Here is a 230,686-nt window from a genome sequence, read left to right as displayed (position 1 = left end):
GCGTTGGATGATGACGGGGGCGGCCGTTGCGGCACGGGGTGAAGGCACAGACACAGGGGAACGGGCCGCACTGGTTGAGCTGGCAGCAGGCAAGGCAAGGGCCGCCAAGTCAGCCGCATCGGCAAAGGTAGAGGACGGGTTAGCCGACGCGCCATAGGCCAGTGGTGTGGCAACGCCGAGCGCAACGGGGGATGCGCCAAAAGCAGGGTTTGCGTTCTGCCCCACCGACACAGCCGCATGCGGCTCCGGCACCAAATCGGGCTCCCACGCGGGGGCCCAGACGCGCACATGCATTTCGGCCAGCATGGCGCGTTGACGGGGATCGAGGTTGAGGGAGGTCATGACAAGGGGCTCACAGTTTGAACGACATGACCACCGCGTGTTCGCGCTGCCCAAGGTTGGCGGGGTAATAGTTTTTGCGCTCGCCGACACGGCGATAGCCATAACGCTCGTACACCTGCATGGCGCGGGCGTTGCTGGCGCGCACTTCCAGCCACAGCCACTGGGCGCCGCGTCCGCGTGACCACACGGCCAGCGCGTCGAGCATCAACACCGCCCAGCCTTGGCCTTGAAACTCAGGCGCCACGGTGATGTTGAGCAAATGCACCTCGTCCACGCCCTCCATCGCCACGAAGTAGCCCAGTAGGGTGTCGCCGCCCATCAGCGCCAGCACTTGGTAGCCGGCCTTGAAGGAGTCCACAAAATTGCCCCGCGTCCACGGGTGGCTGTAGGCGCTTTGCTCCACGCGCAGCACGTCGTCGAGCAGCGCTGCGGTCAGCGGCTCTAGGCGAACTTCGGGTTTCAAAACGGCGCTCATAGGGGGCATTGTCGATCAAGCGGCGGGCTGTTGTTTCGCGAGCAAGCGCTCCTCGGTGGTCTGGGCGACCTTGTCTCGGATATACAGCGGCAAGGCCTCTTCGGGCGGTACAGCACGGCCTTGCGCCCACGCTTGCGGGGCCAAGCGCAGCAAGGCAGAGGCCGTGGGCAAGGCCGCAATTTGCGGTGCCGTGAAAGCTGCGGGCCAGCGCCCGGCGTACACGCCCCACGCGTTGCCTGCGGCGATGAAAACAGGACCGCGGGAGCCAAGGCTGTTGTCGCTGGGGGCACGGGCCTCGTCAGCTGTCCAAGCGCTGGGCCAGCGCAAGGTGTCTGGATTTTGCAATTCGGCGTCTTGCACGCAACGCCAAACAGGCACGGCTTCAGGCTCAGCGTCGGCAGTCACCTCGTATTCATACGCTGCCACGTAGACCTGATCCATGCGGGCATCCAGCACCGCGAGCACGCGAGTGATGGGCGCACGCGCGTAACGCGCCTCTTCAGCCACCGCCAACAAGGTGTCGATCGGCAGCACGGGCACGTCGGCACCAAAAGCCAAGCCCTGCGCTACCGAACACGCGGTGCGCAGACCTGTAAACGCGCCCGGCCCACGCCCAAACACCACCGCTTGCAAATCGGCAAAGGCCAAACCAGCCTCGCCCATCAAACGCAAGGTCTGCGGCAAGGTCTGCGCCGACGACTGCGCGCCGCCTGCGCTGGTGTGCGCCCACGTTTGCGTGTCACGCGAGACGGCGATGGAGAGGGTGTCGGTGCTGGTCTCTAAGGCCAGCCAAGGCTTGTTTTGCATGGCGTGATTATCCCGCTGTGATAATTTGCCCATGACGACTCTGCAACGGCCTGCTCAGCATTTTTCAATGCCCCATTTTTTTCACGATTCGCGACGGCCGTTGCTGGGTGATCTGCTGCGCACTTGGGCCATCGTTGGCTTGGTGTGTTTGGGTGCGCTCGCACCCCATCTGAGCCACGCCCGTCCCGAAGCACGGGCGAAAACGCCTCACGCCCCGACAGCGCCCAGTCACACCGCTGGCGACCTCGGCCAACTACCCGCCGAGGTGGACGCCGCACTGCAGCGCGCCAAAGTGCCCCGCGACGCCTTTCATGTGATGGTGGTGGAAGCCAGCGGCCACAGCGCCCCGCGCTTGAGCCACCACGCCCAAGTGCCCGTCAACCCCGCCTCGCTGATGAAGCTGGCCACCACCACCGCCGCGCTCGATTTGCTCGGCCCCGCCTTCGTGTGGCGCACCTCCGTGTTTGTGGACGGCCCCGTGCGCGATGGCGTGTTGCAAGGCAACGTTTACGTGCGCGGCGGCGGTGACCCGCGTTTGGGCGTGGAGCGCGTGTGGCTGCTGATGCGCCGTTTGCAAGGCTTGGGCATTCAAAAAATTCAAGGCGACTTGGTGCTCGACCGCAGCGCCTTTGACGTGCCGCCGCGCGATGCCGCCAGTTTTGACGGCGAGCCCCTGCGCCCCTACAACGCCGCGCCTGATGCGCTGCTGCTGAACTTCAAATCTCTGCTCATTCAGTTCGTGCCCGACCGCGCCGCCAACGTGGCGCGCGTGCATGTGGAGCCGCCAATGGCAGGGGTGCAATTCCCTGCCACCGTGCCACTGTCCGCCGGGGACTGCAGCGATTACCGCACCAGCTTACGCGCCGACTGGAGCGACGCCACGCGCCCCCGTTTTGCAGGCAACTTCCCCGCCGTGTGTGGCGAAAAAATGTGGCCCATCGCTTACAGCGCGCCCCCGCAATTCGCCGCACGCGCGCTCTTGGGCATGTGGCAGCAGCTGGGCGGTCAGCTCAGCGGTCAAGTGCGTGAAGGCGCGGTGCCCAACGGCCTGCAACCCGCTTTCAGCGTGGAGTCGCCCACGCTGGCCGAGGTGATTCGCGACATCAACAAATTCAGCAACAACGTGATGGCGCAGCAAGTCTTCCTCACGCTCAGCCAACAACCACGCGGCGTCGGCAGCTTTGAAGCATCGCGCGAGGTGATGCAGCGCTGGTGGCGTGAGCGCGTGGGCGGCGACATGCCCGTGTTTGACAACGGCTCGGGCCTGAGCCGCGAAGAACGCATCAGCGCCCAAGGCTTGGCGCGTTTGCTGCAAACCGCGTGGGCCTCGGCCAGCATGCCCGAGCTGATGAGCTCGCTGCCCATCACCGGCCTAGACGGCACCTTGAAACGCAGCAAAGCCCAGTTCTCAGCCCACCTCAAAACGGGCAGCCTGCGCGACGTGGCCGGCATTGCGGGCTTTGTCGACGGCCCCAACGGCAAGCGCTGGGTGCTGGTCGCCGTGTTGCACCACCCCAATGCCAACGCCGCCCGCCCCGCCCTCGATGCGATGGTGGACTGGGTCGCGCAGCAACCTTGAATTATTTAAAAAGACCCCATGCGAAAGAACCCATGCAATTGACCGATTTTGTTGGCTACGCCGCCGCCTCGTTGACCACCGCCAGCTTCATCCCGCAGGCGTGGTTGACGTTCAAAACACGCGATGTGCGCGGCATTTCTTTGGGCATGTACAGCGCCTTCACCCTAGGCATCGCGCTGTGGCTGGCCTACGGCTTGCTGATCGAAGCCTGGCCCGTGGTGATCGCCAACGTGATCACCTTGGCCTTGGCATCCAGCATTTTGTGGATGCGCTTGCGGTTTGGCGCCGCCGCAAGCTCAACCGAGGTTTAAAGCCAAGCGGCTTGGCGAAACTTGGTGTTGTAGATGTAGTTGGCAATCAAGGTGTTGCCCAGCGGCGTCAAGTTCAGGTTGTCGGCGAACAAATAACTGTTGAACGTGCCGTTGGTCCACACCGCTGGATCGGCCACGCAGCCGGTGCTGTATCTGAAATCTGTGGCCACGTAGCTGGTGGCGAGCGTCGGCGGTGTGCCCACGGTGGCCACTGCGCAGGCGGGGGTCTTGGGTGCTTGCGCCACGCCATAAGACAGATACGTATTCAAATTACCCGTTTCGATGGTGCCCGACCACAGGTTGAGCTGCTGCGCCAAATCGACGTGCAACACGCGGCGGCTGTCGGCATCGGTTTTGTATTTGTCCATCAAGGCCACGGTCAATTTGCAGTGGAACGAGTTGTTGGGGTTGGTCTTCAAACAAGCCTCGTCCGTGTCGTAGGACAAGGACCACAAAAAGTTTTTGGCCTTGCCATCGGCTGCCGTGCTGCTGCCGTCCAGCGACAAGCCCCAAGGCGTGCGCGCCAAGTTCATGGGCTCGACCACCAGCACATGGGTGGCACCGGCTTGCACCAGCAAATCGATGGCAGCCATCAAACCATTGCTGCCGTTGACCACGCGGTCCAGCTCTGCGAAGGCGGCTGTTTTGTCGGCCAAAGGGCCGCCGAGTTGGGTCACCAACGTGCTGTCGATGTTGATGGACGTGGTGCCATCGGCGGCGAGCATCGTGGGGTTACGACCAAAGTAGCGGTAACCAATCGAGAACAAATCGCGCGTACCCGCGGTGATGACGATCAAGTCATCGGTGGCCACTTTGTTGTTGACACGGGCCAAATAGTCTTGCACTTGGGCAATCAGCGTGGGCTCGTTGCCACCCAAGCTGCCTGTGACCGTGGCGGCGTCGGCCTTGCGAATCATGGCGTTGCCTTTGGCGTAACTGACCAAGCCGGTGGTGGGCAGCGCTGTCGTGTCGCCCAGGGTTCTGGACACAGGTGGTCGAGCGGTAGACCACAGTCCATACACACCTGCCAAGACCTCGCTCACGGTAGTAGGTGTGGTCAATGTCGTGGTGGCAGCAGATACGGTGCTGCTGCCATTGATGGTGAAACGCCCCTCTAAACCGGTAACGCTGCCTGTGCCCACATCGTTCAAACCATCGCCAAACGCAATGATGCGAGTAGGGCGTAATGGGTTGACCGTGCTGCTGGCACCGCCACAGGCCGAAAGCACGGCCAAGGCGGTGATCGCGCACAGGGCTTTGAGGGACTGACTAAAAATGGGGTTCATCGCGTGCTCTTGGTTGGTTGCGGCGCTAGTTTAACGAGCCGGGGTGGCGGCGCGGGTGAGGCGGTCGCGCACACCGTCCCAAGCGGGGGTGAAAGGCGGTGTTTCCACCCAAATCTGCGTGACGCCTTGGGCGTCGAAGCTGCGGAGTTGGGCAAACAGGTGATGGGCACAGACGGCGGGGTCTTGCGGCATGGCATACAGCGCAACCTGATGGCTCTGCGCTGGCGCAATGCTTGTATCGCTGCGCGCCCAAATGGCAATGCTCGGTTTGGCAGGGCTGGCTTCGCCTGCTGTTCCCGAACTAACCGGCGCAGCCTGAGCGGGGGCTCTGTCTTGCTTTGCGCTTTGGGCGTTCACGGCTAAACCGTGCAGCGCTTCTTGTATTTCAGCCGCCGTCATCAAGCGCACTTTGGCGTGCGGGGCGTAATGCGAAGCGAGCGTGCCCGAGGCGCGCGGGGCATCGGCATCTGGCGCGTGGGGGGTGACCACCGCGACGCCACATGCCACGCTGAGTTGCTCAGGCGTCAAAGCGCCGGGGCGCAGCAAGACGGGCGCGGCGCGGGTGCAATCGACGATGGTCGACTCAATGCCCACCGCACATGCGCCGCCATCCACGATGAGCAGCTCAGGCCCAAATTCACCGGCCACATGGGCCGCCGTGGTGGGGCTGACGCGGCCAAACAAATTGGCGCTGGGGGCGGCTACACCATACACGCCCAATGCTTCGCCAGCTTGCAGGACGGCTTGCGCCACTGGGTGCGCGGGGCAACGCAAGCCGACCGAGTTTTGACCGCCTGCAGCCACGGCCGCCATGTCTGGGCGACGCGGCAGGATGAGCGTCAGCGGGCCGGGCCAAAAGGCGTCGATCAGCTTTTGTGCGAATGCCGGCACATGGCTGGCAAACCGCTGCACGCCTTGCGCACTGGCCACATGCACGATCAGCGGGTGGTTGGCGGGGCGGCCTTTGGCGGCAAAGATTTTGCCCACCGCCGCGTCGTTGCCCGCATCGGCCGCCAAGCCGTACACCGTCTCAGTGGGCAGGCCCAGCAGATCACCGCGCTGCAAAGCTTGCGCCGCTGCGGTGATGGTTGGGGGGAGCTGACCGTCAAGAATCATGGGGCAAACGAAGCAGGGGGTGTCGAGGTGATGGGGCTTTGCGCAGAAAGGCGTATGAGCGGTATTAAAACGCCGCGATGCCCAAAATGGCAGCCGCTTGCAACGCCGTTTGACGCGTAGCCTCAGGCGTCGCCGCCGTGATGTTGAGGTGACCCATCTTGCGGCCCACACGCGCTTCGCGCTTGCCGTACAGGTGCAAATGCGTACCGGGCAGCGCCAGCACGTCGTGCCAAGCGGGTTCAGCCTGCAAAGAATTGGGGTCAGAACCCAATTGTTTGGGGAACCACAAATCGCCGAGCAAGTTGAGCATGACGGCAGGGCTGTGTTGGCGCGGTTGCGTCAACGGCAAATCGGCCATGGTGCGCACTTGCAGCTCGAACTGCGACACATCACAGGCGTCTTGGCTGTAGTGGCCGCTGTTGTGGGGACGGGGAGCGATTTCGTTGACCACCAATTTGCCGTCTGCCAACACAAAAAACTCCACGCACAACACGCCGACGTAGTTCAGTTCTTGCGCCACGGCTTTGGCGGCGGTGATGGCTTGGTTGGCCAACGCATCCGGCACATTGCCCGCAAACACCTCGGTCACGGCCAAGATGCCATCGCGGTGCAAGTTGCGTTGCACGGGCAAGTTCACCATCGCGCCGTCGCGGCCACGCGCCACGATGACCGAGCATTCGCTGGCCAAGGGCAACATTTTTTCCAACACGCAAGGCACTTTGCCGAGCTTGGCCCAACCGGCGTTGAGCTCATCACGCGTGGTCACGCGCAACTGGCCTTTGCCGTCGTAGCCCATGCGGGAGGTTTTCAAAATACCAGGCAGCAAGCTGTCGTTCACGGCGGCCAGTTGCTCTGGCGTGTCAATCACCGCATGCGGGGCCACGGGCACACCGCACTTCACAAAGTGGGCTTTCTCACGCGCACGGTCTTGCGCCACAGCCACGGCGGATGCGGCGGGTGAGACAGGCAAGGTGGCGGCGAGTTGCGCCAGCGCATCGGCGGGCACGTTTTCAAACTCAGTGGTCACCGCTTGGCACACGGCGGCGAGTTGCTTCAAGCCTGCGGCGTCTAGGTAATCGGTGTGGATGTGGTGGTGGCTCACCAAGCCGGCAGGGCTTTGTGCATCGGGGTCGAGCACAGCGGTGTTGTAGCCCATACGCTGCGCAGCATGCGCCCACATACGGCCCAACTGGCCACCGCCCAACACGCCCAAGGTAGCGCCGGGCAGCAATGGCTTCAAAGTTGTGCTCATACGGGTGGCAACGTCATGTTGCGCGCGACTTCGGTTTGCGCCACGCGGAAGGCTTGCAGCTTCTCGGCCAACACAGGGTCGGTCGACGCGAGCAAGGCCACCGCAAACAAAGCGGCATTGGCCGCGCCCGCGTTGCCAATCGCAAACGTGGCCACCGGAATGCCTTTGGGCATTTGCACAATGCTGTGCAGCGAATCCACGCCTTGCAAATGCTTGCTGGCCACGGGCACACCCAGCACCGGCACGATGGTTTTGGCAGCAATCATGCCGGGCAAGTGGGCTGCACCGCCCGCACCCGCGATGATGGCGCGCAGGCCACGGCCTTGCGAGCTTTCAGCGTACGCAAACATATCGTCAGGCATGCGGTGAGCGGAAACGACGCGCGTTTCAAAAGTGACCCCAAATTCTTGGAGAATCTGGGCTGCATGTTGCATGGTGTCCCAATCGGAGTTGGAACCCATGACGACGCCGACTTGGCACTGGGTCATGATGTGGCTGTGTGTGTAAGCAAAAACGAATTTTAAGACGGGACCCCCATGATCGATGTGACGATGGAAAATTTCGAGGCCGACGTGATCGCCGCCTCACAAACCACCCCCGTGTTGGTGGACTTCTGGGCCGACTGGTGCGCCCCCTGCAAATCGCTAGGCCCTGTGCTGGAAAAGCTAGAAGCCGACTACGCAGGTCGCTTCAAGCTGGTCAAAATCAACGCGGACACCGAGCAGCAGCTGGCGGGCGCTTTTGGCGTGAAGAGCCTGCCCACCTGCATTTTGTTGATGGGTGGTCGCCCTGTGGACGGTTTCATGGGCGCGATTCCCGAAGGCAAAGTGCGTGAATTCCTCGACAAACACCTGCCCTCGGATGGCGAAGTCGCCGCACAAGCCGACGCGCAAGAAGCCGAACAGCTCCTGCAAGCGGGTGACGCACACGCCGCCTTGGCCAAACTCAGCGAAGCCCTGAGCCTCAACCCCGCAGACGACGAAACCCGCTACAACTTGGTCAAACTGCTGATTTCGGTCGGTGAATTGGCCGAAGCCGAGGCCGCGCTGAGCCCCAAGCTCACCGAAATTCCGCTGCAACTGCGCTTTGACGCGCTGAACTATTGGCTCAAAGCTTTGCAATTCGTGGCCACCGACGAGCGCGGCGGCTGGACTTTTGAGCAATTTGACGCCCTCATCGCCCAAAACAAACGCGACTTCGACAGCCGCTTGGCCAAAGCCCGCTTGCTCATCGCCGCCGAGCTGTTTGAAAACGCGATGGAAGAGTTGCTCGAAATCATCATGCGCGACAAGGCGTGGAACAACGACGTGGCGCGCAAAACCTATGTCTCGATCTTGGAACTCATGACGCCCCCCAAGCCCAAAACGGACGATGCCGCCTTCGGCAAATCCGCAGGCGGCATCGAGTTAACCGGCAAAGCTGCGGTGCAAGAAGACCCCTTGCTGGAGATGATTTCTCGCTACCGCCGCAAGCTCAGCATGGCGCTGAACTGATAGCGCCTTTAGCTGAGCGGGTGCTCGTGGATGTATTGACGCAACGCTGAATTCATACGAGTTTGCCAGCCCTTTCCCGTCGCTTTGAATGCGCTTAGCAAATCAGCATCCAAACGGATGGCTGTAAACACCTTGGTGGCTTCGGCTTTTGGACGACCGCGTGGCCGCTTCAATGCCACCAAGGCGTCGTACACATGTGCTGACAACGCCTCTTTTGCGGGCTTGGCATGGCTGTCCCATGCCTGCGCCAGCTCTCGGGCATCAGCATCTGCCGCAATGCCCGATTGAATCGCTGCATCGTCTTGGGCTGTTGGCAATACGGTGCCCGCTTTAAGCTTCGGCATAACTCTTCACCTCTCGTAAATTGGCTTTGCGCAAACTGATGACACGCACTGCGCTTGCACGCAAACAAAACACCATCACACACAAGCGCTCTTCCACATACCCCTTGGCTTCATACCTTGGTTCGGCATACGCCTGTCGGCGATCCTCCAAAATGAGTGCGGTTTCCCAATCAAAATACGCCGCATCCGACAAGCGCAAGCCGTGCTTTGTGAAATTGCTCTCGTCTTTGGCCAAGTCAAATTCGTAGTGCATGGAATGGCTGAATTAATGTATTAACAATAAATCAATTTGTCAAGGCTGACAAAGCTCCATTCTTCAAGGGTCAGGCACAAAAATGACCCGCCAAAAGTCAAAAACCCCGCTTGTAACAAGCGGGGTTTTCACAAATCAAAGCAGGAAAGATCAGTCCTTCAACCGTTCCCAAGCCTCTTGGTACTTGGCGGCGGTTTGGGCAATCACCGCTTGCGGCAAATGCGGCGCAGGCGGTGATTTGCTCCAGGGCTTGCCTTGAACTTGGGCGGTTTCCAGCCAGTCGCGCAAGAACTGCTTGTCATAGCTCGGTGGGTTCACCCCGTCTTTGAAACTCTGCGCGTAGCGATCAGCCGGCCAATAGCGTGAGGAGTCGGGCGTGAGCACCTCGTCCATCAGCACCAAGTCGTTGTTGGCATCGAGGCCAAATTCAAACTTCGTGTCGGCAATGATGATGCCTTTGGCCGCCGCCACGTCGCGCGCAGTTTCGTACAAAGCGATGCTGACGGTTTTGATCTTCTCGGCCAAGCTGCCGCCAATCATGTCGACCACTTGTTCGTAGGTGATGTTCTCATCGTGGTCGCCCACGGCCGCTTTGGCGGCGGGTGTGAAGATGGGCTCTGGCAACTTGCTGGCGTTCTTCAAACCTTTGGGCAGCTTGACGCCGCACACCGCTTGGTTTTCTTGGTATTCCTGCCAACCGCTGCCGGCCAAATACCCGCGCACCACCGCTTCCACGGGGATGGGCTTCAAGCGCTTGACCAACATCGAACGGCCCGTGACTTGCGCCACTTCGTCTGCACTCACCACGCTCTCGGGCGCTTCGCCCGTCAGGTGATTGGGGCAAATGTGGCCGAGTTTGCCAAACCAAAACAAAGCCATCTTGGTCAGCAACTCGCCCTTGCCGGGGATGGCCTCGCCCATGATGACGTCAAACGCGCTGATGCGGTCCGACGCGACCATCAAGATGCGGTCGTCGCCCACGGCATAGTTGTCGCGCACTTTGCCGCGCGCCAACAGGGGCAGGGAGGTCAAAGCAGAGGTATGCAAAGCGGTCATGAATTACTTCACCAGTTGGGCGAGTTCGCCCTTGGCGTATTTGGCAGCGACGATTTGCAGGTTGTCGCCCTTGATCTTGCTGCCTTGGCCTTCGCAACCGAATTCCAAGTAACGTTGCTTGCAAATGGCCATGGCGGCTTCACGGGCGGGCTTGAGCCACTCGCGGGCATCGAACTTCTCTGGGTTCTCGAACAAGAACTTGCGCACCGCGCCGGTCATGGCCAAGCGGATGTCGGTGTCAATGTTGATCTTGCGCACGCCGTGCTTGATGGCTTCTTGAATTTCAGACACGGGCACGCCGTAGGTCTCTTTCATCTTGCCGCCGTACTGGTTGATGATGGCCAGCAGGTCTTGCGGCACGCTGGAAGAGCCGTGCATCACCAAGTGGGTGTTGGGAATGCGTGCGTGAATTTCTTTCACGCGGCTGATGGCCAAGATGTCGCCCGTGGGCATACGGCTGAATTTGTAAGCGCCGTGGCTGGTGCCGATGGCGATGGCCAAAGCATCGAGCTGCGTGGCTTTGACGAACTGAGCGGCCTCTTCGGGGTCGGTCAGCATTTGGCTGTGGTCGAGTTTGCCTTCAGCGCCCACGCCGTCTTCTTCACCGGCTTCACCGGTTTCCAAATTGCCCAAGCAACCCAACTCGCCCTCGACCGACACGCCCACTTTGTGGGCCATGGCCACCACTTGTTGGGTGACTTGCACGTTGTACTCAAAGCTAGAAGGGGTTTTGCCGTCTTCCATCAACGAGCCGTCCATCATGACGGAGCCGAAGCCGAGGTCGATCGCGCCTTGGCAGATTTTGGGCGAGGTGCCGTGGTCTTGGTGCATGACCAAGGGGATGTGTGGGTAGGCTTCGGTGGCTGCTTGGATCAAATGCTTGATGAACGACTCACCCGCGTATTTGCGAGCGCCAGCGCTGGCTTGCAAGATCACAGGAGCGCCCACTGCATCGGCAGCGGCCATGACGGCCTGCACTTGCTCTAAGTTGTTGACGTTGAAGGCGGGAATGCCGTAACCCTGCTCTGCAGCGTGGTCCAAAAGTTCGCGCATCGAAACGAGTGCCATGGAAGATTTCCTCTAAAGTTAAAAACTTGTAAAACTGCCCAAATTTTAAGCGTGGCAGCTTGGCGGGAAGCTGACAGAACGTAGCTGCCTCGCCCCCACCTCAAAAACAATCACGCCACTTCGCAAATGCGCAGCATGTTGGTACCGCCAGGCGTGCCCATGGGGTCGCCGCAGGTGATGGCGTACACATCGCCTTTGTCCATGATGCCGCGTGACTTCAAGCGCGCTTCGGCTTGAGCCAAGGCCGTATCGCGGTCGGCGCTGGTGTCCATCAACAAGGGGCGCACGTTGCGAAACAACGCCATGCGACGTTGCGAGGTGACTTTGGTGGTCAACGCGTAAATGGGGATGTGAATGCGGTGACGGCTCATCCACAAGGCCGTCGAGCCTGACTCGGTCAAGGCCACGATGGCCTTGGCGCCCAAGTGGTGGGCCGTGAACAAGGCGCCCATGGCGATGGTTTGGTCAATGCGGCTGAAGGTTTGGCCTGTGAAATCGGCGTCCAACTCCACTTGCTCAGCGCCTTCGGCGGCGGCGCAGATTTTGGCCATTTCTTCCACGGTTTCGAGCGGGTATTTGCCAGCGGCGGTTTCGGCGCTGAGCATCACGGCGTCGGTGCCGTCGAGCACGGCGTTGGCCACGTCACTCACCTCGGCGCGGGTGGGCACGGGGTTGGTGATCATGCTTTCCATCATCTGGGTGGCGGTGATCACCACTTTGTCGTGCTGGCGGGCCAGCTTGATCATGCGTTTTTGCAAGGCGGGCACAGCGGCATTGCCGACCTCGACCGCCAAATCGCCACGCGCCACCATGATGCCGTCGCTGGCACGCAGGATGGCTTCGAGGTGGGGAATGGCTTCGGCGCGTTCAATTTTGGCAATCAGGCCGGGTTTGTGGCCGTATTCGGCACCCGCCACGTTGCACAGCTGACGCGCCATTTCCATGTCGGTGGCGTTTTTAGGGAAGCTGACGGCCACGTAATCGGCCTGAAAACTCATGGCGGTGCGGATGTCGTCCATGTCCTTGGCGGTCAACGCAGGCGCGGTCAAGCCGCCACCTTGTTTGTTGATGCCTTTGTTGTTGGACAACTCGCCACCCACTTTGACGGTGGTGAGCACTTGCTCGCCACGCACGGCATCCACGGTCAACACGATCAAGCCATCGTTGAGCAAGAGCAAGTCGCCGGGCTTCACATCGCGGGGCAGCTCTTTGTAGTCCAAGCCCACGCCCTGCAGGTCGCCGAGTTCGGTGCGTGAGGCGTCGAGCACAAATTTGGCGCCGTTCTCCAACATCACCTTGCCATCTGCAAACTTGCCGACGCGGATTTTGGGACCTTGCAAGTCGGCCATGATGGCCACTTCACGGCCCGCACGCACAGCGGCTTCGCGCACCAAATGGGCACGGTCAATGTGGTCTTGGGCTTTGCCGTGGCTGAAATTCAAGCGGACCACGTTGACGCCGGCGCGGATCATTTGCTCAAGCAACGCGGGATCGCTGGAAGCTGGGCCTAAAGTAGCAACAATTTTGGTGGCGTGACGGGGCATTCAGAGTCTCCTTGTGTGTATTCTTTGCACTGATTCTCACATGTTTGACTTGCAACTTTTGCAAAGCACACACCCCATTTCTAGGGGCATGACCGACCAAAGCCCGTACCGCGCAAGGGCTGACGCCAGCGAATCGGCTTGAGAAAGCACAAAAAGCGATAATCAGGCACGCATTTGATTCAAATCAGTGCAAATTGCCTCGGCAACCCTAAGATTCAGCGACTATGACCACCAACATCCAACCTATTCTTCCCGGCGAACCGATGCCACACCGCAAAGTCATGCGCGAGTGGCTGCTGCCTTTGGCAGAGCGCACCACGGGCCTTGCGTTCGTTTTACTGATTACGGATTACATTTTGTGGGCCGCTTTGCTCACCGGCACCGTGCTGTTTGACGCATGGTGGGCCAAGCTCTTGTGCGGTTTGGTCGCTGGCTTCGTGATTGGCCGCCTGTTCATCTTGGGCCACGACGCCTGTCACCAAAGCTTGACGCCGCACCGCAACCTCAACAAGTGGTTGGGCCGCATCGCCTTCTTGCCCTCGTTGACCGCCTACAGCCTGTGGGACATCGGCCACAACGTGGTGCACCACGGCTACACCAACCTGAAAAACTTCGACTTCGTCTGGGCCCCCTACACCCCCGAAGAATTCGCCGCACTCAGCACCTTCGAAAAACTGCGTGACCGCGTTTACCGCAGCGGCTGGGCACCTGGCCTGTACTACATGATCGAAATCTGGTGGAACAAGATGGTGTTCCCCAACGAAAAGAACATGCCCACACGCCGCCCCATCTTCACCAAAGACTGCTGGTTGATCACGGTGTTTGGTTTCGCATGGGTCGCCGTGATGGCTTGGGCCGCTGTGGCGACTGAGCAATCGATTGGCTACATCTTGTTGATGGGCGTGGTGGTGCCGTTCTTCTTCTGGGTCACCATGATTGGTTTTGTGGTGTACGTGCACCACACCCATGTGGATGTGTCTTGGCACGAAGAGCGCACCGGCTGGTCTAAGGCCTCGCCTTTTGTGTCCACCACCGTGCACTTGACCTTCCCCATGCACATCGGCGCGCTGATGCACCACATCATGGAGCACACCGCTCACCACTTGGACATGAGCATTCCTCTGTACAAGCTGAAGCAAGCACAAAGCAAACTCGAAGAATTGCTGCCCGAACGCATCATCGTTCAGCCCTTCTCGTGGCGCTGGTATGTGCAAACCGCTCGCGACTGCAAGCTGTATGACTTCAAAACCGACAGCTGGATGACCTATGACGGCAAAGTCACCAGCCCTCGGGCGATGAAAGCGGCCTGAGCCTCTTAAGCAGCCTGACTCAACGAAAAAGCCCCGCAATGCGGGGCTTTTTAATTGCGAGGTTGAGAGGCGACACATCAAATACTTTTAAAGCACCGCCTCTAGACCCTTACGCTCTAACAAACTGAGCAATTTGAGCGATGGACCGCTCGGGTGCTTGTCACCCAACTCCCATTTACGCACCGTCGAAATGCTGGTGTTGAGCACCGCAGCCAACACGGCTTGGCTCAATTGCAAACTCTGTCGCAAATCACGAATCTTGGCGCTGTCAAAGTCAGCCACGGGCGCAATGCACAACGCATCAAACTTGTTCATCTTGCGCTTGTCGATAAAGCCCAAACGATGCAAATCATGCGCCGTTTCGTGCGCAGCTTCTAGCAATCGACTTTTTGTTTTTGATTCAGTGCTCATGACAAATCTCCTTCAATGCCCCATCAACGACTGCAATCGCCAGTTCATCACTACTTCTGAGCAGTAGCTCGGAAGCCAAGTCTTGCAAAACATCCAACTCATCGCCATCAATGTTGGTGCGTTCGTTTTTCTCAAAACCAAAAACAAAAAACCATCGATTGTTTTTGTTAGTCGCCACCAAGGTTCGTGCGCCACTGCGTTTGCCACGGCCCGCCAAGCCCACGCGCTTTTTAACCAATCCATGGCCAAGGTCTGCATCGATCAAACCTTGCGACATTTCTCGCACTGCTGTGCATAAAGCCACGTCCGTGAGATCGGTCTTGCGCATCCATCGGTCAAAGTGACGCGTTTTGAAAACTCTCATTTCAATTATGCCACTTAGTGGCATAGATTTAATCATCGCCATGGCTCACCTTGCAGGACAGGAGTCCATGCAAGATACCCATGCGATAGCGTTTTAGTGCAAGTAAAAATCGTAAAAAAGCCCCTCGCATCTGACATGCGAGGGGCTTGTGATTACCTGATCGTCAATTCGCGCAAATTTTCTCGCCTGTGGATTCGCGCTTGAAGCAATTCATGGGTAGTTTGTCATCAGCGCCGTTCAGCCTTGGGGGCGGTGATGGGTAGCGGTAGCGGTCTTTCATTTCCTTCTCCCATTCTTGGCCTTGAGCTTTTTGCTTCGTCTGACAGTCTTGAATTGCCGCATGGTTCGGCAAATTGACGCAACTCTGAGGCGAGCCAATCGGAAAGGGCTGCAACGGTTGCGCCCAGACAACCAACGGAAAAAGGACAACGCCAGCGCAAACAAATTTGACCGTGAAACGCATCTTTAAACCCTCCAATGAAAACACGGGCAAAGATACCCGTGTTACTTGGTGCGCCGTTGAGTTCAACTCAACTTGACATCAGGCCCTCGCTCAACCGGCTGCGCGCTTGGTCAAGATCTCAAAAGCAGGCAAGGTCTTGCCTTCCAAGATTTCCAAGAAAGCGCCACCGCCGGTGGAGATGTAGCCCACTTGTTTTTCAATGCCGTATTTGGCAATGGCCGCCAAGGTGTCGCCGCCGCCCGCAATGCTGAAGGCGCTGGATTCGGCAATGGCTTGCGCAATCACCTTGGTACCGTTTTCAAACGCGGCAAATTCAAACACGCCCACAGGACCGTTCCACACGATGGTGCCTGCCGATTTGAGTTGCGTGGCCAACCTGGCTGCGGTCTCGGGGCCAATGTCCAAAATCAGGTCGTCGTCGGCCACTTCGGTAGCTTTTTTCACGGTGGCCACAGCATCGACCGAGAAGGTTTTGGCGGTCACCACGTCGGTGGGAATCGGCACTTCGGCGCCGCGTGCCTTCATCAAGGCGATCACGGCTTTGGCTTCGTCGATCAAATCGGGTTCGGCCAAGCTCTTGCCGATCTTCAGGCCCGCCGCCAGCATGAAGGTGTTGGCAATGCCGCCACCCACGATGAGCTGGTCCACGTTGCTGGCCAGGCTCTTCAGAATCGTCAACTTGGTGCTGACCTTGCTGCCAGCCACGATGGCGGCCAAGGGGCGCTTAGGCGCGGCCAAGGCTTTTTGGATGGCATCAATTTCAGCCGCCAACAAAGGACCTGCGCAGGCGATGGGCGCGAATTGCGCAATGCCATAAGTGGTGCCTTCGGCGCGGTGGGCGGTGCCAAATGCGTCGTTCACAAAAATATCGCACAGCGCGGCCATTTTGCGAGCCAAGTCTTCGTTGTTCTTTTTCTCGCCCTTGTTGACACGGCAATTTTCCAACAACACCACTTGACCAGGGGCCACGGTCACGCCGTCCACCCAGTTAGCGATGAGCGGCACATCGCGGCCCAACAGCTCACCCAAACGCTTGGCGACAGGGGCCAACGAATCTTCGGGTTTGAACTCGCCTTCGGTGGGGCGACCCAAATGGCTGGTCACCATCACGGCGGCACCTGCGGCCAGCGCCATTTGAATGCAAGGCACCGAAGCGCGAACACGCGTATCTTCGGTGATGGCACCGCTGTCGTCTTGCGGCACGTTCAGGTCGGCACGGATGAAAACACGTTGGCCTTGGGCTTTGCCGTTGGCGCACAGATCAGAGAAGCGAATGACGTTCATGATGGGCTGAGTTTGAAATTGAATAACCCGCCTATTCTAAAAGTCTGGGCTTGCTGAGCCTGACACGCCACGACCAGCCCCTACGCGTGAGGCTGGTCGTTGAAAACAGTGCAAGCAGCCTTACATCACCGCACCAAGCTGCCACGGCACAAACTCGTTTTGGCCATAACCGTGTTGCTCGCTCTTGGTGTGTTGCCCCGAGGCAGCGGCGATCATCATTTGAAAGATGCGTTCGCCTGCTTGCTGCACGGTTTCTGAGCCATCCACCACGCCGCCGCAGTTGATGTCCATGTCGTCTTCTTGGCGCTGCCACAACGCCGTGTTGGTGGCCAACTTCAGCGACGGGCTGGGCGCGCAGCCGTAGGCTGAGCCGCGTCCGGTGGTGAAGCAAATCAAGTTGGCGCCACCCGCGACTTGGCCGGTGGCCGACACGGGGTCGTAGCCCGGTGTGTCCATGTACACAAAGCCTTTGGCGATGATGGGCTGGGCGTACTCATACACATCCACCAAGTTGGTGGTGCCGCTTTTGGCAATGGCCCCCAAACTCTTTTCGAGGATGGTGGTCAGGCCGCCCGCCTTGTTACCGGCGGAGGGGTTGTTGTCCATTTGCATGTTGTTGCGGCGGGTGTAGGCCTCCCACCACGCAATGCGTGCGCGCAATTTGTCGGCCACGGCCACGCTGACGGCGCGGCGTGTGAGCAAGTGTTCCCCACCGTAAATTTCGGGGGTCTCCGACAGCACGGCCGTGCCGCCGTGGCGCACCAACAGATCGACTGCAGCGCCCAACGCGGGGTTGGCGCTGATGCCCGAATACCCGTCGCTGCCACCGCACTGCAAGCCCACGGTCAAGTGGCTCAAGGGCACGGGCTCGCGCGTCGCGCGGTTCGCCTCGGGCAACATGGCTTTGATCAGCGCCACGCCTTTGTCAACCGTCTTGCGCGTGCCGCCTGTGTCTTGGATGTTGAAGGTGGCCAACTTCACGTTTTCTTGCAAACCTTCTTGCGCGATCAAGCCTGTGATTTGGTTGGTCTCGCAGCCCAAGCCCACCACCAGCACGGCCGCAAAGTTGGGGTGCTTGGCGTAGCCGCCCAAGGTGCGGCGCAGCACTTGCAGTTCTTCGCCATCGCTGGCTGTGGCACAGCCCATGCCGTGGGTCAGCGCGACCACGCCATCGACGTTGGGAAAGTCGGCCAAGGCTTCGGGGCGAATGTCGCGTCGAAAGTAATCGGCAATGGCACGCGCCGCTGTGGCCGAGCAATTGACCGAGGTCAACACGCCGATGTAGTTGCGCGTGGCCACACGGCCGTCCGCACGCACGATGCCTTGGAACGTGGCGGGTTGGTCCACATACGCGGTGGGTTGCGCGGCGGCGCCGGGTGCGTGCTCACGTGCAAAGTCACTGAAGGCCAAGTTGTGCGTGTGCACATGTTCGCCCGCGGCAATGTCGCGTGTCGCCATGCCAATGATTTGGTCGTAACGACGCACAGGCTGCCCTTTGGCAATCGCGCAAGTCGCCACTTTGTGGCCTGGAGGCACCAAGCCCGAGACGGCCACGCCCTCTTGCGCCAACACCGTGCCACCCACCAATTGCGAACGCGCAATGACCACGTTGTCTTGCGCATGGATGCGGATGACGGGTGACATCAGTTCGACCACCCGCCGTCAATGACTTGCGACGTGCCCGTGGTGAAGCTCGACTCATCGCTGGCCAAGTACACGGCCAACATGGCAATTTCTTCCACACGGCCCACGCGCCCCATCGGCTGACGCGCCACAAAAGCAGCTTCCACTTGCGCAATGGTTTGACCGCTGGCCTGTGCCTGCGCCGAGATACGGTCACGCAAAGACGGCGACTCGACGGTGCCCGGGCAAATCGCATTGCAACGCACGCCGGTGGTGATGTAGTCGGCAGCCACCGCCTTGGTCAAACCGATGATGGCGGCTTTGGTGGTGCCATACACAAACCGGTTGGGCGCGCCCTTGATGCTGCCCGCCACCGAGGCTACGTTGATGATGGAGCCTTTGCCTTTTTTCAGCATGCCGGGCAAAAACGCTTTGATCATGTGGAACTGCGAGCGCACGTTGAGGTTGAACGCAAAGTCCCACTCGGCTTCGGTGCAATCCAGCACGGTGCCTGCGTGCACAAAACCCGCGCCGTTGAACAACACATCGATGTCGCCATGCTTGGCGTGTGCCGCTTGAATGGCCGCGTCGCTGGTGACGTCCAACACGTCGATGGCGCAGCCGCACTCTTGCTTCAAAGATTCCAGTGCGGCGGCATTCACGTCGGTGGCGATGACCTTGGCACCTTCGCGCACAAAGGCCAACGCGGTGGCGCGGCCAATCCCTTGACCTGCGGCGGTGACGAGGGCTGTTTTTCCTGCTAAACGATTGCTCATGGTTGTCTCTCTGTTTGTGGTTTAAGTGTTGGAAGTTTTAGGCACCAAAGTGGCGCCCGTGATGCGTTCTTGCGCCTCGACCAGCGAGGGCACGAATTTTTTGCCAAAGCCCAAGGCGCTGGCCATGCTGAGTGACTGATGCACCGCCTCGCCCATCAGCGTGGGCACGCCCATGCCCTCGGCCAAGTGGGTGTAGTAACGGATGTCTTTGCGCGCGTTGTCGAGCTCGAATTTCAAGCCCGTCAAATCACCATCCAAAGTTTTGGCCATGGCTTGGAACAAGCCGGAGTTCACAGGACCCGCGCCCACCAAGGCGACGAGTTGCTTGGGGTCGATGCCTGCACGTTGGCCCACCGCAAAGGCCTCAGCGGTCGCCGTGCAAATGGCTTGGCCAATGAAATTGTTGAGCAGCTTGATGCCGTGGCCTGCACCCGGCCCGCCCACATGGAACACGTTTTCTGCGCAGCATTTCAAAATAGGTTCGAGTTGGGCAAACACCGCAGGCTCAGCGCCCACCATGATGTTGAGCCGGCCCGCTTCGGCCTCGACGGGCGAACGTGCCAGCGGCGCATCGACAAAGGTCACGCCTTTGTCGTGTGCCAGTTCGCGCAAATGCGTGGTGGAGTGCGGCTCGCTGGTGGAGCAATCGACGATCACCAAGCCAGCCTTGGGTTTGGACAACAAACCATTCGCCCCCGACACCACGGCCTCCACTTGGGGCGAACCGGTGACGCAAATCAGCACCACATCACACGTCGCGCCTAGCTCGGCCGCATTCGCCGCGAGGGTGGCGCCCGCGTCCAACAAATCTTGCACACGGTCACGCTGCTTGTGGACCGTGATTGCGACTTGCTGGCCTTTGGCAAGTAAGTTTTTTGCCATGCCGTGGCCCATGAGGCCGGATGCACCGATGTACCCAATTTTCATGTCGTCTCCTTGATGTTTGTCGTTGCTTTGGTTCATTGAAATTCACACACCCGCCGCGTTCAACTCAGCGCGGGTGGGCAAGCCTTCGCAATCGCCACGCACTTGCACCGCGCGTGCGCCCAGCCATGCGCCGCGACGTGCGGCTTTTTCTAGCGATGCGCCCTCCAGCAAAGCGCTGATCACGCCCACCGCAAACGCGTCACCCGCGCCCACGGTGTCCACCACTTGCGCCACGGGGAACGCGGGCACGAAGGCACAGCCTGCAGGGCCATCCACATACGCCCCTTGCGCGCCCAACTTGACGACCACCTGCGTGGCACCGGCCTCGCGGTAAAAACGCGCAATGTTTTGCGGCGTGTCGCAACCGGTGAGCTGACGGCCTTCATCCAAGCCGGGCAACACCCAATCGGCTTGCGCAGCCAACGCATTGAGGCTGTCGCGCATCACCGCGCGATCGGGCCACAACGCAGGGCGCAAATTCGGATCGAAGCTGATGGTTTTGTGGTGTGCCCGCATGTGGCGCATCGCCGCTTGCGTGGCGGCCATCGTGCTGGCCGACAGCGCCGGAAAAATACCGGTCACATGCAAATGACGGGCGCTGGCCAGCCACGGTAAATCTAAATGTTCGGGCCCCAGCTGACTGGCTGCCGAGTTCGCGCGTTGGTAGGCAATGGGTGGGTCTGAGCCATCGTCCACACGGCCCTTGCGCATAGAGGCGGTGAAACCGCCTGGCACGGTGGCTACGTGTGAACAATCAACGCCTTCGCGCTCAAAAGCTTGGCGCAAATAAACACCATTGGCATCGTCACCCAAGCGGCTGACCCAACCCACACGCAGACCCAAACGCGCCAAGCCCACGGCCACATTGGTTTCGGCCCCGGCCGTGTGTTGGCTGAAGCTTTGCACCGCAGCCAAGGGTCCTGTTTGCTCCGCGGCCCACAGCACCAAGGCCTCGCCCAGCGTCACCACATCAGGGGGTGCGGCGTGTGGCATGGGCTTGGAGGTGAGGGGCTTTTAGCCGCGGCCAACGAAGGGCATCTGGTTCGCCATCACGGTGACGAACAAGATGTTGGACGACAGCGGCAAGCTGGCCATGGTCATGAAGGTGTCGACCACCGAGCTCATTTCCATGCGGGCTTCGGGCTTGATGGTGCCGTCGGCTTGGTGCACACCATTGGCCATCTTGATGGTCATGTCGCTGGCCACGTTGCCAATGTCAATTTGACCCACCGCGATGTTCATGCCGCGGCCGTCCAAATTGGCCGCACGGGTCAAACCGCTGATGGCGTGTTTGGTGGCGGTATAGGCGATCGAGCCAGGGCGCGGTGCATGCGCCGAGATCGAACCGTTGTTGATGATGCGACCGCCTTGTGGCGACTGCGTTTGCATTTGCTTGAACGCGTGTGAGAGGCAATAAAACGCGCCGTTGAAATTGACATCCACCGCTTGACGCCACGTGTCCGCCGCCATGTCACCGGGGAGGGTGTAGGGCAGCGAAATGCCTGCGTTGTTGAACAACAGGTCCACGCGGCCAAATTTGGCCACCACGGTTTTAAACAGCTGTGCCACCTCTTCGTCTTTGCTCACATCGGTGGGCACGGCCAAGGCGTGACCGCTGTTGGCACCGGCTTCGGCGATGGCGGCATTGAGCGCATCGGCACGACGCCCCACCAAGGCCACTTGCCATCCGGCTTGGAGCAAGGCCAGCGCACACGCTTTGCCAATGCCTGAGCTTGCGCCCGTTACAACTGCTACTTTTGTCATCTCGCTTGTCCTCTTGAAATCTGGATAACTGGGAATCTGGAAGTTAATGGTTGTCTTTGGGCACGGCAGAGCCGCGCATACCACGCAAGAAGTCTAGGTCAGCACCTTCATCCGCTTGCAGCACATGGTCAATGTAGAGCTTCCAATAGCCGCTCTCCATCGCGGGGGCCGGTGGCGTCCAAGCGGCGCGACGGGTCGCCAACTCGGCGTCATCCACATGCAAATGCAGGCTGCGATTGGGCACGTCGAGGGTGATCAAGTCGCCGTTTTGCACCAAGGCCAAGGTGCCGCCCGCTGCGGCTTCAGGGGCGGTGTGCAACACCACGGTGCCGTAGGCCGTGCCGCTCATGCGCGCGTCGCTGATGCGCACCATGTCGGTGATGCCTTTGCGCAAGACCTTGGGTGGCAGCGGCATGTTGCCCACTTCGGCCATGCCGGGGTAGCCCTTGGGGCCGCAGTTCTTCAGCACCAAGATGCAGGTTTCGTCCACATCCAAATTTTCGTCGTCGATGCGTGCGTGGAAATCATTGCTGTCTTCAAACACCACCGCACGACCCGTGTGTGTCATCAACTCGGGGGTGGCCGCGCTGGGCTTGATCACCGCACCGCGTGGTGCCAAGTTGCCACGCAAGATGGCGATGCCGGCTTTCTCTTTGAAAGGCTGATCAAAAGGCTTGATGACTTCGGTGTTGTAGTTTTGAGCGTCCGCCACGTTTTCGCCCACGGTCTTGCCGTTGGCAGTGATGATCTCGGTGTGCAACAGGTGTGCAATTTCTTTCATCACCACGGGCAAGCCGCCGGCGTAGCAAAAGTCTTCCATCAGGTATTGGCCTGACGGCTGCAAGTTCACCAAGCAGGGCAATTCGCTGGCCAAACGGTCGAAGTCGTCGATGCTCAAAGGCACGCCCAAGCGACCCGCGATCGCGACCAAATGGATCACCGCGTTGGTGCTGCCACCAATGGCGGCCAAGGTGCGGATGGCGTTCTCAAACGCTTCACGGGTCAAGATTTGTGAGATCTTGATGTCGTCTTTCACCATCTGCACGATGCGTCGACCTGCGTCGCGGGCCAACACGTTGCGACGGCCATCCACCGCAGGGTAAGCGGCGTTGCCAGGCAAGCCAATGCCCAAAGCTTCGACCATGCTGGCCATGGTGCTGGCCGTGCCCATGGTCATGCAGTGGCCGTGGCTGCGGTGCATGCAGCTCTCAGCTTCAAAGAAATCTTGGAGCTTCAAGGTGCCTGCGCGCACTTGCTCGCTCATGCTCCACACGCCAGTGCCAGAGCCCAACTCTTGACCGCGCCACTTGCCGTTGAGCATCGGGCCGCCGCTCACGCCAATGGTGGGCAAGTTGGCGCTGGACGCACCCATGAGCAAACTGGGCGTGGTTTTGTCACAGCCCATCAACAGCACCACGCCGTCAATCGGATTGCCGCGAATGCTTTCTTCCACATCCATGGAGGCCAGGTTGCGGTACAGCATGGCGGTCGGGCGCAACAAGGTTTCGCCCAAGGACATCACGGGAAATTCGAGCGGAAAGCCACCTGCTTCATACACACCAATCTTGACCTGCTCAGCCAAGGTGCGGAAATGTGAGTTGCAAGGTGTGAGCTCGCTGAAGGTGTTGCAAATGCCAATGACCGGACGACCGTCAAACTGGTCGTGCGGCACGCCTTTGCCTTTGACCCAGCTGCGGTAGGCAAAGCCGTCGCGGTCTTGACGACCGAACCATTGTTGGCTGCGTAAATCTTCGGGGCGTTTTTTGGGCTGATCGGTCATCGGTGTCTCGCTGTTAGACGGTCTTACTGGTTTCCCCGCATCCACATGCAGGGCACCCGAGCATATTATGGTATGACGATTGAAATCCAACCCCGTAGAAGCCCTAGGAGCCCGCTTTGTCTCAAATTGATGTCTTGTCCGTGACCAAACTCTCGCCTTTGCTTGAACCGCAATTGCGTGCCGTCTTCAACCTGCATGATCGCCTGCACGAAACCGACCCTGCCGCGTTTGCCAAGATCGCGCCAAGCATTCGTGCCATCGCAGCCAGCGGTGAATCGAAGGTGCCCGCCTCGTTGATTGAGCAATTGCCCAAACTCGAAATCATCTCGGTCTTTGGTGTGGGCTATGACGGCGTCGATGTGGCGGCCGCCAAAGCACGCGACGTGATGGTGACCCACACGCCCAATGTGCTGAACGACGATGTGGCCGATTTGGCCATGGGCTTGATGCTGGCCGCCGCACGCCAATTGCCTGCCGCCGACCGTTACGTGAAAGACGGCAAATGGCCCACAGGCCCCATGCCCTTGGCCCGCAAAGTTTCGGGCGCACGGATGGGCATTGTGGGCATTGGCCGCATTGGCCAAGCCATCGCGCAACGCGCTCTGGCGTTCAACATGTCCGTGGCCTACACCGCACGCAGCGCCAAGGCTGACTTGCCCTTTACCTACTTTGCCACCCCCGAAGCCTTGGCCGCTGAAAGTGATTACTTGGTGGTCATCACCCCCGGCGGCGCGGGCACACGCAAGCTCATCAACGCGGACGTGCTCAAAGCCTTGGGCACCAAAGGTATTTTGGTCAACGTGGCACGCGGCACAGTGGTCGATGAAGCTGCCCTGATTGAGGCCTTGCAAAACGGCGTGATTGGTGGCGCAGGCTTGGATGTGTTTGAGAACGAGCCCAACGTGCCTGAAGCACTGCGGGCTTTCCCGCATGTGGTCTTGGCGCCGCACATTGGCAGCGCCACCACACAAACCCGCCAAGCCATGGCTGACTTGGCTTTCAACAACATGAAGTCGCATTTTGACGGGCATGCCGTGCACACCCCCGTGCCCGAATGCGCCACCAAGGGTTAACCCAAAAATGCGGGTAACTCCGCATTTTTGCCTCGCTCAATCATCATACGATAGCACCAAGGTTTAACCAACCTTGCATTTCCAACATAAGGAGACAACAGATGAAACTGAAAACTTGGCTGACTGGCGCAATGGTTGCGGCCGGCCTGATCACAGCAGTAGGCCCAGCATTTGCGCAAGAAAAATTGAACGTTTGGTGGGTCAAAGGCTTTTACAAAGCCGAAGACGACGCCTTGTTCGCGGCGATCAAAAAATTTGAAGAAAAGAACAAGGGCATCAAGATTGATTTGTCCCAGTACCCGATTCAAGACATGATCCCCAAGACCGTGGCAGCGCTTGACTCAGGCAGCCCACCTGACTTGGCTTACGCCGACACCTATGACTTCCAAGTCACAGCGAAGTGGGCGTATGACGGCAAATTGGAAGACATCACCAGCGTGATCGACAAAGTACGTAACAACTTTGAACCTGCAGCTCTGTCCACCACGTTCTTGTACAACAACCAAGACAAGAAACGCGCTTACTACGCCTACCCGATCAAGCAGCAAACCATGCACATCCAGTACTGGAAAGACATGCTCGCTGATTCGGGTTACAAAGAGAGCGACATTCCCACAGACTGGAAAGGCTACTGGGACTTCTGGTGCTCCAAAGTACAAACGGGCTATCGCCAAAAAACGGGCAAGCGCGGCTTTGGCACGGGCTTCCCCATGGGCGTGGACTCCACCGACTCATTCTTCTCGTTCCTGACCTTCATGGATGCGTACAACGTCAAGTTGGTGAACGACTCCGGCAAACTCTTGGTCGATGATCCCGCCGTGCGCGCTGGCCTGATCAATGCCTTGAACGACTACACCGCGGTCTACACCAAGGGCTGTACACCCCCGTCCTCCACCAGCTGGAAAGACCCGGACAACAACGTGGCATTCCACAACAAAACGACGGTCATGACGCACAACGCCACGATCTCGATCGCTGCCAAGTGGTTGGACGACATGAACAACGCTGCGCTCACGCAAGAGCAACGCGATTTGGGCAAGAAGAACTACTACGAGCTGATTGGTACAGCAGGTTTCCCATTGAAACCCGATGGCACCAAGATGACTTACCGTTCGGCGGTCAAAACAGGCGTGATCTTCAAGGATGCCAAGCGCAAAGATTTGGCCAAACAATTCTTGGCTTTCATGCTTGAAGAGCAAAACCTCACACCTTATGTGGAAGGTTCGCTCGGTCGTTGGTTCCCTGTGACCAAAGCGGCGCAACAGCGTCCCTTCTGGAAACAAGACCCCGCTCGTTTGGCTGTCTACAACCAGTTCATGAACGGTACACAACCCTTTGAGTTCACCAAGAACTACAAGTTCACTGTGCTGAACAACGAAAACGTGTGGGCCAAAGCCATGAACCGCATGTTGAATGAAAAAGTACCGACTGAAAAAGCTGTGGACGAGATGATCGCCCGCATCAAAGAAGTCGCCGGTAACTAAACCCAAAGCGCACACCGGTACCAGCTTCGCGCTGCACACCGGTGTGTGTCTTTCCCCTCCCGATTGACATTGGGTTGCACGACTGAAAACTGCAACCTTTGAGGCGAACTTTGCCCATGAATACCCTAGCTGCTCCTCTTAACCCCCCGCCCGCCAAGCCGCTATCGACTTGGGAGTACTGGGGCCGCCTGATGGTGGTGCCCTACATCGTGGTGTTTGTGGTGTTTGTGCTCTACCCTGTAGGTTACGGTTTGTGGCTTGCACGCCATCCACAAAGCTATGTAGACCTGTTCAACGACCCCATCTTTTTCCGCAGCGCCGTCAACACACTCGTGTTCTTGGTCGTCGCCATCAACCTCAAAATGATGGTGGCCTTGGCGCTCTCTGGCTTCTTTGTGATGGAGCGGTGGTGGATCAAGATCGTAGCCGCCATCTTTATCTTGCCATGGGCTGTGCCGTCCATTCCGACCATCTTGTCGGTGCGCTTCATGCTGAACCCCGAGTGGGGCATTATCAACAGCGCCATCTTCCGTTGGACCGGCTTAGACGGTCCCAATTGGCTCAATGATCCGACCCTCGCACTGAGTTTGTCCATGGTCATGCACATCTGGAAATCGTTGCCATTTTGGACCTTGATCTTGGTCGCAGCACGGTTATCGATTCCTACTGAACAGTACGAAGCAGCGTCGGTGGATGGTGCAACGGGTTGGCAAAAATTCAAGTTCATCACTTGGCCATCCATGCGCTCCATCTATCTGACCTCAACCATTCTGTCCATGATTTGGACGCTGGGCGACTTCAACAGCGTGTACCTGCTCACAGGTGGCGGCCCTGCCGATATGACCCACGTTTTGGCCACCCTCGGCATTCGCTATTTGCGCCTTGATCAAGTGGACTTGGCCATGGCCTCCATCGTCGTGGGGCTTCCATTTATCTTGCCCTTGGTTTACTTCATGATGAAAAGGCTGTCGAAATGAGCTTGAAAAAAATAGCCACCGAAGCCAAGTTGCTGTTGATCGGCATTCCTGTGCTGATCTGGACTTTGTTTCCCGTTTATCACATGGTCCTGTTTGCAATTTCACCGCGCGACACCGCCACATCGGGCCACCTGTGGCCTGAGAGCCCGACCTTGCAAAACTTTGCCATTGTGTTCAAGCGCGATCACTTTTACTTGGATCACTTTTGGGAACAACTGGGCAACTCATTCATCATTGCGTTGTCGGTCGGAGCCCTGACCCTGACGGTGGCCACCACCGCCGCCTTTGCCATCAGCCGCCTCAAGGTGCGCGGTGGGCGCACAGTCATGAACTTGGCTTTGTTCACCTACTTCATCCCAGCAGCCTTCTTGGCGGTGCCCATGTACAAAACCATGGGTTTGTATGGCTTGCTGAACAACCAGTGGTCTTTGATCTTGGCCATGGTCACCATCGCGTCGCCCTACTGCATTTGGGTACTCAAACAAGCCAGCGACAAACTGCCGTTTGAGTTGGACGAAGCCGCACGCATCGACGGGGCTACACCCTTGCAGTTGTTCTGGATGGTCTACCTGCCCTTGATGGTGCCCTCTCTTGTCGCGGTCGGCACCTATGCCTTGCTGTTGGCTTGGAACGAGTACCTCTACGCCTTCTTGCTGCTGTCCAAAGACCAAGACGTGACCTTGGCTGTGGCACTGGGTAACTTTTTGTCTGCAGACGACTCCCCTTGGGAGTTGCTGATGGCCACTGGTTTGGTCTACGCCTTGCCACCCGCCGCGATTTACTACACCTTCAAACGCTACATGGTGTCGGGCCTGACCGCCGGCGCTGTGAAGAGCTAATTTTTTTGCGCAACTGGAACTCAAACCATGGCATCCGTCTCCTTTAACAACGTTCAAAAAACCTACGGCAACAAAGTCAAGGTCATCCACGGCATCACGTTCGACATTCAGAACGGCGAGTTCGTGGTGTTGGTCGGTCCCTCGGGCTGCGGCAAATCCACACTGCTGCGCATGTTGGCGGGCTTGGAAGAGATTTCGGGCGGTGAGATCAGCATCGACAGCACCGTCATCAACGAACTCGAATCCAAAGACCGCGACATCGCGATGGTGTTCCAAAGCTACGCGCTGTACCCGCACATGACCGTGCGCGAGAACATGGCGTTCTCACTGCGTCTGCGCAAAGCCGATGCCAAGACCACCGAAGACCGCGTGGCCCACGCCGCGCGCATCTTGAACCTCGATGCACTGCTCGACCGCTACCCGCGCGAACTCTCTGGCGGTCAACGCCAGCGCGTCGCCATGGGCCGCGCCATCGTGCGTGACCCCAAGGTGTTCTTGTTTGACGAACCGCTGTCTAACCTCGACGCCAAGCTGCGCGTGGCCATGCGCGCAGAAATCAAAGCCCTGCATCAACGCCTGAAAACCACCACCGTCTACGTGACGCACGACCAGATCGAAGCCATGACCATGGCCGACCGCATCGTGGTGATGCACGACGGCATCGTCGAACAAATCGGCACACCGCTGGAATTGTTTGACCGCCCTGGTAATTTATTTGTGGCGCAATTCATCGGCTCGCCCTCGATGAACGTGTTCAAAGGCACCGTGCAAAGCGGCCAAGTTGCCGCCTTGGGTGCCTCATGGCCCATGCCACCGACGACCAAGCCTGTGGCCGACGGCACTGCCGTGCACTACGGTGTGCGTCCGGGTGATTTGGAGCTGGCCGAAAGTGGCATCCCCGCCCAAGTGGTGGTGGTCGAACCCACAGGCGCCGAAACTGAATTGCTGCTGCAAATTGGCGACCAAAAATTCACCTTGGTCATGCATGGCCGCACCGACGTGCAGCCCAACGACACCGTGCACCTGCAGTTCGATGTGAACAAGGCGCATGTGTTTGACGGCACCACCGAGCAACGCCTCTGACCATGACACCTCCCCGCCTCATCATCATGGGCGTGAGTGGCTGCGGCAAAAGCACCGTGGGTCAGCGCTTGGCGCAACGCATTGGCGTGCCTTTTTTAGAAGGCGATGCTTTGCATCCTCCGCGCAACGTGGCTTTGATGGCTGCAGGCACTCCGCTCACCGATGCCGACCGTGCGGGCTGGCTTGACGCCATTGCCGAACGCTTATCGGGTCTCGGTCCTCGCGAAGGGTTGGTGGTGTCATGCTCTGCGCTCAAACGCGCCTACCGCGACCGCCTGCGTGCCGCGGCACCCGACTTGCAGTTTGTGCATTTGCACGGCACGCGTGCTTTGTTAGCGGCACGTTTGCGCGAGCGGCAAGGCCACTACATGCCGCCTGCCTTGCTCGACAGCCAACTCGAAACCTTAGAAATTCCCAGCGCGGACGAAGCCGTGCTCACCCTTGACATTGCCGAGCCTGCAGACCCCTTGGTCGCGCAGATCGAACACCATTTGCAACTGAACCTCGCATGACGAGCCACGCATGATCACCGCACAAACTTTCCGACTCGACGGCCGCTTGGCCTTGGTCACCGGCTCTTCGGCTGGTATCGGCTTAGGCCTCGCACGGGGCTTGGCCCAAGCCGGCGCCAGCGTCGTGCTGAACGGACGTGACGCCAGCAAACTCAAAGCCACCGCAGCCACCTTGCGCGCTGAAGGCTTTGAGGTGTTTGAACGCGCCTTTGACGTGACCGATGCAGACGCCGTCAAAACACACATCGACGCCATTGAGCGCGACATTGGCCCCATCGAGATTTTGATCAACAACGCAGGCATTCAACGCCGCGCCCCCTTGCACGAGTTCGACCACAAAGATTGGCACGAGCTCATGCAAACCAACTTGGACAGCGTGTTCTTCGTGGGCCAAGCGGTGGCGCAGCACATGATCACGCGCAAGAAGGGCCGCATCATCAACATTTGCTCGGTGCAAAGCGAGCTGGGTCGCCCTGGCATTTCGCCCTACATGGCCAGCAAAGGCGCCTTGAAGATGTTGACCAAAGGCATGGCGATTGACTGGGGTCCGTTAGGCCTGAACGTCAACGGCATTGGCCCGGGTTACTTCAAAACCGAACTCAATGAAAAGCTGGTGAACGACGCCACCTTCAGCGCGTGGCTGACCAACCGCACACCCAGCCGTCGCTGGGGCGATGTGGAAGAACTCGCCGGTGCGGCCGTGTTCTTGGCCAGCGACGCCTCCACCTTTGTGAACGGCCACATCCTCTATGTGGATGGCGGCGTCACGGCACAGCTCTAAGGAACACCCATGAAAGCCATCGTTTGCCACGCCCCTGAAGACTTGCGTCTCGACGCTGTCAACGTCAACATTTCTAACACTGACGCCCTCGGTCCCCAGCAACTCGCCGTGCGCGTGGCCTACGGCGGCATTTGCGGCTCTGATTTGCATTACTACCGCCACGGCGGCTTTGGCACCGTGCGCATCAAAGAGCCCATGGTGCTGGGCCACGAGGTGTCGGGCATCGTCAGCGCGGTGGGCGCTGAAGTGAAAAACTTTGCCCCCGGCCAACGCATTGCCATCTCGCCCTCGCGCCCTTGCGGCGTGTGCCAGTATTGTCAAAAAGGCCATCAAAACCATTGCTTGGACATGCGTTTTTACGGCAGCGCCATGCGCTTCCCGCACATCCAAGGCGCGTTCCGCGAATCGCTGGTGATTGATGCCTCACAGGCACACAAACTCAGCGACAACCTGAGCTTGTCACTCGCGGCGCTGGCTGAACCTTTGTCGGTCGGTTTGCATGCCATCCAACGGGCTGGTTCGGTGTTTGGCAAGCAAGTGCTGGTCACCGGCTGCGGCCCCATTGGCGCGCTCTTGATTGCAGGCCTGCGCCGTGCCGGTGCGGCACGCATCGTGGCCGTCGACGTGGCCGACAAGCCCCTCGAATGCGCACGCGCCATGGGCGCCGATGACACCATCAACCTCGCCACCACACCCGATGGCTTGGCCCCGTTCGCAGCCAACAAAGGCGTGTTCGATGTGATGTTTGAAGCCTCAGGCAACGACAAAGCCTTGCGCAGCGGCCTCGATGTGGTGACCCCACGCGGCGTGATCGTGAGCATTGGCCTCGGCGGTGACTCGACCCTGCCGCTGAACCAACTGGTGGGCAAAGAGCTGGAGCTGCGTGGCACCTTCCGCTTCCACGAAGAGTTTGCCGTGGCGGTGCGCTTCCTCAACGAAGGCTTGATCGACGGTCGCCCTGTGATCTCACATGTGCTTGATTTCGATCAAGCCACCCAAGCTTTTGAGCTGGCCAGCGACAAGAGCCAAGCCATGAAAGTTCAGATCAACTTCGGCGCGGATAAAGTAGCCTCATGACCACATTTACAAAAACCATTCTCTTCACCGACACCGATGGCTGCGCGCGTTTTCGCGACGAGCCCATCGCCCTGACCGAAGGCAAGCCCCAAGCACGTTTGTCGCAACTCATGAGCAGCGGCGGCTACCAGTTGCGCCACAGCCCCGTGGGCTTTCGCAGCACCTTCCATTGCAGCGATCACGCGCAATGGGTGTTCATCTTGAGCGGTCACATGGAAATTGGCTTGCAAGACGGCAGCTCGCGCGTGTTCAGCCCCGGCGAACATTTCTACTCCGAAGACTTGCTGCCCGCCGGTGCCACCTTTGATGAGAAGGTGCACGGCCATTGGAGCCGTCAAGTGGGCAACCAACCCTTGGTCACGTTGTTCGTGCGCGGATAAACCCACATGGCCATCAAAAACATGCTCGGCCACACGCTCGATTTGTTGGGCGAGGCCATCGTGTCGGGCCACTACGCACCGGGCGCCTCCATGCCGCCAGAGACGGTGCTGTGCACCGAACTCGGCGTCAGCCGCACGGTGGTGCGCGAAGCCGTCAAGTCGCTGGTCGCCAAAGGTTTGGTCAGCACCGGCCCCAAAGTGGGCACACGCGTGCTGCCCTCGGACCAATGGAATTGGTTTGACCCCAATGTGGTGGCTTGGCAATCCAAGATCGGCCTGACGCGCGAGTTTTTGCGCGACCTGCAAGACCTGCGCCGCGTGGTCGAGCCCGCTGCGGTGCGCTTGGCCGCCGAACGCGCCACGCCCGAAGATTTGGCCGAAGTCGAAGCGGCTTATGCGGGCATGAAACACGCCATCGAATTTGGCGGCGACTACGTGACCTACGATTTGTTGTTCCATCAAGGCTTACTCAAAGCGTGTCACAACCGCATGGTGGTGCAAATGAGCAAAGCCATTGGCGCCTTGCTGCGCACCAGCTTTGAAATCACCACCACCAAGCCCAATGGCCCCGCACAGTCGCTGCCGCTGCACCGCGCCGTGCTCGACGCCGTGATTGCCGGCGAACCCGACAAGGCCGAGCGTGCGGTGCTCAAACTGATCGACAGTGCCCGCGAAGACATTGAAATGGTTTTGGTGTCCAAAAAGAAATTGCCGTCGTTGGCACTTCCTGCTGCTTCCTTGCGTGCGCCCAAAGCGGCGCGTGCTGCCTCCACCCCTTGAACGAAAGAGTTGACCCATGCGTTTATTGATCACCGGCGGTGCTGGTTTTATTGGCGCCCGTTTGGCCCGCACCCTGCTGGCTCGCGGCCAATTGAACGGCCAAGCCATCAGCCAAATCATCTTGGCTGACCAGTTTCCAGCGCCCGCTGATTTGGCGGCCGACCCCCGCGTGTTGGTCAAAACGGGCCCCCTGCTCGACCATTGCCAAGCCTTGGCACACGAGGCGGTGGACGGTGTGTTCCATTTGGCATCGGCCGTGTCGGGTGAATGTGAGGCCGACTTTGAGTTGGGCTTGCGCTCCAACCTCGACAGCACCCGCGCCTTGCTCGACGCACTGCGCTCACGCGTGCAAGGTGGCGCAGCGCCTGCGCGCTTGGTGTTCTCCAGCTCAGTGGCGGTGTTTGGCCCGGATGACGCCGTGCCCATGCCCGACGTGGTGGGCGACGACACGCTGCCTACGCCACAAACCTCCTATGGCGCACAAAAACACATCTGCGAACACTTGGTGGCCGACTACACGCGCAAGGGCTACATCGATGGCCGCAGCGCACGTTTGATGACGGTCACCGTACGCCCCGGCAAGCCCAACGGCGCGGCGTCTTCGTTTTTCAGCGGCATCATCCGCGAGCCTTTGGCGGGCGAGCCCTCGGTGTGCCCCGTGTCGCCTGAGGTGTCGCACCCCGTCACCTCACCGCGTGCCACTGTGGAAGGTTTGATCACCGTGTTTGAGTGCTCGCGTGAGGCCTACGGCGGTCGCACCGCCTTGAACTTGCCCGGCTTGAACGTGACCGTGCAAGAAATGCTTGACGCATTGGCCCGCGTGGCAGGCCCAGAAGTGCGCGCCCGCGTCACGTTTGAACGCAACGAAACCATCGCGGGCATCGTGTCGCGCTGGCCCAAAGGGTCCAGCTCGGTGCGCGCCAACAAGCTGGGCCTGTTCGCTGAAAAAACTTTTGACGACATCATTCGCCAATACATCGCCGACACCCAATCGGGCCCCAATGCGGCACAAGCTCTGAAAGGATACAAAGCATGAACCAGATCGATTTACAAGGCCGCGTGGCGGTCGTCACCGGCGGTGCCCAAGGCATTGGCTTTGCCACCTGCGAACGCCTGCTGCGCTCTGGCGCGTCCGTGGTGATGTGGGACATCGACGGGGCCAAGATCAACGAGGCCAAGGCGCTGTTGAGCGAACTCGGGCCCATCAGCGGCTACGTGGTGGAGCTCACCTCCGACGCTGCGGTGGCAGCCACCACCGCCCAAACTGTCAAAGACTTGGGACGCATCGACATCTTGGTGAACAACGCGGGCATCACCGGCGGCAATGCCACCACGTGGGAGCTCGACCCCGAGGTGTGGCGCCGTGTGATTGAAGTCAACCTGATTGCGCCTTACCTGACGTGCCGTGCCGTGACCCCGCACATGATTGAGCGCGGCTGGGGTCGCATCATCAACATCGCCTCTGTTGCGGGCAAAGAAGGCAACCCCAATGCCAGCCACTACAGCGCGTCCAAAGCCGGTGTGATTGCACTGACCAAATCGCTGGCCAAAGAAGTGGCGACCAAAGGGGTACTGGTCAACGCCATCACGCCCGCTGTGGCACGCACCGCGATGTTTGCGCAAATGACCGAAGCGCACATTGCCTACATGCTCGGCAAGATCCCCATGGGCCGCTTCGTGGAAGTGGAAGAAATCGCCGCCATGGTGGCTTGGCTAGCCAGTGAAGACTGCTCGTTCACCACCGGCTCGGTGTTTGACATCACCGGTGGTCGCTCGACGTACTAAAACCCAAGCCCAAGGTGCAGCGGCAAATACACCGCCATGCCACCCAAGATGGTCAAGAGCACATTGCGCTTGGCCACATAAATCAAGGCGCCTGCCGCAGCGGCAAACAACCGAGCGTCTTGCCAAGTGGTGATGAGTTGGCCTTGGCTCATCACAATTTCAGGCACCACCACCGCCGACAAAGCGGCAATCGGCGCGTATTGCAAACCGCGTTGCGCCCAATGCGGCAAATGCCACGGTTTGTTCGACAAGAAAAAGAAGCTGCGCGTCAGCACCGTCACCACGGCCAAGCCTGCGATGACCGCCAAGCTCCACAGATCGGTGCCGTTCATGCTTGGGCTCCTGTCGCGTTGACGGGCTTGAAACGCTCCAGCGTCAAGCACAAGACCACGGCCACCGCGATGGCCACCACGATGTTGAGTTTCAAGGGCAGGGCATAGGCCACCACGGCTGCCACGCCCGCCACCGCCGCCGAGACGATGCGCAAACGCGAGCTGGCCAGCGAACACTGAACGCCCACCAAGCACAAAATGCCCGCAAAGCCCAAACCCCAAGCGGGGGGAATCCAATTGGCCAAGGCGATGCCGATCAAACTGGCCAGCATCCAACTGCTCCAATTCAAACAATCACTGCCCGCCAAATAGGCCTCTTGGGCGCGGCGCTGCTCAGGCGTGGCGCCGGGCTGGTGAAACCGTTTGGTGAACAGCACGTAGCTGATGTCCGCCGTGACATAGGCGTGCATCAAACGCTCCCAACGCGGCAAGTGAATCAGGTGCGGGCGCAGGTGCAAGCTGAACACCACAAAGCGCAAGTTCACACAAAAACCCGTGGCCAAGATCACCCAAGCAGGCGCACCGGCCACGATGAGCGGAATGGACGCCAGCTGCGAGCTGCCCGCAAACACCACCAAGGTCATGAACACCGATTCAAAAATGCTCATGCCCGACTTGACCATGGCCACGCCGGTCATCAACCCCCAGGCGGCCACGCCCATCGCTTGGGGTGCCAGCTCGCGCAAACCGATTTTGAATTCAGGATGGCGATAGAGCTTGGGGCTGAGAAACATCATGGCGGGGTCAAGCGGTCGTGAGGTCGAATTGTTGGCCGGCGCTCAAAGGGAATCCGCGCAAAAACTCGGCAGCCGCCAAGCGCTTGCCGCCCGCACGTTGCAACTCGGTGACACACAGCACGCCGTCACCACAAGCCACGCGAACGCCTTGTGCATCGGCGCTGAGCACCGTGCCCGGCACGACGTTGACGGCGCTGCTTGACGCCTCAGGCACCGCGCGCCACAACTTGATGACTTCGCCATTGAGTTGCGCGGCAGCCGCAGGAAAGGGGTTGAACGCACGCACGCGGCGGTCCATGGTGGAGGCCGCGTCACGCCAGTTCACAGCGGCCTCGGCTTTTTCAATTTTGTGGGCGTACGTCACGCCCTCGCTCGGTTGCTTCACGGGCTTGAGTTGCCCCGCCTGCGCATCCGCCAAGGCCTGCACCACCAACGCGCCGCCGAGCTCGGCCAAGCGGTCGTGCAGGGTGGCGGTGCTGTCTTGCGCGGCGATGTCGAGCACGCCGGTCAAGAGCATGTCGCCCGTGTCCAAACCCGCATCCATTTGCATGATGACCACGCCGGTTTGCGCGTCACCTGCTTCAATGGCACGGTGAATCGGTGCTGCGCCACGCCAGCGTGGCAGCAACGAGGCGTGGATGTTGAGGCAACCCAAACGCGGGGCGCTGAGCGTCCATTGCGGCAAGATGAGGCCATAGGCGGCGACCACCATCACGTCGGCGTTGGCGGCTGCAATGGCGGCCTGGGCCTGGGCTGCATCGTCGGGGTATTTGCCATCCAAACGCAAGCTCAAAGGCTGGGCGACGGGGATGTTGTGTTGCAGGGCCAGTTGCTTGACCGCCGAAGCTTGCAGCTTCATGCCGCGACCGGCGGGGCGGTCGGGTTGCGTCAACACCAAGGCCACCTCGTGGCCTGCGGCCAAGATCTGGGCCAAAGCCACGGCAGCAAATTCGGGCGTGCCCGCAAAAATAACGCGCATGAAAGACCTTTGGCTTAGGCGTCGTCGCGCGCAGATTTGAGCAATTTGGTTTTGATGCGGGTGCGCTTCAAGGGCGAGAGGTATTCCACGAACACCTTGCCCAACAAATGGTCCAACTCATGCTGCACGCACACCGCCAACAGGCCCTCGGCCTCGATGGTGCGCACTTGGCCATCGCCGTCCATGGCTTTGACTTTGACTTGGGTGGCACGCTCCACGCCGTCGTAAATGCCAGGCACTGACAAGCAGCCCTCTTCACCTTTGACGCGCTCGTCGCCCATCCAAGTGATTTCGGGGTTGATGAGCACCATGGGCTCGTTGCGTTTTTCCGAAACGTCAATCACCACCAAGCGCTCATGCACGTCGACTTGGGTCGCTGCCAAGCCGATGCCGTTGGCGTCGTACATGGTCTCCAGCATGTCGGCGATGAGGGTGCGGATGCGCGCATCCACCTCAGCCACGGGCTTGGCCACGGTGTGAAGTTTGGGGTCGGGGAATCGAAGAATGTCTAACTTGGGCATGCGCCTATTGTCTCTGCTTTTGAAATTTTCGACCTGCGCGCATGTCTATTGAAAACCTCGCTCCGCACAATGGTTTTCACACCACAAGGAGACCCGCATGCACCCCACACCCCTGACCAAAGACGAATTGCGCGCTTGGCTGCGCTTGAGCTTGAGCGACGGCGTGGGCAACGATGCCGCGCGACGCTTACTGGCCGCCTTTGGCAGTCCGCAAGCGGTGTTTGCCCAGAGCGAGGCGGCGTTGCGCCAAGTGGTCACCGCCAAGCAGGCCTTGGCGCTGTTGAGCGAGCCCAATGAACTCGCCGTGCAATGTGTGCGCACCCAGCAATGGCTGGCCCAGCAACCCGACACCCACGGCCACGCGGTGTGGACCTTGGGCGACGCGCATTACCCCGCTGCTTTGTTGCAACTGCCTGACCCGCCGTTGATGGTCTACGCACAAGGCCAGTTGGAGGCCACCTTGGGGCCCGCCGTGGCCATTGTCGGCAGCCGCAACCCGACGCCTCAGGGCGCGCAAACAGCCGCGCAATTTGGCGAAGCCTTGGCCGCAGCGGGCCTGTGTGTGGTCTCGGGTTTGGCCTTGGGCGTGGACGGCGCGGCACACCTGGGCGCGCTGCGAGGCGCGCAGTCGCGCGGCGCTGGCGACCATTGGCACACGGTGGCGGTGGTGGGCACCGGCCTAGACCGCGTGTACCCGCGCCAGCACCAGACGCTGGCCTACAACATCGCACAACGCGGCCTGTTGCTGAGCGAGTACCACTTGGGCACGGCACCGCTGCCCGCGAACTTTCCCAAACGCAACCGCCTCATCGCTGCGCTGGGTTTGGGCACCTTGGTGGTGGAGGCAGCCTTGCAATCGGGCTCACTCATCACGGCACGCTTGGCGCTTGATTTGGGGCGCGAAGTGTTGGCCATTCCAGGGTCCATCCACGCCACCCAATCGCACGGCTGCCACGCGCTGATCCGCCAAGGCGCCAAGTTGGTGGAGAACGCACAAGACGTGTTGGAAGAGCTACAGCTGCAAAAACAAACGTCACTGTTTGACGAGGCGCGAAGTACCGCTGAATCCGAAGATGCCCAAAACCAAGACGCCAATGAACACCCACTTTTGCCGCACATGGGCTACGGCCCCGTCAGCTTGGACGCCCTGCAAGCGCGTTGCGGCATTGACACGGCCAGCCTGCAAGCGCAGCTCTTGACGCTCGAACTCGATGGACTGATTGGCCGCTTGCCGGGCGGTTTGTTTCAGCGCCTAGGTCAAGCCTAGGGCATCACCAATTCATCAGAAAACCAACAAAATTACCTTTTTGTATTACTTTGCATAAATATTAACTTTTCTACAAAGTAGAATTAATTAACATTTAAGTAATACATAGAGGTATATAAACGTGCATTTTTCATTTAATTCATCAAAAACTCCGAGCCAACTGTCTCTCATCGCAACGCTGTGCGCGACAACAGCCCTGCTGACAGGCTGTGGCGGCGGTGGGTCTGAGCCTCAGGCCCAAAACGAAACGCTCAATGCAGCAGCCAACGCCGCCTTGACGTTCGACAGCGCCACCGTGACCACAGACAATGGCACAACGACCTTTGAAGCCCTCACCAAGAAATTGGAATACGGTGCCAAAGCCCACCTCAGCGATGTCGGCGTCATCGACGGGGCCACAGGCCAAGGCGTGACGATCATGGTGATTGACGATTTCAGCCCCACACTGACGGCGACCGTGTCGTTCCCGAACATCCAGCGCAAACTCACATACAGGGAAGGCATCAACAGTTATGCCGCCATTTACAAACTGTCCTACGAAATGCCCATTGAATTTAGCCATGGTCAATTGGTCTCGGACATTGCGGGCGGCACGCGGGCTAGCGAAACGATGCTCAGGACTCTGACCAATGTTGCCCCTAGCAATGCTGACCTGATCGCTTGCACCATCACCGCCGAGACCCTCAAACTGACGTGTCCGAACACCTTCCAAACCGCAGCCCCAATCAGCACGCTGAAGGCAACCTTGGACATACAGGCCATTCCAGGCGTTGCCGCGCAAGCAATGGTGCTGCAACGCAACGTCGATTTGTCTGCCTCACAAGACATTGCCACCACATGGGCCAGCATTCATGGTCATTTGCGCAGCAGCGTAGGCTCCAGCCTGCCGCTGGCGATCAACTTGAGCCTAGGCTCAGACATTCCAACCTCCGGAAAAACTGCCGCAGAAGTGCTGGCCGTGATTCAGAAATTTCCGATGCCACAAATCTCCGATGCCGTCATCACCGTGGCCGCTGGCAACAGCGGTGCACCTTGCAACGACACCAACTTGAATGGTTGCAATGCCATGGCAGTGGCCATGGCCACCCAGCCTGAAACCCGCGACTCCACCCTCGTTGTAGGCGCACTGACCGGACCTGTAGGCGCACAGCGCATGGCCCTCTACTCCACCAGCGCTGGTTTTTTAGCGGATCGATACATCCTGGCCTCTGGCGACACAGGGCTGTCATCCAGCGTACAAGGCACCTCATTCGCGGCACCGCGCGTCGCGGGCGTCGCCGCCATCCTGAAGCAAAAACACCCCCAACTGACATCGACCGAGATCGTGGGCATCATTCTCGAATCGGCAGACAAAGACATGAACAACGATGGCAAACCCGATTTCACAGGGGTTGATCCCATCTTCGGTCATGGAAAACTCAGCTTAGAAAACGCACTCAAACTGGCCGCCACACGTTAATTCAAGTGACCGCATGGGAACCGACTAAAGCAGCGGCAACAAAGCAGTTATATTGAAACCATGTTTGAAGTGCTCGTCTATGTCTACGAAAACTACTGGCACGGTGATGCGTGTCCAGAGCTGCAGCAGCTGGGCCGCAAACTCAGCGCCGTAGGCTTTGAAGCGGACGATATTTCGCAGGCGCTGCAATGGTTGGATGGCCTGAACATCGCCTCGCACAACACCGAGTTGATCGACATCAGCCAATCGTCGCCCGAACACCACACCGAATCGGCGCAGAGCCTGCGCGTGTATTCGGTGGCCGAGCAAGACCGTTTGGGTGCGGCGTGCTTAGGCTTTATTCGCTTTTTAGAAACCGCCGAAGTGTTGTCACCTCACATGCGCGAAATCGTGCTCGATCGCGCCATGGCCGCGGCCACCCAGCCCATTGATTTGGATGACCTGAAAATCATCGTGCTCATGGTGTACTGGAGCATCGGCTTAGAGCCCGACGCCTTGGTGCTAGACGAGTTGTGCGACGACGCGGATCGCGTCGCGCACTGACGCTCACTGCGTCTTCAGCAAAGCCTCAACAGCTTGGCTTGTACAGCGTCCCAAGAATCACACCCCAAGCGTGAATGGGGTGTTTCGTTGATGCGCATGATGATGTCTGTCAGGTCGCACGCGTCTAAACCCCCCGCGTGATCGATCATCCACTGGTAGCGAAAAACGATGTCATTGAGCGTTCCCAACGCTGAACGGCTGTCCGTTTTTGAGAAGCGGCCTTCTTGGTAATGCAAAAAAGCACGATCAACCGCCTCTTGGGGAATGCCTCGCATCACCAACAATTGCTCAAGACCTGCGAGCAACATAGTCGGCAACGTGTCTAGGGTGACGGCCCTCTTACCTTGGAGCAAGATGAATGACAAAAAGGTGGTCTCGCTCATAAAGACAAGCGCTTTACGCCTAGAAATGGGAAATCGATGCACATACCAGTTACCCAGAAGTGCGCCGTCGTCAGCTGCCATTGATAAATTTTCTTGCCGAAGCCCGACAAGCTTTTGAATGTCAGCGGTGCACTTCAAATACAACATCGTCCAAAGACTCCAACTAAAAAGCCACGCAAAAGCGTGGCCAATAGACTCAAGATAAGGGTGGGCTTAAACCACCGCGCCTGAGTTCTCGTCGTCAGGATCGCCCGCGGCTTTGACGGGTGCCTTGATCAAATCTTCGCGCTGAATGCCCAACCACATCGCAATGGCTGCGGCCACGAACACCGATGAGTAAATGCCAAACAAGATACCGATGGTCAGCGCCAGCGCAAAGTAGTGCAGGGTGGCGCCACCGAACAACAGCATCGACAACACCATGAGCTGCGTACAGCCGTGTGTGATGATGGTGCGGCTGATGGTGGAGGTGATGGCGTTGTCGATGATTTCGACCGTGTCCATCTTGCGGTAGCGGCGGAAGTTCTCGCGGATACGGTCAAAAATCACCACCGACTCGTTCACCGAGTAACCCAGCACGGCCAGCACCGCCGCCAGCACGGGCAGCGAAAACTCCCACTGGAAGAACGCGAAGAAGCCCAAGATGATGACCACGTCATGCAAGTTGGCGATGATGGCAGCCACCGCAAACTTCCACTCGAAGCGCATGGCCAAATAAATCATGATGCCGATGACCACAAAGGCCAAGGCCTTGAGGCCGTCAGCAGCCAACTCGTCGCCCACTTGCGGTCCGACAAACTCCGTGCGGCGCAGCTGCACATTGGCATCGATGCTTTTCAAAGCAGTCAGCACTTGCTCGCTTTGCTGGGCTGAGCTCTGGCCTTTGACCGCAGGCATGCGGATCATCACGTCGCGGGCGGTGCCAAAGTTTTGCACTTGCACGTCGTTCAAGCCGAGCTTGGCGATTTGGTCGCGCACCACGTTCAAGTCGGCGGGTTGGCCGTAGCTGACTTCCATCAGCGTGCCGCCCGTGAACTCGACCGACAAATGCAAGCCACGGTTGAACAAGAAGAACACCGCCGCCAAGAACGTGATGAACGAAATGGCGTTAAACGCCACCGCATTCTTCATGAACGGGATGTCTTTACGGATTTTGAAAAATTCCATGACGCAATTTCTTTCTTAGAGCGACGCGATCAAGCGCGCCACACGGTGCCGATAGACACGCTTTGCAATTTCTTTTGGCGGCCATACCAAACGTTGACCAAGCCACGCGAGAAGAACACGGCCGAGAACATGCTGGTCAAAATGCCCAAGCAATGCACCACGGCAAAACCGCGCACGGGGCCCGAGCCAAAGGCCAACAAAGCCAAGCCAGCAATCAAGGTGGTGACGTTGGAGTCGAGGATGGTGGCCCAAGCGCGGTCGTAACCGGCATGGATGGCCGACTGGGGCGAGGCACCGTTGCGCAACTCTTCGCGCACGCGTTCGTTGATCAGCACGTTGGCGTCAATCGCCATACCCAAGACCAAGGCCATCGCGGCCATGCCGGGCAAGGTGAGCGTGGCTTGCAACATGGACAGCACCGCCACCAAGAGCAACAAGTTCACGGCCAGCGACACGCTGGAGAACAGGCCAAACAGCATGTAGTACACACACATGAAGGCCGTCACGGCCACAAAGCCCCAGGTGACCGAGTCAAAACCTTTGGCGATGTTTTCAGCCCCGAGGCTTGGGCCAATGGTGCGTTCTTCGATGATTTCCATCGGTGCAGCCAGCGAGCCAGCGCGCAGCAGCAGCGCGGTGTCGTTGGCTTCCACGGTGCTCATGCGACCCGAAATTTGCACACGGCCACCGCCGATTTCGCTGCGAATCACAGGCGCTGTGACGACTTCGCCCTTGCCTTTTTCAAACAGCAAAATAGCCATGCGCTTGCCCACGCTTTCACGCGTCACGTCTTTGAAGATGCGCGCGCCTTTGGCGTCAAGCGTCAAATGCACGGCTGCTTCTTGGTTTTGGGTGTCAAAGCCGGGTTGTGCGTCGGTGAGGTTTTCGCCGGTCAAGATGACTTGCTTTTTCACGATGACAGCTTGGCCGCTGCGCTCCAAAAAGCGCTCGGTGCCAAACGGCACAGGGCCGTTGCTGAGTTCGGCGCTGCGGGCTTCAGCACTGTCGTCCACCATGCGGATTTCCAGCGTGGCCGTGCGGCCCAAGATGTCTTTGGCCTTGGCCGTGTCTTGCACGCCAGGCAGTTGCACCACGATGCGGTCGGTGCCTTGCTGCTGAATCACGGGCTCGGCCACGCCCAACTCGTTGATCCGGTTGTGCAAGGTGGTGATGTTTTGCTTGATCGCTTGCTCTTGCACGCGCTTGGCCGCCACGGGGTTGATGACCGCGGTGAGCTTGAAGTCAGCGCCATCGGGTGCGCTGGTCGTTTGCAAATCGGCAAACTGGTCTTGAATCACGCGCTGGGCAGATTCCAAGGTGGCCATGTCACGAAAGCGAATTTCAATGGTTTGGCCATTGCGACTGATACCGCTGTGGCGCACGTTTTTCTCGCGCAAGCCGGTGCGAATGTCACCGGCTAAGGATTCGGCTTTTTTGGTCAAGGCTGCAGGCATGTCCACTTGCAACATGAAGTGCACACCACCGCGCAAGTCCAAGCCCAAATACATGGGCGATGCGCCCAAGCTGGTCAGCCAAGCAGGGGAACGGGCCAAGAGGTTCAAGGCCACCACATACGCAGGGTCGTTGGCGTCAGGCACCAAGGCGTGCTGAATGGCGTCTTTGGCTTTGAGCTGGGTGTCGGTGTTATCAAAGCGGGCTTTGAGCGAACCATTGTCCAAAGTCAACACCTCAGGCGTGAGGTTGGCGGCCTTTAGGGCCTCCTCCACACGCGCCTGAACCGCGGCATCCACTTTGATGCCGGGCTTGCCTGCGCTCACTTGAACGGCAGGCGCTTCACCAAAAAAGTTAGGCAGCGTGTAGATGCTGCCAATCAACAAAGCGATCACGATGATCGCGTATTTCCAAAACGGGTAACGGTTCATGATCGCTTCGTTATCAGTGATTACTTGACTGTGCCTTTAGGCAACACTTGCACCACAGCGGTACGCTGCAATTGCACTTCCACGCCAGGAGAAACTTCCAAGCTGAGGGTGTTGTCGCCGAGTTTGGTGACCTTGCCGAGCAAGCCGCCAGCGGTGGCGATTTCGTCACCTTTGGCGAGCGCGTCGATCATGGCTTTGTGTTCTTTTTGACGCTTCATCTGGGGACGAATCATCACGAAGTACAAGACCACAAACATCAACACCAAAGGCAACATGCCGGTGAGGGAAGACATGATGTCGCCACCGGCAGCGGCGGCAGGGGCGGTTTGAGCAAAAGCAGAAGAAATCAACACGATCGAACTCCAATAAGAAGGACTCCCGCCAAGGTGCAAAACGCCTGAACGGGCCAATCGCGGATTGTATGCGGCAGGGGTGTAACGGGGATTAACCCTGCCAAGCGCCCATCAAACTTGCCCACTTGCCACGCACGGCCGCCAAATGACGGGCTTTGACGTGGCCAAAGCCCTTGATTTGCTCTGGTACTCGGGCAATGTCCATCGCCAGCGCGTGGTTGTCCGCGCTGAGTTTGGCGAGCACTTGATCGATGCTGTCTTGGTAGTCGCCGATCAAGGCGCGCTCGGTGCGGCGCTCTTCGGTGTTGCCAAACACATCGAACGCCGTGCCGCGCAAGCCTTTGAGGTGCTTGAGCAATTTGAAACCGGTCAACATGAAGGGGCCAAACTTTTGCTTTTGCAACTCGCCTTTGGCGTTGGTCTTGGCGATCAAGGGCGGAGCCAAGTGGTAATTCACTTTGAAATCGCCCTCAAACATGCCGTTGATCTTTTGCAAAAACGCGGCATCGGTGTGCAAACGGGCCACTTCGTACTCGTCTTTGTAGGCCATGAGCTTGAACAGGTTTCGCGCCACGGCTTCGGTCAAGCTGGTTTTTTGCAAGGGCGCTTCGGCCGCACGCACACGCTCCACCGCCGTGCGGTACGTTTGAGCGTAGGCCGCATTTTGGTAATCGGTGAGGAAGGCCACGCGTTGGTCAACGATGGCATCCACGTTAGGGCGGGCATGGAACTGCACCACTTGGGCGGGGTTTTGCGAGGCGTCAACCAGCGCATTCACGCCCACAAGGTCGTGCGCACAGTGACGGCCCCACGTAAACGCCGCCTTGTTTTGCTCGATCGCCACGTTGTTGAGTTCAATGGCGCGCATCAGCGCCTCCAGCCCCAGAGGCACCCAGCCCTTTTGCCAGGCGTAGCCCAGCAACATGGGGTTGATGTAAATGCTGTCACCCAGCGCCTGCAAAGAAACGCGGTTGGCATCAAACGCGCTCACGCCCTCGACACCTACCGTCTGCGCGATGTCGGCCAAGCATTGGTCGGCAGGGTTTTGCCAGTCGGTGTTTTTCACAAACGCGGCGGTGGGTGTGCTGTGCGCATTCAAGGCCACATGCGTGCGCCCAGCCAACATGCGCTGCAACGTTTCTTTACCGGCAGAGACGATGGGGTCGCAACCGATGATCAAGTCGGCCGCGGCCATGCTGACCCGTGTGGTGCGAATCGCCTCTTGGTTGTCCGCAATCAGCACATGGCTCCAAGTGGCGCCGCCTTTTTGGGCCAAGCCCGCTGAGTCTTGCGTGACGATGCCCTTGCCTTCCATGTGCGCCGCCATGCCCAACAACTGACCGATGGTGATGACGCCCGTGCCACCCACCCCCGCCACCACCATGCCCCATGCGTGCGCGGTGTTGGGCAAGATGGGCGTGGGCAATGCCACCTCTGGCATGGCAATTTTTGACACGCCTTTGGCCTTCTTCTTCAGCTGACCGCCTTCCACGGTGACAAAGCTGGGGCAAAAGCCTTTCAGACAACTGGTGTCTTTGTTGCAGGTGCTTTGGTTGATGGTGCGCTTGCGGCCAAAGTCGGTTTCTAAAGGCTCGACGCTCAAGCAATTGCTTTGCACGCCGCAGTCGCCACAGCCTTCGCACACGAGTTCGTTGATGAGCACGCGCACGGCGGGGTCCACCATCGTGCCGCGTTTGCGACGGCGGCGTTTCTCTGTGGCGCAGGTTTGGTCGTAAATGATGACCGTGCAACCTTTGATCTCACGCATCTCGCGCTGAATGCGGTCCAACTCATCACGGTGAAACACGTCCACACCGCTCACCAAATCGGCGCCTTCGTATTTCTCAGGCTCGTCGGTCACGATGACGATGCGTTGTGCCCCCTCGGCTTTCATGCTTTGCGCGATTTGCAAGGTGCTGTGCCCTTCAGGGCGCTCGCCCACAGGCTGACCGCCGGTCATGGCGACGGCGTCGTTGTACAAAATTTTGTAGGTGATGTTCACCCCCGCCGCCACGCTTTGGCGAATGGCCAAGATGCCGCTGTGGAAGTACGTGCCGTCACCGATGTTGGCAAAAATGTGTGCGTCGTTCACAAACGGTTGCTGCCCCACCCAAGGCGTGCCTTCGCCGCCCATTTGCGTGAAACCCGAGGTGCTGCGGTCCATCCACAAGGTCATGAAGTGGCAGCCGATACCGGCCATGGCGCGCGAGCCTTCGGGCACCTTGGTGCTGGTGTTGTGCGGGCAACCCGAGCAGAACCAAGGCTGACGGTCGGCCTTGACTTCCACCGTGGTCATCGCCTGTTCTTTGGCGGTGATGATGGCCAACTGCGCGTTGATGCGGGCCGTGATGTCGGCGTCCACACCGAGTTTGAGCACGCGCTGGGCAATCGCCTTGGCGATCAACGAGGGATTCAAGTCGGCATTGGCACGCAACAAGGTGTTGTCTTTGGGATTGGGCATGGACCACTCGCCACCGCCTTCGCTCGTCTCGTTGAACTTGCCCAGCACCACCGGACGCACATCGGCGCGCCAGTTGTACAGCTCTTCTTTGAGCTGGTACTCAATGACCTGACGCTTCTCTTCGATCACCAAAATCTCTTGCAAGCCCGTGGCGAACTCACGCGTGAGCTGCGCCTCCAGCGGCCACACCACGGCCACTTTGTGCAGGCGAATGCCAATGCGTCGGCAAGTGTCATCGTCGAGCCCCAAATCGAGCAAGGCTTGACGCGTGTCGTTGAAGGCTTTGCCGCTGGCGATCAAACCGAGGCGGTCGTTTTGCCCCTCGATCACGTTGTAGTTCAAACGGTTGGCGCGCACATAGGCCAAAGCCGCGTACCACTTGTAATCAAACAAGCGCGCCTCTTGGCTGAGGGCATCGTCGGGCCAGCGAATGTGAATGCCGCCTGCAGGCATTTCAAACTCAGGAATCACGATGTTCACGCGCTCAGGGTCGATCACCGCCGTGGCGCTGGATTCCACAATTTCTTGGATCGTCTTCATGCCCGACCACACGCCCGAAAAGCGGCTCATGGCGATGCCGTGCAAACCCAAATCCAAAATATCTTGCACGCTGGCAGGAAAGAACACCGGCGTGCCGCAGGCTTTGAAAATGTGGTCGCTTTGGTGCGCAGCGGTGGAGCTTTTGGCGATGTGGTCGTCTCCCGCCACCGCCAGCACGCCGCCCCAAGGTGTCGTGCCCGCCATGTTGGCGTGTTTGAACACATCGGAGCAACGGTCCACACCGGGGCCTTTGCCGTACCAAATGCCGAACACGCCGTCAAACTTATTGCTGCCGGGTGGCGCAAAGCCCAACTGCTGCGTGCCCCACAAGGCCGTGGCGGCCAACTCTTCGTTCACACCGGGTTGAAACACGATGTGCTGGGCCTTCAAATAATCCTTGGCCTTCCACAAGGCTTGGTCGTAACCGCCCAAGGGCGAACCACGGTAACCACTGATGAAGCCTGCGGTGTTTTTGCCTTGCAGCGCATCGCGTTGGCGCTGCAGCATGGGCAACTTGACCAAAGCCTGCACCCCACTCATGAAAGCACGCCCCGCATCGAGGCTGTATTTGTCGTCCAGCGTCACGGTTTCGAGGGCGCGGCGAATGTGCTCGGGGAGCGGTGCGTTCATGGCTGTCTCCATTGGTTTCTTGAATTTGTCACAAAGTGTAGGGGGCGCCCCCAGATAAAGGTGTTCTTTTTATTCACCGAATTGCCCTATTTGCGCAAGATTCTTTCTAAAATTTTGAAACCACGAAAGATAAAGGCGTTACCTTGGAGACACTCGATAAATTTGATATCGCGATCTTGAGCGAACTGCAACGCGATGCACGGCTGACCAACGCCGAACTCGCGCAGCGCGTGGGCTTGAGCGCGGCCCCATGTTGGCGGCGCGTGCGGGTGTTGGAAGAAGAGGGCTACATCACCGGTTACCGTGCAGAAATCAACCGCCACAAACTCGGTTTGGGCGTATTGGCCTTTGTGCGGCTCGACGCCGAGCGCAACTCGGGCGATGTGACGCAAGTCTTAGAAGCCGCAATTCGCCAAATCCCAGAGATCGTGTCGTGCCACTACATCAGCGGAACGGGCACCTTTGAGCTGCAAGTGGTCTCGCGTGACCTGAACACCTTCAGCCAATTCGCGCGCGAGGTGTTGATCAACCTGCCGCATGTGAAAGATTTACACACCAGTTTTTCACTGGGCGAAGTGAAAGCGGGCGGGGCCTTGCCGTTGACCCATTTCAATCAACATAAGATCTAGAAGCAAAAAAGCCCAACTGTTGCCAGTTGGGCTCATGCGTTGATTCGAAGAAATCAATTACAGGCAATACACCTTAGCGTCATAGGGGGTGTAAATGCTGCTGGTGAGCATGCTTAACAAGCCATTCACGAATGACGTCACACGTTCCACTTTGACCACTTTGTCAGCGCCACCGCAGACGGCAGCGGCATCGATGGTTTGCTGTTGCTCACCCAAGCCATGCACAAAAAATGTTTGCATGTCTTGCTTGGCGAGCTTGCCCGTGTTGCCATTGATGAGCGCTGTCTGTGTAGAGCAAGCACCAAGCATCGCAACCATGCACAAAGATAAAAGAAGTTTTTTCATAGCAATCATCCTTGATCAACGGATACAAAACACACGGATTTGACGGGGTGCATAAATGCCCAAGGTCACAAAAGTCAAGGCAGCGTTAGCGGCCGTCACTTGCGTTTCTACGCGTTGGACTTTCTTAGCACCACCGCAGACTTTTGCAGCATCAATTTCTTCGGTTTGACCCACACCGTACACCCAGAACGATTGCGAATCGTTGTACGCAGCAGCATCTTGAGTGGCAGGCTGCACATCGAAGCGTTGAACGGCACAACCCGTGAGGGCTAGGGCAGCCGCAGCCACCAAGAGAAGTTTTTCATAATTAAAAATACATAAAGTTTTAATAACAACTACTATAGTTCAAATAAATAACTTTATAGGCTCAGTGCAAACGAATTTGATCGGCCTGCTGAGGCAGGGCTTCAAACCCCACACCCCAACCCGCGCGTTCTTGCAACTTGTTCAGCAAGGTCATCATGATTTGCAGCACATGTGGCGGCAACTTCAAGTTCACGCTGTTTTTGGTGATCAGCTGTAACTCAATCGCCGTTTGTCCATCGTCTTGTGGGTTGATCACCAAGCCAATCACCAACAGTGGGGCCTCTCCCAAAGGCTTTTGCGGTGCGGGTTTGTAAGCGTCATTAAAATTGGCCTGCTGCGCCACCGCTTGCTGTTGGAACGATTGCACCGCCTGCGCCACTTGGGGCTCGTGCGTTTTCTCAAGGGTTTTGACCGCCACATGTTGAGCGCCTTGAATCAAACCTTTGAGCATCATGCGGGTCAGCCAAAAACTGAACTCTTCGCCCGTGCTCGTGTTGAAGCGAAACAACACGCGGTCTTCTTGCGAAATCCACTCGCCATTGAACTGTTGAATTGACATGCGCTTACCTCGGCCACAGCACCCAAAGGCGCAACGGCTGTTTCATGCGCCCCGCAAAGTCACCGGCCTCAGGCCCCGTGCCCGCAAAGTAGTCGGCACGCACCGCGCCGACGATGGCGCTGCCTGTGTCTTGCGCGAACACCAAGCGCTGCAAGTTCGCATTCGGTCCCGCCGACGCCATCCACACGGGCGTGCCGTAAGGGATGGAATCTTTGTCGACCGCAATGGAACGACCCGCCGTCAAGGGCACGCCTTGCGCACCGCGCGGCCCCAAGCGGGCCTCTGCCCCCGTGCGCGTTTCTTCGCGAAAAAACACATAGCGCGGGTTGCTCCAAAACATCTCTTGCACCAAAGCGGGGTTGGTTTGCTGGGTCGCCACAATCCACGCTTTGATGCCGGGCCACGACGCGTCGCGAATCAAGCCTCGGTCCAGCAACCAACGTCCCACGCTTTGGTAAGGCCACTCATTCGCCCCGGCAAACGCCAAGCGCACCACGCGCACGCTGCCGTCGGGGCTTGTAAAACGCACGCGACCTGAGCCTTGGATGTGCAGCACCAGCGCATCCACAGGGTCGGCCAGCCAAGCCACTTCGCGCCCTCGCAAAGCGTCACGGGCTTGGGGTGAGGTGTCAATCTCTTGCCGACTGAACCAAGGTCGACCACTGCGACGCGCCTCGCTCAAAGCATCTGGCGGGGCGTACAACGGCACGTCAAAACCAGGGCGTTGAACGGGCGACACATCGAACAGCGGCTCGTAATAACTGGTGAGCAAGCCATCGACCGAGCCCGTGTCTGCCGCTTCCACACGGTAAGGCTGCAGCTGGCTCATCATCCACACACGGCGTTCGTCCACGCTACCCAAGGAGAGTTGGCGCACGTTTTGGCACAGGGGCGCAAATAAAGGGCCCGGGCGTTCGCAGTTTTGCAGCCAAGCGTTCCACGCGTCTTGCAGATCGTCGTTTTGCCATCCGGGCACCTCGCCCCACGACACCGGCACCCAACGGCTGCGGTAACTGGCGCGCGGATTAGGCGTGCCCGGCATGCCTGCCAACGTGCCTGTGGTACGAGGCAACTCGGGCGCTACGCGCGCGCTTGGCAAGGGCTCAGCCCGCGGCGGCGTACGGCTGTATTCGTCCACCGGCACGCGCAGCCGAGAGCCTGTGCTGCAAGAAACCAAGCTTCCTACAATCAGAGCCCACACCATATGCCATAGGATTTTTTTCATGTTCTTGATTTTGCTTGAAGCGCTGGGCGCAGGTTGCATCTTGGTGCTGATCGTGTGGTGGACCATGTTCTCAGGTCGCAGCGAAACCGAAGCCCAGCACCAAGCAGCGCTCGACCAAGCCGCCGCAGACAGCGCCAAAGACGCCACCCCGACAATCCACACGGAACGCGAGCACTGAAGCGCCGCGGCGCACGCGCGTCACGTCAATCGCCGCGCAACAAATTGGCCAACTCCACTGCCGACTTGACGGCCATCTTGTCAAACACGCGGGCGCGGTGCACCTCCACCGTGCGCACACTGATGTCGAGCTGATCGGCGATCAATTTATTGGGCAAGCCCTCGACCACCAAGCGCATCACATCGCGCTCGCGCTCGGTCAAATCGGCCAAGTTTTGTTGCAAGCTGGTGCGGTGGCGGTGCTGTTGCAAGGTCTGTTGCGAACGCTGTAAAGCCTGCTCGATGCGGTCGACCAAGGCGTTGTCTGAAAACGGTTTTTCATAAAAATCAAACGCGCCGCGCTTGACCGAGTCCACCGCCGTTGGCACATCGGCATGCCCCGTCAAGAAGATCACGGGCAACACCTCCAGCAACTGGCGCTCTATCAATTGCTCGAACAGCGCCAAGCCACTCATGCCCGGCATGCGCACATCGAGCAGCAAACAGCCCGGTTGCGTGGGTCGCCAAGGACCGTTCGTTGGCGCGTTTAAAAACGCCGCAAACGCATCGGCGCTGTCAAACGACTGGCTGGGCAAACGGCGTGAGCGCAGCAGCCACGCCAAAGCCTCGCGCACACCGGCGTCGTCGTCGACGATAAAAACCAAGGCATCTTCGGTGGGCTGCATGCGCGATAACTCCGTTCAGGACTGCGGCAGGGTGAAACTGAACACCGTGCCGCGAGGTTGGTTGGCACGGTGGCTCAAAAAGCCACCGTGCTGCTCCACCACCGTGCGACACAAGCTCAGGCCCAAGCCCATGCCCTCAGCTTTGGTGGTGAAGAAAGGGGTGAAAAGTTTTTCGGCCACGGCCTCTGGAATGCCCGCGCCCACGTCGGCCACGGTGAACTCCAACCAGCGACTCACGGCATTGGAGGCCGCAGGACGCACCGACAGCGTCAGCACTTTGTGCGGCGTGTCGTCGCCCATGGCTTGCATGGCGTTGCGCGACAAATTCAGCAGCACTTGCTCCACCATGGTGCGGTCGCACAACACAGCGGGCAGGTCAAGGGCGCAGCGCACGTCCACGCGCACCCCCAATTTACGGGCTTGCAAAATGACCAACGGCATCACGTCGTCCAGCAACGCACGCGGGGTGACGGCTTCACGCGCTTGGTCGCGACGGCGCACAAAGTCATGCACGCTTTTGATGACCTTGCCCGCCCGCTCCGCCTGTTGGCCAATGCGTTGGATGGCGCTGCCCAACGATTCGGCCAATTGCGCATCTTCCAGCGCGGCATCTTGCAGCAAGTTCAAGCTGCCGGTGGCATAACTCGAAATGGCAGCCAAGGGTTGGTTCAACTCGTGGCTTAAGAGCGAGGCCATTTCACCCACGGTGGCCAAACGCGCGGTGGCTTGCAAGCGTTCTTGACTGGCGCGCGAGACCTCTTCCACGCGGCGTTGTTCGCTGATGTCCAGCACCGCGCTCATCCAACCGGTTTGTTGACCGGTCGCGTTGATGAGCGGCGCTTCAAAAATCAACACGGCAAAACGCTCACCGTTTTTGCGCATGAACACCGACTCCACGCCTTCGCGCGGTGGCGCATTGCCCGCCAAGCGCAGGGCTTGACGCATGCCGTATTCGTCCACCATCTCTGGCGGCCAATACGGCGCGGGAATGCCGTGGCCCATCAGCTCTTTGGCCTCAAACCCCACCATCTCGCAAAACGCGGGGTTCACATACGTGATGCGACCTTGGCTGTCACGCGCACGCAAGCCCGTGACCAAGGAGTCTTCCATGGCCTTGCGAAACGCCAAGGCATCCGCCAAATCGAGCTCCACGCGCTGGCGTCGGCGCATGTCACGCGCCAGCATGGTCAGCACCGTCACCAGCGCAATCGCCATGGCGGTCACCAACGCGGTCAAGACGTTGGGAAAGAAGTCGGGCGCGGCCCGCCAGCTGTCCATGCGCAGCACCATTGCATGGCCCGGAATGTCCAGCAACTGCTTGGCCGTGAAAATGCGTGAGCCGCGACGCGGTGTGCCGTGCATGGCCAAACGCGTGCCATCCGCCTCAGTGAACGACACCTCTTGGCTGCGCGTGAGCTGCGGGCCCACCATGTTCACCAACACCTCTTGCAAGCTGTAACTGGCGACGGTGTAACCCGTGAGTTGCCCATCGGTGATGACGGGCAAACACAAATCCATGATCTCTAAACCCAAGCCATTGTTCAACGGCACGTAGTTGCTGGCCCCATACCCTGGGCCACTTTGACGACGCGCCACACCACAGGCCTGCACGATCTCGGGCTGCCGCGCGGGACGACCCATGCGCGCAAAGACCGGCGCGCGAAACGGGGTGTCCACGGCGGCCAACAAATTCAAATCGGCATCGCGCCATTCAAGACGCACCCACTCGCGGTGTTCGCGCAACAGGCCAGCGGCATCTTGGCTCCACGGCACAGCGCTGCGGTCGGCAAATTGCAGGGCTTGCAAGCTTTGTACGTTGCGGGTGAGCGCGGTGCGAATATCGCCAACAGCGTCAGCGGCATCGCGCTCACTGCGGCTTTGCACTTGGCTCACCTCGTAGCGCCCCGCCAACCACACCAAGGTGCTGAGCATGGACAAGACGAGCAGCACCAGCAGCACCCACAGCACCCAACGACGCAACAAAGTACCCGCGGTAAACGGCATCAGTCCACCTTGGTCACGCGGGGGTTAGCCCATGTGCCGTCAATGTGAAATTCACTGGTACCGGCGCGCACCAAGGGGCGACTCAAAATAAGTTGCGCCAAGTAGCTGGTCAAACCAATCACGGGGTTGATGGTGGCCATGTACAGCGACGCCGTGCCTGCATTGATCTCGGGCACCACCACCACTTTCAGGTCTTGGGTTTCGCGCGCCAAGTCGGCACTGCCTTCCAGCAAGGCGCCGGCCACCACGCCCTTCATTTGCAGGTTGTTGGTGAAGGCCACGCCTTGCTCAATGCGCACATCGCCGCGCACGAAATCAAAGGCAAAACCTTCGCTGAACACATCGCTGAAATCGAGGGTCAAGCGACGTGGCAAGGCTTGCAAATTCAACACGCCCAGCAAACGCGCCGCGCCTGGGTCGGTCTTCAAGAACTGGCCTTTTTCAATGTTCAGGTTGAGCTTGCCCGCCATGCTGGCGTAGTCCAAGGTGATGGGTGAGCCCTGCCACGACACTTGACCTTCCAAGCGTCCACGACCATCGCGAATGGCGTCGGGTGTGCCGAAGCGGGTGAGCAACTCACCGCTGTTGCGCACATCGAGCAGCACATTCAGCCGCGTGCGTTGCAGCCGTGGGCCATCGGCCATCCAGCTCCCGTTCGCGTTGAACGTGGCCTCGGACAAGATGAGGTTGAGCTTGTTCAAGCGCCATTCACGCGCCGCGTTGGCCCCCATGCGGTTGACGGCCTCAATCTCCAAACGACCCAGTTTTTTACCGCGCAAGGTGAGTTCGTTGACCACGATGTCCAGCGCGGGAATGCTGCTGGGCTCTTCGGTCAGCAGGTTCTCAACGTCGGGCACCAAGCTGGGCGGAATGTTCAGATAGGCCAATCGGGCAAAGAGCTGTGCAGGCGTGTTGCCGTTGGCGGGGCGCACTTCGGCCGAGCCGTTCAACTCATCGGCGCTGAGGTTGACGCGCCACACCTCGCCCACGCGCGTGCCGCCCACCAACACATGGTGAATGGCGCGTTCAGCCACTTTAATTTGATCGGCCCGCAACACCACCACATGGGGCACATAGTCTTGCGCATCGTCTGACGCCGCAGCCTCTTGGCCCACCACCGCAGCCTTGGCGGGTTTGCCTGCGGCATTCACCAACGGAGCGCCCGTGAATTGGGTCAAGGCTTGGTTCCACGCATCGAGATCGACAAACGGCAATTGCAGGTTCAGGCCCACGCCGCTGTCGCGCGGGGTCAGCCCGTCGACCACGTCGGCCCCCACGGCCACGCCCCCACGCAACACACGGGTGCGCGGTCCGCTCAGGTCACGCACATACGCCAGCGCCAGCACGCGGCCCACGCTGACTTTGATTTGGTCTTGCAAAACACGGGCCTTGGGCGCCAACGACTCACGCGTCAACTGCATCTCCACCCGTAAAGGCAAGGCCGTGGCGGGCACCTTGGTCATGGGCGCAGGCAAATTCAAGGCCATGCCACGCAGATCGCTGTTGATCAGCAGCTCGGGCTGACCTCGGCGCAGCCCCACGGTGGCGGTGTACGACGAGCCACCCGTGGCACGCTGCGCCAAGCGCGAGGCAAACCCCAACTCACGGGCCTGGCGCAAGCCTTCGGCCGTGAGGTTGCCGTTGATCTTGAGCTGCAAAGGCGATTCACCGGCGGCGGCCTCGAACGACAAGCCGCCGTCAATTTGTGCATCGCCCCCCAAAGCACGGGCGCGTAAGTTTTTGAGACTGAGACCGCGTTCGCTGAACTGCAACATGCCGCGCGTGCGGCTGAGCACCGGAATGCCCGGCATGACCTGCAACTCGTTGTCGGCGAATGCGACGCTGCCTTGCACTTTGGTTTTGTTCAAGGTGTCCAAGGGCACGCTCAGGCTGAGTTTGTAATCGGCATCGCCGCTGGCTTGGCTTTGGCTCAGCACTTGGCCGGTCAACTCGTTCAAAGCCGATTGCGACACCATCGCCAACACTTCGGGCAAAGGCCCACGGGCCTCACCGCTGACGCTGACCACGGCCTTGGCCAAGTTGGGAATGTGCGCTTCGACTTTGCGCCACGTGATTTTGGGCGCACCCGTGAGTTGGGTGCTGCCTTTGAAATGCAAAGCGCTGCGCTCAAACACCAACTCACCGTTGAGCGCGGTCAAAGGCGGCCACTGCTGCGCCAAGGGCGTGCCGAGTTTGGCGGGCACGTACGCGTATTGGCCTTGTGCGATTTGCGCAGAGATGCGGAACTCGCCCAGCTTGGGGTTGTCGAACGGCATGTCGGCCAAGTTGCCACGCAAGCGCAGTTTGACGTTGCTGGCATCGCCCGCTTTGACCGCCTCATGCACATAGCCACGCACCGAGGCCGACAAGTTGCTGGGCAAATAGCGGTACACCTGCGCCACTTGAGCGCGGCTGAGGTTAGCCGTCAGGTCCAACACGCCGGGCAAGCGCGCGTTACCCACGCCTGTTTTCCAGCTGCCGCTGAAATCGCCCGCCACATCGGGGTTGCTCACATGGCCTTGGATGAACTTGACCTGCACTTGGTCGCCATCGAGCTCCCACACCAGTTGGGCCGACGCCTCTTCCAGCGCGATGCGTGGCTCGTCCAAACCCATGGGCAGCGTGAGGCTGCCGTCTTGGATGTGGAGCTTGGCTTTGCCCCCGCGCTGGGTGATGTCAAACTCCAGCTGCGCGGCCTGCACACCGGGCAAGGCGGCCAACGGGCTGTCGGCCACCGCGTCGCGGTTGAGCGAGAACTGCTGCACGGTGCCGCGCGCGGTGTAGTCCAGTTGCGTTGCACCTTTCAGCGTGGTGGCGCGCCGCCAAGTGGCGTTGAGCTGGTTCACTTGGCCTTGTGGCTGAACCCGCGCCAACAGACCACGCGCTGTGTCGGGCAAAGGCAAGCGTTGGCTGATTTGCGCCAAAGCGTTCAGGTCGAGTCGGTCGGCGCTGATGCTGCCGGTGGCGGCATCGTTGGTGTTCCACTGCACGCGCAGCACGCCGCCGGGCCAGTGCTCGCCGTCTTGGGTGTCAAACACCAAGTCTTCGCTGTTCAGGCTCACCTCGTCGCCTTGCCACTTGGCCCCCAAACGGCCATGCACATGGCGCAAGGCCAAGGGCTGGAGGTTGGCGCCCAAACTGGCTTTCACTTCGTCCAGCGCCATGTCTGCGTTGACGCCCACGAGCTGGGCATTGGCCACGTCGGCCCAAAGACGCAACGCACCACGGCCTTCTTGCAAAGACCGATCGGGGTCCATCGCCAGCCATTGGCGCAGCGTGGACAGGTCCAAATGCGGGGCGTCGGCAAACAACTCGCCGCGCCAATGCGCCACATCGCCAGCGCGTTGCCAAGGTGCTTGCTTGAATTTGCCGCGCAGAGAAAAGCGTTGGCCCAACTCAGACGGCGGCGTCGCATCCAAACGCACATCGTGGTGCAACCAGTGGTTTTGCATGACCAACTCCACGTCAGACATGACCAACTCCGGCGCTTGCTCGCCAAAGCGCTGCTCGTCGCGCCAACGCACCACGCCATCGCGCAGCAAAAATTCGGGTTGGGAGAAGAACCAATCGGCGCCGCTGCCGTCCCCCGCAGAAGCCCCCGTGTCGATGCCCGCCACCCACACATGGCCTGCGCTGTCGCGTCGGATGTCGAGTTCGGGGCGATCGATGGTGAGTTGCTCAAACTGCCCACGCACCAGCGAACGCGGTGAAATGGCCACTTGCACATGCGACAGCTTCAGCGCTTCGCGGCCTTGGGCGTCCAACACTTGCAGATCTTGGATGTCAAACATCGGCACCCACCAGCCGCCTTCGGCACTGATGTGGCCGATCTTCACCGGCATGCCCATGGCGCGGGAGGCCTGGGTTTGCAGCAGCTCTCGGTAGTCCCCAATGCGCGGCACAATGAACATGTTCAAGGTGCTCCACGCCAAGATCATGACCAACCACACGGTGCCAACCACCCACAAAGCCGCATAGACCGCACGCGTCCAACGCGAGGGTTTGAGAAGAGGCTGAAGGGGAGGGGCTGACAGATCTGACAATTTATTCATGGTGCTCACAACGTGACTGGAATTATCCCCCCCTCGACCCCCGACTTGAGTGCGCATTCACGCCTTGTCCAACGTCTGCGTCGCCGTTATGGCGACGCCTTGCTGGCCCTGCCAGCGGGCGAGCCCGTTCGGGCCACGATGCAAGCGTGTTTTGACACCTTGCGCCAGCAGCACAGCAGCAACGACGCTCTGCGCATGCTGCGCCAGTTCGTGATGGAGCGCTTGGTGGTGCTCGACACCACCCAACATGCCCCCCTTGAGGTGGTCACCCGCGCCGTCACCGAGTTGGCCGAATTCAGCCTCGACGTGGCTTACGCCGAAGCCCAGCAACAGCTGGATGACATGCACGGCGCGCCCTTGGCGCCCAATGGCAAGCGCGCGGTGCTGTGGATCGTGGGCATGGGCAAGCTGGGCGCACGCGAGTTGAACGTGTCCAGCGACATCGACCTGATTTATGTGTACGACGAAGACGGCGAAACCGCAGGCAAGCCCGACGGCCGCGGGCGCATCAGCAACCACGACTATTTCGCCAAAGCCGTGAAGCTGATTTACAGCCAAATTGGCGACATCACCGAGCACGGCTTTGTGTTTCGCATGGACTTGGCGCTGCGCCCCAACGGCAACTCAGGGCCCAGCGTGGTGTCGCGCCAAGCGCTGGAAGAGTATTTCTTGGTACAAGGGCGCGAATGGGAGCGCTTTGCGTGGCTCAAAAGCCGCGTGGTGGCACCGTACAGCGAGCCGCTGAATGCCTTGCACAACGCCACCGAGCTGCGTGACACCGTGCTGCCCTTTGTGTTTCGCCGCTACCTCGACTACAGCGTGTTTGCCTCGCTGCGCGATTTGCACCAACAAATTCGCAACCACACCGCCAACCACAGCGCAGGCCGCCCCGAGCGCGCCAACGATGTGAAGCTGGGGCGTGGCGGCATTCGCGAAATTGAATTCACCGTGCAACTGCTGCAAGTGGTGCGCGGCGGGCATTACCCCGAACTGCGCACGCGCCCCACCTTGAACGCCTTGCAACGCCTGAGCGACGCCAAACTCATGCCCGCCGCCACCGCCGACACGCTGGCCAAGGCCTATGTGTTTTTGCGTCAAGTCGAGCACCGCATTCAGTACTTGGACGACCAACAAACCCACATGCTGCCCACGGCTGAAGCAGATGTGCAATGGATCGCCGTCACCTTGGGCTTTGCCGATGTGGCCAGCTTTTTGGCGCAACTCAGCGCCCACCGCGAACAGGTCGCCTCAGAATTTGACCGTTTGCTCGGGCAAGGCGAACACGCCGACACGTCCACAGACACCGACGGCACCACGGCGGCCTGCGCCCCTGCGGCCAACGACCGCCTGAGCTTGACCGCCTTGCTGCCCGAGCTGAACGCACGCTTGGCACAACGCGTGAACGACTGGGCCGAACAGCCCCGCATCCGCACCTTACGCGACGAAGCCATGCACCGCTTGCTCAAACTTTTGCAACGCACCAACGCATGGGTCGAAGAAGGCCGCATGAGCGAAGACGCTGCCGTGCGCTGGTGCGACTGGATGGAACCACTGCTGCGCCGCGAAAGCTATTTGGCCCTGCTGGTCGAGCGCCCACGCGTGCACGAACAACTGTTGCGCCTGCTAGGACTGGCGCGCTGGCCCGCCAAATATTTGCTGCAACACCCCGGCGTGATTGACGAGTTGGCCAGCCCGGCCTTGCTGAGCGAACGCTTTAACGCGACCGCGTTTGAGCAAGAGTTGGAGCAACGCCTGAACGCCCTCAAATCGACCGGCCAAGCCGACGAAGAAACGCTGCTCAACTTGCTGCGACGGGCCCACCACGCCGAAGTGTTTCGCACCTTGGCGCGCGATGTGGAAAAACGCATCAGCGTGGAACAAGTGGCCGACGACCTGAGTGCGCTGGCCGACAGCCTGCTGAAAATCACCAGCCGTTGGGTGTGGCAAAACGTCAAGCAACGCCACCGCGATGCGCCGCAAATTGCCATCCTCGCCTACGGCAAATTGGGCGGCAAAGAGCTGGGCTACGGCAGCGACTTGGACATCGTGTTTGTGTACGAAGACGAGCACCCGCAAGCGGGCGAAATTTACGCCGCCTTTGTGCGCAAGCTCATCAACTGGTTGAGCGTGAAAACCAGTGAGGGCGATTTGTACGAGATCGACACCGCTTTGCGGCCCAACGGCAACTCAGGGCTGCTGGTCTCCTCGTTCGAGGCCTACGCCAACTATCAAGAACAACGCGGCGACAACACCGCTTGGACGTGGGAGCACCAAGCCATGACGCGGGCGCGTTTTTGCATCGGCATGCCCGAACTGAAAGCCCGTTTTGACACCGTGCGCGCCAACGTGATCAACGCCCCGCGCGACCAAGCGGCCTTGCGAGAAGAAATTGTGGGCATGCGCGACAAACTGCGCGCGGCACGCCCCGTGAAAGAGGGCTTCTTTGATGTCAAACACAGCGCCGGCGGCATGGTAGACGTTGAGTTCGCCGTGCAGTACCTGGTGCTGGCTTATGCCCAGCAACACCCCGCGTTGTTGGACAACGTGGGCAACATTGCCTTGTTGCACCACGCAGAAGTGGCCGGTTTGTTGCCCAAGGGCGTGGGCGTGGCGGCGGGCAGCGCTTACCGCGAACTGCGTCGGGTGCAACACCGTGCGCGGCTGGACGAATTGCCCACACAAGTACCACTCACTGAATTAAGCCAAGAGCGCGCAGCCATCTTGGCGTTGTGGCAGGCGGTGTTTGCTTAAAAAGCGTCAGCCTTGGCGGATTTTTTTCACCAAGGCTGTGGTCGAGTAGCCGTCCACAAATGGAATGGCTTGCGCACGGCCGCCATAGGCCAGCACCACTTGGGTTTCGGCCAGTTTGCCCATGTCGTAATCGCCGCCTTTGACCAACACGTCGGGGCGTAATTCGGTGATGAGTTCCAACGGGGTGTCCTCGTCGAACCACGTCACCAAGCTGACCGATTCCAGCGCAGCCATCAAGGCAGCGCGATCCGCCTCGTGGTTCAAAGGACGGTCTGGGCCTTTGCCTAGGCGACGCGCCGAGGCGTCGCTGTTGAGCGCCACCACCAAACTGCCGCCCAGCGAACGGGCTTGTGCCAAATAGCTGGCATGGCCACGGTGCAACACGTCAAACACGCCATTGGTGAACACCACGGGCCCTTGCGCACGCAAGGCGGCCACCCGCGCAGGAGCGTCGGCACGCGACACCAATTTGGACAAAAAAGCGGGCGGGGGCAAAGCGGTGTCGGTCATGGTTTCAATTTTAAGGCGGCACTGCGCCAGCGCTTCACCTGCACCGCCACATCGGCCAAACCACGCAACACCTCCACATCCGCAAGCTTGCGACGCTTCAACGCGGCGGCTTGCCCACCTGCCCACACGGTCACGGTGGTGGGCAAATGTTGTCGCAATTCGGTCAAACCGTCCAACACATCGTTGGTTTTCATGAGGCTGCTGAAGCTCAAAGCCACCACGTCCACACGATGCGCCAGCGCGGCGTGCGCGATGTCGCGCACTGGCGTTTGGGTGCCCAAAGACAAGCAGGCACAGCCCTGCTCGACCAGCAAGGCCTCGACCATCAAAATTCCCAAACCATGCGACTCTTGCGGAAAAGTCGTCAGCAGCACTTTGGGCAAACCCATCTTCGAGGACTTGGCGCAGTTGGCGATGCCTAGGCGCATCACGCGGATGACGCACTCTGTGAATAAATGCTCTTCAAAGATTGCCAACTCACCACGTACCCAAGCGTCGCCGACGCTCACAGCCAGGGGTGCCACGAGGTCGGTGACGAAGTCGCTCAAGCCTTCACGCGTCAAGGCTTGGGTGAGCTGGTTTTGCAAGGCTTCGCTGTCATGGCTTTTGATCACATCGAGGTAGGACTGCAAGTGTTCGGGGGGGGCGATGGGCGTGGGCGTCTGGCCAAGCGCACCTTGACTGAGCGTCAACAACGCTGCCACAGGCTGGGCCACGATGCGCCCGGGTCGGTGGCCTTGGTCCATCAAACGCCGAATGACGCGCAGTTTTTCGACTTGCTCAGACGGGTAGCTGCGCTCGCCAAAGGCGTCACGCGCCGGCACAGGAAAGCCGTACCGACGCTCCCACACGCGCAAGGTATCTTTGCCAATGCCGGTGTCACGCTCGACGGCGGCGATCGACAGCATCATGGCTTCTGGTGAAACGGAGGTGGTCATGGGTTGAAAAAATCCGGTGGCAACAATGGGCATTCGGTTTGTCTCAGACAATACGTCAAGAATAAGCCATCATGGGGTCCTATGAAAATTAATTCACTTCGCCTGAAACTGCTTGGCTGGACGCTTTTGGCAAGCGCAGGGGCATCGTGGACGGCACTGAACGCCACAGAGACCGCACCAACAGGTGCCTCGACCTCGGCCCAGGCCGCTTGTCCGCGTGTGTTGCAACACACCGTTTTGCGTTTGCAAGATGAAAAGCCACAAGCCTTGTGCCAATACGCGGGGCAAGTGGTGGTGGTGGTGAATACGGCCAGTTTTTGCGGCTTCACGCCCCAATACAAAGGCTTAGAAGCCTTGCACGCCAAATACAAAGACCGAGGCTTGGTCGTGCTGGGTTTTCCGAGCAACGACTTTTCGCAAGAACCCGACAGCAACGCCAAGATCGCCGATTTTTGCGAGAACACCTTTGGCGTGAAGTTCCCCATGTTTGTCAAAACCACCGTGCGCGGCGCCGATGCGCTGCCGTTGTTCAAGCAATTGGCAGAGCAAACGGGCACCACGCCCAAGTGGAACTTTTACAAATACATCATCAGCCGCGATGGCCAGCACATCAAAAGCTTCAGCAGCATGACGGGGCCGCAAGACAAAGCCTTTGTACAAGAGATTGAAAAGCAATTGGCGCTCAAAGGTGCGGGGCAATGACACGACGCGTTGCCATTGTGGGCTCAGGCATCTCGGGCCTGTCCGCTGCGCACCACTTGCATGGCCATGCCGAGCTGACGCTGTTTGAAGCGGGCGATTATTTTGGTGGCCACACCCACACTGTGGATGTCACCTTGCCCTCGCCAACCGGCTTGCAAACCCACGGTGTAGACACGGGTTTTTTGGTTTACAACGAACGCACGTACCCGGGCCTGATTGGCTTGTTCGACGAGCTGCAGGTGGCCACGGCCAAATCAGACATGTCGTTTTCGGTGCAAGTGCCGGGCGCGCCCGGGCAGCGCGCCTTGGAGTGGAACGGCGCCAACTTGAACACCGTGTTTGCGCAACGCAGCAATCTGTTCAAGCCCAGCTTCTTGAAAATGCTGCGCGATGTGATGCGCTTCAACGCCTTGGCCACCGCGCTAGCCGAACGCAACCAAGACCACGAACTGGCACAACCGCTGCAAGACTTTTTGCGCACCCACGCCTTTGGCGACACCTTCCGCGACTGGTATTTGCTGCCCATGCTCGGCTGCATTTGGAGTTGCCCCACCGACCAAATGCTGCAATTTCCCGTCGCCACCATGGTGCGGTTCTGCCACAACCACGGACTGATTCAAGTCAACAACCGCCCGCAATGGCACACCGTGGCGGGCGGCGCGAAACACTACGTCGACAAAATCGTGGCGCGCATTGCCGACAAACGCCTGAACACGCCCGTGCTGCGCATCGCGCGTGACGACCAAGGTGCCACCGTGCACACACACACCGGCAGCGAACGTTTTGATGCCGTCATTTTGGCCACCCATGCGAACCAATCGTTGCGCATGCTGGCTGCGCCAACGTCTCAAGAACAAGCCACGTTGGGTGCGATTCGCACGCACCCGAACCGTGCCGTGCTGCACACCGACACCTCGGTCATGCCCAACAAAAAACTCGCGTGGGCGGCCTGGAACTACGAACGCGCCGCGCAGCACAACACCGAGTCCGCGCGCGTGTGTTTGCACTACTGGCTCAACCTCTTGCAACCGCTGCCGTTCACGCAAGACGTGTTCGTGTCGCTCAACCCTGTGCACGAGATTGACCCCGCCCATGTGCTGGGCACCTACGACTATGCCCACCCCGTGTTTGACTTGGCCGCCATTCAAGCGCAGGCGGACATGCCAGCACTGCAAGGCCAGCAGCGCACGTGGTTTGCCGGCGCATGGATGGGCTACGGCTTTCATGAAGACGGCTTCAAAGCTGGGCGTGCTGCCGCACAGAGCTGGCTGGCGTCTTGCCCCTGAAGTCGCACGGAGCGCGCACTGAACCCGCCATGCACACACCGACCACGCCATCAACCCACGATGCTGCGCAAGGCGCGGTGCCTCACGTTTTGCCAACAAGCGCAGCGTCGATGACGGCCTCTCAAGCGTCTGGGGAAACAGGTTTGATTGGGTTTGGCCAAGTGCGCCACACGCGCCTGCGTCCCGCGCACCACGCGTTTGCCTATGCCACTTATTTTTTGATGCTGCCCATGCGCAACTTGGCGGCCGTCAACACCACGTTGGCCGTCAATCGTGCAGGCGCCATCAGCTTTCACGACGTCGACCACGGCGATGGCCGCAGCCCCGCACAAGGCGGTGCGCTGGCTTGGCTGGATGAACTGCTGCAGGCCCAAGGCATCACCGACGCCACGGGCGAGGTGTGGCTGCATTGCTACCCACGCGTGTTGGGCTACACCTTCAAACCCGTGAGTTTTTGGTACTGCCACGCGGCAGATGCCTCGTTGCGCGCCATCGTGGTTGAGGTGAACAACACCTTTGGCGAGCGCCATTGCTACTTGCTGGATCGCCCGCGCTACGGCGTCGAACTTCGCGCCGACAAGGTGTTTCATGTGTCGCCGTTTTGCGCGGTGCAAGGCGACTACCGTTTTCGCTTCATGCGCACCGCCACCCACACCGTGGCCCGCGTCGACCACGACGACGCACAAGGCCCGTTGATCGAAACCAGCGTCAGCGGCGAGCTTCAGGCCATCACGCCCGCCGCTTTGCGACGTGCCCTGTGGCGCTACCCGCTGATGACCGCCATGGTCATGGCGCGCATCCACTGGCAAGCCTTCAAGTTGTGGCGCAAACGCGTGCCGTTTTTTCGGCAACCCGCGCCGCCCAAAGATTTTGTGACACGCTGATTCAAAGACCCCCAGCCATGACCACCACACGCAACGACACCTCCCCAAACGCCCTCGCACGCAGTGCCATGCCCTCGGCTGCGCGTCGCGTGTTGGGCCTGCTGCAACGTCTCAAGCACGGCACCTTGCATGTGCAATGGCCCGATGGCAGCACCGAGCAATTTGGCGAAACCCCCACACAAGGCCCCGCCTTGCATGCCAGCCTGCATTTGCACAACTGGACACCGCTGACGCAAGCCCTCAAATCGGGCGACATTGGTTTTGCAGAAAGCTACATCGCGGGCGACTGGAGCACCCACAACTTGGCCGACTTGTTGCAACTCTTGGTCGCCAACCGCCGCGACATGGACGACCTGATTTATGGCCACTGGCTGGGTCGACTGATGTACCGCGTGAAGCATTTGCTCAACCGCAACACGCGCCGTAACAGTGCCAAAAACATCCACGCCCATTACGACTTGGGCAACGCGTTTTACGAGCTGTGGCTAGACGGCACGATGAACTATTCGTCCGCTTGGTTTGACGGCGATCGCAGCCAACCCATGGCCCAAGCCCAAAGCGCCAAGGTGCGCCGCGCCCTGCGCATGGTCGACGTGAAACCCGGCGACCGCGTGATGGAAATTGGCTGCGGCTGGGGCGCGTTGGCCGAGATGGGCAGCACCGAATTTGGCGCCCACATGAGCGGCGTGACCTTGAGCCACGAACAACTGGCCTACGCCAAGCACCGCATGCAAGCCTTGGGCAAACAAGACCAAAGCAACTTGCGCTGGCAAGACTACCGCGACATCGACGATGGCCCGTATGACGCCGTGTGCTCCATCGAAATGATCGAAGCCGTCGGTCAAGAATATTGGCCCACCTATTTCGAGACTGTGGCTCGCTTGCTCAAGCCGGGTGGCAAAGCGTGTATTCAGAGCATCGTCATCGACGACAGCTTGTTTGACCGCTACGTCACCAGCACCGACTTCATCCAGCAATACATCTTCCCCGGTGGCTGCTTGCCCTGCCCACGCGAGTTCCGCGCCCAAGCGGCCAAAGCAGGCCTCAAAGTGGTGGATGAAATGGCCTTCGGCTTGGACTACGCCGAGACCTTGCGGCGTTGGCGCCAGCAGTTCATGGCCGACCAAGCGCAGGTGTTGGCACTGGGTTTTGACTTGCGCTTTATTCGCATTTGGGAGTTTTACCTCGCCTACTGCGAAGCCGCCTTTGAACAGCACAACATCGACGTGGTGCAGTACACCTTGGTCAAGCCATGAACACGCGTCGCGGTTTTTTAAGCGTTGGCCTGCAGGCAGGACTGACGCTCGCCGCCCTAGGGCAATGGCCACACGCTGACGCACAAGCCCAAGCGACCGAGCCCTTACCCACACAACGTCTGCAAGGCTGGCTGAGCACGCCACGGCTGATTGGGCAACAGCGCTTCACCTACTGGGGGTTTTCGGTCTACGACGCCAGCCTGTGGGCCAATGCCACGTTTACAGCCAACGATTGGGCCAAGCAAGCCTTGGCGTTGGAGCTGCGTTACTTGCGTGACTTCAAGGGCGCCGACATTGCCCAGCGCTCGATGGATGAGATGCAAGGCCAGCGCGCACTCACGCCCACACAAAGTCAAAACTGGTCGACCCAGCTACAGCAACTCATTCCCAACGTGCGCGAAGGTGAGCGGCTCACCGGCATCTACGCCCCGCAAAAAGGCCTGCGACTTTTGCACCAAGACCAGCTGCTGGGCGAGGTGCGCGACCACGAATTGGCGCAACGCTTCATGGGCATTTGGTTGGCACCCGAGACCTCGCAGCGGCAACTTCGTCAACAACTTTTAGCAGGCGCACAGCCATGAACCCCCTCAACCCACCCATCACCGATTGGCAAGGCCGCAGCGTGTGGTTGATCGGGGCCTCCAGCGGCATAGGCTTGGCCACTGCCCAAGCGCTCCACACAGCCGGTGCGCGCGTGGTGGTGTCGGCACGCAAAGCGGAGTTACTGCAACAGTTTGTGAACACACATCCCGGCGCCCAAGCCGTGGTGCTGGACGTGAGCGACAGCGCCGCCGTGCACCAAGCCGCCCAACATATCCAAACTGAACAAGGCTTGGACGTGGTGATTTACTGCGCAGGCCACTACAAACCCGTGCGTGCCACCGACTACAACTTGGACGAAATGCTGCGCCATCAATCGGTGAATTACGTCGGCGCGCTGCACATGCTTGACGCCGTGTTGCCCCCGCTGTTGGCACAAGGCTTTGGCCACCTCAGCCTCGTCGCCAGCGTGGCGGGCTACCGAGGCTTGCCACAAAGCTTGGCCTACGGCCCCACCAAAGCTGCGCTGATTCATTTGGCAGAGGCTTTGTATTTGGATGTGTCGGCGCACGGCTTGGGCGTGAGCGTGGTGAACCCCGGTTTTGTAGAAACCCCGTTGACCGCGCAAAACACCTTCCACATGCCCGCCTTGATTGGCCCCGAACAAGCCGCGCACGAGATGCTGCGCGGTTGGGCCAAAGGCGCTTTCGAGATTCACTACCCCAAACGCTTCACACGCTGGCTCAAGCTCATGCGCGTGTTGCCCTACCGGTGGTACTTTGCGTTGGTGCGCCGCGCCACGGGCCTCTGACAGCCGCGACTTACAAAGCGCACACCCAGCTCAACAGACAAGACCTATGCTCACCGAAACGCCCTTGTTCGACAAGCCAAGCCAGAGCAGCGACTCTGAAGCCGCCGCGCTGCAACGTGTGGTCGATTTTTTTGAACAACTGCAACCCGCCGATGTGGCCCGCATCGCCGACATCTACACGGCTGACGCGCAGTTCAAAGACCCGTTCAACGAGGTGCAGGGCGTGCCCGCCATTGAGGCCATCTTTGCGCACATGTTCCGCGAACTCGACGCCCCACGCTTTGTCATCACCCAGCGCGTGCAGCAAGGTGCGCAATGTTTTGTGACCTGGGATTTTTTGTTTGCCATGCGTCGGTTTGACGCTGGCAAAACACAAGTGATTCGTGGTGCCAGCCACTTGGTGTTGCGCGAAGAAGCAGGCGTGTGGCGCGTGGCCGTGCACCGCGATTACTGGGATGCTGCCGAAGAGTTGTACGAAAAGCTGCCCGTGCTGGGCAGCCTGATGCGTTGGCTCAAACGGCGAGCCAACCGTTAAGGCGCTTTAAGCGGGCGCCGTGTCTTTGAAACTTTGGCGCTGCGACAAGCGTTCAAACAACTCGGCCAAGTTGGCGTGACGCTCGCGCCAATTGATCTCGGGAAAACGGAAATCAAGGTAGCCCAAAGCGCTGCCCACGGCAATGTCACTCAAGCTCAGATGAATGCCCACGCAGTGGCTGCGCTCCCCCAAGCCACGGCTCATGGCGGCCAAGCTGTCGTCGATCTTTTTCATCTGACGTTCTATCCACGCTTGGCTGCGCTCGTTGTCTTTGCGACCGATCCAATGGGCTTCTAAGCGCGCCAGAATGGCAGCGTCCAACAGACCGTCAGCCAAGGCTTCCCATGTTTTCACTTCGGCGCGCTCGCGGCCGCCAGCAGGAATCAACTTGCCCACGGGTGACAGGGTGTCGATGTATTCCACGATCACGCGCGAGTCAAACAGCGCCTCACCACCTTCCATGACCAGGCAAGGGACTTTGCCCAGCGGGTTCGCGTCGGCGATGGTGGTGTCGGCGGCCCACACATCTTCGGTGACGAACTGAAAGTCCAGCTTTTTCTCGGCCATGACGATGCGCACTTTGCGCACGTAGGGACTGGTGACGGCACCAATGAGTTTCATACGTTCATTTGAAATTGACAGAGTGCGTATTTTATAGAGGTGCATTGCATGCACTCAGGTCAGCGGCACCACCTAAAATTAGAGGATGAGCAATACAACCCGTACCCCCCAAGCAATTTCCCAAGTCACTGCCTTGTCGCCGTTGGATGGCCGCTACGCTGGCAAAGTCGCCGCCCTGCGCCCTTTGATGAGCGAGCAAGGCTATATGCACCGCCGCGTGCAAGTGGAGATTGCGTGGTTCATCGCCTTGAGCGATGCGGGTTTTGCCGAATTCAAACCTTTGAGCACCGCCTCTCGCGACTATTTGATCAGCTTGGTGACCGACTTCAGCACCGAAGACGCGCTGGCGATCAAAGACGAAGAGAAGGTCACCAACCACGACGTGAAGGCCGTGGAGTATTGGATCAAAAAGAAATTCAAAGGCCATGCCGAACTCGAAGCCGCCGCCGAGTTTGTTCACTTTGCCTGCACCAGCGAAGACATCAACAACACCAGCCATGCGCTGCAATTGCAAGCGGGACGTGACGAAGTCATCTTGCCTGGCCTCGATGGCCTAATTGCCAAGCTGCGCGAGATGGCACACGCGTTTGCCGATGTGCCCATGCTCAGCCGCACGCACGGCCAAACTGCCAGCCCCACCACCGTGGGCAAAGAAGTGGCCAACGTGGTGATGCGCCTGCGCCAAGTGCGCGAGCGCATTGCAGGCGTGCACATCATGGCCAAGATGAATGGCGCGGTGGGCAACTACAACGCCCACATGAGCGCTTGGCCTGACTTTGACTGGGAAACCTTCAGCCGCAACGTGGTGGAAACACCTGAGCCTTTGGGCCTCGGTCTGACCTTCCAGCCTTACAGCATTCAAATCGAACACCACGACTACATGGCCGAGTTGTTTGATGCGGTGGCGCGTGCCAACACCATCCTGATTGACTGGTCACGCGACGTGTGGGGCTATGTGTCGTTGGGCTATTTCAAACAACGTTTGAAAGCTGGCGAAATTGGCTCGTCCACCATGCCGCACAAAGTCAACCCGATTGACTTTGAAAACGCCGAAGGCAATTTGGGTCTGGCCAACGCCGTGCTCAAACACCTGAGCGAAAAGCTGCCCATCAGCCGTTGGCAGCGTGACCTGACCGACTCCACCGTGTTGCGCAACATGGGTGTGGCCTTGGGCTACACCGCGTTGGCCTACCAATCAATGATGGTCGGCTTGAACAAACTCGAACTCAACGAAGAAGCTTTGGCTGCCGACCTCGACGCAGCCTGGGAAGTGTTGGCCGAACCCATCCAAACCGTCATGCGCCGCTACGGCGTGCAAGGCGCTTACGAGCAGCTCAAAGAAGTCACACGCGGCAAAACCGTCACAGCAGAAGCGTTGCATGGTTTGATTGCCTCCTTGCAAATTCCACAAGCAGACATTGACCGTTTGTTGGCCATGACGCCCGGCAGCTACGTGGGCAAAGCCGCCGAACTCGCGCGTCGCGTTTAAACAAATGGCGATCAAATCCACCATCTTCAAAGCGAACGTCCAAATCGCTGACATTGACCACAGCTACTACGCCGACCACGCGCTCACCCTGGCGCGCCACCCCAGTGAAACCGACGAACGCATGATGGTGCGTTTGGTCGCGCTCTCGCTGCAAGCGCATTTGCTACAAGACGTGTGCAACGGCGACGGCGTGCTGGCCTTTGGCGCGGGCCTGTCTAACCCAGAAGAACCCGATGTGATGCTGACCGATTTCACGGGCCGCAAGCGCTTGTGGATTGAAGTGGGCCAACCCGAAGAAAAGCCTTTGCTCAAAGCCTGTAGCAAGGCCGACCAAGTGATGCTCTATGTGTTCTCCAGCTCAGGCGATGTCTGGTGGAAGAACATGCAAAACAAACTCATCAAACCCACCTCGCTGCAGGTGTGGCGCATTCCCAGCGCAGCCTCGCAAGATTTGGCCAAACTGGCCGAGCGCAGCATGCAATTGCAAGCGACGGTTCAAGAAGGTGTGGTGATGATGAGCAACGGCAAAACCACCGTTGACATCGAGTGCGAGCGCTGGAAATAACGCTGCAGAAATAAACCTTATTCGGTGGCCCGCTCAGCGTATTTGTTGAAGCGCCAAGCGGTGCCGATCATGGTGATGCGACGCCATGTGCTGCGCTTCTCGCTGGGCGTCATTTCTGGCCAGTACTGCACCTCTTCAAACGTGCGCCCACAGCCTTTGCACTCTTCGTCGCCTTGACTGGTGGAGCAAATCGCGATGCAAGGCGCGTCTGGCGTGGTGTGGTACCAAGCCAACCATGCGTCCAAGGCTTTGGCCGGAAAACCGTGCTCCGCGGCTTCGTCTTGGTGGTGAAACACCATCAACGCGTACACCTCGGCCAAAGCGCGCAGCTCGGGAGCGAGCGTGACGCCGTCAGGGGAGGGAGACTTTTCGCGCCAATAGTTAATGGCGGCCTCAATGTCGGTGATGTGAATACTGGCCATCGCGCTAGAGTGAACTACCTAAAAAGTAGGGTGAGAGTAGGGGTGTGGATCATAGCTGCAGTGCTATGCTGACTGGGCAATGAAACTCATCCTGACTTGGTTACTCCACGCCACCGCCTTGTTGGCATTGGCACATCTGTACAGCGGCGTTGAAGTGAAAGACTTCCGCGCGGCCTTGGCTGCGGCTTTTGTCATCGGCTTGTTCAACTTGGTGGTTCGCCCGGCTTTGGTGGTGCTCACGTTGCCCGTGACGTTTTTCACCTTAGGCTTGTTTTTATTCATCATCAACGCCGTGATGTTTTGGGCCGCTGCGTGGTTGCTGGACGGCTTTCAAGTGCGCGGCTTTGGCTCGGCCTTGCTGGGCTCGCTGATTTACTCAGCATTTGGCGTGCTGATCGACTCAGCGCTGCAACGCCTGTTCCCGCCGCAACCCTTCTAACTCTCGCAAACGCGCGTCCACGATGGACGCTTCGATGTTGCCCCCACGGTCTAATTTGCCTTCACGCGCCATGCTGTGTGCCAAGGATTGCGCGGCCTTCAGGCGGTCCACCGCAGCGGGGTAATCTAACTCGACAGCGCGGGCCTCCGCTTGTGCACGGATGGCGCGCAAACTGTCGCCCTGCAACTCATAGGCAGACACCAACAGCAGCCAAGCCGATGCGTCGCGTGGGTGCTGGCTCAACCAGAGGCGCAAGGCATCACCAGCCAGTTTGGCTTGCTCAGGCTGACGCGTGGCCACACGGGCTTGCGTCAAAAGCATCAATGACGCGCGATCGGGCTTGAGGGACGGCGGGGTCGACAACACGCGCAAGGCGGTCATGGTGTCGTTCGCCGTCAACGCCAATTCTGCGGCCAACAACCGCACCACACGCTGCGCGTCGGCATTGAAAGTGGGCGTGCTCAAAGCTTGCAAACGTGCCAAATGTTGGCGGGCAACGGCAAAGTTGCGTTGACGCATCTCGGCCATCACCGCCGCATACAACACACCCGCTTGGCGTGCGGACGGCGTCGTTGCCAGTGCAGCAGCGTCGGCATGCGCAGCGAGCGCACGCAACACGTCAATGCCAGGATTGGCCAGCACTTGTGCACGCGCAGCCATCATGGCGTGCAGGGGCGTGGTGAGCGTGGCAGATTGTGGCGGCAGCAACTGTTGACGCGCCTGGGCATCGGCAATGCGCTCGGTGGTCATGGGGTGGCTGCGCAGGTAGGGAAACGAGCCGTTGTCGTTCAAACGCGAGGCCTGCTGTAACTTCTCAAACATGGTGACAAAGCCTTGGGGCTCATAACCCGCATCGGTCATGACGCCGTAGCCCACGCGGTCCGCCTCACGCTCCATGTCGCGCGAGAAATTAAGCTGGCTCTGTATCGCCGCGGCCTGCCCGCCCACCATCACCGCATTGGCGGCACTCATGCTGCTGGGGTTGGCGGTGCGACTGGCGGCGAGCATGCCCAAAATCATGGCGCCAATCACCATGGGGCCTTGGCGACCTTGCTGCGCAATCATGCGCGCGATATGGCGCTGCGTGACGTGGCTCAGCTCATGCGCCAGCACCGACGCCAACTCGTCACCACTGCTGACGGCCGCAATCAGCCCCAAGTGCACGCCCAAATAACCACCCGGCAAGGCAAAGGCGTTGATGCTGCGGTCGCGAATCAAGGCCACATCCCACGCGAATTGCTGGTCTAGCTCAGGCGTCAGTTCACCGCGCTGACGCGCTGAGGCCAACAAAGGCTGCCAAATCGATTGGATGTAGTCACCCAACACGGGGTCGTCCAAATAATCAGGATCACGGTAAATTTCCCGGGCAATGCTTTCGCCCAAACGACGCTCCACCCCCAAAGGCAACTCAGCCCCATCCCCAAGATTGGGCAAGCGGTTGCCGCCATTGCTTTGCGCCTGCACCACGTTCAAGGGAAACAACAAAGCCGCACACAAACCGAACACGCCTAAACGGCGTGCCAACGGGCGCAGAAGCAGGGAAGATGGCTTGTTTTTGGTGGGCATGCGGCGGGCAAGAGAACTCGGACCTTATGATGCTGCTCTCATGTTAACCCGCTGTAAATTGACCCATGTCCACACTCACCCACTTTGACGCGCAAGGCCAAGCCCACATGGTGGACGTGGCCGACAAGGCCCACACCAGTCGCGTGGGTGTCGCCACCGGACGCATCCAAATGTTGCCCGCGACCTTGGCGCTGATCGAAAGCGGCACCGCGAAAAAAGGCGACGTGCTGGGCATTGCCCGCATCGCAGGCATTCAAGCCGCCAAGAAAACCAGCGACTTGATTCCGCTGTGCCACCCGCTCGCTCTGACGCGTGTTGCCGTTGAATTTGCCATCGACGCTACCACCCACAGCGTGCACTGCACAGCCACGGTGGAAACCGTTGGACAAACCGGCGTCGAGATGGAAGCACTGACCGCTGTGCAAGTGGCGTTACTGACTATTTACGATATGTGCAAAGCCGTGGACCGCGGCATGACGATGACGGATGTGAAGCTGCTGGAGAAGCATGGCGGTAAATCGGGGAGTTATGTGGCGGGTTAAGCGCTTTGATCAACAAGACCCCCATTTGCATGCCACAACATCATTCTCATATGCCAACTCTCAGCATCATCATCGCCGCCAAAAATGAAGCTCACAACATTGCCGATTGCGTCAAATCTGCAGCCTTCGCTGATGAAGTGATCGTTTTAGATTCAGGCAGTACAGACGGCACACCCGAAGTTGCCGCAAAAGCAGGTGCGCAAGTCGTAGCCACAGATTGGCCTGGCTACGGACCTCAACAATCGCGCGGCATCAGTTTGGCTAAATCTGATTGGGTGCTCTCTTTGGACGCGGATGAGCGCATCAGCGCGGCCCTACAAGCTGAAATTTTGCAAGCGATTCAAGATGCTAAAGCCGACGGTTTTCGCTTGCCACGTTTGTCGAGTTTGTGCGGCACATTCATTCATCACGGTGGCTGGCGACCTGACTACACCTTGCGTTTGGTCAAGCGTGAAAAAGCAGGTTTCACGCACCATTTCCTACACGCACATATGACGGTCGATGGCACCAAAGCTGATTTGAACGAGAGCTTGATCCACTACAGCTACCGCGACTTGGATGATGTGCTGGAAAAACTCAATCGGTACGCCTCTGGGAATGCAAAGGACCTGGATGCGAAAGGCGTTCGCGGCAGTTTCAGCAAGGCGATCTCACACGGCGTCTGGGCTTTTGTACGCACCTATATTTTCAGGGCTGGATTTTTAGATGGCCGATATGGCTTCATGCTGGCCATCTACAACGCTGAGAGCACTTACTACAAGTATCTCAAACTACTCGCGCTGCAGGAAGCGCGCGATTCCAAAGCTTAATTCAACGCGACAAGAACGCCAAACCTTCTCATAACGCCGCTTTTCGCACGGCATCGAGTTGATCTGTCAATTTCATAACTTCATCGGTCAACCCCAACAACTTGGCACTATCCATCGCCTTCTGCACCACCCGAGCCTCTGGCGAATAGTGCATGACGCGTAGCGCCAACGCATAGGTGTCGGCAGCGTTGTCTGAGGTGACGGTGCGGGTGGTCAGGTCGGCAAAGTCAGCCTGGTTGCGAAACAACCACGACTGCTTGGCGTGGCCCATCGGGTTGTCGCGGTACGGCGCATCGCGCGACGCAACGGGGCGGTAAATTTGGGCCACACGGTTGTAGTCCCACGCGGCATAGAGGCAGCCTAAGAACAACAAACTACACACCAGCAAAGCGATGTTTTGCTGTTGTGATGTTTGAGGTGTGGGTACGGTGGCTGAGCTAGGCAACGCGGTCGTCGACTGCCCTGCTAGACGTTCCGCTTGGGTGTTATCCATGCCATGGCGCGAAGGCAAGGGCATCGCCCAGACCAAACCCAAACTCAGGCCCGCAGCCATTTGGAAAGGGCCATACCAGAGCGGGTATTCCAACAAACTGTGCAGGCCCACCACCAACAGCACGCCCCAGCCCATCACACGCCACGCATTCGTCTCGCGCCAAGGCTGACGACGCACCAGCCAAGCCAAGCCCAGCACGATGGACAGCGCCGCAAAAGGCAAGCCAAACTCGACGGCCACATGCAAGGGCAAGTCATGCGCGTTGTCAACCAAGTCACAAAAACGAGGGCCTGAATAAGCCGTCATGAAATGCGCCAGATCGGCCTCGCCCCAGCCCCACCCGAACCACGGGCGTTGCAACGCCAAGTTCAGCATGTTGGACCACAGCACACGTCGACTCGCGCACATGCCGTAGTCTTGGGCTTGCCCCGCTACCCGCAAAATCATGCTGGCACCTTGGCTGCCAGTGAGGTGCGCGGCCAGCATGGGCATGCAAACCGACCACAGAACCACCAAACATGGCGCGGCCACGGCCATGTACAACAACGGCGTTGAGCGAGTGGGCTGATGCGATTTTTGTCGCCAAGCCCACCAAGCAGCCAACAGCCCCACCACGACCCATTGCACAGCGCCTGTGCGCGACAAAGAACACGCAACACCCGCCGCCAACAGGTTGAGCACCAGCCAAGGCCACGCCATGCGCCAAACGCTGCGTTTTAAAACGGGTTGCGAAGGGCGCGCGGCCACCCAAGCCAAAAGGGTCACCAAACCGATGCTGGTCAAACTGGCGAACTGGTTGCGTTGGCGCAGATTGGCAAAGGCATCGCCACGCACCGGTTGGTTCACCCAAGGGGCTAGGTCACGCGCCAAGTCGAGGTATTGCAAAACGCCGAGCAGGCTGCTCACCGCCGCCGCCGCCAACCACGCGGCAACGACCCAAGGCAGCAACTGGTTGCTAAGCAGCGCAACACGGCGACCGACTGCAGCCATTACCCATACCGTGACCAGCGCCGCCAACAAGCCCGAAGTCAAGGCGGCATCGACCACCTCTGGCACCCACAGCACAGAGGCCGCCAGCGCCATGAACCACGCACCACCAGCCAACACCCACCCTTGCGATGTCGAAGGTGCAGGCTCAGCCGATAAATCCACCACCAACAACAAAGCGCAAGCGCCCAACATCCAGCTCAGCAACAAGGGAACCACGCCCGTCGAGGGGCTGCTGGCAAAAGGGTTGAGCCACGGCAAGACCAAGCACAGCAGCAACAAGACATTGCGCGCTGCGACGGCAGATTTTTCAAAAGAGAGCATGGGGTGGATTTTCCTCCACCCAAGCGCGAGGACATACGCGGGCTGTACACGCGCGTGATGCGCGTGTACGCCCCACCATTACTTGCAGTCGCTAGGCGCAAACTTTGATTCCAGTGCGTCCGTGCCGACCGAGGTGTCTGCAAACTTGGCTGCACCTTTGGCCAAGCATTTCCACTGAATCACGCCCTTGATCAGCACACCCGTGGCGCTAGGTGCGGGCAAGGCGGACACCGTTTCACCCGACTTGGTGTAGGGCACCAGTATCAAAGTTCCGCCACCTGCCGCTTCGGTCGTGGTGATGGTGATCGCGCCGGTCGTGGCACTGATGTCGATCTTGTTCACGTTTTTGGTCGCCGCGTCCCAGACGTAGTCGGCTTTGTAGCCGGTGGTGGCATTGGCATTGCCACTGTTGGCCACATCCAGCACCGTGTTTTTGGCGGCAGACGCCAATCCCAAACCCTCGCTGACACGGGCACGCACGGTGTAATCTTGGTAAGCGGGCAAAGCCACCGAAGCCAAGATGCCGATGATGGCGACCACGATCATGAGTTCGATCAGGGTGAAGCCTTGTTGTCGTTTGGGATGCATGGTGTTTGTCCTAAAAGGGGCGTGCGATATCGCCTTTCATTCTAGGTAGCCGACTTGTCTTGTCCGAGCGAGTTTGAGTTCAAAAAAAAGCGAGCGGTGAAACTCACCGCTCGCTTGTTAGATCAACAGATCTTCTGAAACTTATTGCTCAGGACGTCATCTCTTCAGAGGCTGCGGTGCGACGCGCCAAAATGACTTTGCCCGTTGCCAACACCAAGATCGCACCCGCGGCACCCAGTGCGTAACTCCACACTTTCTCTTGAGGGATGTACGCCACCAAACCTGGGTCGGTTTGAATCATTGTTCCGGCAATCCAGCCCAGCAACATGCCACCGACTGTGATGATGATGGGAAAACGGTCCATCAACTTGAGCACCAACTGGCTACCCCAAACAATGATGGGAATGCTGACCAGCAAGCCAAAAATCACCAAAGGCATCTGGTGATCAGGGTTACCCGAAGTCTGTGCAGCACCTGCCACGGCAATGACGTTATCGATCGACATCACCAAATCAGCGACGATGACTGTCTTGACCGCGCCCCACAACTTTTCGCTGCCTTGGATATTGCCGTGGTCTTCTTCGTCATCGGGCGTGAGCAATTTCACACCAATCCAAACCAACAAAATCGCACCGACCAATTTCAGAAATGGAATCGCCAACAGCGTCAGCGCGAAGAAGATCAAAATAACGCGCAGCACGATGGCGCCAGCTGTGCCCCAAAGAATGCCTTTGTTACGTTGATGAGCGGGCAATTGACGGCAAGCCAACGCAATCACAACAGCGTTATCGCCACCCAGCAGGATGTCGATCATGATGATCTGGCCAACAGCGAACCAGAAATGAGCGGTCAAAAATTCTTCCACAGTATTCCTTTACCACCCGAATTCACGGGTGAAATGCATAACTTTTAAAAACACAAAGCCGGATTGTCCTGCAGGACATCCGGCCTTGGTATTGTGGCAAACCACACTCCGTTGTACGGATTGTGGCTGTCAGCTGTAAAAATCAGCTTATTTCAGCTGCGCCTTGAGCAATTTGCCCAATTCAGACGGGTTACGCGTCACGATGAAGCCGCACTCTTCCATGATCGCCAGCTTGGCGTCGGCCGTATCGGCACCGCCAGAGATCAAGGCGCCCGCATGGCCCATGCGCTTGCCGGGAGGGGCAGTCACACCAGCGATGAAGCCAACGATGGGCTTCTTCATGTTGGCCTTGCACCACATGGCGGCTTCAGCTTCGTCTGGGCCACCGATTTCACCGATCATGATGACCGCGTCGGTGTCAGGATCGTCGTTGAAAGCCTGCATCACTTCGATGTGCTTCAAACCGTTGATGGGGTCACCACCAATACCGACGGCGCTGGATTGACCCAAGCCCACTTCGGTCAACATCGCCACGGCTTCGTACGTCAATGTGCCCGAACGAGACACAACGCCGATACGGCCTTTGCGGTGGATGTGACCGGGCATGATGCCGATCTTGATTTCGTCAGGAGTGATCAGACCTGGGCAGTTAGGGCCGAGCAACAAGGTGCGCTTGCCGCCAGCGGCTTCTTTGGCTTTCATCTTGTTACGGACTTCGAGCATGTCACGGACAGGGATGCCTTCGGTGATACAGATGGCCATGTCGAGGTCGGCTTCAACAGCTTCCCAGATGGCTGCTGCTGCGCCAGCTGGGGGCACGTAGATCACAGACACGGTGGCGCCAGTTTCTTTGGCAGCGTCTTTGACGGTCGAGAAAATTGGCACGCCAAAGATGGACTCGCCAGCTTTCTTGGGGTTGACGCCAGCCACGAAACAGTTTTTACCGTTTGCGTATTCGATGCACTTTTCAGTGTGGAATTGGCCAGTTTTGCCGGTGATACCTTGGGTGATGACCTTGGTGTCTTTGTTGATATAGATAGACATTTTTAATTCCTAATCACTTCACTGCGGCAACGATTTGCGTTGCAGCTTCGGCCATGGTGTCAGCGGAGATGATGGGCAGACCCGAGTCAGCCAACATTTTCTTGCCCAGCTCGTCGTTGGTGCCCTTCATGCGCACCACCAATGGCACAGACAGGTTCACAGCGCGGCAAGCGGTGATCACGCCCGTGGCGATGGTGTCGCACTTCATGATGCCGCCGAAGATGTTGACCAAAATGCCTTTGACATTCTTGTTAGCCAACATGATCTTGAACGCTTCAGTGACCTTCTCAGCTGTCGCGCCGCCGCCCACGTCCAAGAAGTTGGCTGGCTCGCCGCCGAACAACTTGATGGTGTCCATGGTGGCCATGGCCAAGCCAGCACCGTTGACCAAACAACCGATGTTGCCGTCCAAAGAGATGTAGGCCAAGTCAAACTTAGAAGCTTCCACTTCAGCTGGATCTTCTTCGTCCAGATCGCGGTAAGCCACGATTTCGGGGTGACGGAACAGGGCGTTGGCATCGAAGTTGAACTTCGCGTCCAAAGCCACCACGTTGCCTTTGCTGTCGCGGTTCAGTGGGTTGATTTCCACCAAAGAGGCATCGGTTTCCATGTAGCACTGGTACAGCTTCTTGAAGATGTCCACGGCCTGGGCGGTGGAGTCAGCAGGCATGCCGATGGCGTCTGCAATCTTCTTGGCTTGTGCATCGCCCAAACCAGTCAACGGGTCGATGAACTCGGTGATGATTTTTTCTGGCGTGCTGTGTGCCACTTCTTCAATGTCCATGCCGCCTTCGCTCGAAGCGATGAACGCCAGCTTTTGGCTCGCGCGGTCGGTCACGATGGACACGTAATATTCTTTGTTGATGTCGGCGCCGTCTTCGATGTAGAGGCGACGCACTTTTTGGCCTTCAGGGCCAGTTTGGTGCGTCTTGAGCTGCATGCCCAAGATTTCTTCGGCCAAGCGCTTCACGTCGTCGATGGTTTTAGCCACCTTAACGCCGCCGCCTTTACCGCGACCGCCCGCGTGAATTTGGGCCTTCACAACCCAAACTGGGCCGCCCAATTTTTGAGCGGCTTCGACCGCTTCTTGAACCGTGAATGCTGGGATGCCGCGGGGTACTGGCACACCGAATTGACGCAAGATTTCCTTGCCTTGGTACTCGTGAATCTTCATGAGATCTCTCTTAAGAATCGATAGATTTGTGTTAGGTCTAAGCCACCAGAAATGTATCATGCTGCAGTGCGTCAACCTTTTGGCTGGCTTACGCCTCCCAACAGACCCCTTTTAATTTCTTTCTGACTTAGACAAACCATGGCCAAAGTTTTCATTGACGGTGAAGCCGGCACCACCGGACTGCAAATTCGCGACCGTTTGGCACACATGCCCAGCGTCGAAGTGGTCAGCATCGACCCCGCGCTGCGCAAAGACCCGCTCGCCAAACGTGACCTGATGGCCCAAGTCGACTTGGTCATCTTGTGTCTGCACGACGATGCAGCCCGCGAGTCGGTGGCCATGATCGACAGTTTGTCGGGCCACCAACCCAAAATCATTGACGCATCCACCGCCCACCGCGTCACGCCGGGCTGGGTGTATGGTTTTCCTGAGTTGGCCGCTGGCCAGCGCGATGCAGTCGCCAAGGCCCAACGCGTCGCCAACCCCGGCTGTTACGCCACAGGGTCCATTGCTTTGCTGCGCCCTTTGGTGCAAGCGGGTTTGATCCCTGCTGACTTCCCCGTGTCGCTGCCTTCCGTCAGCGGTTACTCCGGCGGTGGCCGCACCATGATTGAGGACTATGAAGCGGGTAAAGCCCCCTTGTTTGAAGCCTACGCTTTGGGCTTGGAACACAAGCACATCCCCGAAATCATGGCCAACACAGGTTTGACACGCCGCCCGCTGTTTGTGCCCGCTGTTGGCAACTTCCGCCAAGGCATGCTGGTGCAATTGCCCCTGCATTTGGATGTGCTACCAGGCCAACCCAAAGCCGCCGACCTGCACGACGCGTTGGCCGCGCATTACGGCAACAACCCCGACAGCTGGGTCAGCGTGCAACCCGCCACCGACAACGGCAAGCTCGACGCCACCGCGTTGAATGACACCAACAAATTAGAAATTCGCGTGTTCGCGAATGAAGCCCATCGCCATGCCGTGCTCATCGCACGTTTGGACAACTTGGGCAAAGGCGCCAGCGGCGCTGCGGTGCAAAACCTGCAGCTGATGCTGGGCGTTTAATCGTCGTCGCTGCCAGCCACCACGCGCTTGACCACCTCAGGCGCAAACCCTCGGCTCACCAAGAACCGCACTTGCTTGGCCCGGGCCGCTTGGTCTTCAGGCGGCTCGCCAAATTTCTTGCGCCACACCTCACGCGCGCGCTCAAGCTCGGTGCTGCGCATCGCTTGCACCGCCTCGGAGATGGCCTCTGCAGGCAACCCCTTGGCTTGCAACTCTTGACGCACCCGGGATGCACCGAGCTTGAGCTGGCGTCGGTTGACCACCGACTCCACCACCCGTTGTTCGTTGATGAAGTCTTTGGCCGCTAAAAAATCCAGCGCCTGAGCCAACTCACCCGGCGTTTCTTCAAACGCTTTCAGCTTGCGCTCCAGCTCTTGGCGCGAGTGCTCGCGCATCGACAGCAAGCGCAACGCTCGGCCTTTGAGCGAAATTTGAAACCCTTTGGCCTTTTTGGCCTTGGGTTCCTGCGCGTCGTCGGTGTCGAAGTCGCTGCTCACGGAACTGGCTCTTTGAAAGCGACGTCTTAGGCGACCACGCCATCGGCGTCTGCATCAGCGCCTTTGGCTTCTTTAGGTGCCTTCGCAGCCTTGGGGGCTTTTTCTTCTTTCGCAGCAGGGGCGTCCACACCACCGGCCAGCAAAGGGATGCCCAAAGAATCGCGCACTTTGTTTTCGATCTCGAAAGACAACTCGGGGTTCTCGCGCAAGAACTCACGGGCGTTGTCACGGCCTTGGCCGATCTTTTCGCCGTTGTAGGCGTACCAAGCGCCCGACTTCTCGATCACTTTGGCATTCACGCCCATGTCGATGATTTCGCCGTGGCGGCTGATGCCTTCGCCAAACAAGATGTCGAACTCGGCCGTTTTGAACGGGGGCGCCACTTTGTTTTTGACCACTTTCACTTTGGTCTCGTTACCAATCGCCTCTTCACCCTTTTTGATGGTGCCCGTGCGGCGGATGTCCAAACGCACCGAGGCGTAGAACTTGAGCGCATTACCGCCCGTGGTGGTTTCTGGCGAACCAAACATCACGCCAATCTTCATGCGAATTTGGTTGATGAAAATCACCGTGCAGTTGGTCTTCTTGATCGAAGCCGTCAATTTGCGCAAGGCTTGGCTCATCAAACGGGCTTGCAGGCCGGGCAATGAATCGCCCATGTCGCCTTCGAGTTCAGCCTTAGGGGTGAGCGCTGCCACCGAGTCGATCACGACCAAGTCAACCGCGCCAGAACGCACCAAGCTGTCCACCACTTCCAAGGCTTGCTCGCCGGTGTCGGGCTGGCTGATCAGCAACTCTTGCAAGTTCACGCCGAGTTTTTGGGCGTATTGCGAATCGAGGGCGTGCTCGGCGTCGACAAACGCGCAGGTGCCGCCTTGCTTTTGCATTTCGGCAATCACTTGCAAGGTGAGGGTGGTCTTACCGGACGACTCAGGGCCGTAAATTTCAATCACGCGGCCGCGGGGCAAGCCGCCGACGCCCAAAGCGATGTCCAAGCCCAAGGAACCGGTGGACACCACTTGGATGTCGTCAATCACCTCGCCTTCGCCCAAGCGCATGATGGTGCCCTTGCCGAATTGTTTTTCAATCTGCGCCAAGGCGGCTTGCAGGGCTTTGGCTTTTTCGCTGTCGGGGGCTTGGGTTTTAGCGTTCATGAAAATCTCCGTTGAGGTGGCACATAAAGGGGTTGATCCAGCCACTGTTTAATTCAACAGCTGGATGCTTGATCAGTACTTTAACGCAAAGTCAAAACGAGAAAAGACTTTTTAAAGTCAGTTTGCCTTACTATCTACGCATGGCTGTCAACCCCCCTTTTTCTCATCCCCAAGACTGGCGTCAAACCCACCTGCTGAAAGTCATTCAAGTTTGTATTTTGAGTCACTGAAGTTTGTATATTTTGGACACCCCTTATCGGCCTGCAAGCTAATAGCCATAAGGGTTTAGCAAGGAATCTCATTGAATTCGACCTCTCACCAAGACTGGCGACAAGCTCATTTAGGACGTTTGCTCGGTCATGCCATGCGTCGCTTCGACGAACGCGTGCTCCACCTCATGGCGCATAACGTGAACGTGCCTTTGGCGCTCTCCAACCTAGCAGCCCGCGCCCAAGTCAGTGCTGCGCACATTCACATCACACGCCATCTCAGCCTTGAGGGCTCACGCTTGATCGACCTTGCCCAAAGTGCAGGCATGACCAAGCAGGCCATGGGCAACTTGGTCACACAGTGTGAAGCTTGGGGTTTGGTTCAGCGCACACCAGACCCGAGTGACGCCCGCGCTCGGCGCATTGTGTTCACCGACACAGGCCTTGCGTGGCTGCGTGCTTTTGAGCAAGCCGTGTTGCAAACCGAGGCGGAATTTCGTCAAGAAGTAGGAAACGAGGTGGCCACCGTGATTTCTTTGGGGCTCGAAGCCTATGCGGGGACTTACACAGGCCAACAGTCTGGAATTTGAAGCGATCGTCTTTAGAAATTATCTAACTCACTGGCATTACTCAGCAGAATTGGCAAGCTCCCGCCTTAAATGCGCAGTTGCTTTTTCGACTTGCTCAACCAAGAGAAGCCCTTCTCTTGCATGAAATCGCTTCACTTTGTATGCCTGTCCCCTCATCCGTGGTAGCGTTTGCAGGGCAGACTCTAGATCATCACCTGCCTCCACCCTCTTAGAGAACGCGTGAATAAGCGCTCTCACTCTAGACCTTTCTTTGGGTGGCAATGAGGGCTTACTATTTCCAACAAGCTTCAGAATTTTCACCTGCCCGTTCGAGTACATAACCTCATGCTTGCCTTTGTGAATCAGCAGTCCTTTAGTTGCTAACGCCGTTGTAATCGTCCGGACAGCCCAATTTATGCGAGACGGGCTTACGTTGGAAAAACTAGAAAAAGTAATGTCAGCCCCGGCGCATTCGCGGTCTCGTTACAGTAAATCAACTTGTGGCTATCCAGTAAAAGCACGAACAGAGATGAGGGAGATGTGTGCATCTGTTGATTTGCTTTCAACAGTTGTCCGGTTTTTGCGTCTAGCTGTTGCTCACTACGCACAACCATATCTTTGACCAGCCTGCCGATAATTGCAGGCACTTCATTTCCTTTGGAAATGGTTAGATTTGTAACCACCACTTCATGAAGAAGATATCGGATATCCCGAAAAGCACGAACCTTGTTGGTGTCAAACGCAGGAATAACGATTTCGCTAAGTGCATCAGCTAGCTCCGCATCACCAACATGACAAATGAAATTTGCGAAATGAACGGAATGACCGCTACTCATCTGATACTCCTATTTTGCTATTTTTATATCTTACATAACTATTTTTTCTAGCTGTTCCGTTTCTGTTGACTACCCGTAGGGGTGCTTCAAAAAATACACACTTCAATGACTCAAAACCTAGAAAATACAAAGTTAAAAGACGCACAGCTACAAAGTCTTATGTTGCACACCTCTTTAATCCCATATAAATCAACAACTTAGATTATGGTGATGTACAAAATTAATTGGAATTCGGCACCACCTCGGTCGCTTGCTGGGCCATGCCATGCGGCGGTTCGACGCCCGCGTGCTGCATTTGATGGCGAACAACGACGACGTACCGCTGGCCCTCTCCAACCTCGCGGCACGCGCCCAAGTGAGCGCGGCGCACATCCACATCACACGTCACTTGAGTCTGCAGGGCTCGCGTTTGAGCGACTTGGCCATCAGCGCCGGCATGACCAAGCAAGCCATGGGCGACTTGGTGACGCAGTGCGAAGCCTGGGGCTTGGTACAGCGCACGCCCGACCCACAAGACGCACGGGCGCGGCGCATTGTGTTCACCGAAACAGGCTTGATTTGGTTGCGCGCATTCGAGCGCGCCGTGGCGCAAGCCGAGGCTGAATTTCGACAAGAAGTGGGGAACGATGTGGCCACCGTGGTCAGCTTAGGGTTAGAAGCCTATGCGGGTGCGTACTCGGACCTAGAATCGCAAGCCTGATTCCCCTAAAAACGCGAACAAAGCTGGAGACACATCATGCGCATTTTGATCGCTGAAGACGACTTGGTCTTGGCCGATGGCCTGCTGCGAACGCTGCGCGCCTCTGGCGCTGCGGCCGACCATGTGGCCAGTGGCACCGAGGCCGATGCCGCCTTGATGACCACCGATGAGTTCGACTTGCTCATCTTGGACCTAGGCCTCCCCAAAATGCACGGCCTGGAAGTGCTTAAGCGTTTGCGCTCGCGTGGCTCCGCCATCCCCGTGCTGATCTTGACCGCCGCCGACGGCGTGGAAGAACGCGTCAAAGGGCTGGATTACGGCGCCGACGACTACATGGCCAAGCCCTTCTCCCTGCAAGAACTCGAAGCCCGCGTGCGCGCCCTCACGCGTCGCGGCATGGGCGGCACCACCTCCTCCATCAAGCACGGCCCGCTGATTTACGACCAAACCGGCCGTGTGGCCACCATCGACGGCAAGATGGTCGAGCTGTCCGCACGCGAACTGGGTTTGCTGGAAGTGCTGTTGCAACGTGCAGGCCGTTTGGTCAGCAAAGACCAATTGGTCGAGCGCTTGTGCGAGTGGGGCGAAGAGGTGAGCAACAACGCGATTGAGGTGTACATCCACCGCCTGCGCAAGAAGATCGAGAAAGGCCCCATCCGCATCGCCACCGTGCGCGGCTTGGGCTATTGCCTCGAAAAAATCCAAGGCTAATCGACGCCCCTGAGTTCAACACGCCTGATTCGCCATGGTGAAGCTTTTTCAGCGCGAGCAGCGCTCGCTCTTTGGCGAAATTCTGGATTGGATGCTCACCCCGCTGCTGCTGCTGTGGCCGGTGAGCTTGGCCTTGACGTGGCTGGTGGCGCAAAACATCGCCGGTCGCCCGTTTGACCGAGGCCTCGAATACAACGTGCAGGCTTTGGCGCAGCTGGTCAAAAGCGACCAACAGCGCATGTACTTCAACCTGCCGCTGCCCGCCCGCGAAATTTTGCGTGCCGACGAAGCCGACTTGATTTACTACCAAGTGGTGGGTACCAAAGGCGAGTTCATCAGCGGCGAACGCGACTTTCCGCAGCCCCCCGACGAGCTCAAACCCCTGCCCGGCGAGGTGCTGTTGCGCGACGACGAAATGCGTGGCTCCGAAATTCGCGTGGCCTACACCTGGGTCAGCGTGGTGACGCCGGGCGCCAAACCCGTGTTGGTGCAAGTGGGCGAAACGCTGGAAAAACGCTCGGTATTGGCCACCGAAATTATCAAAGGCGTGATGCTGCCCCAGTTCGTCATCTTGCCGTTGGCGGTGTTGCTGGTGTGGCTGGCTTTGGCACGCGGCATTCAACCCTTGAACCTGCTGGAAGAACGCATTCGCCTGCGCAAGCCCGACGACTTGAGCCCGCTGGATGACCATTCGGTGCCTCTTGAAGTTGCGCCGCTGGTGGCCTCGATCAACGATTTGCTGACGCGCCTGAAAGAGTCCATCGCCACCCAAAAACGCTTTTTGGCCGATGCCGCGCACCAGCTCAAAACCCCGCTAGCAGGCTTGCGCATGCAAGCCGATTTGGCGCAACGCCAAGGCGCCAGCGCCGATGAGTTGAAGCAATCGCTGAAGCTCATTGGCTTGGCCAGCGTGCGCGCCACGCACACCGTGAACCAACTGCTCTCGCTCGCTCGCGCCGAAAGCGGCAGCACGCACATCGCCCGCAGCCCCTGCAATTTGGTGACGCTGGTGAGTGACGTGATTCAAGACTCGCTGCCCCGCGCGATGGACAAACACATCGACCTCGGCTACGAAGGCGTAGACGCCGCGAGCTCTGGCGTGCGCGTCAACGGCAACCCCACACTGCTCACAGAATTGGTCCGCAACTTGGTGGACAACGCCATCAACTACACGCCATCCACAGCCGATCAGCCGGGCATCATCACCGTGCGCTTGCTGAGCGACAGATTCGGCAAAGTCGCCGTGTTGCAGGTAGAGGACTCGGGCCCCGGCATTCCCGAGTCCGAACGCGATTTGGTGTTTCAACCGTTTTACCGCGCCTTGGGCACGGGGGCCGAAGGCTCAGGCTTGGGCTTGCCCATCGTGATGGAGATTGCGCATCAGCACGACGCCACCGTCGTACTGGAAGACGCCGCGCCCGGCAAACCCATGCCCGGCGCACGGTTCACGGTGCGGTTTTCCAACGCCCTGCTTTGAAGCCGCGCTAAGCCCATGCGCTAGGGCCTAACGCTGCAGCGCGTGTGCTTGGTGCATCAAGCCTTGAACAAATTCAACTGCAAACGCTCACGCTCGATCACGCGTTGAACGGGCGGATGCGCCGCCACTTTTTGCACAAACGCCCATAAAGCGGGGTAGCCCTCGGGGTTGATGCCCGCAATGCTGCCCCAACGCGTCAAGGTCAGCACGTAGGCATCGAGCGGGCCAAATTGGGCACCGGCCAACCACGCATCACCACGCGCCTGGGCGCTGGTCACCAAGGTTTGCAATTCGCCCATCAAGCCACGGTAGGTTTCCACCGCATGCGCTTTGATGTCTGCTTGCACCTCGGCCGACGCGCTGTATTTGTTGGGCATGAACACATGGGTGAACGTGGGGTGCACGGTGTTGTTCATCCATGCAAATGCTTCGAGTGCCTTCGCGCGCGCCATGCCTGAAGCGGGCAAAAAGCCCATCTGCGGGAACTTGCTGTCGAGGTAGCTGCAAATCGCCACGATCTGCGTGACCGACTGGCCTTCGTCGACCAACACGGGCACTTGGCTGCGTGGGTTGATGGCCTTGTAGGCCTCGTCGTATTGCTCGCCTTTGTGCAGCTTGACCATGGTCGGCTCAAAGGCCGCCCCGCTGGCTTCCAACAAACAATGCGGCACAAACGAACACGCGCCGGGGGCGAAGTACAAAGTCAAGCTCATGGTTTCTCCATAAAACGAACAGATTGCGGGGCGGCATGTGCAGCACAAGGCATGCTGCACAAGTCGTTGCCATTGATCGGGCATGCGCGGTTGAAGGTCACCACATGATCGACTTCAGCGCGAATCCCTATCCACTCGCCCACGGTGTGGTCGTGGTGGCTGGGCACATGGGCCATCACCGTTTCACCGGTCTTCAAACGCAAGGTGTACAAAAACTCTGACCCGCGGAATGCCTTGCGAATGATTTCGGCTTTCACGGGCGCGTGGTCGTCATGCACGATGTCATCGGCACGCAGCAACACATCGCATTCACCGGAAGCGAAGGTGCAAGGCAGCGGGCACTCGGACACATCGGTCAGATCGCCCACGGGCGTGTGCACCACCACTTGGCCGTTTTCTTCGCGCAACGTGGCGGGGGTGAACACGCCGTGACCAATGAACTCGGCCACAAAACGCGTAGCGGGTCGGTGGTACAAGGTGTAGGCGTCGTCCCACTGGTGCAAACGCCCTTCCGACATGACGCCAATCACATCGCCAATGGCAAAGGCTTCCATTTGGTCGTGCGTGACAAACAAGGCTGTGGTTTGCGCCTCTTTCAAAATGCCGCGCACTTCGAGCGCCAAACGCTCGCGCAACTCCACATCCAAATTAGAAAAAGGTTCATCCAGCAACAGCAGTTGGGGCTGAGGTGCCAAGGCACGCGCCAACGCCACGCGTTGCTGCTGGCCGCCCGACAATTCATGCGGAAAACGTTGCGCACTGCTGGCCAAACCGACCAACGCCAACACCTCGCGCACACGGGCGTCACGCGCCACGCGCGGCAGGTGGTGCAAACCAAAACTCACGTTGTCATGCACTGACAAGTGCGGGAACAGGGCGTAATCTTGAAACACCATGCCAATACGGCGCGACTCCGGCGCCACATGCTGCGTGGCGCTGCTGACCACTTTTTGCGCCAGCCGAATGTCGCCGGCACTGACATGCTCCAACCCTGCGACCGCGCGCAACAAGGTGGTTTTGCCGCAGCCCGAAGGACCTATCAGCACGCCGACCTCGCCCGCTTGCAAACCAAAACTCACGCGATCCACCGAAGGACGCGGGCGGTCTGGGTAACTCACTTGTAGCTGAACAACATCTAAAAACATAAGACTCATTGTAGGGAAGGGCACTCAAGCCCCCTCCCTACAATGACGCATGGGTTTTGTTTCACAAGGTTTTTTTCGTCGGGCGTGGGTGGTCGCGGCTTTAGGGCTGTTGCTGCTGTTGGCCTTATTACTGGCGTTGCCCGTGTTGACGGTGCTCGCGTCGTGGGCGCAATGGAACACAGCCTCCGCGCAAATCTTGAGGGAAATGGCGCAAACCGTGCTGCCCGATTACACAAGCACCACGTTGCTGTTGTGCGTGCTGGTCAGCGTCGGCGTGGTCAGCATGGGCACGGTGTCGGCTGCAGCGGTCACCTTGTTTGACTTTCCTATGCGGCGCAGTTTGGAGTGGGCCTTGCTGTTGCCCTTGGCCATGCCTGCTTATGTGGTGGCCTATGCGTACACCGACTTTTTGCAATTTAGCGGTCCGCTGCAAACCACGTTGCGCAACGTCTTGGGCGTCGAAGGCCGCGTCTTCCCCGAAGTGCGCAATGTGTGGGGTGCGGCCTGCGTGTTCACGCTTGCGCTCTATCCCTATGTGTATTTGCTGGCCCGTACGGCGTTATCGGAGCGTGCCAACCATTTGATGGAAGCGGCGCGTTTGCTCGGTGCGTCTTTGTCGCGCCGCATCTTGCGCGTGGCCTTGCCTTTGGCGCGGCCTGCCATCGCCGCAGGCACCGCACTGGCCTTGATGGAAACGCTGGCCGACTTTGGCGTGTCCAGCTACTTTGGCATCCAAACCTTCACGGCAGGCATTTACAAAGCGTGGCTGGTGATGGACAACCGCATCGCCTCAGCCCAACTGGCCACCTTGCTGTTGGTCGTCGTGGTCGTGCTGCTGGCGGCCGAGCAACGTGCGCAATCGCGCTTGCGTTTTTCGAGTGCCCGTTCGGACCGACACAGCAGCGAATCGCAGCCTCTTCAACTCAAAGGCTTGGCCGCCTGCATCGCTTGGGTGCTGTGCGTGTTGCCCGTGCTCTGCGGCTTTGTGCTCCCGATTGTGTTCATGCTGCGCGCTTTGTGGCAGGGCACCGACGACGTGGCCCTGCCTTGGGCGCGCTTTGCGCAATGGTCGATCACCAGTTTGTCACTGGGTTTGTTCACCGCCTTGCTCGCTGTAGGTGCAGCATTGTTGCTGGCGGCGCAGGCGCGTTTGCAACCCAATTGGCTCACACGCCAAGTGCGCTGGGTGGTGAGTTTGGGCTATGCCGTGCCCGGCGCGGTGATTGTGGTGGGCTTGTTACTGCCCACGGGTTGGGTACAAGCCACTTGGCCTAATTCGGGGGTGGGATTTTGGTTAACCGCCACGGTGCTGGGCTTGGTTTGGGCGTACTTGGTGCGCTTTGTCGCCGTGGCCTTGCAATCGGTTCAAAGCGGCTACGCCCGCGTACCCGCGAGTTTGGATGACAGCGCACGCATGCTCGGCGTGGCGGGGTTTTCACTGGTACGACGCGTGCACTGGCCACTGCTGCGCAAGCCCGTCGCCGCTGCTACGTTGTTGGTGTTGGTCGACGTCATGAAAGAGCTACCCGCCACCTTGGTGTTGCGGCCGTTCAACACAGACACCCTGGCCGTCATGGCCTACCAACTGGCACGCGACGAACGTTTGGGCGAAGCCGCTTTGCCCTCGTTGGCCTTGGTGCTGGTCGGCTTGCTGCCCGTGATTTTGCTCAGCCGAACTCTGCGTCGATCCTGAATCCAGCACCCGACAAAGCACGCCGCCAAAAGGGTCTTTGACTTACATCAATTGAGAACGATTCGCATTTGATGTAGACTTCTTCCAAGTTTCACATTTGGAAGTTCATGTCATGCGCCGCATTCTGACCACCTTGTCTTTTGCTGTGAGCAGCGCTACCGCAGCCTTGCTCGTCGGCTTGTACGCACCTGTAGCGTTGGCAGACACGCCGGTGCTCAACATTTACTCAGCCCGCCATTACCCAACCGACGAAGCGCTGTACAGCGACTTCACCAAAGCCACCGGCATCCAAATCAACCGCGTGGATTCAGATGATGCAGGCATCGTCGCCCGCTTGAAGGCCGAAGGCAGTGCCTCCCCCGCCGACCTCATTTTGTTGGTCGATGCCGCACGTTTATGGCGCGGCGAAGTCGATGGTTTGTTCTTGCCCATCCAGTCCAAGGTTTTAGAAACCGCCGTGCCCGCCGAACTCCGGGCCAAACCTGCAGACGGCGGTGGCACCGCTTGGTTTGGCTTGTCCACGCGCGCTCGTGTGGTGGTGTACGACAAACTCAAAGTCAAACGTGACGACGTGGACACCTACCAAGAACTGGCCGACCCCAAAAACAAAGGCAAGCTGTGCATCCGCTCAGGCTCGCACCCCTACAACTTGAGCCTGTTTGGCGCGATGACCGAACACCTCGGCCCAGCGGCCACTGAAGCATGGCTCAAAGGCATGGTCGACAACATGGCGCGCGCGCCCAAAGGCGGCGACACCGACCAAATCAAAGCGGTGGCCAGTGGTGAGTGCGGCATTGCGGTGACCAACACCTATTACTTGGCGCGTTTGATGCGCTCCACCAACCCCGCCGACAAAGCCGTGGCCGAGCGCGTGGGCGTGGTGTTCCCCAACCAACAAAGCTGGGGCACACACGTGAACGTGGCGGGTGGCGCGGTGGCGCGTTACGCCAAGAACCAAGCGAATGCCGTGAAGTTTTTGGAATACCTCGTCAGCCCCGAAGCCCAAAACCACTTTGCCAACGGCAACAACGAATGGCCCGTCGTCAAAGGCTTGAAGCTGGACAACCCCGCACTCAAAGCCATGACGGGCGGCAACTTCAAAAGCGAGCTGGTACCCATCAGCGCTGTCGGCATGAACCAAATCAAGGTGCAACAAATGTTGGACCGCGTGGGTTTCAAGTAAGCACCTGCATCACGCACCCAGCGCGGCACTCAGGCGCAAAGCATAGAAATTTTTGCGCCTGTATTTTTCGGCCAGCCAACAAACCCCGTGTTTGTCGCCCTGCGTGCAAGGGCGTGTAGCCAGCCTCTGATCACAACTGCCGACTTGCTTCGGCGACTACTTTCGGAGCTTCTCCATGGCGACCACCCGTTCGCGGCTCAACCGACGCCGCTTGTCTTCACCTGCGCCTCGCACCCCACGCGTGCCAGCCACGCAAGCCTCCAAACTGCTGCCTTTGGGTGCCATGTTGTTGGCAGCCAGCTTGGCGACATCTGCGCACGCCCAAGCGGAGAAAACACTCAGCACCGTCACCGTGCGCGAAAAAGCTGAAGTGTCCGAAGGCAAAGACAGCCTGCGCGCCACCGAAACCCGCATTGGCAAAGGTCAACAAAAGCTGCGCGACATTCCGCAATCCATCACCGTGGTGACCGAACGCATGATGGACGACCGCAATTTAGACACCGTCAAAGACGCGCTGAAGCAAACTGCGGGCATCACCTTTCAAGCGGCGGAGGGCGGCGAAGAAGACATTCGCTTGCGCGGCTTTGCGCTCTCCACCACCGGCGATATTTTTGTAGACGGCATTCGCGACCCCGCGTTTTACGACCGCGACACCTTCAACCTTGACCGCGTAGAGCTCTTGCGCGGCTCGGCCTCCATGTTGTTTGGCCGCGGCTCCACGGGCGGCGCTGTCAACATGGTGAACAAAGTGCCGCGCTTAATGGACGACAACCAAATCGACGTAACCGTGGGCAGCCACAACCACCGCCGCGTGGTGGGCGACTTCAACGAACAAACCGGCGAGAGCTCGGCCTTGCGTGTGAGCGCCATGAAAACCACCGCCGACAACAACGGCGCGGGCAGCAGCATTGACAAGCAAGGCATCGCTGGCAGCTACCGCTGGGGCATTGGCGAACGCGATGAATTCACGGCCAGCCTCTACCGCTTAGAAAACAACAACGGCATCAATTACGGCATGCCGTGGATCAAGCCCACCAGCAGCAGCCCTGCCAGCGCCACGACGCTATTGCCCGTGAGTCCCACGAGTAACTTTGGGCTGGCCAGCGACTACAACGATGGCACGGCCACCTACGCTACGTTGGCGCACACGCACCGCTTTGACGGTGAGACCGAACTCACCACCCGCGTGCGTCGCGGTGTCTACACACGCGACCAACGCGCCAGCACCATTCGCCTAACCGTTGGCGAAAACTTGTCGAACTTTGGGCCCAACACGGTGCTCACACGCGGCACACAAAACAAAATTCAAAACTTGGATTCGATGTATCTGCAAAGCGATTTGAGCGCGAAGTTTGATGCGTTGGGCGTACGGCACGAATTCCTCAGCGGCATCGATGTGGCCCGCGAACAAAAGACCGTGTACGCCGCACGCACCGCCGCACAAGGCCTGGGCGGTGTTGACCTCATCAAGCCCAACACCACCATCGGCACACCTGACGATGGCGCTTGGGTCAATGAAGGTTCGCGCGTGTTGCGCGTGAACAACCAATACACCTCCACCGCTTGGGGCGTGTACGCGCAAGACTTGGTGCAAATTGCCCCTCACTGGAAGCTCTTGGGTGGCGTGCGCTACGACAACCTCAACGGCAACTACGACAGTTTTGCGGCACCTGCCAACGGTGCCAATGCCGTGAACGGCGTGAAATCGAATTACCAAATGAACGTGGGCGAATGGAGCAAACGGGTGGGCGCCTTGTTCCAACGTAACGAACGCGAGTCGTACCACTTCTCTGCGGCCACCTCGTTCAACACCTCGGGCGATGCCTATTCCTTAGGCGCGAGCAACGCCGATGTGCCGCCCGAACAAAGCATCAACTTAGAGTTGGGGGCCAAGATTGATTCAGCCGATAAAAATTTCACCACACGCTACGCACTGTTTCGTTCCACCAAACTTCACGAACGCAACACCGACCCCTTGGTCGACGTGGCCGTGCTATCGGGCAAGCGTCACGCCACCGGCTTAGAGCTTGACTTCACGGGTCGCATCACACCGCGCTGGGAAGCCTATGGCTCGTTCATGTGGATTCCAGATGCACGCATTGACGAAGCCTACAAATCACCCACGGGCAGTGACAACGAGCGCACCGGCGCACGCCCCTCACTCACACCGCGTATCAGCGCCACGCTGTGGAACACCTACCAAATCAACGGCCAATGGCGCGTGGGCGCAGGCTTGAACCACCGTGGCGCACAAACCCCCAACCGCAACCCGGGCTGGGAAGCGCCGGCCTTCACCACCGCCGACGTGATGGCCGAGTACCGCGTGGACGAGCACTTCACCTTCAAAGGGAACGTGAGCAACCTCACCAACAAGCGCTACGCCGACCAGCTGTACAGCGGCCACTACGTGCCGGGTGCGGGGCGCTTGGTGCAGGTGACGGGCTCTTACAAGTTTTAAGTTTCAGAGGAAACACGCATGCTGCTAACCCTGCCCAATTTGTTATCCACCGAAGAATTGCGCCAAGCCCGCGCTTGGCTCAAAGACGCACCTTGGGAGCCGGGCATTGGCACGGCGGGTCGGCAAGCGGCGATGGTCAAACACAACGAGCAATTGCCGCAGACATGCGATGCCGCCGTCAACATTCGCGAGATGGTGCTCAAGGCACTCAACGCCAACCCGACCTTTTTCTCGGCCACGCTGCCCAAGAAAATTTACACACCGCGCGTCAACCGCTACGCGGGTGACAGCAATTACTTTGGCAAACACATTGACGGCGCGATTCGCATGCTGAGCCACGAAAAACGGGTGCGCACCGACATTTCGTGCACGGTGTTTTTGAGCGAGCCCGACAGCTATGACGGCGGCGAGCTGACCATTGCCGACACCTACGGCGAGCAAAGCATCAAGCTGCCCGCAGGCAGCATCGTCATCTACCCCGGCAACAGCTTGCACGAAGTCAAGCCGGTCACGCGCGGCGAGCGTTTGGCTTGCTTCTTTTGGATTGAAAGTTTGGTGCGCAGCGACGAGCAACGCCGCTTGCTGTACGAGCTCGACATGAGCCTGCTGAGCCTACGCACCCAGTACGGCGAAATTCCAGAAGCGGTCACGCAAACCGGCGTGTATCACAACCTCTTGCGCATGTGGGCAGACACCTGATGCTGCAATTCACCTACGCGCCATCACACACAGACAAACAACGCACAGTCACCACCGTGGTGTTGTGCGTGGTAGCACTGCATGTGTTGGCCATCAGCGCCTTGTTGCTCTCACCCGAAGCCACGCCCCTGGACCGCCCCCAAGGCATGGCCATAGAGATGGTGCTTGCCCCTACGCCCAAAGTCACGGCGACACCTGCGTCGACCTCCGAGAAATCTACGCCAGCGCCCGCCCAAACAGCAGCCACAGCATCGCCTGCACCGTCTCCTATTTCTGCATCACAAAGCCTTAGCGCCGCACAAACCACGACGGCAGCCGTACCTGCAACGTCAGCCCGTGCTGCGTCGACACAAACTGGTTCACCCGCTTTCAGCCTGCCTAGCAGCGACGCACACGGTTTGAACAACCCCCAACCGACTTACCCACGTGTGAGCCGTCGCCTCAACGAACAAGGGCAAGTGGTGATTCGTGTGTTCGTCGCCGGCGATGGCTCGCCACAGCAGGGCGAGATCAAAACCAGCAGTGGTTACGACCGCTTGGACCAAGAAGCCTTGCGCACCGTAATGCGCTGGCGGTTTGTGCCAGGCCAGCGCTTGGGTGTGCCTGAGGCGATGTGGTTCAACGTCCCCGTTCATTTTGTTTTGGAATAACTTTTGGAAACTGTCATGGAAAACCAACCCGGTATTTTGAATTTTTGGCAACAGGGCGACGTCATCACCCACATCGTGGCCCTGCTGTTGATCGGCATGTCTGTGTTGTCATGGGTCGTCATCGTCATGAAGGCGCTCGACATCGTGCGCTTGAAACGCATGGCGCAGCACGTGGAATCGTTTTGGCATAGCAGCAACTTAGACGACGGCTTGGCCACACTGGATGGCGCCACACCACACGCCGCCAACACCAACCCGTTTTACAGCTTGGCCAAACAAGGCCACGAAGCCTCTGCCCACCACCGTGCCACGCAAGAACAGCTGCATGACAGCTTGGACGTGAGTGACTGGGTCACACGCAGTTTGCGCAATGCGATTGACGACTCCACCGCGCGTTTGCAAGCAGGCTTGGCCGTGTTGGCCTCGATTGGTTCGACAGCCCCCTTCGTGGGTTTGTTCGGCACGGTGTGGGGCATTTATCACGCGCTCATCGGCATTGGCGCCTCAGGCCAAGTGGGCATGGACCGCGTGGCGGGTCCCATTGGTGAAGCGCTCATCATGACCGCACTTGGTTTGGTGGTGGCCGTGCCTGCCGTGTTGGGCTACAACGCCTTGGTGCGCGGCAACAAATTCATCTTAGGCCAGCTCAACCGCTTCGCGCACGACTTGCATGCCTTCTTAGTCACGGGTGCACGCGTGGGCCAACGCGACACTGCGGGAGTTTGAGCATGTCGTTCTTACCTGCCCAAGACGATGACGAGGTGATGACAGAAATCAACATGACACCGTTGATTGACGTGATGCTCGTGTTGTTGATTGTGTTCATCTTGGCCGTGCCCGCTATGCACAGCGCGATCCCTTTGGTGTTGCCTCGCGCCAGCAGTACAGCACCGCCACAACCTGCCCAGCCTGTGCGCCTAGACATCGACGCGCAAGGCCATGCCTACTGGAACGGCAAATTAATAGAAGACGACGCGCTCAATGCCCAAGCGCAGCAAGCCGCGAGGCAAGAACCCCAACCCGTGGTGCGCCTAAGTGGCGATCGCGTCGTGCCTTATGAGCGTGTGTTGCAAACGCTGGTCACACTGCAAGGCGCGGGCTTGGCCAAAGTCAACTTCATCGCCCAAAAACCTTAAGCATCTCGCAATGACACCCCGCACAAACGCACCCATGCTCTCAACCAGCGCCGCCGCACAACCCACGCCAGCCACGACGTCCAAGGGCCCCCTGCGCGTGGACAGCGCAACGCTGATGGGTGGGCAGCGCATGCTGGAAATCGTACATTTGGGCGAGATTTATCGCCTACAAACCACGCGTTTTGGCAAATTAATTTTGACCAAGTGATGACATGGGCATGGTCTTGCGCAAGGCTGTCTCAATCGGTCTCATTGAGACAAACAATCACCAAGCGGTGGTTTCTTGGCTAACATTGACCTCAATGAGTTCGACTCATTCGATAGTTTTTAACAACTCTTCAAAGGAATCCACATGTCCCTGATCAACACCCAAGTTCAACCGTTCAAAAACCAAGCTTTCCACAACGGCAAGTTCATCGAAGTGACCGAAGCCACCCTCAAGGGCAAGTGGAACGTGTTCATCTTCATGCCAGCCGCTTTCACTTTCAACTGCCCCACAGAAATCGAAGACGCTGCTGACAACTACGCTGCGTTCCAAAAGGCCGGCGCTGAGGTGTACATCGTGACAACCGACACCCACTTCTCGCACAAAGTGTGGCACGAGACTTCGCCAGCCGTTGGCAAAGCCAAGTTCCCATTGATCGGCGACCCCACACACAAGCTGACTCGCGCATTTGGCGTGCACATCGAAGAAGACGGCCTGGCTTTGCGCGGCACCTTCGTGATCAACCCAGAAGGCATGATCAAGACCATGGAAGTGCATTCCAACGAAATCGCGCGTGACGTGTCTGAAACCCTGCGCAAGTTGACGGCTGCTCAGTACACAGCCGCCAACCCAGGCCAAGTGTGCCCAGCGAAGTGGAAAGAAGGCGCGAAGACTTTGGCTCCTTCCATCGACTTGGTCGGCAAGATCTAATTTTTGCCCGCGATATCTGCCCCGCTCACGCTGGGCAGACTTCAGCCCAACCCTGCGACCGCAGGGCGTTGAGCCCAGCGCATTTGGCAAAAACCAACGTGCGCTGCACCCAACGAACCCCACCCCGATTCACCACCAAGGTCAGCGCCCAGCGGCGCATGGCCTAGGGTTTTTGCACCCTGAAATAGGAGAACACCATGCTCGACGACGCACTCAAAGCCCAACTTCAGCAATACCTTGCACTGCTGCGCCAGCCGATCCGCCTGATCGCCTCACTCGACGACAGCGAAACCGGCAAAGACATGGGCGAGCTGCTCAACACCATCGTCGGTTTGTCTGACAAAGTCACGCTCGACACCTCGGGCACGGATGCACGCAAGCCGTCCTTCGTGGTGGCTCGTGAGAATGAAGCCCAAGGCGTGCGCTTTGCAGGCTTGCCACTCGGCCATGAGTTCACCTCTTTGGTGTTGGCCCTGTTGTGGACCGGCGGCCACCCACCCAAGGTGGAACAAGAGGTAATTGACAGCATCAAAGGCTTAGCTCCTGCTGATGGGGGCGACTTCAACTTTGAGGTCTACATGTCTCTGAGCTGCCACAACTGCCCAGACGTGGTGCAAGCCCTCTCGCTCATGGCCATCGTCAACCCCAAGGTCAAGACCGTGGTGATCGAAGGCGGCGCGTTCCAGAAGGAAGTGGAAGAGCGCCAAATCATGGCGGTGCCCATGGTGTTCTTGAACGGCCAAGTGTTCGGCTCTGGCCGCATGAGCGTGGAGGAAATCGTGGCCAAGCTCGACACCAACGCAGCAGCCCGCGACGCAGCCAAGATGAGCGAGAAAGCCCCTTACGACGTGTTGATCGTGGGCGGTGGCCCAGCCGGTGCGGCCGCCGCTGTGTATGCAGCGCGCAAAGGCATCCGCGTGGGCATTGCCGCTGAGCGTTTTGGCGGTCAGCTGAACGACACCATGTCGATTGAAAACTACATCTCGGTGTTAGAGACCAACGGCCCCAAACTCGCCGCTGACCTCGAAGCGCAAGTGCAGCACTACGGCGTGGACATCATGGCCATGCAACGCGCCAGCAAAATTGTGTCTGCCGAACAAACTGGCGGCATGACCGAGGTGCACTTAGAAAACGGCGGCGTGCTCAAAGCCAAGAGCGTGATCTTGTCCACGGGCGCGCGTTGGCGCAATGTGAATGTGCCCGGCGAAGCCGAGTACAAAAACAAAGGCGTGGCCTACTGCCCGCACTGCGACGGCCCCTTGTTCAAAGGCAAGCGCGTGTCGGTGATCGGCGGCGGCAACTCTGGCGTGGAAGCCGCCATTGATTTGGCAGGCATCGTCGAACACGTGACCTTGATTGAATTTGCCGACCAACTCAAAGCCGATGCCGTATTGGTCAACAAGCTCAAGAGCTTGCCCAACGTGACCATTCATGCCAACGCCCAAACCACTGAGATCACAGGCGAAGGCGGCAAGGTCAATGGCCTGAGCTACAAAGATCGCGCCACTGAAACTGTGCACCACGTCCCACTCGAAGGTGTGTTCGTGCAAATCGGCTTGGTGCCCAACACCGAGTTCTTGAAAGGCAGCTTGGAGCTGAGCAAGTTTGGTGAAATCGTGGTGGATGCCAAAGGCCACACCAGCATGCCCGGCGTGTTTGCGGCGGGTGACTGCACGACTGTGCCCTACAAGCAAATCATCATTGCGGCGGGCGAGGGTGCGAAGGCGGCTTTGTCAGCCTTTGACCACTTGATTCGCCAGCCCGTGGTGGCTTAAGGCGCCTTGGGTTTCAGTGTGAGCAATTCCACATCCACTTGGTCTTGCTCGCGCTGAGGCTCTTGAACGACCTTGGGGCCCCAGCCCAACACGCGCAAACCGTCTTGGCTCCAGAGTCCAAAAAACACATTGACCGCGAGAAGTACCCAAGCGGTATTGCGCCAAAAAGAATTGTTTTTCATAGAGCTGCGCCGAAAAATGGGTTCATCAAAACACGTTCACGTCGACGCGCTAGGCCGCACGCTGACCTCTGAACTGGTGATGGCCTCTTGCCCTTGCGCAGTGTCCACCAACAAAGCCCCTGAAGCGTCAACACCCCGCGCCATGCCCGTGCGGCCATCGCTCAAGGTGACGCGCATGTCGTGCAAGGCGTCGCGGGCGTTGAAGGCGTTTTGCAAAGGGGCAAAACCACCGCGCTCAAACGCCAACAAAGTAGCCAGCAAGGGCGTCGCCACCTTGGCCAAGGCCTCGGGGGCGGTGATGCCCGTTTGCAAGTCTTGCAGGCCCAATGGCGCCGTCGACAGCCCTTCGGCTTGGGGCGGCGCGATGTTGATGCCCACACCCACCACGCAGTAACGCGACGACAAACGCGGTTCAACCGGCACGGCGCCCCAAGCTGCGTGCGCTACAGGTGCCGCAGACTGCGCACTCGCCTGCCCCGTCGACACCGCCGTTTCAATCAAGATGCCCGCCAACTTGCCCCAGCCCTGCGGTGTGCCCGGACGGGCCACCCACAAGTCGTTGGGCCACTTCAGACGCACGCCCAAGTCGCCCTGCGGGTCTAAGCTGCGCGCCAAAGACAAACCCACCGCCAGCGACAAGCCCGACCAATCGGCGGGCGCCAAGGGTAGGCCCAGTGAAAAAGTCAGGGCGCTGCCCACTTCGCCATGCCAAGCACGCCCCAAACGGCCACGACCCGCAGTTTGTGCTTCAGCCACCAGCAACACAGGGTCGGTTTGCCTTGCGCGGGCGCGGCGCATCAGTTCCGTGTTGGTGGAGTCGATCTCGGGCAGGACCTCCACCGTCAAGCCTGGCAGCAAGGCCACCAGAGCCAGCCACAGGTCTTCAGCAGGCCAAATCAGGGGCGCGGAGGGCTTGGGCATGCGCACTCAGCGCTTTTTCGCAGAGCGGGCCTTGGGGGCCTTCGCTGCCTTGGGCGGTGCGGACAGTTCAGCCGACGACGCCAGCAAAGTGCCACGGCACTTCTTAGCGCCACACCAGCAGGGGTACTCGGCTTTGAGTTTGTCGGTCATCGGCTCGTCAATCACCAAACCGTAGTCGTAATTGAGTTCTTCGCCGGCCAAGATATTTCGCTTAGCTTTGATGAAGATGCGGCCGTTCACCTCGTCGGGCTCGCAATTGGGCTTGCACGAGTGGTTGATCCAACGCGAGGAGTTGCCGCCGTACTTGGCGTCAATCACATGGCCTTCGTCGATGTGAAAGTAAAACGTGTGGTGGGGGTCTTGCGGGTCGTGGGGGTGGCGGCGCAGCGCTTCTGGCCATGTGATGATCTCGCCCACATATTCAATGATGGTTTCGCCCTGCGCAAAATCGCTCACCGCAAACACGCCCTTGCCATGCACGCCGGAACGGCGAGTTTGAATACGTCGACCGGAAATAGGGGCAGGGGCTTTTGTGGACACGGATTTTTTTCTGTTAACTTAAATACATACGCATGTGTGCGTGTGCGCCCGTGGGCGCGCGTGCGCACGCGAGAGACGCAAATTGTAGTGGTGAGTTTTCTAAGGAACTTTGAAATGAGTAAAACCCTCGTGATCGCCGAAAAACCTTCGGTCGCGCAAGACATCGTGCGCGCACTCACGCCTGTGGCTGGCAAGTTCGAGAAACATGACGATCACTTTGAGAGCGACACCTATGTGGTGTCCAGTGCCGTGGGCCACTTGGTCGAAATCCAAGCGCCCGAAGAGTTCGACGTCAAGCGCGGCAAGTGGAGCTTTGCCAACCTGCCCGTCATTCCGCCGTACTTCGATTTGAAGCCCGTCGAGAAAACCAAAACCCGTTTGAACGCCGTCGTGAAGCTGGCCAAACGCAAAGACGTGACCGCCCTCATCAACGCCTGTGACGCGGGCCGCGAAGGTGAACTGATCTTCCGCTTGATCGAGCAATACGCAGGCGGCAAAAAACCCCTCGACAAACCCGTCAGACGCCTGTGGTTGCAATCGATGACGCCACAAGCGATTCGCGATGGGTTCGATTCCTTGCGCAGCGAAAAACAAATGCAAGGCCTGGCCGATGCGGCACGCAGCCGCTCCGAAGCCGACTGGCTGGTGGGCATCAACGGCACGCGCGCCTTGACCGCGTTCAACTCGCGCGAAGGGGGCTTCTTCTTGACCACCGTGGGCCGCGTGCAAACACCCACGCTGTCGGTGGTGGTGGAGCGCGAAGAGCAAATTCGCAAGTTCATCAGCCGTGACTTCTGGGAAATTCACGCGTCGTTCAAAGTCGAAGCCGGCAGCTACCCCGCCAAGTGGTTCAACCCCGAGCACAAAAAAGACGCGGAAGACGCCGAGAAAAAACACGACCGCGTGTGGAGCGAAGCCGAAGCTTTGGCCATTGCCGATGCGGTGCGCAACCAACTCGCCACCGTCACCGAAGAGAGCAAACCCACCACCAAAGCCAGCCCCGGCTTGTTTGACTTGACCTCGCTGCAACGCGAAGCCAACGGCCGCTTTGGCTTCTCCGCCAAAACCACCTTGGCCTTGGCGCAAAGCTTGTACGAGCGCCACAAAGCACTGACCTACCCGCGTACCGACTCACGCCATTTGCCTGAAGACTACGTGCCCGTGGTCAAGCAAACTTTCGAGATGCTGGCTGACAGCGAGATGAAGCACTTGGCACCCCATGCCTTGGTCGGCTTGAACAACAACTACGTGCGCAAACTGCCCCGCGTGTTTGACAACAAAAAGGTCAGCGATCACTTTGCGATCATCCCGACCTTGCAAGCCCCCAGCGGTTTGTCTGACGCCGAGCAAAAGTTGTACGACTTGGTGGTGCGCCGCTTCTTGGCCGTGTTCTTCCCCAGCGCTGAATACATGGTGACCACGCGCATCAGCACCGTCAAAGCCGCAGGCAAAGACCAGAACTTCCGCACCGAAGGCAAAGTGTTGGTCAACGCCGGTTGGATGGCGGTGTACGGCAAAGACGCCGCGCAAGAAGCCTCCGACAACGAAGAAGATGGCAAGACCCTCGTGGCCTTGAAAACGGGCGAATCCGCCAAGAACGAATCGGCCGACGCCAAGGGCTTGAAAACTCGCCCTCCCGCACGCTACAGCGAAGCCACCTTGCTGGGCGCGATGGAAGGCGCAGGCAAGTTGGTGGAAGACGACGAGTTCCGCGAAGCCATGCAAGAAAAAGGCTTGGGCACGCCCGCCACACGCGCGTCCATCATTGAAGGCTTGATCAACGAAAAGTACTTGCTACGCGATGGCCGCGAGATGATCCCCACGGCCAAAGCCTTTCAGCTGTTCACGCTGCTGCGCGGCTTGGGCGTCGAAGAGTTGTCCAAACCCGAACTCACCGGCGGCTGGGAACACAAACTCTCGCTCATGGAACACGGCCAACTGAGCCGCGAAGCCTTCATGCGCGAGATTGCCGAGATGACCGAGCACATCGTCAAGAAGGCCAAAGAGTTTGACCGCGACACCATCCCCGGTGACTACGCCACCCTCAAAACCCCATGCCCCAAGTGCGGCGGCGTGGTGAAAGAAAACTACCGCCGCTACGCTTGCGTGGGCCAAGACGGCGCCGCGTCTGACTCGGGCGAAAACGGCACAGGCTGCGGTTTCTCGATCAGCAAAATCCCAGGTGGGCGCACCTTTGACGCGGCCGAAGTCGAGCAGTTCTTGACCGACAAAAAGATTGGCCCTTTGGAAGGCTTCCGCTCCAAAGCGGGCTGGCCATTCACTGCTGAAATCGCGCTCAAGTACAGCGAAGAAGACCAAAACTGGAAACTCGAATTCGACTTTGGCGATGACAAAAATGGCGAGTCCGGCGAGATCGTGGAGTTTGGCGATGCGCCCAGTTTGGGCAACTGCCCCAAGTGCGGCAGCCCCGTGCACGAGCACGGCAGCAACTACGTGTGCAGCAAAGCCGTGCCCACACACGCGCAGGCCACGCCGAGCTGCGACTTCAAGAGCGGCAAGATCATCTTGCAGCAACCCGTCGCGGTGGAGCAAATGCAAAAGCTCTTGAGCGAAGGCAAAACCGACTTGCTCGACAAGTTTGTGTCCATGCGCACGCGCCGTGCGTTCAAAGCGTTTTTGCAGTGGGACGCCGAGGCTGGCAAAGTCAACTTCGCCTTCGAGCCACGCACCAGCAAATACCCACCCAAAGGTGGCAAAACGCCCACCACCAACGCGCTGATCAAAGCCGCTGGCAAAAAAGTGCCTGCGAAAGCCACCAAAGCCAAAGCTGAAAAGCCGGTCAAAGTGGCCAAAGAAAAAGCACCCCGCAAAGTCACCGCAGGCTATTTGCCAAGCGCCGACCTCGCCGCCGTGATTGGCAACGAGGCCGTGGCCCGCACCGAAGTCATCAAAAAGCTGTGGGACTACATCAAGGCCAACGGCTTGCAAGACGCCACCAACAAGCGCGCCATCAATGCCGATGCCAAACTCTTAACCGTGTTCGGCAAGCCTCAAGTGACCATGTTTGAACTGGCTGGCATTGCAGGCAAACACCTGCGCCCCGTGGGTGAGTAATCCAGGTGAACCAACAAGAGTGAACGCATGTCTTTGAATGCCGCCCCCGACAGCACGCCGCTGATCGCCACCCCACAGGCCATGCACTTCGCACAAGTGCTGCCCCTGCAAAGTGGCGCCAGCCTGCGCGACTACACCCTGGCCTATGAAACCTACGGCACCTTGAACGCCGACCGCTCCAACGCGGTGCTGGTGTGCCACGCCCTCAACGCCTCGCACCATGTGGCGGGCGTCTATGAAGGTCAAGACAAAAGCGAAGGCTGGTGGGACAACATGATTGGCCCCGGCAAGCCCGTGGACACGAACCACTTCTTTGTGATTGGCGTCAACAACCTCGGCTCTTGCTTTGGCTCCACCGGCCCCATGCACACGAACCCAGACACGGGCAAGGTCTACGGCGCGGACTTTCCCGTGGTCACCGTGGAAGACTGGGTGAATGCCCAAGCCTTGTTGCTCGACCGTTTGGGCATCCAGCAACTCGCCGCCGTGTTAGGCGGCAGCTTGGGCGGCATGCAAGCCCTGAGCTGGACGCTGCAACACCCCGAGCGTGTGCGTCACGCCGTGGTGGTGGCCAGCGCGCCCAACCTCACCGCAGAGAACATCGCGTTCAACGAAGTGGCCCGTCGCGCCATCGTGACAGACCCCGACTTTCATGGCGGCCACTTTTATGAGCACGGCGTTGTGCCGCAACGCGGTTTGCGCATCGCCCGCATGGTGGGCCACATTACGTACCTCAGCGACGATGTGATGAACGAGAAGTTCGGTCGTGAGTTGCGCGAGCCGCAAGTGGGCAGCGCCACGGGCTACAAGTACTCCACGCAAGACGTGGAGTTTCAAATCGAAAGCTACCTGCGCTACCAAGGCGACAAGTTCAGCGAGTACTTTGACGCCAACACCTATTTGCTCATCACACGCGCCCTAGATTACTTCGACCCCGCACGCACCTACGGTGGCAATTTGTCAGCCGCCTTTGCGCGCACTCAAGCCAAGTTTTTGCTCGTGAGCTTCACCACCGATTGGCGCTTCTCCCCCGAGCGCAGCCGCGAAATGGTGCGTGCCTTGCTCGACAACCAGCGCGACGTGAGCTACGCCGAAATCAACGCGCCACACGGCCACGATGCGTTCCTGCTGGATGACGCCCGTTACATGAATGTGGTGCGCTCGTACTTCGCGCGCATCAGCGGTGAGTTGCCCGCCTTGACCACGCACACCGGAGGTGCAGCATGACACACGACAACTTGCTGGCCATCGCCGCGCTGGTGCCCCACGGCAGCCGCGTCCTCGACCTCGGCTGCGGCGACGGCGCCTTGCTGGCCCACCTGCAACAACACAAAGCCTGCACCGGCTACGGTGTGGAGCTGGACGACACCAATGTGCACGCCTGCGTGCAGCGCGGTGTGAATGTGCTGCAACTCAACCTCGACTTAGGTTTGAGCGTGTTTGCAGACCAATCGTTTGACGTGGTGCTGCAAATCGACACTTTGCAACACTTGCGCAACGCAGAAACCATGCTGCGTGAAACCGCACGCGTGGGCAAAACTGGCATCGTGGCATTCCCCAACTTTGCACACTGGCCCAACCGCCTGAGCATTTTGCAAGGCCGCATGCCCGTCACCAAACGCCTGCCCTACCAGTGGTACGACACGCCCAACATCCGCGTGGGTACCTTTGCGGACTTTGCTGACTTGGCACACAAAAACAAGCTCCAAGTGCTGGATAAATTCGGTCTGCAAAATGGCCGCGAAGTCCGCATGTGGCCCAACGCTTTGGCAAGCACTGCTGTATTTAAATTTCAACCATTCGCCTGATACTTTGACAACACGGAGACAAACCATGCAACGCAGACAGTGGCTTCAACGGGCTACCTTAGGCCTCTTACCCCTCGCCCTATCGAGCCAAAGTGCGTGGGCACAATCTTGGCCAACACGCCCCATCCGGTTGGTGGTGCCATTTCCCCCAGGCGGTTTGATTGACAACATGGCGCGTCTGATTGGCCCACGGTTGTCCCAAGAACTAGGTCAACCCGTGGTCATTGACAACAAGCCGGGCGCTGGCGGTAACTTAGGCGCGGGAGAAGCCGCACGCGCCAGCGCAGATGGTTACACCTTGTTGATGGCGTCGCCTCCGCTGACCATCAACCCTGCGCTCTACAAAAAACTTCCCTACCAGCCCGAGCAAATCGCACCCTTGGGTTTGTTGGGCCGAGTGCCCAATGTGCTGTTGGTCAACCCAGCATCAGGCATTCAATCGGTAGCTGATTTGAGTGCGCGCATCAAAGCGCGTCCTGGTCAACTCAACTATGCGTCCAACGGCCAGGGAACATCACTACATCTGAGTGCCGAGCTCTACAAAAGTAAAAATGGCCTCTTCATTACCCACATACCTTACCGAGGTGCTGCAGCCGCCATCACGGCACTGATGGCCAACGAGGTCGACATGATGTTCGACAACTTGCCCTCCGCGCTTGGACAAATTCAAGCGGGTAGGCTCAAAGCCTTGGCGGTCACCACACCTCAACGCAGCAGCGTCTTGCCTCAAGTTCCCACCATGGCTGAAGCGGGTATTGCTGGATACCAAGTGAGCGCTTGGTTTGGCTTGGCTGCGCCAGCAGGCATGCCTGCAGCGGTGCAAGCGCGCATCGAGCAGGCCTTAGAGCGCATCGCCAAACAACCCGAGGTCATGGCCGCCTTGCAAAAACAAGGGGCTGAGCCCAGCTGGCTTGACAGCAAAGGTCTGGCGGGCTTCATGCAAGCTGACACTGCGCAGTGGAAAACCGTGGCCGATTACGCGCGCATTTCTTTGGATTGATCACCCCATGAACGCGCCCGTCAGCCACGAACTGCTCGCCCATGTATCCCGTGCTTGGGACAGCGACATCGTCTCGCAACTCACCGACTACATCGCCATTCCCGCCAAGTCACCCGCGTTTGACGCCGACTGGGCGCAGCACGGCCACATCGACCACGTGGTGCAACGCGCCGCCGATTGGGTGTTGGCACAAAAGGTGGCGGGGCTGACGCTGGAGGTGATCCGTTTGCCCGGCCGCACGCCCGTGTTGTTCTTTGAAGTCGCCGCCACACGGCCCAGCGACGCACAAAGCGAGACGGTGCTGATGTACGGCCACCTCGACAAGCAACCCGAATTCAGCGGATGGCGCAACGACCTCGGCCCTTGGACGCCGAAGTTCGAAGACGGCAAGCTCTACGGCCGCGGCGGCGCAGACGACGGCTACGCCATCTACGCCAGCATCGCGGCCATCCAAGCCCTGAAAGCGCAAAACACACCGCACCCGCGCATCGTGGGCTTGATCGAAACCTGCGAAGAATCGGGCTCTTACGACTTGCTGCCCTACGTCGACGCCTTGCGCACGCGCTTGGGCAATGTCGGCTTGGTGATGTGCCTCGACAGCGGCGCGGGCAACTACGACCAGCTGTGGCTCACCACCAGTTTGCGCGGCATGGCCAGCGGTGTGTTGAAAGTGGAAGTGCTCAGCGAAGGCGTGCATTCGGGCGACGCCTCGGGCGTGGTGCCGTCGAGCTTTCGCATCATGCGCCAAGTGCTCGACCGCCTAGAAGACAGCGCCACAGGCCGCTTGCTGCCCGCACAGTTTCACGTTGAAGTGCCCGCCGACCGCTTGCGCCAAGCGCAAGCCACTGCCGCCCTCTTGGGCGACGAGTTATACAAACGCTTTCCATGGGCCCACCACGATTGCGGGGGTGCCAACTTGGTCACCTTGCCGATGACGCAAGACCCGCTGCAAGCCCTGCTGCAGCGCACTTGGGCCCCTACCCTGAGCGTAACCGGCGCCGAAGGCCTGCCGGCCTTCAAAGACGCGGGCAACGTGCTGCGCCCCTCCACCGCGTTCAAGCTCAGCCTGCGCTTGCCGCCGCTGGTTGACGCGGCGCAAGCCGTGCAAAACCTCAAGGCCTTGCTGGAAGACAACGCCCCGTACCAAGCCAACGTCACCTTCCACGCCGAAGGCTCGGCCAACGGCTGGAACGCACCCACCTCCGCCCCGTGGTTTGAACAAGCGCTAGACGCCGCCAGCTTGGCCCACTTCGGCGCGCCTTGCGCCACGATTGGCCAAGGCGGCACCATCCCGCTGATGAACATGCTGAGTCAAGGCTTTCCCAAAGCGCAAATGATGGTGTGCGGCGTGCTCGGCCCTAAGAGCAACGCACACGGCCCCAACGAGTTTTTGCATGTGCCGTTTGCCACGAAGCTCACCGCAGCCGTGGCGCAGGTGATGGCAGCCATGCCATGAACGCTTCCGTGTTGTCCACGCTAGGTGCTGCCGACCAACAGTTGGCGATGTACCACTGGGACTTGCCAGACCACCCATCCACCGCGCACACGCGTGGCACGGTCTTACTGGTCCACGGTTTGGGCGAACACATGGGACGCTATGCCCACGTCGCAGCACAACTCAATGCTTGGGGCTTTCATGTGCGCGGCTATGACCACTACGGCCACGGCTTGTCCAGCGGCGCACGCGGCACCTTGCCCACACCGCATCGTCTGCTGGACGACTTGGCCCGCGTGATCGACCACGTGCGTGCGTCAACACCGCAGCCCACACACCGTCTGATCTTGTTGGGCCACAGCATGGGGGGTTTGGTGGTGGCGCGTGCCGTGGCAGAGCAATTGCGCCCCGTGGACGGGTTGGTCATGTCCTCTCCCGCTTTGAGCACGGACACCAACTGGATTCAAAAGCTGCTGCTCGCCACCTTGCCCCATGTGGCACCGCAGCTGTGCGTCGACAACGGACTCGACGCCACGTGGATCGCACGAGACGCGCAAGCGGTGCAAGCCTACAAAAACGACCCCTTGGTGCATCGCAAAATTTCTCCGGCCTTAGGCGCATGGATCGTCGACCAAGGCGCGGCCACCTTGGCCCATGCGGCACAGTGGCACATGCCAACCTTGCTGCTGTACGCCGGTCAAGACCGCTTGGTGCGTCCCGAAGGCAGCGCGGTTTTTGCACAGGCGGCGCCCTCACACCTCGTGACGGCGCATTGCTACAAAGCGATGTATCACGAGATCTTCAACGACCCAGCGGTCGATCAAGTGTTTGCCGATTTACGCGCTTGGTTGGGGTGAGCTGAACGCTGAAAACGCTTGGGCTACACCAAGCACTCAAACCAAGGTAAGCATGGCCAATGCAGCCAACGCAGCCGTTTCGGCGCGCAACACGCGGTTACCCAAAGTCACGGCCGCAAAGCCTTTGGCGCGGGCCGCTGCGTCTTCTGCGTCGGTCAGGCCACCTTCTGGGCCGTTGAGCAACACCCAAGTTTTGGGCGCGGCCGAGGCAGGCATCTCGGCCAGCGTTGCCAATGCGGCAGCATTTTCATGGGCCGCATGGGAAGCCTGCTGCGCTTGCATCAGCGCTTGCATAAGTGCATTCAGCGGCTGCGTGCTGGCATGCAACGACAGCACGGCGTGCACGGTGACGTCGCCGACCTGCGCGGCATCGCTTGGTGCCGTCGTCGTTTGTTGTGCGCCAGCCATTTGACGCGCCAGCCATGTGTCCAAACGCTCGGGCACATCAATCACAGGCACGCGGTTGCGCCCACATTGCTCGCACGCGCTGGCCGCAACGGCTTGCCAATGGGCTTGTTTTTTCTCGGCGCGTTCGCCGGTTAAGCGAATCACGCTGCGTTCGGTCATCAGCGGGGTGATGCGGTGCACGCCGAGTTCGGTGGCTTTTTCAACCAACCAGTCCATGCGTTCGTTGGCAGGCATGCCGACGGCCAAGTGCACGCGTTGGGGCGCCTCGCGCTCCAGCGCCAAGTGCTCGCGCACGACCACGCGCACATCGCTGCGGCCCATGTGTTCGACCTCGGCGATGTACTCACCACCGTCGCCATTGAACAAGGTCAGCGTGTGGCCAGGTTGCATGCGCAACACTTGCACATGACGGGCGGCCGTGGCGGGCAAGTCCAACACCAAACCGATGGACAAGGGCAGGGGACAGTGAAAACGCGCCATGCTCAAGCCTTGCTGCCAGGGGTGAGACGCGGGAAGGCCAAGCTGATGGCGGGCTCGGTGCCCTCCACCTTGTCGATCAAACGCAGCAGGGGCGTGAGCTCGCTGTAACGGCTGGCAGTGGAGCGGATGTAGTTGATGAAACGCGGGGCATCGGCCAAGTACTTGGGCTTGCCATCACGCAAGGTGAGGCGGGCGAAGATGCCGGCCACTTTGAGGTGGCGCTGCAAGCCCATCCACTCGACAGCACGGAAGAACTCACCGAAGTCTTGCGACCAGCCGTCGTGGTCCATCAAGCCGAGTTTGCGCGCACGCTCCCAATAGCGGATGGTGATGTCGAGCACAAAGTCTTCGTCCCAGGTCAAAAAGGCATCGCGCATCAGGCTGGCGATGTCGTAGGTGACGGGGCCGTAGACGGCGTCTTGAAAGTCCAACACGCCCAAACGTGGTTCGGCGGGGTCGCGCGGCATCATCAAGTTGCGGGGCATGAAGTCGCGGTGCACATAGACGCTGGGCGCGGCCAAGTTGCGTTGCACGATGGTCTCAAACGTTTTGCCAAGCATGTCGCGCTGGGTGTTGTCGAGTTGCAACTGGCGGTGCTGGGTCAAGTACCAATCGGGGAACAGCGACAACTCGCGCTTCAACAAGGCGTCGTCGTAAGCGGGCAGCACGCCGGGGCGGCTGCTTTGTTGCAAGCTCAGCAAGGCATCGAGCGCGCGCATGTAAAGCGCATGGTTGGCTTGGGGGTGGTCGCGGTCGATGACGTCCATCATGGTTTGATGGCCAATGTCGTCGAGCAACATGAAGCCCTGTGGCTCGTCCCAGGCCAAGATACGGGGCACGTACAAGCCCGCGTCTTGCATCAAACGGGCAATGCGCACAAAGGGTTCGCAATTTTCTTTGTCGGGCGGTGCGTCCATGATGACGACCGACGAGGCCGCAGAGCCCGCCGCTAAGTCGACCCGAAAGTAGCGCCTGAAGCTGGCATCGGCTGACGCGGCCCGCACGGTGGCGGGCAGCACGCCGTGGGCCTGCGCGAGGGGCTGGAACCACTGGTGAAAAGCCGCCGCACGTTCGGGCTGAGCCCATTCAATGGCGGGGTAAGAGGGGGTGCCCGAAGGCTGGGAGTTAGGCTGAGTGCTCATGGATAATCTAAATTCTACAAATCAGCCTAGGTCGACCCATTTTTGGGGGCGTCTTGACCTCGTGCTGTGCTCTTTTTAAGGTTGTCCTGCGTTCATGTTGCTGCCCGATTTTCCTCGCCGTGCGTGTGCCTTGTCTTGGCTGGCGTTGGGCTTGCTGAGCAACGGCGCCGCTTTGGCGCAAGCGCAGAGCACCGAGCCCGCCGTGAGCGCCCCGCCTTTGGCGCTGCGCCCCAGCAGTTTGCTGCAAGAAAAAATCAGCGATGAGACGCGCCAGCAACTGCCCTCGTTTTTACAAAGCGACAGCTTGAGCGGTCGCACCGATGTGCAATCCGTGCTCGAAGGCCATGTCGAGTTTCGCCGTGGCGATTTGTTGCTCAAAGCCGACCGCCTCGAATACGACCAAATCGACGACTTGGCCAAAGCACGCGGCCACGTCTACATCAACCGCGCGGGCAATGTGTACCAAGGCCCCGCACTCGATTTGCATTTGGATGCGTTTGAAGGCTTTTTCACCCAGCCCAGCTACCAGTTGCTGAAAAACAAAGCGCACGGCAAAGCCGAGCGGATCGACTTCATCGACAGCGCCAACACCGTGCTGCACCACGCCGACTTCACCACCTGCCAGCGCAAGCCCGGCCCGAGCTGGATGCCTGATTGGTTCTTCAAAGCCGACAAGATCACCTTGGACACCGACCGCAACGTGGGCGTGGCCGAAGGGGCCTCGCTGCGCTTCAAAGGTGTGCCCATCTTGCCCGTGCCATCCGTGGCGTTTCCGCTGAGCGAAGAACGCAAATCGGGCTTGCTGCCCCCCACGATTGGCGTAGACAACATTGGCGGCTTGGAATACACCCAGCCCTATTACGTCAACCTCGCACCCAACCGCGACGTGACCTTTTTCCCCACGTATTGGAGCAAGCGCGGTCTGAACTTGGGCACCGAGTTTCGCTATCTTGAAAGCGCCGCGCCTCAGCCCGTATTTCAAGGCCAATTGCGCTTGGACTACATGGAGAAAGACCTGCTGCGCGAATCGCGCCGCTGGGGCATGCAATACAACCACACGGGCATCCTCAACCCCAATTACGCAGGTGGCCAACTCGGTTTGAACATCAGCTTGAACCGCGTCAGCGACGACGATTATTGGAAAGACTTCTCCTTGATCGGTAACTCTGGCATTCAACGTTTGCGCAACAACGACGCCAACCTGACCTGGACCGACGGCACTTACAGCACCGGCATGCGCGTGCAACGCTGGCAAACGCTGCAAGACTTGTTGAACGCCAGCAACCGCATCACGCCACCGTTTGACCGCGCGCCGCAGTTCACCGCCCGCATGCAACGCCACAGCGTGGGTGGGTTTGACTTCAGCGTGGACGGCGACTTGACGCGCTTTGAGTCCAACCGAGACATCGACTGCGCCGCAGCTGTAGGCAAAACCGCATACAAAGACTGCGCCCCCAACGCCAACCGCGCGGTGTCGTGGGTGCAGCTAAGCCGCCCCTTTGTGTCGGCCTCGGGTTACATCACGCCCAAAGTGCAAGTGCACGGGCGCAGCTACCAGTTTGACGGCGGCTTGCCCAACGCACAGTTTTACGGCACGCACCAAGGCCAAACTGGCGCCAGCGTGACGGTGCCCACCTTCAGCCTTGACACCAGCGTGGCCTTTGAGCGCAACAGCCGCTGGCTAGACCGCGCATGGGTGCAGACCTTGGAGCCGCGGGCGTTTTACGTCTACACGCCCTACCGCGAACAAAACTACCTGCCCAATTACGACTCGGGCGGCAATGCCTTCAACTTCGCCAGCATCTTCACCGAGAACGCTTTTGGTGGGCATGACCGCATCTCAGACAGCAAGTTGCTGACGCTGGGTGTGACCTCACGTTTGCTCGATCCCGAAACGGGTGCCGAAGGCGCCCGCTTTGGCGTGGCCCAACGCCTGCGCATGCAAGAGCAACGCGTCACCTTGCCTGACGACCCGACCGCCAAAGCCGGTATCAGCGAAATCTTGGCCGGCGCCACGCTCAACCTGAGCCGCACTTGGGCCTTGGACTCTGCCGTTCAGTACAACCAAAAAACCAACAACATGCTGCGCCGCATGGTGGCGGGGCGTTACAACCCTGGCTCTTACCGCGTCATCAATGCGGCCATTCGCACGCAAAACGACGAGAACGGCGACCCCTTGTCCAAACAAGTCGACGTGGGTTGGCAATGGCCCTTGCACGACCTGTGGGGCGGCGCCGACGATGACAGCGCCGAAGGCCGCGGCTTGGGCGAAGGCCGCTGGTACAGCGTGGCCCGCATGAACTACAGCCCGATGGACAAACGGGTGGTCGAGTCCATCATTGGCTTCGAATACGATGCAGGCTGCTGGATCAGCCGCGTGGTGGCCGAACGTTTGCAAGTGGCCGACGGTTTGGCGCGCCAACGCTTGTTGTTCCAACTTGAATTTGTCGGCTTCTCGCGCATTGGCACCAACGCCATGGGCTCGCTGCGCACCAATGTGCCGCGCTACCAACCGTTGCGCCAGCCTTCCATGACCCCTAGCCGTTTCGGCAATTACGATTGATGTTGACCATGTCCACTTTCTTCCAGCGCACAGCGCTTTGCTCTTGCCTGCTGTTGCCACTGCTGACACTCAGCCCTGTGGGTGCGCAAGCGCAAAGCTACCGCGCCACCACGCCAGGCGGCAACTTCATCGTGGCCCTGGTTGACAGTGCGCCCATCACCAACCTCGACGTGCAACGCCGTGCCGCCCAACTGCGCCAGCAACTGAACGCGCAAGGCCGCGGCACCAGCACACCCGCAAGCGCCAACGCCAACCTGATGCGCGAAGCCTTAGAGCGTTTGATTGATGAAAAAGCGCAATTGCAGTTCGCCAAAGAAACTGGAATTAGCGTAGACGCCGCCACCCTTGACCAAGCCGAACAACGCTTGGCAGCACAAAGCCAAATCACCGTCGACGAGTTGCACAAAAAAGCCAAGGCTGAAGGCACGTCCGTCACACAACTGCGCCAAGACCTGCGCGACCAAATCACCTTGCAACGCTTGGCCGAACGCAATGTGCCAGCGCGCATCAAAGTCAGTGACGTCGAAATTGCGCAAGCCATGCAAGAGCGACTGGCCCAAAACGCCAACACCAACCCCACCGTCGAGTTGGGTCACATCTTGATTGCGGTGCCAGAAACTGCCAGCGTGCCCCAAGTTGCCGCGCTTCAAGCGAAAGCCGATGCTGCGCTGGCCCGCCTAAAAAAGGGTGAGAGCTTTGCCACCGTGGCCAAAGACGTGTCTGACAGCGCCGAGCGCGACAAAGGCGGCTTGATGGGCGCACGTCCCGCCGATCGTTACCCCTCGTTGTTTGTCGACGCCACCCAAAAACTGGCCGTAGGCGAACTCAGCAACGTGGTGCGTTCGGGCGCGGGCTTTCACATCTTGAAGCTGATCAGCAAGCAGGGCAACGCGGTGGCCACAATCACCGAGACACGGGCGCGCCACATCTTGCTGCGCTTGAGCAGCCAACTCAGCCCAGCCGCCGCGCGTGCGCAGTTGGCCGGTTACAAGCGCCAGATTGAAGCGGGCAAGTCCGACTTTGCCAAACTCGCCCAAGAACACTCACAAGACGCCAGTGGCCCCAACGGGGGCGATTTAGGCTGGGTCGCGCCAGGCATGTTTGTGCCCGAGTTTGAAACGGTCATGAATGCGCTGAAGATTGGCGAAATCGCTGACCCCATGGTGTCGCGCTTTGGCGTGCACTTGATTCAGGTGCTGGCACGCCGCGAAGCGCCGATCACCGAACGTGAATTGCGTGAGTTGGTGCGCAACAAATTGCGCGACAGCAAATACGAAGAAACTTACCAAATCTGGGCGCAAGAAATGCGTGGTCGCGCCTACGTCGAATACCGCGACGCCCCGCAGTAACGCAAATAGCAAAAGCACAAAGCACACCTTGAAACACATTGCCCGCAAACGCTTCGGCCAGCATTTTTTAACCGACGGCGCCATCATTGAAAGCATCATTGATGCGATCGCGCCGCAAGCCGGCGAGCCCATGGTCGAAATCGGCCCTGGTCTTGCCGCCATGACGCAACCCTTGGTAGAACGCCTGGGCCACTTGCACGTCATCGAACTCGACCGCGACTTGGCTGCTCGCCTGCGCGAACACCCGCACTTGAGCGTGATTGAGTCGGACGTGCTGCGGGTCGACTTCACCCAACTGGCTGCCGAACTCAAAACGCCGAAGCTGCGCGTGGTGGGTAACCTGCCTTACAACATCTCGTCGCCCATCTTGTTTCACCTGTTAGAGCACGTCGCCGTGGTGCAAGACCAGCACTTCATGCTGCAAAAAGAGGTGATTGACCGCATGGTCGCCAAGCCCAGCACCAGCGACTACAGCCGGCTGAGCGTGATGCTGCAATGGCGCTACGACATGGAAGACGTGTTGTTTGTGCCGCCCGAGTCGTTTGACCCGCCCCCTCGCGTAGACAGCGCCGTGGTGCGCATGGTGCCGCTGGCGGAGCCGCCCAAGATCGACGTCAAATTGATGGAAGAAATGGTCAAGGTGGCGTTCAGCCAGCGCCGCAAGCTGCTGCGCCACACCTTGGGCCGCTGGCTCGAAGGCCGCAATTTTGCAGGCCAATTCGATGTCCAACGCCGCGCCGAAGAGGTGCCCGTTGCGCAATACGTGACGTTGGTGCAAAGCCTTTGACATGAAAAAACCCCGTTGCAGTCGCTGCAACGGGGTTTTGTTTTTGAGCTCAGCAGTTCGTTTGAACCACAGAGCGCAGGTCTTAGGCGGTGGCGGCTTGCCAGTAACCGGCGTTGAAAGGGCTGCTCATGCGCAAAGCCATCGGCGACACGTCGACCAGTTTGTCGGTTGGCATTTTTTCGCCATCTTCCAACACATCTAAGCTGTCGATGGCGACACCGGCTTTGTCGAACGCGGGCGCACGCGCCACCGAGAACGAATAGAAGCAACGGAACGGCACTTTGCGATCTGACCAAAAGTCAGACGCTTCGCGGAAGATGTCCAACAGCTGCTCGCGGGCTTCTTTGTCAAACTTGGCGTGGGCGGGGATGTGCTCCAACACCACGATGAACCCAGGCTGGCTGCCAGACTTGTGCAACACGTCGGTCAAACCATCGGACAAAGAATCAAAGTTTTTGCTGGCTTGTGGCGCAAACGTAAATTCTTTGGCAATCAAATCCAAAATGTCTTGTTTGCTCTGGGTTTGGGCCAGATTGGCATACAAAAAGTGATGACCCAAAGCTTGCGCAGCTTCTTGCAACTGGGGCACGCGGAAGGCGCGGATCGACTGAACGATGTTCGTTTTGACAGTACGCAGTGGCATCTCTATCGCCGTTTCTATAACTAGGGAAATTTTGAAGTAGCTCTTCGGGTAAACCCGAAAAAAGTGAAGCGCAAGTGTTACAGAAACGCTACAAAAAAGCAAGGGCCCGCCCAAATCTGAGCGAGCCCTGAGGGTTATTACTTAAATTCAGTAAATTTAGAGTAGGAAAACCCGAATCACCTCATCGCACAGCGCTGGCGTCAGCCACGGTCAGCGCCGTCATGTTGACGATACGACGCACCGTGGTGCTCGCGGTCAAGATGTGCACCGGCTTGGCTGCGCCCAAGAGCACGGGGCCAATGGCGATGTTGCCGCCGGCCGCTGTTTTGAGCAGGTTGTAGGCGATGTTGGCCGCATCCAAGTTAGGCAAGACCAACAAATTGGCATCCCCAATCAAGGTGGTGCTGGGCATTTGCACGCCGCGTGCGTGGCCATCCAAAGCCACATCGCCGTGCATTTCGCCGTCAATTTCGAGCCAAGGCGCCTTTTTCTGCACCAAAGCCAACGTTTCGCGCATTTTGATCGCCGAAGGCTGGTTGCTGCTGCCAAAGTTGGAGTGCGAGAGCAACGCAGCTTTGGGATGGATACCAAAACGACGCATTTCTTCAGCCGCCATGACCGTGATTTCGGCCAATTGCTCTGCCGTGGGGTCGTAGTTGATGTGCGTATCGACCAAGAAGACTTGGCGATCAGGCAACAACAAACCGTTCATACACGCGTAGGTGCTGATGCCTGAACGGTTGCCGATCACCTGGTCCACATAGTTCAAGTGGGTGTGCGGGGTGCTCCAAGTGCCGCAAATCAGGCCATCAACCTCGCCTTTGTGCAGCATCATGGTGCCAATGAGCGACAAACGGCGGCGCATGTCGATTTTGGCCAGTTGCTCGGTGACGCCTTTGCGGGCGGTCATCTTGTAATAGGTTTGCCAAAAATCGCGGTAACGGTGGTCTTGTTCCACATTGACCACTTCGTAGTCCACGCCTTCTTTGAGGCGCAAGCCGAAGTTGTCAATGCGCTGCGCAATCACGGACGGGCGACCAATCAGGGTGGGTTTGGCCAAGCCTTCGTCCACCACGATTTGCACGGCACGCAACACGCGCTCTTCTTCGCCTTCGGCGTAGCACACACGCTTTTTGCTGGCACGCTTGGCGGCAGCGTAGATGGGCTTCATGATCGAGCCCGATGCGTACACAAAGCCTTGCAGCTTCTCGATGTAGGCTTCCATGTCTTGAATCGGGCGCGTCGCCACACCGCTGTCTGCGGCGGCTTTGGCCACGGCAGGGGCAATTTTCATCATCAAGCGTGGGTCAAATGGCTTGGGGATGAGGTACTCAGGGCCAAAGGCCAAGGTCTCGCCCGCGTAAGCGGCAGCCACCACTTCGCTTTGCTCTGCTTGTGCCAACTCAGCAATGGCGTACACCGCGGCGATTTCCATCTCGTCGGTGATGGTGGAGGCGCCCGCATCCAACGCACCGCGGAAGATGTACGGGAAGCACAGCACGTTGTTCACTTGGTTGTGATAGTCGCTGCGACCCGTGGCGATGATGGCGTCGTCGCGCACGGCCTTCACTTCTTCAGGCGTGATTTCGGGGTTCGGGTTGGCCAAGGCCATGATGATGGGCTTAGACGCCATCTTCTTGACCATGTCAGGCTTCAACACGCCGCCAGCGGAGAGGCCCAAGAACACGTCCGCGCCTTCGATGATGTCGCTCAAGGTGCGTGCATCGGTCTTTTGGGCGAATTGGATCTTGTCTTCGTCCATCAACTCGGTGCGGCCTTCATAGACCACGCCGGCCAAATCGGTGACGTAAATGTTGCTGCGAGGCATGCCCATTTTGAGCAACAGGCCCAAGCAAGCCAAGGCCGCAGCGCCAGCGCCCGAGGTGACGAGCTTGACGGTTTTGATGTCTTTGCCAGCCACCTTGAGGCCGTTCAAAATGGCCGCACCCACGGTGATCGCGGTGCCGTGTTGGTCGTCGTGGAAGACGGGAATCTTCATGCGCTCGCGCAACTTGCGCTCGACGTAAAAGCAGTCGGGCGCCTTGATGTCTTCGAGGTTGATGCCGCCAAAAGTGGGTTCCAGCGACGCAATGATGTCGACCAATTTGTCGAGATTCTTCTCGTCAATTTCCAAGTCAAACACATCGATGCCGGCAAACTTCTTGAACAGAACGGCCTTGCCCTCCATCACGGGCTTAGACGCCAGTGGGCCAATGTCACCCAAACCCAACACCGCTGTGCCGTTGGTGATCACAGCCACCAAGTTGCCGCGGCTGGTGTACTTGAAGGCGTTGTTGGGGTCTTTGACGATTTCTTCACAGGGAGCTGCCACGCCGGGCGAGTAAGCCAAGGCCAAATCGTGCTGGTTGACCAGCTGCTTGGTGGCGCGGATCGCTAGTTTTCCGGCGGTTGGGAACTCGTGGTATTCGAGGGCCGCGCGACGCAGTTCGGCACGAGCCTCTGCGCTGTTGTGGGAGTGGTTTGAGCTCAATGAAATCTCCTAATAGTGCAAAGGGTTGTTGCCTCTGTTGTGAAGCAACAACCCTGAGCTGGTCGTTTCATTTTAGGCCCGACGCCCACCCCACTTATACGGGGATGTGCTTACGCAAGTGGCAACGCTTTTTACTTATTCACAAAAGTGAACTTAAGCGGTCACCAATTTGGCCTGCTCCATGCGTCGGTTGGTGCTGCTGCCGCTCAGCACAAAGCCACGCACTTGCCCCTCGGCGTCGACAAAATGCCACAGGCCTTCGCCCACCACTTGCCAAGCGCCCACCGTGCCGAGCGCCGCAGACGCCACCACCAAGGGCAACGCAGGCGTTTTGATGGCCACGGGCATCAACGGAAACTGCACCGCCGTGGGCGTGCCCGCCAAGGTTTGCGCCAAGGCTTTGCCCGCATGCATGATGGGCAGCACATACGGCAAGGTGCGCGCCACGCCACCCACCGAGTCCGACGCGTATTGCGCGTTGTCACCCAAGGCGTACACATGCGCGGCGCTGGTTTGCAGCTGCGCGTTCACCACAATGCCACGCTCGGTGGTCAAGCCTGCGGCTTGCGCCAAGGCCACATCGGCCCGCAAACCGACGGCGCTGAGCACCACGTCCACCACGGTCTGTTGGCCGTTGGCAAACGTCACCACCAAGCCATCGTCCGTGCGGTCCACCGTTTGAACCGAGGTGCCAAAGTGCCATTGCACGCCCAAGGCTTGCAGCGCTGCTTGTAACTGCGCCCCCACAGCCTCAGGCAACAAAGCAGCCAAGGGCACAGCATTGGGGTCCACCACCTGCACGGCGTAGTGCTTGGCCGCCAAATCGTTGGCAAATTCGCAGCCGATCAGGCCCGCGCCAATCACCAACACCCGCGATTGGGGCAACAGGCTCTGGCGAAACACGGTGTAGCTCGCTAAGTCATTGACCGACATCACCTCAGACGCCGCGTTGCCGCCCAAGCTCAGGCGAATGGGGTGCGCACCCGTGGCCAACACCAAGTCGCGGTAGGTCAACACACCTTGCGCGGTGTGCACGGCTTGCGCCTGCACATCGAGGCGCGTGACGTGCGTGTGCGCCATCACCGTCACGTTCAGCGTTTCACGCATTTGGTCTGCGGGCATGGTGACCAACTGGGCTGGTGTGCGGCCTTGGGCGAGGGCGGTCGACAGGGCAGGCTTGCCGTAAAAGTCGCCCGTGTCGGCGGTGATCAACACCACAGGCGTGTTGGCGTCGAGCTTGCGAAATTCGCGCACGGCAGTCCAACCTGCCAAGCCCGACCCCACCACCAACACGGGGCCGTCTGGGTGACGTTGTGCCGTCATGTCATCCCCTTAGAAATCGACCAATTCGAAATCGGCCTTGGCCACGCCGCATTCGGGGCAAGCCCAGTCGTCAGGCACATCGGCCCAGGCGGTGCCAGCGGCAATGCCGTCTTCGGGGCGGCCTGCGGCCTCGTCATACACAAAACCGCAAACGATGCAGACGTATGTTTTGAAAGTAGAAGTGCTCATGGTGTGCTCTCTTTGAATCTTGAAAAGTTTGAATTGAATTTTCGGGGAAGTTGACATGGCATCGCCCCTTTGGGAGCTTGGCCATGCTCAGGCCTTTGCGGTCACTTTGTTGAGTTGCGCTTGGTAGTGGTTGGCGTGACGCTCTTCCACTTTGGCCAACGCAGCGAAGCGTTTTTGCGCTTTCAACAAGGTGGCGGTGAACTGTGCCGCGTGCACTTTGGACTCTTCAATTTGCTCGTCCATCTCGGCCACCGCGGCGGCGTGGCCTTCGGCTTCAGCGGTTTTGCGGAACGTGGGGTACATCTCGGTGTACTCGTAGGTTTCGCCGTCGATGGCAATTTGCAAAGCCTTGGCCGGTGTCATGGTGGCTTTGGGGTAGAGCAAATCGAGGTGACCGAAGGCATGCATCACTTCTTGATCGGCCGTCTCTTCAAACGTGCGGGCCGTTTCTTCGTCGCCCATTTCACGGGCCAACTTGGCGAAGTAGCGGTATTTGATGTGGGCCATCGATTCGCCAGCAAAAGCAGCTTCGAGGTTGGCCATGGTCTTGATCTCGGGGCGGGTTTGTGCAGTCATTTGAAACTCCTTCAGTTAACGAAATTAATCGGGACAGGAGGAATGATAGGCACAGTTGATTGAAATAACCAATTGAATATTTCTAATCAATCGATAGCGTCTATCACCTTAACCCGCCACCGCTCAAAGTATGTTCGCAGATCAATCCCGCATCAAGGCCTCAATCTCTTGCGCAACCACGGGCACGCCGCGTGTGATGAGCTCACAGCCGTCCTCGGTGACGATGGCGTCGTCTTCAATGCGAATGCCGATGTTCCAAAACGCTTCGGGCACATCGTGGGCAGGACGCACGTAGAGGCCGGGCTCGATGGTGAGCACCATGCCGGAGCGCAAGATGCGACTGGGGCGATTGACGAGGGTTTCGCCCGAAAGGGGGTCTTTGCGCGTGTTGGCTTCGCCAACTTCCACACGCTCCACGTAGCTGCCGCAATCATGCACATCCATGCCCAGCCAATGGCTGGTGCGATGCATGTAGAAGGGAAAGTAGGCACGCTGCTCAATGACGTCTTGCGCGTTGCCGTGCTTGGTTTTGCTCAGCAAGCCGAGGTCTAACAAGCCCTGCGCCAGCACTTGCACGGTGGCGTCATGCGGGTCGGTGAAACGTGCGCCTGCATGGGTCGCAGCCACCGCTGCGTCTTGGCTGGCGAGCACAAGGTTGTAGAGATCGCGTTGCGGACCGGTGAAGGTGCCGTTGGCGGGGAAGGTGCGGGTGATGTCGGAGGCGTAGCTGTCTAGCTCGCAACCCGCGTCGATCAACACCAACTCGCCGCTGCGCACAGGCGCTGCGTCGGCGCGGTAATGCAACACACACGCATTCGCGCCCGCTGCCACGATGGAGGTGTAGGCGGGAAACTGCGAACCGTGCATGCGGAACTGGTGCAGCAACTCGGCGTCTAAGTGGTACTCACGCACATCTTGGCCCGCACGCAACATGCGAGCACTGGTTTGCATGGCGCGAATGTGGGCTTGGGCACTGACGTGCGAGGCGCGCCGCATGATGACTTGCTCGTGCGCGTCTTTGATGAGGCGCATTTCGTCCAGCGGACCACACACATCGCGCTGCATGGCGGGACAGGCCACGCCAAAACGCGCGCGCGCGCGCACGGCATTGAGCCAGCCGTCCACCCGCGTTTCCAAACCTTTGTGTGTGGCAAACGGGTACCAAACCGTGTGCTGGTTCTCCAGCAACTTGGGCAATTGTTTGTCGAGATCGGCCACGGACTGCGCCGCATCCACGCCCAACGCATCCACCGCTGCGTCGGGGCCCAAGCGGTAGCCATCCCAAATCTCGCGTTCCAAATCTTTGGGCTGACAAAACACCGTGCTGCGCCCCGTGGCGTCAATCACCAACCACGCGTTGGGTTCGGTGAAGCCCGTCAGGTAATAGAAGTAGCTGTCGTGGCGATACGGAAAGTCGCTGTCGCGGTTGCGCGCATGCTCGGGCGCCGTCGGGATGATGGCCACGCCACCGTCACCCAACTGGGCGGCCAAATGGGCGCGGCGGGCGGCGTAATGGGATGTTGAAAGCGTGGAGGTCGTGGTCATTTTTGGATTGTAGGAGTGGGATGCCAAGGCAAACCGGCAGCGCAGTTATTGCCACACGCAAGGAGACGATGACCTACGCGGTGGGGTGCGCGCTGACGCCTCATATTCACGACTTTCATTCATTACTTTAAATAAAAGTCGCGACCAAATGACAAACTACTTTAAAAAAGTCGCAAAATAGCGATATGAAACGCTACCTTGATGACCGTGTGCAAGCCGACTTGGCCCACAAAATGGTGTTCCTCACCGGCCCGCGCCAAGTGGGCAAAACCACGCTCAGCCGCCAACTGATTGCGCAGCAGGGCGGGCAATACCTGAACTACGACGTCCCGACCGACCGAGCGCTCATCATCCACCAGCGCTGGAACCCGCAAGCGCCACTGTTGGTGCTCGACGAAATCCACAAAATGCCCGACTGGAAAGCCTGGCTCAAAGGCGTCTATGACGGCAAACCCGACGCCCAGCAACTGTTGGTCACGGGCAGTGCCCGCATGGACACCTTCAGGCAAAGCGGCGAATCGCTGGCTGGGCGCTTTTTTGGTTTGCGATTGCATCCGATCTCGGTGCGCGAATGGTGCGAGCAGACTGGGTCAACGCCCGATGCTGCGCTGACCCATCTGCTGGAGCGCGGTGGTTTTCCAGAGCCTTGCTTGGCTACCGACAACGAACAGGCCGAACGCTGGCGCAGGCAGTACTTCGATGGCCTCGTGCGCAACGACGTGCTGGAGTTTTCGCGCATTCAGGAGGTCAACGCCATCCGTTTGTTTGCCCAGATGCTGCGCTCGCGCGTGGGCTCGCCGCTGTCGTTGGCCAGCATGGCGCGCGACTTGGCCGTGTCACCCGTCACGCTCAAAAAATACCTCGATATTTTGGAAGCGCTTTACATCGTGTTTGTGGTGCGGCCATGGCACGACAACATCGCCCGCTCGGTGCTGCAAAGCCCCAAGGTCTATTTTTATGACACCGGCCTGGTCGAAGGCGATGACGGCCTGCGCTTTGAAAACCTCGTCGCCACCGCCTTGCTCAAACATGTGCAGTGGCAGCACGATGTGCAGGGCAAAGAAGCCGGCTTGCACTACATCCGCACCAAAGACGGTGCTGAAGTGGACTTTGCCTTGAGCGAAAAAAATCAACTCACCCAACTGGTCGAATGCAAACTCTCAGACGAAAAACCGCACCGAGCTTTGCAGCGTTTTGCGCTGGAAAAAGCACCTGTGCAAGCCGTACAAGTGGTGCGCAATGCACGGCACAGCTACACGCTGGGAAACATTCAAATCGCTGCGGCACCTGACTATTTAAATGGACTGGCCGCTTGAATCTGTTCTTGCGCGACTCAGCGTTCAACGCGTCCCATTGAGCTGCGCCAAGCGCTGCGGCGTCCCCACATCCGTCCACGCCCCCGTGTAGAGCGACGCACTCACCGCACCTTCGTCCATCGCGGCGCGCAGCATGGGAGCGAGTGGGGCTTTTACGCCTTTGGGGTTGCCCGCCGGAATGTCGCACCACGCGGCTTCAAAGAAGGCGCGTTTGTAGAGCGCAATGGTGCTGAAGGTGTAGCGCGGTGACTCATGCGCGGTCATGGCTGCGGCTGCCGCAGCGGGGGCCGCTTCGTCCGATTTCTCAGCAGCAAGTGCCAGCTTGGGCAAATTCAAGGCCAAGCCCTCAGCTGTCAAGCCAAAGTCCCCGCCCACGTTGTGCGCAGGGTTGGGCACCAGCCAAAGGTGCGCCAATTGCGGGCTGGCTTTGAAATGCGCAAACGCTTGTGAAGAAAACTCGAATTCAGGCGCAAACACATCGCCCGCAGCCACCCAAAACACATCGTCCAACTGGGGCAAGGCGCGCACGATGCCGCCTGCGGTTTCAAGCGCACCGCCAAAGTCCACGCCTTCGTGGGAGTAACGCAAATGCAAAGGTGCCAAACCGGAGCTAACCAACGCATCGCCAAAGTGCTGCGGAATTTGCTCGCCTAGCCAATCGGTGTTGATGAGCAACTGCTGCACGCCACCGCGCTGCAAGCCTTCCATGGCCCACTGCATCAGCGGCTTGCCACGCACGGCGAGCATGGGTTTGGGCTGCACGTCGGTCAAAGGGCGCATGCGTTCACCGCGTCCTGCCGCCAACAAGAAAGCGGTGGCCTTGTGAGGCTGCGAGGCCTCAGTGGGGTGTGAGGCGGCGATAGAAGTAGGGCTAGAAATGGTGTTCACAGCCGCAGTGTAACGAGGGGGTTTCGGGCCACAGAACGCCACCAAGCCCCAAGCATTCGACCGCAAAAAAGCCGCCAAGCAGCTGACCAAGAACAGTTCGGTCAGGCTGGGGTAGGCCGGCTCGCTAAAATCTTGGTTTTCCCTTATTACCCCACCGGAGCCGCCTGACATGGCAAACACCCAACAAATGGCCAGCGCAATTCGCGCCTTGGCAATGGACGCTGTACAACAAGCCAACTCAGGACACCCCGGCGCGCCCATGGGCATGGCCGACATGGCTGTCGCTTTGTGGGGCGACCACCTGCGTCACAACCCCAAGAACCCCCATTGGTTGAACCGCGACCGCTTTGTGCTGTCCAACGGACACGGCTCGATGTTGATTTACGCGTTGCTGCACCTCACCGGTTACGACTTGCCCATGGACGAGTTGAAAAACTTCCGCGTCCTGCACAGCAAAACCGCCGGCCACCCCGAAGTGGGCGTGACACCTGGCATCGAGACAACGACCGGCCCCTTGGGCCAAGGCATCACCAACGCGGTGGGCATGGCGCTGGCTGAAAAGCTGTTGGCGTCTGAGTTCAACCGCGAAGGGCACGACATCGTCGACCACCACACCTACGCCTTCATGGGCGACGGTTGTTTGATGGAAGGCATCAGCCACGAAGCGTGCTCATTGGCCGGCGCTTGGAAGCTGAACAAACTCATCGCCTTGTACGACGACAACGGCATTTCCATCGACGGCCAAGTGGCCCCTTGGTTCGCTGACAACACACCTGAGCGCTTCAAGTCTTACGGCTGGCAAGTCATTGGCCCCATCGACGGCCACGACGCCGCCGTGGTCAGCCAAGCCATCGCCACCGCCAAACTGAGCGCCGACAAGCCCACCTTGATCGTGTGCAAAACCAGCATCGGCAAAGGCAGCCCCAACCGCGCTGACACGGCCAAAGCCCACGGCGAACCCTTGGGCGCCGACGAAATCGCCTTGACCCGCGCCGCCATCGGCTGGAACCATGCGCCGTTCGACATGCCCAAAGAGGTGTACGCCGATTGGAACGCTGCCGCCAAAGGTAAAGCCCAAGAAGCCGAGTGGAAAACCGCTTTCGCCGCCTACAAAACCGCGCACCCCGCCTTGGCCAAAGAACTGCTGCGCCGCATGGCCGGCGAGTTGCCCAAAAACTTTGCACAAACCGTGGTCGACACCGTCATCGGCGCCCACACCAAAGCCGAAACCGTGGCCAGCCGCAAGGCCAGCCAATTGGCCTTGGAAGCCTTCACCGCCGCCTTGCCCGAGCTCTTGGGTGGCAGCGCTGACTTGACCGGCTCCAACCTGACCAACACCAAATCCACCCCCAACCTGCGCTTTGACTTGGCAGGCAACGTGGTGAAAAACGAAGCAGGCGTTGGTGGCCGTCACATCAACTACGGTGTGCGCGAATTCGGCATGGCCGCCATCATGAACGGCGTGGCTTTGCACGGCGGCTTCATCCCTTACGGCGGCACATTCCTGACCTTCAGCGACTACTCGCGCAACGCCATCCGCATGGCCGCGCTGATGAAGCAACGCATCATCCATGTGTTCACCCACGACTCCATCGGTTTGGGCGAAGACGGCCCCACCCACCAGTCCATCGAACACGCAGCCTCATTGCGCTTGATTCCTAACCTCGACGTGTGGCGCCCTGCTGACACCGCCGAAACCGCTGTGGCTTGGGCTGTGGCTTTGCAAAACAAAAACAAGCCCACCGCGTTGTTGTTGAGCCGTCAAAACCTGCCTTACTTGCCCAAGGGCGATGTCGCAGCCAACGCCACCACCGAAGCCGCTGGCGACATTTCCGGCTTGGACGCCATCAACAAAGGCGCTTACGTGCTGGCCGAGCCCTCGGAAGTGGGCCTCAAGAAAAAGGCGCAAGCCGTCATCTTGGCCACCGGCTCTGAAGTGCAATTGGCCCTGAAGGCACAAGCTTTGTTGGCCGCGCAGAAGATTGCTGTGCGCGTGGTGTCGGTGCCCAGCACCACCACGTTTGATCGCCAAAGCGCCGCGTACAAATCAGCCGTGTTGCCTGCCGACGTGCCCCGCATTGCGGTGGAAATGGGCTCGACCGACGGCTGGTGGAAGTACGGCGTGTCGGCCGTGGTCGGCATCGACACCTACGGTGAGTCGGCCCCTGCGCCCGTGTTGTTCAAGCACTTCGGCTTCACACCTGAGAACGTGGCTGAGACGGTGCAAGCCGTGTTGGCCAAGTAAGACAAGTTTTTGATTTTTAACTTTAGAAGGGTAATTCCATGACTATCAAGATCGGTATCAACGGCTTTGGCCGTATCGGACGTATGGTGTTTCGCGCTGCCGTGCAAAACTTCCAAGACATCGAAGTGGTTGGCATCAACGACTTGTTGGAGCCCGACTACTTGGCGTACATGCTCAAGTACGACAGCGTGCACGGCCGCTTCAAAGGCGAAGTCTCTGTGGACAACGGCGCTTTGGTCGTCAACGGCAAAAAAATCCGCCTGACCCAAGAGCGTGACCCATCGGCCCTGAAGTGGGACGAGATTGGCGCTGACATCGTGATCGAAGCCACGGGCCTGTTTCTCGACAAACCCACCGCTGAAAAACACTTGGCCGCAGGCGCCAAGAAAGTGTTGTTGTCGGCACCCTCCAAAGACGACACCCCCATGTTCGTGTTCGGCGTGAACCACACCACTTACGCGGGTCAAACCATCGTGTCTAACGCCTCCTGCACCACCAACTGCTTGGCACCTGTGGCCAAGGTGTTGAACGACAAGTGGGGCATCAAGCGCGGTTTGATGACCACCGTGCACGCAGCCACTGCCACACAAAAAACCGTGGACGGTCCTTCCAACAAAGATTGGCGCGGCGGCCGTGGCATCTTGGAAAACATCATCCCCTCCAGCACTGGCGCAGCCAAGGCTGTGGGCGTGGTGATTCCTGAGCTGAACAAGAAGCTGACTGGCATGTCTTTCCGCGTGCCCACCAGCGACGTGTCTGTCGTCGACTTGACCGTTGAGCTGAACAAAGAAGCCTCTTACGCCGAAATCTGCGCAGAGATGAAAGCCCAAAGCCAAGGCGCTTTGAAAGGCGTGTTGGGTTACACCGAAGACAAAGTGGTGGCCTCTGACTTCCGTGGCGAGCCATGCACCAGCGTATTTGACGCCGACGCAGGCCTGGCCTTGGACAGCACCTTCGTCAAGATCGTCAGCTGGTACGACAACGAGTGGGGCTACTCGAACAAGTGCTTGGAAATGGTGCGCGTCATCGCCAAGTAATCGGCTGTTGCGCGGGGCACCTTGCGTGCCTTGCACCCCCCAAAAACGCCAGTGCTGCCAAGCGCTGGCGTTTTTTTATGCCAGCAGCACCAGCACGCCCAACACCACAAACACCACCGCGCTGATGCGGTGCACCCACGTCAACGGAATCAGGCGCGTGATGCGCTCGCCAAACCACACTACGGGTGCATTGGCCAGCATCATGCCCAGCGTGGTGCCTGCCACCACCCACAACCACGCGTGGTATTCGGCAGCCAGCATGACCGTGGCAATTTGTGTTTTGTCGCCCATCTCCGCCAAAAAGAAAGCCACCAAGGTGGTGCCAAACACGCCGAATTTGGGGGTGATCGCGGTGTCGTCATCGTCCAGTTTGTCGGGCACCAGCATCCAAGCCGCCATCGCCAAAAACGACACGCCCAAGCCCCAGCGCAAATACGTCGGGTTGATCAAATGCGTCAACCAAGCGCCCAAGCTGCCAGCCAGTGCGTGGTTGGCCACCGTTGCGGCCAAGATACCCCACACGATGGGCCAAGGCTTGCGAAAACGTGCTGCCAAAACCAAGGCCAGGAGTTGTGTTTTGTCGCCCATTTCGGCGAGGGCCACAATGCCCGTGGAGATCAAAAAAGCTTCCAAAATGTGTCCCAAAATAACAAGTCGCTCAGCCGCGACATCGCCCCTCATCACGGTTCACGACCTAGGCGACTCGCTCAGTTTAAGTGAGCGCATTTGTGCGTTAGATTACAAGCGATTGCTCTTCACCCACAGGATCTCACCATGTCGCACGGAATTGAAATTCATCCCCGCCACGCAGCCTTCGCCGAGGGCGTTCGCGCCTTGAGCGGTTTGCCCTCCTCCGTCATCAGCGACGTGATGGGCCGCTTGGTGGGCAGCACCGGCCTACACCCCGTCAACCGTTCGGCCGTCAACGTGTGCGGCAACGCCTTCACCGTGCGCGTGCGCGCCGGCGACAACTTGCTGATTCACAAAGCGCTGGACATGCTGATGCCCGGCGACGTGCTGGTCGTCGACGGCGAGGGCGATGTGTCGCGTGCCTTGGTCGGCGAAATCATGATGACCTCCGCGCGCACACGCGGCGCCGTAGCGTTTGTGATGGACGGCGCGGTGCGCGATGTTGATGCGTTTGAAACCCACCAATTCCCGTGCTGGGCACGCGGCGTGAACTTGCGCGGCCCGTACAAGGATGGCCCCGGCAGCATCAACGTGACCGTCAACGTGGGCGGCATGCAAGTGAACCCGGGCGACATCATCGTGGGCGACGCCGATGGCTTGGTGGCCGTCTCGCCCGCACAAGCGCTGGAGATTGCCCGCTTGTCCAAAGAAAAAGTGGCGCATGAACAAGCCACGATTGCTGAAATTCTCAACGGTACCTATTCATCGGCTTGGGTCGATGCCACTTTGAAAGCGAAAGGTTTTTGACATGACACACACACCACATCCATTCACCCGCCGCAACGCGTTGGTCGCTGCCGCCCTGTGCGCCTTGTCTGGCCTATCTTGGGCTGCGTACCCCGACAAGCCCATCAAAATTTTGGTGCCGTGGGCTGCGGGCGGGGCCACCGATCAAATTGCGCGCATGCTGGCCCAGCCTCTGTCGCAAGCCTTGGGCGTACCCGTGGTGGTGGACAACAAAGGCGGCGCGGGCGGTGTCATTGGCACGCAATCGTTCGTCAAAGAAAAAGCCGATGGCTACACCTTGCTCTTGGCCACCAGCTCCACCAACGCGGCCGCGCCGCATTTGTACAGCAAGCTCGGGTTTGACCCCGCCACCGATTTTTCACCGGTCATCGCGTTGTGCGAAATCCCCAACGTGATGGTGGTGCCCGCCAAGTCGCCATGGAACAGCTTGAAAGACATCGTGAGCGCCGCCAAACAAGCGCCCGGCAAGTTCACCTACGGCTCTGCGGGCATCGGCGGCTCGCAGCACTTGGCGGGGGCGCAATTCAAAACCGCCGCCAACATCGACATTCAGCATGTGCCCTACAAAGGCAGCGGTCCTGCCGCGCAAGACCTGATTGCGGGCCACCTCGACTTGATGATCGACACCGGTTCGTTGGGCAGCATTCGCGGCGGCTTGCTCAAGCCCATCGCCGTGGCATCCAGCAAACGCTTGACGGCCTTGCCCCAAGTGCCCACCTTCAACGAAGCCGGCACGCCCATGCTGGCCTCAGCTTGGTACGGCGTGATGTTGCCAGCGCGCGCACCGGCCGAGGTGGTCGAGCGCTTGAACACCGAGCTCAATAAGTTGCTGAAACAACCCGACATTCGCCAACGCCTCAGCGACATGGGCGCCGAACTCATGGGCGGCACATCCAACGAGTTCGCCAAATTCACGCTGTCTGAAATCAAACGCTACGAAGGCATCGTCAAAGACTCTGGCGCGCCCAAAGAGTGACCTTATGCAGTGCGCTCAGGCGTCGAGGTTGTTTTTCTCATCCTCACGCCGCGCACGAAACAGCTTTTTCGACCACTGCTCCAGCGGACCGCCCAAGATCAAAATCAGCAACATAGCGGCCAACGCACAGGCGCCCACCTCGTAAAAACCAGCCCCAAAGGTGGCGCCCAAAATGGCACAGGCCCACAAGCTGGCCGCGGTGGTCAAGCCGTGGATGTTTTGAGAATGCTCATTGCGCACGATGACGCCTGCGCCCAAAAACCCGATGCCCGTGATCAAGCCTTGCAACACACGGCTCACCGCCTGCGCGTCAAAATCGGGAAAACCAGCAATCAGCAACATCACCAACGCCGAGCCCAGCGCCACCAACGAATGCGTGCGCACCCCCGCCGATTTGTGGTGTATCCAGCGGTTAAGCCCCAGCACAATGCCCGACAGCAATGCCAAGCCCAGCTTCATCGAAATTTCAACCCACATGCGTCATCCTTCACGGTCTCAATGTCATCGTCCATTTGCAGGCCAGCGCACCCCACACGCTGGCCAAGCCAACGCCCACGGCTGTTACCAGTTGTTGAGCGTCTAGCGGTGCAAATTGAAGGGGCTGTGCGAACCACGGCAGGTACAAACACAAGCCCAACCCCAAGAACGTGCCCCCCATCACCCACATCAGCACCGCGTTGCGCACGCGAAGCCCTCGTATCAGTTGCCCCACTTGTGCGCGGTTGGCCCACATCAGCATCACGTTGGACACCACCAGTGTGGTGAACACCATCGTGCGGCTGTGCTGCGCAGACAAGCCCTGCGCCAAGGCATAGGTCACCCCTGTGGCGATCATGACCGAGACGCCTTGCCCCAACGCGCCCAACAAAGCGCGCGCCCCAAAGAGCGGGGCGTAGCGGTCGCGCGGCGGGCGCTGCATCACGTCAGGCTCAGCGGGTTCATTTTCAAAAGCAATGGAGCACGAGGGGTCGATGATGAGTTCTAACAGCGCAATGTGCAGCGGCATCAACAAGGGCGGCAGCGCAAGCAACATGGGCACGAACGCCAAACTCGCAATAGGAATATGGATGGCAAAGATGTAGGCCATCGACTTTTGCAAGTTGCCAAAAATGCGTCGCCCTGCGCGAATGCCTTGCACGATGGAGGCAAAGTTGTCGTCCACCAGCACCAGCGAAGCGGCCTCGCGCGCCACATCGGTGCCACGCAAACCCATGGCCACGCCCACATGCGCGGCGCGGAGTGCGGGCGCATCGTTCACACCATCGCCGGTCATCGCGACCACTTCGCCATTGCGTTTGAGGGCTTGCACGATGCGCAGTTTTTGCTGCGGCGAAATGCGCGCGCACACGCTGGTGTGCCGAAGTTGTTCACGCAACGCCTCGTCCGACAGCGCGTCCATGTCGTCGCCTGTCAAGGTGACACCACCGCGCAAACCCGCTTGGTCGGCAATGACGCGGGCCGTGGCGGGGTAGTCGCCCGTGATCATGATGACTTGAATGCTGGCCGAATGACAGTCGGCCACAGCCTGCGGAATTTCTGCGCGCAACGGATCGCTCAAGCCCACCAAACCCACCCACGCAAACTCAAAGTCATGCTCTGTTGCGGGCCAATCGCTGCCCTCAAACACACCTTGCGCCACGGCCAACACGCGCAGGCCTTGGGCCGCCATGTCATTCACCGCTTGCGCCCATTGCGCTTGCAATTCGGGCGGCATGTGGCACAAACTCATCACCGCTTCGGGTGCGCCCTTGGCCGACACCGTGTGCACCCCTGCGTGGCTGGACTGCCAAACATGCGACATGGCGCGCAACGCCGGGCTGAGCGCGTAGGTTTGCACCAAACGCCAGTCGCGGTGCAGGTGCTCGGTGTCTTGCAAAAACTGTTGGCCGAGTTGATGGAACGCCACTTCCATCGGGTCAAACGGATGCTGGTCGCTGGCCAAAATAGCGTGCTCCACCAAGGCGTGAAAAGCCTCGGGCAAGGCGTTTTCTGGCTGAGCATTTACACCGCGACGCGCCAAGCTCAACACCGTGGGTTGGTGTGCGTTGCCCACGGCCAAGGCTGACACCGTCATGCGGTTTTCGGTCAAGGTGCCGGTTTTGTCGGTGCACAACACGGTGATGGCGCCCAAGGTTTCGATGGCCGTCAAGCGACGCGTCAACACGCCTTCTTGGGTGAGCCTGCGTGCGCCCAATGCGGGCATCAACGCCAGCACCACGGGGTACTCCTCGGGCAAGATCGCCATCGCCAACGCAATGCCCGACAACAACGCGGGCACCCATGCGCCGTCGCGTAAACCCAAGATCAACACCATCGCCACGCACAACACGAAGGTGATCCAAGCCAGCACCTTCACCAACTGCGCCGTCTGCTGCTGCAACGGCGTGATGTCGTCTTCAATTTGATTCAGCGTCGCACCGATGCGCCCCATTTGCCCGCGCATACCCGTGGCCGTCACACGCACCATGGCGTGACCACGCACCACAAACGTCCCGGCAAAGACAAGGTCCACTTTGTCTACCGGCACCGACTCGCCCGTCAGCATCGACTCGTCCACCTGCAGTTGATCGGTTTGCACCAAATCGCCATCGGCGGCAATGCGGTCGCCCTCCGAGATCAACAACACGTCGCCCACCACCACCTCGCGCGACGGAATTTTGATGCGCTGCCCATCGCGCACCACGTGTGCAAAAGGCTGGCTCAATTGGCGCAACGCATCGATGGCGGCCTCTGACTTGCCCTCTTGGTAAAACGTCAGCGCCAGCACCGCCAACACAAACACACACAGCGTCAAGCCCTCGGCCAAATCGCCCAAAAGCAGGTACAAAGTCGCAGCCAACACGAGCAACGCAAACATGGGCTGACGCAACATGTCCCACAACCGTTGCAACACCCCACGCTTGTGGGCGGCCTCCAAGACATTCGGGCCATCCATCGCCAGTTGTTGATGCGCTTGCTCGGCGGTGAGGCCGGTGTGTGGTTCGGGTGTGGGCGTCATGTTGACATCATGCCTCTCACTTAACGCCTCTTTAGACAGCTTGCTGTATTTTTACTGCGCGTCTGGCGTCTCAAGCAACCAACAACTCTTCCCGCAAAAGATAGGGTTTCACCAGCACATCCGCAGGCAAATTAAGTTGCGTGACCAAGCGACGAATCATCTCAAGTGTCAAAGGGCGGGTTTTGTTCAAAATATCGGCCACACGGCCACGAGGGCCAATCATGGGCTCAAGGTCTTTACGGCTCAGCCCACGGCTTTCCATGACGTGTTCAATGAACTCAATGGGGTCTGGATCAGCAATCGGAAAGTGTGTTTTCTCGTAATGCTCTACCAGCAGGGTGAGCACATCCAAGCGCTCTGCTTCAGCCGATTTGGCGGGTGCTGACCAAAGTTGCTCGATTTCATCCAACGCAGCTTTGTAGTCTTTTTTGTTGTGAATTGTTCGGATGTCCATTTGGTTCTCCTTTAAACAGTTAAGACGTCAATCTTGTCGTATTGCGCGTGTGTGCCGACAAATTTCACAAACAACAAACCTTTGTCATAGCGCACCAGCACGACCAATCGGTAGTCATTTCCTTTGATGTTGAACACCACGCGGTTGTTGGCTGTAAAGCTTGCATTTCTGTAGGCCGCTTTGATGTCTGCGGGCGACTTCCATTGGGCTCTACTCGCCAACGCGTACCAAGCCTGTAAGGGCGTTTGTGCGTCAGGGTGCCTTGTCCAAAAGGCACGAAGGGTAGATATCGCAATGATTCGCATGGCTTATTATGCTACCAATTTGGTAACAGGCAACGCCAACACCACCCGCGCGCCGCCGCTGGGCCCGTTGTCTAGCGTCAACTCGCCGTTGTGCAATTTGGCGATGTTGCGGGCAATCACCAAGCCCACGCCCATGCCATCGGGTTTGGTTGTGAAAAACTGTCTCCCTGCGGTGGTCAGTGCTTCGGGGCTCAAGCCGGGGCCGTTGTCTTGAGTGCACAGCTGCATACGGTCGCCTTGTCGATGAATCAGCACCTCGATCACCATCTGCTGGTCGGGCAGGCGCGCTTGCATGGCATTGCGAAACACGTTCAGCACAATTTGCGACAGCTGCACCGCATCGCCCTTCACCAGCGGCAAGGCCTCGGTGCAACGCACCTCAAAACTCACCTCTGGGCATCGCGCCGGAATGGGCAGCAAGTCCATCACGCTTTGCACCACCGCTCTCAAATCGACCGTCTCCATTTGGACGGCTTGGGGTTTGATGAAATTGCGTATGCCCCGCAAAATTTGGCTCGCTCGCTCGATCTGTTTTTCCAAGCTGTTCAAACTCTCTGCCAAGACCGGCGCCGCAAGCGTCATGCTCGCCAACTCGGTTTTTGCCACAAAGCAATCCATGCGCGCCGCCGTCAGCGGTTGGCTCAACTCATGCGCCAACGCCGCTGACATTTCGGCCATGCTGCGCTGACGGTCCATCTTGGTCAGCTGTCCGCGCAACACGTCAGACACCTCGCGTTGCTCCTGCGCCACCGCCAATTGCAAATTTTGGCGCATCGCCCGTTCCAAATAAAGGCCCATGATCGCCACACTGCCAATCACCGCCGCCAGCAAGCCGCCCACCGTCGTCAAGATGCTGTCAATGTCAGACGCCACGGCATCGGGGTGCGCCCAACCCACCAGCACCCGCAACAACCGCAGGCCCATCAAGGCACTCGCCATCGCGTAGACACCGCTCAGCCAACGCGCACTGTGGCTCTTCTCTTGCACCACCACCGCCCAAGCCAGCCAAGCCGTCCAGCCAAACAAAGAAGCCATCACCACCAACGACCACATAAAGCGCAAATAGGCATCGGCCAAGCCAAGTCGAAAATACTCCTGCAGCGCCAAAACCCCCAGCCCCAAAGCCAAGCCTGCGAACGCCCGATTGACGCGACCCAGCTCTGTGCGCAACGCATGCACATGCATCAAGTTGCCCAAATACAAACCCCCATTGGCCACCGCGTAAGACACCCAAGCAGGCACATGGTCACGCATGCCCACCAGCAAAATGCCCACGCCAAACACACCACCCCCCAAGCACCACCAATTTGCCGCCGATGAACGCTGGCCCGCCAAAAAGACCCACGCCGCGGCAGGCATGACCAAGTAAAGCAAACCCGCGATCAGGTACGCGGTGGGGATGTCATAAACAGAATGAACCATGTAGTTTTGTTTTCAAGGCGTTTGCTTGCAATTCTTTGTTGGGTGAAAAACAATCACCAACGATGTTCTAGTCTAGAGTCAAGTCCTTTCATCTCTAAAGGAGAACTTTCATGTTCAAAAAAACAACCATCTTCACTCACCTCGGTGTAGCAACTTGCGCAGTCGCGGTTTTGTTAACGGGTTGTGCCACAGCAACCCCCGAACAAAAAGGGGCGGGCACCGGCGCATTGATCGGGGCCGTGGCTGGGCAAATCTTGGGTCATGACTCACGCTCTTCGGCCATCGGCGCGGGCTTGGGCGCGTTGGGCGGCTATGTCTGGTCGAAAAACATGGAAGACAAAAAACGCGCCATGGAGCAAGCCACAGCGGGCACGGGCACGGTGGTCACACAAACCTCGGACAACCAGCTCAAGCTGACCATCCCAAACGACATCTCGTTTGACACGGGTCGCTATGACATCAAACCCAATTTACGCCCCATCTTGGACCAGTTCGCCCAAGGTCTGTCGCAGCAGCCCGGCACCGAGGTGCGCATCATCGGGCACACCGACAACACGGGCAGCGATGCGGTCAACAACCCGCTGTCGGTCAACCGTGCGCAAAGCACACGCGACTATCTGGTGGCACGCGGCGTGAGTAGCAGCCGCATCACCATCGATGGCCGAGGAGAACGCGAACCGATTGCCGACAACACCACCGAAGTCGGTCGTGCGCGTAATCGCCGGATCGAGATTTTCTTGGCCGAGCGTGCGCAAGGAGGCATGACAAGGCCTTAACGCGATTGACCAAAGAGGGCTTGCTTTTGAGGCTTGGCCGAGGGGTCTATGCCCTGCCTGTCCAAGGACGTTTTGGGGCACGACCACCTTCAACGGAGTCGGTTGTAGAAGCCATCGAAGCAGCGAGCGGCGAAATCGTGGTGGCCAGTGGCGCGTCAGAGGCCAATGCGTTGGGACTCACGACCCAAGTGCCGCTCAAAGAGATTTTTCTGACTTCAGGGCCATCACGCAAACTGTATTTAGGTAGCCGAGAAGTCGAACTCAAGCACGGAAATCGTTGCCAATTGTTCATGGGCAAACGTCCTGCAGGGAAAGCCATCCGCGCTCTTTTGTGGCTGGGTCCTGAGCAAGCGCCCACCATCATGCAGACCTTGCGCACCAAGCTCGAAGTTTCGGAGTGGGAAGCCATACGTGCAGCCAGAGCCGTTTTGCTTAGCTGGATGGCTAGGGCAGTGAGCGAGATTGCAAGTGTCTGAGTCATGGTTCACTCTCAGTCGCAAAGACCAATCTGAAGCATTGGAAGTTGCGGCTGCTAAATCAGTTTCCCAACGGCGCAGCCTTTGGTAATGGGCGCGGAGAGGACCTTCTGGGAAAAGGCGACTGCTGCGCATGTCTACAGCCTTCAAGGCAAATTGCGCGGCGAGCGGTACTCACGACACTGGTACGACTTGGCGGCCATGGCTAAATCTGGTCACGCACAAACTGCGATCAAAGATCTGCAACTGGCTAAAGCAGTGGCCGAACACAAAGCCATGTTCTTTGCCGAGGTCCTCGGCATTTGCACTTTGCTGCAGCAAGAGATCAACGTTGAAGAACACGCATGAACAACATGGAGCTGCGCTAACTCTTACAAAACAGCAGGGTCTTGCCATTTGCGTTGGTACAAGGCGCACGAGGCGGTCCAGGCTTGAGATCGGGCAGAGGCGCCGCCGCTCGCGTGGGTCAGGGCCAGGGGCCAGGTGCCCAGCTTCAGGCCGGCTTTTTGGGCTGAGCGGCAAAAGTCGAGGTCGTAGAGGTGAAAGCCCAGTTGCGGGTCGAAGGCCACGCCGCGCGATTTGAGCAGCGCGCCACGGGCTGCGAGGAACATGCCGTCGAGCAATTGCACGGCGGCGGGTGCGGGGCCATAGACCGTGATGAGGCCTGGGTCTTGCGCAGTTGGGCTCGATGCTTGTTGAGCCGTGCTCGGTGTTTGCGGGCCATGCAGCACTGCGCCGCTGAGCCAATCGATGTCCAGCGAGCCTTCGCAACGCTTGCCGTTCACCATGCGGCTAGGCTGCAAATACCACGTCTCTTGTCCGGGCTGACGACGGCGGTTGCCGGCCACGCCCACCACATCAAACATCGACAAGGCCTCGGGCAAACGGGCACCGGTCATCCAGTCGTCGATGGCGACGTCGTCGTGCACGAACACCAAAATTTCGTCACCGCTGCTGGCCTGGATCGCGGCGTTGTAGACATCGGCCAAGGGGCGCGTGTTTTGCGCGGCCAGCTGCAGACGCAAAGGCGTCAATTGGCCCAGCACTCGAAGCGAACGCGCCAAGGGGCTGGAGGCCTCGAATTCAGATCGGGTCAAGCGGGTGGCGGAGACGAAGGTCAGCATGACTTTACGGAGCGGGGTTGGGGAGGAAGTGTTGGGTGGCCAGCGTGCGGATTTCGGGTTCGGCGGTGGGCGCAACGGTGGCGATGAGCCAGAGTTCGAAGCGCGATCGCAGGCGCATGGCGGCGTGGGAGGCGAAGCCGGCTTCGTTGACCACGGCGCTCAGCAGGCTGCGGGTGTAGCCGCTTTTGTGCTCCATGAAGGTGTGGCCCGCCGCTCTGCCCTGCGCGACCAGGCCCTGGTGGCTGAAAACCATGTCATAGGGCCGGATGCCTGCGTAGGCCACATCCATCAAACGGTCTTGCGCAATCATCTCGGCGGCGGCCTGCAGGTCGGGGCACACCAGCAGCAAAAAACCATCGGGGCGCAGCACCCTCCGCCACTCGCGCAGCGCGGGCACGGCTTGGTCGAGGTACAGGTGCTCAATGCAATGCGAAGAAAACACCGCGTCCATGCAGGCATCGGGCAGCGCCGACAGGTCATTCGCGGGGGCCAGCACATCGGGGTGCACGGCGGCGTCGGCGTCCAGCCGCACCTCGGTCCATTGCGGCGCGGCCAAGCCGGGCGGACGCAAGCCCGAGCCTGCGGGGCCGCTGCCGATGTTGAGCCATTGACGGGTGGGGGTTGGGGTGGGCATGGCGGTGTTGGGAGATTATCGCCAGCAGGGCTGGCTGCTGTTTGTAATAACATCAGTTTTCAACGTTGGAGAACACTCATGAAGCCGTCTCTTGCCCTGCAAACAAACCGTGCCGCCATTCGCACTGTGGTCGAGCGCCATCGCGCCCGCAATGCGCGTGTTTTTGGTTCTGTGGTCCATGGTGATGATCATGAGGGCAGTGACTTGGACATCTTGATTGACCCCACGGCAAACACCACGCTGATGGATATCGCCAAAATTCAAGTTGAGCTAGAAAAACTTTTGGGCGTGTCGGTGGACGTACTGACCCCCAAGGCCCTGCCTGAGAAGTTCCGTCAATTCGTATTGGCCGAGGCCGTTGCCGTATGAACAAAGCATTGAGAGTTCCTGATTACTTGGGTCACATTCTTGCTGCGATTGAGCGCATCGAACGCCACACGACCGATGTGGATGAACTTGGGTTTTTGAACAGTGAATTGATTCAGGATGCGGTGATCCGCAACATCGAAATCATTGGCGAGGCGGCGAACAACATACAACGCGTTGATGCAGCTTTTGCGGCAGCGAATGATGAAATTCCATGGCAGGTCATGTATGCCATGCGCAATCGTGTATCACATGGCTATGACAAAGTCGATTTTGAAATGGTGTGGAACACCATCTGCAACGACTTGCCTGACCTCTACAAGTTGGTGAAATCGGTTTCTATTTAAGGGGTGCGGTGTTTTTTAGGCGCTTGCCTGCAAGCGACCTCAACTCAGCAGCTAACTTAAAGCGCATCTGACGATCCGTAATGATCTCTTGCGCTTCAGCCATGGCTTTCAAGCTTTGAGCGTTGGGCGCTTTCATGATCTCCATCGCCTCATTCAAAAGCGCCTGCGCAAAAGCGGGGTCGGTTTGTACGCGAGCAGCCACGGTATCCCTGAAATCTCGGGTCAGTGCCATGTCATTTACCTTGAGCCGTTCTTCTATCTGAATACTCATATTTTAAATTTCCATCGCCAGCAGGCTGGCTCCTACAAAGTCCGAAGAATTTGTAGGAGCTTGCCTGCAAGCAATAGCCCACGGCTCAGGGTCAAGTCGCTGACACCTGCACGTTCAAGTCGATCAACAACTGCTGCGCACTCGTGTTGTGGTTGTAAGCCACATACGTGTGGCCGTTGGCGACCACGTTGCCTGCAGTGGCCCAGCTGGCCAGGTCGCTCAGCACCAGTTTGTCGCCGGTGTCGCCATCGACCATCAGCTGGTTCTTGCTCACGGTGGAGGTCAGGCCGCTGGTGGTGTTGCTGCTGTTGAACACGTTGGAGTTGTCAAAGCTTTGCAGCATGTCTTGCAGGCTGAGCTTCAAGGTGTTGTTGCCGCTGCCGGTCAGGTCGATTTTCTCGATGTTCTGAAGGGCGGGGCTGCTCACCAGGCTCAGGTCCAGCATGATGCCGCCGCCGTCCAGCCGCAAGGTGTCGATGCCTGCGCCGCCGTCCACGCGGGCAATCGCCTGCGTGTCGTTGCCGGTGTTTGTGCCCAGCTTGGCCACGTTGTCGGCGTTGACGACGATCAGGTCGTCGCCGCGTCCGCCGTACAGCACGTCTGCACCGCCATTGCCGATCAAGGTGTCGTTGCCGTCACCGGCCACCAACTGGTTGTTGCCGCTGGTGCCGGTGAGCGTGTCTGCGCCCGTGGTGCCTATGGCATCGCCGTTGGCCGACTGGAAGGTCATGCTTTCGAGCTTCTCGACACCGCCGTACACCACGCGCACGATACCGCCGGTACTCGCATAGTTCGAAGTCAAGCCCTCACCCGTCGCCTCACCCTGGTAGGTGGTGATGGCCAGATCGGCAAAACCGTCGCCGTTGAAGTCACCGGCAGCTGTCACTGTTCTTCCTAGCTGCATGTTATGGGTCGACGAGTAACCGCTGATGCGGAAGCCTTCGGAGACAGCCAACGAATCCAGCGTCAAGGCAGTAGTGGCCGTCCGGCCATACACCAGGTAAGCGCCGCCACCGATCACGCCACTGGTGTACATGTTCCTGTTACTCACCACCATGTCGGCCAGGCCGTCACCGTTGAAGTCGCCCACGACGTCCACATCCCAAAGCTGCGAATTGGCGTTGTTGGTGCCCGCGTTGATGATGAAGCCACCGTTGCCTGCTGCCAAGTCAGCCGTGGTGACCGAGGTGCTGTTGGTTTTGCCAAACAGCACAAAGGCACGCGTGTCGCCGTCGTTGAACACGATGTCGTCCATGCCGTCGCCGTTGATGTCGCCCATGTTGGTCGACTCAAACTTGATCGAGTTCAAACCCGTCAAACCTGTGATGCGGAAGCCTCGGCCATTGCCCGCCACCGTGAGCGAATTGGAGTTCCAAGGCGCGACGCTGGCGCTGCCGTAATACACGTTCACCGGGCCCGTGCCAATGCCCGAGGTGACTAATTGCGCCAGTGCAAAGTCGCTGTAACCGTCGCCGTTGAAGTCGCCATGCAAGGTGGAAATGCCACCGCCAGAGACAAACGAACCTCCATTGGTGATTTGCACATAACTGGTGCCCGTTCCGGTGCCAGTGGCCAACGTGCCCGAGGTTCCTGTTGGCAAAGCCACACTGCCACCCGGCGTGAAGTTGGTGCCGCCAAACACCAGGTAGTTGTTGAAGTTGCTGCTGTTGTTGAACAGCATGTCTTCATAACCGTCACCGTTCACATCGCCCACCACGCTCGGCTCGTTGATCGAGCTGGTCGAGGTAAAAGCAAAACCGTTGGTGCCCAAGGTGGCCAGCGTCACTTTGCCAATGCTGGTGGTCTTGCCAAAGATGATGTAGCTGTTGGTGCCGTTGCCGATCAAGATGTCGCTCAAGCCATCGCCGTTGATGTCGCCACCTCGGGTCGGTTGCAAGCTGTTGGTGCTGGCGATCATGAAACCTTTGGTATTTCCTGGTGCCTCGAAGTCGGCCACGTTCACCGCACCCAAAAGGTTGCCGCCGTACACGATGTAACGGTTGCCATTGATGTCCGTCATTTCCAGATCGTCAAAGCCATCGCCGTTCACATCGCCGACGTTTTGCGCGCCCTGGTTCTCGTTGGAGATACCAATCCGGCCCGCAGACACGTTGCCCTCGATCTGGAAACCCTGGCTCAGACTTTGTAGTTGCGCCAGTGGCAAGTCATACGCCCACTTCACAGTGAGCGGCGATGTCAGCGAGGTATTGCCACTGGCCGCGCTGGTGATCTCGGCAGACACCACCACGTTGCCAAAGGCTTGCGTCTCCAGCGTGGCTTGCGAGATCGTCACGTCTTTGTATTTGTTGGTGATGTCGCCGGCCGACATGACACCTACGTTGATCACCTGGTCACCCCAGCGCACGGTGAGCGTGTCACCGGCCACAGTGGGCACAGGCCCGGTGGTCGGCAACTGCACGCGCAAAATCGTGCCGCCTGTGCCGGCCGAGTTGGTTGCCTCGGAGTAATACAAGGTGTTGTCCACGAACAGGCCTGTGGTGCCGGGCATCACGGTGGTGTCCATGGCGTAAGCCGCCTCGGGAACACCAGTAAGCGTGCTGTCAATGTTATTGGCAGCCCATGCCGTGCTGTCAATGATCGGCGTCGTCGGCACCACAAAGTTCACCGCCACCGGTTGCGCCACAGACTGCGCCACGGTGGTGGTGCCGCTGAGCAGGGTGACCGAAGCAGCCACGTTTTCGGTGGTGCCAACGGGTGTTTCTGCTTTCAGTTGGTCGACGGTCAAAGGCAGGGTTGCATAGCCGTTGGTGATGTCTGTCGCCGTCAGTGTCACCGACACCGTCTGGCCGCCCCAGTTCAGCTTGATGACCATGCCCACTGCGGCATCGGTGTCCACCAAATTGATGCGCACATCGGTGCCAGCAACGGTGTTGCCGCCGTCAATGCTGTTGGCCTCGGTCAGGTTCAGCGAACCGGCCAACTCGTTGGCCGTGCTGACCACCGTGGGGGCCAGGTGCACTTTGACGTTGCTGTCCACCAGCACTTGGGCCTCGGCATTGGTCAAATCGCTCAACACCTTGTAGGTTTTGGTGACTGGTGAGCCGTTGACGGTTTCGGTGTGTTGCACCAAGCCAATGCTCTGCCATGCGCCGCTCAAATACAGGTCGTTGGTGTTGGTGCCATCGACCACCACTTGCGCACCGTTGTTGACCGTGCCCCAGCCTGCGGCACCGCCAGTGGTGGTGGCGGTCCAGCCGGTGGCGGTGTTGAACGGGTTGTTCTTCTCGGACAAGCCCAGCACATCGAGCAGGCCCATGGTCAGCGAGGTGCCGGTGGAGAACAGGTTGATGCGCTCGATGCTCTGAATGGCTGCGGGGCGAATGGTGGTGAGGTCCAGCGAGTCGAGCACCTGCAAAGTGTCGGTGCCGCTGCCGCCGTCCACACGGGCGATGGCCTGCGTGGTGTTGCCGCTGTTGGTGGCCAGCGCCGCGATGTTGCTGGCGTTGATGACGATGATGTCGTCACCCCGGCCGCCGTACAACACGTCGGCACCGCCTGCGCCGGTCAGCGTGTCGTTGCCGTCACCGCCCACCAGCTGGTTGTTACCGCTGGTGCCTGCCAGGGTGTCGGCACCGGTGGTGCCGATGGCGTCGCCGTTGGCGGCTTGGAAGGTCATGCTTTCGAGCCTATCAACGCCGCCATAGATCACGCGTGTGATACCGGCGTCGGCGCGTCCGGCCGGATCATCTGTCGGAGCCGACACCACAAGGTCGTCAAATCCATCGCCGTTCACATCGCCAGCCGCACTCACGCCAGAAGCGAATCTGATACCCGATAAGCCATCAATGCGGAAACCTTCACTGGCTGACAAGTCCGTCATCGTGAGCGGCGTGGTGCCTGTTCGGCCATACACCACGTAGGCAGCGCCAGTAACTGCGCCATTAACGGTAGTCCCAGTGCTGACTACCACCATATCGGCCAAGCCATCGCCGTTGAAGTCGCCGATCACGTCCAAGTCGGTGATGGCCAGGCTCGCACCGGAACTGATCGAGAAGCCCGCAGCAGTCGTGGCCAATGCGCTGAGCGTGACCGCGCTGCTGTCGGTCTTGCCAAACACCACATAGGCCGTATTGTTGAGCGCCGTGCCACCGTTGATGATGAAGTCGGCCAGGCCGTCACCGTTGACGTCGCCCATGTTGTTGGCCAGATAAGACGAAGCACCGGCTGTCGTCAACCCCGAGATGGCAAAACCCCGACTCGCCGCAGCCAAGCCCGAGAGAGAAATGCTGGCGAGGTTGGGGCCACCAAACACCACATAACCGTTGGCTGTGGTGCCGTAGCTGTTGATCACGAAATCGCTGTAACCGTCGCCGTTGATGTCACCGCTGGCAGTTGGCAGAGCGTTACCCGATACATCGGTACCGACTTTGCCAAGGAAGAATCCATTGGTGTACGTGCCCGTGGTCACCGTTGGCAGGGTCAAGTTCGCGGTAGTGGCAGCGCCATACAACAAGAAATTGTCGCCAGTCGGCATGTTGAACAAGATGTCGTCAAAACCATCGCCGTTAACGTCACCCACAACACTTGAGGTCTGCGTGTTCGCCGTAGCCGTCGTGATCTTGAAACCCGCACTCGCAGCCAAGGCGGTGACATTGAGCAGGCCCGGGCTGGCACTGCCGCCATAGACCACATAGGTCGTCGTGCCGTTTTGTCTGATGATGAAATCGCTGTAGCCGTCGCCGTTGAAGTCGCCACCTCGGGTGGTGTTGTCAGAGCTTCCGTTGACCACGAAACCACTGGTGTTACCAACCGTTGTCAGGCCTGACAGCTCGACTGCAGCCAAGTCTGAACGACCATAAACGATGTATTGGAATGCGGAAGCAGAACTGACCGTACCGATTTGGTTGATCGAAAAATCGTCGTAACCATCGCCGTTGATGTCGCCAATATTGACAACCCCCTGAGGGCCATTGCCGGTTCCTTCTGCTGCTGTTCTCCCATTGATGGCCAAGCCCGCACTCAACGCCGTGAGATCTGCCACGGGCAAATCGTAAGACCAGTCCACCGTGACGGTGGCCGGTGCCGAGCTGTTGCCAGAGACCGCGCTGGTGATGGTCGCGGTGACCGGCACATTGCCAAACGCCAGGCTGTCGATGGTGCTGAATGGCACCGCAATGTCGACGTATTTGTTGGTGGTCACGTCGGTCGTGGTCAGCGTGATGGCCGGCAGCGTGACCGAGCCCCAGGTGACGGTCAGGGTGTCGTTGACTGCGGGTGGCACAGCACCGATGGTGGGCAGCTGCACCCGGATGAAGGTGCCACTGTTGGCGCTGGCCACGGCTTCGCTGTAGTAAAGCTTGTTGTCCACCACAAAGCCGGTGGTGGTGGCCGTGAAAGCGCTGAGCTGCTTGTCGTAATAGGCTTCTTGAATGCCCATCAGCGAGCTGGTGTTGCCCGCGCCTGTCGCGGCCCAGGTGACCGAGTTGATGGTGGGCGTGGTGGGCGTCACAAAGTCAACCGCAATGGGTTGCGCCACAGACTGCGCCACCACGGTGCTGCCGCTGGTCAACGTGACCGAAGCAGCCACGTTTTCTGCGGTGCCAACGGGTGTTTCTGCCGTCAGGGCTGCAGTCAAAACCGTGACATCCACATAACCTTGGGAGATGTCTGTTGAAGACAGCGTGACCGTGATCTGCTGACCACCCCAGTTGAGGGTGAGCGTCATGTTGGCGGCGGCATCGGTGTCGGTCAAGTTGATGCGCACCGGCGTGCCGCCCAGGCTGTTGGCCTCGGTCAGGTTCAGCGAACCGGCCAACTCGTTGGCCGTGCTGACCACCGTGGGGGCCATGTGCAATTTGACGTTGCTGTCCACCAGCACTTGGGCTGCGGCATTGGTCAGGTCGCTCAGCACTTTGTAGGTCTTGGTCACACCGCCCTCGGTGTGTTCCACCAAACCGATGCTCTGCCACGCGCCGCTTAGGTACAGGTCGTTGGCGGCGGTGCCGTCCACCACCACTTGCGCGCCGTTGTTCACGGTGTCCCAGTTGGTGGCTGTGGTCGCTGTCCAGCCAGTGGCCGTGTTGAAGGGGTTGTTCTTCTCAGACAAGCCCAACACATCCAGCAAACCCATGGTCAGCGAGGTGCCTGCGGAGAACAGGTTGATGCGCTCGATGCTCTGGATGGCTGCGGGGCGGATGGTGCCCAAGTCCAGCGAACCCATGAGTTGCAAGGTGTCGATGCCATTGCCGCCGTCCACACGGGCGATGGCCTGCGTGGTGTTGCCGCTGTTGGTGGCCAGCGCCGCGATGTTGCTGGCGTTGATGACGAGGGTGTCGTCACCTCGCCCACCGTACAACACGTCGGCCCCGCCTGCGCCAATGAGCGTGTCGTTGCCGTCACCGCCCACCAGCTGGTTAGCACCGCTGGTGCCTGCCAGGCTGTCGTTGCCGGTGGTGCCGATGGCGTCGCCGTTGAGGGCCTGGAAGGTCATGTCGTTGATGCGGGTCACGCCGCCGTACACCACACGGGTGGCACCTGCGTCGGTGCGGCCTGCAGGATCGTCCATGGGCACCGAAATCAACACATCGGCAAAACCGTCGCCGTTCACATCGCCCGCAGCGCCAATGGTGTAGCCCGAATACCCGTTGGGTGACACACCGTTGATGCGGAAGCCCTCGGACGCAGCCAAGTCGCTGAGCGTCACTGTGCTCGTGCCCGTGCGGCCATACACCACATAACCCAAGCCAATCGCCGAGGTGCTGTTGAGCGGTATGTTGTATGCCGAGACCAGCATGTCTGCCAAGCCGTCGCCGTTGAAGTCACCCACCATCGCCACATCGGCGATGCCACTGGTGCCCATGCCGGTCAGCATGAAGCCGCCGTTGCCTGCAGCCAGATCGGACACCTGCACCGGTGCATCGCTGGTCTTGCCAAACACCACATACGCATTTGTTGCGTTGCTACCGTCGTTGATAAAGATGTCTTCCAGTCCGTCGCCGTTGACGTCACCACCCGCCGTGGTGTAGACGGTCGTCCCAGTCAAGCCCTTGATCGAAAAGCCCCGGCCTGTACCCGCCACGCTCATGGTGTTGGTCGTGATGCCTGTCAGGGCACTGCCACCAAAATGCACATAAGCCGTGCCTGCCGCACTGACAGCGCTGTTCATCTGAATGAAGTCAGAGTAGCCATCGCCGTTGAAATCGCCAGAGGCCGACACCAGCACACCGCCCGACATCACACTGGCAACGCCATTGTTGATGAAGTAACCATTACTGTAAGTGCCGGTGGAGCCAGTCGGCAACGTCACGTTGGCATTAGACGAGCTGCCATACATCAAGAACGCGCTGTTGGGTGCCGCGTTGAAGTTGATCAACACATCGTCATAACCGTCGGCGTTCACATCGCCCACCACGCTGATGCCCGCAATGCTTGTTGTGGGCGAGGTGATGGTGAAACCATTGCTGATCGTGAAGCCCGCCGAAGTGGTGGTCATCGCACCCGGGCTGCGGGTGTTGCCCAACACCACATAAGCTGTTGTCGTGGTGTTTTGCATCACCACATCGTTCAGGCCGTCACCATTCAGATCACCCGCTGGGCCGTTGTAATAAGCCGTGGTGTCAAACATATAGCCGTTGGTGTTGCCAGCGGCCGAGAAACTCGACACATCTACCGAAGTCAGACCGGGTTTGCCATAAACCACATAGTGCTTGCCAGTGATAGTCACAAGATTGAAGTCATCGTAGCCGTCGCCGTTGACGTCGCCCACATTCATGGCACCCTGCGCCGAAGCAACATAGCCCAGCTTGTCGTTAACTCCCGCACCGTTGATGGCAAAACCAGCGCTCATGGTCGTCAAGTCATCCAGCGGCAAGTCAAACGACCAGTCCACCGTCACGGTGGCGGGCAATGAAGTGTTGCCACTGACCTGATTGGTGATGGTGGCGGTGACCACCACATTGCCAAAGGCCTGGCTGTCGATGGTGGCAAAAGGTACCACCACATCGACATACTTGGCCGTGATGTTCGCAGTCGTGATTGCCCCCACATTGATGACTTGGTTGCCCCAGTTGAGGGTGAGCGTGTCACCCGCCACCGTCGGAACGCTGCCCGTCGTTGGCAGCTGCACCCGCACGATGGTGCCGCTGTCTGCCGAGTTGATGACCTCGTTGTAATACAGCTTGTTGTCCACGTTGCCCGTGACACCGGCAAAGGTTGCTGCATGGCCACTGATGGAGGCTTCAGGAATACCCGTCACCGCGCTGGTGTTACTGGTCGCCCAAGGCACCGAGTTAATGGTCGGCGCAGTGGGCGTCACAAAGTTGATGCTCACGCTCGATGCGGCGCTGGTGATGCCGTTGCCCAGCGACACGCTGACGTTGATGCTCTCGCTGGTGTTGGCCGGTGTTTCGGCCTGCATGACCGAGGTGGGCACGATCACGGCCACGCTGTTGGCGGCGATGTCGGCTGCGGTCAGCACTTGCGTGAAAGTTTGACCACCCCAGGTGACGGTGATCACTTGGCCTGCCACAGCGCCAGTGCCTGCCAAACCGACGTTGACCGGCGTGCCGCCCAAGCTGGCGGCTTCGGTCATGTTGACGGTGGGGCCTTCGGGAATGCTGGTGATGGTGGGCACCACCGCAATGACCAACTCGCTGCTGCTGATGTCGCTGCGGGTCAGGCCTGCGGCGGTGGTGGACACGTCCACGTTGTAGGTGGCTGCGCCTGCGGGCAACACGCTGGCGGGCACGGCCAGGCTCCACGCGCCGGTGGTGCTGTTGTAGCTTAGGCCTGCGGGGCTGCTGGTACCACCCACGGTCAGGGTGTAGGTGCCCAAGGTGGTGGTGCCTGCGGCGTTTTTGATGACGACGGTGAGCGAGTCACCGGCCGCCAAGTTGACGGTGCTAGACCCCGTGAGTTTTTGCGCCAAGCCGGTGATGGTGGGCGTGGTGTTGAGGGTGGTCTGGCTGACCACGGTGGGCACGTCGGGCGCGGCGATGTTGACGAGCAGGCCGTTGTTGGTGTCGGCCACAGCGGCGTTGCCGGCGATGTCGCTGACGCTGGCACTGATGGCGTAGGTGTTGCCGTGGTTGAGCAACACAGCATCGGCCGAGGGCACTTGCACAGACCAGGTGCCCCCCGAGGCGGCCACGGTGTAGGTTTTGCCGGCCAGGGTGACGGTGACGGTTTGGCCGTCTTCAGCGGTGGTGGTGCCGCTGATGACGGGCAGCGGGCTGACGGTGCTGCTGAGGGTGTAAGTGGTGGTGTCAAAACCGCGCTCGACCGGGCTGAAGTTGCCATTGTCCGATGCGCCCACGGCGTCGCCAAACACGCTGGTGACCAGCACGGTGGGGGCGGTGGTGTCGAGGGTGACGCTGCCTGTGGCGGTGCCTGTGCCACCGTTGCCGCCCGAGACGGAGACGGTGATGGCTTTGAGGCCGTCGGTGGTGAAGCCGACGGCTTTGTTCCAGGTGCCGCTGGTGGCGGCCACTGCGCCGGTGTCGACCGACCAAGCGCCGTTGCTGTCGGTCATGACCACAAAGCTGACGCCCGCGATGGTGACAGTGACCGGCCGGTTGGGCTGGTCGCTGGTGCCGCTGATGGTGGGCGTGGTGTCGGTGGTGACGCCGTCGGTGTTGCTGGTGCCCGTGTCGTTGGTGATGCTGGTGATAGCCACGGCCACAGGCGCAGAACGGATGTCGAGCGGCACGTTGGCGGGGTCGCTGACGTTGCCAGCAGGGTCGGTGGCGGTGACGACGGCGTTGCCGACGGTGCCGTCGGTCAAGGCGTAGGTGGGCGTGACGCTCCAAACGCCGTTGACCACCACAGCGGTGAGCACTTCGCCAGTGCCAGGCATGAGGACTCGGATGGTGTCGCCGTTGGTGCCGGTGCCACTGATGGTGGGTGTGGTGTCGCCGGTGATGCCGTCGCCCACAGTGCCGGTGTCGCTGGCGGGGTCAAGCACGGCGGTGGGTGCCGCGGGGGCTTGCGTGTCGAGCGTGAAGCTGCCTGCGGTGGCGGTGCTGGTGTTGCCCGCCGTGTCGGTGACGGTGGTGCTGGTGGTCCATGCACCGTTGTTGGCCGTGGTGAGTGCGCTGCTTGGGATGACTTGGCTGATGGTGAACGGGCCAGCGCCGGTGGCGGTGCCGCCTTGGGCTGCGGGCAAGTCGGCGGCTGTCAGCACGGTGCTTAGCGTGGTGGTGGTGCCGTTGGGTTGGGTGACCACGGTGGTGACGGTGTCGCCCACTTTGGCGTTGGCAGGCAAAGTGGTGACGATGGGCGTGCCGCCCAAGCTGGCAGCTTCTGCCGCGCTGACGCCATTTGCCGCTTCGGGCAAGGCCACGGTCGGGGCCGATGGCGCGGTGGTGTCGAGGGTGACGGGCACCACGCCGGGTGCGCTGGTGTTACCAGCGGCGTCGGTGGCGGTGACGCTGAGGTTGTTCAGGCCTTGCGCCAAGTCGGCGTTGGGGGTGATGGCCCAAGTGCCATCGCCGGCGGCGACGTTGGTGCCCAACAAGGTGGTGCCGTCGGGGGCGTAGAGCTTGATGGTGGCGCCTGGCTCGGCGGTGCCCGTGATGACGGGGCGCACGACCTTGGTCAGGTTGTCGGTGTTGCTGGAGCCGCTGTCGCTGGCTGCGGCCACATCGCCCGCTGGGGCTGAGGGCGCAGTGGTGTCGACCACGGTGGCGTCGATGCGCACTTCACCGGCGCTGGCGTCGGTGGTGCTGTTGCCCGCGGCGTCGGTGACGGTGGCGGTGACGTTGTAGGTCTGGCCATCCACAAAGGCGGCCAAGGTGCCGCTGGCGGGGGTGGCGGAGCCGGTGTCGAGGTTCCAGTTGCCGTTGCTGCCGACGGTGACGTTGTAGGTGGCACCGTTGACAGTGACGGTCATCGTTTCGCCAGGCAAGAGCGTGGCGGTGCCGCTGATGATCGGCGTGGTGTCGGCCGTCACCGTGGGGGTGATGACGGGCACGGCGGGTGGCGTGGTGTCGAGCACAAAGCTACCGGCCGTAGCCGTGCTGGCGTTGCCCGAGGCATCGGTGACGGTGGTGCTGGTGGTCCAAGCGCCGTCAACCGTCAAGGCGCTGCTTGGGATGAGCTGGCTGATGGTGAATGGGCCAGAGCCCGTGGCGGTGCCACCTTGGGCTGCGGGCAACTCGGCCGCCACGATGACGTGCGTCAGCGTGGTGGTGGTGCCGTTGGGGTTGGTGACGACGGTGGTGACGGTATCGCCCACTTCGGCGTCGGCAGGCAAGGTGGTGACGATGGGCGTGCCGCCCAAGCTGGCGGCTTCAGCGGCGCTGATGCCGTTGGCCGACTCGGGCAAAGCCACGGCGGGCGCTGTGGGGCCGGTGGTGTCGATGGTGACGGGCAGCGCGGTGGGGGCGCTGGTGTTGCCCAGTGGGTCGGTGGCCGTGACGGCCAAGGTGTTGAGGCCTTCTGGCAAGGCTGCTGAAGGCGTGGCTGACCAGTTGCCGTTGGCGTCGACCACCGCCGTGGCGAGGGCGGTGCCGTTGGCGTCTTTGACCGTGATGGTGTCGCCAGGCGTGCCTGTGCCGCTGAGGGTGGGCGTGGTGTCGTTGGTGGTGCTGTCGCCCAGCGTGCCGCTGTCGCTAATGGAAGCCAGTGCGGCTGCGGGTGCTGCAGGTGGTGTGGCGTCGACGGTGGCGGTGCCCGACTGTCCATTGGTGGTGTCGGTGGCTTTGACGACCGCGCCGTTGGCGATGGGGGTGCCAGGCACGGCGGTCCAGTTGCCGTTGCTGTCGACCAAGGCGGTCAGGGGTTGGCCGTTGCCGTCCAAGATGGCCGTGCCGTTGGCGAGCGTGAGGGCCACGGTGTCGCCGGGTTTACCGGTACCAGCCAAAGCGGTGCCGTTGGTCGGGTTGACCACGGGCATGGCGCTGTTGACAGTTTGTGTGCCGGGTGCGCTGGTGTTGCCAGCAGCGTCGACTTGTGCGGCAGAGAGCACGGTGCCGTCGGGAATGGCCGCTGCGGGCGTGACGCTCCAGCTGCCGTTAGGCCCAACCAAAGCGGTGCCGATGACGCCGCCTTGTGCGTCGGTGACGGTGACGGTTGCACCTGGCTCGCCGGTGCCAGTGAGGGCACCCGAGCCGTTGGTGGCGCCGATGACAGGGGCGGCCGCGCTGGTGTCGATGGTGACGGGCACGGTGGTCGCTGGGCCGGTGTTGCCAGCGGGGTCGGTGGCGGTGACGGCGAGGTTGTTCAGGCCCTGTGGCAAGGCTGTGGTGGGCGTGGCCGACCAGTTGCCGTTGGCGTCGACCACGGCAGTGGCGATGACGTTGCCTGCGGCGTCTTTGACGGTGATGGTGTCACCCACTGTGCCTGTGCCACTAAGGGTGGGCGTGGTGTCGTTGGTGATGCCGTCGCCCAGCGTGCCGCTGTCGCTGCTGGATGCCAATGCCGCTGCAGGCGCTGCGGGTGCGGTGGTGTCGAGCGTGAAGCTACCGGCCGTTGCCGCGCTGGTGTTGCCCGCCACGTCGGTGACGGTGGTGCTGGTGGTCCATGCGCCGTCAACAGTGAGCGCGCTGCTTGGGATGAGCTGGCTGATGGTGAACGGCCCAGCGCCCGTGGCGGTGCCGCCTTGGGCTGCGGGCAACTCGGCCGCGACGATGACGTGTGTCAACGTGGTGGTGGTGCCGTTGGGGTTGGTGACCACCGTGGTGACGGTGTCGCCCACTTTGGCGTCAGCCGGCAAGGTGGTGACGATGGGCGTGCCGCCCAAGCTGGCCACTTCAGCCGCGCTGATGCCGTTGGCCGCTTCGGGCAAGGTGACTGCGGGGGCAGATGGGGCTGTGGTGTCGAGCACAAAGCTACCGGCAGTTGTGGCGCTGGTGTTGCCCGTGGTGTCGGTAACGGTGGTGCTGGTGGTCCAAGCGCCGTCAACCGTCAAGGCGCTGCTTGGGATGAGCTGGCTGATGGTGAACGGGCCTGCGCCGGTGGCGGTGCCGCCTTGGGCTGCGGGCAGCTCAGCCGCCACGATGACGTGAGTCAAGGTGGTGGTGGTGCCGTTAGGGTTGGTGACCACCGTGGTGACGGTGTCGCCCACTTTGGCGTCTGCAGGCAAGGTGGTGACGATGGGCGTGCCGCCTGCGCTGGCCACTTCGGCCGCGCTGATGCCGTTGGCCGCTTCGGGCAAGGCCACTGCGGGCGCTGTGGGCCCTGTGGTGTCGATGGTGATGGGCACAGCCGTGGCCGGGCCCGTGTTGCCAGCGGGGTCGGTGGCGGTGACGGCCAAGGTGTTGAGGCCTTCTGGCAGCGCTTCGGTGGGCGTGGCTGACCAGTTGCCGTTGGCGTCGACCACCGCCGTAGCAATGACGTTGCCTGCGGCGTTTTTGACGGTGATGGTGTCACCGGCTGTGCCAGTGCCACTGAGCGTGGGCGTGGTGTCGTTGGTGGTGCTGTCGCCCAAGGTGCCGCTGTCGCTGCCAGAGGCCAAAGCGGCAGCGGGTGCTGCAGGAGCGGTGGTGTCAATGGTGACGGGCAGTGCGGTTGGCGCGCTGACGTTGCCCAGGGGGTCGGTGGCGGTGACGGCCAAAGTGTTGAGGCCTTCTGGCAAGGCTGCTGTGGGCGTGGCGGCCCATTGGCCGTTGCTGCCCACCACGGCTGTGGCAATGACTTGGCCAGCCGCGTTTTTGACGGTGATCGTGTCGCCAGGCGTGCCTGTGCCACTGAGGGTGGGCGTGGTGTCGTTGGTTGTGCCGTCACCCAGCGCGCCGCTGTCGCTGATGGCAGCCAGTGCGGCTGCAGGGGCTGCAGGTGGTGTGGCGTCGACGGTGGCGGTGCCAGACATGTTGTTGGTGGTGTCGGTGGCTTTGACGACCGCGCCGTCGGGCAGCGGGGTGCCGGGCAATGCTATCCAAGTGCCGTCGGGGGCAACCAAGGCGGTCAGCGGGTTGCCACTGCCGTCCAAGATGGGCGTGCCGTCCACAAGCGTGAGGGCCACGGTGTCGCCGGGTTTACCGGTACCAGCCAAAGCGGTGCCGTTGGTCGGGTTGACCACGGGCATGGCGCTGTTGACCGTTTGTGTGCCGGGTGCGCTGGTGTTGCCAGCGGCATCGACTTGTGCAGCAGAGAGCACGGTGCCGTCGGGAATGGCCGCAGAAGGTGTGACGCTCCAGCTGCCGTTAGGCCCAACCAAGGCGGTCCCAATCACGCCGCCTTGTGCGTCGGTGACGGTGACGATTGCACCTGGCTCGCCGGTGCCAGTGAGGGCACCCGAGCCGTTGGTGGCACCGATGACGGGGGCGGCCGCGCTGGTGTCGATGGTGACGGGCACGGTGCTCGCTGGGCCGGTGTTGCCAGCGGGGTCGGTGGCGGTGACGGAGATGTTGTTGACGCCTTGTGGCAAAGCGTTGACAGGCGTGACGCTCCAGCTGCCGTTGCTGGCTACGACGACGGTGGCGGTTTCGCCGCCGGGGAAGGTGACGGTGATGGTGTCGCCGGGCGTGCCTGTGCCGCTGATGGTGGGCGTGGTGTCGTTGGTGATGCCGTCGCCCAGCGTGCCGCTGTCGCTGCTGGAATCGAGTGCCGCTGCAGGCGCTGCGGGTGCGGTGGTGTCGAGCGTGAAGCTACCGGCAGTCGCGGCGCTGGTGTTGCCCGCCACGTCGGTAACGGTGGTGCTGGTGGTCCATGCGCCGTCAACAGTGAGCGCGCTGCTTGGGATGAGCTGGCTGATGGTGAACGGGCCTGTGCCCGTGGCGGTGCCGCCTTGAGCGGCAGGCAATTCAGCCGCCACGATGACGTGTGTCAACGTGGTGGTGGTGCCGTTGGGGTTGGTGACCACGGTTGTCACGGTGTCGCCCACTTTGGCGTCGGCCGGCAAGGTGGTGACGATGGGCGTGCCGCCCAAGCTAGCGGCCTCTGCCGCGCTGATGCCGTTGGCCGCTTCGGGCAAAGCCACTGCAGGGGCCGATGGGGGTGTGGTGTCGAGCGTGAAAGCGCCTGCGGTGGCTGGGCTGGTGTTGCCTGCCACGTCGGTGATGGCGGTGCTGGTGGTCCATGCACCATCAACCGTCAGATCTGTACCGGGGATGAGCTGGCTGATGGTGAACGGGCCAGAGCCCGTGGCGGTGCCGCCTTGGGCTGCGGGCAACTCGGCCGCGACGATGACGTGCGTCAGCGTGGTGGTGGTGCCGTTGGGGTTGGTGACGACGGTGGTGACGGTATCGCCCACTTCGGCGTCGGCAGGCAAGGTGGTGACGATGGGCGTACCGCCCAAGCTGGCCATTTCGGCCGCGCTGATGCCGTTGGCCGCTTCGGGCAAGGCAACGGCTGGGGCCGATGGGGCTGTGGTGTCGAGCACAAAGCTTCCAGCAGTCGCGGCGCTGGTGTTGCCCGTGGTGTCGGTGACGGTGGTGCTGGTGGTCCATGCGCCGTCAACAGTGAGCGCGCTGCTTGGGATGAGCTGGCTGATGGTGAACGGGCCTGATCCAGTAGCGGTGCCGCCTTGGGCTGCGGGCAGTTCAGCCGCCACGATGACGTGCGTCAGCGTGGTGGTGGTGCCGTTGGGGTTGGTGACCACCGTGGTGACGGTGTCGCCCACTTTGGCGTCAGCGGGCAAGGTGGTGACGATGGGCGTGCCGCCCAAGCTGGCTGCCTCAGCGGCGCTGATGCCGTTGGCAGCTTCGGGCAAGGCCACTGCGGGCGCTGTGGGCCCCGTGGTGTCGATGGTGACGGGCACGGCGGTGGGCGCGCTGACGTTGCCCACGGGGTCGGTGGCGGTGACGGCCAAGGTGTTGAGGCCTTCTGGCAGTGCTGTAGTTGGCGTGGCAGCCCATTGGCCGTTGCTGCCCACCACGGCTGTGGCAATGACTTGGCCCGCCGCGTTTTTGACGGTGATGGTGTCGCCAGGCGTGCCTGTGCCGCTGAGGGTGGGCGTGGTGTCGTTGGTGGTGCTGTCACCCAACGTGCCGCTGTCGCCGATGGCGGCCAGTGCGGCTGCAGGGGCTGCGGGTGGCAAGGCGTCGACCACTTGGGTGGCGGACAAGTTGCTGGTGGTGTCGGTGGCTTTGACCACGGCACCGTCGGGCAACGGGTTGCCGGGGGTGGCGGTCCAAGTGCCGTCGGGGGCGACCACGGCGGTGAGCGGTGCGCCGTTGGCGTCGCGCAGCACGGTGCCGTCGGCCAACGTCAAAGCCAAGGTGTCGCCGGGCTTGCCAGTGCCGGCCAGTGTGGTGCCGTTGGTCGGGTTGATGTCGGGCACGGCCGTGTTGACGGTGGCGGTGCCAGGGGTGCTGGTGTTGCCTGCGGGGTCAACGGCGGTGGCGCTGAGTGCGGTGGTGTCGGGCAGCGCGGCGCTGAGCGGCACGCTCCAGCTGCCGTCTGGGGCGACCACGGCGGTGCCGAGCACGGTGCTGCCGTTCATCAAGGTGACGGTGGCGCCGGGCTCGCCGGTGCCGCTGACGGCACCGATGCCGTTGGTGGGCGCGATGGCGGGGGCGGCCACCGCGGTGTCGATGGTGACCGGCACGATGGCAGGTGCGCTGGTGTTGCCAGCGGGGTCGGTGGCTGTGACGGCCAAGTTGTTCAGGCCCTGTGGCAAGGCGGTGGTGGGTGTGGCCGCCCAAGTGCCGTTGCTACCCACGGTGGCGGTGGCGATGACGTTGCCTGCGGCGTCTTTGACGGTGATGGTGTCACCGGGCGTGCCAGTACCGCTGAGGGTGGGCGTGGTGTCGTTGGTGAGCTTGTCGCCCAACGTGCCGCTGTCGCTGACCGAGGCGAGTGCCGCCACGGGTGCGGCGGGTGCGGTGGTGTCGATGGTGACGGGCACGACCGTTTCAGGGCTGACGTTGCCTTGCGGGTCGGTGGCGGTGACTTTGAAGTTTTGCAAGCCATCGGGCAAGGCGGCGGTGGGCGTGATGGCCCAGGTGCCGTTGGCCGCGACCACGGCGGTGCCGAGCACGGTGCCGTCAGCGGCTTTGAGGGTGATGGTGTCGCCAGGCGTGGCGGCAGCCCCAGTGAGGGTGGGCGTGGTGTCGGTGGTGATGGCGTCACCGGCAATGCCGCTGTCGCTCACGCTGGCCAACGCAGCGGCGGGTGCCACCGGCGCGGTGGTGTCGATGGTGACGGGCACGGTGGTGGCGGGGCCGGTGTTGCCAGCCGGGTCGGTGGCTTTGACTTGCAAGTTTTGCAAGCCGTCGGCCAAGGCCGTGGCGGGTGTGACGGACCAGCTGCCGTCGCTGGCGACGGTGGTGGTGCCGAGCACGGTGGTGCCATCGGGCGCGTAGAGGGTGATGGTGTCGCCAGGCGTACCTGTGCCCGTGATGGTGGGCGTGTTGTCGGCGGTGATGGCGTCACCGGCGATGCCTGTGTCGCTGGCTGCGGCCAAAGCGGCCACGGGTGCCAAAGGCGCGGTGGTGTCGATGGTGATGGGCAGCGCAGCCGGTGCACTGGTGTTGCCGGCCGCGTCGGTGGCGGTGATGGCCAGGTTGTTCAGGCCTTGTGGCAAGGCGTTGGCGGGTGTGGCGCTCCAGTTGCCGTTGCCGTCGACCACGGCGGTGGCGATGACGTTGCCATTGGCGTCTTTGACGGTGATGGTGGCGTTGGGCTCACCGGTGCCGCTGAGGGTGGGCGTGGTGTCGTTGGTTTTGCTGTCGCCGAGTGTGCCGCTGTCGCTGACCGCGTTGAGGATGGCGGTGGGTGCAGCAGGCGCTGCCGTGTCGATGGTGACGGGCAGCGTGGTGGGCGCGCTGACGTTGCCAGCGGGGTCGGTGGCGGTGACGCTGAGGTTGTTCACACCTTGTGGCAAGGCGGTGGTGGGCGTGACGGCCCAATTGCCGTTGGCATCGACCACGGCGGTTTGCACTTCGCCTCCGGGGAAGGTGACGGTGATGGTGTCGCCGGGCGTGCCGGCTGCGCCGCTGATGGTGGGCGTGGTGTCGTTGGTTTGGCTGTCGCCCAAGGTGCCGCTGTCGCTGATCGCGGCCAAGACGGCGGCGGGTGCGTTGGGGGCGGTGGTGTCGATGCGCAACTCGTTGGTGCTGATGTCGCTGGTGGCGTTGTTGGCCGCGTCGGTGATGGTGGCGGTGACGGGGTAGCTGGTGCCGTCGGCAAAGCTGCCCAAGGTGCCGCTAGCCGGTGTGGCGGTAGCGGTGTCGACGCTCCAAGTGCCGTTGCTGGCCACGGTGACGTTGTAGGTGGCGCCGTTGACGGTGACGGTGAGGGTTTCGCCAGCCAAGAGGTTGGCGGTGCCGGTGATGACGGGGGTGGCGCTGTTGGTGGTGAGCGGGTTGACCGTGGGCACCGAGGGTGCGGTGTTGTCGAAGCTGAATTCGTTGCTGGTGACGTCGCTGGTGGCGTTGCCCGCTGCGTCGATGACGGTGGCGGTGACGGGGTAGCTGCTGCCGCTGACAAAAGCGCCCAGCGTGCCGCTGGCAGGCGTGGCGGTGCCGGTGTCCAGGCTCCAGCTGCCGCCTAAGCCGACGGTGACGTTGTAGGTGGCACCGTTGAAGGTGACGGTGAGGGTTTCACCCGCGCCCAGAGTGGCGGTGCCGGTGAGCACAGGGGTGCTGTCGCTGCTGACCAAGGCGGCGACGGTGGGCGCGGCGGGGGCCGTGGTGTCGATGGTGACGGGCACGGGGGTGGCGGCGCTGACGTTGCCTGCGGGGTCGGTGGCTTTGACGCTGAGGGTGCTCAGGCCATCGGCCAGTGCAGTGGTGGGCGTGATGGCCCAAGTGCCGCCTGCGGCGACGACGGCGGTGCCGAGCACGGTGGTGCCGTCTGGCGCGTAGAGGGTGATGGTGTCACCGGGCGTGGCACCTGCACCGCTGATGGTGGGGGTGTTGTCGCTGGTGATGTTGTCGGTGTTGCTGGCACCGGTGTCGCTGGCGGCGGCCACGTCGGCACCGGGTGCGGCAGGCGGCGTGGTGTCGATGGTGACCGGCACGGTGGTGGCGGGGCTGGTGTTGCCAGCGGGGTCGGTGGCGGTGACGCTGAGGGTGTTCAAACCATCGGGCAGCGCGTTGGTGGGGGTGACCGTCCACGTGCCGTTGCTGGCGACGACCACGGTTTGGACTTCGCCACCGGGGAAGGTGACGGTGATGGTGTCGCCGGCTGTGCCGGTGCCGCTGATGGTGGGGGTGTTGTCGCTGGTGAGGCTGTCGCCCAAGGTGCCGGTGTCGCTGCTTGCGGCCAACACGGCAGCAGGTGCGGACGGACCTGTGGAATCGATGGTGATGGGCAGCGCAGCGGCGGGGCCGGTGTTGCCAGCAGGGTCGGTGGCGGTGACGGCCAAGTTGTTGAGACCGTCGGGCAACGCCTGCACAGGCGTGGCGGACCACTGGCCGTTGGCGTTGACCAAGGCCGTGGCGATGACGGTGCCAGCGGCGTCTTTGACGGTGATGGTGTCGCCGGGGTTGCCGGTGCCGCTCAGCGTGGGCGTGTTGTCGTTGGTGAGGCTGTCGCCCAAGGTGCCGCTGTCGCTGATGGGGGCCAATGCGGCAGTGGGTGCAGCCGGACCGGTGGTGTCGATGGTGATGGGCAACTGCGTGGCGGGGCTGGTGTTGCCGGCCGGATCAGTGGCGGTAACGCTGACGTTGTTGACGCCGTCGGCCAGGGCCGTGGTGGGCGTGACGCTCCAAGTGCCGTCAGCGGCGACCACAGCGGTTTTGACTTCGCCACCGGGGAAGGTGACGGTGATGGTGTCGCCGGGCGTGCCAGTGCCTGTGATGGTGGGCGTGGTGTCTGCGGTGGTGCTGTCGCCTTGCACGCCGGAATCGCTGATGGCGGCCAAAGCGGCGGCGGGTGCGGCGGGCGGTGTGGTGTCGAGCACGAAGCTGCCAGGGCGCGCTGGGCTGGTGTTGCCCGCGAGGTCGGTGACGGTGGTGCTGGTGGCCCAGTTGCCGTCTTGCGTCAAGGCGCTGGAGGGGATGAGCTGGCTGATGCTGCCGGCCGCGATGTCGGCCGCGGTGAGCACTTGGCTGAGCGTGAGGGTGCTGCCGTCGGGCAAGGTGACGACGGTGGTGACGGTGTCGCCCACAGCCGCATCACCCGGCAGGGTGACGGCGATGGGGGTGCCGCCGTTGCTGAGGGCTTCAGCGGCGTTGACGCCGTTCAGCGCCTCGGGCAAGGCCACACCGGGTGCGCCGGGTGGCGAGGTGTCGAGCACAAAGGCGCCGGACTGCGGCGCGCTGGCGTTGCCTGCGGGGTCGGTGATGGTGGTGCGGGTGGTCCAGTTGCCGTCGACGGTCAAGGCGGCGGACGCGATGGTTTGTGTGATGGTGAAGGGACCTGCGCCGGTGGCGGTGCCACCTTGGGCGGCGGGCAGTTCACCCGCGGCGATGACGTGGGTCAGCACGCTGGTGCTGCCGTTGGGGTTGGTGACGACGGTGGTGACGGTGTCACCCACTTTGGCGTCGACAGGCAAGGTGACGATGAGGGGCGTGCCGCCGTTGCTGAGGGCTTCGGCAGCGTTGATGCCACCAGCCGCTTCGGGAAGGGCCACAGCGGGCGCGCTGGGGGCGGTGGTGTCGAGCAGCAGGGTTTCGGTGTCGGTGCCGGTGACGTTGTAACGGTTGACCACGCTGGCGGTGACGGTCTGCGTGCCTTCGCTCAAGGCCGCGACGACGGCGCCGGGCACGGTGACAGTGAAGGTGCCGCCGACCTGCACGGTGGCCGGGTAGTCCACCCCGCCGATGTTGACGGTAACGGCTGAGCCCACAGGCGCATTGGTACTGCCGCTGATGGGCAGAGCCTGGTTTTGCTCAGCGGCATTGACGGTGCCGCCACTGATGGCGTTGAGCGTGACGGTGGGCGGCACATCGTTGATGTGCAACTCGGTCGAGCTGATGTCTGGGACCGTGACACCGCCGGCCGTGACGCTGACGGCCACGTTGTAGTCGCCGTTGGGAATGCTGGCAGGCACCAGGGACCAGGTGCTGTTGGTGCTGTCGTAGCTCAGGCCTGCGGGCGCACTGGTGCTGCCGATGAGCAGGCTGTAAGGGACGTTGTTGACCGTGACTTCAAGGGTGTCGCCAGCGGCCAAGGCAATGTAGCTGCCGCTACCCGCGTCCTTCTGCGCCCGGCCTGTGATGGTGGGCGTGTGGCTGCCGGTGTAAAGCTCCACCACGGTGGGCACATCGGGGTTGGCAATGTTGGCCACCAAGCTGTTGGTGTCGGTGCCGGCGTTGCCTGCCACATCCTTGACGCCGGCCGAGATGGCGTAAGTGCTGCCGTGGTTCAACGCAAGTGCGTCGGCGTTGCTGAGGGTGTAAGACCAAGTGTTGGGCTGGCCCGAAGCACCGGCCTGCACGGCGGTGGTGTAGGTCTGGCCGTTGAGCGTGAGGGTGACAGTCTGGCCGACTTGAGCATCGGTGGTGCCGCTGATGATGGGCAGCACATCGACGGTGCTGTCGCTGAGTGGCCCGCGTTCGGCGGCACTGAATTCGCCGTTTTGATCGGTAACAGAGCTGACAGCCACGCTGGTGACGCTGATGACAGGCGCCGTGGTGTCAAACAGCACTGGGCTGGTTTGCTGCACCGCCGGAGTGCCGGCAAAGTTGCTGACGTCGGCTTTGAGGGTGTAGCTGCCATCGGCAGGCAACTGGGCCTGCGGGATGTTGAGGGCAAAGCTGCCGTCGGGCTGGACGGTGGTGTAGTAGGTGCCGATGACGGTGCCGTTGGCGCCCACCAGTTGCACGGTGACGGGCTGGCCCGCTTCGGCGGTGGTGGTGCCGCTGACGGGCAGGTCGCCCGATTTTTCGAGGGCATTGACGGTGCCGTCGCCAGCCACGGTGGCCAGCGTGAGTGCGGGGCCGTTGGCGGACAGTTTGAAGCCGTCGGTTTGCGCTGCGCTGGTGTTGCCTGCGGTGTCGGTGAGGGTGGTGCTGGTGGCCCAAGCGCCATCGAGGTAGGTGGTGGTGCTGCCGCTGGCGAGCAACTGCGCCTGAGGCACGGTTTGGCTGATGGTGAAAGGGCCTGCGCCGGTGGCAGTGCCACCTTGGGCAGCGGGCAACTCGGCTGCCACGATGACGTGGGTCAAGGTGATGGGCGTGCCATTGGGGCTGGTGACGACGGTGGTGACGGTGTCGCCCACTTTGGCATCGGCAGGCAGGGTGACGACGAGGGCCACGCCGTCTGCGGCTTCGGCAGCGCTGACGCCTTGCGACGCATCGGGGATGGCCACGCCGGGGGTGGCGGGAGCCGTGGCATCCACCGTGAACGGGGTGCCGTTGGCCGTGCTGCTGTTGCCAGCCGCGTCGGTGACGGTGATGACGGGGGTGTAAGTGCCGTCAGGCAAGGTGGCCGTGGCGGGCAGGCTCCACCCACCTTGGGCGTTGGCGGTGACGGTGTAGGTCTGGCCGTTGACGACGATTTGCACCGTGGCGTTGGCTTCGGCGGTGCCGCTCAGAGCGGGTGTGTTGTCGTTGGTTTTGTTGTCGCCCACAACGCCAGAGTCGCTGGCCAAGGCCAATGCGCCGGTGCCTGCGATGGGCGCGCTGGTGTCGAGGGTGAAGGTGTTGACGGTGGGCAGGCTCTCCAAGCCGGTGACGGCCAATGTGAGGGTGGTGCTGGCACTGTAGGCACCGTCGGTGGCCAAGTTGCTTTGGGTGAGCAACTGGCTGATGCGGCCGGCTTGGATGTCGGCGGTTTTGAGGGTGGTGCTGAGCACGCGGTTGCTGCCGTCGGGCAAGGTGACGGTGGTGGTGACCACGTCGCCGGCGCGGGCGTTGGCCGCGAGTTGGGTGACGATGGGCACGCCGGCGTCGGAGGCTTTTTCGGCGGCGTTGACAAAGGTGTCGGCCCCGGTGGCTTCGGGCACGGTGGTGGCGGGTGCGGCGGGACGGGTGGTGTTGATCACCAGGTCAAAGAAGCCCGAGGGGGTGAGGCCGTTGACGGGACCAGCGGCGGTTTCGACCACCACTTGGTAGGTGTAGTTGCCATCGGCGAGGGGCGCGTTGAGGCCTGAGCCCGAGCCGTCTTGGAAGGTCCAAGCGGTGCCGTTGGTGTCGGCCACACCGACTTTGACCAAAGTGCCGTTGTCTAACTTGCGATAGACCGCCAAGCTTTGGCCGGTCTGCAGGGCGGTGCCCAAGGTGCCGGCAAGCTGCGGGCTGTTGTCGTTGGTGGCAGAGCCGTCGGCGAGCAGACCGAGTTGGGGGCCCACGTTGTCGATGGCGCCGGTGATGAGCAGAGCGCCGGTGTAAACGTTGTTGGCACCAGGGCCGCTGGTGTTGCCCGCCACGTCGGTGGCGGTAGCGCTGAGTACGGTGCCGTTGGGCAGGGGTTGTGCGGGCAGGAGGGTCCAGTTGCCGTCGGCGCCGACAGGGCAGGTGCCAATGATGTTGCCTTGGCCGTCGCGAACGGTGACGAGGGTGCCCACTTCGGCGGTGCCGTTGATGATTTGACCGTTCGAAGGGCTGACATTCGGTGCGTCAGGCGCGGTGGTGTCCACAATGAAACCGGTGCGCACGGGCAAGCTTTGGCCCACTTGGGTGACCAAAGAAATGGCAGCGTTGTAGAGGCCGTCGGTGGCCAGTTGCGCGGGGGTCAGGGTGCGGGTGATGGCACCGGCTGTGATTTGAGCGGCGGTGAGCACGTCGACCAGCGTGAGCGTGGTGCCGTTGGGCAGGGTGACGACGGTGCTGACGGTGTCGCCCACTTGGGCGGTGGCGGGCAGGCCGATGTCAAAGTTGATGCCGCCGCTGGCTTTTTCTGCGGCGTTGATGTAGCCGTCACCGGCTTCGGCCAGACGCACGCTGACTTGGTCCACGTCAACGGTGCCAGCGCCTGGGCCGGACACGTTGCCTGAGAGGTCGGCGGCTGAGGCTTTGAGCACGGCGTTGTCTGCCAACGGGGTGGTTGGCACGAAGCGCCATTGGCCCAAGGCGTCGACGGTGGCGGTGCCTACGACTTGGCCCGCACTGTCAGTGACGGTGACGATGCTGCCAGGCGTGCCTGTGCCGCTGACGAGCTTGCCGTTGCCGGTGTCGACCTGAGGTGCTGACGGGGCGATGTGCAATGCGGCTTGTTCGAGGCCGTCTGAGCCCACCAGTTTGAGGGGGGTTTCTAGCGTGGGTTGTACGGCCGCGCTGGTGAGGGCAAACACGCCTTGGCTGTCGGCGACGGCGCTTTGGGTGGTGCCGTCGGGCAAGGTGATTTGCACGGTGGAGCCGGGTCTGGCGGTGCCGCTGATGACGAGTTTGCCGTTGGCGTCGACGGTTTGTCCTGTGACGATGACGTCACCGAGCAGCTGGCGGTTGAGCACGCTGTCGGTGGTGAAGGTTTTTTCGGCGCTGTTGGGCGCGGTGATGAGCGCGTTCAGGGCTTGTTGACGACCTTGGTCGACCATGGCCGCGCCTGCGGCGGTGATGCTGCCAGTGCCGCTGGTGTTGATGTTTTGCGCCAACTGCGTGAGGCTGGTGGCAAGGCTACCACCGTTCAAGCTGTCCAGCCCCGAGAGCTTGGTGAGCAAGAGGCCGTATTTTTCGCTGGTTGACAAGCCGTCTGTGGCGTTGAAGGTCCCGCTGTTGGTGGCCACAGGGCGGGCAGTGATGTCGACGCCATTCAGGCCCAGCACATTGGCCACAGCTTGGTTGGTTTGCAGCACCAGCGCCGTGTTGACGGGCGCACTGTCGGTGGTGATGCCGGACTTGAGCACGGCCAGTTCAGTGACGGGGGTGATGTGGATGACGAGTGCCGCGTCCAAACCATTGACGGTGAACTGCGATTGACCCACGTCGGCCACGCCCATGGCGCGCAGTGTGGTGCCCATGCTTTTAGTGGAGGCCGTGACTTCGTCGAGGTAGTTGGCGGCATCCGCGTTGCTGTCGATGGCCTTGAGCAACACCGCGCCACGGTAGTCGCCGCGTGTGGGCACCAAGATGCTGAAGGTGCCGTCGCTTTGGATAGTGGCCGTGCCCAGGAGAGCACCTTGCGCGTCGTAAGCGTTGAGCGTGACGCCGCCGCTGACGGGACCGGCGGTGACGCTGCCTGAAATGGTGAGGTCACCAACGATGTTCAGTTCGACCGTGGCGGGTTGGCTGGTCTGGCCAGCAGGGCTGGTTTCGGTGATGCTGAGGGTTTGGGTGCCCAGCGCCAATGCGGATGTGGCGACGCTCCAATTGCCATTGGTGTCCACCACGGTGGTGGCCAGCGTGACGCCCGCTGGGTTTTTGATGGTGATGGTGTCGCCGGCTTTGCCCGTGCCCTCGAGGGTGGGGGTGTTGTCGCTGGTGATGCGGTCGCTGTCACTGACGCCGTTGTCGCTGCTGGCGGCCAAGCGGGCGGTGGGGGTGGCAGGGATGGGCGGTGCGTCATTGGCGTTCAGCAAAGCTGCGCCACCTAGGCCTGCGACGCCCCACCACGGGTTGAACCACACGATGCCTTCTTGCAAGACGATGGGGGTGACTTGCCCCGCCAGCGTACTCATGGCGGGACGCAAACCTTCGTCAATGACGTAAGTGGCCAAGTCGCCTTTGCCTGTGATGCCGGTCAGGCTGTCTTTGGGGAATTCAACAATGGCTTCGTCGTAGTACTGCTCAATGATGATGTCGGCAGTTTCTGAACCTTCTAAGAAGATTTCTAAATCGCGGCCAGAACGCTTGGCACGGACGTGCTGAGGGGCGCGTTCACTTTTAGGATCGAGCAGTTCGTAGCGGGTGGCAGATTGCGCCTTGACCCGAAGTGGTGCACCTGCATCGCCTGCACCGGCGGTGACTTCATAGTTTTGTTGTTCTTTGGTGCCGTTGGATTTTTTGGCCAGAAGTTGGACTTTTTTTGCAGTGGATTTGGATGCGTCGGTCATAAGTAACTCTCAAAAACAACAAAAACTATAAAAACGTGAATTTAATAATTTTAGATGTCTTATCTGTTTTTAATTTAAGTCATGATTAATTTGAATAATATTTAAAGTAATTAATTAAGTAAAAATTTAATAACGTATTAAATGTTTAACTAAGTATTAAATTTAACGAATGTAAAGTGCATTTTTCGACTAGCAATGGCGGATATACATGCACAGGGACTAGAAATGTTGGGGATCGACTGAGTATGAAATCCCCAAGTTGTGGCAAACCTTATTGATTTGGTGCATTTTTTGCTTACATCCGGTGCGCCGCCCATTCGTGGGCGAAAAACGCACCAAAAAAGAACATCAACGACAAGGGAATAGTTATGGACGCACACAAACAGGGCGCAGATGCTTTGTTCATTCTGCTAGGCGCAATCATGGTGCTGGCGATGCACGCAGGTTTTGCATTTTTAGAGTTGGGCACGGTTCGCAAGAAGAACCAGGTCAATGCGCTGGTGAAAATCTTGGTGGACTTTTGCGTGTCCACCGTGGCTTATTTCGTCGTCGGCTACGGCGTGGCGTATGGCGCGAGCTTCATGGTGGGCGCTGAGTCGTTGGCCGACAAAAACGGCTACGAGCTGGTGAAGTTTTTCTTCCTGCTGACGTTTGCCGCCGCCATTCCCGCCATCATTTCGGGCGGCATTGCGGAACGTGCCAAGTTTTGGCCGCAATTGATTGCGACAGCCGTGATTGTGGGTTTTGTGTATCCCTTCTTCGAGGGCATTGCTTGGAACCAGCACTTCGGCTTTCAAGCGTGGCTCAAGGCCTTGACAGGTGAAGAGTTCCACGACTTCGCAGGCTCTGTGGTGGTGCACGCCGTGGGTGGCTGGATCGCTTTGCCCGCCGTGCTGTTGCTCGGTGCGCGCAGCAACCGCTACCGCAAAGACGGCGCCATTTCAGCGCATCCGCCTTCGAGCATCCCATTCCTCGCTTTGGGCGCATGGATTCTGATCGTGGGCTGGTTTGGCTTCAACGTGATGAGCGCACAGACCTTAGACAAGATTTCGGGCTTGGTCGCCGTGAACTCACTGATGGCGATGGTGGGCGGCACGCTGGTGGCGTTGCTCTTGGGCAAGAACGACCCCGGCTTTGTGCACAACGGCCCCTTGGCTGGCTTGGTGGCGGTGTGTGCTGGCTCTGACTTGATGCACCCCATGGGCGCGTTGGTGGTCGGCGCGGTGGCCGGTGCCATCTTTGTGGTGATGTTCACTTTGACGCAGAACAAATGGCGTGTGGACGATGTGTTGGGCGTGTGGCCCTTGCACGGAGTGTGCGGCACTTGGGGCGGCATTGCAGCAGGCATCTTTGGTGCGCAATCGCTGGGTGGCTTGGGCGGCGTGAGCTTGACCGCGCAATTGGCAGGCACCGCACTGGGGGTGACTTGGGCGTTGCTGGGTGGCTTTGTGGTCTACGGCGTGCTGAAAATGACGCTCGGTTTGCGCATGAGCCAAGAGGAAGAATTTGAGGGCGCCGACTTGTCTATCCACAAGATCAGCGCGTCGCCAGACCGCGAATCGAGCTGGTAAGCCGCATGAATTGTGGTTTTTCAGCGATTTATTCGTGCGAATACTGGAAAACGCTTGGTTTTATGGGGTGCTTGTGCCCCATAATGGCCGTTGCTATGTCGATACCTGAGTTTTGACGTGGTGTATTTGGTGATCGGTCAGTTTCGGTTCGGGACTCCATCGCTTTGTTTTTGTGTTTTAAGGAGTCCCTTCCATGGGCAATAAATTGTACGTCGGCAACCTGCCGTATTCGGTTCGCGACAGCGACCTCGAGCAGTCTTTTGGACAGTTCGGTACTGTGACCAGCGCTAAAGTCATGATGGAACGCGACACAGGTCGCTCCAAAGGTTTTGGCTTTGTGGAAATGGGCAGCGATGCCGAAGCTTTGGCTGCTGTCGAAGGCATGAACGGCGCACCTTTGGGTGGTCGTAGCCTCGTGGTGAACGAAGCCCGTCCTATGGAGGCACGTCCTCCCCGCACTGGTGGCGGTGGCTACGGTGGTGGTGGCGGCGGTGGCGGCTACGGTGGTGGCGGTCGCGAAGGCGGCGGCGGCGGCGGCGGTTTCCGTAGCCCATACGGCGGCGGCGGTGCTGGCGGTGGCCGTAGTGGCGGCGGCGGCGGTGGTCGCGGCGGCTTTGGCGGCGGTGGCAACAGCTACTGATCTGCTTGACTGCACATCAAAAAGGCTCCCTCGGGAGCCTTTTTTTATGGGGTTGTTTTTTTGTCAGTCGTTTGAGATCGCGGTGCAATCGTGCCACGCACACGGCCTTGGAGCTGGATGATGCGGTCTAGGTTGTCGTAGTCCATGCGATCTGCTGTGAATCGGTCGCCGCTGCCGCGCAACATTTCAACCGGCAAATGCGAGCGCACATTCTCAGTGTTGGCAAAAAGGTGCAAAAAGTCACTGCGCAACTCGGTACGAGGCAACACCACGCCTTGCGGTGTCTTGGCGGCCTCGCGCACGATTTGCGCCTTGTTGAACAACTGTGCTTCGGAACCGTCTGCGTTGATCACGCCACGTTCGGCACGTGAAATGGTGAGCCGGCCTTCTGACGAAAAAGCCCGAATATGCGGGTGGTCGATCTCAAGCGTGTCGGTGTCGGGGTAGTGACGACCTTCAGCGCCCAAAATTTCGCTTTTGAGTTTGCCATCGGCGCCGAACACTCTCACTGAAAAATCGCGCATGAAGTAGTCAGGCACATGACGCGGCGCAGACTCCAACTCGACCTCGCCCATGACCGGTGTGTTGCGCACCAACCAATACGTGGACAAGGCCATCAAGCCCATGAGAAAAATGGGAAAGTAGACCGCGAGGTGGTCCCACGTTTGACGCAAACGCGCCCAGACGGATCGCGACACGAGCGCTTGGCTCATGCGAGATGACCGTACAACAACTCGGCATAACGGCCCGAAGCCACCACCAGCAAATCGCAAAATTCGCGTGCGGCACCGTGGCCACCTTCACGTTGGGTGACGTAATCGGCCATGGCCTTGACTTCGATGTGCGCGTTGCTCGGAGCGCAGGCAAAGGCCGCCAATCGCATGACGGCCATGTCGGGCCAATCGTCACCAATGTGTGCGGCTTGTGACCAGTCATAGCCCAGTTGGGTGAGAATTTCTTGGGCCGCCGGTGCTTTGTCTTCGGTGCCGTAACGCACATGCTCAATACCCAAGGCTTTGAGCCGGGTACGCAGCGGCGCACTGTCGCGGCCGGTGATGACAGCGGGCGTGATGCCTGCCTTTTTCAGCATCTTCAACCCATGACCATCGAGGGTACAAAAGCGCTTGATGGTTTCGCCGCTTTCGGTGAAGTACAAACCGCCATCGGTCAGCACCCCGTCCACATCGAAGAACGCCACGCGCACGCCTTGAGCACGCAACAACAGTGCAGGGTCAAAGCTCAGCGCGGGGATTGGCATGGCTGTTTGTGAGCGTTGTGTCATCAGATCACCTTTGCACGCATCAAGTCGTTGGTGTTCAAAGCGCCGCAGAGCAGGCCTTGCGCGTCCACCACCAGCACGCTGGTGATGCGATGCAACTCCATCAACTCCGCGGCTTCAGCCGCCAAGGCGGTCGCACGCACGGTGCGGGGTTGGGCGTGCATGACTTGCTCAGCGCTGAGTTGGCGCATGTCGGTGCCTTTTTCAATCAGACGGCGCAAGTCACCATCGGTGAACACGCCCAGCACCTTGCGCTGTGCGTCCACGATGGCGGAGGCGCCCAGTCCTTTGGCGCTCATCTCGCGCATCAATTCGCTGAAAGTCGCGGTGGGCAACACATGGGGCACGTCATCACCGCTGCGCATCACGTCGCTGACGTGGGTGAGCAAGCGCCGGCCCAAGGACCCACCGGGGTGCGAACGCGCAAAGTCTTCGGCACGAAAACCGCGTGCATCAAGCAAGGCCACGGCCAAGGCATCGCCCAAGGCCATTTGTGCCGTGGTGCTGGCCGTGGGCGCCAAGTTCAACGGACAGGCTTCTTTGGCCACCGCGCTGTCGAGCACGATGTCGGCATGCTTGGCCAGGGTCGATTGCACGCCACCGGTGATGGCAACCAGAGGGACGCCTTGGCGTTTGAGCACGGGCAAGATGGCGGCGAGTTCATCGCTCTCGCCGCTGTTGGAAATGGCAATCACCAAGTCGCCGTCTTTGACCATGCCGAGGTCACCGTGGCTGGCTTCGGCGGGGTGCACAAACATGGCGGGTGTGCCCGTGGACGCCAAGGTGGCTGTGATTTTGCGACCCACATGGCCGCTTTTGCCCATGCCCATGACCACCACACGGCCACTGACTTTGAGAATGGCACGCACGGCCAACACAAAACTAGGGGACAAGCGGTCGCGCAAGTCGCGCACGGCGTTGGCCTCTATCTCCAACGTGTCATGGGCCAGTTGCAAGATGCGTTGGTCGTCCACGGGCGCGATGGTGGGGGCGTGAGTTTGGGTCATGGTTTGATTTTATCGGCCAGGTGCCGTTTTACTTGCCGATGCAAAAGCTAGAAAAGATGACGCCGAGTAAATCGTCGGACGAGAACTCACCGGTGATGGTGTTGAGCGCGTTTTGACTCAAGCGCAGTTCTTCGGCCAACAAATCTAAGGCTGGCACTTTGGCTTGCAAACAGGCGTTGGCTTGGTGCAAATGCGCATCGACTTCGCGTAAGGCCTGCACATGGCGTTCACGCGCCATGTAAAGCCCCTCGGCGCTGCCGCCTTGCCAGCCCACCACTTGCAGCAAGTGTTCGCGCAAGGCCGGTAAACCGTCACCGGTTTTGGCGGAGAGGCGCAGGGTCAGACGTGACTCACCAGAAGGCACAGCACCTTCGCTGGTATCGGCCTTGTTCCACACATGCAACACCGGAACGTGCGCGGCCACGGTTTGCTGCAAGGTGGCTTCAATGTCAGCGTCTGCGGCTTTGTAAGTGGCATCGCTTTGACGGGTGAGGTCATGCAAAAACAACACGGCGTCGGCTTGGCCAATTTGGTCCCACGCGCGCGCAATGCCAATGCGCTCGACCTCATCTACGTCGGGGTGGTCGCGCAGTCCTGCCGTGTCGATGACGTGCAAAGGCACGCCTTCGATTTGAATGGTTTGTTGCACCACATCACGCGTGGTGCCCGCAATGGGCGTGACGATGGCCAACTCGGCACCGGCCAACGCGTTAAGCAAGGAGCTTTTGCCTGCGTTGGGTTGGCCCGCAATGACCACGCGAATGCCCTCACGCAACAACGCGCCTTGACGGGTTTGCTGCGTCACACGCAAGAGGTTAGCTTGCAAGCGGTCCAGCTGACCTTGGGCATCGGCTTGTTTCAAAAAGTCGATGTCTTCTTCGGGAAAGTCCAACGTGGCTTCCACCAACATGCGCAAGTGGATTAAGGCATCACGCAGTTGGTGAATCTCCGTTGAAAACGCACCCGCCAACGAACGACTTGCACTGCGTGCGGCGGCTTCGGTGCTGGCATCAATCAAGTCAGCCACGGCTTCGGCTTGGGCCAAGTCGAGTTTGTGATTCAGAAATGCACGTTGCGTGAATTCCCCCGGTTGCGCCAAACGCAGGCCGCGCAACAAGGGGCGTTGTTCGGCATCCTGTTGTGCGGTGACGTCTAAACAACGTGCGAGCAACAATTGCAGCACCACGGGACCGCCGTGCGCTTGCAACTCCAACACGTCTTCGCCTGTGTAGCTGTTGGGGCCAGGGAAGTGCAGCGCCAACACATGGTCGATGGGTGTGCCGTTGGCGTCCGCGATGGGCAAATACGTGGCTTCACGCGGCTTGAGGCTGCGGCCGCACAAGGCCTGCACCACAGGGCCCAAGCCTTTGCCGCTGAGTCGCACGATGCCGACGGCGCCTCGACCGGGGGCAGTGGCAATGGCAATGATGGGGGCGTCGTGTTGTGAAAGCATGAATGGATTGTCCAGAAAAAAACCCGCCACCCTTTCGGACGGCGGGTTTTCAAATTTTTGAAAGCGAAAAAGCTTTCAAACTTTGATTTAGAACTTAGGCAAGTTGAATTGCGGTGGCACGCCCATGCGGATGTTGATGAACCACTGCTGTGCAATCGACAGCACGTTGTTGGTGATCCAGTAGAGCACCAGACCTGCTGGGAAGAAGAAGAACATCACGCTGAAGGCCAGCGGCATGATCCACATCATCTTGGCTTGCATGGGATCGGGTGGTGCGGGGTTCAAGGCTGTTTGCAACAGCGTTGTCAGCGTCATCACCAAAGGCAAGATGAAGAAAGGATCGGGTGCGGCCAAGTCGTGGATCCAGCCCATCCAAGGCGCATTGCGCATTTCAACGGTGGACAAAAGCACCCAATACAAGGCGATGAACACGGGAATCTGAATCATGATGGGCAAGCAACCACCCATGGGGTTGACCTTCTCTTCACGGTAGATTTTCATCATCTCCACTTGCATTTGCTGTGGGTTGTCTTTGAGACGCTCACGCATCTCCATGATGCGTGGATTGACCGCTTTCATTTTGGCCATGCTCTTGTATGCATGAGCATTCAAACCATAGAAACCGGCTTTGAGCAACAACACCAAGGCGACGATGGACCAACCCCAGTTGCCCAAGATTTTGTGAATTTGGTCGAGCAACCAGTACAAAGGCTTGGCCATGATGGTGAGCCAACCGTAGTCTTTGACCAGCTCCAAGCCTGGGTAAAGGGCTTCAAGTTTTTTCTCTTCTTGTGGACCGGCGTAGAAAGTGGCAGCCACGCTTTTTGTTTCCCCAGGTTTGATGGCATCCAAAGGTGCAATCAAGGTGGCCCGGTAGCAGCAGTCGGCCATGGAAGAACCGATGTCCACAGCGTCCATCGAAATGTCACGCTTCAAGCCGTCAGGCAAAATCCAAGCGCTGACAAAGTAATGCTGAACCATGGCGATGTAACCATTGGCCGATTGCTTTTCGATGTCGAATTTTTTCTTTTTGATGTCGGAAAATTCCACCTTTTCATACTTCTTAGCGTCTGTATAAACAGCAGGGCCCGTGAAGGTGGAATAGAACGACGATTCGCCCGCAGGTTTGTTGCCATCGCGAACCAATTGGAAATACAACTGCGGCGACACCTCTTGTGTGCTGGTGTTGACGATGTCGTGTTTCACGGCCATGTCGTAAGCACCGCGCTTGAGAGTGTAGGTTTTCACCAATTTCACGCCGCCTTGGGCTGCAGACTCAAACGTGATGTTCAGTGTTTGAACATCACCTTGCAATTTGCGTGCGCCCGGCAAAACTTTCATCGCTGTCTTGTGCGTGGGCATGGAGACACCCGGGGTACTGGCGATCAAGCCTGTTTGAGCCATATAGATGCGCTCTTTGCTGTCATCTAACAAGACCACGTTGTGCCCTAGGTGCAACACATCCGCTTGGGTCAAAAACTCCACGCGCGCCAAGGTACCGCCTTCGGTGTCAAACGTGAGTTTGAGCACGTCAGTTTCAACCTCGATCAGCTCTTTAGGCGCAGAAGTTTGACCTTCGGTAACAGGCACGGTGCCTGGCTGAGCAGCCACAGCAGCGGGCACGCCAGCAGCTTGAGGCACATCAGAAGCAGGCTTTGCGGCCGCTTGTGCTTGTTGTGCAGGGTTGGGAAAGAAGGTGGCTTTATTTCCATTGAAGATCTGCCATTGGTCCCACAAAAGGACCATGGAAAAGCCAAAAATCACCCACAAAATGGTGCGGCGAATGTCGTTCATGAAGAGTTCTTTCCGGAGTTGGAAGATGTCGAAGAAGTCAAAAATGCAAGCTGTGTAGGCGGAACAGGATCTTGTCCACCCGCGCACCATGGGTGACAACGACCCAAACGGCGCAACGTCAAATAGCTGCCATGCGCTGCACCGTGTTGTGACAAAGCTTCTAGCGCATAGACCGAGCATGTCGGCTCAAATCGACACGCCGAACCGAGCCAAGGACTGAGGAACAGTCGATAGGCTCGAACGCATCGGATGAGGAACATTTGCATCATGGCGAAATAACTTTGCCAAACAACTGTGTCAGTTCTTCGCGAACTGCAATTTTCAAGGCGTCTGAAGACGCACTGATGAATTTTTTGGTGTCAAACGTGGTGCGCAACCGCACCACATAAGGCGTTGGCGTCAATTGGGCCGCAAATTCTTGCGACACGCTGTGAATCTGACGCCGAATCAAATTGCGCGTCACCGCGCGTTTGGCCCATCGCTTGGGTGTCAAAGCACCCAACATCAAAACGTCGTGCAAAAACAGGGCCTGAGTTTTTTCAAACTCTGGCCCTGCCAAATTGATCTGCGTGGGACGCCACTGATGCAACACAAAGTGCGGCGTTCTAGCCACACTGCCTGCTGCCATGACAGCCTGAAACTCAGCCCACTGCGTCAGACGTTCCACGGCGCTCACGTCGCGGGCCTGTTCAGTGGTTTGAGAATTAGACAGCCAGACGCTTGCGGCCTTTGGCGCGACGTGCGTTGATCACAGCACGGCCGCCACGAGTTTTCATGCGGACCAAGAAACCGTGTGTACGGGCGCGGCGTGTTTTAGAAGGCTGGTAAGTGCGTTTCATGATGATTCCAAATATCTAGACCCTGAAGATCAGGGAAACCCGTGATTATCTCAAATTTTTAAGCCGCTCTGAATTTTCTTGCACAAAGGGGTGAACTGGCCACTTTAAAGGCCGAAAAATTTTTACCGTGACCTGTGGATAAAAGTTTGATAAAGTGCGTTTTCGCGGGAATTTTTACCCAGCTATCCACAGAAAAATAATTCATGATTCAGGGTCTCCCTTCCTCTGCCACAGACGGCTTGCCTTCAAATTCAGGCGATGGTTTATGGCAAACCTGTGTCGATCAACTCGCACAAGAACTCCCTGAACAACAGTTCAATACGTGGATCAAACCCCTGCAAGCCACTGTTGCTGAAAATTTCAGCAAGGTGGTTATTTTGGTTGGCAACCGTTTCAAGCTTGACTGGGTGCGTGCCCAGTACGCCAACCGCATTGCTGCACTTTTGCACCAACTTTATGGCCAACCCATTCAAGTTGAATTAGCCATCACGCCCAAAGAAGCACCCGTTAAAACGCGTGTGGTCCCTTACACGCAAGAGTTGGAATCTTTGCCCGAAAGCTTTGTGGGCATCGAAGAAGCAGCGCCCACAGGCCCTCGCACACGCCTCAACACAGCACTGACCTTTGACAGCTTGGTCGAAGGTACCGCTAACCGCATGGCACGCGCTGCCGCACTGCATGTGGCCACCATGCCCGGCCAGCTGTACAACCCTTTGTTCATTTATGGCGGCGTTGGCTTGGGTAAAACCCATTTGATGCACGCCGTGGGCAACAAAATGCTGGCCGAACGCCCAGACGCCAAAGTTTTGTACATCCACGCTGAACAATTTGTGTCCGATGTGGTGAAAGCCTACCAACGCAAAACCTTTGACGAATTCAAAGAGCGTTATCACTCCTTAGATTTGCTGCTGATTGACGACGTTCAGTTTTTTGCCAACAAAGAAAGAACGCAAGAAGAGTTTTTCAACGCGTTTGAAGCGTTGCTGGCCAAAAAGTCACACATCGTGATGACCAGCGACACGTATCCCAAAGGGTTGACCGACATTCATGAGCGCTTGGTGTCGCGATTTGATGCGGGTTTGACGGTAGCCATTGAGCCGCCCGAACTTGAAATGCGTGTGGCCATTTTGATCACCAAGGCACGCAACGAAGGCACGGAGATGCCCGAAGAGGTTGCCTTCTTCGTCGCTAAAAACGTGCGTTCTAACGTGCGTGAGCTGGAAGGCGCCTTGCGCAAAATCTTGGCTTACTCACGTTTCAACCAAAAAGAAATCTCGATTCAACTCGCGCGTGACGCCTTGCGAGACTTGTTGTCGATCCAAAACCGTCAAATCTCTGTTGAGAATATCCAAAAAACGGTTGCGGATTACTACAAGATCAAAGTCGCGGACATGTACTCCAAGAAACGGCCTGCCTCGATCGCGAGACCTCGCCAAATTGCGATGTACCTGGCCAAAGAGCTGACGCAAAAAAGTTTGCCTGAAATTGGTGAATTGTTTGGTGGACGTGACCACACCACCGTTTTGCATGCCGTTCGTAAGATTGCCGCCGAACGTCAACAACTCACCGAGCTCAATCAGCAACTTCATGTGCTCGAACAGACACTAAAAGGCTAAATTTTCAACTTCGCATAACCCTGTGGATAATTTTTGAACAACACACCAGTTATCCACAGACCCAAGCAACATACCAAAGTTATCCAGTTTTGAGTGACAGCAGAAAAGCAAGCTTGCCAACACCCTTCAAAGTGATCCAAGTCCTTGAAAAAAAAGAGGAAAATGCTGTTTTCCACAGAAACCTGCTGTGCTTATCTACTACTACTACTTTAAATAAAGAAAACAAGAGGAAGAGATGATCGTTCTGAAAGCTACGCAAGACAAAGTTTTGGCCGTATTGCAATCCGTGGCTGGCATCGTTGAACGACGCCACACATTGCCTATCTTGGCTAACGTATTGATTCGTAAAACAGGCAGTTCACTGCAACTGACTACCAGTGATTTGGAAATCCAAATTCGCACCACAGCTGAACTCGATGGCGATGCAGGCAACTTCACCACGACGGTGGGTGCACGCAAGTTGATCGACATCTTGCGCACCATGCCTTCTGATCAAACGGTGAGTTTGGAATCGAGCCAAAGCAAATTGATTTTGAAAGGCGGCAAAAGCCGCTTCACTTTGCAAAGCTTGCCTGCTGAAGACTTTCCTCTGGTGCAAGAAGCTGCCAACTTTGGTCCTGCATTCAGCGTGCCTCAGAAGACTTTGAAAGAGCTGTTGAACCAAGTTTCTTTCTCGATGGCCGTGCACGACATTCGTTACTACCTCAATGGCATTTTGTTTGTGGCAGAAGGCAAGCAACTGAGCTTGGTGGCAACAGACGGTCACCGTTTGGCATTTGCATCGGCCATGTTGGATGTGGAAGTGCCGCGTCAAGAAGTCATCTTGCCGCGCAAGACAGTGCTTGAAATGCAGCGTTTGTTGAGCGACAAAGAAGGCGCCATCGACATGCAGTTCGCCAACAACCAGGCCAAGTTCACGTTTGAAGGCATGGAGTTCGTCACCAAGTTGGTCGAAGGCAAGTTCCCCGACTACAACCGTGTGATTCCTAAGAACCACAAAAACACCATCACCATGGGTCGCACCGCATTGCTCGCTACCTTGCAACGCACGGCCATTTTGACCAGCGACAAGTTCAAAGGCGTTCGCTTGAACTTGGAGCCTGGTGTTTTGCGTGTGGCGTCAAGCAACGCTGAGCAAGAAGAGGCCGTCGACGAGCTCGAAATCGACTACGGCGGTGATGCCATCGAAATTGGTTTCAACGTGACCTATTTGATCGACGCCTTGACCAATATGGACCAAGACATGGTTCAAGTGGACTTGGCCGATTCGAACAGCTCCGCGCTCATCACCATCCCAGGCAACGACACGTTCAAGTACGTGGTGATGCCAATGCGCATCTAAGCGCCACTGATTATTTTTTTCTCGACAGAATTCGCAGCGCCTTGTGCGCTGCGCACGAAGATTTGCTATGACCGAACCTACTCAAATTCCTGAAACTCCCATCACACCTCCAGCCGGTGAAGGCTATGGCGAAGGATCTATCCAGATCCTTGAAGGACTTGAGGCCGTTCGCAAGCGCCCAGGCATGTACATCGGTGATACGTCGGATGGCTCAGGCTTGCACCATTTGGTGTTTGAGGTCGTTGATAACTCGATCGACGAAGCTTTGGCGGGTCATTGCGATGACATCGTGGTCACCATCCACAGCGATAACTCCATCAGCGTGACCGACAACGGTCGCGGCATTCCAACTGGCGTGAAGATGGACGACAAGCACGAGCCCAAGCGCAGTGCTGCTGAAATTGCCTTGACCGAATTGCATGCGGGTGGCAAGTTCAACCAAAACAGCTACAAGGTCTCAGGTGGTTTGCACGGCGTGGGTGTGTCATGTGTGAACGCACTGTCGAAATCTTTGCGTTTGGTGGTGCGTCGCGAAGGCAAAGTGCACACCTTGGAATTTTCCAAAGGCTTTGTGCAAAACCGAATCATTGAAGTGGTGAATGGCGTGGAAGTTTCGCCCATGCGCATCACGGGTGAGACAGAGAAGCGCGGTACGGAAGTTCACTTCTTGCCAGACACTGAAATCTTTACCCAAAACACAGATTTCCATTACGAAATCTTGAGCAAGCGTTTGCGTGAACTGAGCTTCTTGAACAACGGTGTACGCATCCGTTTGATGGATGAACGCACAGGCAAAGAAGACGATTTCTCGGGTGCGGGCGGCGTCAAAGGTTTTGTGGACTTCATCAACTCCGGTAAAAAAGTGTTGCACCCCAATGCTTTTTATTCCGAAGGTGAACGTCCTTCTGAAACGTATGGCGGTATTCCTGGCACCAGCATTGGTGTGGAAGTGTCCATGCAGTGGAACGACGGCTACAACGAGAACGTGCTGTGTTTCACCAACAACATTCCGCAACGCGATGGCGGCACCCATTTGACGGGTCTGCGCGCTGCCATGACACGCGTGATCAACAAATACATCGAAGAACACGAGTTCGCTAAAAAAGCCAAAGTCGAAGTGACGGGCGACGACATGCGCGAGGGCTTGTGTTGCGTGTTGTCGGTCAAAGTGCCTGAACCTAAATTCAGCAGCCAGACCAAAGACAAATTGGTGTCGAGCGAAGTGCGTGCACCGGTGGAAGACATCGTGGCCAAAGCTTTGGGCGATTACCTGCAAGAACGTCCCAACGATGCCAAGATCATTTGCGGCAAGATTGTGGAAGCAGCGCGTGCGCGTGAAGCCGCTCGTAAAGCCCGCGAAATGACGCGCCGCAAAGGTGTGCTCGACGGTATGGGCTTGCCCGGCAAGTTGGCCGATTGCCAAGAAAAAGACCCAGCACTGTGTGAAATCTACATCGTCGAGGGTGACTCGGCCGGCGGCTCTGCCAAGCAAGGCCGTGACCGCAAATTCCAAGCGATTCTTCCTTTGCGCGGCAAAATTTTGAACGTCGAAAAAGCGCGTTACGAAAAGCTGTTGACCAGCAATGAGATCTTGACGCTCATCACCGCCTTGGGCACCGGCATTGGCAAAGCCAGTGCAGAGTCTGGCAAGTCAGCGACCGACGACTTCAACGTCGACAAGCTGCGTTACCACCGCATCATCATCATGACTGACGCGGACGTGGACGGTGCGCACATTCGCACGCTGTTGCTCACATTTTTCTATCGCCAAATGCCTGAATTGGTGGAACGCGGTCACATCTACATTGCGCAGCCACCGCTTTACAAAGTCAAAGCAGGCAAAGAAGAGCTTTATTTGAAAGACGCGTCGGCACTCGACGGTTTCTTGCTGCGCATTGCTTTGAAAGAAGCCAGCATCACAACCGGTGGCGCTAATGCCCAAACTTTGAGTGGCGACACCTTGGCTGAGTTGGCGCGCAAGCACCAGCTGGCTGAAGCCGTCATTGCACGTTTGAGTGGCTTCATGGACGCAGAAGCTCTGCGTGCCATGGCCGATGGTGTGTCGGTCAACCTCGACACGGTGGCCGATGCCCAAGCGTCTGCTGAAGCGATGCAAGCCAAGTTGCGCGAGTTGGGCAGTGGCTCAGAAGCGTCGGGCGAGTTTGATGTCCGCACCGACAAACCCATTTTGCGCATCAGCCGCAGCCACCACGGCAACGTCAAGAGCAGCATCATCACGCAAGACTTTGTGCACGGTGCCGACTACGCCGCGTTGGCCGAAGCCGCACAAACCTTCCGTGGTTTGTTGAGCGAAGGCTCACGCGTGCAGCGTGGTGAAGGTGAAAAGGCCAAAGAAGAAAAGGTCAGCGACTTCCGTCAAACCATGAAGTGGTTGATTGGTCAAGCCGAAAACGCTACCGCACGTCAACGCTACAAGGGCTTGGGCGAGATGAACCCTGCACAGTTGTGGGAAACCACGATGGACCCCACCGTGCGTCGTTTGCTGCGTGTGCAAATTGACGACGCGATCGAAGCCGATCGCGTGTTCACCATGTTGATGGGCGACGAGGTGGAGCCCCGCCGTCACTTCATCGAAAACAACGCTTTGCGCGCTGCCAACATCGACATTTAATTGCGTCGACCTTTCCAGTGTCCATGTTCTGGAAGGGTTTCGGCGTCAAACACCTTTTGCTGTTCGACGCTCAGTTGGTTGTAGAACGTGCGTGTGGCTTCGGTGCGTTGTTTGATGTGGGTTTGCATGGCCGCGAAGTTGGCTTCATGCATCGCATTCATTTTTTCTAGGCGCTCGGGCGTGCTGAGCTTGGCCAACGCCTCTCGGTCAACCGGCTGCATAGGGCGGTTGGCAGGCGCCTTCATGCCTTGCAAAAAAGCCGTCCATACGGGTTCTTGCGATGGTGCCAAATGCAGTTTGGCTTTCAATTCAGTCTGTCGCTTTTCCCAACGCTTGCCCATGCGTTCATGCATGCGGTCATCGTCATGGTGCATGCCCATCTCGCCCATCATGGGTTGAGCTTGTGCAGGCAATGTGGCTGCCATGGCTGTGCCAGCCAGCAGGGCAGTCATGGCCAAACGGGTGATGTTCAAACGGTTCATAAAAGTTCCTTAAAGTGAGAAGCAAAATGCCTCTGTTGAGCTTTGACTGTGAACCGTTTGTGTGTCGCGTCTGTGCGCTAAACAACAACTTGCGTAAAGTTGTGTAACGCACACCCCATTTTTTAACCCATCAGACCTGCGCGAAAGTCGTCTACCGCTTGAACGAGCTCTTCACGCGTGTTCATCACAAACGGACCGTATTGCGCAATCGGCTCGCCCAAAGGCTGGCCTGCAATCAAGATGGCGCGTGTGTTGGCTTGAGCGCGCAACACAACGCCGTCACCAAGGTTGCTCAACACAGCCATGCGTTGCACGGGCACAGTGGTTGCCTGATCGCCGTGAACCACCTCTAAGCTGCCTCGGTACACATACACAAAAGCGTTGTGTGTGGCAGGCAAGGTTTGTTCAAAGACGGTGTCGTTGGTATTGGGAAATTGCACATCCAAATAAATGGGATGCGTGTGTTCGCGTTGCACAGCACCTTCAGCCCCGTGTGACGCACCGGCAATCACGCACACCAACACACCATTCCCGGTGGTGACTTCAGGTATGTCTTCGCTTTGAATGTCGCGGTAGCCTGGCGTGCACAGTTTGTTTTGACTCGGCAAATTCAACCAAAGCTGAAAGCCTTCCATCACGCCTTCTTCTTGCTCGGGCATTTCGCTGTGGGTCAGGCCGCGTCCTGCGGTCATCCATTGCACACCACCGTTTTGCAGCAGGCCTTCGTTGCCCGCACTGTCTTTGTGGCGCATGCGGCCCGCGATCATGTAGGTCACGGTCTCAAAGCCACGGTGGGGGTGGTTGGGAAAACCGGCAATGTAGTCGTCAGGCTTGTCGCTGCCAAAAGCGTCGAGCATCAAGAAGGGGTCGAGACGCGTCTGCAAGTCATGGGTCAACACGCGGGTCAAGCGCACCCCTGCGCCATCTTGTGTGTCTTGGCCTTGTACCAAGCGTTCGACGCTGCGGCCTTGCGTGACGGCACTCATGCGACCGCGTAGCCTTCTTCGGCAATCACATGGGCCACGGTTTCGCGAGGCTGTTCAGTTTGCACCACCACTTTGTCGTGGTTTCGGTCGATCTGAACTTGTGCTTGCGCATCCAAACGCAGCACCGCTTTTTTGACGGCCATTTCGCAATGCCCGCAGGTCATGCCTTGAACTTGAAAAGTGTGTTCCATAAGTCGCTCCTCATAAAGATGTAACCTTACCGCATGAATGAATTGTCCTGCGATATCGGTATTGGTGGCATGACCTGCGCTTCGTGTGTGGCCCGTGTGGAACGCGCGATTGCCAAGGTGCCAGGTGTTCAATCGGTCAGCGTCAACCTCGCCACCGAGTCTGCGCGTGTGACGTGGGCTGAGTCTGCGGCTGGCACCGGCGATGCGTCGAGTTCTGATGCAGAGATGGCTTCAGACACCCAAACGCAACAAGCCCGTTTGCGACGTGCCGTGCGCGATGCCGGTTACGAACCCCTCGCTGCCGAACACTTAGAGCTTGCGCCTGTCGGGCCTTGGGTCGGGTTTTTGCCTGTGGCCATCGGTTTGCTGCTGAGCGCGCCTTTGGTCTTGCCCATGTTGGGCGATGCCTTGGGCCAACACTGGATGCTGCCCGCGCTGTGGCAATTTTTGTTGGCCACCCCTGTGCAGTTCATCCTCGGTGCGCGCTTTTACAAAGCGGGTTGGCATGCGCTGTTGGCAGGCAGCGGCAACATGGATTTGTTGGTCGCCTTGGGCACCACAGCTGGCTGGGCCTTGTCGGTTTGGCTGTGGCTCAGTGCGCCTGCGGGGGCCATGGTGCATTTGTACTTCGAAGGCTCAGCCGTGGTGATCACGCTGGTGCTGTTGGGCAAGTGGTTGGAGGCGCGCGCCAAACGCCAAACCACCGATGCCATTCGCGCGCTGCATGCCTTGCGACCCGAACGCGCTCGCGTCATCGGTTTGGATGGAGAGATGGACATTCCCATCGACGAACTGCTGGTCGGTGACCGCGTGGTGGTCTTGCCCGGTGAACGCTTTGCGGCGGATGGCGTGGTGTTGGAAGGTCAAACCCAGGTGGACGAATCCATGCTGACGGGCGAGCCTTTGCCGGTGTCTAAAACCGTGGACGCGCATGTCACCGGTGGCAGCATCAACGGCGAGGGGCGTGTGGTGGTCAAAGTCACCGCCACGGGCACTGCCACCGTGTTGGCCAACATCATCCGTTGGGTCGAAGACGCGCAAGCGGCCAAGGCGCCCATTCAGCGTTTGGTGGACCAAGTTTCTGCTGTCTTTGTGCCAGTCGTCTTGGTCTTGGCCGTGTTCACCTTGGGAGGCTGGTGGTGGACGGGGCACAGCGTGGAGGTGTCGCTGATTCATGCGGTAGCGGTGTTGGTCATCGCTTGCCCCTGCGCCTTGGGTTTGGCCACGCCTGCGGCCATCATGGCGGGCACGGGTGTGGCAGCGAAATTCGGCATTCTGATCAAAGATGCCCAAGCCTTAGAGATCGCACACCGCGTGGACACCGTGGCGTTTGACAAAACCGGCACGCTCACGGTCGGGCAGCCACGTTTGCTGTCACTTTCGGTGGTCGATGAACTTCAAACCCGCGACCCCCTTGACGCCAGCTGGTTGGCCCTCGCGGCCAGCCTGCAAAGCGGCAGCGAACACCCCCTGGCTCACGCCGTGGTGCAAGCCGCCAAGGCCCAAGGGCTGAGCGTGACACCGCCCACCGACATGCGTGCTGTGCCCGGCTTTGGCAGCGAAGGCACGGTGCAAGGTCGTACTCTGTTGTTGGGCAGCTTGCGCTGGATGGATGTTTTACAGGTGCCAGAAGGCCCTTGGCGCGCTCAGGCGACTTCGTTGCAGGCGGAGGGTGCCTCGGTATCCGTTTTGGTCGAACGCGCGCCACAGGGCCTTCTAGCCCGCGCCGTGCTGGCCTTTGGTGACGAACCTAAGCCCGGTGTGCAAGCGGCGCTGGCACGGCTGCGCGAACGTGGTCTGCGGTTGGTCATGATTTCTGGGGACAACCCAGGCGCTGCGCAAGCCATGGCCGCCCGTTTGGGTCTGCGTCCTGACGAAGTGCACGCCAACGTCATGCCCGGCGACAAGGCCGCGTTGGTGCGTCAACTCCAGCACAACCCCGACGGCCCTCCGCATGTGGTGGCTTTTGTGGGCGATGGCATCAACGACGCCCCAGCCTTGGCCGCTGCCGATGTGGGCCTCGCCATGGCCAATGTCAGCGTGCATGGCCAAGGCGGTGGCACCGATGTGGCCATGAACGCCGCAGGCATCACGTTGATGCGCGGCGATGTGGCGCTGGTGGCCGGTGCTTTGGATATTTCGGCGCGCACGGTGGCCAAGATTCGCCAAAACCTGTTTTGGGCCTTTGCCTACAACGCCGCGGGCATTCCGCTGGCCGCCATGGGCTACCTCAGCCCTGTGGTGGCGGGTGCGGCCATGGCGCTGAGCTCGGTCAGCGTCATGACCAACGCCTTGTTGCTCAAGCGTTGGAAGCCTTAAAGCAAAAAGCCACAGCATGTTGCTGTGGCTTTTTGCATGGCGGTTAACGCGGTTTAGGCTTCTTTAGGCGCCTGCAAGGGTTTGTTGGAGAACCAAGCCACATACAACGCAGGCAACACCACCAAGGTCAGCAGCGTGGCGGTAACCAAGCCACCGATTACCACAATCGCCAAAGGCCGTTGAGTTTCAGAGCCAATGTCGTGGCTCAGTGCCATCGGCAGCAAGCCCAAAGCGGCCAGCATGGCCGTCATCAAGACCGTGCGCAGACGTTGCAACGCGCCTTCTTTCACGGCATCTATCACGGTGTAGCCCGCGTTGCGCAGTTGTTGAAAGACCGACAGCATCACCACCCCGTTGAGCACCGCTTGCCCCGACAGCGCAATGAAGCCAATGGCCGCTGACACCGACAGCGGAATGCTGAAAATCCACAGCGCCACAAAGCCGCCAATCAAGGCCAAGGGCACGTTGATCAAAATCAGCCCCGCGGTTTTGAACGAGCCAAACGCGTCGAACAGCAGCACGAAGATCAGCAATAACGAAATCGGCACCACCACGCCTAAGCGTTGCATGGCGCGTTCTTGGTTCTCAAATTCGCCGGACCAAGTTAGCCCGTAATTGCGCGGTATTTCCACCTTCGCAGCGACGATGGTTTTCATGTCCGCCACGATTGAGCCCATGTCGCGACCTTTGATGAAAATACCAATGGCCATCGTGCGACGTCCAGCTTCACGCGCGATGTTCATCGCACCGCTGCCTTCGCGAATTTCTGCGACGTTGCTGAGTTGCGTGCTGCCACCGTTTGGGGTGGGAATCAAGATGTCTTTCAAATTCACAATGGCACGACGTTCAGAGGCCAAGCGCACCGCCACTGTGAACCGGCGCTCGCCTTCCCAGATGGTGGTTGCGGCTTTGCCAGCCAGTGCAGTTTCGATCACGTCTTGGATGTCACTGACATTCAGTCCCAGACGAGCGCTACGCTCTCGGTCGATGTCGATCAACAGTTGTGGCAACTCGCCCTGACGGTCAATCTCGGCACGGTACACGCCGCGTACGGTGCGTATCTCATGTTCAATCGCCTCAGTGGTTTTGCGCAAAATATCCAGATCGTCACCTGAAACTTTGATCACGATTTGCCCATCAATTTGTGAAATCGACTCCAACACGTTGTCACGAATCGGTTGTGAGAACGTGGGTTGCATGCCTGGCAGATCGGACACGGCACGGTCCATTTCTTCAATCAGATGTTCACGCGTTAAACCCTTGCGCCACAGTTCAGGCGCTTTCAAGTCGACAAAGACCTCCGCCATGCTGATGGTTTTGGGGTCGGTGCCATCTTCAGGCTGACCCGCTTTTGATACGGTTGTTTTTACCTCGGGCACAGTGAGCAAGGCGGTTCGCACGTTGTGCAGCACCTTCGCAGCCTCATCGTTGGAGATGCTGGCGGGTAAGCGGACATTGACCCAAATGGTTCCCTCGTTGAGCTCGGGCAAAAATTCTGAGCCCAGCCGAGAGGCGGCGAGCACCGACAGGAAAAAGCCTGCCATCGCGATCACCACCACCTTGCGCGGCTGTGCAATGGCCCAAGTCAGTACCGGTTCGTAAAGACGTTTGGCGCTACCGACCAAACGGTTGTCGCCGTGTGGAACGCCTTTGCGCAACATCCAATAAGACAACAAGGGGACCAAGGTTAGCGAGAAAACCAAAGACCCGATCAGCGCAGTCGTGACCGACAGCGCCATGGGTTGGAAGATGCGGCCTTCATGGCGTTGCAGCGCAAAAATGGGAATGTGCGCCGCAATGATGATGAGCATGGAGAACACGGTGGGTCGACCCACTTCGCTGGCGGCGTTGGTGATGAGGGTGCGACGCTCTTTCTCGTTCATGCCTTCGCCGCGTTCAGCCAAGCGGTGCATGATGTTTTCCACCACGATCACGGCCCCGTCCACGATGATGCCGAAATCCATCGCACCCAAACTCAACAAGTTGGCCGGCACGCCCATGATCTTCAAGCCTAAAAAGGTGGCGAGCAAAGACAGCGGAATGACCACCACCACCGCCAGCGATGCGCGTAAGTTCGACAAAAACAGATAGAGAACCAAGCCGACCAACAGGGCACCTTCGACCAAATTTTTAAACACCGTGGTCAGTGTTTTCGCCATCAGCCAAGTGCGGTCGTAAAACGGCACGATCTGCACACCTTGCGGCAGCACGCGGTTGTTCAAATCGTCGATGCGTTCTTTCACGCCTTTGAGAACCACGCTGGGGTTTTCACCTTTGCGCATGATGATGATGCCCGTCACCACATCGTCATCGCTGTCTTGACCCACGGTGCCTAAACGCGGCACAGCGCCGATCGTGACTTTGGCCACATCGCGGACCAGCACAGGTGTGTTGCCTCGGGTGGTGATGACAACCCGCCCCAAATCATCGGCGGAGTGCAGCAATCCCAAACCGCGGATGGCGTATTGCTGCGTGCCCTGTGTGATGTAGCTGCCACCCGCGTTGGCGTTGCCATGTCCAATCGCGTTGGACAGGTCTTGCAAGGTGAGTTTGAACTGGCTCAACTTGTGCAAGTCGGGCTGCACCTCGTATTGCTTGATGAAGCCACCCATCGCCACCACATCGGCCACGCCGGGCACTTGACGCAGCGCGCGTTCAACGCTCCAGTCTTGCAAGGTGCGCAGCTCCGTGGTGGACTTGCCATCGCCACGCAATCGGTAGCGCATGATTTCGCCGACGGGTGTGGCGTTTGGCGCAATTTGTGCCTCTACGCCTTCGGGCAAGTCGATGCCGCGCAAGCGTTCATTCACTTGTTGGCGAACCACGTTCACTTCGGCGTTGTCGTTGTAAGTCACCACGGTGAATGACAAACCAAACTGTGTGTGTGAAAACACCCGAATCGAATTTGGCAAGCCCGATAACGCGACTTCAATGGGAAGCGTGACTTGTTTTTCGACTTCTTCGGCCGCGCGCCCTGGGTAGAGCGCAATGACGGTGACTTGTGTGTCGGTGACGTCTGGGAAGGCTTCTACCGACAGGTTCTTGAAGGCAAATACCCCCGCCATCACAAACAGCAAAGTGCCCAGCAAAATGAACAGAGGCTGGTTCAGCGCGTAATGAATGAGACGTTTCATTTTTGGTCTGCCGCAGTTTGGGCGGGGGCTGTGCTGTGTTGTTTTTGTGCTTCTTCCTTGGCAATCCGAAACTCACGGGCCAACAACAAGCTGTTGTCTTTCACCACCAAGTCACCGGCTTGCAGGCCTTGCACGACCAGCACTTCTTGCAGGCCTTCGTAGCCGAGTTTGACTTGACGGGGTTCAAACACGCCAGGCTCGGTTTGCACATAGGTCCAATGTTCGGTGCCACGCAATTGCACGGCGCTGGCGGGCACCAACACGCCGGCGGCCAGCTTGCGTTCGATGCGGGCCGTTCCCAGCATTTCGGCTTTGAGTTGGCGTTGCGCGTTGTCGATGACGGCGCGAACTTTGATGGTGCGCGTGTTGCTGTCAATGAAGTCGCCCGTCGCGGCGATCTTGGCTTGGAAGCTTTGACCGGGAAAGCTGTGCAAGATCAGTTGGATGGTGGTGCCAGGTTTGAGCGAGGCCACGTCAGATTCGTGCGCGTCAATTTGCACCCAGAGCACGCTGGGGTCGCTGACCACAAAGAGGGCGGGGTTGCCGGGGCCGCCTTGGTCGGGACGCACTTCTTGACCCGCGCTCAGGTTGCGTTCCACCACCACGCCGCGCACGGTCGAGGCCAAGCCCAGTTGTTGGTTCACACCGCTGCTTGCGCCGTACAGGCTGGTGCGTGCATGGGCGCGTGCTACTTCGGCTTGGGCGCGTGCGGCTTCGGCTTCGGCTTGTTCGAGGTCTTTGCGGGAAATGATGCCGGCTTCAAACAGCTCACGTTGGCGAGCGAGGTTGCGTTCGGTCAAGCGTGCATCGGCTTGGGCTTTGGCGGTGTCGGCTTGGGCGGCGCCAAACTCGGGCGATGCCAAGGTGGCCAGCACTTGGCCGACTTGCACGCTTTGTCCAATGTCGGCGTTGAGTTGTGCCACGCGTCCTGCAAAGGCGGGGTAGATGCGTTGGGTGCGTTCTTCGTTCCACACCAAGCGCGCCGGCAACTCAATGCTCACGCTTTGTGCAGCCACGGCAGGCGCTGTGCCCAGCAAGGCCAGTTGTGGGTGACCGGCAGGAAAGCGCAGCTGTTGGCCTTGCACGATGGGTTGCGGCGCTGCGGCGAGGCGTGGCGCTTCCTGGCCGGTGAGTGTGTAGCCCAGCACCAGCAAAGCGATCACGGCAGCCATAGCTCCGTAGCGTTTGGCAGGCGTGTTCAAAAAGGAAGAGGCTTTGTCGGTCATGGTGTTTTTGTGTTCAGACATGTTGTTTTTTCAGCGGCTGACGTTGGGCGTTTTGCCTGTGGCGTTGCTGCTTTCTGTGTCCGGGGTGCGCAGACGCCAGACCACGTTCGCTTTGGCGTAGTCGGCGCGGGCCAACGCTGCTTCGATCAAGGTGCTGCGCAGCGTGCGGCGTGCGTCGATCAAGTCGGTGAGCGAGGAGGCGCCTTTGGCGTAAGCCACTTCGGCTTGTTCGGCCACGCGGCGTGCGCGGGGCACGATGTCTTGGGCGTACAAGGTTTCGCGTTGCAAGGCGGTGCGCAATTCTTCCAACAGGCGTTGCAACTCAGCGCGTGCGTCTTGTTTGGTTTTCTCCGCCAAGTCTTGGGCTTGGGTGAGTTGTGCTTGGGCGCGGCCAATTTCGCCTTCAAAACCATAGCCCCATTGCAGGGGCACCGAGAAGCGCAATTCAAGGCTGCGGCGGGACACGCGGGGGTCGTGGTCCAAGCTGCTGCCTACGGTCACATCGGCTGTTTTTTGTGACACGGCAAGGTCGAGGGCGGCTTGTGCGGCTGTCACGCGTTCTTGTGCGGCTTTTACATCAGGGCGTTGTTCCACCCAAGTTTCGGGCACGTCGCTGCGCAATGGCGTGCTGGGCAATGCGGGCCAGTCGGCGGCGATGCCCCAGTGGGCGAGGTCAACGCGCAGGGCCGTCAGTTGGCGTAGCAACAGCAAAGCACGTTGTTGGTCCAGCTGGGCGCTGTGGGTATCGGCTTGGGCGCGTTGGGCTTCGATGTCGAAGCGGGCGGTGTCTTGGGCTGACAGGTCACCTGCCTTCAGGCGCAGGCCCGCACTTTTGGCCAGCAATTGAGCGCTTTGTAAAAGTGCGTGCATTTCGCGATGGCGTTCTCGTGCCGCCAGCAAGTCAAAGTAGGCCGCTGCGGCTGCGGCCTGTTGCCTTTGCTGCATGTCTTGCAAATCGGCTTGTGCCGCGTTGGCCAAACGACTGGCGCTTTGGGTGCGCAGGGCGCGTTTGCCGCCGCGCTCCCACGTCCAGTCAATGCCGCCGGATTTGTCGATGTTCTTTTGACCAAACGGGCCGGGGCCGACGCCTTGGTCCCCCTTCACGCCGTTGTCCAAATACATCTGACTGGTTTTGGCGGTGAACACGGGGAAGGGCGAGCGGTCAGCGGCCAGCACGTCGGCTTTGGCGGCTTCCGCGGCTTGGCGTGTGATGGCCACGTCGATGTTGTTGCGGGCGGCCTCTAAGACGCGGGTCAGTCCCAGCGTTTCTGTGGCTGTTTGTGCCATCACGCTGCCGTGGCTGAAGGCCAACGCGGCGGCGATGGCGGTGGCCCATGTGGCTACCGCAGCGGTGCGTAAAGTGTGGCTGTATGCCGCGTTTAGGCGGCGCAGGCGCAGGTTCTGTCGTATGCTCATGCGCCGTTTATCGTTGATGCTGCCTGACCAATTCCTGACCAAACCAGGCGCTCCTGTCGCCCTTCATTCTTTCTATTTAACGCCGTGCGAATTTTGCTCATCGAAGACGATGCCGTGTTGCAAACGGTGATGCTGCGCAGCTTGAGCGATGCGGGTCATCGCGTGGACGCGGCCAGTCATCTGGAGGAGGCGGCGCATTTTTGGCAAGTGCAGAGTTACGACGCGGTGCTGCTTGATCTGAACCTGCCCTTGAATGGTCAAGCCCATGCCGCCCAAGGCAGCGGCTTGCAGCTGCTGCGCAACGCCCGTGCGCGTGGCGACCGCACGCCTGTGCTGGTGTTGACGGCACGCAACCGCACCGACGAACGCATTGCCGGCCTCGATGCGGGGGCCGATGACTACTTGGGCAAGCCCTTTGATTTAGAAGAGGTGGAGGCCCGCTTGCGGGCTTTGGGCCGACGTGCCCAAGGTGCTGACGATGTGGCGCGCGTGGGCCGCTTGGCGTTGCACCGCAAGAACCGCCGCATCCTGCTCGACGAGGACGACTTGGCCTTGCCCGCCCGCGAGTTCGAGGTGCTGTGGGAGCTGATGACGCCGCCGGGTCGCGCGGTCAGCAAACGCATCTTGTCTGACAAGCTGTCTGGCTTTGACGAGGCCTTGGGTGACAACGCGCTGGAGGCGTTCATCTCGCGGCTGCGTAAAAAATTGGCCGACAGTGGCGCCACCATTCGCACCTTGCGCGGCATTGGTTATGTGCTGGAGGCTCCGCGTGATCGCGCCTGATCGCCTGCACCTCAAGCCCTCGCTGCGCAACCGGCTGCTGCGCCATGTGCTGCTGCCTTTGGCGCTGACATGGATGATCGGCTCGGCCTTGGTGGTGGGCGTGGCCTCTTATTTTATGCAGCAGGCGTTTGACCGCGCTTTGTTGGACGACGCGTATTTGGTGGCCAGCCATGTGCGCCGCACGGCCGATGTCGGCGTGGGCGGGTTGGAGTTGGGCTTGACGGCGCAAGAGATAAGTACGGTGCTGTTCGACCAAAGCGAGTCTTTGTACTTTGCGGTGTTGCGCCCCGACGGGTCTATGCTGGCAGGACACGCGGGCTTGCGGCCCGCCATTTTGAATGGCACGGCGACGCCGCAATTCGATGCTTTAGATTATCAAAACCATACGCTTCGCAGCGTGACCATTCACCGTCAGCAGCCGTCCGACTTTTATGTGGTGATGGCGCAAACCACCGCCAGCCGAGACCGCTTGCTGCAACGCTTGTTGGTGTTTTCCATTGCGCCGCAGGTGCTGCTGTTGATGGGCTTGGCCGCGTGGTTGCAACGGGCCATTGAGACCGACTTGGTGCCTTTGGCGGAGCTAGAGCAGGCCTTGGGACGCCGTGACGCCCGTGACCTCACGCCTGTGCCCGTGTCTGCCAGCACGCGTGATGTGCAGCGCTTGGGGCAGGCGATCAACGGGTTGTTGGGGCGCATTGCCTTTAGCGTGCAAGCGCAGCGCGAGTTTTCGGGCAACGTGGCGCATGAGTTGCGCACGCCCCTAGCGGGCATCCGCGCGTTGGCCGATTACGGCTTGCGTCACCCCGATCCACAAGTCTGGCGTGAGCAGTTGACGGGCATTGCCCAGAGCCAAGCCCGAGCCAGCCATTTGGTGGACCAACTGTTGGCGCTGGCCTTGGCGGACGAGGCGCACCAAAGTTTGGTGCAGGAGCCCGTGTTTTTAGACGCGTTGGTGGGCGAGGCTGTGTTGCGGTTTTTGCCCCGTGCGGATGCGATGCAGGTCGATTTAGGCGCACGCGGTGTGGACCGTCCCGTGCAGGTGATCGGCAACGCGGCGTTGATCGAAGGTGTGTTGAACAACTTGCTGGACAACGCCTTGCGTTACGGTCGCGCCGAGGCGGGCGAGTGTCGTATCACCGTGTCCGTGGTGGAGGTACCGCAAGCGGTGGTGCTGTCGGTCAGCGACAACGGGCCGGGCGTGTCTCAGGCTCAACTCACGCAACTGTCGCGCCGCTGGGTGCAGGGGTCGGCGGGCGAGGCTTTGAAAGAGGGCTCGGGTTTGGGCTTGGCCATCGTCAGCGAATATGTGCGTTTGCTCGGTGCCAGCGTGGCCATGCAAAACGAAAGCCCCCACGGCTTGCGCGTGACCGTGACGTTTGAAAACCCCGCCTTGTAAAATTGCGGTCTGCTAGGCAGGGCGGCGCACAGCCCCTGCATCCCCCCAAAGGTTGGTTTTATGTTGTACCCCGAAGAATTTGATGTCATCGTCGTTGGCGGTGGCCATGCCGGCACGGAAGCCGCGCTCGCGTCTGCGCGCATGGGCGCGAAAACCTTGCTGCTGTCGCACAACATCGAAACCCTGGGCCAGATGAGTTGCAACCCGTCCATCGGCGGCATTGGCAAAGGCCACTTGGTCAAAGAGGTGGATGCCTTGGGCGGTGCGATGGCTTTGGCCACGGACGAGGGCGGCATTCAGTTCCGCATTTTGAACAGCTCCAAAGGCCCAGCCGTGCGGGCGACTCGCGCGCAAGCCGACCGCATTTTGTACAAAGCCGCCATCCGTCGCATGTTGGAGAACCAGCCGAACTTGTGGCTGTTCCAGCAAGCCGTAGACGACTTGATGGTGGAGGGCGACCGCGTGGTGGGCGCTTCTACGCAAGCGGGCATTCGTTTCCGCAGCCGCACCGTGGTGTTGACGGCGGGCACGTTTTTGGACGGCAAGATCCATGTGGGCCTGAACAACTACGCCGGTGGCCGCGCGGGTGACCCACCGGCCGTGAGCTTGTCTGCACGTCTCAAAGAATTGAAGTTGCCGCAAGGGCGATTGAAAACCGGCACACCCCCGCGCATCGATGGCCGCACGATTGACTTCAGTCAATGCACCGAGCAGCCAGGTGACGGCGTGGCCTCACAGACAGCGACGGGCGCACCTTCGGCTGGCGTGTTAGGCGAAGTGCCTGTGTTCAGCTTCATGGGCCGTGCGTCCATGCATCCGCAACACATGCCGTGCTGGATCACCCACACCAACCAACGCACCCACGACATCATCCGCTCCGGCTTTGACCGCAGCCCCATGTTCACCGGCAAGATTGAGGGCGTGGGTCCGCGCTATTGCCCGAGTGTGGAAGACAAGATCAACCGCTTTGCCGACAAAGACAGCCACCAAATTTTCTTAGAGCCCGAAGGCTTGACCACCCACGAGTACTACCCCAACGGCATCAGCACCAGCTTGCCGTTTGACATTCAGTACGAGTTGGTGCGCTCCATGAAGGGTTTGGAAAACGCCCACATCATTCGCCCTGGCTATGCCATTGAGTACGACTATTTCGACCCGCGTGAGTTAAAGCGCACGTTTGAAACCCGTGCCCTCGGTGGTTTGTTCTTTGCGGGGCAGATCAACGGCACCACCGGTTACGAAGAGGCGGCGGCACAGGGTTTGTTTGCGGGCATCAACGCTGCGCTGCAATGTCGCAGCTTGGCCGGTGCGGCCAACGACTTTGGCGGCGCATGGATGCCAGGCCGCGACCAAGCCTATTTGGGCGTGATGGTCGATGACCTCACCACCAAGGGCGTGACCGAGCCTTACCGCATGTTCACCAGCCGCGCCGAGTTCCGCTTGCAATTGCGAGAAGACAACGCCGACATGCGCCTGACCGAAGTCGGCCGTCAAATGGGCCTGGTGGACGATGCCCGCTGGGAGGCTTTCAGCCGCAAGCGCGATGCTGTTTCACGTGAAACAGAACGCCTCAAGTCCACTTGGGTGAATCCACGCAATTTGTCTGCCGCGGAGTCTGAGCGCGTCATGGGCAAGGCCATTGAGCATGAATACAGCTTGGCCGATTTGTTGCGCCGTCCCGATGTGAGTTACGAAGGTTTGATGTCCCTCGATGCGGGCAAGTACCAGAGCGCCGAATTGGTTGACGGGTTGGCAGCGGGTGACGTTTCACGTGAAACAACGCGTGCTGTGATTGAGCAAGTCGAGATCGCAGCAAAGTACTCGGGCTACATTGATCGCCAGCGCGATGAAGTGCAGCGTGCGGCGCAATACGAAAACCTGCGGTTGCCAGAAACCTTGGATTACGAACAAGTCACGGCCTTGTCGATTGAGGTGCGTCAGCGCCTGACGCGTTACCGTCCCGAGACTTTGGGGCAGGCCTCGCGTTTGTCGGGCATCACGCCTGCTGCTATTTCTTTGTTGTTGATCCACCTCAAGCGTTCGCGCGTGAAGGGTTTTGCGGCAGAGGCGGGCGCCGACGCGTCTGCGTCTGCGCCAACTGCGGTGGAGGCGAGCTGAGATGCATCCTTTGTCAGAAAAGCTGCGCGCTGGGTTGCAAGACTTGGGCTTGCCCGTCAGTGACGAGCGCCAAGCCCAGTTGTTGGCCTACATGGATTTGATTGCCAAGTGGACCAAGGTCTACAACCTGACGGCGGTGCGCGATGCGGAGGAGATGCTCACGCACCACTTGCTCGACAGCTTGGCGGTGATTGCCCCTTTGCGCCGTGAGCTGGCTAAGTTGGTTCCCGACGCTCAGGCTGTTGCTGGCTTGGGTGGCGCGGCAGTTGCTGCTGCGCACGTGCGGGGTGCAGCTGTGGGCGAGGCGGATAAGGCTGTGCCAACAACGACACCCCCCATTTTTCGCCTGTTAGATGTAGGTGCCGGCGCTGGCTTGCCCGGCGTGGTCATTGCCATCACTTGCCCGGATGTGCAGGTGACTTGCGTGGACACGGTGGCCAAGAAGGCGGCGTTTGTTCAGCAAGTGGCAGCCACTTTGCGTTTGCCCAATCTCAAGGGTTTGCATGCACGGGTTGAGTCGCTCGCCCAGCCTTACGACGTGGTGTGCTCGCGTGCCTTTGCTTCTTTGGTTGACTTCACCACTTGGTCTAAGTCTGCTTTGGCGTCTCACGGTGTATGGATGGCGATGAAGGGCAAACACCCCGAGCAAGAGATGGCCGTCTTGCCCGAAGGGGTGAATGTGTTTCACGTGGAACAGCTCCAAGTGCCTGGTTTGGATGCCGAACGCTGCATCGTCTGGATGCGGGGTTAAACTGCCCCCTCTTCTGTTTTTGAGGTTTCCATGTTCGGTATTGCCGACTACGGCGCTTTTGTCGTTGCCATCATTGTTTTTCTAGCCATTCCCGGCCCCGGTAATTTGGCCTTGTTGACGGCCACAGCCAAGGGCGGTGTGCGCGGCGGCATGGCAGCCACCTTGGGTGTGATTGCAGGCGATCAGGTGCTGTTGTGGTCTGCGGTAGCGGGCGTGGCGGCTTTGTTGGTGGCCAGTCCTTCGGTGTTTTCTGCGGTGCAGTGGGCGGGGGCAGCTTATTTGGTGGGGCTTGGTTTTGCGTTGTTGAAAACCAAAATTGGCGATGCGCCCGTGTTGAACATGGCCCCGCACCATTACTTTCGGCAAGCGCTGCTCATCACGGTGTTGAACCCCAAGGCCATTGTGTTTTACATGGCGTTCTTCCCGTTGTTTGTGACGCCTGCGATCCACCAAGGCTTGCTCACCTTTGGCGTGATGGCCGCGACCATTGCGGCGTTGACCTTTGGCTACGGTCTGGTGGCTGTTTTGCTCGCGCACTTCTTGGCTGCACGCGTGCGTGCCAACCCGTTGATTGGGTGGGTGTTGAACAAGATCGCAGGTTTGCTGCTGATTGGTTTTGGCCTCAAGCTGGCTTTTTTCAAGTAATTTTTTCTCCTTTCACGAAAGCCCTTCATGGCCAAAATTTTCTGTGTTGCCAACCAAAAAGGTGGCGTCGGCAAGACCACCACCACCGTCAATTTGGCGGCAGGTTTGGCCAGCGTGGGGCAGCGTGTGTTGATGGTCGACTTAGACCCGCAAGGCAATGCCACCATGGGCTCTGGTGTGGACAAGCGTCAGTTGGCCTTGTCGGTGTACGACGTACTGCTTGAATCTGCCAGCATTGTGGAAGCGCGTGTGCGCAGCAACTGGGGCGACGAAGGCGCGCGTGCCAAAGCGGCCACGTACGACGTGCTGGGTGCCAACCGCGACTTGGCCGGTGCTGAAGTGGAAATGGTGGACCTAGAGCGTCGCGAGAATCGCCTCAAACTGGCGTTGGCTAGCGTTCAGCATGAATACGATTTCGTCCTGATCGATTGCCCGCCTTCGCTGTCCATGCTCACGCTGAACGGCTTGTGCAGCGCGCACGGCGTGATCGTGCCCATGCAGTGCGAATATTTTGCGTTGGAAGGGTTGACCGATTTGGTCAACACCATCAAGCAAGTGCACGCCAACCTCAACCGCGATTTGAAAATCATTGGCCTCTTGCGCGTCATGTTTGACCCGCGCATCACCTTGCAACAACAAGTCAGCGATCAGCTGCGTGACCACTTCGGCGACAAAGTGTTCAACGCCGTCATTCCGCGCAATGTGCGTTTGGCCGAAGCCCCGAGCTACGGCTTGCCTGGCGTGGTGTTTGACCCTTCAGCCAAGGGCAGCCAAGCCTTTGTGGAGTTTGCGCAAGAGATGGTCGAACGTGTCAAAGCCATTTGATTCGCAGATGGCGAACACGCGGGTGACGCCCCAAGTTCTCCTGCTTCCCGGTTGGCACAACAGCGGGCCCGCGCATTGGCAAAGTCTGTGGCAGGCCGAGCACGGCTATGTGCGCGTTGAGCAGCACAGCTGGGATCGCCCCTTGCGTGGTGACTGGATGGCGCAACTCGAAGAGGCGGTTTTGCAGCACCCGCAGAGCGTGCTGGTGGCGCACAGCCTTGGCTGTATTCAGGTGGCTGCGTGGGCGGCACACTCGCGCAACACCCACCGCGTGAAAGCGGCTTTGTTGGTGGCACCGTGCGACGCCGAGCGACCCGAGATGCAAAACATCTTGCACAGCTGGCACCCGATCGTGCGTGACCGCATGCCATTTCCCAGCATCGTGGTCACCAGCCGCAACGACCCGTATTGCAGCTTCATGCGGGCCAGTGCGCTGGCTCAGGCGTGGGGCTCGTCGATGGCGGATGGGGGCATGTGTGGCCACCTCAACGCGGACTCTCGCATTGGCAATTGGCCGCAAGGCCACGCGCTTTTACAACAATTACTCGAAGAAGAAGTTACCCATGGTTACTAAAAAACCCAAAGGCTTAGGCCGCGGCCTCGAAGCTTTGCTCGGCCCCAAAGTGGACGATGCCGCCGCCGCTGTGGCCGCTGCCAACGACGGTTTGCCCACTACCTTGCTGCTGACTGACATGGTCCCCGGCATGTACCAGCCGCGCACACGCATGGACGAAGGCGCCTTGTATGAGTTGGCCGAGAGCATCAAAGCCCAAGGCATCATGCAGCCGATTTTGGTGCGTCAACTGGCCGATGGTCCCAACGCGGGCAAATACGAAATCATTGCCGGTGAGCGCCGCAGCCGTGCCGCCAAATTGGCCGGTTTAGACCGCGTGCCTGTGCTGGTGCGCGATGTGCCCAACGAGGCCGCCGCCGCGATGGCGCTGATTGAAAACATCCAGCGTGAAGACCTCAACCCCTTGGAAGAAGCCCAAGGCTTGCAGCGTCTCATCAAAGAATTTGGCCTCACGCACGAACAAGCCGCGCAGGCCGTGGGACGCTCACGCAGCGCCGCCAGCAATTTGTTGCGCCTCATCAACTTGGCCGAGCCCGTGCAAGGCATGTTGATGGCCGGTGACATTGACATGGGCCACGCCCGTGCGTTGCTGGCCCTAGACCGCGCCACGCAGATCACAGCCGCCAATCAAATCAGTGCCAAGAGCATGTCGGTGCGCGAAGCGGAGAGTTTGGTTAAAAAACTCAGCGCAGAGTTCAACTTAGTCCCGCAAAAGCCGAAGAAAGAGAAGTCGCGTGATTTGAAGCGCGTCGAAGAAGAGCTGTCGGACTTGCTGATGGCTCAAGTTGAGGTGCGCATCAAGAAACGTGTCAAACGCCACGGCCGCATCGAAGAGATGGGCGAGTTGGCGATTCAGTTTGGTTCGCTGGACGAACTCAATGGGCTGATCGACAAACTGCGCACCTAAGTCGCAAGAAATAAACATCCATGCTGTCAAGGTTGAAAGATTGGTTAATGCCCGGTGCCCGGTTTGACGGCACCACGCTGGAACGCAGGCGTTGGCTATTCACCGTCATGTTGTGGATGACGGCTTCTTACAACTTTGCTTTTTATTTTTTTGAAAACCCAGGCTATGACCCGTACTTCCATGTGTGGGGTGCCATTTGCTTTGTGGGTTTGTTTGTCGCTTTGCGCTTGGGGTTGTCTTACGGGCTGGCCGTTAATTTAGGCGTCTTCCTGACTATTTTCATGATCGACTACGTGGCCATCTACACCGGTGGCATCAACTCGCCAGCGATGGTGTGGACCGTGGTGGTGGTGTTGCCCGTCATCATGTTGCTGGGACGGCGTGCGGCTTTGTTTTGGCTGGCGGGTGTGTTGACGAGCAACGTGTTCATTCTGGTTGGCACGTTGGAGGGGTATTTCAATGCCAATGCCGATCTGCGTAACAACGTCTTGCTGTGGGCCTTGGGGACCAAGGTGGCCGTGGTTTGTACGGCCATGCTCATTGGTTATTTTTCAGAGCGTATGCACTATTTGCAGGTCAGTGAAATTGACCGCAGCAATGCCGACCTCGAAGTGACGCACCAAGCCTTGATTCGCGCACAGGCCCACAAAGACGAATTCATTGCATCGGTCGGCCATGAATTGCGCACGCCCATGAATGCCATCTTGGGACTTAACGGCATCTTGCGCACCGAGTTGAGCGATCGTCCCGAAGACACCGACGTGGTCGATCACATTCGGCGCTCCACCGAGCAACTGCTGCAAGTGATCAACGACATCTTGGATTTCTCGCAACTACAAGCCGGTCTGCTGACCTTGCACCCCGACGATTTTGCGGTTGCCGAGGCCGTTGAAACGGTGATGGCTTTGTACCGCGACACGGCCGCAGCCAAAGGTCTGCAGCTCACCGCCGACACGCGCATGGTTGACTCCTTGTGGGTCAAGGGTGACCGTCAGCGCGTCATCCAAGTGCTTAAAAATTTGCTGGACAACGCCGTCAAGTTCACCACGCAGGGGCGCATCCAAGTGCGTGTGCAGCCGGTGGGTGCAGGTGTTTTGTTTGAAATTGAAGACACGGGCATTGGCATTGCCGAAGATCGGCAAGAACAAATTTTCAATCGGTTTGAACATGCCGATGTGCAAACCAACCGCCAATTCGGTGGCACGGGTTTGGGTCTGTCGATTTGCGAAAGCTTGGTCAAGCTCCAAGGCGGGCTCATTGGCGTGCACAGCACGCAGGGCAAGGGCGCGCGCTTTTGGTTCCAATTGCCATTGCGGGCCGTGGCTTCCAAAGACGGAAAGGCCGCTATTGAAGTGGCGCGAACCTTGGCCGACCGCGCTCTGAAAATTTTGTTGGTCGACGACAACGCCGTGAACCTGATGGTGGCGCGTTTGATGTTGAAAAAATGCTTCCCCAAGGCCGAGGTGACCGAAGCCACGGGCGGAGCGGCCGCTTTGGCGCATCTGCGTCAAACGCCGTTTGATTTGGCGTTGCTCGATATGGTGATGCCCGAGATCGATGGCCTAGAGGTGGTGCGCACCTTGCGTCATGACTTCGATGCGCCTGCGCGTCAAATGCCTGTGCTGGCCCTGACCGCCAGCGCCAACCCCGTCGACCGTGACAAATGCTTGGCCGCTGGCATGAATGACGTGCTCAACAAACCGATGGATCAGCAGCAGTTGGTGGACAAAATATCGGCCCTTTTGGTCCTGGCATCACAAGGCCGTTTGACATGAAGCAGACGTGGATTGAACACCTCACGCGCTGGGCCGTGCCTAGGTTGCCGCAACGCTTTCGAGAGGGAAAGCTGCCGTACCTTTACATTTTGGTTTGGATTTTGATCGCTGCGATGGTGCTGTTGTCCATCGTCACGCCTTACCCGAATCACATCCCTGTTCCCCTGATGTTTGCGTGTGTGTTGGTTGCGCTGTTGGTGCTGTTCAGCCGAGGTGCTTCGTTGGATGTGTGCGTGCACATTGCTGTCACGGCGGGCATGGCGCAGGTGTTGTATGCCGCTTGGATGTCGGGCGGCATTTTCTCCCCTCGCATGGCATGGATGGCCATGATGCCCTTGGTGGTGTTTTATGTTGTGGGACGACGTGCAGGTGTTATTTGGATGGGCATTGCCTTGGCTGCTGAGGCGGTCTTGGCATTTCTGAATTGGCATGGGTTCATGCCTGATCAACTCACCCTAGGGCGGCAGCAAGTGTGGTCGTCTTTTGCGAGCTACAACATTGTGTTGTTGATCACCATTTCTGTCCCGTTCCTGTACGACAACATGTATTTGCAGGCGTATCAAAAGCGCAAAAAACACAACCAAGAGCTGGAAGAAAAACGCCAAGAGTTGTTGCGCACCTCGGCCTTGCGCGAGCAATTCATTGCCACGGTCAGCCACGAGTTGCGCACACCGATGAACGCCATCTTGGGCTTCAACGCCATGCTGCTCAAGCGCGTCAAAGACAAGCCGCAGGCGTTGAAAATTTTGAACCACACGCGTCAATCTGCCGACCATTTGCTCACCGTCATCAACGATGTGTTGGACTACTCGCAGCTGCAGGCGGGGCAAATCAAAGTACAGCCCGAGGTGTTTGAGTTGCGCGATACGGTCAACACCGCTTTTGAGTTATTCGGCCCTCGCGTGCACAGCATGCACTTGGCCTACAAATGCGAGATCGATGCCGCCGTGCCGCACTGGGTGCGCGCAGACCGCCATCGTTTGATGCAAATCTTGGTCAACCTGCTGGGCAACGCCATCAAGTTCACGCACCAAGGCCATGTCACCTTGCGTGTGCAACAGCAGCCTCTGTGCGTGTTCTTCTCGGTCAGAGACAGCGGCATTGGCATCGCGGCTGAGCAGCAACCCAAAATCTTTCAGCGTTTTGTGCAAGCCGATGACGACATTCAATCGCGTTATGGCGGCAACGGCTTGGGTTTGTCCATCACCCAACGGTTGGTCGAGCTCATGGGTGGGCACATTGGCTTTGAAAGCACGCCGGGCCGTGGGTCCACGTTTTGGTTCACCTTGCCATTGACGGAGGTCACGCCGCCCAAGGTGGAAGCGCCTGAGCCCGATCTGCCCGTGGCGGCCAGCGAAACACCTCGGCGTTTCTTGGTGGTCGATGACCATCCGATCAACCGCTTGCTCGCCCGTCAAATTCTGAAAAGCCGTTGGAAAAATTGTGAATTGGTCGAGGCGGACAACGGGCTCAAAGCACTCGCCGCGTTGAAGTCGCAAAGCTTTGATGTGGTGTTGATGGACATGGTGATGCCCGAAATGGATGGCATCGAGGCCACCACCGCCTTGCGCCAAACCTTGGACGCCCCAGCGTGTCACACGCCGGTCTTGGGGCTCACGGCCAACGTCAACCCGCAAGACTTAGAACGCTTCAGCACCGCTGGCGTGAATGCGGTGGAGCTCAAACCATTCGACGCGGTCAAGATGTGTGACCACGTCGAGAAGCTGCTTACATTGAAAAAATCTTCCCTGGGTTCATGATGTTGTGCGGGTCCAAAGCCCGCTTGATGGTGCGCATCATGTCCACAGCGCCGGCGCCGGTTTCGGTCACCAAGAAATCCATCTTGTGCAGACCAATGCCGTGCTCGCCTGTGCAAGTGCCGCCCAAGCTCAGCGCGCGGCTGACCAGCTTGTGGTTCAGGTCTTCGGCGGTCTCGCGTTCGGTGGGAATGTTGGGGTCGATCAAATAACCAAAGTGGAAGTTGCCGTCGCCCACATGGCCGACCAAGAAATAGGGAATGCCTGAGGCGTCGGCCTCGGCCACTGAGTCAAGCAAGCAATCGGCCAAGCGGCTGATCGGCACGCAGGTGTCGGTGCTGATGGCGCGGCAGCCCGGCTTGCTTTGCAGCGCAGCGAAATAAGCGTTGTGACGCGCCGTCCACAAGCGGGTGCGCTCTTCGGGGGTGGTGGCCCACTCGAACGATTGACCGCCTAAGTCGGTGGCAATTTCTTGCACGGTTTCGGCTTGTTCTTTCACGCCGTTGGGCGAGCCGTGGAACTCCATCAACAACATGGGCGACTCGGCCAGCCCGAGCTTGGCATAGGCGTTGACCATGCGCACCGTGTTCGTGTCGATCAACTCCACACGCGCAATCGGTACCCCCATTTGGATGATGCTGATGGTGGCGTGCACCGCCGCTTCGATGCTGGGGAACGAGCAAATCGCAGCAGACACGGCCTCGGGCAGCGGGTACAAGCGCACGGTGATTTCGGTCATCACACCCAGCGTGCCTTCGCTGCCCACGAACAGGCGGGTCAAGTCGTAACCGGCGGACGATTTTTTGGCGCGTGTGCCGGTGCGAATCACCTCACCGCTGGCCGTCACCACTTCCAAGGCCAACACGTTTTCACGCATGGTGCCGTAACGCACGGCGTTGGTGCCGCTCGCGCGCGTGGCGCTCATGCCGCCAATTGAGGCATCGGCACCGGGGTCGATCGGGAAGAACAGTCCTGTGCTTTTGATTTCGTCATTCAGTTGCTTGCGCGTCACGCCGGGTTGCACCGTCACGGTCAAATCTTCGGCGTTGATGCTCAGCACCTTGTTCATGCGGCCCACATCCACGCTGATGCCGCCTTGCACAGCCAGCAAGTGGCCTTCGAGCGACGAGCCCACACCAAAAGGAATGACAGGCACTTGGTATTGCGCAGCCAGCTTGATCGCGTCGGCCACGTCTTGCGTGCTTTCCGCAAACACCACGGCGGCAGGGGGCGGCACGGTGGTGAAGGCCGACTCATCGCGGCCGTGTTGCTCGCGAATCACTTGCGCGGTCGAGCAGTTGACGCCAAAGCGACTTTGCAATGCCGCGATCAAAGCGGCGGGCACCTCGCGTTGTGCAACGTGTGGCGCCAAGTGTTGGGGGGATGTGGGGGCGTTCATGGGGGAGTCTCCTAAGCTTTTGTCCATTCTAAGAACAAGCGCAGAGCCGCGTAGGCCGCTTGCGTGACAGGCACAATAAGCGCCACCATTTGCTGAGGAAACATTCATGGGCAATCGACTCACCCAAATCGCCACTCGCACCGGCGACGCGGGCACCACAGGTTTAGGCAACAACCAACGCGTGTCTAAAAACAGCTTGCGTGTCCACGCCATGGGCGAGGTCGACGAGCTCAACTCGCACATCGGCGTCTTGCTCTGCGAAGACATGCCCACCGACGTGCGCGACGTGTTGGTCGAGATCCAGCACCAGCTGTTCAACTTGGGCGGCGAGTTGTCCATTCCCGGTTTCGAGTTGCTCAAAGAAGAGGCCGTGCAAGCCCTTGACGCCGCGCTGGAAACGTACAACGCGCAATTACCGAAACTCGAAGAATTCATCTTGCCCGCCGGCACGCGCGGTGCCGCCTTGTCGCACGTTTGCCGCACCGTGGCACGTCGTGCCGAGCGTGCGGTGGTGGCCTTGGGCAACGAAGAGGCCATTCAAGAAGCGCCACGCCAGTACCTCAATCGTCTGAGCGATTTGATGTTTGTGTTGGCCCGCGTGCTGAACCGCCTCAACGGTGGTGACGATGTGTATTGGAAAAGCGAGCGCATGCAGCGCAACGGAGCCTGAGCCATGTCCGCCAAGCCACCTTTCTCTCCTCAAATTCGGCTTTACCAAAACTGGCTGAGTGAGCAACGCGGCCTGCGCTTTGACAATTACGACGCGCTGTGGCGTTGGTCCACCACCGAGCTCGATGCGTTTTGGCAAAGCATTTGGGACTACTTCGATCTGCAGTCGCCCACGCCGCACCAAGCCGCCTTGGTCAAGAACGCCATGCCCGGTGGCCAGTGGTTCACCGGCGCGCAAGCCAACTACGCGCAGCAAGTGTTCAGGCACGCCGATGCGGCGCATGCCGCGGGCTTTCCCGCCATCATCAGCGAGAACGAAAAAGGCCTGCACCGCGAACTCAGCTGGCCCGAGCTCAAACGCCAAGCCGCCTCGTTGGCACTGCATTTGCAAGCTCAAGGCCTGCAGCCTGGCGACCGCGTCGCGGCCTATTTGCCCAATATTCCTGAAGCCATGGTCGCCTTTTTGGCCGTGGTCAGCGTGGGTGGTGTGTGGAGCATTTGCGCCCCCGACATGGGCACCAACGCCGTGCTCGACCGCTTTGCCCAAATCGAACCCAAGGTCTTGATCGCCTGCGACGGCGTGAGCTACGGCGGGCGCGACCATGACCGCCTGCAAGTCGTGGCTGACATGCGCGCCGCTTTGCCCAGCGTGCAGCACTTGGTGGTGTTGCGCAACCTCAACGACCAAGCCAGCCTGCCCGACAGCACCGACTTTGCGGACACCATCGCCCGCAACGACGCAGCCACCCAAACCTTTGAGCCCCTGTGGCTGGACTTCAACCACCCGCTGTGGATCGTCTACTCCAGCGGCACCACCGGTTTGCCCAAACCCATCGTGCATGGCCACGGCGGCACGCTCATCGTCGCGCTGGCCTTGAAGGTCTTGCACAACGACATAGGTTGCAGCTACCACCCCAACAGCTTTGGCGAGCGCTACCACTGGTACAGCTCGACTGGTTGGGTCATGTGGAACGCTCAACTCAGCGGCCTGCTCAACGGCACCACCTGCGTCATTTACGACGGCAACCCCGGCGGCAGCAAAGACAAACCCGACTGGACCACTTTGTGGCGCTTTGCGGCCAACAACGGCGTGACCTTCTTCGGTGCAGGCGCGGCATTTTTTGCCAACTGCCTCAAAGCCAACATCGACCTCAGCGGTTTGCAAGGCCTTCAGTCGGTGCGCGCTTTGGGCACCACGGGCTCGCCCTTGAGCGAAGACGCGCAGCGCTGGGGCACGCAGCAGTTTGAACGTTTGGGCACGCCCAGCATTTGGTGGTGCAACATCTCCGGCGGCACCGACTTTGCGGGCGCCTTCATTGGCGGCAACCGCGAGCTGCCTTTGGTCCCTGGCGAAATGCAATGCCGCTTGCTCGGCTGCGCCGTTGAAGCGTGGAACGAGCAAGGCCAACCCGTGTTGGGCGACGTGGGCGAGCTGGTTTGTGCGCAGCCGTTGCCGTCCATGCCGTTGTATTTTTGGGGCGACAAAGACAACGCCCGTTACCTCTCCAGCTACTTCGACATGTACCCCGCAGGCCATGGCCGACAGCCTGGCGGCGGTGATGGCCCTGCCAGCTTGGGCGGCGTGTGGCGTCATGGCGATTGGCTCAAGATCAATCCGGTCACCGGTTCTTGCATCATCTACGGCCGCAGCGACGCCACCATCAACCGCCACGGCCTGCGCATGGGCACCAGCGAGTTGTACAGCGCCGTCGAAGCCTTGCCCGAAGTGCTCGACAGCATGGTGGTCGACTTGGAGTACTTGGGCCGCGAAAGCTACATGCCTTTGTTTGTGGTGTTGCGCGAAGGCGTCACCTTGGACGACGCCATGCAAGCCAAGCTCAACAACGCCATCAAGACCGCGCTCAGTCCGCGTTTTGTGCCCAACGAGATCTTTCAAGTGGCCGAAATTCCACGCACCTTGTCCGGCAAAAAACAAGAGCTGCCCATCAAGAAACTTCTGCTGGGTCAGCCGATTGAAAAGGTCGTCAACAAAGACGCCATGGCCAACCCCGCTTGTCTTGACTGGTATGTCGCGCTGGCCCAACAGCGTGCCGCGCAGCACCCTGCTTAAGCACCGCGCCCACTGACTTTTCTAAGCCTTCTTCGGAAGGCTTTTTTTGGCCTTAACTGCCAGGCGTCGCCGTCAAGACGTGACGTTGCGGCGAGAAAGCAAGTGTTAAAAATAATAAAAAGAGTAGATAAGTTAAATTTATTGGTACTTAAGGTTTCTTTTTAATTTTTTCTCTATAAAATTAACTTATTCATCATTTGGTAAAGACTAATTAAGCCGAATGTGCTGTTTTATGAAAAAAACGTCATCTTATCTACAAACACTCATCGACGCCTGCTGCCGCATGTCCGCTTCGGATTTGGGGCTTGCACTTGTTGTGTTCGCAAGTGCCTCGTTCCTTCCTGCTGCGGCAGACGAAGGTGAGCGCAGCATTGAGCGCGCTTTAGGGGCTTGGTACACCCCAGTTCAAGACCTTGCGTTTGAGCAAAGTCGTTTGGTATTTTACCGTCCCGAAGGCGATGGTTATGGGGTAATCACCTTGCATGTGGATGGGCGGTATCACACGTCGCTGCAACACGGCGCCTTTTCGGTGCTTTGTTTAGACCGCGCCTCGGTCAATCTGCAAGCCCAGCCTGGGCGCAGCTGGGCGCGTGCCGACGCCGCACGCGAGGTGTCGCAAAACGTCGTCATGTCGGGTGGGCAAACCTTGTTTGTTCGTCTCAGTGAGGCCTTGGCCACGCGCCCCCGCCTGGAGGTGGTGCCCGCTCACTCGGCCGCGCAGGAAGTGCAGACGACGCGTGAACAAATGCACAGCCTGTCACGCGTTGCCTCAGCCAAGCCCTGTCAGCAACTCAAAGCCTTGTCTCCTCGGCTGACGTTTGCGCCCGATGTCGTCACGTTGAGTGTCCAAAGTGCGCAAAACCGCGCCGAGTTGGCCTCATTGATTCAGCGCTTGGCGTCGCAATACAAAGCGTTCAAGGGTGTTTCGGTGCATATCGTGGGCCATGCGGACGACTTGGGCAGCGAAGCGCGCAATGACGCGTTCTCCAAGGACCTCGCCGCCGATGTCCACCGTTATTGGGCCAGTCAATCCACAAACTTTCACCCCATCACCTCAGAGGGACGTGGCAGCAAAGACCGTCAAAACGCAGCCGGCCAGCCCGCCCGCCGCGTGGAGATCGGTCTGACGGTGCTGTCAGATTAAAAAACAAAAATGAGCTATTAAGTTAACAACATTTAATACCTAGGCAAGGTCAATTTCGCAAGAATTGAAACCGGTAGTACTTGGTTTCACCTCTGAGGCACCTTTTGAGAGTCTTTTATGAATACTTCACAACAAAAATCAAGGCCCACCACACCCCTTTTGACTTGGGCGTTGATGGCGGTTCTGCTTGTGTTGACAAGTTTTTCAGTACGTGCCCAGTCAGAAGAGCCCACGATTCTTCGGCCACTGGGGGCTGCGTACAGCTCGCCCGAACGCGTGCATCCGCAATTGGCGCGCCTGACTTTTTATCGGACCCAAAGCAGCCAAGCCGTGGGCGCGACCAGCGTGATCATCAACGACCGATACCAAACCTCGCTGCAGCCTGGTGGCTACAGCGATTTGTGCATGAAACCCTCAGTGGTGGATGTGGGCGTCAGTTTGCAAAAAGCCGATGAGCGCGCCAGAGAGTTGCCTGACAGTTCCACATTTGTGACGGCCAAGGCGGGTCAAGAGGTCTTCATTCGCGTGGTCGATTTGCCCAGAGGCCGCCTGTCGTTGGTGACCGTACCACCTGAAGTGGCGTTTGCGGAGTTGCAAAAAACACGCCGCCAAGTGCACTCCATCAGTCGTGTGCCCGGCGCGTCCGCCTGTGACCAAGTCACCGGTTCACCCGCGCCCAAAAGCATCGCCATCACGCTCGGCACCGATGCGCTGTTTGTCTATGGTCGTTCTGACCCCGACGCCATCCTGCCTTACGGCCGCGAACAACTCGACCGTTTGGCCGATCGTTTGAACACCCGTTACGTCGACTTTCAGCAAAGTGTCATCCAAATTATTGGCCACGCCGATCCTGTGGGCTCAGCAGCCAGCAATCAACGCCTGTCAGAGGCGCGGGCCAAAACCGTTGAAGCCTATTTGGTGCGCGCAGGCGTCTCTGCCGACAAAGTCCAAAGCGAAGGGCGCGGTGCCACTGAGTTGATCGACAGGAGCTGCGCCAACGTCGTGTCTGCGCTCAGCATCGCGTGTAACAAAGTGAACCGACGCGTCGTGATCGAGATGACTGTTCAGATTCGCTGACCGTTGCCTCGCAAGGGGGCAAAGTCCCGTCGCAGCCCTGCGGTGGGTGATGAATGTTGAGCAATAAAGCATAAAAACAACAAAAACATCAAATTTAAGTACTCATTCCTCGGTATTTTTTGTTCTAACGGTGTAATATCGAATTAACATTTTTAGCGTTAATAAGTATTCACCATGTCATTAAAACGAAACCTTGTAGGCATCACTTTTGTAAACGCGCAATCAGCTTTTGCAGTTTGCTTCACTGCTTTGTAAGCGCGTTTTAACAACATTTAATACAACCAATTGGCTCATTTCGCAAGAATTTAAGCCATTCGTGTCACCACACTCCCATTTCTAGGCTGCCAAATTATGAGCTCCACCACCAACTTCACTAAGTTCACATCGCCCTTGCTGAAGGCGCCCATGCTCTCCCGCAGTGGTCTGTCCGTGAGCCAGTTGCTTGCCCTAGACAGCGCCCGCGTCAATTACTCACCCGGCGTGGCGGTGTGTGCCGAAATGAACTACGGTGCGATCAATGCCCAAGAAATTCAAGATGGCACGGTGGTCACCATTTCTGTGGCGGGCAGTGGCGCACAGGTTGGTGACATTTTGAAAGTCTTTGTGGACAACGTGTTGGTTGCCCAGCACACGCTCTTGGCCAGTGAAATCAGCAACACGGGTACCGCCACGGGCAGCGGTGTTGCCACCGTCGCCATTTCTGCAGCAACGCTCAACGCGTTGACGCAAGGTCCCCATTACGTGACCTCGCAAATCACGTATGCCAGCGGCTCGCTCAGCAACGTCAGCATCGCCAAGGGCTTGTTGACCATCGACACGGTAGCCCCTGTCGCCCCCATCACGCCTGTGGTTACAGACGATGTGGGTCAAACGGTGGGTGTGATTGCCGAAGGGGCCATCACCGATGACAACAAGCCTCTTATTTCCGGCACGGTGATCACCAAGAGCAACACGGTCGAAGTCTTTGACAACGGTGTGTCGTTGGGCAAGGCCACAGTCAATACGACGACAGGCCAGTGGACCCTCTTGCCCGGCACCGCCTTGGTCGATGGCCCACACAGCATCACCATCATTGAGTCTGACCGCGCGGGCAACCCCAGCCCCATGTCGGCAGCTTTGCAATTTGTGGTCGACACGGGCGCGGCCGTCGTGAACATCACCAGCGCGGCGGACAACGTGGGCGATCTCCAAGCCAACGTCGTGAGCGGTGGCGTCACCGATGACACCATGCCCACCCTCATGGGCAGTGCCAACGCCAACGCAGTGGTCACCCTGCGTGAGGGCAGCACCGTCTTAGGCACCACCGTGGCCAATGCACAAGGCCAGTGGACCTTCACGCCCAATACCGCGCAAACCCAAGGCGCACACACCTACACGGCGAGCACCACCGTGGCGGGCAACACCACCACCAGTGCTGGTTTTGTCATCACCGTGGACAGCATCGCGCCCGTCACATCGACACTGATTGGCACAGACGACGTGGGCAGCATCGCTGGCCCCATCGCGGTCAATGGCGCCACCGATGACACCAAGCCCACCTTCAGCGGTGTGACAGAAGCCAACGCCGTGGTCAAGGTCTACGACGGTGCCGTTTTGCTCGGCACCACCACGGCCAACGCCAGCGGCGCATGGACCTTCACGCCCACCTCAGCTTTGACGCAGGGTGCACACAGCGTCACTGCAACCGCCACAGATGCCGCAGGCAACACATCGACTGTCAGCGCAGCGCTGCCTTTCACTGTCGACACCACAGCGCCCGTGGCTGTGCTTGACGCGGTCACGTTGACCGAAGACTTTGTCACCAGCGCTGGCAATGTGGCCACCAACGACACCGGCTTGCAGGGCGGTGAAACCTTTGCCCTTGTGGGTGCCGATAGCTCCGGCAATATCAGCAGTACCTACGTTGGCTTGCACATGAACAGCAACGGCAGCTACACCTTGGTGCCCAACACGGCCAACATCCATGCCATCACGGCCAATGTGACCGAGACCTTCACTTACAGCGTGACAGATGCCGCGGGCCACACCAGCCAAAGCACCCTGACATTCATCGTCACGCCCGTCAACGACGCCGCGGTCATCGCAGGCGCCACCACCGGTGCTGTGACCGAAGCCGGCGGCGTAGCCAATGCCATCGCGGGCACACCCACAGCCAGCGGCACTTTGACATCTACCGACGTCGACGGCGTTGCCAACGCCTTCACCGCTGTAACAGCAGGCTCAGCCAGCACAAGCGGCTATGGCACTTACGCCATGACAGCAGGCGGTGCGTGGACCTACACCCTCAACAACACCCACCTCACCGTACAAGCGTTGGCGGCGGCTCAAACGCTGACCGACACGTTCACCGTGACCGCCGCAGACGGCACCCCCAAAGTGGTGACCGTCACCATCACCGGCACCAACGACGCACCCATCGTCTCTGCCGCAGTGCCCGATCAAGTGGCCGTGCTGGACTCGGCCTTCAGCTACACCGTGCCCGCAGGCGCATTCACCGATCTCGACAACAGCCTGACCTACACCGCCACCTTGGACGATGGTTCAGCGTTGCCGTCATGGCTGACCTTCGATGCCATCACCCGCACGTTCAGCGGCACACCCAATTCGACACTCGACTTCAACGTCAAAGTGACGGCCAGCGATGGCACCGCGGTCATCAGTGACATCTTCCAGATCGGCATTGCGCCTGTCGTCAACAGCGTGGCCATCAGCAGCGCAACGGGCATTCAGAACAGCGTGTTGAATGCGGGCGACACCGTCACCACGACGGTCAGCTTCTCCGAATTGGTCAACGTGACGGGTGCACCCCAACTCACGCTGAACATCGGTGGCACCCCTGTGCTGGCCACCTACGTCAGCGGTTCGGGCACCAACACCTTGACCTTCAGCTACACCATCTTGCCGGGCCAGACCGACACGAACGGCATCAGCTTGACGGCGAACGCCCTCGTGCTCAACGGTGGCACGATCAAAGACGCGGTGGGTAACAACGCCACGCTCGCCACGGCTGCAGTGGTCGACAACGCCAGCTACATGGTGGACACCACGGCACCAGCGACGACAGTTTTGACGGCGGTTTTGAGTGCTGACAACGGCACCTCGTCCAACGACTTCATCACCTCTGTCGCCGCCCAAACCATCAGCGGCACCTTGAGTGCCAACTTGGCCGCTGGTGAAACCGTGTACGTCTCGCTCAACAACGGCAGCACTTGGACCGCTGCGACAGGCACCGTGGGCAGCAATGCCTGGAGCTTGTCTGGTGCCACCTTGAACAGCGGCAGTAACACGCTGTTGGCCAAAGTGGTGGACACCGCAGGCAACGGCAACACGCCATTGAGCAAGGCCTACAGCCTCATCCCAGTGTCTGACTTCACGGTCGGCATCACCAACATCTTTGACGACGCAGGCACCACTTCCACCGTGTTGTCAGGCGGCACCAGCAACGACGCCACCCCCACATTGAACGGCACGCTGGGCGGCGCGACACAAGGCGCGGCCTTGGGCACCAACGAAGTGGTCAACGTGTACCGCACGCCCAACCTGGCAACGGCCACGGTGGTGCAAGCTGGCACATTGGCTGGCGATCAAATTTTGAGCGGCAATGCGCTGACGTACTACAACAACGGCAACGGCAACTACGGCTCCACAGGCAATGTGTACCTGCCCACGGCCCCCGCCAATGGCGACATGGTGGTTATCAACAAAGGCTCGTCTTGGGGCATCAACGTCTTTGCAGGTACCACGGCCATCGACAGCATCGGTGGCTCGGACAACCGTTACTTCAAATGGGACGCAGCCCTGGGCCAATGGCTCACCGGCACCAACGCCTTGGTCAAGGTCGGCACAGCCACCGTCACCACCAATGCGGCGGGCCAAAGCATTTGGACGCTGACGGACAACTCAGGTTTGGGCAACAATGACAGCGTGATGTATGTGGCGCAGATCGAGAACACCGTAGGCGTGTTTGGCAATCAGTCCACACCCAACGCGTTTGACTGGAAATACACCGTCGATAACGTCGCCCCAGCCGCAATCACCCTGATTGGCACCGACGACGTGGGCGCCATCATTGGCCCTATTGCTGCCAACGGCGTGACCGACGACACCAATCCCATCTTCAGCGGCACGACAGAAGCCAACGCCGTGGTCAAGGTCTACGACGGCGCCACCTTGATCGGCACCACCACTGCGAACGGTAGCGGCGCATGGACATTCACGCCCACCACGGCGCTGTCTAACGGCGCGCACAGCGTGACCGCTACCGCCACCGATGCGCATGGCAACACCTCTGCCGCCACAGCAGCGCTGCCCTTTACGGTAGACACCAATCCACCCACAGGTCCGACCCTGATGGGCACGGACGACGTGGGCAGTCTCACAGGCCCTATCGCCGCCAATGCCGTGACCGATGACACCAAGCCCACCTTTAGCGGCAACGCCGAAGCCAACAGCGTGGTCAAGGTCTACGACGGCGCCACGTTGCTCGGCACCACCATCGCCACCGCCGGCGGCACATGGAGCTTCACGCCGACGACCGCCTTGGCACAAGGCGCACACAGCGTGACGGCCACGGCCACCAATGGCGCAGGCGTCACCTCGCCCGCCACAGCGGCACTGGCCTTCACCGTAGACACCGCAGCAGCAGTTGCTGTGGCCGATGCGAACACCGGCACAGAAGACGTGCTCACCTTGGCAGGTAACGTGGGCACCAACGACACCGGCAAAGACGGCAGCGAGACCTACAGCGTGGTAGGCAGCGCAACGGGCCTCTACGGCAATTTGGTGTTGGGTGCCAACGGCGCCTACACCTACACCCGCACCGCCAACTTGGATGCCATCCAGACCACCGCGGTGGAGACCTTCACCTACCAAGTCACCGATGCTGCGGGCAACAGCACGCAAAGCACCTTGACCCTGAACATGACGCCCGTCAACGACGCGGCCGTCATCGCGGGCACCAGCACTGCCACGCTGACCGAGACCAACGTGGCCCAAACAGCCACGGGCACCTTGACCATCACCGACGTGGACAGCCCAGCGACCTTCGTGGCCCAAACTGCAACAGCAGGCACTAACGGTTACGGCAAATTCAGCTTGACCGCTGCAGGTGTGTGGACCTACACGATGGACTCCGCGCACGACGAGTTCAAAGCGGGCACAACCTACACCGACAGCATCACAGTCGCTGCTGCTGACGGCACCGCAAAGCTGATCACCGTCACGATCAACGGCACGAACGACGCTGCCGTGATCGCGGGCACCAACACCGCCACATTGACGCAAAGCGCTGTGGCACAAACCGCGACAGGTACGTTGACTTCCACAGACGTTGATGGCACAGCCAACTTGTTCACAGCGCAAAGCAACATTGCGGGTTCGAACAACTACGGCACTTTCAGTGTGACCACTGCGGGCGTTTGGACCTACACCATGAACACGGCACACGCCGAGTTCGTCGCGGGAACCGCTTACACCGACAGCATCACAGTGGCTGCCGCCGACGGCACCACCAAGGTGGTGACCGTCACCATCAACGGCACCAACGACGCTGCCGTCATCATCGGTACCCTCACAGGCGCTGTGACCGAAGCAGGTGGCGTCGCCAACGCCATCGTCGGTACACCGACGGCCACAGGCACCTTGACTTCGACCGACCCGGACGGTGTGGCTAACGCTTTCACCGCAGTGGCCGCAGGCGCCATCAGTACCGGCGGCTTTGGCACTTACGCCATGACCGCAGCCGGTGTGTGGACCTACACGCTCAACAACAACAACGCGACCGTGCAAGCGCTCGCCGCATCAGCCACGCTGACCGACACGTTCATCGTGACTGCAGCGGATGGCACCGCTAAAACCATCAACGTCACCATCACGGGCTCGAACGATGCTGCCGCGATCGCTGGCGTCAGCACAGCTACTTTGACGCAAAACACCGTGGCCCAAGCAGCCACAGGCACGTTGACTTCTACCGATGTGGACGGCACAGCCAACTTATTCGCGGTCCAGACCAACGTTGCAGGCTCCAATAACTACGGCACCTTTAGCGTGACCGCAGCTGGCGTGTGGACGTACACCATGAACACGGCGCATGCCGAGTTCGTCGCGGGCACGGCCTACACAGACAGCATCACAGTGGCCGCTGCTGACGGCACGACCAAGGTGGTGACAGTCACGATCAACGGCACGAACGAGGCAGCTGTTATCGGCGGCGTGAATACAGCCACGTTGACCGAGACCAACGTGGCGCAAACGGCGTCAGGTACCCTGACTTCCACAGACGTAGACGGCACCGCCAATTTGTTCACCGCACAAACCGCTGTAGCAGGCAGCAACGGCTACGGCAAGTTCAGCCTCACCGCTGCGGGTGTGTGGACCTACACGATGGACACTGCGCACAATGAATTTGTCGCAGGCACGGCTTACACCGACAGCATTACGGTGGCTACTGCTGACGGCACCACCAAGGTGGTGACCGTCACCATCAACGGCACCAACGACGCTGCCGTCATCATCGGCACTCTCACAGGATCCGTGACCGAAGCCGGCGGCGTGGCCAACGCCATCGCCGGTACACCGGTTGCGACAGGCACGTTGACATCGACCGACGCGGATGGCACTGCCAACGCCTTCAACGCAGTGGCTGCAGGTACGACCAGCATCGGCGGCTACGGCACTTACGCCATGACGGCAGCAGGCGCGTGGACCTACACGTTGAACAACGGCAACACGACCGTGCAAGCCTTGGCAGCAGCAGCCACGCTGACCGACACGTTCACCGTGACTGCCGCTGACGGCACAGCGAAGACCATCAACGTCACCATCACGGGCACGAACGATGCCGCCGTCATCGCTGGCGTCAGCACAGCTACCTTGACGCAAAACACCGTGGCGCAAACCGCGACAGGTACATTGACTTCAACTGACGTCGATGGCACCGCCAACCTGTTTACTGCGCAAAGCAACATTGCGGGTTCGAACAACTACGGCACCTTCAGTGTCACCGCAGCAGGCGCGTGGACGTACACCATGAACACGGCGCATGCCGAGTTCGTCGCGGGCACGGCTTACACAGACAGCATCACAGTGGCTGCTGCTGACGGCACGACCAAGGTGGTGACCGTCACCATCAACGGCACCAACGACGCAGCCGTCATCGTCGGCACTATCACAGGATCTGTGACCGAAGCCGGCGGCGTGGCCAACGCCATCGCCGGTACGCCGACTGCCACAGGCACCTTGACTTCGACAGACGCGGACGGTGTGGCTAACGCTTTCACCGCCGTGGCTGCAGGTGCCACCAGCACTGGCGGTTACGGCACTTATGCGATGACTGCAGCAGGTGTGTGGACCTACACGCTCAACAACGCCAACGCCACCGTGCAAGCGCTCGCCGCATCTGCCACGCTGACCGACACGTTCACCGTGACCGCGGCAGACGGCACAGCCAAGACCATCAACGTCACGATCACAGGTAGCAATGATGCAGCCGTCATCATCGGCACCGTCACAGGCACCGTGATTGAAGCAGGCGGTGTTAGCAACGCGATTGCTGGTACGCCGACGGTAACTGGCACATTGACTTCCACCGACGTGGATGGTGTTGCCAACGCCTTCACCGCAGTAGCCGCAGGCACAACCAGTACCGGCGGCTACGGCACTTACGCCATGACCGCAGGCGGCGTGTGGACCTACACGCTCAACAACAGCAACGCGACCGTGCAAGCCTTGGCAGCAGCAGCCACATTGACGGACACGTTCACCGTGACCGCAGCAGATGGCACAGCCAAAACCATCAACGTCACCATAATAGGCACCAACGACGCTGCCGTGATCGCGGGCACCAACACCGCTACGCTGACGCAAAGCGCTGTGGCACAAACTGCGTCAGGTACCCTGACTTCCACAGACGTAGACGGCACCGCCAATTTGTTCACTGCACAAACCACTGTGGCTGGCACCAACGGCTACGGCAAATTCAGCCTCACAGCAGCAGGTGTGTGGACGTACACGATGGACACTGCGCACAATGAATTTGTCGCGGGCACGGCTTACACCGACAGCATCACAGTGGCTGCTGCCGACGGCACCACCAAAGTGGTGACCGTCACGATCAACGGCACGAACGATGCTGCCGTCATCATCGGTACCCTCACAGGATCCGTGACCGAAGCAGGCGGCGTCAGTAACGCCATCGCCGGTACACCGGTTGCCACAGGCACATTGACATCGACCGACGCGGACGGTGTGGCTAACGCTTTCACCGCAGTGGCTGCAGGCACCACCAGCACAGGCGGTTACGGCACTTATGCCATGACGGCAGCAGGCGCGTGGACCTACACGTTGAACAACGGCAATGCCACCGTGCAAGCCTTGGCGGCAGCAGCCACACTGACCGACACGTTTACCGTGACTGCCGCTGACGGCACAGCGAAGACCATCAACGTCACCATCACGGGCACGAACGATGCCGCCGTCATTGGTGGCGTGAACACCGCTTCTCTCACCGAAAGTTACGACGTTCAAACGGCCAGCGGTATGCTGACTGCAACAGACGTAGACGGCACAGCCAACTTGTTCATTGCTAAAACGAACGTGGCAGGCAACAACAACTACGGCACCTTCAGCGTGACTGCTGCAGGCATGTGGACGTACACCATGAACACGGCGCACATTGAGTTTGCGGCGGGCATGGTTTACACCGACAGCATCACAGTGGCAGCAGCTGATGGGACGACCAAGCTGGTCACCGTCACCATGTACGGCGTCAACGATTCAGCCAATATTGGCGGCGTGACGACAGCTACATTGACAGAGACCAATGTGGCCCAGACGGCAACCGGCACCTTGACCATCACAGACATGGACAGTGCTGCGACCTTCGTGGCTCAAACTGCCACAGCAGGCACCAACGGTTACGGCAAATTCAGCCTGACTGCTGCAGGCGTGTGGACGTACACGATGGACACGGCGCACAACGAGTTCAAAGCAGGCACTGCGTACACCGACAGCTTTGATGCGGTGAGCGCTGACGGCACGACACAAAGTATTGTGGTCACCATCAACGGCACGAACGACGCTGCCGTCATCACGGGCGTCATCACGGGTGCAGTGACCGAAGCCGGCGGCGTTGCCAACGCTATTGCTGGCACACCCACAGCGACAGGCACCTTGACCTCCACCGATGTGGACGGCGTGGCCAACGCCTTCACCGCAGTGGCTGCAGCCACCACCAGCACCGGCGGCTACGGCACTTACGCCATGACAGCAGGCGGTGCGTGGACCTACACCCTGAACAACACAAATGCCACAGTGCAAGCGCTGCAAGCTTCACAAACATTGACGGACACGTTCACTGTCAATGCAGCAGATGGCACGGCCAAAGTGGTGAGTGTCACCATCACCGGCTCGAACGACGCGCCCGTGGTGGCAGTGGCTATTCCTGACCAGATGGCTGTTTTGGGAGCCGCTTTCAGCTACACACTCCCAGCAGGCAGTTTCACAGACGTCGACAGCACGCTCACCTACACCGCGACCCGTGGTGACGGCACGGCCTTGCCAACGTGGCTCACGTTCAACGCCGCTACGCGCACCTTCAGCGGTACGCCCACCTCGACGATTGACTTCAACATCAAAGTCACCGCCAGCGATGGCGTCAGCAGCATCAGCGACACGTTCTTGTTGGCCTTGGCACCAGTTGCGACCAGCGTGGCCATCACCGGCACCACGGGCATTCAAAACAACTTCTTGAATGCGGGTGACACCATCACCGCCACCGTCAACTTCAGTGAGTTGGTCAACGTCACCGGCACGCCGCAGCTCACGCTCAACATTGGCGGTACCCTGGTCAAAGCGAACTACGTGAGCGGGTCGGGCACGGGCGCGCTGACCTTCAGCTACACCATCTTGGATGGCCAGACCGACGCAAACGGCATCAGTGTCAACGCCAACTCCTTGGGCTTGAACGGCGGCACCATCACCGATGCGGCAGGCAACAACGCCACGCAAAACTTTGCAGGCCTCACCGACAACATCAGCTACAAAGTAGACACCACTGCGCCAACCGTCGGCACCCTCACGCTGACCGAGACGGGCAGCAGCTTGACCGACGGCATCACTAACAACGGCACCATCACCGTGGGCGCGTTGGAAGCCGGTGCCACTTGGGAGTACAGCACCGACAGTGGCAACACCTGGTTCATGGGCAGCGGCACCAGCTTCACGCTGGGTCAAGGCACCTACGCCGCAGGCGCTTTGCTGATGCGCGAAACCGACTTGGCGGGCAACGTGCAAACCGGTCCGCTGATGGCAACCAACGCAGCGGCCATCACGGTGGACCAAACGGCCCCGTTGTTGGTCGGCAGCAACCCCGGTGACAACGGCTACTTGGCGGCCGTGGGCAACAACTTGGTGCTCAACTTCGACGAAGACGTGGCCAAAGGCACAGGCGCCATTCAGCTCTACAAAGCCGATGGCACTTTGGTGCAAAGCTTTGACGCAGCCACCAGCACGGCGCTCACCTGGAGCGGCAACAACCTGACGATCAACCCCACGGCTGACTTGTTGGCTGGCACGGGTTACTACATCAAGGTGGCAGCTACGGCTGTGAAAGACGTGGCGGGCAACGCCTATGCGGGCATTGCCGATGCCACCACGCTGAACTTCACCACACCTGATGCCAGCGGTGCCATTGTGGTGCCGACTACCAGCAGTCAGACAGGGGTTTACTTGGGCCAAGACTTGTCCACCATTGGTGACTTCAACGGCGACGGCTACGACGACTTCATTGTGGGTGCGGGCATTAACAACAGCACAGGTGCGGCGTATGTGATTTACGGCAACGCCAGTGGCACAGTACCTGACCTGAGTGGTGGCACCATTGCGGCCAGCGCCGGTTTCAAAATTTCAACCGGATTGACTGTTGCTGATTACTTTGGCGTCGCCGTTAACAGCGTAGGCGACACCAACGGTGACGGCCTGGCCGATTTGGTGGTAACAGCCAAATACGCTGGCAATGCCTACCCAACCGGTAACTCGGCCTTTGTCGTCTTTGGCCAAAGCAACGCCAGCACCGTGTATGGCAGCAGCTTCACTGTTGGTAACGGCATCGCTGCCACCAATGGTTACCAAATCCATATCAACGAGACCTATCTTGGCCATGCGGTGAGCAACGCGGGCGACGTGAACGGCGACGGTCTGAGCGACTTGTTGGTGACTTCCGATTTCACCCAATCTCGGAATGCGTATGTGATTTACGGCAAAACGGGTTCGCAAGCCCTCAACCTGACGTCGTACACCGAATTCACGGCCGACTTGGGCTACAACTTATTCTCTGGTGCTGTCGCGAATTTGGGGGCCTCCGTTTACGGCGCAGGCGACGTGAACGGTGACGGCCTGGCCGACTTCGTTATAGGAGCCAACAACTTCGGAACGGTTGGCAAAGCGGGTGCTGCGTTTGTCGTTTATGGCAACAGCACGGGTACCCCCGTTCAGTTGGACGCCAACAACAACATTGATGCCAGCCAAGGTTTCAAAATCACAGGCCTGGTACGTTCTGGTACCAACTCATACTTTGGCACTGCAGTGTCCAGCGCTGGCGACGTCAACGGAGACGGCTTGGCCGATGTCATGGTCAGCTCCCCCTATGAGGCGGCTAATGGCGGCAATTCCGCCTCGGGCGGTGGCGTGGTGTACGTGTTGTATGGCAACAGCAGTGGCACAGCCCTAGACCTGAACGTGAGCAACGGCGTGATCGATCCGAGCCGTGGTTTCAAAGTCACCAATGGCAACACCACCGTCAATTCCAATCTTGGCGATTCCTACACCAGTCTCGCCAGTGCTGGCGACATCAACGGTGACGGCTTGAGCGACATGATCATGACCGGTATGGACGTTGGCGGCGGAGCGCACGCCACCTATGTGGTGTACGGCAATGCCAGCGGTACCAACGTGGCCATTGACGCCAGTGGCAACATTGCTGCGAGCAATGGCTTCAAGCTGGTGGGCGGTGTGGGCCTTTCGGTGGCCAGCGCCGGCGACATCAACGGTGACGGTTTGAACGACTTGTTGGTCTCATCCACGCTGGGTGGGTCCAAGTACAGCTACAACGTGGTGTTGGGTGGCACGCAGTGGGTCACCGCCGCGCTCAACGGCTCGGGTGACTTTGCCGGTACAGCGGGTGACGAAGCCTTGATCGGCTCCACCGGCAACGACACCATTTCCGGCGGCGGCGGTGTGGACCGGTTCTTTGCAGGCCGTGGCGATGACACCCTCGTGCTCACCGCCAGCGACATCGCCAATTTGCAAAACAACAGCACAGACCAAACGGTCAAGACCACCCTCAGCGGCGGCACGGGTTTTGACACCCTTCGCCTGACCGGTGGCACCAGCCTTGATTTGCTCAAAATCTCCAACGCTGCGGCCATGGGCATCGACGAAACCAGCCGCATCGAGGGCATGGAGCGCATCGACATGGCCACCGACACGGCGGCCAACATGCTCAAGATCTCGAACAAAGACATCAACGACATGGCCGGCTTCAACCAGATTCACACCGGCAGCGCCAGTGAAGACGGCAAGACCTGGACCAACGTGAGCGGCACCGCATTGGGCACCATCACGCCTTACCACCAAATGGTGGTGGAGGGCGGCAGCAACGACACCGTGGCGCTGACCGCCAACGGTGGCGCATGGGCCAACGTGGGCACCGTGAGCAACGGCACACAGCAATACACCGTGTACCAGAACGACGGCACCCACTCGCAGTTGCTGGTGCAGCAGGGCGTGACGGTGGACACTCAGGCACCCACCTTGCTGTGGAGCACGCCAGCCGACAACGACTTTGTGAACACGGCCAACCTCGGCAACAACATCAGCTTGCAGTTCAGCGAGAACGTGGTCAAAGGCACAGGCTTTATTCAGCTGTGGAACAAGACCACGGGCTTACCGGTGCAAGCGTTTGACGTGAGCACCAGCGCGCTGGTCACAGGCTGGGGCACCAGCCTGTTGAGCATCAACCCCTCGGCCAACTTGTTGGCGGGTACTGACTATTTCCTCAAAGTCAGCGACAACGCCATTCAGGATTCATCAGGCTTGGCCTACTCGGGCCTGAACAGCGACCTTCAGCTGAACTTCTCCACTCAGGCGGCCGATGGCAGTTATGCCGTCACGACTTCGTTTGCCAGTGCGGCCAGTTCTTCTTCGTTTTTGCGGTCGGTAGCGACAGCAGGCGACTTCAACGGCGACGGTTACGACGACCTGCTGATTGGTGTGGCTGGCTCTACCGAGTCTGGTGTGTATGTGGTCTATGGCAACGCCCTTGGCGAAGGCATGAACCTGGATACCAATGCGACCATGAGCAACGGTCAGATTGCCGCCGACCAAGGGTTCAAAATTTTCGGCGGTAAGTACTTGGGCGAATCGGTGACAGGCATTGGCGACGTGAACGGTGACGGTTTTGCCGATGTGTTGATCGGGAACAACACGGGTGACGTCACCGCGGGTGCGGGCTTTGTGGTGTATGGCAGCGCCAGCCCTGCAGCGTTGAACCTGTCCAGTGGCACCATTGCCGCATCGCGTGGCTACAAAATCGCGGCAGACGCGTCCTACAGCAATTTGGGCAACAGTGTGGCGGGCGTGGGCGATGTCAACGGCGACGGCATTGGCGACTTCATCATGGGTGCTCCGGGTGACACCACCGCTTACAAGGGCGGCGCGGCGTTTGTGGTTTACGGCAAGACCAATGCCGCCACATTGACCTTTGGCACCAACGGCAGCATTGCTGCGGCAGACGGCTTCAAGCTCACAGGGGCAGGGAATGATGGCGCCGGTACCTCGGTGTCGGGCGCGGGTGACGTGAACGGCGACGGTTTGGCCGATGTGATCGTCAGCGCCGCAGGCTCTGTGTCGAACTACGACGGTGCTGCGTATGTGATTTTGGGTGGCGCGACGGGCGGCGATATGAATGCACTCGTGGCGGCCGGCAAAGGCTTCAAAATCACGGGCGCGAGCACGACCGTGGCGGGCTACAACTTGGGCACCAGCGTGTCGAGCGCGGGCGACGTCAACGGCGACGGCTATGCCGACTTGATTGTGTCCAAAAACGACGTGGCCGCTTATGTGGTGTATGGCGGGGCCACGCCTACGTCAATCAGCCTGACTGGTGGCACGATGGCCGCATCGCAAGGCTTTCGCATCGTGGGCAACGTCGCCATCGCTAACGGTTTGAGCCAAGTCTCCAGCGCCGGAGACATGAACGGCGACGGTTTTGCCGACGTGGTCGTGGGTTCCAAAAGCGGCTCCTCGTATGTGGTGTACGGCAGCGCCACGGGCGCAGAAGTCAACGTGAGTTCGGGCACCATTGCGGCGTCACAAGGCTTCAAGCTCACCTATTCGACGACCGATGCCACGGTGACCGCAAAAGATGTGTCGTTTGCGGGCGACTTTGACGGTGATGGCTTGACCGACTTGGTGATTGCCGATAAATCGTCGACCTCGGGTTCCGCCAACAGCTACAAGATCGTCTTTGGCGGCACGCAGTGGCTGACCGCTTCGGTGGTGGGCAACGGCACCGTCACAGGCACAGTCGCATCGGAGGCGATCCTTGGCTCGACCGCCAACGACACTTTGACGGGCGGCGGCGGTGTGGACCGTTTCTTTGCCGGTTTGGGTGACGACACCATCGTGCTGACGGCCAGCGACGTGGCCAATTTGGCGAACGTGGCCGCAGGGCAGACAGCGAAGGCCAGCGTGAGCGGTGGTGGGGGTTTTGACACGATTCAACTCAGCGGCGGTGCCAACCTGAACCTGACCACCATCAGCAACGCCGGTGGGATGGGCTTGGAACAAAACAGCCGCATCGAGAGCATTGAGCGCATCGTGATGGGCGCAGACCCCGCAGCCAACACGCTGACGCTGACGGCCAAAGATGTCAAAGACATGTCCGGTTTCAACGTGATCCACACCGGCACTGCCAGTGAAGACGGTAACGTCTGGACCAACACAACCGGTACGGCACTGAGCGCCACAACCCAGTACCACCAACTGGTGGTGAACGGCACCGACATCGACACCGTGGTGTTGGCCGCCGACGCGGGCTTCTGGGTCAACGTGGGCACGGTCAGCAACGGCGTCACGACTTACACCGTGTACCAAAACGCAGGCAACCTCGCGCAAGTGCTGGTGAAGGCGGGCGTGATCGTGACCAACAACGACAGCGTGGCACCCGTGGTGATCGACATGAACCATGATGGCCAACTCAGCTACGGCCATGTGACGATGGACGTCAACGGTGACGGTCAACTCGACCACACCGCTTGGGCCGGCGCACAAGACGGCGTGTTGGTGTGGGACAAGTACCAAGACAACGTGGTGCACGACAACAGCCAATACGCCTTCAGCCAATACGGCGCAGCGGGCAGCACCGACTTGCAAGGTTTGGCCGCTGCGTTTGACAGCAACCACGATGGTGAGTTTGACGCACGCGATGCCAAGTTTGCGCAGTTCTCGGTCTGGCAAGACGCCAACCAAAACGGCGTGAGCGACGCGGGCGAAGTGCACACTTTGGCCGAGGCAGGCATTGCGTCCATCCACCTGAGCAGCGATGGCGTGGTGCGCAACCCCGCCGACGGCGTGACGGAAGCAGGGCGCACCACAGCCACGGGCACCGATGGCCAAAGCGTGTTGGTGGCCGATGCGGCGTTTGAGTTCCACACCGCACCGGTGGCGACTGCTTCGGCGGCTTCCGACAAAGTGTTGAACTTGGCCGACGTGTTGCCCGCCCCCGATTGGCAAGCCCACGACATCACCAGCGCGCATGTGTCTTACTCGCTCAACAGCACCAGTTTATTGACCGATGAGTTGATGCACAAACTGGCAATGTAAGCCGCAACATGGGTTGAAGAGACAGGGCAGGCTGCCCGTTAAAGTAACTCTCCATTAAACCTTAAGTAGTCACTTTGTGAGAGCCTACTTCCCGTCAAGGGGAGTAGGTTTTTTGCTTTTTTTGAGTTGGACTCAAAAACAGCATTTTCCTTCTCAAAAACACGCCTTCATACGCCAATAGGCGTATGTACTAATGCCAGAAAAAACAAGAAAATTGGTTTTATCAATTTACCTGTATTTTTTGATCTTTTATCGCATTTCATTCAAACGAATGAAATCGGTAAAAACCATGAATATCTCAGTTTTAAGCTTTTTGTCGAAATTAGTCACGCACCATGGTCAATCCAATTCAAGTCATCGCCAACACCGGGGACGCCTCAACGTTCCAAACCATGGAGTTGGTTCCTGGTCACGGTGACCAAGGCAAGTCCACACGGATCAAGGCTTTCCCTAAGGGGCGTTACTTGTTGCAAGACCCTGCGTTGAACAACCAAGGTCCGCAAAAGGTTCGCACCCAACGCGTTGGCAAAAACCTGCATGTCATGTTGGACGGCAGCGTGCAGCCGGACTTGATCGTGGAAGGCTACTTCGACGAAGCCAATCTCATCGATGCCAACCAAGGCCTGATGGGACGCAACGCAAATGGTGCCATGCGAGCTTATGTGCCCAGCGAATCGACAGCGGTTGGTTTGGGTGTGGAAGGCGGTGCTCCCGTGACGCAATTGCTCAGCGCTGCGCCATTGGCCGCGGGCGCTTGGCCAGCGATGACCGCAGGTGCAGGCCTGGGCGCTGGCATAGGCATGGGGGCCATCTTGGGCGCCGCGGTTGCGACGGTACTTGCCGAGCGCCATCTTTTTAAGCCGACCAATCCCGCCAGCGGCATCAACACAGAGCAACGCAATACCGCCCTTCAAGCCGCTGAAGCCGCCGATCAAGCTGCGACGGACGCCTCCACCGCAGCCCTCACAGCCGCAAGCGCCAAAGCCGATTTGGCTGCAGCTGTGGCCGCTCTGAGCTCACCTGCCACGCCTGCCCAACTGGCTGCCGTGGAAGCCAAGCAAGCGGCAGCCCAAGCCGCCGCTGCTGTGGCCCGTGACAAAGCGGCGGCGGCTCTTGTTGCCGCCCAATTGGCGCATACAACGGCGGCCGCTCTCAACGCGCCCGACCCTGCTTCGGTCGCCGCCGCCAATACGGCTGCTGCTGCCGCCAACACCGCTGCTCAAGCCGCCAACGAGGCCGCCACTGCCAGCGAAACCACCACCGACGGTCAAGTGGATGCTTTGGCTGCTGCCGCACTCAATGCGGCGACGGCAGCCAACCAAGCCGCCACCGCCGCCACACTGGCCAAAGGCGAATTGGCCAATGCCGTAGCCGCACTCGGCACCCCTGCCACTCCCGCGCAATTGGCCGCTGTGGAAGTTAAACAGGCCGCCGCCCAAGCTGCCGCCACCGAGGCCGCTACCAAAGCCACAGAAGCCACAGCTGCCGCCGCTGCCGCACAAAACGCCGCCATTGCCGCAGGCGAAAGCGAACCCGCCAGCGCAGCCGCCGCCAACACCGCCGCTGCTGCTGCTAACAGCGCAGCCACCGCCGTCAACACGGCCGCCACAGCCAGCGAAACCACCACCGACAGCCAAGTGGATGCCTTGGCTGCTGCTGCACTCAATGCTGCGACGGCAGCCAACCAAGCCGCCACCGCTGCCACACTGGCCAAGGGCGAATTGGCCAATGCCGTGGCCGCACTCGGCACCCCTGCCACCCCCGCGCAATTAGCCGCTGTGGAAGTCAAACAAGCCGCCGCCCAAGCTGCCGCCACCGAGGCCGCTACCAAAGCCACAGAAGCCACAGCTGCCGCCGCTGCCGCACAAAACGCCGCCATTGCCGCAGGCGAAAGCGAGCCCGCCAGCGTGGCTGCAGCCAACATCGCAGCCACCGCCGCCAACAGCGCCGCCTCTGCAACCAACACGGCCGCCACTGCAAGTGAAACCACCACCGACGCTCAAGTGGATGCCTTGGCCGTCGCCGCACACAATGCGGCGATGGCAGCCAACACAGCCGCCGCCGCAGCGAACGCCGCACAAACAGCCGTGAACAACGCCGTCGCAGGCTTGAGCACACCGCCAACCGGCACCGAGCTGGCCGCACTGAGCGTCAAACAAGCCGCCGCTGAAACGGCAGCCACCGACGCCGCAGCCAAAGCCACTGCCGCCACCCAAGCGGCCACTGCCGCACACAACGCAGCCGCAGCCGCCAACGAAACCGATCCATCGGCCGTCGCCGAAGCCACCACAGCAGCCGCCAGCGCCAACACCGCTGCCAAAGAGAGCGCCCTGAGCGTCATCAGCAGCGCTGCCCAAGCCAACAACGCCAGTGCCACATCGCCTTCCGAAAACGTCTACACCCTCGCGGGCGTGACCGGCGTCACCTCTGCCAACTTGCCAGCGCTGAACAACTTGCTCAACGGCAACAGCACCGATGGCGCAGGCACCGACACCACAGGCGAAGTGCAGGGCGTGGTGAACAACCTGACGGCCTATATCGAGGCGATCAACGCCATCCAAAACGCCGCGCAAAACAACAGCGCCACCGACAGCAACCCCAGCGTGGCGCAATATGCGGCGGCAGGTGTGACCGGCGTGAACGCCGGCAATCTGGCGGCCATCAACAGCGCCCTCAACAGCGGCACCATCACCAGCACCGAGGTGGACACCCCCGCTGAACTACAAGCCCTCATCAGCAGTTACAACACCATCCTCGGTACCGCTGACGGCATAGCAGGCAACGCCAGCACCACGCCGACCACCACCGACTACGCCGCCATTGGCGTGACCGGCGTCACCAGCGCCACAGAAGGCTTGCTGGGCACCGTGATCGACAGCAAAACAGTGGGCGCCATCGACAGCGCCGCTGAAGTGCAGGCACTGGCCAACGCCGTTGCCGCCACGGTCGCCTACACCGCCGCACAGGGCCAAACTGCGCCCAGCGTTGACCAGCTCAATGCCTTGACCCATTCCGCGTCAAACGGCAACACCAGCCCCGTCACCCCCGACAACTTGGCTGCTGTGCTCGCCGCCTTGGCATCGGCCAATGTGGACGGCATGGCTGTGGCCACCCAAGCCGAACTCGAAACCTTGGTCAACCAAGCTGTGAGTGGCTACACCGCCGCCTTGAGCGCCATCAGCGCTGCAGCTGAAAACAACAGCGCCTTCGCCATCAGCCCCAACGCCACGCAATACACCGCCGCGGGTGTGAGCGGTGTCACGTCCAGCAATCTGGCGGCCATCAACGAAGCCCTCAACAGCGCTGCTATCAATGGCAGCAAAGCCGATTCAGCCGCTGAAGTGCAAGCCATCGTCGATGCGTACAACGCCATCTTGGGCGAAGCCAATGGCGCGGCACCCGATGCCGATGCCACGCGTAACCCCACTGCCGCCGAATACGCCGCCCTTGGCGTCAGCGTTGGCGCAGCAGCCACTGCGCCGCAAAACCTCGCCTTGCTCAACAACCTGGTGGGCGCCAAAACCGCGACAGGTGTGGACACCATCGCCGAACTTGATGAGCTGGCCCGCATCGCCAACGCCATCCAGACCCTTGCAGCTGGAGGCATAGCCACGCCTGCGCTCACCGAAACAGACCTGAGCCTGATCGGTCTCACCGGTGTCACGCCCGACAACCTGTCTGCCGTGCTGGCCGCCATCGCCGCCAAAAACGACAACGGCAGCGAGACCGATTCTTTGAGCCAATTGCAAACCGCCGTGGACAACGTCAGTCTTGCGCTGAACGCGCTGAGCAGCTTCGCGCAAAACAACGCGCTGGGTTTGGCCTTGCACACAGGCACAGCGCCTGATGCCACCACCTACACCAACGCGGGTGTGACCGGCGTGACCGCCACCCATGTGGACGCCATCAACGACGCGCTGGCTTCGGCCGCCGTGGACGGCGCCAAGGCCGATACGCCGGCCGAGTTGCAAGCCATCGTCAACGCGTTCAACAAAGTGCTGAACGCGGCCAACGGCACCGACGGTGACGCCACCGCTACGGCCACCGCCACCGACTACGCCAACCTCGGCGTGACCGGTGTCAGCGCCGCCACTGCCGCGCTCATCAGCGATGTGGTCGACAGCAAAACGGCCACCGATGTGGACACCGTGGCCGAGCTGCAAACGCTGGCCGACGCCGCCAAAGTCGTGCTCGCTTACACCAGCGCTGCCGCAGCCACCGCATCGGGCACCGTGCCCACCGTGGCCGATTTGAGCCACCTAGTCACAGGTGTCACCGAGGCCAATTTGGCCGCCGTTTTGAGCGCGCTCGAAGCCGCTAACGGCAGTGCCACCAGCGCTGCACCCGTCGACCAAGCCCGCTTGCAAGCTTTGGTGGACCACATCACCCAAGCCTTGAACGCCATCACCGGTGCAGCTGAAAACAACACCGCCACCGCCACCAGCCCCAGCGTGGCGGAATACGTCTCCGCAGGCGTGACGGGTGTGAGCGCCGACAACGTCGCCCTCATCAACGACATGCTCGACACTGTTGCCATCCATGGCGCTGAGGTGGACAGTCCCGCCAAAATTCAAGCCTTGGTGGATGCCGTGCAGCAAATCCGCGCGCTGGCCGATGGCACGGCAGGCACCGGTGCGGTGCTCGACAACGCCGACATCACCGCCTTGGGTTTGAGCCAAGTCATTGCTCTGGAATTCAACCGCGCCTTGTTCAACGACATCTTGGACAAGTCGGGCAGCACCAGCGTGGACAGCGCAGCCAAAATTTTGAACCTCGCCAGCATTGCCGAGCGTGTGGTGCAAGTGGGCTTGGGTCAAACCCCTGCCGTCGCGTTGACCGCTGCAGACCTTCTGGCCATCGGCGTGTCAGGCGTGACCACGGCCAACCTGAGCCGCGTGCTCGCCGCCATTGACACCGCCGTGCTGGGCAGCGATGCCAGCACCGTGGACACCTTGGGCGAAGTGCAAACGTTGGTCAACACCGTCAACTGGCTGGCCAGCACCGCCCCTGTGACGATGGCCGAAGCCACCAGTGGCGTGAGCGCCACCGAGTTGCTGAACGGCTTGCAAACCGTGGTGGGCGTACCTGCCCTGGCCAGCGTGGGCGACGTACTGACCCTGTCACTCAAAGACCCGAATGGCGATCTGCGCAGCGTCACACACACGCTGACGGCGCAAGACGTAGCCAGCAGCAGCGTCACCTTGACGGTGCCACGCACCGCGGTGGACGAAGACGGCAGCTACACCCTCACCAGCAACATCACGCGCATCAGCGATGGTTTGATCACCGCCGACAGCGTCAGCAACTTCGTTTTGGATGCGACCGCACCGACCCTGTTTGTGACGCGCATTTCGGGCGACGCCGTGTCCTTACCCACCAACGCCACCGGCGAGTTTGATGCTGCCGAGCGCGGCACGGTGCTCACCACGGTGGCTACGGACGTGAAGATTCAAGGCACGACCAATGCCGAAGCGGGGCAGGGCGTGCAAGTCACGCTCAATGGCATCACTTACGCCGCCACCGTGCAAGCCGGTGCAAGCGCGCAGCCCAACACCTGGACCATCACCTTGCCCACGGCCGACGCCATCGCGTTGAACCACGGCAACACCTACAGCGTGAGCGTGCAGGCCACCGACGTGGCGGGCAACCCCACAGTCGAAGACCACTTCAGCCTGTTCGTGAACACGGCCTACCCCGATGTGCCCACGGTGGACAACGTGTTCACGCACGGCGTCATGTCCAACGGTGCTTATGCAGCCACGCCCACACTGACTGGCAAGGCGTCCAAACTCATTTCGGTGGGCGCAGACCCAGCGGTCAGCAGCAATTACATCGCCTTGGCAGGCGCCGACCAAATCACGGTCAGTGTTAACGGCCAAACCATCACCGGCACCATCGCCTCGATGCCTGCTGGCTTGAGCTACAACGCGGGCACCAAAACTTGGAGCCTGAACACCAGTCTGTTCACCGGCTTCACGCCTTTGGCCGATGGCACCTACGACGTGTCGGTCACCGTGGTGGCTGGCGGTGTCACCAAAAACGACATGGGCAGCAGTGAGCTGAAAATTTTCAGCACGCCGCCCGTGGTCACGCTCAACACGCTCGCGGGCGATGGCTACATCAACGCGGTTGAGAGCAGCCAAGACCTGATCGTCTCCGGCACCACCGACGCGCAAGTCGGCTCTGCGGTCACCTTCACCGTGGGCGGTGTGACGTATCCCATTTCACCAGCTACTGTCACGGTGCAAGCGGGCGTGGGCGCGAATGCGGCCAACACCTTTTTGCTCATCGTGCCAGCTGCCGCTGTGCACAGCCTAACCAATGGCGCACAAACCGCGCAGTTGAGCGTCACCAACCGCTACGGCAGTGTCACTCAGCAAAGTCCTAGCCTCACCGTGGACACCCAAGCGCCGGGTCAAAACCCAGATGGCAGCGATGCCGCCGTGGCATCGCCCAACGCGGTGTTGCCCGAGAGCATCAACGCCACACCTGGCATCAACAAAGCCGAGCTCGCCGATGGCGGTGGCATTCAGGTTGATGTCACCTTGCCCACAGGCTCGGTGGCAAACGATGTGGTGCAAATCGCGGTCACGGCACCCAACGGCACCGTGCGCACGTTCAACCACACACTCACCGCGACAGAAGCCAGCAATGGCACGGCCAGCGTGACGCTGCCTAGCAGCGGTGCCAACGCCGTTGTTGCCGAAAACGGCAACTACACCGTCACCGTGACCATCCAAGACGTGGCGGGCAACACCAGCCACGTCAGCGCATCGACCAGCTTCACGCTCGACACCCAAGCCCCGGGCCAAAACCCAGACGGCAGCAACGCCGCCATTCCTGCGCCTGCGCTCACCTTGGTCGAAGCCGTCAACGGCGTGAACCAGACCGAGCTGGCCGATGGCCTGCAGTACCAAATCACACTGCCCAGCGGCAGCAAAACCGGCGACACGCTCAGCTTCACCTTCAAGGCCCCTGACAACACACTGCGCACCGACAGCCACACTGTCACCGCAGCCGAAGCGGCTGCAGGCAGCGCCAACCTGACGTTGCCTGCCACGCTGGTCAACGAAGACGGCACGTACACCGTCACCGTCACCAGCACCGACGCAGCGGGCAACTTGGGCACCGACCCGGCCAACACCGGCACCACCACGTTCGTGGTCAACGCGGCGCTGAGCACCCTCACCACTTTCGCGCAAGCCAATGCCACAGGTTTGGTCAACGCCAGCGGCAGCACGCCCGACGCAACCACTTACACCAAAGCCGGCATCACCGGTGTGGACAACACCAACCTCGCCGCCATCAACGACGCGCTGGCCAGTGCCGCGGTGGATGGCACCGCCACCAACACCGTGGCCAAAGTGCAAGCCATCGTCAACGCCTACACCGCCATCTTGGCCGAGGCCAATGGCAGCGCTGCAGACGCCACAACCACCACCGACCCCACGCAAGCCCAATACGCCGCAGTGGGCGTGACCGGTGTGGACTCATCGGCCAAAGAAACCTTGCTTGGTGCCGTCATTGGTGCCAAAGTCGCGGCCGATGT

At 59.6% G+C, this 230,686-nt stretch carries 179 protein-coding genes and 1 pseudogene (2 of these 180 cut by a window edge); 90 read left to right on the top strand and 90 right to left on the bottom strand.

Features of this window, described 5'->3' with window-relative positions; translation table 11 throughout:
* The 3 genes in view from C5F52_RS09365 to tsaB are tightly spaced (at most 15 nt apart) and all read right to left on the bottom strand, a layout consistent with a single transcriptional unit that may run on beyond the window.
* Window positions 1-342, bottom strand: the 5' end (the start) of a protein-coding gene (locus C5F52_RS09365) for a uracil-DNA glycosylase (RefSeq protein ID WP_104798084.1). Its footprint begins 660 nt before the window's first position; the window shows 342 of its 1,002 coding nt (coding positions 1-342); it begins with the start codon at window positions 340-342; its stop codon lies off the left edge, out of view.
* 10 nt (window positions 343-352) lie between these two features.
* A complete protein-coding gene (rimI, locus tag C5F52_RS09360) occupies window positions 353-817 on the bottom strand; it encodes a ribosomal protein S18-alanine N-acetyltransferase (RefSeq protein ID WP_104798083.1) in 465 nt (154 codons plus the stop codon).
* 15 nt (window positions 818-832) lie between these two features.
* Window positions 833-1,624: a tRNA (adenosine(37)-N6)-threonylcarbamoyltransferase complex dimerization subunit type 1 TsaB gene (gene tsaB, locus C5F52_RS09355; RefSeq protein WP_104798082.1), complete on the bottom strand. Its 792-nt coding sequence runs from the start codon at window positions 1,622-1,624 to the stop codon at window positions 833-835.
* Between the two features lie 67 nt (window positions 1,625-1,691).
* Here tsaB and dacB point away from each other — a divergent pair, with 67 nt between their 5' ends.
* Window positions 1,692-3,203 (top strand): D-alanyl-D-alanine carboxypeptidase/D-alanyl-D-alanine-endopeptidase, encoded by a 1,512-nt coding sequence (dacB, locus tag C5F52_RS09350; protein WP_201746991.1) that lies wholly within the window; start codon window positions 1,692-1,694, stop codon window positions 3,201-3,203.
* Between the two features lie 32 nt (window positions 3,204-3,235).
* Window positions 3,236-3,514: a SemiSWEET transporter gene (locus C5F52_RS09345; protein ID WP_104798080.1), complete on the top strand. Its 279-nt coding sequence runs from the start codon at window positions 3,236-3,238 to the stop codon at window positions 3,512-3,514.
* Here the strand turns inward: C5F52_RS09345 and C5F52_RS09340 are convergent.
* The 4 genes from C5F52_RS09340 to purE form a co-directional block, all read right to left on the bottom strand.
* Complete coding sequence (locus C5F52_RS09340) at window positions 3,511-4,800, bottom strand: hypothetical protein (RefSeq protein ID WP_104798079.1); 1,290 nt, start codon at window positions 4,798-4,800, stop codon at window positions 3,511-3,513. The two genes, C5F52_RS09345 and C5F52_RS09340, sit on opposite strands and share 4 nt — an antisense overlap.
* A 30-nt stretch (window positions 4,801-4,830) precedes the next feature.
* Window positions 4,831-5,916, bottom strand: coding sequence for an L-threonylcarbamoyladenylate synthase (locus C5F52_RS09335; RefSeq protein WP_104798078.1), 1,086 nt, complete (start codon window positions 5,914-5,916; stop codon window positions 4,831-4,833).
* Window positions 5,917-5,980: 64 nt separating this feature from the next.
* Window positions 5,981-7,168: a 5-(carboxyamino)imidazole ribonucleotide synthase gene (locus C5F52_RS09330; RefSeq protein WP_104798077.1), complete on the bottom strand. Its 1,188-nt coding sequence runs from the start codon at window positions 7,166-7,168 to the stop codon at window positions 5,981-5,983.
* The gene (purE, locus tag C5F52_RS09325) at window positions 7,165-7,656 is read right to left on the bottom strand and encodes a 5-(carboxyamino)imidazole ribonucleotide mutase (RefSeq protein WP_104798076.1); all 492 of its coding nucleotides are present in this window, start codon (window positions 7,654-7,656) and stop codon (window positions 7,165-7,167) included. The genes C5F52_RS09330 and purE overlap by 4 nt, the downstream gene beginning before the upstream one ends.
* Before the next feature lie 48 nt (window positions 7,657-7,704).
* Between purE and C5F52_RS09320 the strand changes: the two genes are divergently transcribed.
* Complete coding sequence (locus C5F52_RS09320) at window positions 7,705-8,661, top strand: tetratricopeptide repeat protein (protein ID WP_104798075.1); 957 nt, start codon at window positions 7,705-7,707, stop codon at window positions 8,659-8,661.
* Window positions 8,662-8,669: 8 nt separating this feature from the next.
* Here C5F52_RS09320 and C5F52_RS09315 read toward each other — a convergent pair whose 3' ends face one another.
* From C5F52_RS09315 to pyk, 5 genes are all read right to left on the bottom strand, one after another.
* Window positions 8,670-9,005, bottom strand: a complete 336-nt coding sequence (locus C5F52_RS09315; protein WP_104798074.1) for a BrnA antitoxin family protein — start codon at window positions 9,003-9,005, stop codon at window positions 8,670-8,672.
* Window positions 8,992-9,258 (bottom strand): BrnT family toxin, encoded by a 267-nt coding sequence (locus C5F52_RS09310; protein WP_104798073.1) that lies wholly within the window; start codon window positions 9,256-9,258, stop codon window positions 8,992-8,994. Before C5F52_RS09310 ends, C5F52_RS09315 begins: the two co-directional genes overlap by 14 nt.
* Window positions 9,259-9,408: 150 nt before the next feature.
* Window positions 9,409-10,314 carry a phosphoribosylaminoimidazolesuccinocarboxamide synthase gene (locus tag C5F52_RS09305; protein ID WP_104798072.1) on the bottom strand — a complete coding sequence of 302 codons (906 nt, stop codon included), beginning with the start codon at window positions 10,312-10,314 and terminating at the stop codon, window positions 9,409-9,411.
* Window positions 10,315-10,317: 3 nt separating this feature from the next.
* On the bottom strand, window positions 10,318-11,382 hold the full coding sequence (fba, locus tag C5F52_RS09300) for a class II fructose-bisphosphate aldolase (protein ID WP_104798071.1): 1,065 nt from the start codon (window positions 11,380-11,382) through the stop codon (window positions 10,318-10,320).
* Window positions 11,383-11,492: 110 nt separating this feature from the next.
* A complete protein-coding gene (gene pyk, locus C5F52_RS09295) occupies window positions 11,493-12,926 on the bottom strand; it encodes a pyruvate kinase (RefSeq protein WP_104798070.1) in 1,434 nt (477 codons plus the stop codon).
* Between the two features lie 224 nt (window positions 12,927-13,150).
* Here pyk and C5F52_RS09290 point away from each other — a divergent pair, with 224 nt between their 5' ends.
* Complete coding sequence (locus C5F52_RS09290) at window positions 13,151-14,236, top strand: fatty acid desaturase (protein ID WP_104798069.1); 1,086 nt, start codon at window positions 13,151-13,153, stop codon at window positions 14,234-14,236.
* Window positions 14,237-14,323: 87 nt separating this feature from the next.
* Here the strand turns inward: C5F52_RS09290 and C5F52_RS09285 are convergent, their stop codons facing one another.
* The 10 genes from C5F52_RS09285 to C5F52_RS09240 all read right to left on the bottom strand — a co-directional run bounded on the left by C5F52_RS09285 (window position 14,324) and on the right by C5F52_RS09240 (window position 23,628).
* The gene (locus C5F52_RS09285; RefSeq protein WP_104798068.1) at window positions 14,324-14,647 is read right to left on the bottom strand and encodes a DNA-binding transcriptional regulator; all 324 of its coding nucleotides are present in this window, start codon (window positions 14,645-14,647) and stop codon (window positions 14,324-14,326) included.
* Window positions 14,637-15,053, bottom strand: coding sequence for a type II toxin-antitoxin system RelE/ParE family toxin (locus C5F52_RS09280; protein ID WP_236657796.1), 417 nt, complete (start codon window positions 15,051-15,053; stop codon window positions 14,637-14,639). Before C5F52_RS09280 ends, C5F52_RS09285 begins: the two co-directional genes overlap by 11 nt.
* 121 nt (window positions 15,054-15,174) lie before the next feature.
* Complete coding sequence (locus C5F52_RS09275) at window positions 15,175-15,474, bottom strand: hypothetical protein (protein ID WP_104798066.1); 300 nt, start codon at window positions 15,472-15,474, stop codon at window positions 15,175-15,177.
* A 90-nt stretch (window positions 15,475-15,564) separates the two neighbouring features.
* Complete coding sequence (locus C5F52_RS09270; protein WP_104798065.1) at window positions 15,565-16,758, bottom strand: phosphoglycerate kinase; 1,194 nt, start codon at window positions 16,756-16,758, stop codon at window positions 15,565-15,567.
* 120 nt (window positions 16,759-16,878) lie between these two features.
* Entirely contained in the window at window positions 16,879-18,402 is a 1,524-nt protein-coding gene (locus C5F52_RS09265; protein WP_104798064.1) for a UxaA family hydrolase, read from the bottom strand.
* Window positions 18,402-19,157 (bottom strand): SDR family oxidoreductase, encoded by a 756-nt coding sequence (locus C5F52_RS09260; RefSeq protein ID WP_104798063.1) that lies wholly within the window; start codon window positions 19,155-19,157, stop codon window positions 18,402-18,404. The genes C5F52_RS09265 and C5F52_RS09260 overlap by 1 nt, the downstream gene beginning before the upstream one ends.
* A gap of 21 nt (window positions 19,158-19,178) precedes the next feature.
* Complete coding sequence (locus tag C5F52_RS09255; RefSeq protein ID WP_104798179.1) at window positions 19,179-20,084, bottom strand: NAD(P)-dependent oxidoreductase; 906 nt, start codon at window positions 20,082-20,084, stop codon at window positions 19,179-19,181.
* Window positions 20,085-20,126: 42 nt separating this feature from the next.
* Window positions 20,127-21,077, bottom strand: coding sequence for a sugar kinase (locus C5F52_RS09250; protein ID WP_104798062.1), 951 nt, complete (start codon window positions 21,075-21,077; stop codon window positions 20,127-20,129).
* 21 nt (window positions 21,078-21,098) lie between these two features.
* Window positions 21,099-21,848 (bottom strand): SDR family oxidoreductase, encoded by a 750-nt coding sequence (locus C5F52_RS09245; RefSeq protein WP_104798061.1) that lies wholly within the window; start codon window positions 21,846-21,848, stop codon window positions 21,099-21,101.
* Between the two features lie 43 nt (window positions 21,849-21,891).
* Window positions 21,892-23,628: an IlvD/Edd family dehydratase gene (locus tag C5F52_RS09240; RefSeq protein WP_104798060.1), complete on the bottom strand. Its 1,737-nt coding sequence runs from the start codon at window positions 23,626-23,628 to the stop codon at window positions 21,892-21,894.
* Between the two features lie 116 nt (window positions 23,629-23,744).
* Between C5F52_RS09240 and C5F52_RS09235 the strand changes: the two genes are divergently transcribed.
* From C5F52_RS09235 to C5F52_RS09180, 12 genes are all read left to right on the top strand, one after another.
* Window positions 23,745-24,701, top strand: a complete 957-nt coding sequence (locus tag C5F52_RS09235) for a 2-hydroxyacid dehydrogenase (protein WP_104798059.1) — start codon at window positions 23,745-23,747, stop codon at window positions 24,699-24,701.
* Window positions 24,702-24,802: 101 nt separating this feature from the next.
* The gene (locus tag C5F52_RS09230; protein ID WP_104798058.1) at window positions 24,803-26,185 is read left to right on the top strand and encodes an ABC transporter substrate-binding protein; all 1,383 of its coding nucleotides are present in this window, start codon (window positions 24,803-24,805) and stop codon (window positions 26,183-26,185) included.
* A 116-nt stretch (window positions 26,186-26,301) separates the two neighbouring features.
* Window positions 26,302-27,162 carry a carbohydrate ABC transporter permease gene (locus C5F52_RS09225; protein WP_104798057.1) on the top strand — a complete coding sequence of 287 codons (861 nt, stop codon included), beginning with the start codon at window positions 26,302-26,304 and terminating at the stop codon, window positions 27,160-27,162.
* On the top strand, window positions 27,159-28,001 hold the full coding sequence (locus tag C5F52_RS09220; protein ID WP_104798056.1) for a carbohydrate ABC transporter permease: 843 nt from the start codon (window positions 27,159-27,161) through the stop codon (window positions 27,999-28,001). The genes C5F52_RS09225 and C5F52_RS09220 overlap by 4 nt, the downstream gene beginning before the upstream one ends.
* A 27-nt stretch (window positions 28,002-28,028) precedes the next feature.
* Window positions 28,029-29,084 (top strand): ABC transporter ATP-binding protein, encoded by a 1,056-nt coding sequence (locus tag C5F52_RS09215; RefSeq protein ID WP_104798055.1) that lies wholly within the window; start codon window positions 28,029-28,031, stop codon window positions 29,082-29,084.
* Window positions 29,085-29,086: 2 nt separating this feature from the next.
* Complete coding sequence (locus C5F52_RS09210; protein WP_104798054.1) at window positions 29,087-29,596, top strand: gluconokinase; 510 nt, start codon at window positions 29,087-29,089, stop codon at window positions 29,594-29,596.
* 10 nt (window positions 29,597-29,606) lie between these two features.
* Window positions 29,607-30,377 (top strand): glucose 1-dehydrogenase, encoded by a 771-nt coding sequence (locus C5F52_RS09205; protein ID WP_104798053.1) that lies wholly within the window; start codon window positions 29,607-29,609, stop codon window positions 30,375-30,377.
* Window positions 30,378-30,386: 9 nt separating this feature from the next.
* Entirely contained in the window at window positions 30,387-31,454 is a 1,068-nt protein-coding gene (locus C5F52_RS09200; protein ID WP_104798052.1) for an L-idonate 5-dehydrogenase, read from the top strand.
* The gene (locus C5F52_RS09195) at window positions 31,451-31,834 is read left to right on the top strand and encodes a hypothetical protein (RefSeq protein ID WP_104798051.1); all 384 of its coding nucleotides are present in this window, start codon (window positions 31,451-31,453) and stop codon (window positions 31,832-31,834) included. Before C5F52_RS09200 ends, C5F52_RS09195 begins: the two co-directional genes overlap by 4 nt.
* 6 nt (window positions 31,835-31,840) lie before the next feature.
* A complete protein-coding gene (locus C5F52_RS09190; protein WP_104798050.1) occupies window positions 31,841-32,614 on the top strand; it encodes a FadR/GntR family transcriptional regulator in 774 nt (257 codons plus the stop codon).
* Between the two features lie 16 nt (window positions 32,615-32,630).
* A complete protein-coding gene (gene denD / locus C5F52_RS09185) occupies window positions 32,631-33,650 on the top strand; it encodes a D-erythronate dehydrogenase (RefSeq protein WP_104798049.1) in 1,020 nt (339 codons plus the stop codon).
* Window positions 33,647-34,399, top strand: a complete 753-nt coding sequence (locus C5F52_RS09180) for an SDR family NAD(P)-dependent oxidoreductase (protein WP_104798048.1) — start codon at window positions 33,647-33,649, stop codon at window positions 34,397-34,399. The genes denD and C5F52_RS09180 overlap by 4 nt, the downstream gene beginning before the upstream one ends.
* Here C5F52_RS09180 and C5F52_RS09175 read toward each other — a convergent pair.
* From C5F52_RS09175 to def, 4 genes are read right to left on the bottom strand one after another with little or no spacing between them, the layout of a single operon-like run.
* Window positions 34,396-34,731 carry an AzlD domain-containing protein gene (locus C5F52_RS09175; protein WP_104798047.1) on the bottom strand — a complete coding sequence of 112 codons (336 nt, stop codon included), beginning with the start codon at window positions 34,729-34,731 and terminating at the stop codon, window positions 34,396-34,398. The genes C5F52_RS09180 and C5F52_RS09175 overlap by 4 nt on opposite strands.
* Window positions 34,728-35,465: an AzlC family ABC transporter permease gene (locus C5F52_RS09170; protein ID WP_104798178.1), complete on the bottom strand. Its 738-nt coding sequence runs from the start codon at window positions 35,463-35,465 to the stop codon at window positions 34,728-34,730. Before C5F52_RS09170 ends, C5F52_RS09175 begins: the two co-directional genes overlap by 4 nt.
* A 10-nt stretch (window positions 35,466-35,475) precedes the next feature.
* Window positions 35,476-36,447 carry a methionyl-tRNA formyltransferase gene (gene fmt, locus C5F52_RS09165; RefSeq protein ID WP_104798046.1) on the bottom strand — a complete coding sequence of 324 codons (972 nt, stop codon included), beginning with the start codon at window positions 36,445-36,447 and terminating at the stop codon, window positions 35,476-35,478.
* Between the two features lie 14 nt (window positions 36,448-36,461).
* A complete protein-coding gene (def, locus tag C5F52_RS09160; protein WP_104798045.1) occupies window positions 36,462-36,968 on the bottom strand; it encodes a peptide deformylase in 507 nt (168 codons plus the stop codon).
* A gap of 97 nt (window positions 36,969-37,065) precedes the next feature.
* Between def and dprA the strand changes: the two genes are divergently transcribed.
* From dprA to C5F52_RS09145, 3 genes are all read left to right on the top strand, one after another.
* The gene (dprA, locus tag C5F52_RS09155) at window positions 37,066-38,235 is read left to right on the top strand and encodes a DNA-processing protein DprA (protein ID WP_236657795.1); all 1,170 of its coding nucleotides are present in this window, start codon (window positions 37,066-37,068) and stop codon (window positions 38,233-38,235) included.
* A gap of 121 nt (window positions 38,236-38,356) precedes the next feature.
* Complete coding sequence (locus tag C5F52_RS09150) at window positions 38,357-39,694, top strand: S8 family serine peptidase (RefSeq protein ID WP_104798044.1); 1,338 nt, start codon at window positions 38,357-38,359, stop codon at window positions 39,692-39,694.
* 60 nt (window positions 39,695-39,754) lie between these two features.
* Entirely contained in the window at window positions 39,755-40,237 is a 483-nt protein-coding gene (locus C5F52_RS09145; protein WP_104798043.1) for a DUF494 family protein, read from the top strand.
* Window positions 40,238-40,251: 14 nt separating this feature from the next.
* Here C5F52_RS09145 and C5F52_RS09140 read toward each other — a convergent pair whose 3' ends face one another.
* The 5 genes from C5F52_RS09140 to C5F52_RS09120 form a co-directional block, all read right to left on the bottom strand.
* Window positions 40,252-40,701: a hypothetical protein gene (locus C5F52_RS09140; protein WP_161499675.1), complete on the bottom strand. Its 450-nt coding sequence runs from the start codon at window positions 40,699-40,701 to the stop codon at window positions 40,252-40,254.
* A 132-nt stretch (window positions 40,702-40,833) separates the two neighbouring features.
* Entirely contained in the window at window positions 40,834-41,787 is a 954-nt protein-coding gene (gene secF / locus C5F52_RS09135) for a protein translocase subunit SecF (protein ID WP_104798041.1), read from the bottom strand.
* 29 nt (window positions 41,788-41,816) lie between these two features.
* A complete protein-coding gene (gene secD / locus C5F52_RS09130; protein WP_104798040.1) occupies window positions 41,817-43,670 on the bottom strand; it encodes a protein translocase subunit SecD in 1,854 nt (617 codons plus the stop codon).
* A gap of 20 nt (window positions 43,671-43,690) precedes the next feature.
* Complete coding sequence (gene yajC / locus C5F52_RS09125) at window positions 43,691-44,023, bottom strand: preprotein translocase subunit YajC (protein ID WP_104798039.1); 333 nt, start codon at window positions 44,021-44,023, stop codon at window positions 43,691-43,693.
* A 91-nt stretch (window positions 44,024-44,114) separates the two neighbouring features.
* Window positions 44,115-47,654, bottom strand: coding sequence for an indolepyruvate ferredoxin oxidoreductase family protein (locus tag C5F52_RS09120; protein ID WP_104798176.1), 3,540 nt, complete (start codon window positions 47,652-47,654; stop codon window positions 44,115-44,117).
* Window positions 47,655-47,797: 143 nt separating this feature from the next.
* Between C5F52_RS09120 and C5F52_RS09115 the strand changes: the two genes are divergently transcribed.
* On the top strand, window positions 47,798-48,283 hold the full coding sequence (locus C5F52_RS09115) for an Lrp/AsnC family transcriptional regulator (protein ID WP_104798038.1): 486 nt from the start codon (window positions 47,798-47,800) through the stop codon (window positions 48,281-48,283).
* Window positions 48,284-48,340: 57 nt separating this feature from the next.
* Here C5F52_RS09115 and C5F52_RS09110 read toward each other — a convergent pair whose 3' ends face one another.
* The 4 genes from C5F52_RS09110 to C5F52_RS09095 form a co-directional block, all read right to left on the bottom strand.
* A complete protein-coding gene (locus tag C5F52_RS09110; protein WP_104798175.1) occupies window positions 48,341-48,628 on the bottom strand; it encodes a Bor family protein in 288 nt (95 codons plus the stop codon).
* A gap of 15 nt (window positions 48,629-48,643) precedes the next feature.
* The gene (locus C5F52_RS09105; RefSeq protein WP_201746990.1) at window positions 48,644-48,916 is read right to left on the bottom strand and encodes a Bor family protein; all 273 of its coding nucleotides are present in this window, start codon (window positions 48,914-48,916) and stop codon (window positions 48,644-48,646) included.
* A gap of 79 nt (window positions 48,917-48,995) precedes the next feature.
* Window positions 48,996-49,493, bottom strand: a complete 498-nt coding sequence (locus C5F52_RS09100; RefSeq protein ID WP_104798036.1) for a hypothetical protein — start codon at window positions 49,491-49,493, stop codon at window positions 48,996-48,998.
* A gap of 4 nt (window positions 49,494-49,497) precedes the next feature.
* Window positions 49,498-50,784, bottom strand: a complete 1,287-nt coding sequence (locus C5F52_RS09095; protein WP_104798035.1) for a murein transglycosylase A — start codon at window positions 50,782-50,784, stop codon at window positions 49,498-49,500.
* Between C5F52_RS09095 and C5F52_RS30030 the strand changes: the two genes are divergently transcribed.
* Window positions 50,717-50,896: a hypothetical protein gene (locus tag C5F52_RS30030; RefSeq protein ID WP_201746995.1), complete on the top strand. Its 180-nt coding sequence runs from the start codon at window positions 50,717-50,719 to the stop codon at window positions 50,894-50,896. The genes C5F52_RS09095 and C5F52_RS30030 overlap by 68 nt on opposite strands.
* 25 nt (window positions 50,897-50,921) lie before the next feature.
* Here the strand turns inward: C5F52_RS30030 and C5F52_RS09090 are convergent, their stop codons facing one another.
* From C5F52_RS09090 to C5F52_RS09080, 3 genes are read right to left on the bottom strand one after another with little or no spacing between them, the layout of a single operon-like run.
* Window positions 50,922-51,560: a response regulator transcription factor gene (locus C5F52_RS09090; protein ID WP_104798034.1), complete on the bottom strand. Its 639-nt coding sequence runs from the start codon at window positions 51,558-51,560 to the stop codon at window positions 50,922-50,924.
* 15 nt (window positions 51,561-51,575) lie between these two features.
* A complete protein-coding gene (locus C5F52_RS09085; RefSeq protein WP_104798033.1) occupies window positions 51,576-53,564 on the bottom strand; it encodes a nitrogen regulation protein NR(II) in 1,989 nt (662 codons plus the stop codon).
* A complete protein-coding gene (locus C5F52_RS09080) occupies window positions 53,564-57,616 on the bottom strand; it encodes a YhdP family protein (RefSeq protein WP_161499674.1) in 4,053 nt (1,350 codons plus the stop codon). The genes C5F52_RS09085 and C5F52_RS09080 overlap by 1 nt, the downstream gene beginning before the upstream one ends.
* Before the next feature lie 12 nt (window positions 57,617-57,628).
* Between C5F52_RS09080 and glnE the strand changes: the two genes are divergently transcribed.
* Window positions 57,629-60,367: a bifunctional [glutamate--ammonia ligase]-adenylyl-L-tyrosine phosphorylase/[glutamate--ammonia-ligase] adenylyltransferase gene (gene glnE, locus C5F52_RS09075; RefSeq protein WP_236657794.1), complete on the top strand. Its 2,739-nt coding sequence runs from the start codon at window positions 57,629-57,631 to the stop codon at window positions 60,365-60,367.
* A 6-nt stretch (window positions 60,368-60,373) separates the two neighbouring features.
* On the opposite strand, the gene rfaE2 is transcribed toward glnE, so the two are convergent.
* Window positions 60,374-60,877 (bottom strand): D-glycero-beta-D-manno-heptose 1-phosphate adenylyltransferase, encoded by a 504-nt coding sequence (gene rfaE2 / locus C5F52_RS09070; RefSeq protein WP_104798031.1) that lies wholly within the window; start codon window positions 60,875-60,877, stop codon window positions 60,374-60,376.
* Complete coding sequence (locus tag C5F52_RS09065; RefSeq protein ID WP_236657793.1) at window positions 60,874-61,848, bottom strand: cobalamin-dependent protein; 975 nt, start codon at window positions 61,846-61,848, stop codon at window positions 60,874-60,876. The genes rfaE2 and C5F52_RS09065 overlap by 4 nt, the downstream gene beginning before the upstream one ends.
* Window positions 61,849-61,896: 48 nt before the next feature.
* Between C5F52_RS09065 and C5F52_RS09060 the strand changes: the two genes are divergently transcribed.
* The 7 genes from C5F52_RS09060 (at window position 61,897) to C5F52_RS09030 (ending at window position 67,829) form a co-directional block, all read left to right on the top strand.
* Entirely contained in the window at window positions 61,897-62,517 is a 621-nt protein-coding gene (locus tag C5F52_RS09060) for a glutathione peroxidase (RefSeq protein ID WP_104798030.1), read from the top strand.
* Window positions 62,514-63,803 (top strand): NAD(P)/FAD-dependent oxidoreductase, encoded by a 1,290-nt coding sequence (locus tag C5F52_RS09055; RefSeq protein ID WP_104798029.1) that lies wholly within the window; start codon window positions 62,514-62,516, stop codon window positions 63,801-63,803. The genes C5F52_RS09060 and C5F52_RS09055 overlap by 4 nt, the downstream gene beginning before the upstream one ends.
* A 110-nt stretch (window positions 63,804-63,913) precedes the next feature.
* Window positions 63,914-64,687, top strand: a complete 774-nt coding sequence (locus C5F52_RS09050) for a DUF1365 domain-containing protein (RefSeq protein ID WP_104798028.1) — start codon at window positions 63,914-63,916, stop codon at window positions 64,685-64,687.
* 17 nt (window positions 64,688-64,704) lie between these two features.
* Entirely contained in the window at window positions 64,705-65,943 is a 1,239-nt protein-coding gene (locus C5F52_RS09045; protein WP_104798027.1) for a cyclopropane-fatty-acyl-phospholipid synthase family protein, read from the top strand.
* Window positions 65,940-66,524, top strand: a complete 585-nt coding sequence (locus tag C5F52_RS09040) for a chalcone isomerase family protein (protein ID WP_104798026.1) — start codon at window positions 65,940-65,942, stop codon at window positions 66,522-66,524. Before C5F52_RS09045 ends, C5F52_RS09040 begins: the two co-directional genes overlap by 4 nt.
* Complete coding sequence (locus C5F52_RS09035) at window positions 66,521-67,294, top strand: SDR family NAD(P)-dependent oxidoreductase (RefSeq protein WP_104798025.1); 774 nt, start codon at window positions 66,521-66,523, stop codon at window positions 67,292-67,294. Before C5F52_RS09040 ends, C5F52_RS09035 begins: the two co-directional genes overlap by 4 nt.
* Window positions 67,295-67,340: 46 nt before the next feature.
* The gene (locus tag C5F52_RS09030; RefSeq protein WP_104798024.1) at window positions 67,341-67,829 is read left to right on the top strand and encodes a nuclear transport factor 2 family protein; all 489 of its coding nucleotides are present in this window, start codon (window positions 67,341-67,343) and stop codon (window positions 67,827-67,829) included.
* Window positions 67,830-67,835: 6 nt separating this feature from the next.
* Here the strand turns inward: C5F52_RS09030 and C5F52_RS09025 are convergent, their stop codons facing one another.
* Window positions 67,836-68,450: a glutathione S-transferase N-terminal domain-containing protein gene (locus tag C5F52_RS09025; protein WP_104798023.1), complete on the bottom strand. Its 615-nt coding sequence runs from the start codon at window positions 68,448-68,450 to the stop codon at window positions 67,836-67,838.
* A gap of 85 nt (window positions 68,451-68,535) precedes the next feature.
* On the opposite strand from C5F52_RS09025, the gene purB reads away from it, so the two are divergent.
* Window positions 68,536-69,939, top strand: coding sequence for an adenylosuccinate lyase (gene purB, locus C5F52_RS09020; protein ID WP_104798022.1), 1,404 nt, complete (start codon window positions 68,536-68,538; stop codon window positions 69,937-69,939).
* Between the two features lie 4 nt (window positions 69,940-69,943).
* Window positions 69,944-70,504 carry a YaeQ family protein gene (locus tag C5F52_RS09015; protein ID WP_104798021.1) on the top strand — a complete coding sequence of 187 codons (561 nt, stop codon included), beginning with the start codon at window positions 69,944-69,946 and terminating at the stop codon, window positions 70,502-70,504.
* Window positions 70,505-70,521: 17 nt separating this feature from the next.
* On the opposite strand, the gene C5F52_RS09010 is transcribed toward C5F52_RS09015, so the two are convergent.
* Complete coding sequence (locus C5F52_RS09010; protein ID WP_104798020.1) at window positions 70,522-70,926, bottom strand: DUF3717 domain-containing protein; 405 nt, start codon at window positions 70,924-70,926, stop codon at window positions 70,522-70,524.
* A 79-nt stretch (window positions 70,927-71,005) separates the two neighbouring features.
* Here C5F52_RS09010 and C5F52_RS09005 point away from each other — a divergent pair, with 79 nt between their 5' ends.
* Window positions 71,006-71,365, top strand: coding sequence for a phage holin family protein (locus C5F52_RS09005; RefSeq protein ID WP_104798019.1), 360 nt, complete (start codon window positions 71,006-71,008; stop codon window positions 71,363-71,365).
* On the opposite strand, the gene C5F52_RS09000 is transcribed toward C5F52_RS09005, so the two are convergent.
* Complete coding sequence (locus C5F52_RS09000; protein ID WP_104798018.1) at window positions 71,327-72,931, bottom strand: M48 family metalloprotease; 1,605 nt, start codon at window positions 72,929-72,931, stop codon at window positions 71,327-71,329. The two genes, C5F52_RS09005 and C5F52_RS09000, sit on opposite strands and share 39 nt — an antisense overlap.
* A 65-nt stretch (window positions 72,932-72,996) precedes the next feature.
* Between C5F52_RS09000 and moaC the strand changes: the two genes are divergently transcribed.
* The gene (gene moaC / locus C5F52_RS08995; RefSeq protein ID WP_104798017.1) at window positions 72,997-73,473 is read left to right on the top strand and encodes a cyclic pyranopterin monophosphate synthase MoaC; all 477 of its coding nucleotides are present in this window, start codon (window positions 72,997-72,999) and stop codon (window positions 73,471-73,473) included.
* A gap of 50 nt (window positions 73,474-73,523) precedes the next feature.
* Window positions 73,524-74,282, top strand: a complete 759-nt coding sequence (locus C5F52_RS08990) for a glycosyltransferase family 2 protein (RefSeq protein WP_236657792.1) — start codon at window positions 73,524-73,526, stop codon at window positions 74,280-74,282.
* Window positions 74,283-74,310: 28 nt separating this feature from the next.
* On the opposite strand, the gene C5F52_RS08985 is transcribed toward C5F52_RS08990, so the two are convergent.
* From C5F52_RS08985 to sucC, 5 genes are all read right to left on the bottom strand, one after another.
* Entirely contained in the window at window positions 74,311-76,086 is a 1,776-nt protein-coding gene (locus C5F52_RS08985) for a PglL family O-oligosaccharyltransferase (RefSeq protein WP_104798015.1), read from the bottom strand.
* 78 nt (window positions 76,087-76,164) lie between these two features.
* Window positions 76,165-76,674 carry a pilin gene (locus C5F52_RS08980; protein ID WP_104798014.1) on the bottom strand — a complete coding sequence of 170 codons (510 nt, stop codon included), beginning with the start codon at window positions 76,672-76,674 and terminating at the stop codon, window positions 76,165-76,167.
* A 148-nt stretch (window positions 76,675-76,822) separates the two neighbouring features.
* Window positions 76,823-77,539: a TerC family protein gene (locus C5F52_RS08975; protein WP_104798013.1), complete on the bottom strand. Its 717-nt coding sequence runs from the start codon at window positions 77,537-77,539 to the stop codon at window positions 76,823-76,825.
* 147 nt (window positions 77,540-77,686) lie between these two features.
* On the bottom strand, window positions 77,687-78,583 hold the full coding sequence (gene sucD, locus C5F52_RS08970) for a succinate--CoA ligase subunit alpha (protein ID WP_104798012.1): 897 nt from the start codon (window positions 78,581-78,583) through the stop codon (window positions 77,687-77,689).
* Between the two features lie 13 nt (window positions 78,584-78,596).
* Window positions 78,597-79,757, bottom strand: a complete 1,161-nt coding sequence (gene sucC / locus C5F52_RS08965) for an ADP-forming succinate--CoA ligase subunit beta (RefSeq protein WP_104798011.1) — start codon at window positions 79,755-79,757, stop codon at window positions 78,597-78,599.
* Between the two features lie 138 nt (window positions 79,758-79,895).
* Between sucC and argC the strand changes: the two genes are divergently transcribed.
* A complete protein-coding gene (argC, locus tag C5F52_RS08960) occupies window positions 79,896-80,813 on the top strand; it encodes an N-acetyl-gamma-glutamyl-phosphate reductase (protein WP_104798010.1) in 918 nt (305 codons plus the stop codon).
* Here the strand turns inward: argC and recX are convergent.
* Window positions 80,810-81,244: a recombination regulator RecX gene (recX, locus tag C5F52_RS08955; protein ID WP_369952010.1), complete on the bottom strand. Its 435-nt coding sequence runs from the start codon at window positions 81,242-81,244 to the stop codon at window positions 80,810-80,812. The two genes, argC and recX, sit on opposite strands and share 4 nt — an antisense overlap.
* 92 nt (window positions 81,245-81,336) lie before the next feature.
* Window positions 81,337-82,464, bottom strand: coding sequence for a recombinase RecA (recA, locus tag C5F52_RS08950; protein WP_104798009.1), 1,128 nt, complete (start codon window positions 82,462-82,464; stop codon window positions 81,337-81,339).
* 301 nt (window positions 82,465-82,765) lie between these two features.
* Here recA and C5F52_RS08945 point away from each other — a divergent pair, with 301 nt between their 5' ends.
* Window positions 82,766-83,263, top strand: a complete 498-nt coding sequence (locus tag C5F52_RS08945) for a MarR family winged helix-turn-helix transcriptional regulator (protein WP_369951970.1) — start codon at window positions 82,766-82,768, stop codon at window positions 83,261-83,263.
* A 407-nt stretch (window positions 83,264-83,670) separates the two neighbouring features.
* Here C5F52_RS08945 and C5F52_RS08935 read toward each other — a convergent pair whose 3' ends face one another.
* Window positions 83,671-84,078 (bottom strand): hypothetical protein, encoded by a 408-nt coding sequence (locus C5F52_RS08935; protein ID WP_104798006.1) that lies wholly within the window; start codon window positions 84,076-84,078, stop codon window positions 83,671-83,673.
* Window positions 84,079-84,301: 223 nt separating this feature from the next.
* On the opposite strand from C5F52_RS08935, the gene C5F52_RS08930 reads away from it, so the two are divergent.
* From C5F52_RS08930 to C5F52_RS08920, 3 genes are read left to right on the top strand one after another with little or no spacing between them, the layout of a single operon-like run.
* Window positions 84,302-84,778: a MarR family winged helix-turn-helix transcriptional regulator gene (locus tag C5F52_RS08930; RefSeq protein ID WP_236657808.1), complete on the top strand. Its 477-nt coding sequence runs from the start codon at window positions 84,302-84,304 to the stop codon at window positions 84,776-84,778.
* Window positions 84,779-84,814: 36 nt separating this feature from the next.
* Window positions 84,815-85,489: a response regulator transcription factor gene (locus C5F52_RS08925; protein WP_104798005.1), complete on the top strand. Its 675-nt coding sequence runs from the start codon at window positions 84,815-84,817 to the stop codon at window positions 85,487-85,489.
* Between the two features lie 37 nt (window positions 85,490-85,526).
* Window positions 85,527-86,966, top strand: a complete 1,440-nt coding sequence (locus tag C5F52_RS08920; RefSeq protein ID WP_104798170.1) for a sensor histidine kinase — start codon at window positions 85,527-85,529, stop codon at window positions 86,964-86,966.
* Between the two features lie 56 nt (window positions 86,967-87,022).
* On the opposite strand, the gene C5F52_RS08915 is transcribed toward C5F52_RS08920, so the two are convergent.
* Both C5F52_RS08915 and C5F52_RS08910 read right to left on the bottom strand, forming a co-directional pair.
* Window positions 87,023-87,679: a glutathione S-transferase family protein gene (locus tag C5F52_RS08915; RefSeq protein WP_104798004.1), complete on the bottom strand. Its 657-nt coding sequence runs from the start codon at window positions 87,677-87,679 to the stop codon at window positions 87,023-87,025.
* A complete protein-coding gene (locus tag C5F52_RS08910) occupies window positions 87,676-88,824 on the bottom strand; it encodes an ABC transporter ATP-binding protein (protein ID WP_104798003.1) in 1,149 nt (382 codons plus the stop codon). Before C5F52_RS08910 ends, C5F52_RS08915 begins: the two co-directional genes overlap by 4 nt.
* A gap of 49 nt (window positions 88,825-88,873) precedes the next feature.
* On the opposite strand from C5F52_RS08910, the gene C5F52_RS08905 reads away from it, so the two are divergent.
* The 10 genes from C5F52_RS08905 (at window position 88,874) to ahpF (ending at window position 99,334) form a co-directional block, all read left to right on the top strand.
* Window positions 88,874-90,517, top strand: a complete 1,644-nt coding sequence (locus tag C5F52_RS08905) for an iron ABC transporter permease (protein ID WP_104798002.1) — start codon at window positions 88,874-88,876, stop codon at window positions 90,515-90,517.
* 112 nt (window positions 90,518-90,629) lie between these two features.
* Window positions 90,630-91,700 carry an extracellular solute-binding protein gene (locus tag C5F52_RS08900; protein ID WP_104798001.1) on the top strand — a complete coding sequence of 357 codons (1,071 nt, stop codon included), beginning with the start codon at window positions 90,630-90,632 and terminating at the stop codon, window positions 91,698-91,700.
* Window positions 91,701-91,875: 175 nt separating this feature from the next.
* Window positions 91,876-94,158, top strand: a complete 2,283-nt coding sequence (locus tag C5F52_RS08895) for a TonB-dependent siderophore receptor (RefSeq protein WP_104798000.1) — start codon at window positions 91,876-91,878, stop codon at window positions 94,156-94,158.
* Window positions 94,159-94,176: 18 nt separating this feature from the next.
* Complete coding sequence (locus C5F52_RS08890; RefSeq protein ID WP_104797999.1) at window positions 94,177-94,857, top strand: Fe2+-dependent dioxygenase; 681 nt, start codon at window positions 94,177-94,179, stop codon at window positions 94,855-94,857.
* Window positions 94,857-95,507: an energy transducer TonB gene (locus C5F52_RS08885; protein ID WP_104797998.1), complete on the top strand. Its 651-nt coding sequence runs from the start codon at window positions 94,857-94,859 to the stop codon at window positions 95,505-95,507. The genes C5F52_RS08890 and C5F52_RS08885 overlap by 1 nt, the downstream gene beginning before the upstream one ends.
* A gap of 15 nt (window positions 95,508-95,522) precedes the next feature.
* On the top strand, window positions 95,523-96,233 hold the full coding sequence (locus tag C5F52_RS08880) for a MotA/TolQ/ExbB proton channel family protein (protein WP_104797997.1): 711 nt from the start codon (window positions 95,523-95,525) through the stop codon (window positions 96,231-96,233).
* Window positions 96,234-96,235: 2 nt separating this feature from the next.
* A complete protein-coding gene (locus C5F52_RS08875) occupies window positions 96,236-96,643 on the top strand; it encodes a biopolymer transporter ExbD (RefSeq protein ID WP_104797996.1) in 408 nt (135 codons plus the stop codon).
* A 10-nt stretch (window positions 96,644-96,653) separates the two neighbouring features.
* Complete coding sequence (hemP, locus tag C5F52_RS08870; protein ID WP_104797995.1) at window positions 96,654-96,851, top strand: hemin uptake protein HemP; 198 nt, start codon at window positions 96,654-96,656, stop codon at window positions 96,849-96,851.
* A gap of 144 nt (window positions 96,852-96,995) precedes the next feature.
* Complete coding sequence (ahpC, locus tag C5F52_RS08865) at window positions 96,996-97,559, top strand: alkyl hydroperoxide reductase subunit C (RefSeq protein ID WP_104797994.1); 564 nt, start codon at window positions 96,996-96,998, stop codon at window positions 97,557-97,559.
* A gap of 197 nt (window positions 97,560-97,756) precedes the next feature.
* The gene (gene ahpF, locus C5F52_RS08860; RefSeq protein ID WP_104797993.1) at window positions 97,757-99,334 is read left to right on the top strand and encodes an alkyl hydroperoxide reductase subunit F; all 1,578 of its coding nucleotides are present in this window, start codon (window positions 97,757-97,759) and stop codon (window positions 99,332-99,334) included.
* Here the strand turns inward: ahpF and C5F52_RS08855 are convergent.
* Genes C5F52_RS08855 through C5F52_RS08845 form a run of 3 tightly spaced genes read right to left on the bottom strand, consistent with a single transcriptional unit; the run spans window position 99,331 to window position 100,977 of the window.
* Window positions 99,331-99,516 (bottom strand): hypothetical protein, encoded by a 186-nt coding sequence (locus C5F52_RS08855; protein WP_104797992.1) that lies wholly within the window; start codon window positions 99,514-99,516, stop codon window positions 99,331-99,333. The two genes, ahpF and C5F52_RS08855, sit on opposite strands and share 4 nt — an antisense overlap.
* Window positions 99,517-99,552: 36 nt before the next feature.
* Entirely contained in the window at window positions 99,553-100,437 is an 885-nt protein-coding gene (locus tag C5F52_RS08850) for a biotin--[acetyl-CoA-carboxylase] ligase (RefSeq protein ID WP_104798169.1), read from the bottom strand.
* Window positions 100,438-100,443: 6 nt separating this feature from the next.
* Window positions 100,444-100,977, bottom strand: coding sequence for an SET domain-containing protein (locus C5F52_RS08845; protein ID WP_104797991.1), 534 nt, complete (start codon window positions 100,975-100,977; stop codon window positions 100,444-100,446).
* A gap of 114 nt (window positions 100,978-101,091) precedes the next feature.
* On the opposite strand from C5F52_RS08845, the gene C5F52_RS08840 reads away from it, so the two are divergent.
* From C5F52_RS08840 to C5F52_RS08815, 6 genes are all read left to right on the top strand, one after another.
* Complete coding sequence (locus C5F52_RS08840; RefSeq protein ID WP_104797990.1) at window positions 101,092-104,052, top strand: DNA topoisomerase III; 2,961 nt, start codon at window positions 101,092-101,094, stop codon at window positions 104,050-104,052.
* A 27-nt stretch (window positions 104,053-104,079) separates the two neighbouring features.
* On the top strand, window positions 104,080-105,279 hold the full coding sequence (locus C5F52_RS08835) for a homoserine O-acetyltransferase (RefSeq protein ID WP_104797989.1): 1,200 nt from the start codon (window positions 104,080-104,082) through the stop codon (window positions 105,277-105,279).
* On the top strand, window positions 105,276-105,860 hold the full coding sequence (metW, locus tag C5F52_RS08830) for a methionine biosynthesis protein MetW (RefSeq protein WP_104797988.1): 585 nt from the start codon (window positions 105,276-105,278) through the stop codon (window positions 105,858-105,860). Before C5F52_RS08835 ends, metW begins: the two co-directional genes overlap by 4 nt.
* A gap of 136 nt (window positions 105,861-105,996) precedes the next feature.
* Complete coding sequence (locus C5F52_RS08825) at window positions 105,997-106,860, top strand: tripartite tricarboxylate transporter substrate binding protein (RefSeq protein ID WP_236657791.1); 864 nt, start codon at window positions 105,997-105,999, stop codon at window positions 106,858-106,860.
* A 7-nt stretch (window positions 106,861-106,867) separates the two neighbouring features.
* Window positions 106,868-108,316, top strand: a complete 1,449-nt coding sequence (locus C5F52_RS08820) for a M20 family metallopeptidase (RefSeq protein WP_104797986.1) — start codon at window positions 106,868-106,870, stop codon at window positions 108,314-108,316.
* The gene (locus C5F52_RS08815; protein ID WP_104797985.1) at window positions 108,313-109,152 is read left to right on the top strand and encodes an alpha/beta hydrolase; all 840 of its coding nucleotides are present in this window, start codon (window positions 108,313-108,315) and stop codon (window positions 109,150-109,152) included. The genes C5F52_RS08820 and C5F52_RS08815 overlap by 4 nt, the downstream gene beginning before the upstream one ends.
* Window positions 109,153-109,188: 36 nt before the next feature.
* Here C5F52_RS08815 and C5F52_RS08810 read toward each other — a convergent pair whose 3' ends face one another.
* Both C5F52_RS08810 and C5F52_RS08805 read right to left on the bottom strand, forming a co-directional pair.
* Complete coding sequence (locus C5F52_RS08810; RefSeq protein WP_104797984.1) at window positions 109,189-110,040, bottom strand: 16S rRNA (uracil(1498)-N(3))-methyltransferase; 852 nt, start codon at window positions 110,038-110,040, stop codon at window positions 109,189-109,191.
* Window positions 110,041-110,042: 2 nt separating this feature from the next.
* Window positions 110,043-111,182 carry an aminoglycoside phosphotransferase family protein gene (locus C5F52_RS08805; protein WP_104797983.1) on the bottom strand — a complete coding sequence of 380 codons (1,140 nt, stop codon included), beginning with the start codon at window positions 111,180-111,182 and terminating at the stop codon, window positions 110,043-110,045.
* 94 nt (window positions 111,183-111,276) lie between these two features.
* Between C5F52_RS08805 and C5F52_RS08800 the strand changes: the two genes are divergently transcribed.
* The 3 genes from C5F52_RS08800 to rsmA are packed head-to-tail and all read left to right on the top strand — an operon-like array spanning window position 111,277 to window position 115,881.
* Window positions 111,277-113,745: an LPS-assembly protein LptD gene (locus tag C5F52_RS08800; RefSeq protein WP_104797982.1), complete on the top strand. Its 2,469-nt coding sequence runs from the start codon at window positions 111,277-111,279 to the stop codon at window positions 113,743-113,745.
* Window positions 113,746-113,753: 8 nt separating this feature from the next.
* The gene (locus tag C5F52_RS08795) at window positions 113,754-115,094 is read left to right on the top strand and encodes a peptidylprolyl isomerase (RefSeq protein WP_236657790.1); all 1,341 of its coding nucleotides are present in this window, start codon (window positions 113,754-113,756) and stop codon (window positions 115,092-115,094) included.
* A 28-nt stretch (window positions 115,095-115,122) separates the two neighbouring features.
* The gene (rsmA, locus tag C5F52_RS08790) at window positions 115,123-115,881 is read left to right on the top strand and encodes a 16S rRNA (adenine(1518)-N(6)/adenine(1519)-N(6))-dimethyltransferase RsmA (protein WP_104798168.1); all 759 of its coding nucleotides are present in this window, start codon (window positions 115,123-115,125) and stop codon (window positions 115,879-115,881) included.
* A gap of 253 nt (window positions 115,882-116,134) precedes the next feature.
* On the opposite strand, the pseudogene C5F52_RS08785 reads toward rsmA, so the two are convergent.
* The 6 genes and pseudogenes from C5F52_RS08785 to C5F52_RS08760 all read right to left on the bottom strand — a co-directional run.
* Window positions 116,135-116,524, bottom strand: a pseudogene (locus C5F52_RS08785) (barstar family protein); the annotation flags it as partial.
* A gap of 181 nt (window positions 116,525-116,705) precedes the next feature.
* Window positions 116,706-119,015: an NADP-dependent malic enzyme gene (locus C5F52_RS08780; RefSeq protein ID WP_201746989.1), complete on the bottom strand. Its 2,310-nt coding sequence runs from the start codon at window positions 119,013-119,015 to the stop codon at window positions 116,706-116,708.
* Window positions 119,016-119,168: 153 nt separating this feature from the next.
* Window positions 119,169-120,338 carry an FAD-dependent oxidoreductase gene (locus C5F52_RS08775; RefSeq protein WP_104797978.1) on the bottom strand — a complete coding sequence of 390 codons (1,170 nt, stop codon included), beginning with the start codon at window positions 120,336-120,338 and terminating at the stop codon, window positions 119,169-119,171.
* A gap of 9 nt (window positions 120,339-120,347) precedes the next feature.
* Window positions 120,348-120,527 (bottom strand): rubredoxin, encoded by a 180-nt coding sequence (locus tag C5F52_RS08770; RefSeq protein ID WP_104797977.1) that lies wholly within the window; start codon window positions 120,525-120,527, stop codon window positions 120,348-120,350.
* 87 nt (window positions 120,528-120,614) lie between these two features.
* On the bottom strand, window positions 120,615-121,103 hold the full coding sequence (locus tag C5F52_RS08765; protein ID WP_104797976.1) for a rubrerythrin family protein: 489 nt from the start codon (window positions 121,101-121,103) through the stop codon (window positions 120,615-120,617).
* Between the two features lie 141 nt (window positions 121,104-121,244).
* A complete protein-coding gene (locus C5F52_RS08760; RefSeq protein ID WP_104797975.1) occupies window positions 121,245-122,648 on the bottom strand; it encodes an aminopeptidase P N-terminal domain-containing protein in 1,404 nt (467 codons plus the stop codon).
* 185 nt (window positions 122,649-122,833) lie between these two features.
* On the opposite strand from C5F52_RS08760, the gene C5F52_RS08755 reads away from it, so the two are divergent.
* Window positions 122,834-123,964, top strand: a complete 1,131-nt coding sequence (locus tag C5F52_RS08755; RefSeq protein ID WP_104797974.1) for an ATP-binding protein — start codon at window positions 122,834-122,836, stop codon at window positions 123,962-123,964.
* A 24-nt stretch (window positions 123,965-123,988) separates the two neighbouring features.
* Here the strand turns inward: C5F52_RS08755 and C5F52_RS08750 are convergent, their stop codons facing one another.
* Window positions 123,989-124,825 (bottom strand): nucleotidyltransferase family protein, encoded by an 837-nt coding sequence (locus C5F52_RS08750; RefSeq protein WP_255416362.1) that lies wholly within the window; start codon window positions 124,823-124,825, stop codon window positions 123,989-123,991.
* Window positions 124,826-125,021: 196 nt separating this feature from the next.
* Here C5F52_RS08750 and tkt point away from each other — a divergent pair, with 196 nt between their 5' ends.
* Both tkt and gap read left to right on the top strand, forming a co-directional pair.
* On the top strand, window positions 125,022-127,097 hold the full coding sequence (tkt, locus tag C5F52_RS08745; protein WP_104797972.1) for a transketolase: 2,076 nt from the start codon (window positions 125,022-125,024) through the stop codon (window positions 127,095-127,097).
* A 38-nt stretch (window positions 127,098-127,135) separates the two neighbouring features.
* The gene (gene gap / locus C5F52_RS08740) at window positions 127,136-128,134 is read left to right on the top strand and encodes a type I glyceraldehyde-3-phosphate dehydrogenase (RefSeq protein ID WP_104797971.1); all 999 of its coding nucleotides are present in this window, start codon (window positions 127,136-127,138) and stop codon (window positions 128,132-128,134) included.
* A 75-nt stretch (window positions 128,135-128,209) separates the two neighbouring features.
* On the opposite strand, the gene C5F52_RS08735 is transcribed toward gap, so the two are convergent.
* Entirely contained in the window at window positions 128,210-128,767 is a 558-nt protein-coding gene (locus tag C5F52_RS08735) for a TMEM165/GDT1 family protein (protein WP_104797970.1), read from the bottom strand.
* Window positions 128,768-128,908: 141 nt separating this feature from the next.
* Between C5F52_RS08735 and C5F52_RS08730 the strand changes: the two genes are divergently transcribed.
* Both C5F52_RS08730 and C5F52_RS08725 read left to right on the top strand, forming a co-directional pair.
* Window positions 128,909-129,571: an RraA family protein gene (locus tag C5F52_RS08730; protein ID WP_104797969.1), complete on the top strand. Its 663-nt coding sequence runs from the start codon at window positions 128,909-128,911 to the stop codon at window positions 129,569-129,571.
* A 1-nt stretch (window position 129,572) separates the two neighbouring features.
* On the top strand, window positions 129,573-130,547 hold the full coding sequence (locus C5F52_RS08725; RefSeq protein ID WP_104797968.1) for a tripartite tricarboxylate transporter substrate binding protein: 975 nt from the start codon (window positions 129,573-129,575) through the stop codon (window positions 130,545-130,547).
* 15 nt (window positions 130,548-130,562) lie between these two features.
* Here the strand turns inward: C5F52_RS08725 and C5F52_RS08720 are convergent, their stop codons facing one another.
* The 5 genes from C5F52_RS08720 to C5F52_RS08700 form a co-directional block, all read right to left on the bottom strand.
* Window positions 130,563-131,024 (bottom strand): MgtC/SapB family protein, encoded by a 462-nt coding sequence (locus C5F52_RS08720; RefSeq protein WP_104797967.1) that lies wholly within the window; start codon window positions 131,022-131,024, stop codon window positions 130,563-130,565.
* 10 nt (window positions 131,025-131,034) lie between these two features.
* Entirely contained in the window at window positions 131,035-133,545 is a 2,511-nt protein-coding gene (locus C5F52_RS08715) for a cation-translocating P-type ATPase (protein WP_104797966.1), read from the bottom strand.
* A 70-nt stretch (window positions 133,546-133,615) separates the two neighbouring features.
* Entirely contained in the window at window positions 133,616-133,999 is a 384-nt protein-coding gene (locus C5F52_RS08710; RefSeq protein WP_104797965.1) for a type II toxin-antitoxin system HigA family antitoxin, read from the bottom strand.
* Window positions 134,000-134,010: 11 nt separating this feature from the next.
* Entirely contained in the window at window positions 134,011-134,304 is a 294-nt protein-coding gene (locus tag C5F52_RS08705; RefSeq protein ID WP_104797964.1) for a type II toxin-antitoxin system HigB family toxin, read from the bottom strand.
* Between the two features lie 6 nt (window positions 134,305-134,310).
* The gene (locus C5F52_RS08700) at window positions 134,311-135,726 is read right to left on the bottom strand and encodes a sensor histidine kinase (RefSeq protein ID WP_104797963.1); all 1,416 of its coding nucleotides are present in this window, start codon (window positions 135,724-135,726) and stop codon (window positions 134,311-134,313) included.
* A 110-nt stretch (window positions 135,727-135,836) separates the two neighbouring features.
* Here C5F52_RS08700 and C5F52_RS08695 point away from each other — a divergent pair, with 110 nt between their 5' ends.
* From C5F52_RS08695 to C5F52_RS08685, 3 genes are read left to right on the top strand one after another with little or no spacing between them, the layout of a single operon-like run.
* A complete protein-coding gene (locus C5F52_RS08695; RefSeq protein ID WP_104797962.1) occupies window positions 135,837-136,502 on the top strand; it encodes an OmpA family protein in 666 nt (221 codons plus the stop codon).
* A 5-nt stretch (window positions 136,503-136,507) separates the two neighbouring features.
* Window positions 136,508-136,978: a DUF6088 family protein gene (locus tag C5F52_RS08690; RefSeq protein WP_104797961.1), complete on the top strand. Its 471-nt coding sequence runs from the start codon at window positions 136,508-136,510 to the stop codon at window positions 136,976-136,978.
* A gap of 60 nt (window positions 136,979-137,038) precedes the next feature.
* Complete coding sequence (locus C5F52_RS08685) at window positions 137,039-137,326, top strand: nucleotidyl transferase AbiEii/AbiGii toxin family protein (protein WP_255416360.1); 288 nt, start codon at window positions 137,039-137,041, stop codon at window positions 137,324-137,326.
* A gap of 23 nt (window positions 137,327-137,349) precedes the next feature.
* Here C5F52_RS08685 and C5F52_RS08680 read toward each other — a convergent pair whose 3' ends face one another.
* Window positions 137,350-138,102, bottom strand: a complete 753-nt coding sequence (locus C5F52_RS08680; RefSeq protein WP_104797959.1) for a glycosyltransferase — start codon at window positions 138,100-138,102, stop codon at window positions 137,350-137,352.
* A gap of 4 nt (window positions 138,103-138,106) precedes the next feature.
* Window positions 138,107-138,736, bottom strand: a complete 630-nt coding sequence (locus C5F52_RS08675; protein ID WP_104797958.1) for a methyltransferase domain-containing protein — start codon at window positions 138,734-138,736, stop codon at window positions 138,107-138,109.
* A 78-nt stretch (window positions 138,737-138,814) separates the two neighbouring features.
* Between C5F52_RS08675 and C5F52_RS08670 the strand changes: the two genes are divergently transcribed.
* Both C5F52_RS08670 and C5F52_RS08665 read left to right on the top strand, forming a co-directional pair.
* Window positions 138,815-139,105: a nucleotidyltransferase family protein gene (locus C5F52_RS08670; protein WP_104797957.1), complete on the top strand. Its 291-nt coding sequence runs from the start codon at window positions 138,815-138,817 to the stop codon at window positions 139,103-139,105.
* Entirely contained in the window at window positions 139,102-139,449 is a 348-nt protein-coding gene (locus C5F52_RS08665) for a DUF86 domain-containing protein (RefSeq protein ID WP_104797956.1), read from the top strand. The genes C5F52_RS08670 and C5F52_RS08665 overlap by 4 nt, the downstream gene beginning before the upstream one ends.
* Here the strand turns inward: C5F52_RS08665 and C5F52_RS30025 are convergent.
* Both C5F52_RS30025 and C5F52_RS08655 read right to left on the bottom strand, forming a co-directional pair.
* Window positions 139,442-139,720, bottom strand: a complete 279-nt coding sequence (locus tag C5F52_RS30025) for a hypothetical protein (RefSeq protein WP_201746988.1) — start codon at window positions 139,718-139,720, stop codon at window positions 139,442-139,444. The two genes, C5F52_RS08665 and C5F52_RS30025, sit on opposite strands and share 8 nt — an antisense overlap.
* A 91-nt stretch (window positions 139,721-139,811) precedes the next feature.
* Window positions 139,812-165,440: an Ig-like domain-containing protein gene (locus C5F52_RS08655; protein WP_104797955.1), complete on the bottom strand. Its 25,629-nt coding sequence runs from the start codon at window positions 165,438-165,440 to the stop codon at window positions 139,812-139,814.
* Between the two features lie 368 nt (window positions 165,441-165,808).
* Here C5F52_RS08655 and C5F52_RS08650 point away from each other — a divergent pair, with 368 nt between their 5' ends.
* Together C5F52_RS08650 and C5F52_RS08645 are read left to right on the top strand one after the other, a co-directional pair.
* Complete coding sequence (locus C5F52_RS08650; RefSeq protein WP_104797954.1) at window positions 165,809-167,011, top strand: ammonium transporter; 1,203 nt, start codon at window positions 165,809-165,811, stop codon at window positions 167,009-167,011.
* A gap of 193 nt (window positions 167,012-167,204) precedes the next feature.
* Window positions 167,205-167,651, top strand: a complete 447-nt coding sequence (locus C5F52_RS08645) for an RNA-binding protein (RefSeq protein ID WP_104797953.1) — start codon at window positions 167,205-167,207, stop codon at window positions 167,649-167,651.
* A 44-nt stretch (window positions 167,652-167,695) separates the two neighbouring features.
* Here C5F52_RS08645 and lptC read toward each other — a convergent pair whose 3' ends face one another.
* From lptC to rpmH, 8 genes are all read right to left on the bottom strand, one after another.
* Complete coding sequence (lptC, locus tag C5F52_RS08640) at window positions 167,696-168,364, bottom strand: LPS export ABC transporter periplasmic protein LptC (protein WP_104797952.1); 669 nt, start codon at window positions 168,362-168,364, stop codon at window positions 167,696-167,698.
* Window positions 168,361-168,933, bottom strand: coding sequence for an HAD family hydrolase (locus tag C5F52_RS08635; RefSeq protein ID WP_104797951.1), 573 nt, complete (start codon window positions 168,931-168,933; stop codon window positions 168,361-168,363). Before C5F52_RS08635 ends, lptC begins: the two co-directional genes overlap by 4 nt.
* A complete protein-coding gene (locus C5F52_RS08630; protein ID WP_104797950.1) occupies window positions 168,933-169,937 on the bottom strand; it encodes an SIS domain-containing protein in 1,005 nt (334 codons plus the stop codon). Before C5F52_RS08630 ends, C5F52_RS08635 begins: the two co-directional genes overlap by 1 nt.
* Window positions 169,938-169,965: 28 nt before the next feature.
* Window positions 169,966-171,390, bottom strand: coding sequence for a tRNA uridine-5-carboxymethylaminomethyl(34) synthesis GTPase MnmE (mnmE, locus tag C5F52_RS08625; RefSeq protein ID WP_104797949.1), 1,425 nt, complete (start codon window positions 171,388-171,390; stop codon window positions 169,966-169,968).
* Window positions 171,391-171,477: 87 nt separating this feature from the next.
* Complete coding sequence (gene yidC / locus C5F52_RS08620; RefSeq protein ID WP_104797948.1) at window positions 171,478-173,184, bottom strand: membrane protein insertase YidC; 1,707 nt, start codon at window positions 173,182-173,184, stop codon at window positions 171,478-171,480.
* Window positions 173,181-173,453, bottom strand: coding sequence for a membrane protein insertion efficiency factor YidD (gene yidD / locus C5F52_RS08615; protein ID WP_104797947.1), 273 nt, complete (start codon window positions 173,451-173,453; stop codon window positions 173,181-173,183). Before yidD ends, yidC begins: the two co-directional genes overlap by 4 nt.
* Window positions 173,450-173,860 carry a ribonuclease P protein component gene (locus tag C5F52_RS08610; RefSeq protein WP_104797946.1) on the bottom strand — a complete coding sequence of 137 codons (411 nt, stop codon included), beginning with the start codon at window positions 173,858-173,860 and terminating at the stop codon, window positions 173,450-173,452. The genes yidD and C5F52_RS08610 overlap by 4 nt, the downstream gene beginning before the upstream one ends.
* A 28-nt stretch (window positions 173,861-173,888) precedes the next feature.
* Entirely contained in the window at window positions 173,889-174,023 is a 135-nt protein-coding gene (gene rpmH / locus C5F52_RS08605) for a 50S ribosomal protein L34 (RefSeq protein ID WP_005798102.1), read from the bottom strand.
* A 203-nt stretch (window positions 174,024-174,226) separates the two neighbouring features.
* Between rpmH and dnaA the strand changes: the two genes are divergently transcribed.
* The 3 genes from dnaA (at window position 174,227) to gyrB (ending at window position 179,613) form a co-directional block, all read left to right on the top strand.
* Window positions 174,227-175,639, top strand: a complete 1,413-nt coding sequence (gene dnaA / locus C5F52_RS08600; RefSeq protein WP_104797945.1) for a chromosomal replication initiator protein DnaA — start codon at window positions 174,227-174,229, stop codon at window positions 175,637-175,639.
* Window positions 175,640-175,874: 235 nt separating this feature from the next.
* Entirely contained in the window at window positions 175,875-176,981 is a 1,107-nt protein-coding gene (dnaN, locus tag C5F52_RS08595) for a DNA polymerase III subunit beta (protein ID WP_104797944.1), read from the top strand.
* Window positions 176,982-177,048: 67 nt separating this feature from the next.
* A complete protein-coding gene (gyrB, locus tag C5F52_RS08590) occupies window positions 177,049-179,613 on the top strand; it encodes a DNA topoisomerase (ATP-hydrolyzing) subunit B (protein ID WP_104797943.1) in 2,565 nt (854 codons plus the stop codon).
* Here the strand turns inward: gyrB and C5F52_RS08585 are convergent.
* From C5F52_RS08585 to C5F52_RS08575, 3 genes are all read right to left on the bottom strand, one after another.
* Window positions 179,610-180,095 carry a Spy/CpxP family protein refolding chaperone gene (locus C5F52_RS08585; RefSeq protein WP_104797942.1) on the bottom strand — a complete coding sequence of 162 codons (486 nt, stop codon included), beginning with the start codon at window positions 180,093-180,095 and terminating at the stop codon, window positions 179,610-179,612. The genes gyrB and C5F52_RS08585 overlap by 4 nt on opposite strands.
* Before the next feature lie 122 nt (window positions 180,096-180,217).
* Entirely contained in the window at window positions 180,218-181,081 is an 864-nt protein-coding gene (locus C5F52_RS08580; protein ID WP_104797941.1) for a pirin family protein, read from the bottom strand.
* Complete coding sequence (locus C5F52_RS08575) at window positions 181,078-181,272, bottom strand: heavy-metal-associated domain-containing protein (RefSeq protein ID WP_104797940.1); 195 nt, start codon at window positions 181,270-181,272, stop codon at window positions 181,078-181,080. Before C5F52_RS08575 ends, C5F52_RS08580 begins: the two co-directional genes overlap by 4 nt.
* Before the next feature lie 33 nt (window positions 181,273-181,305).
* Here C5F52_RS08575 and C5F52_RS08570 point away from each other — a divergent pair, with 33 nt between their 5' ends.
* On the top strand, window positions 181,306-183,591 hold the full coding sequence (locus C5F52_RS08570) for a cation-translocating P-type ATPase (protein ID WP_236657789.1): 2,286 nt from the start codon (window positions 181,306-181,308) through the stop codon (window positions 183,589-183,591).
* A 53-nt stretch (window positions 183,592-183,644) separates the two neighbouring features.
* Here the strand turns inward: C5F52_RS08570 and C5F52_RS08565 are convergent, their stop codons facing one another.
* Genes C5F52_RS08565 through C5F52_RS08555 form a run of 3 tightly spaced genes read right to left on the bottom strand, consistent with a single transcriptional unit; the run spans window position 183,645 to window position 189,367 of the window.
* Window positions 183,645-186,725: an efflux RND transporter permease subunit gene (locus C5F52_RS08565; RefSeq protein WP_104797938.1), complete on the bottom strand. Its 3,081-nt coding sequence runs from the start codon at window positions 186,723-186,725 to the stop codon at window positions 183,645-183,647.
* On the bottom strand, window positions 186,722-187,972 hold the full coding sequence (locus C5F52_RS08560; RefSeq protein ID WP_236657788.1) for an efflux RND transporter periplasmic adaptor subunit: 1,251 nt from the start codon (window positions 187,970-187,972) through the stop codon (window positions 186,722-186,724). The genes C5F52_RS08565 and C5F52_RS08560 overlap by 4 nt, the downstream gene beginning before the upstream one ends.
* A gap of 9 nt (window positions 187,973-187,981) precedes the next feature.
* Complete coding sequence (locus C5F52_RS08555) at window positions 187,982-189,367, bottom strand: TolC family protein (protein WP_236657787.1); 1,386 nt, start codon at window positions 189,365-189,367, stop codon at window positions 187,982-187,984.
* An 84-nt stretch (window positions 189,368-189,451) separates the two neighbouring features.
* Between C5F52_RS08555 and C5F52_RS08550 the strand changes: the two genes are divergently transcribed.
* Genes C5F52_RS08550 through C5F52_RS08505 form a run of 10 tightly spaced genes read left to right on the top strand, consistent with a single transcriptional unit; the run spans window position 189,452 to window position 200,901 of the window.
* On the top strand, window positions 189,452-190,150 hold the full coding sequence (locus C5F52_RS08550; protein WP_104797937.1) for a response regulator transcription factor: 699 nt from the start codon (window positions 189,452-189,454) through the stop codon (window positions 190,148-190,150).
* Window positions 190,137-191,546: a sensor histidine kinase gene (locus tag C5F52_RS08545; RefSeq protein ID WP_236657786.1), complete on the top strand. Its 1,410-nt coding sequence runs from the start codon at window positions 190,137-190,139 to the stop codon at window positions 191,544-191,546. The genes C5F52_RS08550 and C5F52_RS08545 overlap by 14 nt, the downstream gene beginning before the upstream one ends.
* A gap of 60 nt (window positions 191,547-191,606) precedes the next feature.
* The gene (gene mnmG / locus C5F52_RS08540) at window positions 191,607-193,664 is read left to right on the top strand and encodes a tRNA uridine-5-carboxymethylaminomethyl(34) synthesis enzyme MnmG (RefSeq protein ID WP_104797935.1); all 2,058 of its coding nucleotides are present in this window, start codon (window positions 191,607-191,609) and stop codon (window positions 193,662-193,664) included.
* 1 nt (window position 193,665) lies between these two features.
* Window positions 193,666-194,415 carry a 16S rRNA (guanine(527)-N(7))-methyltransferase RsmG gene (rsmG, locus tag C5F52_RS08535; protein WP_104797934.1) on the top strand — a complete coding sequence of 250 codons (750 nt, stop codon included), beginning with the start codon at window positions 193,666-193,668 and terminating at the stop codon, window positions 194,413-194,415.
* Window positions 194,416-194,445: 30 nt separating this feature from the next.
* Window positions 194,446-195,060, top strand: a complete 615-nt coding sequence (locus tag C5F52_RS08530) for a LysE family transporter (RefSeq protein WP_104797933.1) — start codon at window positions 194,446-194,448, stop codon at window positions 195,058-195,060.
* Window positions 195,061-195,087: 27 nt separating this feature from the next.
* Window positions 195,088-195,885, top strand: coding sequence for a ParA family protein (locus C5F52_RS08525; RefSeq protein ID WP_104797932.1), 798 nt, complete (start codon window positions 195,088-195,090; stop codon window positions 195,883-195,885).
* 7 nt (window positions 195,886-195,892) lie between these two features.
* Window positions 195,893-196,459 carry an alpha/beta hydrolase gene (locus tag C5F52_RS08520; protein WP_201746994.1) on the top strand — a complete coding sequence of 189 codons (567 nt, stop codon included), beginning with the start codon at window positions 195,893-195,895 and terminating at the stop codon, window positions 196,457-196,459.
* Complete coding sequence (locus C5F52_RS08515) at window positions 196,449-197,366, top strand: ParB/RepB/Spo0J family partition protein (protein WP_104797931.1); 918 nt, start codon at window positions 196,449-196,451, stop codon at window positions 197,364-197,366. The genes C5F52_RS08520 and C5F52_RS08515 overlap by 11 nt, the downstream gene beginning before the upstream one ends.
* Before the next feature lie 20 nt (window positions 197,367-197,386).
* A complete protein-coding gene (locus C5F52_RS08510; protein WP_104797930.1) occupies window positions 197,387-199,141 on the top strand; it encodes an ATP-binding protein in 1,755 nt (584 codons plus the stop codon).
* Window positions 199,138-200,901, top strand: a complete 1,764-nt coding sequence (locus C5F52_RS08505) for an ATP-binding protein (RefSeq protein ID WP_104797929.1) — start codon at window positions 199,138-199,140, stop codon at window positions 200,899-200,901. The genes C5F52_RS08510 and C5F52_RS08505 overlap by 4 nt, the downstream gene beginning before the upstream one ends.
* On the opposite strand, the gene C5F52_RS08500 is transcribed toward C5F52_RS08505, so the two are convergent.
* Window positions 200,870-202,297, bottom strand: a complete 1,428-nt coding sequence (locus C5F52_RS08500; RefSeq protein ID WP_104797928.1) for an FAD-binding oxidoreductase — start codon at window positions 202,295-202,297, stop codon at window positions 200,870-200,872. The two genes, C5F52_RS08505 and C5F52_RS08500, sit on opposite strands and share 32 nt — an antisense overlap.
* 106 nt (window positions 202,298-202,403) lie before the next feature.
* Between C5F52_RS08500 and C5F52_RS08495 the strand changes: the two genes are divergently transcribed.
* From C5F52_RS08495 to C5F52_RS08470, 6 genes are all read left to right on the top strand, one after another.
* Window positions 202,404-202,967, top strand: a complete 564-nt coding sequence (locus C5F52_RS08495; RefSeq protein ID WP_104797927.1) for a cob(I)yrinic acid a,c-diamide adenosyltransferase — start codon at window positions 202,404-202,406, stop codon at window positions 202,965-202,967.
* Between the two features lie 3 nt (window positions 202,968-202,970).
* The gene (locus C5F52_RS08490; RefSeq protein ID WP_104797926.1) at window positions 202,971-205,037 is read left to right on the top strand and encodes an acetoacetate--CoA ligase; all 2,067 of its coding nucleotides are present in this window, start codon (window positions 202,971-202,973) and stop codon (window positions 205,035-205,037) included.
* A gap of 232 nt (window positions 205,038-205,269) precedes the next feature.
* On the top strand, window positions 205,270-206,181 hold the full coding sequence (locus C5F52_RS08485) for an OmpA family protein (protein ID WP_161499673.1): 912 nt from the start codon (window positions 205,270-205,272) through the stop codon (window positions 206,179-206,181).
* Between the two features lie 174 nt (window positions 206,182-206,355).
* Window positions 206,356-207,258: an OmpA family protein gene (locus C5F52_RS08480; RefSeq protein WP_161499672.1), complete on the top strand. Its 903-nt coding sequence runs from the start codon at window positions 206,356-206,358 to the stop codon at window positions 207,256-207,258.
* A gap of 351 nt (window positions 207,259-207,609) precedes the next feature.
* Complete coding sequence (locus C5F52_RS08475; protein WP_104797923.1) at window positions 207,610-223,137, top strand: S-layer family protein; 15,528 nt, start codon at window positions 207,610-207,612, stop codon at window positions 223,135-223,137.
* A gap of 335 nt (window positions 223,138-223,472) precedes the next feature.
* A protein-coding gene (locus C5F52_RS08470) for a VCBS domain-containing protein (RefSeq protein WP_104797922.1) crosses the window boundary here: on the top strand, window positions 223,473-230,686 show its 5' end (the start). 32,680 nt of this gene lie beyond the right edge of the window; only the first 7,214 of its 39,894 coding nucleotides appear in the window; its start codon is at window positions 223,473-223,475; its stop codon lies beyond the right edge, outside the window.

The organism is Limnohabitans sp. TS-CS-82 (assembly GCF_002943475.1).
Note: the sequence above shows the minus strand (reverse complement) of the source record. Positions and strands in the feature narration are given on the sequence as shown.

Bases quoted from the DNA above. Each gene is read 5' to 3' on its own strand.
- C5F52_RS09225 (WP_104798057.1), top strand. From the start codon at position 26,302: ATGAATACCCTAGCTGCTCCTCTTAACCCCCCGCCCGCCAAGCCGCTA.
- tkt (WP_104797972.1), top strand. From the start codon at position 125,022: ATGGCAAACACCCAACAAATGGCCAGCGCAATTCGCGCCTTGGCAATG.
- C5F52_RS09010 (WP_104798020.1), bottom strand. From the start codon at position 70,926: ATGGCCAGTATTCACATCACCGACATTGAGGCCGCCATTAACTATTGG.
- C5F52_RS08665 (WP_104797956.1), top strand. From the start codon at position 139,102: ATGAACAAAGCATTGAGAGTTCCTGATTACTTGGGTCACATTCTTGCT.
- C5F52_RS09120 (WP_104798176.1), bottom strand. From the start codon at position 47,654: ATGAACGCACCGCTCCCCGAGCACATTCGCCGCGCCCTCGAAACCGTG.
- C5F52_RS08475 (WP_104797923.1), top strand. From the start codon at position 207,610: ATGAGCTCCACCACCAACTTCACTAAGTTCACATCGCCCTTGCTGAAG.
- C5F52_RS09145 (WP_104798043.1), top strand. From the start codon at position 39,755: ATGTTTGAAGTGCTCGTCTATGTCTACGAAAACTACTGGCACGGTGAT.
- C5F52_RS09310 (WP_104798073.1), bottom strand. From the start codon at position 9,258: ATGCACTACGAATTTGACTTGGCCAAAGACGAGAGCAATTTCACAAAG.
- C5F52_RS08905 (WP_104798002.1), top strand. From the start codon at position 88,874: ATGGGTTTTGTTTCACAAGGTTTTTTTCGTCGGGCGTGGGTGGTCGCG.
- C5F52_RS09245 (WP_104798061.1), bottom strand. From the start codon at position 21,848: ATGACAAAAGTAGCAGTTGTAACGGGCGCAAGCTCAGGCATTGGCAAA.
- recA (WP_104798009.1), bottom strand. From the start codon at position 82,464: ATGAACGCTAAAACCCAAGCCCCCGACAGCGAAAAAGCCAAAGCCCTG.
- C5F52_RS09335 (WP_104798078.1), bottom strand. From the start codon at position 5,916: ATGATTCTTGACGGTCAGCTCCCCCCAACCATCACCGCAGCGGCGCAA.
- C5F52_RS09200 (WP_104798052.1), top strand. From the start codon at position 30,387: ATGAAAGCCATCGTTTGCCACGCCCCTGAAGACTTGCGTCTCGACGCT.
- C5F52_RS08670 (WP_104797957.1), top strand. From the start codon at position 138,815: ATGAAGCCGTCTCTTGCCCTGCAAACAAACCGTGCCGCCATTCGCACT.
- lptC (WP_104797952.1), bottom strand. From the start codon at position 168,364: ATGAGCCAAGCGCTCGTGTCGCGATCCGTCTGGGCGCGTTTGCGTCAA.
- C5F52_RS08755 (WP_104797974.1), top strand. From the start codon at position 122,834: ATGAAACGCTACCTTGATGACCGTGTGCAAGCCGACTTGGCCCACAAA.
- C5F52_RS08655 (WP_104797955.1), bottom strand. From the start codon at position 165,440: ATGACCGACGCATCCAAATCCACTGCAAAAAAAGTCCAACTTCTGGCC.
- C5F52_RS08925 (WP_104798005.1), top strand. From the start codon at position 84,815: ATGCGCATTTTGATCGCTGAAGACGACTTGGTCTTGGCCGATGGCCTG.
- fmt (WP_104798046.1), bottom strand. From the start codon at position 36,447: ATGCGCGTTATTTTTGCGGGCACGCCCGAATTTGCTGCCGTGGCTTTG.
- C5F52_RS08510 (WP_104797930.1), top strand. From the start codon at position 197,387: ATGCTGTCAAGGTTGAAAGATTGGTTAATGCCCGGTGCCCGGTTTGAC.
- C5F52_RS09180 (WP_104798048.1), top strand. From the start codon at position 33,647: ATGAACCAGATCGATTTACAAGGCCGCGTGGCGGTCGTCACCGGCGGT.
- C5F52_RS08835 (WP_104797989.1), top strand. From the start codon at position 104,080: ATGTCTTTGAATGCCGCCCCCGACAGCACGCCGCTGATCGCCACCCCA.
- dacB (WP_201746991.1), top strand. From the start codon at position 1,692: ATGCCCCATTTTTTTCACGATTCGCGACGGCCGTTGCTGGGTGATCTG.
- C5F52_RS08935 (WP_104798006.1), bottom strand. From the start codon at position 84,078: ATGAGTAGCGGTCATTCCGTTCATTTCGCAAATTTCATTTGTCATGTT.
- sucC (WP_104798011.1), bottom strand. From the start codon at position 79,757: ATGAAGATTCACGAGTACCAAGGCAAGGAAATCTTGCGTCAATTCGGT.
- C5F52_RS09230 (WP_104798058.1), top strand. From the start codon at position 24,803: ATGAAACTGAAAACTTGGCTGACTGGCGCAATGGTTGCGGCCGGCCTG.
- C5F52_RS09270 (WP_104798065.1), bottom strand. From the start codon at position 16,758: ATGAACGTCATTCGCTTCTCTGATCTGTGCGCCAACGGCAAAGCCCAA.
- C5F52_RS09055 (WP_104798029.1), top strand. From the start codon at position 62,514: ATGACACGACGCGTTGCCATTGTGGGCTCAGGCATCTCGGGCCTGTCC.
- C5F52_RS09215 (WP_104798055.1), top strand. From the start codon at position 28,029: ATGGCATCCGTCTCCTTTAACAACGTTCAAAAAACCTACGGCAACAAA.
- C5F52_RS09080 (WP_161499674.1), bottom strand. From the start codon at position 57,616: ATGAATAAATTGTCAGATCTGTCAGCCCCTCCCCTTCAGCCTCTTCTC.
- C5F52_RS08495 (WP_104797927.1), top strand. From the start codon at position 202,404: ATGGGCAATCGACTCACCCAAATCGCCACTCGCACCGGCGACGCGGGC.
- fba (WP_104798071.1), bottom strand. From the start codon at position 11,382: ATGGCACTCGTTTCGATGCGCGAACTTTTGGACCACGCTGCAGAGCAG.
- C5F52_RS08855 (WP_104797992.1), bottom strand. From the start codon at position 99,516: ATGAAAAACAATTCTTTTTGGCGCAATACCGCTTGGGTACTTCTCGCG.
- purE (WP_104798076.1), bottom strand. From the start codon at position 7,656: ATGACCCAGTGCCAAGTCGGCGTCGTCATGGGTTCCAACTCCGATTGG.
- C5F52_RS09320 (WP_104798075.1), top strand. From the start codon at position 7,705: ATGATCGATGTGACGATGGAAAATTTCGAGGCCGACGTGATCGCCGCC.
- def (WP_104798045.1), bottom strand. From the start codon at position 36,968: ATGCCCAAGTTAGACATTCTTCGATTCCCCGACCCCAAACTTCACACC.
- gyrB (WP_104797943.1), top strand. From the start codon at position 177,049: ATGACCGAACCTACTCAAATTCCTGAAACTCCCATCACACCTCCAGCC.
- C5F52_RS09195 (WP_104798051.1), top strand. From the start codon at position 31,451: ATGACCACATTTACAAAAACCATTCTCTTCACCGACACCGATGGCTGC.
- C5F52_RS09205 (WP_104798053.1), top strand. From the start codon at position 29,607: ATGATCACCGCACAAACTTTCCGACTCGACGGCCGCTTGGCCTTGGTC.
- metW (WP_104797988.1), top strand. From the start codon at position 105,276: ATGACACACGACAACTTGCTGGCCATCGCCGCGCTGGTGCCCCACGGC.
- C5F52_RS09170 (WP_104798178.1), bottom strand. From the start codon at position 35,465: ATGTTTCTCAGCCCCAAGCTCTATCGCCATCCTGAATTCAAAATCGGT.
- C5F52_RS08580 (WP_104797941.1), bottom strand. From the start codon at position 181,081: ATGAGTGCCGTCACGCAAGGCCGCAGCGTCGAACGCTTGGTACAAGGC.
- C5F52_RS08910 (WP_104798003.1), bottom strand. From the start codon at position 88,824: ATGTTTTTAGATGTTGTTCAGCTACAAGTGAGTTACCCAGACCGCCCG.
- C5F52_RS08720 (WP_104797967.1), bottom strand. From the start codon at position 131,024: ATGTGGGTTGAAATTTCGATGAAGCTGGGCTTGGCATTGCTGTCGGGC.
- C5F52_RS08800 (WP_104797982.1), top strand. From the start codon at position 111,277: ATGTTGCTGCCCGATTTTCCTCGCCGTGCGTGTGCCTTGTCTTGGCTG.
- C5F52_RS09210 (WP_104798054.1), top strand. From the start codon at position 29,087: ATGACACCTCCCCGCCTCATCATCATGGGCGTGAGTGGCTGCGGCAAA.
- C5F52_RS08760 (WP_104797975.1), bottom strand. From the start codon at position 122,648: ATGACCACGACCTCCACGCTTTCAACATCCCATTACGCCGCCCGCCGC.
- mnmG (WP_104797935.1), top strand. From the start codon at position 191,607: ATGTTGTACCCCGAAGAATTTGATGTCATCGTCGTTGGCGGTGGCCAT.
- C5F52_RS08985 (WP_104798015.1), bottom strand. From the start codon at position 76,086: ATGCTCTCTTTTGAAAAATCTGCCGTCGCAGCGCGCAATGTCTTGTTG.
- C5F52_RS08710 (WP_104797965.1), bottom strand. From the start codon at position 133,999: ATGGACATCCGAACAATTCACAACAAAAAAGACTACAAAGCTGCGTTG.
- C5F52_RS09315 (WP_104798074.1), bottom strand. From the start codon at position 9,005: ATGCCGAAGCTTAAAGCGGGCACCGTATTGCCAACAGCCCAAGACGAT.
- C5F52_RS09265 (WP_104798064.1), bottom strand. From the start codon at position 18,402: ATGTCACCCGTCATCCGCATCCATGCGCAAGACAACGTGGTCATTGCG.
- C5F52_RS08585 (WP_104797942.1), bottom strand. From the start codon at position 180,095: ATGAACCGTTTGAACATCACCCGTTTGGCCATGACTGCCCTGCTGGCT.
- C5F52_RS08705 (WP_104797964.1), bottom strand. From the start codon at position 134,304: ATGCGAATCATTGCGATATCTACCCTTCGTGCCTTTTGGACAAGGCAC.
- C5F52_RS08915 (WP_104798004.1), bottom strand. From the start codon at position 87,679: ATGAGCTTGACTTTGTACTTCGCCCCCGGCGCGTGTTCGTTTGTGCCG.
- mnmE (WP_104797949.1), bottom strand. From the start codon at position 171,390: ATGCTTTCACAACACGACGCCCCCATCATTGCCATTGCCACTGCCCCC.
- C5F52_RS09035 (WP_104798025.1), top strand. From the start codon at position 66,521: ATGAACCCCCTCAACCCACCCATCACCGATTGGCAAGGCCGCAGCGTG.
- C5F52_RS08565 (WP_104797938.1), bottom strand. From the start codon at position 186,725: ATGAAACGTCTCATTCATTACGCGCTGAACCAGCCTCTGTTCATTTTG.
- C5F52_RS09275 (WP_104798066.1), bottom strand. From the start codon at position 15,474: ATGCGTTTCACGGTCAAATTTGTTTGCGCTGGCGTTGTCCTTTTTCCG.
- C5F52_RS08695 (WP_104797962.1), top strand. From the start codon at position 135,837: ATGTTCAAAAAAACAACCATCTTCACTCACCTCGGTGTAGCAACTTGC.
- C5F52_RS08490 (WP_104797926.1), top strand. From the start codon at position 202,971: ATGTCCGCCAAGCCACCTTTCTCTCCTCAAATTCGGCTTTACCAAAAC.
- C5F52_RS09005 (WP_104798019.1), top strand. From the start codon at position 71,006: ATGAAACTCATCCTGACTTGGTTACTCCACGCCACCGCCTTGTTGGCA.
- C5F52_RS08555 (WP_236657787.1), bottom strand. From the start codon at position 189,367: ATGAGCATACGACAGAACCTGCGCCTGCGCCGCCTAAACGCGGCATAC.
- C5F52_RS09090 (WP_104798034.1), bottom strand. From the start codon at position 51,560: ATGCAGCCCACCGAAGATGCCTTGGTTTTTATCGTCGACGACGACGCC.
- C5F52_RS08635 (WP_104797951.1), bottom strand. From the start codon at position 168,933: ATGACACAACGCTCACAAACAGCCATGCCAATCCCCGCGCTGAGCTTT.
- C5F52_RS09100 (WP_104798036.1), bottom strand. From the start codon at position 49,493: ATGTCAATTCAACAGTTCAATGGCGAGTGGATTTCGCAAGAAGACCGC.
- C5F52_RS08810 (WP_104797984.1), bottom strand. From the start codon at position 110,040: ATGGCGCGTTTTCACTGTCCCCTGCCCTTGTCCATCGGTTTGGTGTTG.
- C5F52_RS09290 (WP_104798069.1), top strand. From the start codon at position 13,151: ATGACCACCAACATCCAACCTATTCTTCCCGGCGAACCGATGCCACAC.
- C5F52_RS08570 (WP_236657789.1), top strand. From the start codon at position 181,306: ATGAATGAATTGTCCTGCGATATCGGTATTGGTGGCATGACCTGCGCT.
- C5F52_RS09000 (WP_104798018.1), bottom strand. From the start codon at position 72,931: ATGCCCACCAAAAACAAGCCATCTTCCCTGCTTCTGCGCCCGTTGGCA.
- C5F52_RS08530 (WP_104797933.1), top strand. From the start codon at position 194,446: ATGTTCGGTATTGCCGACTACGGCGCTTTTGTCGTTGCCATCATTGTT.
- C5F52_RS08680 (WP_104797959.1), bottom strand. From the start codon at position 138,102: ATGCTGACCTTCGTCTCCGCCACCCGCTTGACCCGATCTGAATTCGAG.
- C5F52_RS08520 (WP_201746994.1), top strand. From the start codon at position 195,893: ATGGCGAACACGCGGGTGACGCCCCAAGTTCTCCTGCTTCCCGGTTGG.
- C5F52_RS08900 (WP_104798001.1), top strand. From the start codon at position 90,630: ATGCGCCGCATTCTGACCACCTTGTCTTTTGCTGTGAGCAGCGCTACC.
- C5F52_RS09060 (WP_104798030.1), top strand. From the start codon at position 61,897: ATGAAAATTAATTCACTTCGCCTGAAACTGCTTGGCTGGACGCTTTTG.
- yidC (WP_104797948.1), bottom strand. From the start codon at position 173,184: ATGAACGACATTCGCCGCACCATTTTGTGGGTGATTTTTGGCTTTTCC.
- ahpF (WP_104797993.1), top strand. From the start codon at position 97,757: ATGCTCGACGACGCACTCAAAGCCCAACTTCAGCAATACCTTGCACTG.
- C5F52_RS08875 (WP_104797996.1), top strand. From the start codon at position 96,236: ATGTCGTTCTTACCTGCCCAAGACGATGACGAGGTGATGACAGAAATC.
- C5F52_RS08815 (WP_104797985.1), top strand. From the start codon at position 108,313: ATGAACGCTTCCGTGTTGTCCACGCTAGGTGCTGCCGACCAACAGTTG.
- C5F52_RS09175 (WP_104798047.1), bottom strand. From the start codon at position 34,731: ATGAACGGCACCGATCTGTGGAGCTTGGCGGTCATCGCAGGCTTGGCC.
- C5F52_RS08700 (WP_104797963.1), bottom strand. From the start codon at position 135,726: ATGGTTCATTCTGTTTATGACATCCCCACCGCGTACCTGATCGCGGGT.
- C5F52_RS09330 (WP_104798077.1), bottom strand. From the start codon at position 7,168: ATGAGCACAACTTTGAAGCCATTGCTGCCCGGCGCTACCTTGGGCGTG.
- C5F52_RS08765 (WP_104797976.1), bottom strand. From the start codon at position 121,103: ATGACTGCACAAACCCGCCCCGAGATCAAGACCATGGCCAACCTCGAA.
- C5F52_RS08515 (WP_104797931.1), top strand. From the start codon at position 196,449: ATGGTTACTAAAAAACCCAAAGGCTTAGGCCGCGGCCTCGAAGCTTTG.
- C5F52_RS08500 (WP_104797928.1), bottom strand. From the start codon at position 202,297: ATGAACGCCCCCACATCCCCCCAACACTTGGCGCCACACGTTGCACAA.
- C5F52_RS08795 (WP_236657790.1), top strand. From the start codon at position 113,754: ATGTCCACTTTCTTCCAGCGCACAGCGCTTTGCTCTTGCCTGCTGTTG.
- C5F52_RS30030 (WP_201746995.1), top strand. From the start codon at position 50,717: ATGTTCTTGATTTTGCTTGAAGCGCTGGGCGCAGGTTGCATCTTGGTG.
- C5F52_RS09085 (WP_104798033.1), bottom strand. From the start codon at position 53,564: ATGCCGTTTACCGCGGGTACTTTGTTGCGTCGTTGGGTGCTGTGGGTG.
- dprA (WP_236657795.1), top strand. From the start codon at position 37,066: ATGCACCCCACACCCCTGACCAAAGACGAATTGCGCGCTTGGCTGCGC.
- secF (WP_104798041.1), bottom strand. From the start codon at position 41,787: ATGGAATTTTTCAAAATCCGTAAAGACATCCCGTTCATGAAGAATGCG.
- ahpC (WP_104797994.1), top strand. From the start codon at position 96,996: ATGTCCCTGATCAACACCCAAGTTCAACCGTTCAAAAACCAAGCTTTC.
- C5F52_RS08505 (WP_104797929.1), top strand. From the start codon at position 199,138: ATGAAGCAGACGTGGATTGAACACCTCACGCGCTGGGCCGTGCCTAGG.
- C5F52_RS09025 (WP_104798023.1), bottom strand. From the start codon at position 68,450: ATGAAACTCATTGGTGCCGTCACCAGTCCCTACGTGCGCAAAGTGCGC.
- C5F52_RS30025 (WP_201746988.1), bottom strand. From the start codon at position 139,720: ATGAGTATTCAGATAGAAGAACGGCTCAAGGTAAATGACATGGCACTG.
- C5F52_RS09220 (WP_104798056.1), top strand. From the start codon at position 27,159: ATGAGCTTGAAAAAAATAGCCACCGAAGCCAAGTTGCTGTTGATCGGC.
- C5F52_RS08650 (WP_104797954.1), top strand. From the start codon at position 165,809: ATGGACGCACACAAACAGGGCGCAGATGCTTTGTTCATTCTGCTAGGC.
- C5F52_RS08525 (WP_104797932.1), top strand. From the start codon at position 195,088: ATGGCCAAAATTTTCTGTGTTGCCAACCAAAAAGGTGGCGTCGGCAAG.
- C5F52_RS08480 (WP_161499672.1), top strand. From the start codon at position 206,356: ATGGCGGTTCTGCTTGTGTTGACAAGTTTTTCAGTACGTGCCCAGTCA.
- C5F52_RS08715 (WP_104797966.1), bottom strand. From the start codon at position 133,545: ATGACGCCCACACCCGAACCACACACCGGCCTCACCGCCGAGCAAGCG.
- rpmH (WP_005798102.1), bottom strand. From the start codon at position 174,023: ATGAAACGCACTTACCAGCCTTCTAAAACACGCCGCGCCCGTACACAC.
- C5F52_RS08880 (WP_104797997.1), top strand. From the start codon at position 95,523: ATGGAAAACCAACCCGGTATTTTGAATTTTTGGCAACAGGGCGACGTC.
- tsaB (WP_104798082.1), bottom strand. From the start codon at position 1,624: ATGCAAAACAAGCCTTGGCTGGCCTTAGAGACCAGCACCGACACCCTC.
- C5F52_RS09285 (WP_104798068.1), bottom strand. From the start codon at position 14,647: ATGAGCACTGAATCAAAAACAAAAAGTCGATTGCTAGAAGCTGCGCAC.
- C5F52_RS08820 (WP_104797986.1), top strand. From the start codon at position 106,868: ATGAACGCGCCCGTCAGCCACGAACTGCTCGCCCATGTATCCCGTGCT.
- C5F52_RS08895 (WP_104798000.1), top strand. From the start codon at position 91,876: ATGGCGACCACCCGTTCGCGGCTCAACCGACGCCGCTTGTCTTCACCT.
- C5F52_RS08485 (WP_161499673.1), top strand. From the start codon at position 205,270: ATGAAAAAAACGTCATCTTATCTACAAACACTCATCGACGCCTGCTGC.
- C5F52_RS09340 (WP_104798079.1), bottom strand. From the start codon at position 4,800: ATGAACCCCATTTTTAGTCAGTCCCTCAAAGCCCTGTGCGCGATCACC.
- argC (WP_104798010.1), top strand. From the start codon at position 79,896: ATGGCCAAAGTTTTCATTGACGGTGAAGCCGGCACCACCGGACTGCAA.
- C5F52_RS09280 (WP_236657796.1), bottom strand. From the start codon at position 15,053: ATGGCGATGATTAAATCTATGCCACTAAGTGGCATAATTGAAATGAGA.
- C5F52_RS09190 (WP_104798050.1), top strand. From the start codon at position 31,841: ATGGCCATCAAAAACATGCTCGGCCACACGCTCGATTTGTTGGGCGAG.
- moaC (WP_104798017.1), top strand. From the start codon at position 72,997: ATGTCCACACTCACCCACTTTGACGCGCAAGGCCAAGCCCACATGGTG.
- C5F52_RS08805 (WP_104797983.1), bottom strand. From the start codon at position 111,182: ATGAGCACTCAGCCTAACTCCCAGCCTTCGGGCACCCCCTCTTACCCC.
- denD (WP_104798049.1), top strand. From the start codon at position 32,631: ATGCGTTTATTGATCACCGGCGGTGCTGGTTTTATTGGCGCCCGTTTG.
- C5F52_RS09040 (WP_104798026.1), top strand. From the start codon at position 65,940: ATGAACACGCGTCGCGGTTTTTTAAGCGTTGGCCTGCAGGCAGGACTG.
- C5F52_RS08775 (WP_104797978.1), bottom strand. From the start codon at position 120,338: ATGACGGCACAACGTCACCCAGACGGCCCCGTGTTGGTGGTGGGGTCG.
- C5F52_RS08770 (WP_104797977.1), bottom strand. From the start codon at position 120,527: ATGAGCACTTCTACTTTCAAAACATACGTCTGCATCGTTTGCGGTTTT.
- C5F52_RS08560 (WP_236657788.1), bottom strand. From the start codon at position 187,972: ATGTCTGAACACAAAAACACCATGACCGACAAAGCCTCTTCCTTTTTG.
- dnaN (WP_104797944.1), top strand. From the start codon at position 175,875: ATGATCGTTCTGAAAGCTACGCAAGACAAAGTTTTGGCCGTATTGCAA.
- C5F52_RS08840 (WP_104797990.1), top strand. From the start codon at position 101,092: ATGAGTAAAACCCTCGTGATCGCCGAAAAACCTTCGGTCGCGCAAGAC.
- C5F52_RS09015 (WP_104798021.1), top strand. From the start codon at position 69,944: ATGGCGATCAAATCCACCATCTTCAAAGCGAACGTCCAAATCGCTGAC.
- C5F52_RS09305 (WP_104798072.1), bottom strand. From the start codon at position 10,314: ATGACCGCTTTGCATACCTCTGCTTTGACCTCCCTGCCCCTGTTGGCG.
- C5F52_RS09065 (WP_236657793.1), bottom strand. From the start codon at position 61,848: ATGCCCATTGTTGCCACCGGATTTTTTCAACCCATGACCACCTCCGTT.
- C5F52_RS09345 (WP_104798080.1), top strand. From the start codon at position 3,236: ATGCAATTGACCGATTTTGTTGGCTACGCCGCCGCCTCGTTGACCACC.
- C5F52_RS09095 (WP_104798035.1), bottom strand. From the start codon at position 50,784: ATGGTCCACCACACGATCAGCACCAAGATGCAACCTGCGCCCAGCGCT.
- C5F52_RS08675 (WP_104797958.1), bottom strand. From the start codon at position 138,736: ATGCCCACCCCAACCCCCACCCGTCAATGGCTCAACATCGGCAGCGGC.
- C5F52_RS09140 (WP_161499675.1), bottom strand. From the start codon at position 40,701: ATGGCAGCTGACGACGGCGCACTTCTGGGTAACTGGTATGTGCATCGA.
- rsmG (WP_104797934.1), top strand. From the start codon at position 193,666: ATGCATCCTTTGTCAGAAAAGCTGCGCGCTGGGTTGCAAGACTTGGGC.
- C5F52_RS08645 (WP_104797953.1), top strand. From the start codon at position 167,205: ATGGGCAATAAATTGTACGTCGGCAACCTGCCGTATTCGGTTCGCGAC.
- sucD (WP_104798012.1), bottom strand. From the start codon at position 78,583: ATGTCTATCTATATCAACAAAGACACCAAGGTCATCACCCAAGGTATC.
- C5F52_RS08980 (WP_104798014.1), bottom strand. From the start codon at position 76,674: ATGCATCCCAAACGACAACAAGGCTTCACCCTGATCGAACTCATGATC.
- C5F52_RS09240 (WP_104798060.1), bottom strand. From the start codon at position 23,628: ATGACCGATCAGCCCAAAAAACGCCCCGAAGATTTACGCAGCCAACAA.
- yidD (WP_104797947.1), bottom strand. From the start codon at position 173,453: ATGATGCAAATGTTCCTCATCCGATGCGTTCGAGCCTATCGACTGTTC.
- C5F52_RS09050 (WP_104798028.1), top strand. From the start codon at position 63,914: ATGACGGCCTCTCAAGCGTCTGGGGAAACAGGTTTGATTGGGTTTGGC.
- C5F52_RS08890 (WP_104797999.1), top strand. From the start codon at position 94,177: ATGCTGCTAACCCTGCCCAATTTGTTATCCACCGAAGAATTGCGCCAA.
- C5F52_RS09110 (WP_104798175.1), bottom strand. From the start codon at position 48,628: ATGAAAAAACTTCTTTTATCTTTGTGCATGGTTGCGATGCTTGGTGCT.
- purB (WP_104798022.1), top strand. From the start codon at position 68,536: ATGAGCAATACAACCCGTACCCCCCAAGCAATTTCCCAAGTCACTGCC.
- C5F52_RS09255 (WP_104798179.1), bottom strand. From the start codon at position 20,084: ATGAAAATTGGGTACATCGGTGCATCCGGCCTCATGGGCCACGGCATG.
- hemP (WP_104797995.1), top strand. From the start codon at position 96,654: ATGACACCCCGCACAAACGCACCCATGCTCTCAACCAGCGCCGCCGCA.
- C5F52_RS08850 (WP_104798169.1), bottom strand. From the start codon at position 100,437: ATGCCCAAGCCCTCCGCGCCCCTGATTTGGCCTGCTGAAGACCTGTGG.
- gap (WP_104797971.1), top strand. From the start codon at position 127,136: ATGACTATCAAGATCGGTATCAACGGCTTTGGCCGTATCGGACGTATG.
- C5F52_RS09260 (WP_104798063.1), bottom strand. From the start codon at position 19,157: ATGAGCAATCGTTTAGCAGGAAAAACAGCCCTCGTCACCGCCGCAGGT.
- rimI (WP_104798083.1), bottom strand. From the start codon at position 817: ATGAGCGCCGTTTTGAAACCCGAAGTTCGCCTAGAGCCGCTGACCGCA.
- dnaA (WP_104797945.1), top strand. From the start codon at position 174,227: ATGATTCAGGGTCTCCCTTCCTCTGCCACAGACGGCTTGCCTTCAAAT.
- C5F52_RS09030 (WP_104798024.1), top strand. From the start codon at position 67,341: ATGCTCACCGAAACGCCCTTGTTCGACAAGCCAAGCCAGAGCAGCGAC.
- secD (WP_104798040.1), bottom strand. From the start codon at position 43,670: ATGAACCGTTACCCGTTTTGGAAATACGCGATCATCGTGATCGCTTTG.
- C5F52_RS08885 (WP_104797998.1), top strand. From the start codon at position 94,857: ATGCTGCAATTCACCTACGCGCCATCACACACAGACAAACAACGCACA.
- rfaE2 (WP_104798031.1), bottom strand. From the start codon at position 60,877: ATGACCGACACCGCTTTGCCCCCGCCCGCTTTTTTGTCCAAATTGGTG.
- C5F52_RS08730 (WP_104797969.1), top strand. From the start codon at position 128,909: ATGTCGCACGGAATTGAAATTCATCCCCGCCACGCAGCCTTCGCCGAG.
- pyk (WP_104798070.1), bottom strand. From the start codon at position 12,926: ATGCCCCGTCACGCCACCAAAATTGTTGCTACTTTAGGCCCAGCTTCC.
- C5F52_RS08630 (WP_104797950.1), bottom strand. From the start codon at position 169,937: ATGACCCAAACTCACGCCCCCACCATCGCGCCCGTGGACGACCAACGC.
- C5F52_RS09045 (WP_104798027.1), top strand. From the start codon at position 64,705: ATGACCACCACACGCAACGACACCTCCCCAAACGCCCTCGCACGCAGT.
- C5F52_RS08575 (WP_104797940.1), bottom strand. From the start codon at position 181,272: ATGGAACACACTTTTCAAGTTCAAGGCATGACCTGCGGGCATTGCGAA.
- C5F52_RS09250 (WP_104798062.1), bottom strand. From the start codon at position 21,077: ATGCCACACGCCGCACCCCCTGATGTGGTGACGCTGGGCGAGGCCTTG.
- C5F52_RS08990 (WP_236657792.1), top strand. From the start codon at position 73,524: ATGCCAACTCTCAGCATCATCATCGCCGCCAAAAATGAAGCTCACAAC.
- C5F52_RS08725 (WP_104797968.1), top strand. From the start codon at position 129,573: ATGACACACACACCACATCCATTCACCCGCCGCAACGCGTTGGTCGCT.